Below are 230,686 nucleotides of genomic sequence, written 5' to 3'. Positions count from 1 at the left end.
GTACGATTTCTCGTGGCTCCGGTGAAGGATTGGCCATAACTTCCAACAAAAGTTCACAACCACTGACGCCAGACTCAAACAACGCCTGGCGGATGGTGGTAATGTGCAGATATTCGGCGGCTTCGATGTTGTCGAAGCCAATAACAGACAAATCTTGGGGAATTCTGAAGCCGCGTTCGCGGGCGCATTCGACGACGCCAATGGCCTGGGTGTCACTGTAGGCAAAGATGGCGGTGGGAGGTTCTGGCAAGTTGAGCAGGCTGTTGGTCATGTCGCGGGCTTCGTAACGGCCGTGCTGCCCCTGTACATGATACTCCGGCCGAAAAGCCACCTCGGCTTCCGCCAACGCCTGCCGGTAGCCGGCAAATCTATCGCGTACCGGCGAATTAAACGGATCATCCAAAAAATCGCTGATATAGGCGATCCGCCGGTGGCCTAAATCTAACAAATGGCGCGTCGCGCAGTATCCACCGGCTACATTATTCACGATCACCCGATCCAGCAGCGGATGATGCGCGTCCACCAGCACTGTGGGCAGCCCAGACTGTTGCAATCGGGCCACGTCTTTATCGTTGGGAGTGAGGGAAATAATCAACAGACCATCCACCATTTGACGGCGGGGTACATTGAATAGATAAACGTCCCGTCTTTCGACACTTTCAACGTCAAACAAAATCAGGTCATAGTCGCTGTTGGTAACAACCGATACAACTCCCTGCAATCTTCGGACAACCGAAGGATTGGTGAAATAGGGAACCAACGCGCCGATGACCATTGTTTTGCCCCGGGAGAGGCGACGAGCAGCTTGATTGGGGGAGTAATCGAGTTCAGCAATGGCGGCTAATACTTTGCGCCTGGTCTCCTGGCTGACGGACACGCTGTCGTTGAGAACGCGGGACACAGTGCCCACGCCGACCCCAGCCTTTTGCGCCACATCTCGGATCGTTACCGCTGCCAACCTGTTCTCCTCTTCCTGTCCGACAACAAACCAATGGAACCATTGCATTTGACCTATATGGAACCGGTTCCAATTGTTCATACTATACATGACTGATGGATGGCTGTCAAGGTTTTTGGGCAAAATAGACGTGTCGCCACAAGGTTCAGAAGCGCCAAAACAAAAAACCTCCCAGGTCTTAAGACCTGGGAGGTTTCATAGAAGGAGCAAGTCAGGTTTTCAGGCTTTGGCCCAAAACTGCTGCAACACGGCCGTCGTCTCCGGCAGCATCTCCCAATGGGGCACACCCATGGACGGGGTAAGCTGCACCGCCTGCCAGCATTCGTTGAGCGCCAGCAGTTCCGGCAGACGACCAAAACTCACGTTGGGGTCACGGTCGTAGATGAGCAAGACGGGGCGGGTGACCTTGGCGTAAACGGCCGTCAGTACATCAGCCGTAAACAACTGCCCGGAAAGGAAATACAACGGCGCATGGCGCGCCCCCGGCTGGTGGGCGGTGGCATAGGCGTAATCGAAAAAGTTTTGCGGCGGCTCGCCGACAAAACTTTGCCCCAGGTAATAACGGATGCTTGGCTTAGACGTTAACAGGTCAAAAATTGCCTGGCTCCATAAGGGGAAAGTCACAAACTTGTGCAGCCGCTTGCCCACAGCCTGGAAATCAGCCACGTCGTTGCGCCCCGGATTGCGCGAAAAGCCAAAGCCGGTGGGCGAAATCAGCGCCAACGAACTGACCAAATCTGGTCGCGCATAGGCCGCAAAGGAAGCAAACTCGCAGGCTAACGACAAAGCAACCACATCGGCCGCTTCGCCTACTTCGCTGCGTAAAAAGTCCAGGATGGCGTCTACATACAATTCCACCGTGTACGGCCGTTCGCTGCGATCCGAAAAGCCAAAGCCGGGTAAATCCAGCGCGTAAACGGGCCGTTTGCCCCGGTAATAATCGAACAATGGCTTCACTTCAAAGGCGCTGGGCGCGGCGTTGATACTGTGGATGAGGACCAACGGCCGTCCCGCACCCTGCTTATCCACGTAATAACTCAACCGACCAGAGCGCGGCGAGTTGAAAATGCGGCGCTCCGCGTCTACAGCCGGCGGCAGCAGCACATTGTGATTGACGCCCCATCGGCTGTAAGCAATGCCACTGGCAGTTGCCGCAACAAGCAGCGCGCCAACTGTCTTTAAACCTATGAAAACTTTTTTAGACGACGATATTGGATTGATTGACACGGAAACTCCCCTTTTTGAATTGAAACAAAATCCCGCAGGGCTTAAAAAACGCCAGGGGTCCTTAAAGCATACTCACTGCGTTTGTCGCCAGATCAGCAATTTCTTGCCCACCGGCGTTGGGCAAATAGGCGTAATCGCCACCCAGCCATTCGGCCAATTGGCGCGCCTCGCCCCGGCTAAGATAGCTGCGCTGCGTATCCACCACCATCACATGCAAGTTGGAGGCGGCGATATAGCGCCCAAGCTGCTGGAGTTCGGCCTGCACATCGCCTTGTTCATGCAAACCAACGTTGGCACGGCCGTCTGTCAGCAAAATCAGCACCGTTTGCAAAATGCCACGGCGCTGCGCCTGTTGGGCCATGTCGTCGGCCAGCAGCAGGGCCGAAGCCAGCGGCGTGCCGCCACCGGTAGGCAGCAAATCCAACGCCCGCCGCGCCAGTTCCACGCTTTGCGTTGGCGGCATCAACAATTCAGCCTGCTGCCCGCGAAAAGAGATCAGCGCCACGCGGTCGCGGTTGACATAGGCTTTTTCCAGCAGCGTGTGGACCGCACCCTTGGCCTGGCGCATCCGGTGCAAGGCCATGCTGCCACTGGCGTCTACGGCAAAGCAGAAGAGCGCGCCCGCTTTGCTGCGGTACTGCTTCACCCGCACGTCGGAGAGCTGTAGGAGGACACGGCCGTTGGCATGATGTCCAGTGCCATTGCCATTTACATTCCCGTTCAAGCCGTGCCCATTTTGGGCGACGCTGCCGTTACCATTGCTGTAACCGCTGCCATTGGCATAGCCATTACCCTGGGCATAGCCATTGCCATTGACGTGCCCATTGCCATTGTGATAACCATTACCGTTCAGCCCATCGGCGCGGCGCAGCGGCTGCCAGGGCGCGGCCGCCCGCAGCGTGGCGACTACATCAATGCGCGCCCGTTTCGGGTCGCCAGGAATGCTGCGCACGTGGCGGCCCCGTTTGCCTTCGGTGCTGCCACGTGAACCGGCGCGCCCACGGCGCAAATGGCGAAATGGCAGATCTTCCAGGTCTTCGGGCAGCGCGGTGTTCAGCGCTTCCAAAATTTGCTCCGGCGGCGGCATCAGCTCATCCGGCGGCGTGGGGTCGCCATCTTCAGCTGCGTCTTCGTCGTCGGGTTGTTCTGGTTCGGGCGGTGGCGGAGGGTTGTCCGGCGGCGGTGAAGGGATGCGCGTGGCGCGAGGCAAAATGACTAACCGGGCGGCCAGTTCCACATCCTCTGCCAGCACTTCGTCGCGCAGTTCCAGAGCGGCGGCGGCGCAGGCGGCGCGCACGGCAAACAGGTCCACGCGGTGGCCTTCGACACCATACAGCAGGGCGGTCACGCTGAGCCGCTTAACTAGATCATCGCTGATGGTGACGTGGGGAAGCAGTTCCCGCGCCGTCTGCACCAGCCCCCGCATAAATTCCTGGTCTTCCTCCAGCGCTTCGGTAAGCGAGAGGAGATTGCGGCGGATAACGGCCGTGCGCTGCACCACATCCAACGACCCCGGCAGCGGTGCAATCAAGCCTACCCGGTCGAGCAAATGGCGGCGCGGCTGTCCATCGGCCGGATCATAAGAGCCAATCAGGCTGAAACGGGCCGGGGAGCGCAGGCTGATGCCTTCGCGCTCCACCCGCACTTCACCTTCGTCCAGCACAGCCATCAGCAAATTGGCGCTGCCATCGGTGAGTAGATTGAGGCCATCCACATAGGCCACGCCACCATGCGCCCGCGCCAACACGCCGGGCTGCATCACCATGCTGCCGGTGCGCAGCGTCGCCTCCAGATTTAGCCCCCCCAGCAAATTCTCCACATCTATACTAGGCGGCAGTTCAATAAAAGGCGTAGATGGGTCATTCAACAGGGCACGCATCCCCCGCGCCAGGCTCGATTTACCGGTCCCGGCGGCGGCGGATAGGACCACGCCTTGCAGACGCGGCTCAACGGCCAGCAGCATCAGCGCTTGCTGGGCCAGTTCCAACCCTACCAATGCGTGAAAAGGAAGGTGGCTCACAGGTTCATTCTCTCGAGCGGATTTTTCACCACGGAGGCACGGAGGGCACGGAGTTTTTTTAGCGGTTTATTCTCTGTGTTCTCCGTGCGTCCGTGGTGATACTTTTTACTAAGCAGGCGCATAGATGCCTTCTAGCTGGTCTTCCAGGTTGCTATAGATGTCGCGGAGCTGGTCAATCAGCTCATCGCTGGCATCCCAGAAGCCGCGGGAGTTGGCTTCTAGCAGGCGGCGGGCAATGCCGGCCGTAGCATGTGGATTGGCCTTCGCCATGCGCGCCCGCATGTCTTCATCCAGTAGGAAGGTGTCGGCGATGTCTTCGTAGACCCAGCCTTCGACGGCGTCGGTGGTGGCGCTCCAGCCGTAAGTGTTGTTGACGCGGGTTTCAATCTCGCGCACGCCTTCATAGCCGTGGACCATCATGGCGTCGTACCATTTGGGGTTGAGCAGCTTGGCCCGTGACTCCAGGCGGACCATTTGTTCCAGCGAGGCCAGGCGATCATCTACGGCAATGGCGTCGGCGACCATGACAGACGGCCGTTTCCCGCCCAATTTCTCCACGCTTTTGGCTACGCCGCCCAGGTATTCGTAGTAATGGTCTACATCGCTGATGCCCAGCTCGAAGCTGTCTATGTTCTGGAACGCGGCCTCGACGGTGGCCAGGCTGCGCTCCATAATCTCGCGTCCGGCGCGCCAATCGCCGCTGGGGCCATAGGCAAAGGATTTGCGCGAGAGGAAGGTATCGCTGAGTTGGTCGTCGTTGTCCCAGGTGGAGCTTTCCACCAGGTGATTGACGTTGGCGCCGTAGGAGCCGGGCGCGTTGCAGAAGACGCGGGTAGCCGCCTCGTTCAGGGAGATGCCCAGTTCGGCGGCGTGGGCCAGCGAATGTTTGCGCACGAAGTTCCATTCCAGCGGTTCGTCGGCTGCGGCGGCCAGGCGCACGGCCTGATCCAGCAAGTTGGTCTGGTGGTGGAACAAATCGCGGAAGATGCCGCTGAGGGTCATGACAATGTCGATGCGCGGGCGGCCCAGTTCCGACAGCGGGATGAGTTCTACTCTAGCGATGTTGCCGAGTTCGTCTTCTAACGGCCGTACCCCCAACAGGGCAAAACATTGCGCCACGCCCTCGGCGTCGCTTTTCAGGTTGTCCGTGCCCCACAGCACCATCGCCACCGTTTCTGGCAGCGCGCCCTGCTCGCGGGTCAGCCGCTGCAACATCTGGCGCACCAACTCCGTCCCGGCGGTAATGGCTGCGGCTGTCGGCACGCGGTAGGGGTCCAGGGCGTGGATGTTACGGCCGGTGGGCACGATGTTTTCGTTACGCACCACATCGTTGCCCGGCGAGGGAGAGATGTAGCCGCCTTCCAGACTGTGCAGCAGCCCTTGCATCTCGCGGTCGTGGATGATGCGCTCCAGCAAGTTGTCCAACCAGGACCACAAATTGACCAACAGTCCGACGGGAATGCGGGCTGCGCTTTGCAAGTAGGCATCCAATTCGCTGGTGTCCAGCTGCGGCGCACGCGGCGCAGCGACAAAACGCAACATCGCCTCGTGCATGATGGTTTCGATTTGCTCCCAACGTTCCTGGGTGGTGGAATCACTTTTGAGCGATTGTTGGAGGGCCTGGTAATCCCAGCCCAGCCCGCGGGCGATGAGCGCCGGCAGGGTGGGCAGTTTGGCGTCTTGGGTGGGGTGTTTGCCCGGATTAAAGGTAACGATCAGGGAGAGCATGTCTACCAGTTCGGCCTCGGTCGGCGCTTTGCCCAGGATGTGCAGACCCAAGGGAATCATGCGGTGTTCCACCTGGATGAGTTCGTGGCCCAGGGCGGCGATGTAGGCGTCATCCACCGAGGTGGACTGGACGGCATGTCCATTGCTGCCGTTGTGGTAGCCGTTGTGATGGCCGTTAGAACCGTTGGTCGGCAGGGTAACGGCCGCTGCCACCCCATTCCCTTGTTCCACAAAGATGCCCAGTTTTTCGGCCTGGGTATGGATGTCTGCCAGGAGTTCGGCGGACGGCCGTTTGTGGTAAGCGTCCAGGCTGTCCTTCAGGCGGCGCAAGCCTTTGTAAAGGCCCGCCTGCTGCAATGGCGGAACCATGTAGCTGACCAATGTCGCCGCCCCGCGCCGCCGGGCAATCGAGCCTTCGCTGGGGTTGTTGACGCAGTAGTAATAGAAGTTGGGCAGCGCGCCGAGCAAACGATGGGGCCAGCAGTTGGCGCTGATGCCATTCTGCTTGCCAGGCATAAATTCCAACGCGCCATGCGTGCCAAAATGGATCACAGCATCGGCGTTATATACCTGATCCAGCCAGGTGTAGTAGGCGGCAAAGCCATGATGCGGCGCGGCGTCTTTGCCCATGAGCAGGCGCATGGGATCGCGTTCGTAGCCAAAGCTCGGCTGAATGCCGACAAAGACGTTGCCCAGGTGCAAACCCAAAATGTGGAACTGCTTGCCATCGTTGAGAAGTTGACCGGGGGCGTAACCCCAATACGGCTCGATTTCCGTGTACCAGGGGAAGCGCTGGCGGTAATCCTCCAACGAGAGGTGGGCGGCGACATTGCCGTCTGTGCCGTACTGCATGGCGTTGCCTTCCACCACCTGCTGGCGGAAGGTGTCCACATCGGCGGGTAATTCCACCTGATAGCCGGATGATTTGAGTTCGGCCAGAAATTCATAGAGGCTGTTGAACACGTCCAGATACATGGCCGTGCCGGCGTTGCCCAGGTTGGGTGGGAAGTTAAAAAGGATGACAGCGATCTTCTTGTCCTGGTTGGCCCGGTGGCGCAGGCGCACGCGGCGGGCAATGCGGTGGGCGGCCAGGTCGAGTTCTGGCTCCAGGGGGAGGAATTTGTCTTGCACGGCCGTTGGTCCGCCAAATATCACCGGTTCCACGCTGCCATCCAGCTCTGGCAGAGCAATGTTCATGGCTGTCTGCATCGGCAGCAAGCCCACGTCGCTGCTGCGCCAATCTTCAACATGCTGGAAGGTCAGCGGGACCATATCAAAATAGCCCACATCCAGGGTACGCAGCGTCTCGGCGGCGTCATCGGGTCGGCTGCCGGCCGGGCCGCCGACGAGCGGGAAGCCCATGCAGTTGAGCATCAAATCCACGCGCGGCAGGCTGGAACCTTCGGCGACAAAAAATTGGTGGACGGCCGGGCGGAAATCCAGCAGGGCGCTGTACGCCGCCCGCGCCTCGATGCCTTGCGCCTCAATGTTGCGGATCAACGTGTCCAGGTGAGCAGTGTTACCGCTAAGAATGATGGCGCGCATGGTCAGCAGCCCCACCGAGCCTTGCCAGCCATTTTTGTCAGTGGCGATGGGTTTGCCCTGCTTCTGCCGCCACTGCTGGTAGCTGGGGATGTCGGGGAAGGGTTCGGGCGCATCGGGGTGGTAGATGGCGGCGTCGGGGTATTTGATGGGTTCCTGGAAGGGCAGTTTGCCGGTGTAGCCGGGCACGTAACGGTCTACAAACATGCACATCATGCGCGCCAGGTTTTCCGGCGAGCTGTGCAGCCAGTAATCGTGGACGGCGACAAAGGTGTGCAGGTCGCGCACTTTGCCGGGCACGTATTTCATCAACTTGGTGAGGTTGGTGAACATGGCGGTTTGGCGGTGACCTTCGGCACGGCCGTTGCTCTTCGGCCGCATTTTTTGCATCCACTTTTGCACCAGGCCAGGTTCTTTGTCTTCGGCCTGGGGCGCCAGGATAAATTTGCCCAGGCGTGTGGTGTAGATAAGGGCGGGATTGCTGGTGATGAAGCAAATCGGCGCGTTCGTTTTTTGCAGGACTTGCTGCATGGGGCGCACGTACTCTTCGCCGAAGATCATGCAGCCAAAGATGAAGTCGGCCTGTTCTACGTCGCGCTCCAGCCGCTGCCAGGCGGCGTCTTCATGTAGGGCGGCGGCGGTGTGCAGCGAGAGATGAACGTGAATGCCATGCTCGCGTTCCACCAAACGCGCCGCTTCACGCAGCGCAGAATTATGCCCCCCGTCCATTGTCACATAGACAAATCGCACGTTCATGACTTCCTCCAATTCGTGAAGTTCAGCTATTTGCTTCGTTTTCTTGCCAGAGATCGTCAAAGTCGTTTTCGGACCACGCTTCAGCGGACCCCGCTTCAGACTGTTCTTCTGCCACCAACAAGTCGGCCAGCGCTTCTTCGGGCAAACTGTCATCGGGAGCAAAGGTGGGCAGCAGAACAGCGGTCGGCTCGATGAGGGGGTCTACCGGGTCGGCGTGATCCTGCACCGCCGTCAGGTTGGCGTCCACCCCCGGCGGGGTGGCAGTCACCAGTGGGTTGGTGGTATCCGGTTGAAGGGTGGTTGGGGCAGGGTTGACGGCCGTCGCCACCACTTCTGGCGCGGAGACGGCCGTTGCCACTGGCTGAGGATGCAATACATACGCCACAGCGCGTTTGACACGCTCGTCGTCGCCCACAGATTCCAGTGGGTCTTTACGCAGGCGATGCTGCAAGGAGAGGGTCGCCACGCGGGCGATGTCTTCGGGTTCGGTTTGAGAACGGCCGTCTAAAGCTGCCAGGGCAACGGCCGTGCGGCACAACGTCAATTCCCCCCGATGCCCATCTACTTCCAGGGCCACACAAAGACGCGCAGCCGCTTCTATGGTCGCGTCGGTCAGGTCTACCTGGGCCAGATTGCGCTGCGCCTGCAACAACTGCTGGCGCAGTTTTTCCTGCTCTGGCTCCCAGGCGGCGGCAAAAGCCAACGGGTCACTATCATACGCCCGCCGCCGCCGCACAATTTCTACCCGCTCGTCAATGTCGGTGATGGTGGTGATGCGCGCATGAAGGCCAAAACGGTCCAACAACTGCGGCCGTAAATCCCCCTCTTCCGGGTTGCCACTGCCGACCAACACAAAGCGAGCGGGATGGCGAATGCTAATGCCTTCCCGCTCGACAACATTCACGCCGCTGGCAGCTACGTCCAGGAGCAAATCAACCAGATGGTCTTCAAGCAAGTTGACTTCATCAATGTATAAAAAGCCGCGATTGGCCCGCGCCAGCAGCCCTGGCGCAAAGGCTTGCACCCCTTCGACCAACGCCCGTTCCACGTCCAACGAACCGGCTACCCGGTCCTCGGTCGCGCCCAATGGCAAGTCTACCACCGGTACAGAACCGACCACCACGTCCTGCACACCGGCCGGGTTCATGGCGCAGTGGGGGCAGACAGGCGATGGGGCCAGGGGGTCGCAGTTATAGGGGCAGCTTGTCACCCGGTCTAATGGGGGTAACAAGGCGGCTAAGGAGCGAACGGCCGTACTCTTGGCCGTGCCGCGATGCCCCATCACCAAAACCCCGCCAATGGTCGGGTCTGTCACGCACAGGAGCAAAGAAAGCTTAAGCTCTTCTTGCCCCACCAGAGCAGTAAACGGAAACGCTGGCTGCTGCCGCTGTTGCGCCTGATTCAATTCTGGCTGATTACTCAACCGCTCACCATGAGCAAGAACTGCTTCACGGTTGAGCGAATCTTTCTGAGACGACCTATTACGATTTATCATGATGTCGTTTTAGCGATCATGACTCCTTATTTGTTTTCTTGCCAGGTTTTCCACACACTGATAATGGTGGGCACAAACCAGATCAAAACAAGAATAGATGGAACCAAAAAAAGCGACGTTGGTCACTTGACCCCAAAATGTAAATACCATTTCGATTGCCTCCAATTTAATTGTTTACCATGTGTCACAGTAAACATCATACAGATTTGCCAATAATCATAGGGAACGTTGGGCGATTTAGCAAACCACCCAACGCTCCCGAATACTCGTCGTTAAAACACAAGCGCTATTTGACGGCTACGGCCGTAAAGCTGGCCACAATATCGGGCACAAGCGCGGCAAAAGCCTGGAACTCCTCTGGCGAAAGATCGGAATAATAGGCGTCAACCGGCATATGGTACACAAAATAGGTATCACCCAAATTGATGATATTCGTATGGCCGGCCGGATAACTACCAGATGATTGCCAATACTGTGTAGCCGACAAAGCTTCAATCGAAAAAATCAGTTTAGGGTTGGCAACCGGATATTTAAATTGAACCGCATTGCCCAGGTTTTGTGTCACAAACTGACCAACCCACGCATCAGGTACCATCAACGACACATCATAAGCCGGTCCCTCGGTACTGCCATCCAGATACCGCATCGTCGTAGTAATCTCTGAACTCTGCACCGGGTCTATCGTGTTATCACCAAACGCGCCACAACCGGTCAGCATCAAAACGCCAAACACGAGTACAACAAACAATACAAACCGCAATTTTACAGACATCTTGTCCTCCTGAATAAAAATTTTGCTAAAACGCAAGTTGATCAGCCGGGAGTTCCTCCAGGCCAGACCAGGGCAGTTTGATTTCTCTTACGTTTAACTGGCTCCCTAGCCGGAAGATCAACAACAAAACAACCGATACCAACAATGTCAACGAAGTCACATAAACAATGGTGTAACCTAACACAACACTTCCTGTCATGTATTGGGCCACATCGCGGATGACGCCACCACCAATAGTGCCTAAACCTTGAGCCATCGCCTGGACAATGCCCCACACCCCCAGGAGAAAACCCGCATGGCTGACATCAGTGAGCGACATCACCAGGATGATACTGCCGACCATGAACAGACCTCGTCCGACACTGATCATTGCCACGCCAATGCGAAAAGGCGTGATGAGCGCGGCATCGCTGGCAATGCTAATGACGCCAAAACCCGTCGCCCCCACCACGCAGCCCAAACCAATCAGCAGAACCGGCGCGACTTTACGCCGCAGCAGCAAACCAGCCACCGTGACGCCCATAATGGTCGCCACACCCCACAAAGCGGTTAGCTGCATCGTGGCCGATACACTCATGCCCAGAACCTGGCCGCCATACGGCTCCAAAAGCACATCGTGGGTAGCAAAGGCGGTGGTAGCCATGAAGACAACCACAAAAAAGCCTTTCAGGACTTTCTTACCGCTGAGCATACGCAGCGATTCCCACAGCGTCATGCGGATGCGCACTACTTTCAAGTCGGATTTGACGGTTCCATCTGGATTCAGGCTTTCTTGCTGCCACAGGGCAATCACCGTTAAAAACACAAAAGTCATGGCCGAGCCTTGCATGACGCGAATCAACAAAAAGTGGGAGTAATCCACCAACAGATGGCTAATGATCACGGCGCTAACAATTGTCCCCAGGACCAACATACCCCAAAGAACAGTCAGGACCTTGCCTCGGGATTGAGGGGGCGTGATGTCGCTGACCAGGGCCAGGTAGATGGTCTCTACAATGCTGACCCCGGCGCCATAAGCCAGGAAAATTACCATGCAGATCATCAAGGCCAACCAGAATGGGATGCCGCCAGCGCCGCTCAACAAGATGAGGGCAAAGGGAGCCAACGCCAGACCGGCATAAGTCAGTAAGACACCCATCACCAGGTAGGGCATACGCCAGCCGCCCATCGAACGGGCTTTGTCTGAACGATACCCTATCACGGCGCGAATCGGAGAGACGAAGTAATGCAAAGAGATAAGCAAAGCCACGGCCGCCGCGGAGATTTTCATGTCGCCGATAAGGACGCGATTGAGCGTGCCGGTTACCGGGGCCAGAGAAAGACCAACGCCAAACTGAAAGAGGCCCAACCGCAGGACGCCCATCCATTGTTTTGCGCCAGGGTGGTTATCGAACCAGACCTGAATCGGTCGGAAAAGTCCTAAAAACCATCCTTTCAGCATTAAAAAAGGCCGGATCAAGTTCATATGCTTCTCTCATTTCACCGGGATGTCAACACTTGCTCTAGTATCTCGGCTGTTACTTCTGGCGATTCGTTCTCATGTGCCAGGGATTCTACCTTCATCTGGATTTCCCGGCTGGCGGAGATACGCGCCAGGAAGGGCATTTTTCCAAAGAAGTATCCAGCAAGGTTTTAGCTTCTGGATGCCAGGGAAGATTGCCTGGTTTGTTGTGCTGCGTCGCCGAAGACGTGCCTACGCCATTGCCAGATTGGCGTTTTTGGGCATAGGCGGTATCTACCGGTAAGAAGTTGAAAAGGACTTCGTACAGACGATTGACGATTTCTTGTAGGATGTGAACGGTTCCACGGTACCCCATGAATGGCGTGCCGACAGAACGTCTGACGATGGGACCGGGGAAAGCCGCCGGTATAAAGTTGGTGTATTGGGCGCCAGCCTCGCTGAGGTAAATTTTTTCGTTGATGGAGCCAAAAACAAAAGCGGGCGGGCGAGTATGAAGCTGCTGCCGTACCGCTTCGTTGTCCATCTCGCCAGGGCGAAGCGGGCGTGAAGAGGCGAAGGCGATGGGCATGCCCAACTCGTCACCGAGGAACGTCTTGAGTCCGGCGGTATAAGTGCCACAAGCGACAATGCCCAGGTTTGTCGTGCCGAACCAGTCGCCTTGAGGGCCTTTCCACAAATCCCAAACCGCCTGGAGGGTGGTTTGTTTTTCCTGTTTGATGAAGGCTGCGGCTTGTTGTTCGGTTCCCAGTAAACGGCCGATTTTCTGGACAAACTCTGTCGTGCCGCGCATGCCCATAGGAGCGTGCAGCCAGGGCTGCCCCAGGGTTTCAGCCAGGGTATGACCAAATTCCTGGTACATCACCACATTGACCTGCGCTTTCGCCAGTTGGGCGATGTCGGCGAGTTGGGCTTCAACGGGAAAGACCAGGTTGATATGCCCGCCAGCGCCTTCAATCAAGCGGCGAATTTCGTGTAAGTCGGCGGCCGAGTTGAAGCAGCCATAGGTGGGGCCGATGATGTTGACGAGGCCGGGTTCTACGGTGATGCCGGCGGCTTTTTCACGGCCGTAATTCTCCCACAACCACGCCAGCACCCGGTCTCGCCCCGTCCATTCATCGTCGGACAGCGATTCGCTGTGGAAGAAGGTAGCGCCCGGCTGTAACTGAGGAACCAGGTCAGACAGGTCGGAGCCGATCATTTCGCTTTCGGCGGTGGAGACGACGATGAGGTATTTGCCGTCTAACAGCCCTGCATCGCGCAGGTTTTCGTAGGTGCGCTGCACGGCTGCTCCCGTGCCGTTGCCGCCCACCTCCTGCTCGCGAATGATGGAGGGGGTGATGTTTTCGATGTGCGGAATGGCGTCGGTATAATCGGGAACGGCCGTAGCCACCAGGTTAAAACAGCCAATCGGCGCATCGCAGATCACATGCACATCCGGCATGGCGCACATCGTCCAGACCGCCGCCCAATAGCTGCTCGTGTCAGACAGATCACGAATCACTTTAGGCATGGACGGCCTCCTCATGGACGTCTTCGGCAAAAAAGTCTTGCATCCACTGATACCGTTCGCCGTTGGCTAACGTCTGGCGGATAAAACCCAACGTCGCCGCTGTGCCCACGCTTAGGAAAAACGGCCGTGAAGCCAACTGATTAGTAAAGTACATTGCCGGAATACCCCGTTCCTTAGCCACACTGCAAAACGGGGTCGTGCCAAACACCAAGTCGGGTGGATATTTATCTAACGCGGCCACGTCATCTTCCAAAGATTTGCGGTAGACTACTTCTTGCGTTCCCCGCGCCCGCAGCCACAACTCGTCGGGCAAAACCAGCGGGTCCTGACCGATGGAGGTAGACACATAAGGCACTTCCGCGCCTGCCTCCACCAACAAACGGGCATACGCCAGCTCTGTGCCTTCATACCCCGTGACAAAGATACGGCCAGAAAGCGGCTGCGCCGCTATCATCGCCTGCGCTCTGGCGCGTTCCTCCTCGGCCACCTCATCCACCAGTTTGGGGTCCAGCGACAGCAGCGAACCAACCGCCTTCAACCAGGCATAAGAACCACTTATGCCCACCGGCGCACCACCAACGATGGGAATATCCCACGAGCGGAAGATGGCCATCGTTTCCTTGTAAAAAGGATGCAGCGGCGCCAGTGCGCCAGCGCGCCCTGCCTGACGAAAATCGTCAATGGAACGACCGGGCAGGGTGATGGTTTTCTCGACGCCCATGCGCCGCAGCAGGCTGTCTATCGCCAGCGGATCGGCCGGGAACACTTCACCCAGCAGAACCAGCGTCTTTTTCTCTTTTGGCCCTTCGCGGTCGCCCAGGCGGCGCAGCAAGGCTGCCAGGGCCACGTCTTTGGCCTCTGGATGAGAATGAATGGCGTAAGCGGGCACGCGCACCAGAACAACTTCGGCGTCGCCTACCCGCTTCGGCAGCATTTCTTCAGGCAAACCGGCTGTCTCGGCCACGCAAAGTGAAACTACCGGAATCAACTTGCACCCAGGTTCCCGCGCCGCGACGTCAATCGCGGCGCGCGTCCCTTCCACAATTTCCCCGGCCATCAATTCGGCCGTACCCAACTGCGGCGCAAGGATGGATTTGCGCGCCCCGTAAAAATGGGTCACAAACGTCAGCCCGTACAAGCAGCCGGTATCGGTAGCCATGACCGGATGTGAGCCTTCGATGCGCGCTAAAACACGCAGCGAGCCAAACGCCGGGCACATGCTCTGCGGGTGAAGCTGACAAGGTTTTGATTCCGTTTGTACCGGTTTTAATGGAATAGATTCCAGCATGAAGCCCCTTATTGGTACTTCCCACCCCTCAATTGATTCTGTAATACCTCTAAAGCCGCGTAATCACCGCGCAGCAGCAACCGCGCCTGCTGCGGCCAGGAGGTCGGATCGGTGATGCCGGTGATGCCGGCCGCATCCAGGACCACCTTCAATTCATCGGCCGATTTTGTCGCCACGTCCGCATAGGTACGAATTCCCGCCGCCGCCAGGACCTGGCTGATTTTGGGACCAACGCCTTCAATGCGTTGCAGATCATCTGGTTTTGCGGCGATTGGGGCGGCGGCGGCCGTTGGCGTCAACTTAACAACCAGGCCTGCTGGCGTCTGCGCCACGACTTCTTGCTGCTCACTACCTTGTTTGCCCCGCTCAGGAATCCGAAGATATGTGCGCCGGGCGTTTTTGTCGGTGAGAAAGGCGAAGCCAATAAACCCTAATATGACAAACGCCAATGGTCCGTAACAAAGGACAAGGCCAGAAAACTGAAAATCTTGAAACATAGCATCCTCCTTATGGTTTAATAAATCTAACTTTTTTAGAATACGATGGCATGGTCCCTTCTCGCATTTTGTGGGGAGCAATGGGGAAGTTCTCTGCCAGCTCAATCACATGTTAATAGTACGACGGCGCATCCGCGTAACGAATGTCAATCAACGAAAAGGATTGACCGGTGCGGGCCAGCGCAGATAAGAAAGCCACCTTGTTTGTCAGGTCGGCCGGTTGACCCAGGCGGATTTCGGTCGCCCCAGAGGTGACGGTAATGCCTTCTTCCTGGTCCCGATCCAGGCCGGTGACATGGATGCCGATGGCTTCCATCATTTCCTGGACTTTTAGCTGGATGGGGTCTGTTACGTGAACCTGGCGCACCGGCATCAGGGTCAACTCGGTCAGGAAAGGTTCGGGAACGTAGTTGTTTTCGCTGAACAAGTCGGCGGCGGTGGCGGAATACGGCCGTCCCTCTGGTTCCTGCGCGTTAAACACAGCCAGAAATTCATCATATTCCAGCGGCTTGTAATCGGTGCAGGGTGGAATCTCGCGCCGATTGATCCGGCCGGCCAGGTCACGGAAAATGGCGTCGAACTCATTGACGCCCAGGGCCAGTTTACAGGCGTCGGCCAGAACGCGCACCTGATGATTCAGCGGCACACGGGTCAGAATGGGCAGCCCGGTGGCCGCGGCGTAACGGTCGGCGGTATCGGAGCCATCATCCCGATTGACGATCAAACCAAGTATTTGCGTGGAACCACCCATAGATTGGAAATAGCGCGCCGCCTGGGCGATGTTGTTGGCCGCATACAGCGACTGCCGGTCATGGCCGACAACGATAATGACTTCTTCCGCCAGGGAACGGGCCAGTGGGGTGGCAAAACCGCCACACACCACGTCACCCAGAAAGTCCATGACAACATAGTCTATCTGCCAGCGGTTCATGCCCAGGCGCTCCAGCACTTTGAAGCCGTGGGAGATACCCTGGCCGCCGCAGCCGCGCCCCACGTCCGGGCCGCCGATTTCGCAGCCAAAGATGGGCACGCCAGGAGCCAGTTCGTTACGGAAAATCACGTCGCCGACTTCTATTTGATCTTCAGCGTTGCGTTCTTTGAAGCTGCGCCACACTTCGCCCAATGTGGGCAGCGAGTGCCCGTCGAAAATGGTGTTGCACGAATCATGTTTGGGATCGCAGCCAAGCTGCAAGACGCGATAACCGTCGAAGGCCAGGCGTGCGGTTAGATTGGAAGTGGTAAAACTTTTCCCGATTCCCCCCTTACCATAAATCGCCAACATGCGAGCAGTCATCACATCTCCTTTTTGTTGGGCTGGACGGCCGTCCAATCCAACACAAGCTTTAAGCAGTCCTGGTCTGTCAGGGCCACTTCATAAGCGGTGGTTACGTCTGAAATAGGCAGCTCATGGGTGAGCATGGATGATACGTCGAGCTTGCCGGAGGCTATCTGGTCGCGGCAGCGCAGCAAATCGCCGGGCGACCATTCTTTGGCCGTTAGCAGCTTCGCTTCTTTGAGGAAAAGCGGCATGTAAGGCAGCTGCAGCGTCTGGTAATAACCCAGCAGCAAAATTACGCCGCCATTGCCCAACAGGGGCAGCGCGCTGGCCAGGGCTTCCATGGAACCGGTGGCTTCTATAATCACTGAAACCGGTTCAGCGATGGCTTCTTTTAACGATTCGGCGGCCACGTTGACAACCCTATCGCCGACAGAATGGGCCAGGCGGCTGGTTACACGGTCGGCGGAGGCGACCCAGGCGCCCTGCCCCTGAGCAAATCGGGTGGCAAGCTGGCCGACGGGGCCTTGGCCCAAGACCAGGATGCGGCTGTCGGGCGTGAGGTTTAGCAAATCTATGCCGTGCAGGGCGGTGGCGGCCAGCGCCAACAGGACGCCCTGGCGTGGGTCCACGCCATCCAGAGGAATGACGCGCTTGTAGTCGGCAAACAGGGTGGCGGATTGGCCGCCCCAGGCAGCGTTGATGCCTTCGTAGCAGTGGCCGCCGCCGACGTAGACCCAACGGCCGTGCCATTCCGTCGGCACATTGGCCCCCAGTTCTACAATGCGCCCCACCGTCTCATAACCGGGCACAACCGGCAGGCGCAGCATGGGATGGGGCATTTGCCCGGCCAGCAACATGCGTTCCGTCCCGGCGCTGATGGAGGTGTAGGCGGTTTGTACCACCACGTCATCTGGTCCTGGGGCGCGCAGCGTTACTGTGCTGAGTTCTACTTTCCCCGGTTCGGGGATAATAACTGCCTGGGTATGGGTTATCATGGTTAGTTTTGGGCGGCGGCGGGCTGCACGGCCGTTGCCTGCCGTTGTTTACGCGCGCGGATGCCTTTATAGACAAACTGGGCGCTGTTCACCAGATAGGTGGTATAGGCAACGAGCATCAAGGTCATAATGGCCTGCTGTGACCAATCCTGCCAGCGCGCCCAAAAATACAGGTTGTGCATGATCATGGCAATGGCGTTGCCGACATCCTCCCAGAAAAATTGGGGGGCCAGAAACCATTGGCCGAAGACTTCTTTTTCCCAGATCATGCCGGTGAAGGTGATAAGCCAGAGCAGGCCGATTTTGATCAGGACGCTGATGTTGGCGATGACGAACCCGTTGCCAGTGAGTAGATAGCGAATGACCAGGAAAAAGCTGATGATAAAAGCTAAAAATTGGATGGGGGCCAGAACAGCCTGGACGATTGTCCATTTGCTTTCGTTTCTTTTTTCCAGTTGTTCTGCTGTGTAACCCGAAGTAGACATTGATTCTTACATCCCGAAACGGTAGTGTTAGTCTAACTGCAAAAAGTCACGCACGATGGTGTGGTATTCCTGTGGTTTTTCCACCATGGGCAAATGGCCACATTTGTCTATCCAACGAATCTGGCAGTTGGGAATGATGCTGGCCGTGTAACCTACGTTGGCGACAGGCATAACCTGGTCCTGACGGCAGGGAATTAGTAAGGTGGGTATCTGAATTTTGGCGCCAGCAGCTTCGATGGCCGGAGAGGTGGCGTTGTTGGCGCAAGCTATAGCCGTAGCTGCATCTAACTCCATAAAATCCACAAAGCCTTGCTGTACCAGCTTGTTATCCTTTGGAACCCGGTAAAAGTAGCGGCGGGCCATCATCTTGGAGAACATAGGCAGCGCTGCCAACCGTGTGTGGCGAAAGCCGAACGCAAAGCGAAACATAAACATCGCCGCTTTGAATATCTGGGCTTCAGTCTCGGTCATGAAAAAGCAGAGCGAGGTGAGTATCAGCCGGTCAATACGTTCCGGGTACGCTTCGGTCAGCAGCAAAGCCATCGCGCTGCCCATGGAATGCCCGACCAATTGAACCCGATCTATCTTAAAGTGGTCCAAGATGAAGGCCAGGGATTCCACCTGGTCGAACATATTCTGTGCTTTACGCACCGGCTGCGAACGCCCTGTACCTAATAAGTCCGGCACAATCACCTGGGTAGATTTACCCAGCGCCTGGGCAGTTAGCTGCCAATAACTGCCTGAACCGCCCCAACCATGCACCAATAAAATGGGTACATTTTCAGTGGGTTGGAGTGGTTCCCACATATCCACAACCAGCGGACCTTGTGGGTGATCCAACGTCAGCGTCCGTTTTCTAATTTTAACGGCCGTTGGTGGAACGGTGGGTGTCGCCAATGTTTGCGGTTCGAGCGTCATCAGTCAACCTTCAATCATTTGTTTGGGCATGGCCCGCAGTGGGGCGTTTGTTGGCGCTGACATGGTCTCGGCAACGGCCGTTGGCGGCAGAGGCCGAATACCCCATCCATACAAAGTCGCCGGAATGGGCAATACAAGCAGCAGATGTTCAATCACACCCAACCCGATCATTGTGCTGACCAGTAAGTAACCAATCGCCTGGGAGGGCGTGGTTCTCGGTATAATCGCCTGATAAAACAGGAACAGCGAAACAATGGACGCTACCATCACTGAAATAGGAAAGAAGAAATTACTTGGCTGCTTGCCAAGCAGTCCATCCAGAGCATGAAGGTGCGGCGGCAGCAGTTCCATGCGGAAGTTGCGCACCCCTAAAAATACGTTCAGTTTGGCGCTGGAGTGCATCAACCACATTGCCAGAAATATCCACAGACCCCATTGGTTGGCGTGAGACCAAGTCAGGGCGATGAGCAGCAGGGCAAAGGCAAGGACCAGCAGTTCATGGTAAAGGCCGGCGCGGAATGCGTGGCGAAAGCGATAAACCAGGTCATCCTGTGGTGGCTGCTTGATTGCCGTATCTTTGCCTTGCGGTCCGGTTACGTATCCCAGATAATAGCTGGCCGTTTGCCAACCCCAGATAACCAGGCCACAGGAAAAGGCGAGATAAATGTGTGGCGGCTGAGTAAACGGCCGTGTCGCCACCAGACCCCACAGCGCGGCCAACAAGGCCACTGTCGCGCCGCCAAAACAGAGACGAACGAGACGGGGGGAACGGCCGTAAACGGCAATGACCAATCCGGTGGTAAACCACCACAAAAAAACGGCAAACAGTATCGGACCAATGACGGTTAGTAGTTGCATTAGTTCGCAAGAGACCGAAAAGGTAGATAGTGGCGAATCTGCGCCGAAATAATGTCGCCCGTCATACGCAGTTGAGAGAGCCAGGGAACCGGCGTCATATTCTTGTGCATATAAGACTCAAACGTAAGCTGCTGCACATCTTGATTGCGACACATGTCAGTAAAGACTTCCATTTGCCGCTCATTGCCATATCCCCATTTCTGCAACCACCGCAAAAAACGATACATCGTGCCGTATTCTTTCCACCAGGTACGTTCGTACTGGCGCAGAGCCAATTCCGAAGTGTCTGGCAGAACCCGAATCAAGGTCTCTGCCGCCATCTGCCCGCTCTTCATCGCCCAATAGATGCCCTCGCCAGAAGTGCCCACCACCAGGCCAGCCGCGTCGCCAATGAGCATAGCCCGTTCATAAGCCAGATGTTCACGCGGATGTATCGGCAGGGCGTGCGCCTCTTCCAGGAACACCTCCCCGCCCTCCAGATGAGAGGCGATGCGTTGTTTCAGGTTTGCCAAAAGTTGGCGGGCTTCAGCCGTATTGCCCGGCCCGGCCCCACAGCCAACTGCCACGTGATCAGACTTGGGAAAAACCCAGGCATATAAATCCGGGCTGACATCCTGGCCCAGGTACAATTCGGCTGTGTCTTGCCACCGGGCCATTTTATCTTCAGGCAAATAAATACGTTCCTGAATGGCGATGCAGCGCGGTAAGCGTGGCAGGCCCAACGCCTTGGCGGTTGTGGAATAGGCGCCATCTGCCCCGATGACCACTTCTGCCTCTAATGTTTTTTTGGTGCGGCTAATCTTGTCACGATAGGTGGCGGTGACGCCAACGGCCGTTACAGTTAAATCGAGCAGTTGGCCTTCAATCAACTGGGCGCCATTATCCACTGCACGCTGCCGCAAAAAAGGGTCCAAATCCTCACGGCAAGCCATAGCCACATAATCTTTTGCGCTCTCTTTAAGGCCAGCTACTTCAATTTCGGCCGTTCGTTCAGACGGCGAATGGATCAACGTCTTATGTACTTTGCGCGAAATCAACGACTGCGGCAGGTCAAATTCATCAAACGCCACCGGCGGCAAAGCGCCGCCACACGGTTTGACCCAAGTCAAATCACGCTCCAACAGAATAACCGGCAGACCGGCTGTCGCCAACGTATTGGCGGCCGTTGCCCCACCTACAGATGCGCCCACAACTAAAATTGGTTTCAAGGACTTTGCTCGCTTATTTGCTTATCTGGAGGCTACCCCTGAATGCCGCGCAGACCAATGGCCGCAACCATCATACCCCAGACATAAAAGCTTACGCCGATAGCACTAAACTTGAGGTGCTGCTCAACAGGTTGCTGAATGAAACTGCGTTGAACAGGTAATTGGACTAAAAATATAGCCAAAATAATCAAAGCTATAATCCACTGCCCCCAGAAAAGAAATGCAGCTATCACCCCAAATTGCGCCAGGTTCATCGTCAACAAAATCAACCAGGCGGCCCGCTTTGGACCCAATTGCACCGGAATAGAGCGAATGCCACTCGCCATATCACCCGCAATACTCTTATAGTCGTTAATGCTCATAATTCCGTGCGCGCCGAAAGAATACAGAGCCGCAATCAAAACAGCGGAATACGTAAGCGGTGCAAAAGCAAGATGCCCAGCCAGCCAGGCTAAACCTTCATAAGCAACGGCAACGAGCGCGTTGCCAATCCACCCATTGCGTTTGGCGCGGGCTGGCGGAGCACTGTAAATAACCGCTAAGACCAGGCCAATCGCCACGCAAAACGACACCGCCTGACCCAAATAAATCCCCAGCGCCAATCCCATCAACAAAAGCAAGCCAACCGTCACAACAATTTGCTGCGTAGACACGCGACCAGATGGAATCAGGCGGTTAGGCTCGTTAAGCGCGTCCACATCCCGATCAAAGTAATCATTAATGACCTGAGAAAAACCACACAACACAGGCCCGGCCAATAGCATTCCCAACACAATTCGACCAACATCTGGAAAAGACCACATGGAATATCCACTGCCAATCGCACCACAGAGAAATGCCCACATTGGCCCAAACCAGGTGATCGGCTTCATCAGGACAAGTGAGCGGCGTAAAAGTGGTGGTTTTTCCAACTGAGGCTGCGCAGCCGAAGTAGTTACTGAAGGTGTGTGCATAGATCAAACCATATCAACTATCTGGTCAATTAAGTGAATCAATCCTGATGAAAGTTCTCAACCTCTCACCAGGATTGATCCCCACCCGTATTCCAAAAAGCTATACGCTGTTCTCTAGCCAGGCTAGAAAAGACACCACCTATGGAGCAACAAGAACTGCGGGGAGTGACGAAGCAGACGTAACCGCTCCAGGTGGACGCACCTGATTTTGATGACACAAGTAACAAGAAGGTTCCTGATTGTTCATGGTTTCTGAATATTCATTCAGGATATGTTGGTTCATTTCCAGCATTGTCAAGGCGTAATACTTAGCTGGCTGTTCCCAGCTTGGGAAGTAACGCGAATTATGGCAATGTGTACAACCAACACCCAGGCTGCCCTGTATATGGGTCATCGCGTATTGATTCGACTGCACCGTATCAAGCGATATCTGATTATTTAAGCCAGCCAGCAGCAAGCTGTCCAGGTTATTCAACGGCAGGCGGAAATCGTCCGGCAGCGCGTGCAAACCGTCTGGCCAGGAAACTGGTAACGGATCACCATTGTGGCAGGTAGCGCAAATAATCTGTGCACCGGATGGCTGTTTATCCGCAATGGTAGCTAATTGGGTAATCCAATTTTGATTGAGATCCGCCACCATCTGCAGATGCAAAACGGCCGTAGCCTTCCGGGTAGCCACAACATCATCTCCAATTTCCGCGCCTTCGGCGGCAAAATTGTTGATGTTGTGGCAGTAAGTACAGTCAACCTGCATACCACCAGCTACATAAGACGTCATGAAAGTCCAGATTTGGGTGGTATTCATCCCCGTCAAAACTTTCACATTTTGTGGTTCCGGATATTGAGCAATGTAGGCCGCTATAGCGGCATTGGACTCACCACTAATATACGAACCATCGGCATAATAGTTTACATAGACACTGGGCGGTAGTTCTTGAGCAGCGGCCGTTTCTACAACCGTCTGGGTTACAAAATAAGCCAGCGATTGAGTCACAAACAGCACCACAATAAGCACCACCGCGGCAACCGCTACGGCAGCCCAGGTTTTATTAGGCTGGCGGTTTTTTGGGGTTCCAGGAGTCATTATTTTCTCCTCCTATTTGGGCAGTTAATTGATAGTATCATCGGTATGAAGTGATCAACCTGACGACTACCTAAGGTATGGGGGCAACAATGCCAATGCTCTGTGCCCATAAAAACCAATCTTGAATGACAGTTCCAGAGAGGAGTAAACCAATCCCACCCGTAATCAAGGTAAGGGCGGCAAACCACCAACACCAGTCATGGATCGTCTTTGAATTGACGTTGAAACCCATCGTCCAGCGCCAGAACAGCTGCGCCCGTTGCGTCCCCGACCCCTCAGCAACCATCTCTTCGATTTCACGATGCGAACCATAGCGAGAGGTAGCTACGATGGTGGCTCCGTGCATGGCCAAAAGCAAAGTTGAACCAAGCAGGAAGAAGATTGAGAGCATGTGGAATGGGTTGTAGTAGAAGTTGCCATACAAGATGCTGACGTTGTTGGTCCAGTCCAGAATCGCCTTAAATCCATGACCGGGAGCCTGCGCCCAATTGCCAATGAACCAGGGACGTACCAGGTAAGCTACCAGATAGAAGAAAATAGCGGCCGTAAACCCTTGGGCCAAATGGGTACCCAGGCCAGCTTTCCGTGCCCGGAAAAATACCCGCGCCCACCAGGCCAGAATGGACACCGTTAGCAAGAAAGTCGCCGCCAGCCATGCGCCCCCTTCATGCCAGGGAGCTGTACTCAGACCATATTTCATTGCCGGAGGACTTAAGGTCAAAACAAAGAATTCCCGCGCAAACAGAATGGGGTTGTAGCCCACCTGATACAGGTACTCTGCCAAAATAATAAAGGCTGCCAATGATCCGGCAAAAACAGCAACAGCGCCAGCAAGACCCAGGTAAACCGGGCCTACCTGGCCAACCCCAAAGAGGCGTCGCATGAAATCAACCTGAATGGGTTTTTTCAGAGCTGTACCGAACAGGCCAGTACCACCATATTCATATTCTTCCATGTCCACCGGGGGCTTTCTTTGGCCACGGTAGACCACGCTGGCTCCAATTCCGGCCCCAACAATCATGCCCATACCCGTCATTTTTTGCCAAACTGGAATATTGTCCCAGAACGTCCAGAAGTCTACCCAGTTCAAAACAAGCGTACCTGACAGGAAGATGCAAAGATTGGAGAATAAAACAGACGCCATTGCTACCCAGAAACCCAGGCGATGGATACCCACTTCCCCGATGCTGTAACCCAGAAGATTACGCCAGAAACCATCTACATTTTCTTCCTGCACATTTGGCCGGTTGGCAGCGCTAAGGATAGCGGAACCATGCATGGCTAAAATGAGGGTGGATGTAAATAGAAGGGATATACCAATCGCATGGAAGGGGTTGTAGAAGAAGTTGAAATATTGATAGCCGATATTGGAGACCCAATCGAGATGATGGGTAATGCCGAGGGCAAATCCATTTCCCCAAGCTCCCATAGCAATTGGACGCAGCCACTGAATTGTGATCCAAGATGTGAACACCGCGCCATAGGCTATCGGAATTTCATAGCTCATTTCCAGCTTACGAGAAATATCAACTTGTCGCAGCAACCACCCAAGAAAGGCGATGGTTGCCGACAGAACAATCATTTGCCAGAAAAAGCCAGGTTCGTCAGGACTCAACAAACGCAACCCAGCGCTAATAGGTGGCGGATCAATTCGTGCACGAAGCAGGTTGTAGGTCCTCTCAACCACCCACGCCTGATACAGATATAAGGTCACGCCAAAGAAGATACCTATTAAAGACAAGACACCAAAGGCGCCTACGTAAAAACGTCCAAACCAGAAATCAAACGGGTCCGCCCCAAAGATGGAGTGCAGGATAGTCCCACCCCGTTTTTTGAAGGCTTTTTCAATTTCAGAAAAAGGAATCACTTCACCTTCTCTGGCCCGCTCAATGGCTGGTCGGTTTTCTTTAAGTTCAGGCTCTTCTCCGACAACTGATGCGGTTAATATTTTTGTTACCACGGGTTGCCTCACTTTCCATACATGAGATAAAAACAAAGGGCTTGATCGAGTCATCAGCCCCATCATTTACATATTCGTAACTGTAACCGGACTACAAAGCCGCCCTTTAATGGAATTGAGTAACCAAACCTGGGGAGTCCGACTCCGTAGCTTTGCTCAGTGTTGATGCCAAGACGATTAACGTAAACAAAATTGTGTTCTAAGGCTAAATTTACAGAAGGTCACAAAGTTGCTTACATCCTTCTTCTGCAAAATTATGCTATCCAAAAGAAGAAGCAACCTTATGACCTCCATCAAGTACCTTATTGAATTGTTTTGTAACGTAGGAGACCAAGCTGATTGTGCAAATTTATTTCTGCACTGCTAAATTGCTAACCGAGCCACCCCATTTATTCTGGACGGACAACTCTTCCAGACAAATATTCCAAAGAGCAGGTGACGAAAATTACGCCACGCTGTTTTCTAGCCAATCCAGTTATAGGTCGGAGAACTCAAAACGATGAAGTGGATGAGAAGAGCCACCGCCAATCCCAACAAAATGTAGAGGAAGACGTTGGTACGGAATTCAAAGGGACGTTCTGGACGTTCTGGTTGCATGAAAAACCTCCTGATTTTTAATTGACTGCACTAAACTAAAATTTTTTGATTACCCGAGCCAGGGTTTCCACATAAGAATCAAAATGTGGGCGATGATGGCAACGACCAAAAACACCCAGGAAGATTTCACCACGATGTCGTGTACAAACCACTCATCATTGGAGAATAAGTTCTTCCAACGTTCGGGAACCTTGTCGTTTGCGGACTGATTACTTGATACTTGGGCCATTAGGGCATCTCCTTTTCTTAAAAAGATTTAACAACTACAACGATAAAACAACAAAACATCTAAATAACAAATTTATCGCTCTTGCAAATTATCAATGTTCACTATGTTGCATAAGACTTTGTCTGTTAATCTTCTATTTTGTTGTCTAGCTAACACTTTCGAGTAAGCAACTCTTTTGTTAAGTGTTACGGCCAACTATCCCCCAGAGGACAATTCCAAAAACCGTTACTATTTGTAGACCGTTTTCAAATTTGCGAAACATTAACGTTGTATTAATGTATACTAAATATAACATTACAAAGCACCTTTGTCAACAAATTGTTAGATATTGTAGAAATTTTCGCAAACTTGACAGCGGGAACACTTTGGACGGATATACAAATGATTCTTTCAGCCAGCAACTTCTTAGGAATTGTATAGTTATTCCACCCTTTTGCGCTAGAATTATGTTAAAATAAGAGTTAGGGGGTTTGTAGCTTTCTCCCCAAGTTTTATAACGCTCTTCTTTAACTATAAAGACTTCTGTTACCTTCAAAGTATCTGGTCTTCGCAAAAATAACAAAGTGTTTTCATGAACATTTCAGATAGTTCTCCAGCTTTTAATCTTAAAGTTGTGATTCAAGAGACGGGCATTAAGCCGCACACTTTGCGCGCGTGGGAACGGCGTTATGGGCTACCGCAGCCAGGGCGCACTTCTGGTGGGCATCGCCTTTATTCGCAGCGTGATATTGAAGTGGTTAAATGGCTCATGGCTCGGCAAGAAGAAGGGTTAACAATTAGTCGAGCAGCAGAGCTTTGGTTAAGTTTAGTGAGCAAAGGGGAAGACCCGTTAATCGTGGTTAGCTATCAGATCGAAGAGAGGCCGGTATACACGGAGCACGCTGGAACTCTGCATAGCATTCTGCAGGAATGGGTTAACAGTTGTCTAAATTTTGATGAAACTGCGGCGGAAAGGGTTTTAGCACAGGCTTTTGCGATGTACCCTGTAAAAATGGTTTGCCTGGAAATTCTGCAAAAGGGTATTGCGCAGATTGGGGACCTTTGGTACGAAAACAAAGCTTCTGTGCAGCAGGAGCATTTTGCTTCGGCTTTGGCTATGAAGCGCTTGCACGCTCTTCTGGCGGCCACTCCAATCCCCAACCGAATCGGCCGTATTATGATAGCTGCACCGCCTCATGAGGAACATGCGATTCCCCTTCTTTTGCTCTCTCTGTTATTGCGGCATCGTGGCTGGCGAGTGATTTATTTGGGGGCCAATGTCCCTACTTCTCGTCTTGAGGCAACTGTGGACTTAATTAAACCAGACCTGGTTGTTTTAGCAGCCCAACAATTAAGCACGGTAGCCTCTCTGTTAGAGGTTGCTCAGGTTCTTCACAAAAAAGAGGTGCGTGTCGCTTATGGGGGGCTGATCTTGAATCGTGCACCATCTTTGCGTCAGCGCATCCCAGGGTATTTTTTGGGTGAAAACCTTGAAGATGCGGTACAAACCATCAGCCAAATTATGACGTTTAATCCGCCAATGCCAGCGCCGGAACCAACTCCGAAGGTTTACGAACGCGCTTTGTCTCATTATGTTAATCGCTACCCTTTGATTGAGATGGATGCGTGGCAAGAGATTTCGACGCATGGTATTCCCTATGCGTATGTTTCGGATACAAACATGCGCCTTTCTGGAGCGATTATTGCGGCTCTGAGTTTGGGTGAGATTAAGTCTATCAATACAGAAATAAATTGGACTCATCAACTTGTTCGTAATTATGGTATTTCCAGCGACTGGCAAATTGAATATTTTACAGCCTATTGTCGGGCAGTAGATAAGCACTTAAATGGCAATGGGTTGGTTATTGTAGAGTGTCTAAACGATGTCATTTCCAGTATGGTGCACTCTCCAGTGATATAGATCTATTAAACACGGCCGTTCCCCCATTTCATCCCCTTTCTTCCAACACGTCACCCCCTTATATCTGCTCTTGCTTTGCGGAAAGCCACATTGAATTGTTCCTGTGTCACGGCGTCTCATCGCTTGACAATATGTTAACACAACTATTACAATAGCGTAATATGCCACTGAGTTTATCCATGTGACAGCCACGTACAACAAGCATTACCCCCCAAACCGAAATACTTCTGAAATCGAAAATGAGAGGAGATGGGACATGTCCAATGAGCAAGCAGTAAAAACGTTGAATAATTTGTACAAATTGTGCCGGGCTGGGGAACGGGGTTTTAAAACTGTTGCCAAGAATGTTGATAACCGTGGCCTCAAAGTCTTACTCAAAACATATGCCCAACAGCGCCGCCAATTTGCATTGGACTTAAAAGCCATCATCGAACAAACTGGTGGAGAAGTGAATGAAAAACGAAACATTCGCGGCATCATCCATCGCGGCCGCATTGATATCGTCGCTGCATTAATCATCGGGCCGCAAAACGTCGAGAATATGGTTTTGAAAGAAGCGCTTGTTGGCGAGAAAACCGTTCTTGCAGCATATAAACATGCTTTAACAAAACAGCTTCCCGATAAGGCAGCGGCGCTCATTCAAAATCAATTGGAGGCCATTCAGGCTGCCAATGAACAGATTGAACGGTTGTGCGGGCGGCCCGACGAACGTCTTGTGGTACGGTTGTTCGACAGCGACCAGGACGCTACCAAAGCCTCTCTGGCATTGGTGGAAGCAGGTTTTTCAGAAAATTCGATAGAAGCCGTGGACTTTCAACATATTGTTGACCTGCAGGCCGGCCAATCCAAATCGCTCGACGAAACCATGATTTCGGGCGCAGTGGGCGGGGCGATTTGGGGCAGCCTGCTCGGTACAGCCAGCGGCGCAGGCTTGTTTCTGATAGTTGGCTTGCAGCCCATTGGCGCTACGACGATTGCGGGAACCTGGGCGCTTATTACCTTGATCGGCATGCTCATGGGGGCTTTGTTTGGCATTCTCTTGGGGTTTGTCATTGGCCTCAGCAGCAGCGAGGAAGACTTTCATCTCTACGGCAAAAGTGTTTTAAATGGTCGGAAGTTGGTTTTGCTGCAAACAAATCGTCATCGGGCTACGGAGGCGTCGCAAATTATGCGGCAAATCGAATTGCTTCAAAATAGCACTGTAGGCTAAAATTAGGGGGATTGACGTGATGCGCTGCCTTTCATCTTTATTCGGGTGACGCATCACACATGGCACAAAAACGGGAGCAGCCGTCACAAAATTCTAAGCAACAAAAAGCGCCTGACTGAAAAAGAGTAACTCAATGAAATTAAAGGCTCTGATTTTTGATGTGGATGGCACCATTGCCAACACAGAGCATCGTGGACATTTACCAGCCTGCAATGAGGCTTTTGCCACGCTTGGTTATCCTATCAAATGGTCGTGGGAAGAATTTAAAGCCATGCAGCCTATTGCCGGTAATGCTTTAAGGATGCGCAAGTCGCTTCAGGCGTGGGACCCCAATCTATCTGACAAGCAGTTGGATGGGATTGTAGACCAGCTCATCACCCTCAAGAAGAAATTCTACATCGAAAAGTATTTGCCTGATTTGCCCTTGCGGGATGGCGTGGTAGATATTATGAGGCAGGCGCTGGAACGTGGGGTTCGGCTAGCCGTCGTTTCCATGTCTTATGAGGCGCAAGTCAATGCCCTTCTGTCCCGCCATTTACCGGATATTTACGGCCGTTTGAATCCCATTTTGGGCAAAGAAAGCGGACCCAAAACGGCGCCTGAGTCGCCTTTATACCGGCGTTGTCTGGCCGAGATGGGCACATCACTGGCAGAAACGCTAGTTATTGAGGATTCTGAAGAGGGATTTGAGGCGGCCAAACGGGCCGGAATTCCTTGCGCGGTGATGTATAACGATTATACGTTCGGCAAGAATTTTGCTGGGGCGCAGTTAGTGGCCCGTAGTCTGGCTTACTTCTCGCTGGAGCAATTGGAAGCGCTCTGTTTATCGTCATGACGGCCGTTCCCAAACGATTACGCTTATTCGCCATTGCCCTTGGTCTGAAAGCCCTTGTTATGGGTGTATGGGCTGTTTTTGGCTCCGCTCGTATTCCCTCAGACGTTTTGCTCGGATTGGCAGCCGCATGGCTGTTGGGCAGCCTTTGCTTCTTTTTCCTGGCCCACCGCGCAGCTTTGCATCTCAGCAGCGTTCAGCCCGCTGGCGAAGACCTACCCGGTCTGCTGATCGCCGTCGGCAATCTGCCCGCAGAATCTCAACTATAGTCTTTTGCCCCATCGGAGGCTATGATGCAATCCTTTTTGAAAATTTCCCAACGTCTTGGCTGGCTTTTAATTCTCGTAGCCGGCGTTTTTTTGATCTTGGCGGCCGTACAAATCACATCCATTGCGCCTTTGGTGTTGGCCGGTCTGGCCGCTACCTGGGCCATCTGGGGGCTGCTGCTCTTGTGGGTCGGACGGCGGATGAAGCAATATATGACGGAACGGGGGGAGGAGTTTGATTTTCAGATGAAACCGCCCCAGTTTAAGCTCCGCCGCAAGAAAGAAGAAGCTGAAAGGGAATAGCGAGCGTTTTTAAACACGGTTCCTTAAGCTAGAAAGTAGTACCCGTATCCCGTGTTCCGTGACCAGTTTTCAGTCGGCGCTGCCTCTGGAAACCGCGCACTGAATAGTGAAAACTGAATACTGCTAATCTCTGGTCCCTGGCCGCCTCCGGCTGTTGGTTTTGGGTGGCAAAAGGGCCAATGAGGAGCCTATCGCCTGCTGCACGGCCGTTGGTGAAACCGCCGCCATGCGCCAAAACAAAGTCCACAATCGGGGCCAACGATGTGTGTACAGCAGTCTGGCAACCAGGGCGCGCCGCTGCAACATTTTCCCCAAGGGATGCGCCAGAAGACGCCGCCGATAATCGGTGAAGGCGTAGTCACCGGTGGCAAAGGCATTTTGCATGGCCGCAGCCGCCACTTCCCCATACTCTATGCCATAAGAAATCCCTTCGGCAAACAACGGGTCCACCCCGGCGGCATCCCCCACAAACAGCACCCGTGGCCGCGAAAATTCCGCGCTGGCGTCAAACCACCGCACGGGATGCCCCTCCAGCGGCGATTGTTCCAGGTTGATCTGGCGCGCCTGTAAACCCGTGACAAATGTCTCTTTCAGATGGCCGCGCCCCTGAGCAGCCGCAGGCGCGATCCGGCTGTCGAAGATACCCCGGTTCATGTAAGCCGATCCATTCAGCAGACACGGAAAATCCCACACATAGCCTTGAATACCACCCATGATACACGAGAAATCGAAGACGGCCGTTTTTGTCTGCCAGGCTGTCGTCGTTTGCGGGTCAATCGGCGTCAGCACCCGCAGCAGCCGCGCCACGCCCACAGAGGTAAACAGGCGCAATTTACGCCGCACCATGCTATTTGCGCCATCAGCCGCCACCACAACGGCCGTCTCATAGCTGCTCCGGTTTGTCGTCAACCTCACGCCATCAGCGGCCACCTGCAAATCCAACAGCCGCTCATTAAGATGCAGTTCCAGCCCGCGATCCACCACCGCCCGGGCCAACGCCGCGTCAAACTCATGCCGCTGAATCACCTGCATCGCCTGGGCTGCAGAAATGGTAAACGCCTGCGCCCCCAGACGAAAAATCAAATGCTCCACCGTAAACGTTGGCACATCTACCGCCAATCCCAACCGTGTTAGCTGCTCTTCCCCATGAAACGTAATACCCCCGCCACATAATTTGTGGCGGGGGTGTTCGGCGGCTTCTATGATGATGGTCTCTGCGGCCAATGCCGGTGACAACTGCGCCAGATGCAGCGCCGTTGCCAGGCCGGCCGGGCCGCCGCCAACAATGACAATTTTGCAGCGACGGGTCTCTGTCATAAACGACTACTACCCGTATTCGGTGTTCCGTATTCGGTAATCCGTAAGACGCCCCGTCTGTTAGAACGCCAACGGAAAACGGCATACGGACCTCGGTTTACGGCTACTACCAGCTACCACGTGTGATTTTTAAGATGAATCGGCGCGTAACAGCCTGTTTTACGGCCAAATCCGGCCAGTTTTCGGCCGCAAACAGGCGCAATTGCGGCAATAACGTATTAAAGATGTCTTCGGGAAGGAACCAGCTTTCGGCGTCCATCTTATTCTCGATGGCTTGCAGCCTTTCCGCCGGGCTGATCCACGTGACCCACTCCGCGGCGATAACCTCGCTGGCTGCCACGCCGCCTAAATCGGCCAGAACTTGCTGCTTGGATACGCCGGCCGCCGGTGGCATCATATTGGGAGACAACGCAATACCGAGTCTACGCAGCTCGTCGCGCAGCCGGCCAACCACAGACTGCGGATCAATCCAATCGTCTCCCTGAATAAACGCGCCATCGCGGCGCAGCACACGGGCAATTTCATGCACCACCTGCTGCCAGTTCCGGGCCAGATGCAGTACATGAACGGCCATCACCGCATCAAACGAGTCAGCGCCAAATGGCATGTCGTGCATATCAGCTTGTAAAAGAGATAGCGCGTGGGGGGGAAACGGCCGTTCGTCCCCCAACACCTCGCGCAGCATATTCGCCGACACATCAAAACCCACCACCCGGCAGCCGGCGGCCACTACCGGCCGGGCAATGCGTCCCGTCCCAATGCCAATCTCCAACACGCGCGCACCCACTCCCGCTTCCCTGGCAATGGCCTGGCCAATGCTTTGCGAAACTTCGGCTGGATGCGCGCGCTGTGCTTCATACTGCCGGGCGACACGTTGGTCAAACGAAAAGTCGAAGCGCATCGTTTGCCTAAGCCGCCGCGCCCGATTCCATCGCCCGGAGAGCGTCGGCGCGGGTCAACGTCGCGGCGTGTTGGCTGCGGAAACGGGTCACGCTCAGACGCCACACGATAATCGCGGCGACCGTCATGCCCACAGCTTCCATTCCAAAAATGGTAAAATAAGCGACGTTCGGGGCCAACAAGCCGGTTTCAATCAGACCGGTGTGCAAAGCGCCGCCAAAAGAAGCGGTTCCGTTGCCAAAAGCCTGCGCCGTGCCCCACAACCCCATGTACAGGCCAGTCGCGCCATCAATGGTCATATCCATCATCATCGAAAGCGCACCCACGTTGAAAAAGCCGGTGAAGAGACCCATCACCACCAACGCCGGCAGGACCATGGCTACCTGATGGGTCAAGGCGGCCGTCGCCAGCGTCAACATACCCAGCGCCGTGCCAACACAGCCCACAATCACTATGGTGCGCTTGCTAACCGAGAAAATCGCGCTCAACGCCCCCATGATTACCATGCCCAACAAAACGCCACCGCCCCACGTTGGCTGGAATCGGGTCGTTTCGGTCAAAGGCATGTTAAACACTTCGGCACCAAACACTTCCAATATATTGTCTTGCAAGAAAATCGCCAAAATCGAAATGAAAACAAACAAGAAGAAGCCCCGCGCCTGTTTGTTGCGCCGCAGCACTTCGACGGCCACGCTAACCGGGTTGCCTTCGGGCGCAACGGCCTTCGCGCGCGCGATTGACGCCTGCTGCTCTTCGGCATTCATCCGCTTCTCCATGCCAACAACACCGAGGAAAGTGAAGCCAATCACAATCACCGGCGACAGGTTATACAGCCGCTGCATCGCTTCCGGCGAAAATTCCGGCATGACGATGTTCATGATGATGGCCGCAAAAATGGTGCTGATAATGGTAAACGTCCAGACTACAGAGATGACAGCGCCACGAGTACGGCTGTCAGTTACTTCAGCAATCAATGAATGATGCGAATCGCCCATGACGGCAATGGCGATGCCATAAATGACAAAGGCCAACAGACCGGCCAGGTACGCCCAAACTTCACCTGCCCCCATGTTGATCACAATCGTCGGCAAAAATATAAAGACCGAACTGGCGACCACACTGCTGGCTAACAAATAAGGGGACCGTTTGAATCCGGCGATGGGATGGCGGTCGGCGATGCGGCCAGAAATGACCTGAAATGGCGAGAGAAAATAATGCAGCGCCAACATTGCCGTGATAACAACGGCCGTGATTCCTAATTCAACGATGGCGATACGATTGAGGTTGATGGTTAATAAGGCAAACATCCAGCCAACCCCTAACTTGGGTAAAGACAGACGCAAAGTCTTAATAACCACCTTGACTCCGTTCAAAACTACCGAAACAATCCTCATTTTGTCCTCTCCTTTTGAATCATGGGGCAGCGCCAATAACCAGCATCTGCCAAATTTAAACTCAGGAAATTCTCAGAAAATTATAACGATTCTCTAAACTTTAACAATATGTAATAAAAATCTAATCTTGTCTATATTTACCCCTGAAAACGGCCGAAACAAGCCGATAGGCGATCATTGGGCAGGCGTCTGAACTGGCAAGAGGGCGCTAATTGAGGTTATTTGGAAAATATTAGGCCAAAATCATGTGTCACATGTCATGCTTTTTTAATGACAATTGGCGCGCGATAATGGGTGGATTTATGAGAAGAAGATGAGTTAACATAAATACGCCACTTCCGTCGTTCATCAATCAGAAGATGAACCGTGCCAGGAATTGCTTTTATAAATCTTGAACAACAGTTAAGATTGGCGCCTGACAAAAAGGAGGCTTGAGAACCATGACAACATCCACATCTGCTCGCAAATTTAGTTATCCACCCACTCGCCGCGATGCTGTGGTGGAGCAGTTTCACGGCACGGCCGTTGCCGACCCTTACCGCTGGCTGGAAGACCCCCACGCCGCCGATACCCAGGCGTTTGTCGCCGCCCAGAACGAGCTGACACGCGGCTTCATAGACGAACTGCCCCTGCGCGCCGTCTGGCAACAACGGCTCACCGCTCTATGGGATTACCCGAAAGTGTCCCCACCCGAAGTACACGCCGGCCGCCTCTTCTTCCAGCGCAACGATGGCCTGCAAAACCAGGCTGTCCTTTATCGGCAAGATGGGCCAGACGGCCGTCCCACCCCCCTGCTAGACCCCAACACCCTCAGCCAGGACGGGACCATCGCCCTGATCAACCAATCATACACCGAAGACGGCCGTTACCTGGCCTACTCCCTCTCCATCAGCGGCAGCGACTGGCAAGACATCCGCGTCCGCGACACGGAAACCGGGCAAGACACCGGCGACCACATCCAATGGTGCAAATTCACCAACGCCGCCTGGCTGCCGGACAATTCCGGCTTTTTCTACGCCCGCTACCCCGCTCCCGGCGAACTGCCCGACGCGCCGCCCAGCACCCATCAACGTGTTTACTTCCACCGCCTGGGCGCGCCGCAAACCGACGATGTACTGGTCTACGCTCGCCCCGACGCGCCGGAGCTGGGTTTTATGGCGCAGCTCACAGACGACGGCCGTTACCTGCTCCTCACCGCCTGGGATGGCACCGACCCGCGCAACCGCTTCTATTACTGCGACCTGTCCGCAGGTCGCGACCTGTCCGCCAGTGCTGATTTTGTGCGCCTGATTGACGAGAAGGAGGCCAAATACGACTTTCTGACCAATGACGGCCCCGTTTTCTATTTTGTCACCGATTTAGATGCGCCCAACGGCCGTATCATCGCCATAGATGTGTCCCAACCCGACCGGGCCAACTGGCGCGAGATTGTGCCAGAAGGTGAAGATGTGGTGGAAACGGCCGTCGTCGTCCACGACGAATTGATCATAGATTACCTGCACCACGCCCACCACCGCCTCAGCCGCCACACCCTGGATGGCGCGCCGCAGGGCGACATCACCCTGCCTGCTATTGGCTCCGTCGCCCTGCTCACCGGCAGACGCCACCACAACACCCTCTACTTTGTCTTCCAATCCTTCCTATACCCACCCACCGTCTTCCGCTACGATTTTGCCACGCAAGAGCTGGCCGCCTGGCATCAACCCCAGGTCACCTTCGACAGCGACGCCTACGAGACCACCCAGGTCTTCTATCCATCCAAAGACGGAACCCGCGTGCCCATGTTCCTCACCCACAAAAAGGGGCTGCCGCTTGATGGGAACAATCCCACCTTGCTCTATGGCTACGGCGGCTTCAACCTCAGCCTGCCGCCGTTGTTTGCCCCCACCCGGCTGGCCTGGCTGGAACAGGGCGGCGTCTACGCCCAGGCCAACCTGCGTGGTGGCACAGAATACGGCGAAGCGTGGCATCAGGCGGGCATGTTGGGCAACAAACAAAACGTCTTCGACGACTTCATCGCCGCCGCCGAATGGCTTATCGCCAATGGTTACACGCACCCGGACAAACTGGCTATCGAAGGGCGCAGCAACGGCGGCCTGCTGGTAGCCGCCTGCCTCTTGCAGCGCCCGGATTTGTACGGCGCGGTCCACTGCGGTGTACCCGTCATAGACATGCTGCGCTACCACAAATTCACCGCCGGCCGTTACTGGACCAGCGAATACGGCAACGCCGAGGAGAACCCGGAACATTTTCGCTTTATGATGGCTTACTCGCCGCTGCACAACGTCCAGGACGGTGTCAGCTATCCGCCCACGCTGATCACCACCGCCGAAACCGACGACCGCGTGGTGCCGCTGCACGCCGAAAAGTTCACCGCCACCCTACAAGCCGCCGATGCCGGCAATAATCCGCTGCTGCTGCGTGTGGAGACCAAAGCCGGGCACGGCCTGGGCAAACCCACCGGCAAACTCATCGAAGAAGCCGCCGACGTGTACAGCTTCCTCTGGACCATGCTGCACAGCAAGCAGCCGTAATCCGTAATCCGTAATCCGTTGGCGCTTGCCAACGGTGGCGTCCTACTGAATACGGAACACGGAAACGGAATACGGAATACGTAACCCGTATTCCGTAACACCGATTGACCAGGAGCAACCATGATTCCACTCCGTCTGGAACTGACCAACTTTCTCTCTTACCGCGACACGGCCGTTCTCGATTTCAACGGCATCCACCTGGCCTGCATCTCCGGGGCCAACGGCGCGGGTAAATCCAGCATTCTAGACAGCATCACCTGGGCGCTGTTTGGCAAAGCCCGCAGCAAAAGCGACGACGATCTGGTGAACCGGCGCGCCACCCTGGACGAAAGCGCCGCCGAGGTGCGTTTCACCTTTGCCCTGGAAGACAGCACCTACCGTGTCATCCGCCGTAAACGGCCGGGCAAAGCTACCCAGTTGGAACTGCTGATGCTGGCCGAGGGCGATCTGAACCAGGGCAAGTGGAAAACTCTCAGTGAAAGTAAAGTGCGTGAAACAGAAACGGCCGTCATCGAACTGCTGCGCATGAACTACGATACCTTCATCAACGCCAGCTTCCTGCTGCAAGGCAAAGCCGACGAGTTCACCACCAAAACTCCTGGTCGCCGCAAAGAAATCCTGGCCGATTTGTTGGGCGTCAGCCAGTGGGACCAATACAAAGAAGCGGCCACCGAGCGGCGCAAGTCGGCCGAATCGGAGCTGCTGCTGGTAGATGGACAGTTGGGCGACATTGACGCCGAGTTGAGCGAAGAAAGCAGCCGCGCCGCCGCCCTGGCGACCACCCAGGCTGCCCGGCAAACCATCGCTGAACGCCTGGCCGACAAGGAAAAGCTGCTCATCCACCTCCGCCGCGCGGAAACGGCCGTGCAGCAGCAGCAAGAAATGGTCAACAACCTGGCCGCCAACCTGGCCCGCGCCCAACGCACCCTGGCCGATCTGCACAAAACCCAAAGCCAGCGCCAGACCGAACGCGCCAACTACGCAGCGATTTTGGCTGAGGCCGAGACCATCAGCGCCGCCTTCGCCGCCTATGAACAGGCTCAGGCAGCTCTGCAAGACTGGCAGAGCCGCGCCGACGACTACCACAAACTGCTAGGGCAGAAACGGCCGTTCGAGCTAACCATCACCCAAGAACGCAGCCGGCTGGAACAGCGCCAGCGCGAGCTAGAAAACCAACGCGTCAAAAGCGAAGCCGCCCGCGGCGAACGGGCCACCATCGCCACCCACCTGACCGAGAGCCACTCCCGGCTGGCGGCCATCGGCGTGGAATTGGCCGGGCTGACGCAGCAGGTAACGGCCTGGCACGAAGCCCGCGCCGAATTGCAGCGATTAGAATCGGAACAGCAGGCGCTGCTGAAGGAACAAACCCGCCTGCAAACCGAGGCGCGCAAGGTGGCGGCGCTGGTAGAAGAGCAAACGGCCGTTGCCACCAACCGCGCCCAGGCCGAAGCCAGCCTGAGCCAGCTAACAGCCGAACTGACCCTCGCCAGCAGCGACAACCAGCGCTACGCCATCGCCAGGGCAGAACTAGACAGCTTGCAAGCCGAACAGCCGCGCCTGATGAACAGCATGAACAAATTGCGCGACCGCCTGGACCGGCTGCAAGAAGAGATTGGCGGCGACTGCCCCCTGTGCGGCCAGCCCCTCAGCCAAACCCACCGCCAGACAGTGCTGGCCGAACTGGAAGCGGAAGGCAAAGAAGCAGCCGACCGTTTCCGGGCCAACAAGGGGCGCATCGAGGCGCTGACGGCCGAAGCGGCCGACCTGGAGCAGAAATTGAAGCAGAAGCCGCGCCTGGAACGGGACCAGCAGGCGCAGCAGCAGCGACTGCACAAAGCCGAAGCGCGGCTGGCAGAAATTGCGCAGTCGCTGGCAGATTGGGCGATGGGCGGGCAGGCGCAGTTGGCTGAATTAGCGCCGAAGGTGGCGGATACGGCCGTTCTTGATGCCCAAAAACAGCAGGTCCAGGCGCTGAGTTCGGCCAGCCATGCCAAAGAGTCGTTGGAGAAAGAGCAGCAAACACAGCAAAAAACGGCGGCCAACGCCGAAGCGCGCCTGACAGAGATTGACCGGCTGCTGTCCGAGTGGGAAGGCGCAGGGCAGGCGGCCCTGACCGAAACGCAAGCCAGATTGCAGCAGGAAGATTACGCAACAGAAGCCCAAACAGAATTACAGAAGTTGGACGAACAGTTGGCGCAGGTGGGCTACGACGCAGCGGCCCATCAGGCGGCGAAGGCGGCGTGTGCTGAATTGTCCGGCGCACCGGCGCGGCGGGAAGCGCTGCAGCAAGCCCAGGCGGCGGTAAAACCGCTGGAAAGCACCCTGGCCGACCTGGCAAATCAGGTGGCGCAGCAGCAGCAAACCGTCACCGACCTGACACAGCAGCGGGAAACGGCCGTGTCTCGCCTGACTGAACTGCAAAGCGACAGCGGCGATTTACGCGCTTTGGAAGACGAGGTCTTTCAACTGCGCGAGGAGGAAATTGCCGCCAACCGCCAGGTGGGTGCGGCGCAGCAGCGGTTGGCTGTGCTGGACGATTTGCGGGCGCGCCGGGAGCAGTTAACGGCCGTGCGCGCCGAAAAAACGCTGCACATCCAGCGGCTAAAATTGCTGGAAAAGGCGTGCGGGCGTGATGGCGTGCAGGCGTTGTTGATTGAACAGGCGCTGCCGGAAATTGAAGAACGGGCCAACGAACTGCTGGAACGATTGACCGGTGGCGACATGCGCGTCTTTTTTGAGACGCAAAAGCAGCTCAAAAGCCGCGACGCCCTGGCGGAGACGCTGGATATTCGCATTTTGGATGGGGCAGGGGAACGGCCGTATGACAATTACAGCGGCGGCGAACAGTTCCGGGTGAATTTTGCCGTGCGGCTGGCGCTGTCGCAGTTGTTGGCCCGGCGCGCCGGGGCGCGGCTGCAAACGCTGGTGATTGACGAAGGCTTTGGCAGCCAGGACCCCAACGGGCGGCAACGGCTGGTAGAAGCCATCAACACCATCCAGGACGATTTTGCCCGTATCCTGATCATCACCCACATTGATGAGCTGCGCGACGCTTTCCCCACGCGCATTGAAGTGACGAAGACGGCCGTTGGCTCGGCAATTGCTGTCACCTAAAGGTGGCTCCTGGAAAGGAAGCCATCAGCCGCGCACAAGGGCAATCGTATTGCGCAGATCTATAAAAATGGGATGGAGGCAAATGATGATGTCCGCCAGACGACGGCCGATCTGCCCCTGGTAGCCGGTGGTTAAGTCGGCGTCCGGATAGACTTCGTAGATTTTGGTCCAGCCCTGGTCCCACATCTCTGCCTCGATGCTTTCACCCAAAGTGTCTTTAATCTCGAACAGGTGGCGGCGAAAACCGTTCAGCAGCAGCCGGTTCAGGTTTTTGTCTTTGGCCTCAAAATGGAAACCCAACTCCCACCCACCCCGTCTGACCGGCGAAACCTCGTAATGAAGGCGCGGCTCACCATAGTGGAACTGCATCAGCCAGCTCCACATCTGCCGCGATTGAAATCCTTGCAGGTGGACCGGCAGGTTGGGAACCACCACACCCGGTAAGGTTTGCAGGAATTTGTTGCGTGAAAGTGGGGTCATGGGGAAAGGGGGTTTTTTCTCTGGTAACTGTGCGCCTCTGCGTGACCTTTTTCCAGTGGATTCATCTGAATGGCTTCAACAATGTGGAGGCTTCGCAGCCGCGCCCGCGCCGACCGGTCCAACGGCCCTGTTTGCCCAAACCATAACGACGCTGGGCGGTGGTGGAAATCATCGTCATCCTGTGTAACCTCGTTATCGCTGTCTATACCTGACAAGGCAACATCTGACAAAGTGACAAAAGTGTCAGATGATGACCTTTGCCACTATAAAACAGTTTTGTCAGGTAATTGTAGGGCGATTTTCCCAATCGCCCAAAGAACGATTCGGAAAGGGGGCATGGTTCATCAAGCAAGACATCTTCTTTACAAATTTGCGCTGCGTTGTCATGCTGAGCGGAGTCTTCGGAGCGAAGCATCCCGCTCCCGCCAGAGGAGGGGGATGCTTCGGGGACCTCAGCATGACGCGCTTGCCAAATTTGTAAAGCACAATATCGCCTGGAATGAACCATGCCGGAAAAGGGTATGTTTCAATTAATGAAACATCATCTTCTCCAATCCCTTGCATATGTGGCTTTGACGAATCATGCCGGTTGGTATTTAATACCATCCTATGAAACTGGAGCCGCTCCACCACATTCGCACACTCTGGCAGCATCCGCAAGCCTGGCGCTGGCTGATGGTGGGTATTCTGTTGTTATCCTTTGCCCTGCGCCTGCATCGCGTCGGCGACCGCGCTCTGTGGTGGGACGAAGGCTGGTCAATATGGGTTGCCCGCCAATCTCTGGCCGCTATTGTTTACCAGACCGGCCACGATGTGCATCCGCCGCTTTACTTCGGGCTGCTGCACTTGTGGCGCGCCGCCAGCGGCGACAGTGAATTTGCGCTGCGGTCGCTGTCAGTCGTTTTCGGCAGCCTGACGATTGCCGCCGTTTACCTGTTGGGGCGGTCGGTGGGCGGCTGGCGGGTGGGTTTGCTGGCGGCGCTGTTCCTGGCGACCAGCCGTTTCCACATTGTCTGGTCGCAGGAGATACGGATGTATGCCCTGGCCGGGTTCCTGGCGGCGCTGGGCACGTGGGCGGCGCGGCGCGTCTGGGAACGCGGCAAGCTGGCCGATTATGTGTTGTACAGCGGCTGCATGACGGCCGGACTGCTGACTCTCTACCTCTTTTTCCCGATCCCGCTGGCGATTAACCTGGCCTGGTTGTGGGTGCTGTGGCGCGCGCGCCAGCGACGCAAAACCTTGTGGGCCTGGGGCGCGGCGCAGTTGGTGATTTTGCTCATTGTGGGGGCATGGCTGGTTTATGCCCTGCCCGGTTTCCTCAGCACATCGTCGGCAACGCCGATTGCTGTGGCGGACTTCCTGAAGATTTATTGGACGGTGTTGGTGACGGGTATTCCGTTGAATGTGGAGTTGTATGCCCGGCTGACGCTGCCGGTGCTGGCGGTGTTTGGCACGGCCGTTTTCACCCTCGTCCACCACGCCCGTCACGATGGGCGCATGGGGCGCTGGCGTATGGCCCGCGATGTGACACTGTTTCTCAGCGGGCTGCTCATTCCGCTGGGCGTCGTCGTTTATGTGACTCTGCCCAAGGTGGGGGCGTATGCGCCGCCGTTTGATCCACGCTATCTGGTTATTTTCACCGGCTATTACGTGATTTTGCTGGCCTGGGGATTGGGGCGGCTGGGCAGCGGCCGTCGCTGGCCGCTGGCTGCCGCTCTGGGCGCGGCGGTGGTGGGCGTGTCGCTGGTGGGGATGCGCGGCTATTACGACGGCCGTATCCGCCTGGACGATTACAAATCACTGGCCGCCACCTTGCGCGCTTACGCCCATGAAAACGACGCCGTCATCCTGTACAGCGACCCCGACTGGCCGATTTTTGCCTACCATTATCCCGGCGCGTGGGCCGGGCTGCCCCACCTGTGGCAGATGACCCCGGAAACGGCCGTCAACTACCTGGCGCCCATCTGGCAAGACAGTGAAGGCGTCTGGTTAGCCATCACCCCGTATGGCGGCGTGACCGACCCCCAGGGATATGTGCCGGCGTGGCTGGCAGAACAGGCGGTGGCCGTGTCTGAATACAATTTTGGTGACAAGGCGCTGCGCTTTTACGCCCGCACACCAGAGCGGGCCGAAACGGCGCGGGTTGTCGCTGCCGGCGCGGCGCCCCAATTCGAGACCTTTGCGGTAGTCAAGACAGCCATGCACTTCATCGGTTACGATCTGCCGTCTGGAACTTATCGCAGCGGCGACACCATCCGCATGGGTTTTTACTTTTACCGCGATTGGCGCGTGGCCGACGAGAGCCACACCATGGAAATTGGCCTGATTGACCGCACCGGCCGTTCCTGGGCCGATGGCCTGACGCGCCTGACGCCGGATGACGCCACCTCCGAAACCGGCCTGATTCGCAAAGAAGCGCTATTTACGCTGCCACTGGAAATGCCGTCGGGACATTATTCGTTTTATATGCTGAACTGCGGTGGGGATATGGAGCGGTTTGCCCACATCACTATACAACAGCGCAACCTGGGCTTTGTGGACCCGGCAGATGTGACGATTAGCCACCCCTTAGACGCGCCCTTTGCCAACGGCATCAGCCTGGTGGGTTATGATGTAGAAACGACAACGGCCGTGCCCGGCGGCGCAGTTGACCTGACATTGTATTGGCAAACCGACCAGCCCATCACCGGGCAGTACAAGGTCTTTACACATCTGTTGGGTGACGTGTACAACGCGGAAACAGGCAACTTTTTGTGGGGGCAGCAAGACAACGAGCCGGTGAACGGCCGTCGCCCCACCTCCACCTGGCGACCGGACGAAGTGATTGTAGACAAGTATGCCATCCCGGTGGCCGCCCACACACCGGCCGGCGTCTACACGTTAGAAGTGGGCTTATACAACCCGATAACCGGTGAACGGCTGCTGCTAGTGGATGAGGTGGGAACGGCCGTTGCCGACCATGTTGTTTTGCAAACGGCCGTCACCATCACGCTGCCGGAATAAGATTAACGGCCGTAAACCGAAGTCCGTATGCCGTCTGTCTTCCCCCTCTCCCCATCTTCAACTTGACATCTCTGACGGCTGTTTTATAATCATCATACATCATTACCAACACAAAACGATGATCGGGACGAGTAATCGCCGGGTTGCGGCCAGAGATTGAAGGGCCATAGGCTGTAAGCCCTCATCCCTAACAGGCGACAAAAACCCCCCGTGAGTGATCCTCTGAACAAGTTTGGGCAAACTATCTGTTTGCTCTTTAGAGGCAGACTTTTGAGTCTGCCTCAATTTTACTTTATTAAGGGGATACGGTTGGCTCCGTTAACGGCCGTTACAAGAGTAACCAGTTATCAGTATTCAGTATCCAGTTTAGGAGAACACTGAACACGGAACACTGGGCACTAAATTTGGGTGGAACCGCGAGCGCCATCGCCCCAATACGGGCTGTGGCGCTTTTTTATTGCCGATTGCGCAGCAAACCAAAGCCGCAATCCAAAATCCGAAATTGGAGAAGATCATGTCAACACAAGCAGTCCCTTACGAACAATCAGAGTTGTACCGCATCCGTCATTCAGCCGCCCACGTCATGGCCGAGGCCGTGCGCGAACATTACCCGGAAGCCCTTCTGGCTATTGGTCCGCCCATCGAAGACGGCTTCTATTACGATTTTGACCTGGGCAAAGACGAAAACGGCAAGCCCAAAACGTTCTCGCCCGAGGACCTGGAAAAAATCGAAGAAAGTATGCGGCAGCTCCTCAAAAAAAACGCCCCCTTCGAGCATTCCAGCATGAGCATCGCCGAAGCCAAAGCCTTCTTCGCCGGTCAGCCCTACAAGCTAGAACTTATTGACGAGTTGGCAGCCGGCAAAGTGGACGAAATGGGCAACCCCATCACAGAGCCGACCAGCGAAGTAAGCATCTACCGCCAGCGTGACTTTGTGGATTTATGCCGTGGGCCACATGTGAAGTACACCAGCCAGGTAAAGGCCAACGCCGTCAAGCTGCTGCGCGCCAGCGGCGCCTACTGGCGCGGCGACGAAAATCGGCCGCAGTTGCAGCGCATCTATGGCACAGCCTGGCCCAGCAAAGCCGAACTCGACGACTATCTACAGCTCCTGGAAGAGGCTAAAGCCCGCGACCATCGCCGCCTCGGCAAGCAGTTGGGCTTGTTCCACATCTCGCAGTTGGTGGGTTCCGGGCTGCCGCTGTGGCTGCCCAAAGGCGCCATCCTGCGCGAAACGTTGGAGAATTTCCTGCGCCGCGCCCAGGTAGAACGGGGCTACCTGCCGGTGATCACGCCCCACATTGGCAAGCTAGAACTATACATAACAAGCGGCCATTATCCTTACTACAAAGACAGCCAATACACACCCATTGATGTAGACGATGAAAAATTCCTGCTCAAACCGATGAACTGCCCGCACCACATCGAAATCTACAAATGTGAACCGCGCAGCTACCGCGATTTGCCGCTGCGTCTGGCCGAATTTGGCACAGTCTATCGCTATGAGCAAAGCGGCGAGTTGAACGGCCTGACGCGCGTGCGCGGCTTTACAGTAGACGATTCCCACCTCTTCGTCACGCCGGAACAGCTTGAAGAAGAGTTCATCGGTGTGGTGGAGTTAATTCAGCACGTTTTCCAGACGATGGGCTTCGACGATTTCCGCGCCCGCCTGGGAACCAACGATCCCAACAGCGATAAATACGCTGGCGCGCCAGAAATGTGGCAGCGTGGCATTGCCGCCATCCGGCAAGCCGCCGACAAGGTGGGCATGAACTACGTGGTAGAAGAAGGCGAAGCCGCTTTTTACGGTCCCAAGCTCGATTTTATCTTCCGTGACGTACTCAAGCGGGAATGGCAGTTGGGCACAGTACAGGTAGATTTCTTGCTGCCGGAACGGTTTGATCTGGAATACATCGGCGAAGATGGGCAAAAGCATCGCCCGGTGATGATTCACCGCGCCCCATTTGGCAGCATGGAACGCTTTGTGGGCATCCTGATAGAGCATTTCAACGGCGCCTTCCCGCTTTGGTTGGCTCCCGTACAAATCAGCATGATTCCTATTGCCGACCGGCATGTGGCATACGCCAAACGGGTAGCGGCCGATCTGCGCGCCCAGGGTTTGCGGGTGGAAGTGGACGATGGCAGCGAACGCATGAACAAAAAAATCCGCAATGCCCAATTGCAAAAGATTCCGTACATGTTGGTGATTGGCGATAAAGAAGTGGAAGAAGGGCAGGTAGCCGTGCGGACCCGTGACAATGTGGACCATGGCGCGATGTCGGTGAAAGCGTTTATTGAGCATACGGCCGTGCTGGTGGCCGCCAAAGATTTGGCTTTATAGTGCGTAATGCGTGGCATGGATTGGACCAATCTCCAAGATTGGTCCAATCTTGTTGCGGAAGACTATTTTGTGATCTGCGTGGGGCGTTTGGCAGGCATGGCCTGGACGGGCAAACGAACGGTAAAGGTGCTGCCTACACCTTCCTCGCTTTCTACGGTAATTTCGCCCTGGTGGGCTTCTACTAAACTCTTGACAATAGCCAGCCCTAATCCGGTTCCAATGGCAATGGACTGATGTTTCTTTACCCGGCTGTAGCGGTCAAAAATGAAGGGAAGTTCGTCGGTTGGAATGCCATACCCTGTGTCGCGTATGGCTAATACGGCGTATTGGCCGCTTACGTGGGTGTCAATATAGACTTGCCCCCCCTCCGGTGTGTATTTGATGGCATTGGAAATCAGGTTAGAGACGATGCGCTGAATTTTCTTCTCGTCGCCGGTTATCTCGGCGGGTGATGGGACGGATTCGTCGTTGAGAGAGATGTTCCTTTCTAGCGCCTGTGTTTCCAGAGCTTCGGTGACTCCCTTGACAAGCAAAGCCAGATCGAAGCTGGAGCGTTCTAGCAACACAGGTGTACCAGATTGTAATTTACCGATTTCTAGCAGGTTGTTAACAATGTCTAGCAGTGTGTCCTGGCTGCGTAAGATGACTTTGGCGATGTGCGTCTGCTGTTCTCGTTCCAGTTCGCGGTCACGCAAGATGCTGGCAGCCTTTAATACTGGTCAGGGGGGTGCGCATGTCGTGGGTTAACACGGCCAGGAATTGTTCCATTTCCTTGTTGAGCTGCGCGAGTTCACTGTTGGCGCTGCCCAGGTCATCGTTGGCGCGGGCTAAATCGGCCGTTCGCAGTTCTACCAGATCTTCTAGTTGAGACATCTGGGTTTCTGCCTGACGTACATACATGCGAAAGGCATAGGCAGAAGCCGCAATAGGCAAGAAGAAGATGAGAACGCCGAGTAAATTGAACTGGGCAACCGCTAATGAGAGAATCGCGCCGCCTAAAGCGGAAACCACTACATTCAGGGGGACAGCCCAACGATGCTCGCGCCATACTTCTAATGGGGGCACACCCAACTGCAAATGTAGGACGATGATCAATAACCATAAATTGGCCTGGTCGGCGATAACGGCCGTTGCCAACCACACCAACACCTGAGCTAAAAAGGTCTCTCCTAACCAGGCGCTCATGCCGACAAATACCAAACCAGCCAGGTAGGTAGAAATAGCGCTCATACCGGTGTTAAACCCTAAACGACTGACCGCTTTTCCCCAGGGTGGCCGATCTACCCGAACACTAATCAGCCATAAAGCTGACTCGCCAAAAATAGCAATAACGGCTGCCGGTGCAGGACCAAATAGTGGGATTGCCGCCAAATACACCGCTGAAGCAACGGAAAAATCTACCCCTTTGAAAGTTAGTGTAGCCGTACTTTGTACCGCCGCAGCCAAAAGAGCTACCAAAACGAAACTGGCAATTTGCGCCGCCGAAAGCTGTGTAATACCAAAAACGGCCAGCGCAATGCCCACCAGAGAAACTGATACCAGATAAAACTGGTAAGCCCTATTGGAAGACCTGGCTGGCGCTTGTGAGGATGAAGCGTCTGAGTCGGACATGTTCAAATATCAGGCAACTCAACTAAGAAAAGTTCGCTTTTAGCGTGGCGTGTGCAGATAGTCTGGTACTAATAGCGATCATCCTAAAGCCAAAATTTTAGCGCATCCTTTAACGAAAGACATCTAAACTTCACGGACCTTTTTCAACTCTCAATAAAGGAGGATAAAAACAGTTCCCCCACAGATAAAATGATATCTGCGGGGGAACAAAATCTTAATCTTGATTGATGACCAAAGGTGGCAGGCGGCCAAAGTACAGTCAGATGATAATTCTACGATTCATCATCAGCCAGCCCAGACCAGGAATAACCACCAGACCAGGAGTAACCGCCGCTCCAGGAGTAACCGCCGGACCAGGAATAACCACCACTCCAGGAATAGCCACCCGACCAGGAGTAACCGCTCTGCCAAACATCGCCGGCTGCTAAAGGTTGCCAGTCAGTTGAACCAGACCAGGAGTAGCCGCCGCTCCAGGAATAACCACCAGACCACGAGTAGCCGCCGCTCCACGAATAGCCGCCGGACCAGGAGTAGCCACCAGACCAGGAATAACCGCCAGACCAGGAATAGCCGGCCGTTTCGGGGATCTGTTCGCCATTTTCATCTACGACAATGAACGCACCGTCGCGGTAGACGATGGGGCCAACGTAAGGCTCACCAACGACCATGCCCACATTGGCTTCGCCAATCGGCGGATTCAACACGGCCGTTGCCGCATCCACCCGCCCTGCCCCTTGCTGTAAAATACTCCAGGCCAGGGCGCCATCACTATACACGGCCGGCCGGGCCGAGTTCATCAGCGCGTATTTCACCTGATTGGGCGTCAGGTCGGGGTTGGCTTCTAGCATCAACGCCACGACGCCACTGGTAACGGCCGTTGCCGCCGACGTCCCGGCTATCTGATAATGCTTGCCCTGCACCTGCGCATCAGGGTGCGCCAGGGCCCAATAGCTGTTCTGCTTCACCTGTACCAATACATGCGCGCCTGGAGCTACCACGTCGGGTTTAACAAAGCCAACTTCCGTGGGGCCGGCCCCGCTGAATGGCGTGACGTAATCATCACTCTCATCTTCCCAGGTGTAATTATCCGTAAAAGCGCCAACAGTGATCACAAAGGGATCATTGCCAGGGGCTGCGATGGTCAGCGGTTCTACGCCGCCGTTACCGGCCGCCACCACCACCACAATACCCTCATCCCACAGAACCTCAACCGCCTGGTTGATGGGATCAGCCCAATACGGGCTGCTGACGCCACCGACGATGGACAGATTCACTACGCGGATGTTGTAGGCATCCTTGTTTTGCAAAATCCAGTCCAACCCTTCGATGATGTCGGTGTAATAGCCTTTGCCCTCATCGTCTAAGACACGCACATTGACAAAATCTGCGCCTGGGGCGATACCAATTGCATTCTTCTTGTATTCCGCATCATTGCCAATCAGGCTGGACATCATGGTTCCATGACCATAGGGGTCTTTCTGATTTTGCAGCCCGTCGTCAACAGCGTTATACGTCTTCAAGACACGCCCATTGTTCCAGGCCATCTTGGCAATGCCAGAATCTACGACGGCAACGGTAACACCTGACCCATCAATCCCTGCCTCCCAGACGCTATCTGCGCCTACTACCAGGGGGAAGGTGGTTGACGGCGCTGGCTCTTTGGGTTTCTTGAGTTTTGCGCTGGCCGAAGACACCAGATCATCCGCAAAAACTGTTACTCGTTGGTCGGCCTTCAAAGCGGCCACCTGCCCACTGGGAATGCTCACAGAAACGGCGTTGATGATGCCCAAGACCTCATCAACCTGGCCGCCATACTCCTTGGCTACGGACACGGCCGTCGCCACATTTTCCGCTTGCACAATCAGGGTGGTGTCGTGGGTCGCTGCCGAGGAACTAAAAGCAACAACCAGGGCGAGTAACACTGCTGTTAAAACGAATACTCGCTTCATGGGATACTACTCCTTTTTTACCACTAAATCCGTTTGTTTCACTACCAATAAAATATTTACAATGGAATAGCGATGTTCTACTTCGAATTCCTGTTTATAGTATGAGTAATGCCAACAAAAAACTCAATAGGCCATTTGGTAACAAGGACCAAATTCCTATCTGAGCCAATGGGTTTGTTTGGCTTATTTGGGGGGATTGATCGGTCAGGGTGACGCCGGACGTTTTTACGATCCAGAAGGGGGATTTTGCTGTCGCTTTTTGTCCAGCAGACGGGCGGCCAATGAATCTGGCGCGGGTATGGCAGAGGAAGCAGATTTAGGCGCTTCGGGGGTTGGCGGCGTTGGCAGCGGCCGTTCCCCCTCATTCTCTTCTTTTTTGGCTGCCGCCGCGGACCACTGATTGGCCGAATCTTGTACAGGGGTCGTTGGCGACGGCCGTGTCGTGCCCGCCCGCTCTTTCGCCTGGAACAAACGCGACACCTGCTCCGTCTGCGCCGCCGGTTGTACCGGCGGCCGCCAACGGCCAAAAGTCGCCGCCCAGGCTCGCTGCCAATCGCGCCGGGTAATGACCAGGCGGCGCACGGCAATATCCAGCGGCAGCAGCAGCACGGCCGTTAACACCAGCCAGGGCCAGACCGGCCGCGTGGTCGCTTCGCCGACGATGTTGTGGACAAACACGGCCGTGCCCAATTCCGTCACGTCCTGGCCGCCGCCCAGCACCGCCAACGCGGCCAACCGTTCTGGCTGGGCGGCAAACTGCTGGTACTCCGGCGAATAGCCCAACACCCAGCCGCCTGTCTGCCCCACCACACTGTCGCCAGCCGCCGAACGGCCGTCTACGCGAATAAAATAGGCGCCATCCTGCGTCGGCGTAAACCCTGCCTGGTACTGGCCCGGAGCCACCTGCTCCAACACCAGATTGCTCACCACGCCGTCCGGGTCTACCACGTTGGCCGTCATGGTAACGTTGTTCAGATAATCGCCATCAGCGCGGGCATCCACCGTCAGGCGAGCCATAGCGCCGTCGAAGGCAACGGCCGTCTCCACATTACTGTCTCGCTCCGGATCAACCGTCCAGCGCACCGCCTGCGCCCAAAACGCTGGGAAACCGGCCCACTGCACCCATTCCGTGCCCCAGCGCCCGGTAGCGTCCGAGGTCCAGGCCACGGTACGCCCCAGGCCATACTGCCAGGCCGCCAGCAGCGGGTCGTCCAGGTGGGTTTTCAGAATGACCTGGGCGGTAGATTTGGGACTGGTTCCGACATAGCCATACAGTGGCGGCACGGCCGTAATGCCCGCCAAAATAGGGCTGCTGCTGACCAGTTCCGGGAAGAATCGCTCTTCAACCAGGTAGCTGCGCTGAATCGCCGTCGTTTCCTGCGTAAAAATTTGCGGCAGGTTGGCGGCGCGGTCGGTGAAATGGAAACGGCCGTTGCCTCGCCGCGCCATCTCCTGCAACCACGCCGTATCCGGCCCCTGCCCAATGCTCACTGTGCTAATCGTCACTCCATCAGCCGTGAGCGCATCAATCAATTCCGGCACACCCTCTTTTTGCTCTGAATCCGCCCCATCGGCCAGCAGAATGATGTGTTTCACCTGATTGGTGCTGCCCGCCAGCGCCTCAGCCGCCGCTTCCAGACTGGTGCGCACATAAATGCCCCCGCCGCCGGCGCTAATCTGCCGGATCAGGCCGATGGCCCTCTCTCGTTCGCTGGCCGACAGCGGCCCAATCGGATTGCTGACCTGCGTATCCACCGGCAGTACCGTAATCTCGTCGAAATCTTTGAGCAGCTCCACCACCCGCGCGGCCCCTTCGGCCGCCAGTTGAATCTTTTGCACGCCCCCTTCTTCCATACTCATGCTGCCAGAGCGGTCTATCACAATCACAATGCTGACCGATGGGAAGCGCTCCTGGTCTTTGATCTGCATCTCCACCGGCAGCACCTCTTCCAGCGGCGTTTTAAAATAGCCGCCCATGCCATAACTTTCTGGCCCGCCCACCACCACCAAACCACCGCCTAAATCGCGCACGTAAGTTTGCAGGGCTTCCATTTTGCGCGTGGTCAGATCTTTGGCGTTTACGTCTACCAGCACCACGCTGGCGTAGCTGCTCAGGTCGGCCAGGTTGCTGGGCAGCGTGGCCGGCGTTACCCGGTCTACTTGCAGGCCGGTAGCTTCCAGCGCCAGTTTAATCTGGGGCGATTCATCCGGGCGCGGTGAGCCATCATTGGCCAGGGAATCTTCGTTGGCGACCAGCAGCACACGCGGCGGCCCGGTGATTTCGGTAAAAGCGGCCAGTTCGTTGTTTTGGAAGTAGGTGTCTTCACTGGGAGTAAGCTGCACCCGGTAACGGGCGAATTCTTGTTCCGCGGCGCGCAGGCGCACGGCAAAATTATTGACGCCGCGCCGGAGCTGCACCGCCTCTTCGTAGACAATACGGCCGCCGGCCAACACCCGCAGCATCGCTGGCATGTCGGCCGTGCTTTCGGCGGTCACGTCCAGGCGAAAGGTTTCGCCCTGGCTAATGCGCGTAGGCGCACTCACCTGGGTGAGCAGGGCTTCGGCGGTGGCGGCTTCGCGCAGCAGCGGCACGTAATCAATTTGCACCCCGGCGGCGGCGGCCAGCTTCGCCGCCGCTTCCGCATCGCCCACGGTTGTGGCCCCATCGCTCAGGATGACCAGGCGACGGCCGTGTCCCGCCGGAAACAACGCCATGCCCAGGCGAACTGCTTCGGCCAGGTCGGTCTGCAAGCGCTGCGGCACAGAGGAAATGGGGCCTAATTCCGCCAGGCCGCTCATCGGCCGTTCCACCAGGGCATTGGAACCAAAGACAATCACCGCCGCCTGGTCGTTTGGCCCCATCGTGGTGATGGCGTCGCGCACAAAGGCTTCTGCCTGCGCCGCCTGCGCCGGGCTGATGGAGTCGGAAGCGTCTACCAGAAAAACCACCGCCAGATCATCGGCGGCGCGCACCAACTGCAAACCGGCCAGCGCCAGCACCAACAAGACAAAAATCAGCAGGCGCAGCCCCAGGCTGACCCATTCGCGCCAATGGCGCGAGACAAACCGCGCCGACCGGGGCCAGCCAAGCCATACCAGGTAGGGAGTTAATAAAAGCAGGAGAAGCGCCAGAGGCGTCGTAAAATTCACAGGATTCCGGGAACAACCTTATGGGTTTCAGAAAGCAAGTGGTAGTGTTCAGTGTTCAGTAACCAGTTTTCAGTCGGCGCTGCCTCTGAAGAAAACACACTGAACACTGAACACCACCGCCAGGGTCTATCATTCTTCGGCAAAGACCAGCGGCAGGTAAATGGTAAAGGTGCTGCCTGTGCCATATTGGCTGCTGGCCTGCACCCGGCCGCCATGAGCGGCCACAATGAAATGGGCCAGCGTCAGGCCAAGACTGGGCCGTTTTTTACTGCTGCCGTTGGTGTTTACGGCCGTCAGCCCGTTCCAGATACTCTCCATCCGTTCGGGGGGAATGCCCACCCCCGTATCGGCGATTTGCAGGTAAAGGTCACTGCCGTCAATGTCCATGTTCAGGTGGACACGGCCGCCGATTTTATTAAATTTGATGGCGTTGTGGATCAGGTTGTGGATGGCCTCTTGTAACTGTTCGGCGTCGCCCAGCACCAGCGGCAGGTTCCGGTCTGGTTCAAATTCGATGGTAACGCGGCGCGCTTCGGCCATCGTATCCAGGTTACGAATCACCCGCCGGGTAATTTCAGGCAGATGGACCAGTTGGAAGTCGAAGCCGCGGCGCGACTGAACGCGGGCAGCCAGGTTGATGAGTGTTTCTATCGGTTGGCGCAAATTGGCAAATTCCTGGCTGAGGCTGGCGACAAGCGGCTGCGGGATGGGTTCTGCCGGACCGCTTTCTTGCAGTTTCAGGAGTCTGCTGTGAATGGTGGTGAACGGCCGTCTCAATTCCGGCGACACCAAATCAATATAATGGCTGTATAGGGTGACAGACTCTTGCAAGTGCCGGTTTTGTCGCGCCAACGTCTGGTTGGCGTACAAAACGGATTCGTTGATACGCCGCAGCGTCTCCATGTGCCGCGCCTGCGCCAGCAGCGGGCTGGCCTGAGCGCATAAGGTGGATAGTTCGGCGTAATCTTGACGATCATAGGGTTCGCCGGAACGCTTGCCGCCGAGGGCCACCACCGCTTCCAGGTTGCTGCCGTTGGTCAGCGGCATGTACAACACCCGCTGCCACCGGGCCAGAAGTTCCTTTTCTCGTGTTGGCAGCAGGTGGAATTTGTCCAAAACATCCATATCATATTGGATCAGGGGCGTTTTCTGCTGGCGCAAGTGGCTGGTGAAGGGGCTGTCGGCGGCAAAATCGGCCGTCTCCAATTCTGGTTCCATGGGAGGGGTGGCGGTTAACGGCCGTAACACCAATATCCCCTGTGGCCCCTCATCGGCCATAAACAACCAGGCCTCGTCCACGCCCAGCGTGGCTTGCAGCGCCTGCAAAAACAGATGTCCCAACGGCTCAGGTTCCGGGAAATAGCCCACAGCCTGGGCATATTCCACCAGCGCCGCCTCGCGCCGCGAAGCAGAAGGCAGAAACAGGCGGCGGGCCAGACCATTGACCAATCGGTACACCACCATCAGCAGCGCCGCAAAAACGGCCGCAGCCAAAATCAATATCAGATTAGGGTCGGTAGTGGCGGGTAGATTGGTGACAATGCGCAAAATAAAGGTCAATGCCAGCCAAACCAGGGCAAAAACCGTCACCGTGCCAGACAGCCGATAGATTAACTGCCGCGCCGCCACCTGCAAATCGGGCATCTGCCCATGCGTCAGGCTGATGGTTCCTACCAGGGCGGCCAGGATGACCACCAGAACGCCCATTTCTTGCCAGATAGGCTGCCCCGGCTGGTGAATAGAAGTCAGGCAGCCACCGATGGCAAACAACCCCAGGACCAACAGCCAATACCGAATTTGATTGCGGTACAGGGAAATGGGCAGCGTGGTGTTCACCTGATGGGTAAACATCCAGGACGCCAAGACCGGAATGACCCAACTGGCAATCCACACGGCCGCCCATATATCAAAGGGGCGGATCGTCTGTGTACCCAGATATATCGCCGGCAGTGCGCCAGGCGAAATGTTGGCATCCAGCCCAACGGCCGCCAACCAGAGGCAGCCGCTGACGCCGAGCGCCGCTTTACCAGGCCGGTTGGCAACAAACATGTAGCGCAGCGTCGTCAGTAATACGCCAAACGCCGCCAGGGTAAAGGCATAGGAGCCGACAATGCCCCAATTGAAAACCAGGATAGGGGGAAAATAGGACCCACCGTAAAAACGCAGCATACTGCTGGCCCACACGGCCGTCGCCAACAGCGTCAACGTCCACCGATACAGCACGTGTCGGCGCTTGCTTCCCCGCACCCACAAATAAACCACCATGCCCAGAAGCGTTAGCGGCAAGATAGCCACGATGAGAAATTGTTGTGACAATGTCATGACAAACTATGCGTTAGAAACGGCCGTTCCTGATGTCTTGTTCCGGTTACGGTTTACGGCCGTCACCCCTATTGCCTCCACCGCCAGAATTATACTCGTTTTCCCGGCGCTGCTCTGAACTTCTTGGGTTATCCCAATATATCCCAAATCAAACTTGGGATATATTTGGGATATGTTGGGAAAGAGACAGCCACCGAATTCATCAGAGACCCCGGATTACCGACACAAAACTCGGCGTTCTCGCCTCATTTCAAAATGTAATAGGTACCCTTTTTTGAGCCAATTTTCAGCAAAACGCCCCGTTCCACCAGGTCTACCATGTCCAGGCGCAGTGTCTCGGCGGAAACGTCGGGGCACAATTCGCGGTACTCCCGGTTGGTAATGCTGCCATTTTCACGGATGAAGTTCAGGGCGCGGGTTTGTCGCTCGTTCATGCTGCGCGTCCACTTGGGCGGGGCGGCGCGCTCGCGCTTGTTGGATAAGGTAACGGTGAACAGATGGGGCGTGGCCCGGAACTGCGGCGGTGGATGACCGGCCTGCACCATTTCCTCGATCATCTGGTCTATGCCCAGCCCTAATTCCTCGATATAGCCCCATTGATACAGCCCGTTTACCAGGCGCGGATTGCGCGAAAAATGCTCTTCAACCAGATTGTCTATGGTCATATAGCCGGGCAGTCCGCCGGGGCTGATGATTTCCAACCGGTCGGCGTACATGCGTACTTCAATGCGCCGCCCTTTGATGCGGTAATCTCGATGGGCGATAGCGTTGACCAGGGCTTCGCGCACGGCAAAACGGGGATATTCGGTCAGTTCTTCCCGCACTAACTGGCTGACTTGCGCGCCGACGCGCATTTCCTCGAAGATGACATTCCAGGCGCGTTCAACCACGCGGGCGATGGGGCCGGCGATTTCGTCACGACGGCCGTAACCAATCCCCCCATCTTCGCCCCTCGGTTCGGTGCCCGGAAAGCGCACAAACACCACACCGCTCTGCGGAAAAAAGGCCTGGGGGTTGCGCCCAAACAGCAAAATGCCGGTCGTCGTTGGGCTGCCGTCGCGGTCTATGGCCCCAATCTCAAACAGCAGCTCGTCGGTGGATGAGACTTTGCCAGCGCCGCGCCCTTCGCGCCGATCCAGGTAGTCGCGCACAACGGCCGTATCCAGGTCAGACGGCCGTGCGCCGGGAACCGGCTCCGTCTCAAACTCAGCCGAGCTTTTGCTGTTAGACAGGCTGCGAATTTCGTCGCCAGACAAGGGACGGTTGTCGCTGCCGCTGCGCACCAGGACACGGCCGTCGTGCAGGCTGTGTAGTTCTGTGCTGCGCGGGACGTAAATGCCCACCAACCGTTCCGCGCCTTGTTCCACTGGCTGCCATTGGGTGGGCACAGGCGGGCGGCACATGGTGGCAGCCTGACGCAGCGCCCCTTCCGCCTCTTCTTCCCAAATTGTGCCAGACGGCCGTCCCTCATCGTCCACGCCCATCACAATCAACCCGCCATCACCATTCGCCAGAGCCACCAGGCACTCCGCCAGCAGCTCTGTATCCGCATAAGGCAAATAAGCAAGTCGTTGTCCCGGTTTGTTCTTGAGCATGATCGTGTACACCTTCTGTGGCGTAAGCCGTGTTCCGTGTTCTGTTTATGGCTTACGGCTTACGGCAGCGCCGCCAGCGCCGCACCGACAATGCCCGCCTCATTACGCAGCAAAGCCGGAACCATCTTGGCGCGCACCTGGATATATTTCAGGAAATTCTTGTGCTGTTTGCTAACACCCCCGCCAATAATGAACAGATTCGGCGAAAAAAGGAACTCGATGTGTTGAAAATAGACGTTAAGCCGCCCGCCCCACTCTTCCCAGGTCAGGCTGTTTTCTTCGCGGATGCGGTCGGCGGCGAAAAATTCCGCATCCTTTTGCTGGTTGCGCAAGAAGAGATGCCCCAGTTCCAGATTAGGCACAATGTGACCGTTGACAAACATGCAGCTGCCAATGCCGGTTCCCAGAGTAAAAATCATCACAACGCCAGATACACCGCGTCCTGCGCCATGATACATTTCCGCGTAACCGGCCGCGTCGGCGTCGTTGCGCACGGTGGTCTCGCATTTGGTCGCCAGGGCGATGTTGCGGGCAGCCGGGTAATCAATCCAGGCGCTGTGCAGATTGGCGGCGGAGCGGGTGACGCCATCTACCACCACACCGGGAAAACCGACGCCGATGGGTCCCTGGTAATCAAAATGCTTCACGATGGCCTGTACCGCCTGGATCGTCGGTTTGGGTTTGGCGGGCTGCGGCGTGGGAATGCGCAGGCGGTCGGTGATCAGGCTGCCTTTTTCGGTATCTACCAGCGCGCCTTTAATGCCGCTGCCACCAATGTCTATGCCTAAAACGTTCATAAAACTCCTGTGAAACTGGGAGCGCGGACGTCCCGTCCGTCCTTCCTTAAAAATGGGGCGCGGCCCCGCCTTCCCCGCCCGCCCGCCCCTGGCAGGCGAGACGCCTGCGCTCCCAGGGTGTTCATGTGGCTGCCTGTGGCAGCAGAATTTGCAGTTGGGCTTCTATTTCTTGCACGGCCGTTACCCCGGCCGCTATCCCATCTTCCAACCGGTGAAAATCCAAAATGCCGATGGTATCCACAAACGGCTGGATGAGTATATCCGGCTCTGTCAGAGCCAACCGCGTTTGCAGCGACTGCTCAGTGACGATGTCCATGACGGCGTTTAGCACCTGCCATGTGCCAAACAGTTGTGGGATCTTTAAAATACGCGAGAAACGGCCGCTGGACTGTGGAATGTGTTCGCTGTTCATGCCGTACGGCGCGGCATTGGTCAGGTCTACCGCCACCACGTGGGTTGCGCCGCGCGCATAAGCCACATCGAAAGGCACATTGTTCATCAGGCCGCCGTCAATAAGCATCAGGCCGTTGCGTTCCACCGGCGGCAGCACAATCGGCAGCGCTGTCGTTGCCAGAACAGCCGAAATGAGGTCGCCTTCATCCAGCACCACCAGTTTGTGGCGGCGAATGTCGGTGGCAGCCACCGCCAACGGAATTTGCAGATCGCTAAAGTGCAAACGGCCGATGGTTTGTTCCAGCAGCTTTTCCAGTTTGTTGTTGTTGGTCAGAGAGAAGGAATTGCCAGGCAAGCCATAGAGCTTGTCTACCTGAAGCTGGCGGAAAAAGTCCACCAGACCAGCGGCGTCCAGACCGGCAGCGTATAACGCGCCCAACATGCCGCCAATGCTGGTTCCGGTAATCAGGGCCGGCCGAAGGCCCAACCGCTCAAATTCCAGCAATACGCCAATGTGGGCCGCCCCCCGTCCGCCGCCGCCGCCTAACGCAAACGCAATTTTCATATCCATACGCGCCTCCCGATATGGTGTACCAGTACAGTTGTCCAGAAATCAGGACCAGGTTTGTAGGGGCTGGACTTGTGCCTGCCCCAGAGGGCGACCACAAGGGTCGCCCCTACAAACATGATGCGAATTTACGGAAAGCTGTACTAGAGTGATAGTAACTACGCGGTGATGGTTTCGTAGATGTGGGGCAGGCGGGTTACGGGTTCGTCGGACCAGGACACGGCCGTTAACACCTCCTGCCGCGCCTGTTCTAATTTCGCCCTATCGTCGGCGTGAACCATGCCCAACACGTCGCCCTCGGCCACCTTGTCGCCTACAGCGCAGGGCAGCACAAAACCGACAGCATAGTTGATCTTGTCCGTTTTCACCAGACGGCCGCCGCCCAAATGCACCGCCGCCCAACCAATGGCCGCCGTATCAAACGACGCGATGTAGCCGGCGCGAGGAGCCAAAATTGGCGCCACAAATTTAGCCTGTGGCAGCAGGCTCGGATCGTCTACCTGGGCCACGTCGCCCCCCTGGGCGGCTACCATGGCGCGGAATTTACGCAGGGCACGGCCGTCGTCCCGTACCGACCGCGCCAGCTCCTTGGCCCCTGCCAGATTGTCCGCTTTGCCGGCCAGCAGCAGCATGTGGGCGGCCACATCCAGACAATGCGCCCAGAAGTTGGCCGGGCCGTTGCCTTGCAGCGTTTCGATGGCCTCTTTCACCTCCAGGGCATTGCCAATGGCCGCGCCGAGCGGCTGGTTCATGTCGGAGATCAGGGCGACGGTTTGGCGGCCGGCGTCTGTGCCGATGTCCACCATGATCCGCGCCAGGTCTCGCGCCGAATCCAGCGTGGTCATAAACGCGCCGCTGCCCATTTTTACGTCCAGCACCATCGCGTCCGCGCCGGCGGCCAGCTTTTTGGACATAATGGAAGCGGCGATCAGCGGCGCGCTGGCGACGGTGGCCGTGACGTCGCGTAGGGCGTAGAGCTTGCCATCGGCCGGGGCCAGGATGGCCGTTTGCCCGGCCAGCACCAAGCCAATATCGGCCAGTTGGCGTTTGAACTGCGCCAGACTCATGCTGCACGACCAACCGGTGATTGATTCCATTTTGTCCAGCGTACCGCCGCTGGAACCGAGGCCGCGCCCGCTCATTTTGCCCACCGGCACGCCGCAGGCGGCGGCGATAGGCTGCACCACCAGCGTCGTTTTATCGCCGACGCCGCCGGAGGAATGTTTGTCAATGACAAAGGGGGCCACATCGTGCAGGTCCAGCTTGTCGCCGGATTCGGCCATAGCCAGGGTCAGGTCCACTGTTTCCCGGCGGCTCATGCCGCGCAGATAAATCGCCATCAACAGGGCCGCCGCCTGGTAATCGGGGATGTCTCCGGCTGTGTACTTGTCAATAAACCAGTTGATTTCGGCGGTGGTCAGCGCACGGCCGTCTCGTTTGTGGGCAATAATGTCAACCATTCTCATAGGCTTGTCATCCGGTTATCCATTTCTACTTTTCCGATTATGATCTTTGGTAACTACCAACCAACAAACTTTCCAGAGCGCCTTAGTAGTTACTCTTTGTGAGTATAACAAAAAACGGCCGTTTCCCTCCCCCATTCACCCCAGTAAAAAATCAATTGCTCATCAGGAACTCGTACAAAGAATTGGCCGCTTCTTGCAGCGAAGAAACGCGCATCTTTGATGAGGACATTAAATCTATCTTTCAGGCTTTGCTTATTTTCGTTGGTGATAAAGGTAAGGTCTGTGGTCATGCGCTGATTTTACCTGTTATAACAGGAATCGGTATAATCCCGGTGCATATTACCCGCTAACCAACGCTCGCACAAAGGAAGGAACCCATGTCCCAACAAGTGGATATTTTGTTAACCGGTGGCGTCGTCGTCACGATGGACGATGCTTATACGATTTATGCTGATGGCGCGGTGGCGATTGCCGGCGATTCGATTGTGGCCGTGGGGCCAACTGCCGTACTCAGCCAAACCTACAGCGCCGCTGAAACCATCAACTGCCAGGGCAAAGTCGTCATGCCTGGCCTGGTCAACGCCCACACCCACATCCCCATGACCCTGCTGCGCGGCCTGAACGACGATTTACGCCTGGATGTCTGGTTGGGCTACCTGATGCCCCTGGAGCGCCAGTTTGTGACGCCGGAATTTGTGCGGCTGGGCACACAAATCGCCTGCGCCGAGATGATCCGCTCTGGTATCACCGCGTTTGCCGACATGTATTATTTTGAGGATGAGATTGCCGCGGCAACGGCCGTCATCGGGATGCGCGCTCTTTTGGGCCAGACGGTTCTCATCTTCCCCGCCCCCGACGCCGCCACCTACGAAGACGCCCTGGTCCTCTGCCGCCGCTTCATCGAAAAATGGAACGGCCACACCCTGATTCAACCGGCCGTCGCCCCCCACGCCTGGTACACCGGCACGCCGGAAATGAACCGCGCCTGCGCCGACCTGGCCCGCGCCTACGACGTGCCCCTGCACACGCACGTCAGCGAAACCGCGCTGGAAGCGCAAAATTCACTGGAACAAAACCACATGCCGGTGGTCAACTGGATCGGCAAAAACGGCCTGCTGGAAACCAAACTATTGGCCGCCCACTGCGTCCATCTGGATGAAAGCGAAATGTTCGCCCTGAAGGAAGCGGGCGCCGGCGTGGCCCACTGCCCCACCAGCAACCTGAAACTCGCCAGCGGCATCGCCGCCGTGGGGCAAATGCTCGCGATGGGACTAAATGTAGGCGTAGGGACCGACGGCCCGGCCAGCAACAATGACCTGGATATGTTCGAGGAAGTACGTCTGGCGGCGCTGCTGGCAAAAACCAAAAGCAACGACCCCACAGTGTTACCGGCGCGGCAGGCATTGGAATTGGCGACCATCGGCGGGGCGCGGGCGCTGCACATGGCCGACAAAACGGGCAGCCTGGAAGCGGGCAAACGGGCCGATTTAGCCATCGTGGAGATGGACGGGGTGCATAATCAGCCGCAGTTCAACAACCAGGCCGACGCGGTGTATTCGCGTCTGATTTACGCGGCCAAGAGTTCGGACGTGGCGGATGTGATGTGTAACGGCCGTTGGCTGATGCGCAGCCGCGCCCTGTTAACCATTGACGAACCGGCCGCCCTGGCCGCCGCCACCCAGGTAGCCGCGGCGATTGACGCCTTTGTGCTGGAGCGCGAAGCCAGCCCGTACAACAAATTGGTGCTGCTGGCCGGCGTGGAGCGGCAAGAAAGTTTTGAGATTCAGGTGAAAGTGCCGATCAGCGACAAGAAAAACGTGCTGCGCGTGCTGGCGGGCAACCAGCTTGAAATTACCAAGCGTTCTCACTACCGCGAATATGACACCTATTTCATCTTCGAAGATGGCGACCCGGACGCGGCGCGGCTGCGTTATCGCGAAGATGAATTTGTGGGCGACAACGGCGAAACGTACCAGGTGCGTTCGCGCCTGACGCTGATCGGCGAGGAACATCGGGCCGAAATTCAGAATTCGGTCATGCTATCACGCTCTCGCTTTCTGGCGAGCGCCGACCGCAGTTTGCGTTTTTACAGCGAATACTTCGCCCCGGCGCGCCAGGTGGCGGTGAACAAAGACCGGCTGCGCTGGCGGGTGGTCTACCGCGAGACCGATTTTGCCATCAACCTGGACAAACTGACGCAGCCGCAGCTGCCGGGATATTTTCTGGAAATCAAGTCGCGCACCTGGTCGCGCACCGACGCCGCGCGCAAGGCGGGGCTGATCACCGAACTGCTGACGCTGTTTGGCCTGGATCCGCTGATGGCTGAACGGGAGGATTACCCGGAAATGGTAACGGCCGTTACCTCTTGATAAAGATTGGTACACGGATTGGACGGATTTTCGCGGATAAATTTAAAATCCTCCGTGAGAATCCGTCCAATCCCTTTTATCCGTGTATCTATCCTCCCAACAGGGAAAAGAGCAGGTAGCCGCCGCCGAGCAGAGCAGTGTAGGCGGCGAAGATGTAGAGGCTGTGGCTGCGCAGCCAGTTGAGCAAAAAGGCGATGCAGGCATAGCCGGAGATGGCGGCAGCCAGGAAAGCGGCCAGATAAACGGCCGTCGAATACACCATCACCTCGGCCGTCACAATATCCAGCAAGGACAGCAGCCCTGCGCCCAGGATGACCGGCACGCCAAGCAGAAAGCTGTAACGCGCCGCCGTAGGCCGATCAAACCCGCGCAGCAGCCCGCCAACGATGGTGCTGCCGCTGCGCGAAACGCCGGGAAATAACGCCACCATCTGGAACAGGCCGATAATGATGGCGTCCAGCCAGGTCATGGTAGCGAAGGTTTTTTTACCGGAAATCACGCGCTCACCGATGACAAGGAGAACGGCCGTTACCAGCAAAAAAAACGCTGCCCAGTTCGGCTGCCCAAACACGCTGTCAAAAAAGTCTGCCAACAAAAAGCCGGCCAGCGCCGCCGGGACACTGCCCGCCACAATAAACCAGCCCAAACGCGCTTCGGTTGTGCCCAATGGTTGGCGCTGGGCCAGGCCGCGCAGCACGGCCGTGACAATCTGCCACAAATCACGCCGAAAATAGATCAACACCGCCACCAGCGTACCCAAATGCACCAACCCAATCAACGGCAGGTCCGGCGGTGTTATCGCAAATATAACCGGGATCAACACCAAATGCCCCGAACTGGAAATGGGCAAAAACTCCGTCGCCCCTTGTAAAATGCCCAAAAAAATCGCTTCGATGATGCTCATAAAGTTTCCTTTAGTTGGTAGTTGGTAGTTGATAGTCAAGAGCTACAGCTTATAGCCAACGGCTTACGGCTCATCTTCCGCGATGGCGCAGGCGGCGGGCGGCGCGCAAGACCACGCCGGCCAATCCATTTTGCGCCCCCAGAACCAGCAGTTGATTGGTCCGGCCGGGCACGCAGATAACCTGGTGGCGTCCCAGGCAGCGCAGCGATTCGTCTACTACCTGTTCGGCCGTCATCCACATCCTGGCTGGGACGCGGCTTTTTTGGAAGCCGGTCATAGCCGAGGTATCGTGAAATTCGGTGTGGGTGAAGCCGGGGCACAACGCCTGCACGCGGATGCCCTGCCCGGCCACTTCCGCCTGGAGCGCCTGCGAGAAGGTGTTCATGTACGCTTTGGACGCGGCATAGTTGGTGTCGCCCGGCGAAGGGAAAAAGGCGGCGATGGAGGAAACGTTGATGATGGCGCCACGGCCGTGCGCTGTCATGCCGGGCAGGGCGGCGCGGCACAGGCGCATGGTCGCCTGGACGTGCAGGTTCAGCATATTCATCTGCTCATCCAGGTCGGACGCCAGCAGCGAGCCACGATTGGTGCCAAACCCGGCGTTGTTCACCAGGAAGGCGAGGTCGAGGTTGGCGATGTGCTGCTCCACGCGGGCCACATCGGCCATCTGGGACAAATCGGCCGCCAATACTTCGGCGGCGATAGCGTAGTCGCGTATCAGTTCGTCGGCCAGGGCAGCCAATTTTGCTTCGCGGCGGGCCACCAGGACCAGGTTATAGCCTGCCTGGGCCAACCGCCGGGCAAAGGCCGCGCCAATACCGCTGGACGCACCGGTGATCAGGGCGTAGCCGCCGGGCAAGACTGTTTCTGGCGGTTTGTTCAGCCGTTTTTGCAGCAGCCGGCCGCCGATGAGTGTGGCGAGAACGGCCCCAACGGCCGTACCTGTTTTTCGATCCATATTACCCTTCCCGCTTAATTTTCCTCGGTTCACACACGTTCTTTTTGTCGTTGGCCGCCCGCCCACATTTCTGGCAGACAACATTGGGCCTGTCCACCAACGCCGCGTAAGCGGCAAACTCTTTTTTTAGCAGCTTATCCAATTCACACAACGTTTTGCTCATCCAATTACCCTGCAAAATGGGCCGGCGGGCGTTCCTGTCCATCGCCTGCACTCCCAGAATCAATCATAAAAACACCCGCTGATCAGCCAATCAGCGGGCGGTGTTTTACCTGATTGTCATCAATTACACAAACTCATGCCGGCAACCTGTCAGCTCTTCATTCAGGCTACGATCAGGTCGTGGATATAGCGCACGGCCGCGGCTGCATCCTGCCCATCCACCACCAGACTAATACTGCATTCCGAAGAACCCTGGGCGATGGCGATGATGTTGACGGCGTGCTGCCCCAACGCCGTGAAAACGCGCCCGGCAATGCCCGGCGTGCCGCGCATCCCGGCCCCCACCACGGTTACAATAGAGACAGTGTGTTGGCCCCAAATGCGGTCAATGTCCCGACGCTGAATTTCATCGTCAAATTCGGCGTTCAGGCTGCCGATCACTGTTTCGGCCAGGTCGTCGGGCGTGGCGAAGCAAATGGACTGCTCCGAGGAAGCCTGGCTGATGAGCAGCACGCTGACCTGCGCTCTGGCAACCGCGCCAAAGGTGCGGGCGGCAATGCCCGGTACGCCTATCATGCCTTTGCCTTCCACGGTGATCAGGCTGAGGTTGTCTATGGCCGTCACCGCTTTCACACCGCCGTTGCCGTTGGCCGTGTCGGGCACGATGACGGTCCCGGGATGGGTGGGGTTGAAGGTGTTTTTGATGCGCAGCGGGATGTTGTTTTCGATGCAGGGGCGCATGGTTTTGGGGTGCAGCACTTTGGCGCCAAAAAAAGCCAGTTCGGACACTTCGCGGTAGCTGAGGGTGGGGATAGAGCGGGCGGATTTAACCAGGCGTGGATCGGCAGTCATCACCCCATCCACGTCGGTCCAAATCCACACTTCGTCAGCGTGCAAAGATTGGCCCAGCAGGGCGGCGCTGAAGTCTGAGCCGCCACGGCCGAGGGTGGTGGTGACGCCGGCCTGGTTGGCGGCGATGAAGCCGGTGACGATGGGGATGATGCCCTGGGTGAGTAACGGCCGTAACCGTTCTCGCGTCTTCTCATCGGTCAAATCTGGCAGGGGCGTGGCCGCCTGAAAGTTGTCGTCGGTGACGATCAGTTCGGTGGCGTCTATGGCCGCAGCCGGGTGGCCGATCTGGCGCAGATAGGCGGCCAAAATGCGCACACTCATCTGCTCACCCATGCCGCCGATGGCGTCCAGGGCGCGAGGCGTCAGTTCGCCCAGGGCCAGCACCGCCTGGCATAAGGCGGTATAGCGTTCGATGAATTTGTTGTTTTCGGCCAGCACTTTTTGCCGTTCGCCTTCAGGGGCCAGCAAACCATCTATGGCTTCGTAATGGACCTGGCGCAGGGTATGGGCCGCAGTCTGGTACGTTTCGGTATCACCGGCGAGGGCGGTATACGCGCCGTTTAACAGCAGGTCGGTCACTTTAACCGGCTTGCTGCCCATAGCCGAGGCCACCACGACGACCTGGCCCCACTCTTTGTGGGCGTTGAGGATAAGAACGGCCGTTTCGCGCATGGCCTGGGCGCTGCCGACCGAGGTTCCGCCGAATTTCATTACAAGGGTCATGGGGTTACTCCAATTTTGGATTTCGGATTTCGGATTGACGATTGATCGCAAGTTTGTTCCGGGCAAACAAAAACGCCTCTTTTGGAAGATAAAAAGAGGCGTCGCAAGCGTAACGCTAACTCTCATCTTCCAGAAGATTCCCCCACGGGGAATCACATCTGCCGGAATTGGCACCATTACCGGCTGCAAATCGTTTGCAGCGCGTAGGTTGCCGAGGCTTCATCGGGCCGGTCCCTCTGCCTCTCTGGATAAGAAGTATAGGTGATTTGGTTATTCGATTGTCAAGCGCATTTGCGGTTTATCCACATGCTGCGGCAGTTTCCCACAGAAGAAGGTGGACTATCCACAGAACTGGGCGGAATGGTATCAAAGGCGAGAAGGCTTGTCAATGACTTGGGCAATTGGCAGTTGCCGCAATTCTAGGCGGCAATGACGCATGACGATTGGCGATTGATCACTGTCGTCTATGAAACGGAACAAGCCGGGCATTTCAGGTCAGGTGGCGGTTGATTTCCTTGAGAAGTTGGGGGAGGGTATAGGGTTTTTGTAGGAAGCCGACCGCACCGGGGTTCTTTAGCTGTTCAATGGTTTCTGATTCACTGTAACCGGAAGACATGAGGACACGCACATGGGGGTTGATTTGTTGCAGAATTTGTAAGGTTTCTGCCCCGTTCATATCGGGCATGAACCAATCCAACATGACCAGGTCTATGGCGTGGGCATGTTGTTGATACAGTTGGATTCCGGCACGGCCGTTGTCGGCTAACAGAACGTGTATGGCTTGCATGTCCAGGATGTCGTGGATGGCTTCGCGCACCGAGGCGTCGTCGTCTATGACCAGGATAACGGCCGTAGCTGCTAACTGCGTCAGCGACCCATCTGGGGCAGCGGCAGCGGAAACCTGGGCCACCGGAAACAGTAGATCAAACGTCGTGCCTTGTTCCGGCTGGCTGGTGACGCATAGGCCACCTTTGTGTCCACGCATAATGCCCAAAACGGCCGCCAACCCCAGGCCGCGGCCGGTAAATTTGGTCGTAAAAAACGGATCAAATATCCGGTCCAGGGTTTCAGGACTCATGCCACAGCCATTGTCGCTGATCTGCAACAACACATAATCGCCCGGTTTTAGCTGCTGTTTGGTTTGCTGCCAGTAGCCTGTATCCTCCTGGCGGATGGTTTGGGCCGCGGCGCGCAAGTGGATAACGCCGGGGCGACCTTCCATTGCTTCGGCAGCGTTAAGGATCAGGTTCATGACCACTTGCTGAATTTGTCCGGGGTCGGCTTCAATGAGCGGCAAATCATCGCTCAATGCCGCTTCCAGGCGCACGTTGTGCGGGATAATCACTTCCAGCAAATGTTGGTTTTCACGAATAATGGTATCTAGTCGGAGCGGCTGAAATGTAAACTGCCCCTTACCAGAATAGGCCAACAGTTGTTGGGTGAGGTCGGCGGCCTTCTCGGCCGCATTAACTGCTTTTTCGATATGGCGGTAGGCAGGATCGGCCGGCTGCATTTTATTGAGCGCCAAAGAGGTCTGCCCCATGATCGCCACCAGCAGGTTGTTAAAGTCATGGGCGACGCCGCCGGCCATGATGCCCAGGCTTTCAATTTTTTGGGTGTGGTGCAGGGCTTCTTCGGCTTGTTTGCGCTCGGTAAAGTCGCGGGATGTGGAGACGACGGCGGTGACAACGTTGTTTGGGTCACGCACGGGGTAAAGATCGTATTCGTAGTAATGTGTCTGGCCGTCTATCTGAACAGAAGTTTCGCTGTGCAGTGGGCTGCCGCTGCCGATAACTTCCTGGAAATCGGCTATGAATTGGGCGACGGGCACGTTTGGTAATGGCAGTTGTGACCAATCTTTGCCGACAACTTCGGCAGTGGACAATCCCATCCCGGCCAACGCGCCTGGACTGGCATAACGGATACGGCCGTCTATCTCATAAATCATGAAAAAATCAGGCGTGGTAGAAAGAACCACGTCCATCATGTGAACCTGCTTTTCTAGTTCAGCGGCAAGTTGTTTCAGCGCCAACTCGGCGCGCTTGCTGGCGATAGCCGTGCCAATCTGGCCGGATACGTAGGCCAGGAATTGTTTTTCCGGCTCGGCGTAGGCATGGCGATCCTGATAGTTTTGCACCACGATGGCGCCAAAGGTTTCGGCTTTGGTTGTTAACGGTGCGCCTAACCAGATTTTGGCCATCGGCCCAACTTCGTCCACCCTGTTTTGCTGAATGAGCTGCCGGTGGCCCTCTTCGTCAATGAGAAGGGGTTGGCCGGAATGAATGACCGATTCGGTGAGGCCGCGACCCGCTTTGTATGGACGGCCGTCATACGTATCCCGCTCGTCCACAAAATAAGGCAGCATCAGCAGGTCGGCCGACTCGTCGTATAGGGCAATGTAAAAATTGCGGGCATCCAAAAACTGGCCTACTACCCGGTGAATCGAAGCATACAGAGCCTCCAGGCTGATGTCTGAGTTGGTGATGGTGGCAATCTGGTAAACGGCCGTTTGCAAGGCTTCGCTTCGCTTTTGTTCGGTGATGTCTTTGATGAAACCATGCAGCAGCAGACGGCCGTTCAACTCAAACGACGTCGCCGAAACCTGCACTAACAATGTTTGCCCATTGGCCCGGACCAGCGTGGATTCGGCGACAATGGTTTTTTGTTCCTGCGTGGCGGCGGCGAAAGCCAGCACACTGGGCGCGTTGGCTGGCGGGATGAGCGTGTCAATGGTCATCCCTAGCAGCGCCGCCTCGCTGTAGCCAGTCATCATGGTCGCTTTGGGATTGGCCGAAAAGATGTGCAAACTGGCCGCGTCTACCACCAGAATGGCGTCATTGGCCGTTTCAAACAGGCGGCGGTATTGGTCTTCGGTGTGCCGCAGAGCTTGAAACAGGTGCGCCTCTTGCAAGGCCAGGGAAATCTGGTTGGCAAACGCGGCGATGATCGGCACATCTTCAGGTCGCATCAGGGCGTCGGCCATATACAACACGCCGGTATTTTCACCCACCAGCGTGATGGGAGCCACAATGGCCGGCAGGTTGGCGAACCCGCGTATGGCCTGACGCCGCACAAAGCCCGTGTCGGGGAAAACCTGCTCCAGTTTTTGTGAGTTATTACACGACTTTTGCACCTTAAAAACTAATACGCCAAACAGCAAAAAAACGCCCATCCTGTCAACCTCTGTCCGGGCTGTGGCAACAAACCAGTATCTCAGCTTATCAGTGGCTGGACAGCATCACAACCAGGACTGAAAAGGCTCAGGTCAACGCGGGCAGACAGCTCGCACGCGTCATGATTTCTTGCAAAGATGCCCTGGCCAGCCCCGCCGTAATAAACAAAGCGAGGCTCCAGATTGGGCAGTGCTCGTCCAAAAGGAACGCTGCCGTCGAGGTCTAGCTCGGTTCACGTTGAAGCGCTGTTGCAGGTCTGTATCCTGTTGGGCGGCACGCAGTAAGCTGTACACCACGGCGACCAGGGCGAGTCGTTCAATAGCCGCGAAATCCCGTAGCTGATATGGTTCAGCCCTTCGGCTTTACCTTCTTCATGATACACTTGAACGAGCCAACGATGGCGATAAATGCGTGTTGGCCTGCCAGTGCAAGCGGTTACTGATAAGAAATACTGGATTGTCGGATAGGTCAGCCCGACGATAGCTGATGACGAGACGGACTTGCCAAGTTGTGCAGCCGATGCGTACGGCAGTAGGTATAGTAAGTCTCGGTTGTTCCCTTAAAGGTGATGGTCGTCGTTTGAAACGCAGGAGTTTGACCGGCTTTTATGGCCGCAAGATGTTCCGCCTTGAGGCGCTGGGCAAACTTGTCTAATCGTTCCCGACCTGTTGCCAGCGCCACTTCACCGCCCGCCCAAGGCGCCCAAAAGAAAGCCTTTCTCATCAAGAAAGCGGCAGAAGCTGGGTTGTGTGACCAACTATCAAAAGCGATAGGCGGCGAAGTCAGGAACTGTGCCAGCCATTGCTGGCACTGCTGCTCAGCCATGCGCAACTTGCTGTCATACAGGTCAGCTACGCCCGGTTTTTGACATTTCGTCGCCCGCCTAGCAAATACTGCGCCACTTGGTTGGATCGCTTTCTTCAGCTCCAGCTTGCTTCTTCAACTTGATGTTCGCTGCGCGTAACCCTGCTTCAATCTTGACCAGGTCAGCCGGTTGCCACAGCCCAAAGAATATAGGGTAGTCAGTTTGGTCATCGCTGTAATGCAACGTCACCAGGTTGTGCGCCCAGACCCAACACTTTGCACTGGTCATACAAGATGGCGATCTTGTCAAAGTGGTGTCCAGTGGGTGAGTAACGTATCGTCAAAACTCAACACCCCGTCTTTTTCAAGGCTGTACCCGGTAGGCTGCTCTGACAGCTAAGCGACAACGATTGAGTTCGTCGAGCGAAAAAGGGCTTTCCGTTAGTAGACGGTTGAGCGAGCTTTGGTTACGGCTTTCATGGACAAACAATCGGTTGATTCCTCAACAGTTTTGTTTTCGGAAACAATCAAACCGCTGATGTACCGCTTGAACTGATGAAGGCATCGGCCGAAAAGACCGAACTGAAATGTGTGCATAGTGATCAACCAATCGTGGAAATTCAACCAGGGGAACCATAGTTCAACACCTCCTGCGTAGTAAATTGCGCTATTCATCCTTCCCCTGGTATTGTGCTCTATGGCGTATTCGTTTGTAAAGGTGCTATCAAAACATTATGTCACTGCAAAAGTCGTGTTATTAGCCAGGAACAGGCTTTCGCCGGTGGCGATGACGTGTTGGTCAATAACGGCCGTCGCCCGTGAATATCGGTAGCCAACGCCTTTTACGCCGAGCAATTTCTCGACCGCCCGCAATGTTTTGTGCAAATTTTTGGGGATAACCAGAGCCTTCACAACCAGTTGCGTCCGCTCCTCGCTCAACATGGAAATCGCGCCGTGCAAACCCAGGTTTTGCAATTGAGCGCCAAAAGCATCGTAGACGGCCGTTTCCGAATACGCCGCCTTCTGCAAAGAAGCCACGGCCGCGTTTAAAGCCCGCAGCATCTGGGCTTCGCGTTCTGAAGAAGGTAACGTTCCCCCAGGCGATTGTTCGTTGCGTTTCATGAAGTCGGCCAAATTTATCCATGTGGCGGCGGCGGACCGCCGGATGAAAATTAGAGAACCTATTGACTGAAAGCCATCGCATCCGGCCCAACGACAATTTCGGGCGAAAAATAGCTGAGACGGCCGTTTTCATCCATCGCCGCCAGACTCACCACGTAGTTGGCGGCCGGGTCAAAACCGGTCAGGGCCACATTGCCCGCCTGCTGCGCCTTCACCAAACGAAACGCCTGGTGGGAAGATACCTCCAATGGCCGGAAAGAAATGGCATAGCCGGCCACCCCCTCGGCCACCGGCCAGCGCAGTTGGTACATGCCCAACGCATCCGTTGTATTGACCACCGGGGCCGGCGGCTGCATCGGCGCGCCGGCCAGCGTCGCCGCCACCGCCACGTTTAGCTGCACCACCCGCTGCAAATAGGCGTAATCAATCCGGTCCCAGGTGTCGCGCACCGAATTCAGCATGTCCGGATCTTCCACCGATTCAATCACGCGGATAGATGGTATGCCTAAAGCCACAAATTCGCGCTGATCGCCCCAGCGCCCTTCGCGGTCTAAAGCATCTAGCACCTCTGTGGGGAAAGTAGGCACGTACAGCCCACCAATGTAATCATAATAGCGGGCCAACTGCCCGGAGGGGGAATAAGCCAGACCCGGCGCAAACACACGGACCAACTGCGGGATGCCTTTACGGCCGCCAATGCCGTCATAGTTGATGGCCGCCAGGATGTTCATGTTGTTCAGGTAAGCATCTTGAGCGAAATGGCGCGCGCCGATGGTTTCTGCTTCTTCGGCGGAGGTTGCCAGGAAGATGATCGTCTGGTTCCACTGCTGCGAGCTTAACAGGCGGGCCGATTCCAGCAGCAGGGCAATGCCAGAACCGTTGTCGTTGGCGCCAGGAGCGAGGCTGCGGCCGTCAAAAATATCCGGTGCGCGGTTGTCATAATGGGCCATGAGGATGATGACGCCGTTGCTGCGGCCGTTGCCAGGCAGTTCGGCCACCACGTTGCTTTGGGGCACAGAATAGCTGCCATAGTTGAGGGTAAAATCATCATAACGGACCTGGAGACGGCCGTTGCCCACCCGTGAAAATTCATCAAAAAGCCAGCGCCGCGTCGCCCCGATCCCCCAATTTTCCGATTCTGTATCGCCAAACGCGCTGCGATTGCCAAACCCTTCCATGCGCTGCACGTAGCCCATCAACTGCTGCTGCGATACCTGTTCTACCAGGGCAGCAATGGTGGGATCCGTCCTGGGCGCCAGGTCGCTAATGGGGTCCAGAATCATTTCCCCAGTTGCTTCCGGGTTGGCGGTAAATGGCCGGGCTGTGGCCACGGGCGTAGGCAGCGGCAGCCGTTCTGGGGCGTCTAGCGCCCCACAGCCAACCAACAAAAACAATAGTAGACCCACGCCAAGTAATCGCCTAAGTTTAGATTGGACCAATCTTGGAGATTGGTCCAATCTGGGCCATGTAATTTCTAGATGATCACGAAGCCGGGTTATTTGTCTCAACTGCTTGGGCAAAAGTTATGTCCTCTTCCAGAATCTAACATCTGGCTGTTTGGGATTTATTCTAAACAGCCATCATTATTGTAGTTTAACTCAAAAGTCAGGCAATGAATCGGAGGTAAGTGTTGGGATTCTTTAAGAAATGAGGCGATTGGTTTATTGGTTATGAGGCGGCGGTGGACAGACAAAAAACGGCGCTGTCTGAGTCCAGACAGCGCCGCCAGAAGGTAAAGGGAAAATGGGACGGTCAGCCCATAGAGGCGACAAAGATGAGTCCGACGGCCAAAACGCCAATGCCTTGCCCGGCCAGGGCCAGACCCCACTGCGCTTCGCCGCGCCAACGCTGGTAGGCCAACGCGGTAATAATCAGGCCAACGGCAACGCCCAGCGGCCACATCGCCAGCGCCACCAGCCAGGGCAGCCCGGACCACAAAAAGTTAAACATGCCGCCCAACAGCAGACCGATAGTGATGGCTACGGCCGTTACCCCACGCCCCGATTCTTTCGTTTCATACAGCGATTGGTTGTTGAATGGTTGAGCGATCATGGTTCTCTCCTAAAAGTCTGTTTTCTGCTGCCGTTCCGTGTCAGTAAAGGTAGTATCGCCGAAAATAGGCGGCTGGTCTGGTCGCAAGGCGTATGAAACAACGATACATCTTCTACGTTCCCTACGCTGTGCTGTAGGCTACAGTTCGGGGATGTCGTTTTTGTTCCGCTTGTTCATGCCACTAATACGCTGTATGCCACAAAAAGTTCCTTTCCGGCTGGCCTGCGCTATAATTCGCAGCTATGTTTGAATTCGACATTGACGCAATTGATCCACAGAGTGGGGGCAGGAACGGCCGTTTCCACACCCCACACGGCAGCCTGCAAACGCCTGTATTTGCCCCTGTCGGCACAGCGGCCACCGTGAAGGCCATGAAACCCAGCGACTTGCAACACCTGGGCGCCACCCTGCTCCTGAGCAACACCTACCATCTCTACCTGCGCCCCGGCGACGAACTGATCCGCGACCTGGGTGGGCTGCACCATTTCATGGGCTGGCACGGCCCCATCCTCACCGACAGCGGCGGCTTCCAGGTGTTCAGCCTCAGCGACAGCCGCAAGATAGACGCCGACGGCGTGACCTTCCAATCGCACATTGACGGTTCCTACCACCGCTTCACCCCTGAACGCAGCATCGCCATCCAGGAAAACCTGGGCGCCGACATCATCATGGCGTTCGACGAATGCCCGCCGCCCAACGACCGCGCCTATGTGGAACAATCGCTCACGCGCACCCACCCCTGGCTGGAACGCTGTCTGGCGGCTAAAACCCGGCCAGATCAGGCCCTCTTTGGCATCGTGCAGGGCGGCGTGTTTGCCGATTTACGCGCCGACAGCGCCCGTTTCATGGTAGATCTGGACCTGCCAGGTTACGCCATTGGCGGGCTGGCTGTGGGCGAGACGAAGACGGAGATGGCCGCCATGCTGGACGTGCTGCATCCCATCTTGCCGGCCAACAAACCGCGCTACCTGATGGGCGTGGGCGCGCCAGAGGATGTGGTGAACGGCGTTTTGCGCGGCGTGGATATTTTTGACTGCGTGCTGCCCACCCGCCTGGCGCGCAACGGTTCGGCGCTGGTGAAGGGCGGCCGTCTGAATCTACGCAACGCCCAATACACCGCCGACCCCGGCCCGCTGGCGGCCGACTGTGCCTGTTACACCTGCACCCACTTCAGCCGCGCCTACCTGCGCCACCTGGTGAAGGCAGACGAAATTCTGGGCCACATTTTGCTGACCACTCATAATTTACATTTTCTACTGGAATTGATGCGACAAATTCGGGCAGCCATTGCGGCGGGGGAGTTACGGCCGTTTGCCGTTGAATTCCTCAGCCATTATCCGTAACCCGTAAGCCCGTATTCCGAAATCAAAAATCTCAAATCAAAAGGAGTTTTACCATGAGTTTAACAGCAAATCCCAAAGGCATAGACAACAGCCGACTGCTGGTCGGCAGCTTGATCACCCTAATTGTGGCCGTTGTGGGCAACCTGATTGTTGGCTTTCTGGCAAAAGCCATCTTCCCCATTCCGGCTGGATTTCTGCCGCTGGACACGATCCGCTACACCATCTTTACCATTGTCGGTGTTTTGGGTGGCATCATCGTTTACCTGATCCTGGCGCGCACAGCCAAACACCCCATTCGCACTTTCCAGCGCATTGCCTGGGCAGTCCTGGTTTTGTCTATGCTGCCCGACATCGGCATGTTGACCAGCGACTTTATGCCCGGCGCCACCCCGGCCGGCGTCATCACCCTGATGGTCATGCACCTGGTGGCCGGTCTGTCGGCCATTTATGTGCTGCCGAGGATGACAAAGCTGAAGTAAGCAGACCTTTTGGGGCTGAAACCGTTTGCGCCCATTGCCTTGCTGCCGCATGGGCTGGAAGGGTCGGCGCGTCGCAGTTGTGCCGACGAAACATACCGCCAACTGGCGGCGTCTGCGCCTGGCATTTGCCAGAGGCAGCACCCACAAAATACGGAACACGGATTACGGATTACGGAATCCTTACAAAATCCTGAGCGGGATGCTGTCCACCGTCAGAATTTTCTCTGGCAGCGGGAGGTGCTGTTTCCGTGCTGGCACAGGCGGGCATTCCCAGGCATCTACGGCCGTTTCTCGCCTTAACTCCTTCAACTTGGGCAAAATGCCGCAAGCAAAGCAGTGGTTACGGCAGTCCACCCGCGTCTCCTGCGCCTGACTCAGCCAATAATCTTGCGTCAGGAACTTTTTCGTCACGGCAATATCAATATGCTCCCAGGGGAAAAATTCGTCAATCGCCCGTTGGCGATGGGTAAAGAAATAGGGATCCAACCCCTCGGCGGCAAACGCTTCCAGCCAGGTGGCCTCCTTAAAATGCTCACCCCAGGCGTCAAATTTGGCCCCATTCTGCCAGGCGCGGGCCACCACTTCGGCCACCCGCCGGTCGCCACGCGAAAGAAAGCCCTCAAACAACGATTCACGCGGATTGTTCCAACGCAGGCGCAGGCCGTTGCCACGTATCTGGCTCTTGAGCAGGTTCAACTTTTCGTAGATTTTGTCCGTGTCATCCATCGGTTCCCACTGAAAAGGGGTGTGGGGCTTGGGGATAAAGGTGCTGACGCCGACGTTGACGCTGGCCTTGTTGCCGTGGAAGCGCCGCCCCTCAGCCAGCACCGCTTTAGACAGGTCAATGATCGCCTGCACATCCTCTAGCTCCTCCATCGGATGGCCGATCATGAAGTAGAGTTTGATGGTACGCCAGTCACGCCGGTAGATTTCGCGGGCTGTCTCCAGCAGGTCGGCGTGGGCGACGTATTTGTTGATGGTATTGCGCATCTTTTCGGTGGCCGCTTCCGGGGCCAACGTAAAACCGCCGCGCCGGTTATCACCCAGGTTGTCCATGAGCTGCGTGGAGACGGTCTCAATGCGCAGCGAGGGCAGCGAAATCGTCAGGCCCATCTGCCCATAGCGCCGACCGATCTCCTCCGACAGTTCCAGCACGTGGGTATAGTCGCTGGAGGAGAGGGACAGCAGGGCGATTTCTTCGTAGCCGGTGGATTCCAGGATGTCTTCCATTGCCTGCAAAATTTCGGCTACCGGCCGTTCGCGCACCGGGCGTGTGACCATGCCGGCGTGGCAGAAGCGGCAGCCGCGCGTGCAGCCGCGCATAATTTCGATGGGGGCGCGGTTGTGGACCAGTTCCACAAAGGGGATGATGAAATTGGTCACCGGCGGCGGCAGCACCGGCACGATAGTTTTCAGCACTTTGGGCGGCGCTTCGGGCACGTTGGGCGTAATGGCCTGCACCGCGCCGTTGGCGTGGTAGGCCACGTCATAAAAACGGGGCACGTAGCAGCCTTCAATTTGCGCCACGTAACGCAGTTGGGTCTCGCGGTCCAGGTGGCGGGCAGCGCGCATCACGCCGATGATTTTCAGAATGGCCTCTTCGCCTTCGCCAATGACAAACACGTCTATGAAGGGGGCCATCGGTTCCGGGTTGTAACAGGCGTGGCCGCCGGCAATCACCAGCGGGAAGCTGGCATCGCGTTCTTCGCTGCGGATGGGCATCCCGGCCAGGTCTAACATGTTGAGGGCGTTGGTGAACAACTGCTCATAGGGCAGGGTAATCGCCAGCATGTCGAAGTCGCGGATGGCGTGTTTGCTTTCCAGAGCGTAGAGCGGCACGCCGCGTTGGCGCATCAGGGCTTCCATGTCGGTCCAGGGAGAATAAACGCGCTCGGCCAGCAGATTGCGGTGTTTGTTGATGATGTCGTAGAAGATCATCAAGCCCAGGTTGGACATGCCCAGGTCGTAAATATCGGGGAAGGCCAGGACGACTTTGTAATCAATCTCGGCCCAATCTTTGCTGATCTGGTTGTATTCGCCGCCCGTGTAACGGCCGGGTTTGGTGACGCGAGGCAGTATTCGCTCCAGCGCCAGGTCAATTTGTTGGGGTGTTTTCATGGTGCGCCTATTTTTTATAATTTATCTCTGTTTTTTGATTATAACAGGTCTTGCCTAAATGTCAGAGACCGGCGAGAAGTATAATGGGTGGCGGTGATGATGGCAGCGCTGCGGGCGTTTCAGGAACGGCCGTCGCTCTCTTCATTGTTGCCAGGGTCAGGGCTGAACTTTGTGAGAACGGCCGTGCGGCCACCAGCGGGCACAGTCAGAGACCGGCCCGATCCACCCCAAGTTATTGAGAAGATACAGAAAATCCGTTAAATCCGTGTATCAATTTTTACTTTTCCGACAGGCTGCTAGAGCGAGAGGAAGAAAAAAGGGCATGGTTCATTTAAAGCTAAAGGTGCTTTACAAATTTAACAAGAAGAGGGGTCATGCTGAGGTCCCCCGAAGCATCCCCCTCCTCTGGCGGGAGCGGGATGCTTCACTCCGAAGACTCCGTTCAGCATGACAATGCCGCGTAAATTTGTAAAGATGATATTTTGCTCGATGAACCATGCCGAAAAAAGAGATATTTCTCCACTCTCGCTCTTCAAAACAAGTGACAGAAAAATGATTTACACAGTTACTCTAAACCCGGCCGTTGATAAAGAGATGGTTGTGCCGCAAATTGTCTTCGATGCTGTGCTGCGCGCCGGCGTGACGCGCCTGGACTTTGGCGGCAAGGGCTTTAACGTTTCGCGAATGCTCAAATCGTTGGGCGCAGACAGTACGGCCGTTGGTTTTGCCGGGGGCAAAAGCGGCGAACTGCTGCGAGATGGCCTGGAAGGATTGGGCATTTGCACTGATTTTGTCTGGGTCGGCGGCGAAACGCGCACCAACGTCAGCATCGTCACCGAACCGGCGACCCATTACGTCAAAGCCAACGAACCCGGCCCCACCATCTCGGCGGAAGAGCTGGCCGAACTGCGACGCAAAGTAGGTTTACTGGCGCGGCCGGGTGATTGGTGGGTGCTGGCGGGCAGCCTGCCGCCAGGGGTGACAACGGCCGTCTACGCCCATCTCATTGCAGACATTCAGGCCGTCGGCGGCCGGGTGATTCTGGACACCAGCGGCGAAGCGCTGGGGCTGGGCTGCGCGGCACGGCCGTTCCTGGCCAAACCCAACGATGTCGAAGCCCACCAACTCACCGGGCTTCCTGTCAACAATCCCGCCGAGATTGCCGCCGCCGCCCAGGCGATGCAGGCCAACGGGGTAGACAATGTGGTCGTTTCTTTGGGCAAAGCAGGGGCGCTGTTGGTAGACGGCCGTTCTGTCTGGCGCGCCATCAGCCCAACCATTCAAGAGCGCAACCCCATCGGCGCGGGTGATTCGATGGTCGGCGGGCTGGTGTACGCGCTCAGTCAGGGGCATTCTGTGGCCGAGGCGCTGCGTTGGGGCATCGCCTGCGGCGCGGCGACGGCCAGTATGCCGGGCACGGCCGTCGGCACACGCCAGCTCGTAGACAGTTTGTTGCCGCAGGTGGTGCTGGAAGATAGAACGGCCGTTGCCTGAACCCACATCCGCATCCTTTGACCCTTACGTCCCCTTTTGTTCCTTTGTAATCAATTTCCAGGAGACTCCCATGCCATATACAGTCAAAGAAACACGCACCTACCAACAACCCACCGACAAAACCTACCAGGCCGCCCGCAAAGCCATCGCCGGATTAGAAGGCAAGGTATTGAGCGAGAATAAAAGCAGTGGCGCTATCAAAGGCCAATTCAACAAAACCATTCACGGTAAAGTCTTGGGCGACCGCAGCGAAATTTTGATTGGCATCGGCACAGACGCCAACGGACAAAGCAGCGTCGCCATCGAAGCCTACCCCATCAACCCGGTCGGCCAAAAGCTGATGTTTGGCGCGCGCAAGGGCGTGATGCCCACCGTCGTCGGTGGGTTCTGGGCGCATTTAGAGCATCATTTATAGTATTTTCGCGTTTCCTGCCCTGAACAAGCCAGAACCAGAAAGGGTTGTCAAAGATTTCACCGATTTCACAGATTAAAAAAGCCGCGTAATCGGCGTAATCTTTGATCATATTCTCCCCGCGCCTCGTGGTGAATAGTTGCAAAATTGTCTTGATTATTTCGGAAATTGTCTTGATAATTTTGCAAATTGTCTTGATTATTTTGCAAATTGTCTCGACGAGCCAGGCAAGTCTCCTGGTACACAATGGCAGAAATAAGCCGACAGTTTGTAAGGGCGACCCTTGTGGTCGCCCTCTGGGGCTGGCACAAGGCCAGTCCCTACAAACCTGGTCCTGATTTCTAGACAACTGTACTAGAGATTTTGAATACGGGGAAGTGTGTGCGGGCGAGAAACGGCCGTCCAGTCGCCCGACCAGGGAGCGAGAGTTACTTCTTTTGTCAGCCCCAATTCCGTCAATTGAATAGAGAGCGTCTGCGCCTGTTCGCTGAGATTAAAAGCGACCAGGATGATTTCTTCGTCGCTGCTGACGGTGTAGGCATACGCGCCGTGGGCGGCGTCCAGATAGACGGTTTGGCGTTTTCCTTGCCAGACGGCGGGGTGTTCGCGCCGCAGTTGGGCTAACTGGTGAAAATATTGGCGCAGGTCGGCGTCCTGCTCATCGCCCCAGAGCATGGGCTGGCGACATTCTTCCATACCGTGACTGTCGGGATCGTGGATAAAACGTTCCTGATGGACGCCAACTTCTGTGCCATTGTAGACCACCGGTGGCCCGGCCAAAGTAAACTGGCAGAGAGCGGCCAGCTTGAGTTTACGTTTGTCGTTACCGGCTATCAGCAGGAAACGGTTCATGTCGTGGTTGTCCAGGAAGCTGGGGCGGCTGAAGTTGGCCGGGAAGAACTGCTCATGCAGGTGCAGGAAGGCATCGAAGGCGGCCATGTCCAGGGTGTTGAAGGCAAAGGCGTCGCGCAGGTGTTGCGCCAGGAGGAAATCGAGACAGCCATGGAAACGGCCGTCATACAACATCTGCACCGTTGGCGTATCCACCGTCTCGCCAAACACCCAGGCGTCTGGCTTCAGCGCCTGCACTGCCTGGCGCAGTTCCGTCCAAAAGTCGTGGGATGGCCCCAGGGTATAATCAATGCGCAGGCCATCAAAACCGATTTCGCCCAGCCAGTAGCGCACGCTGTCGAACATGTATTGGCGCACGGCCGTATTTTGCGTGTTTAGTTCGGGCAAGTCGGGCACGTGGAAATAGGCCACGTACCGCTCCGGCCACTCTTCCCAGAGGAACCAATCGTGGTACGGGCTGTCGCGGCGGGCCAAAGCATCTTGAAAATGGGCGTGGCCGCTGCCGACGTGGTTGCCCACAAAATCCAGCAGCAGGCGGATGCCGCGGGCGTGGGCTTCGCGTACCAGTTCTTGCATGTCGGCCAGCGTGCCCAGGCGCGGATTGACGCTGAAATGGTCGGTGGCGTGGTAGCCATGATGGGTTTTGTCGGGAAAAAACGGGTTCAGCCAGAGGCAGTTAAAGCCCATATCGGCGATGTAATCCAGCTTTTCGATGATGCCGCGCAGCGTGCCGCCGTAGATGTCGCTGAGGTGGGTGATGGCGTTCCAGGCACGGCCGCTGCCCGGCGCAAAACGGTCGGGAAATATCTGGTAGACGATGGCTTCTCTGGCCCATGGCGGCGTCGGCCATGCGCCGACCACATAGGAGAAGGTCATGCCGCTGTCGGCCAGGATGGGCGCACCGCCGCTGGCGGGCATGGCGCGAATCTGGTAACGCACCAGCGTGCCGTCTGGTTGAGCCGGCAGCGCCGCCTGCCAGGTGGCGCGGTAGGTCCAGTTGAGAATGTCCCATTCGATGGCGACGCGCTGGAGAGGGAGAACGGCCGTTGCCGGTTCCAACAGCAGGCATTCGACGTGGGTGATATGTTGGGGAACGGCCGTGGTGACGGTGATGATGGGCGCATCGCTCGCGGTTGGCGCTTGCGGCGTCAGCCGGTTCAGGTGGCGGACGCCAGCCGTTTGCTGGCGGATGTACTTAATTTTTCGTTTGGTGGTGGACAGAGTGCCGAAGATTGTTTCGTTCATGGTTTGTTGGTTAGTTGGGTTTTACACTCAGTTTGACTTGAAACCCAGTGTTTTGTGTAATGGTCAAGAGTAATGGTCAAGAGTAATGGTCAAGAGTAATGGTCAAGAGTTTGTTGGAAGGGCTGTCATTCTGACGAGTCTTCGAGGAAGAATCCCCTTGCGGCTGACACATTGGGATTCTTCCCCATTCGGCTTCGCTCAGGGTAGAAGACTCCGCTCAGAATGACAATGGATTGGTCAAAATTGGGGCCAATGGACACCAAACCCCTGGCGCTGCCAAAGGTCGGTTTGGGGGTTGCGGCAAGGCAACAAGTTTAAATGCCGAACCATCATCACGAACAATCACAATCTCATGTCCTTGCGCCGCTTCGTTGAGTGTTTAGATAATTCATTAGCCGCCTGCGTGGCGGGAATTTGCATCAACATACTTTGCTCCTTTTTTGCGTAAAACGCTCTGCAAACAATATAAGGCGTTGCAGTTGCCCTGGCAACGGTCGTCAGTTGAGGGTCATGGTTTGTCTCACGGCTTCTGCGCCACTTTGACCTGCCACCAGACGATGATCCCGCCGATTGCCAGCAAAACCGCTATCAAGCCGATCCACAGAAAATTTGTTGCTGAACCAGTGTCAGTGTCAGTGGCAGGGACAGATGGCGCTTTTGGGGATACGGCCGTTTCAGCGGCCACATCTACTTCCGGCATGGTCGCTTCCTCTTCCACCACAGCCGCCACTTGCGCCAACTGCACCATAAATGCCTTCTCCACATCAACTGGCTGCACGCCCGATTTGGCGTATACGGCCGTTTCCCCCCGATACCAGCCACTCTCGGCCGCGTCATACTCGGCTAACGTGGTCAAGGCGGGCAGCGCCGCGCCATTCAGCAAAACGTCCGTCACCTGCTCATCGTTCAGGGCAATTTCCAGCATATTGCTGCGCGCTTCCATCGCGCCGTCATATGCACCCGCGGCGGCGGCGATGGTGACGGTGATGGCTGCGTCTGCCCACTGCTGGCTGAGTTCGGTGGTGCGGACTGTACCGGACTGATAGGCGATGGTACGGCCGTCATCCTCGTACAAGGTAAACGTGCTGGCTTCCGGCGCGGGCACAATTTGCACGATAAGTTCGTCGCGGGTGGAGCCATCGCGGCGCAGCCCGGCCAGGTTCATCGTTTGCTCGTCTACAGCCAGGCGCGGGATGATGGCCCCGGCGCGGACGTAAAGCGGCAGGCGGAACAAATCGTTCTCAGTTGTAGGCACATCTTCCAGCCATTGGCCCGTGCTGTTGATCCATTCGCCAGTGTGGAAATCCACCCATTGACCGGCGGGCAGGTAGACGGGAACGGCCGTTATCCCCGCCGCGGTCACTGTCCTTACCAACAAAGCATCGCCTAACAGCTTATGGTCGCCCAACGGCCGCGTATTGGTATCCGCCTGAAAGTAAAAGAGCAGCGGCGGCACAACCGGTTCACCTGTCAGATAAGCGCGGTGGGCCAGCGAATAGAGATAGGGCGATAAGCTGTAGCGCAGGCGAATGTTGGCTAAATTGCTGTCCAGATCGCCGATGCGGTCGGGGGCGGTCTCTTTGCAGTTGCACAGGTTTTCCGTGTGCGGGCGTACCGGTACGTCGAGCAAGGCGCTGTTGGCGAACCAGACGGTGTACAGTTCGTCCAGCGCTTCGCCGCTGATATTGCCGCGATGGAACCCGCCAATGTCGGAGCCGAAGTAGTCCATGCCGGAGAGCGACATATGCATTTGGGCGTTCATGTGGGTGGCTAAACTGGGGAAATTGGCGCCAATGTCGGCCGACCACATGGTTGCGCCATAGCGTTGGATGCCGGTTGTGCCGGAGCGGGAGAGGATAGACGGCCGTTGCGCCACGCCATTCCTTTCATAACCCTGGTAGATGCTTTCGGCCCACAGCAAATTGTAAATATTGTGATTGGCCGGCTGGTCGTGCAAATTTAGCCCTGGCAGCCCGGCGTACCAACTGTTAGGGGCAAACATCTCCGGCTCGCCCAGGTCGGTCCAATGGCCGATGACGCCGATGTCTACCAGATGCTGCCGGTTTTCGTCGTGCCAGACGGCCGTGCCCGGTTCGTTGGTCCAATCCACCATGCCGCCGCTGCCCCACCATTTGCCCGGCAAAAGAGCCGGACCGCACGTCTCGCAGCCTTTCACCAGATAACGCTGGCTCGCCATCCGCCCAAAGTTCGAGAGGCCCTGATCCACGTAGGATTCTTCGATGACGATGATGTCCAGCCCTTCTTCGGCGCGAAGTTGGGCGATTTTGCCCGCCGGGTCGGGGAAGTTGTCCAGGTCCCAACTGAGCGAACCCATCTGGCTGGGGGTCTGGATGCCGCCAAACCATTGTAAATCGAGGACGAAGCCATCTTGGGGGAACTGGTTGGCGTCCAGTGTTTGCCGTTTGTCGTCCAGTTCGGCCCAATCGTCGTAGCCATATTCGGACACCCACAGGCCAAAGAGGGAGCGCGGCGGCACGGGCGGGCGGCCGGTGAGTTCCAGGTAGTCGGCGCGTAAATCGGGCAAATCAGGGCCGGTGAGGATGTACCAGCGCAGCGGGTCGGCTGAAGTGGTCATGCGCCAGGGCGCGGCGGTGAAGTCCCATTCTTGCTTGTAGACCACATCCACGAAGAGGGCGATGTTGTCTGTGCCTTCACCCAGGGCGTAAAGAATGGGAAACTGGGTGTTGCCCACCGCGCCGCCGCTGAAGCCTTGCATTTCGTTGCCGACGATGCCGGGGGTGCGTTGGCTGCCGACCCAATCGCCGTTGGGTTCGCCGGGGGCGCGGAATTCCTGGCCCAGGCCGTAGGCGTTTTGCAGGGCGGCGGGGTCAAGGGTGAGGCTTTTTTTGCGCTGGTCGAGGTCGGTGGGACAAACGGCCGTTAGCACCACCGGCTCCTCTTGCGCCAAATCTGTCACTGTGCTGCACAGGGTTTGCGGGTCTACGGCGAGTTGCAGAACGGCCGTTGTCAGCGTGCCCTGCCCGTCGTCGTTAAACTCCGTTGGCCCGGCGTAATCAGTTTTGGCAACCATTGGCGAGGTGGCGATGGGCTGCCCCGTTTCCGGGCCGCTGCCCAGGCCGCTTTCCAGATGCACCAGGTCGTCGTCCAGGAATTCCACCAGCAGGTAGGCGTCGGCGGTGGTGAATTTGACTTGGGGGATAACGGCCATTTGCGCCAAGGTTGGGCGCAACTGGCCGAACAGGAGGGTAAGCAAGAGAATGAAAATGAGGGAACCGATGCGGAAAGCGATTTTCATAGAGTGTGCCATAGGACGACAACGGATTAGGAAAGGAACGAATTAAGAATGGTTGTGTAGCTGTGTCGCAGTATGGACCAGATTTGTCCAATCTTTGAGATTGGACAAATCTATAGCCCACTCACTCTGACGACAACTGAATGATGGTAACGCTCTGGCCGGGGATTTCCAGCAGGGGAGTATAGCCGGTGAAGCCGCCCGCGTCGTTGATAGTGGGTGCGGTGGTTACTTCTGGGCCGAAGAGGGAAACGGCCGTTACCCCTCCGCTCAACGGCCCTTCTGCCAGTTCCAGGCTGTAATCTTCGGCCTGCACCGGGTTGGGATTCAGGTTAAACAGCACCAGGATCACCTGATTGTCCGTGTAGCGGAGGAAGGCGTAGAGGCGGTTGGAATTGGGGGTAACGGCCGTCCACTCCCCTTCCCGCAGCGCCTCATTCGCCAGGCGGAGGGCAATCAGCGCCCGGTAATGGTTCAGCAGTGAATCGGGGTCGTCGTCTTGCAAAGCCACGCTTACTTCCGGGTAGTCAGCGGCGGGGGCGCGCCAGGGCGTGCCGCTGGTAAAGCCCACGTTCGGCTCGTCGCTGCTCCACTGCATCGGCAGGCGAATATCCTCGTCCGGCTTGGTGCCGGTCATGCCAATCTCCTCACCGTAATACAAAAAGGGCACGCCGGGCGATGTCATCAGCAGGGCGGCGGCGATTTTGGCCTTGGTCGGGTCGCGCAGAAGGCTCATTACCCGGTTCTGGTCGTGGTTGGTCAGGAAGACGCCAAACTGGTTGGTCGGCCAACTGGCGTCGGCCAGTTCGGCTACCCGGTACAAATCGCCGCTGATCGGGCTGCCGGCGGCGCGCACATAGGCTTCGGCCAGGTCAAAATCGAAGGCAATATCATTTTCGTCTACGGCGTAGCGGGCGGCGTTCTGCGTATCGGTCCAGGTTTCGCCCACGGTGAAGGCGTCTGGGTCTATGTTTTTGTAGTAGTCGTGGTAGGCTTGCAGCCAGGCATGGGTATCCGGGGTGTTTTCTTGCGCTGCGCCGTTTTCGATGAAGTGGCGCACGGCATCCATGCGGAAGCCATCTACGCCCATATCTTCCAGCCAGAAGCGGGTGATTTCATATAGTTCGGCCGTTACGTCAGGATTGCTCAGGTTGAGGTCGGGCATACCAGACCAGAAGACGGCGTAGTAATACTCCTCTTCTCCGGCGTACCAGACGCGCTGTCCCCAAGGCCCCAGATAGTTGGGCGCTGGGTCTTCCCAGACGTACCAATCGCGGAATTCAGGATCGCCGCTGTTGGCGGCGACAAACCAGGGATGGTCCAGGCCGGTGTGGTTGAGGACCAGGTCTACCACCACGCGCATGTCGCGGGCATGGGCTTCTTCCATAAGGCGGCGGAAATCGTCGGCCGTGCCGTATTCTTGATCTACGGCGTAATAGTCCACCACGTCATAACCGTGATAGCTGGGCGATTCCATGATGGGCATCAGCCAGAGGGCGTTGACGCCTAGCTCTTGCAGGTAGTCCAGTCGTTCGATGAGGCCGTTGATGTCGCCCACGCCGTCGCCATCGGAGTCTTGGAAGCTGCGGACGAAGACTTCGTAAAAAACGGCGTCGTTCCACCAGCGGTCTACGGTGGGGTCGAGGGTGGGGATGGGTTTGGGTGTGGCCGTGGGCGGCCGGGTGGGGCCGGCGGCGCGGGTGGCGGCGTCTTGGGCCAGGGCGGTGGCGATGACATTGGGGGTGGCGGTGGGTTCGGGCGTGGCGGGCACGGCCGTTGGTGGCACGGCCGTTGACGCTTCAGTTGTGGGTGTGTGGGTGACGGGGCTGGATTGGGCAACGGCCGTTGCTGCCTCAGTCACACTCACCGGTTCCCCATTCTGGCAGCCCGCCAGCAGCCCAATCAATAACCAACCAACCAACCAACCAAAATTTCGTAAGTTCATAGATTCTCCTGAGCGAGAGCTAGAGCGAGAGGAAGAAGAAACTCTCGCTCTAGCTCTCGCTCTCGCTCTAGCTAATTGGCCTCAATGCTTTCCGTCTGAAGATTGCCGCCGACGGGGAGGCCGCTGGGTACGGCGGCGGGGATGGTGTGCTGCATGTCCAGGGCGGCGGGCGAGGTGAGCGCGTGGAGGAAGGCCAGCAGATCGGCCATTTCCTGCGATGAAAGCTGCACCCCAGCACTGGCGGAAGGGCTGACCGTCGCCAAAATCGCCGCCAACGCTGTCGGCTGGTCCTGGCAGGTGTCCACCAGGTCGGCCACAAGCTGCGTGGGGTCATACCCTTGCAGGTTGGCCGCCGGTTCCAGGTGGTGGCGCACTGTCTCCTCCAGCGTGGTGAAGGCGCCGTTGTGCATCCAGGGGCCGGTAACAGCCACGTTGCGCAGCGGCGGGGTGCGAAAAGCGAAGCGGTCGCAGTCATTACCCGTTTCGCGGGCGCGGCCTAAATCAAAAGGCTGCTCGCGCCCTTTGCCCGGCCCAATTTGGGGCACGGCCAGGTTATGAAACTGCTGGTCGGTCAGCAGGCCGCCAGAGTGGCAGCTGGCGCAGCCCGCTTCGCCGTAGAACAACAGCGCGCCCCGCTTTTCCTGCGCCGAGAGAGCGCCCAGGTCGCCTTGCAGGTAACGGTCGAAAGGGCTGTCTTCAAAGGTGAAGGTGACGGTTTCATAGGCGGCGATGGCGTTGGCATAATGCTGAATGCCCCATTCGCCGGCTGCGTCGGGATAGGCGGCCTGGAACAGGTCTACGTAGGCGGGAATTGCCAACAGCCGGTCCATCACCCCGTTCCAAATGGGCCAGGCCAGGTGATCGGAGACCCGCGCCAGTTCGTTGACCTCGCCAAACATGTCTTTGTCGCCGCGCCGGCCGCGCATTTCGTCCCGCGAGGTGAGGGGGAAGAGGGCCTGGGCGGCCAGCAGGTTGTCCAGGCCGTCGGGCAGGCGGTCGCTGGCGGGGCTGTCGAAGCCGTGATAGCTGTCGATGGACACACGGCCGTCCCAAAACAGCGTCGTCCATTCGGTATAGCCTAAATTGAACAGGGGTTGGGCATTACGCGGCACAAATTCCCGCTCTGCGTCGAGTTGGGTGCGCTGCACGCCCAATCCCAATCCCCCTGTGCCAATGGGCAGCGAGAGATTATCGCCGGTGGCCGTCAGCGGGTGGTGGCAGGTGACGCAGGCGGTATCGCGGTTGCCGCTGAGTTCGGGGTCCCAGAACAGGGCTTCGCCCAATTGCACCAGTTCGGCGGTGGGGGCTGGTGGATTGTTGGGCGGTTGGACGTCGGCTTGCTGCATGAGGTGTTGGAGACGGCCGTCAACACTCAGCGCCCGCCACACTGGCATCCCCAGGTGGCCGGAGGCGAGCGCCAGAAGGCCGACGGCGGCCAAACCACCCAGGGCGGCTGACAGCCACGGCCGTTGTCCACCGGCCACAAAAGCCCACGCACCCAACCCGGCCAGGGCCGCGCCAAAGGCGAGCAGCAGGTTGGTTGACCCGTCTAGTTGGTTTAGAAAATGGGCTGTTTGGGTGGGGGTGACGGCCGTTTGAGCCAGAATTTGCAGCGCCGTTTCTCCGGCCAACGGGTAATCCAGGCGATAGCGCTGGTTGGCGGTGACGTTGGTGAAGGTTTGCTCGGTTCCATCGGGCCAGCGGACGCGCAAATCGGCCTTTTCTGCCTCGCCTAATCCAAACGTAAGCGCCAACTCGCTGCCGCCACCCAGCCCGGTTCCGTTCATCACGTCTTGCATTTGCGTCAGGCCATCCGGCGTCGTCAGGTAGACCCGCGTTCCTACGGCGTCGCGGTTTACGTGGCCCGCGCCCATCATCTCTAGCGACAGCCAATGATTCTGGCTATAGAAGCTGCCCTGATTTTGGTACAGCCTGTACCCTTCATCCATATTGCCCACCACCAGGTCAGGCCAGCCATCCTGGTTAAAATCGGCGTAAGCGGCGGCCAGGCTGGGGCGGGCATCGGCCGCGGCGTTTAGGCAGGAAACGGCCGTGAACGTGCCATCGGCATTATTCTCAAACAGCTTGTTGGCGGCAATGTCCCGGTGATTGGTGGTGTCGGCGACGGCTAAATACAGATCGCGCCAGCCGTCGTTGTTATAGTCAAAAAATATGGCCCCCCAGCCAATATCTCCCGGCGTTTGCACGCCAGCCGCCGCCGCCACCTCGACAAACGTGCCATCCCCCTGGTTTTGCAGCAGTTCCATCGGGCCAACGTTGGAATAGTAAAAATCCACGTCGCCATCATTGTCGTAATCGCCTGTCGCCAGCCCCATGCCAAACAGTTTAGAATCAGCCCCGGCTTCGGAGGCTACTTGCTTAAAACACCAGCCATTGCAGCCCGGCCCATCATTACGCCATAATTTATTGCCAATGGGATTGATAAACTCATCGTTAACCAGGTAAATGTCCAGGTCGCCATCGTTGTCGTAATCTACAAAACTGGCGATGAAACCTGCCCCATTCAAACTGCCGCCCAGGTAATCGGACACGTCGGCGAATGTGCCGTCGCCGTTGTTACGGTAAAATCGGTCGCTGTCGCCATCCATCGAACGGCCGCACTGCGGATAACAGGACCAATTTGCCACGTACAAGTCTAACAGGCCATCGTTATCAAAGTCGCCCCAGGAAGCCGATTTGCTGTTCTTGTCATCCGTCAGACCCGCCTGCCGGGTAATTTCCACGAAGCGCTGTCCGCCTTCGTTGCGGAAGAGTGTGTTGATGCCCCAATTGACCACCAACAAATCACGCCAGCCGTCATTGTCAAAGTCGGCGAACGTTGCCCCGCTGCTGTAGGCATTGGGCAGCGCCACCTGAGCCGCCAGTGGCGACACAGAAAACGTACCGTCACCATTGTTACGGTACAGGGTATTCGGTCCGGCCGGGTCGGTGACATAGAGATCGAGACGGCCGTCGTTGTCATAATCCCCCCAGGCCAGGCCAACGGCCATCTCCAGGCTGGGAACCCGATTGTTCACTACCCCTGCCGCCCGGCTGACGTCCTGAAAACGATTCGTCTGCACAGCGGGCTGGGCCTGAACAATAAGAGGACAGCCGTGTTGCAACAACACGGCCGTCCCCACCACCAACGTCAAGAGCGCCAAAACGCGCCGCATAAGCTATTCCTTAACAGCCCCAGAGGTCAGCCCTCCGGCAATCTGGTCTTGCAGTGCCAGATAAGTGATCAAAATCGGCAGCGCGCCAATCAACGCCCCGGCGGCAAAGACGCCCCATTTTTTATCGAACTGTCCGGCGGTAAAGATTTGCAGCCCCACCATCAACGTGTATTTGTTCACGTCGTTGAGCAAAATACGCGCCAGGATAAAATCGCCATACGTACCGATGAACGACAAAATGCCGATAACCACCAGCATCGGGCGCAGCAGTGGCAGCAGCAGCGTCCAAAAAATTTGGAAGTGCGTCGCCCCATCCATCATGCCCGATTCGTCAATGGCCCGTGGGATCGTGTCCAGAAAGCCTTTCATCAACCAGATATTCAAACCCATCGAACCACCCAGATATACCAGGATCAGCCCGGCATGGGTATTCAGCCCAAATGCCGGCACGATCTGCCCAATCTGGAAGACGATAATGTAAATGGCTACCAAGGCCAGCAGGTTTGGGAACACCTGAATCAACAGAATTCCTTTCAGCATGGTGACGCGACCGGAAAAACGCAAGCGCGAGAAAGCATAGGCCGCCATCGTAGTGATAGAAATGCTAAGAATCGTCGTAATGCCAGCTATCTTTATCGAGTTCCACACCCATGTCCAATACGGAAACGCGCCAAACTGATAATCAGGATCGCCAAACAAAACTTTGTAATTATTCAGGCCAGCGTTCGCCGGAATAAGCGTCTGGGTAGCCAACGATTGTGAATTGTCGAAGGAGGCAGAAACGATCCACAACACCGGGAAGATGGAGAAGAAAATCAGAATGACGGCGATAATGAGCCGGATTACAACACCCATGCGTTTCTGAAACCGTCGCGATGAACGCAGATTTTGGTAAGTCTGAGTGACGCTAGACATTTTCGCCAACCTCCTCCCACATATTGGTGAAGCGGAACTGCATCAGAGTAAGTGCCCCGACGATGAAGAAAACAAAAATGGAGATGGCTGAGGCCAACCCGTACTGCACGCCTCGGCCGCCGCTTTCAAACGCCAGTTTGTAGACGTAGCTGATTAAAATATCGGTATGCCCCGCCTGAGTAGTCGCGCCGGCAATGGGGGGACCGCCCTGGATAAACAGGTAGATCAGATTGAAGTTATTGAAGTTAAAGACAAACGAGGCAATCAACAACGGACCAACAGCTACCAATAGGAGTGGCAGCGTGATCCGGCGGAACTGCTGCCAACCGGTGGCGCCATCTATCATCGCTGCTTCATAGATGTCTGAGGGAATGGCCTGCAATGCACCGCTGGTAATGAGCATAAAATATGGATAGCCAAGCCATAAGTTCACGATCAGGATGGCTGTTTGCGCCCAGATTGCTTCCGTTGTCCAGGACGGCGCCCAACCAAACCAACTGTTCAGGAAACGGTTGACCACACCAAATTCCGGGTTCATCATACCGCGCCACATAATAATGCTGATCAAGCCGGGGATGGTATAAGGGATCAAAAGAAAGGAACGAATGACTTTCTTGAGTGGAAAATCTCGGTCGTTAAACAGAATGGCAATCATCAACCCCAGAGCAAATGTGGACAAGACGCTGATGGTGGGGAAGATAAAATTCCAGACCATGATGCGGGCAAGTGGTCCGCGTAAGGCCGGGCTGGTAAGTAAATCCTTAAAGTTTTGCAGCCCAATCCAGGTGCGAAAGCCTGGCGTAATGGTTTTGCCAGTTCTCGATGTGAACGTACCATTGATGTTGTAATAGATTTCGCCGTTGGATTGGTCTACGACGGTGTCCGTTTCCGGGTCGAACAAAAACCGGGGTTGCAGCTCGGCGGCTTCACTTGGCGAACGAATCTGGATAATCTGATCACCTTCAAGCCCAAACTTAATGCCGGGCAAGTTTGAGTCGGTGGCGGCAAAGAGTGGGTTTAGGCGTTGATATCCTTCCAAAGAAGTAGGGACACCTCGGCTGTCGGCTTCGCCGATGCCGGGATCGCCTGGTTGGGCCGGTACTATTTCTTCGCCCGGCCGGCCGATAAACGTTTCGCCATCCGGGTTAATAAGCCACAGCGCATAATCGCCGGCGTCATTCTGGAAGGCTGTCCAGGAATAGGATTTTCCTTCTTCTGGCAAAAACACTTGCCTTTCGATGAGCGGTAGCGCTTGTTCTTTGGTCAGCAAATGGCCGTCACCATAGTTTGTAAAGGCCACGTAAATGGTGAAGAACATCGGGTAAATCGTAAAGAGGATGAGGAAGCTCAATCCTAAGGCCATCCAACGAAAGGGGTAAGCTTTGGGGATCAGAAAGATCAGATTCAGCATGACGGTAATGAAGCCAATGATTACCACCAACTGAGTAAATCCCTTGGACAAAGCATTCTGAATGAACCAAAACGCCCCAACATCAAGCACAACAACCAGAATGATGAATATGATTCTGGTTAATGGGGACTCTTTTTGTGAGCGGTCGCCCTTTGCACTTTCAATAGTAAGCCCACTCATGGCATATCTCCTGTATGTTGTTTAGAGAGTCGTATGGCAGTATTGGCGCTTGTTGGACCAACTCTGGTAACAAACCAAATCCTTGAATCCAAATGATGGGGCAAGTTAGCTAGTTGTACGCCAATGCCCTGCGTGTGTTCAGAGAGGCTTAAAAGCAGTTTTGCCCAGATACGAAAAAACCGGGAAGCGCTGAGCGCTTCCCGGTTTCTATTCAAAGGGATGGTTTAGGGCAGGATGATCTCCAGCAGCTTGGTTTCTGGATCGAAGCTGAAGGACACATCGCCATCGGCGGTTAGAGTGAAGGTGTAGTTGTCGCCATCGGGCGCGCCGTCCACACCGTAGTTGGTCGTCCAGGAGCCATCGAGAGCAACTTTCGCTTCGTAATCACCGGCGGTGAGGCTGAAGGGACCACTGGTGTAGAGGCCATCGTCGCCCATGGTCATGGCCGTCGCGGCGCATTCGGGCTGCCAGTCGCCGGGGCAACCAGCCTGGGCTTGATAGGAACCGGGCACGTTGACCATGCCGGTGAGCGGGTTGGCGATCAGGGCGCGGATTTTGGCGCCAGCTTCGGTCATGGCAGTTTCGGGGTCTTGTTTACCGTCGCGGGCCAGCACGACGGAGTCGTTCCAGTTACCCCAGACGGAACCCATAGCCGGGATGGCGGGCATCATGGTGGCGTTTTCGCCAGCGGCAGCCATTGCGATCAAATCAGCGTCGTCAACTTGTTCTAAAGCCGGCAGGTAGGCCGGCGGCCGTTGACCAACTTCGTACAGAGCCATTTGGGTGTCTACGTTGGCGATGAATTCGCTGAGGAAAGCTTGCGCCAGCAGAACGTTGTCGCTTTGGGCGTTGATGAAGAAACCTTGCGTACCGGCGAAGGGATAACCGCCGTCGGGGAAGTTGGCAATGGCATAAGGAATGCCAGATTCACGCAGACGGCCGAGCGCCCAGGGGCCAGCCATGATGAAGGGTGCTTCACCGGTTTCAAACAGCGCATGGTTGTTGGCCCAATCCCAGTCAGCCGGGAAATCGCCATTGGCAACGCCATCAGCCAGCCATTGAACGCCGGCGATCATGCCCTCGCTGTCTATGCCGAGGTCTTCGGGATTCCAGTTACCGTTCTCGTCCTGGCCGAAGATGTAGCCACCCAGGGAGGTGAAGAGCGGGTAGGCATCGTAGGTGGTACCGGTGACGGCCATGACGTAGGTGGTTTCGCCTGCGGCAACCAGTTCACGGCCAACAGTCAGAACCTCTTCCCAGGTGGTGGGAGCGGTTTCGACCATGTCGGTGTTGTAGAAGAAGGCCATGTTTTCGGTGGCGTAAGGCATGCAGTACAGTTCACCATCGAAGGTACAGGCTTCTAACGATTTGGGCGCGAAGTCAGCCTCTTTACCGGCCAGGTCTACGGTAGCCAGAAGACCATTGGAGACCAGTGTACCGGCCTGATCGTGGGCAATGACGATGATGTCGGGGCCTTCACCCAGCGGTGCAGCGACCTGGAAATCGTCACGAATAGCAGATTTCAGCTCAACGACCAGTTCCAGGTTGTAGGCTTCCAGGACCTGTGGGGCCAGGTTTTGCAGAATGGGCGCGCGCGTGTCGTCGGCCCAGATGCGCAGCGTACCGGCTGGCGCAACCGGGGCTGTGGTGGCTTCGGCAGCCGGTTCTTCGGCCACTTCGGTGGCTGCTGGCTCTTCGACGACTGTTTCTACAGCGGTCGGTTCTACAGCGACTGGTTCTTCAACGGCCGTTTCTTCAACTGGCGCAGACGTGGCCGCCGGGACTTGGGTAGGTTCAGCCGCACCACCGCCACAGGCAGCTAATAACAGAGCGCCCATAAGCATTGCGATGAACAGCAGATACAAATTTTTGTTTTTCATGAAAAAGTTTCTCCTCACTTTCAAAATTTAAATACGAAATGACAACTCGTTTAGCAGGTTATTGGTTTTTGATTTTTTGCGAACATCACCTCCTCATTTGTGATAATCAACTTATGCGTTTCTACTCGCAGTCCACCCACTATTTTGCGCTGTTCTTGCCCCCAAAAGACGCAAGCCGCGCATATCTGAAAGCATTCGTTTTACCCGGCAAAGTGACTTTGGTGGACCAACTGAGGATTTTCGGCCAAACCATATAATTCTTGTTTCATATGCTCGTTTAGCCGACTTAGACCCTCTATCAGGTTGTCGTGTTCAATTTCGTTCATGCAGTCGAGACGGGCTTCGTTATATTGTTTGTGCGCGATGGCAATTTGGCTGAGAACCGCCGCCCCTCCATCTGTTAGATAGAGCCGCAGAGCGCGCCCATCTTTCTCATGCGGCTGACGTACAACATAACCGATGGACTCCAACCCCTTAATGATGCGCGTGACATTGCTTTTGTCACAGACCATGCAGTCGCTTAGCTGGCTAAAGGAAATTCCCGGTTCTTCGCCAATGTGATGAAGCGCATAGTAGCGTGAGACGCTGATGTCAAAACGGCTGAAAAAGCGGCGATCTCCATCATCAAGAAGTAGAAATGTTTCCTTGATCAAATTGTAAAGTTGTTCCTTGTCATTCATATGCGGTGGTCTTGAGCGTAGTTCGTTGCATGAGCAATAGTTGATAAGTCAACTTTATCACAGTCAGTTATTCATGTCAATAAGTATAGCCGCCGTTTGTAGAAATTGTATAGAAAGGCGGTCTCAAGGGGCTAACGGGGTAATAAAAAAGTATCCGTTCACGCCCCTTGCAAATCCTCCCGGAGGCTGACAAGGCAGGCAGAGATTCGCTCGCTTTAGCCTCCGGGAGGTGAATGGCTACCAAAAAAGTGGTGGGAAACGGCCGTTTCCCACCACTCTCATCTTTCTTAATCCCGCAGCCTTGCGCCCAGATTGCGCTCTAGCTGCTGCACAATTCGCTGTCGCTGCTTCTTGACATCCTTGTCTGTCAGCGTCTTGTCGGCGGCCTGGAAGGTGAGGTGGTAGGCCAGGCTGCGCTTGCCGCTGCCAAGCTGCTGCCCTTCGTACACGTCGAACAGTTCCACATCTTTGAGCAGGTAGCCACCGGCCAGCCGGATTTGGGCTTCGACGGCCACGGCCGTTACCCCCCGATCCACCACCAGCGCCACGTCTTCCAAAATAGCCGGGTAGCTCGTCACCGGCGTGATGCGATGCCAGGGCGGGATGGCCGCCAACAGCAGTTCCAGGTCTAGTTCGGCGGCCAGAACCGGGTGTTCGTGGCGGAAATCAAAGTTGTCGGCCACCAGCGGGTGCAGTTCGCCCATCAAGCCTAGCTGCCTGTCGCCCAAGAGCAGGCGCGCCGTGCGGCCGGGGCGATAGGTGGGATGCTTGGCGGCTTCGACGGCAAAATCGGCGATGTGTAGGGCGCAAATCAATTCTTCCACCACCCCTTTCAGGTCGAAAAAATCTAGTTCTGGGCTGGCCTGGCTGCTCTGCCAGAAAGTGCGCTGGCACGGTCCGGTGAGGACAAGCGACAGCCGGGTCAATTCGTCTGGCAGCACGCCTTCTTCGGCGGCCAGGTAGATTTTACCGACCTCAAACAGGGCGATGTGCTGCCGGTAGCGGCTGTTGGCGGCGGCCGTCTCCAGCGCCGAGGCCAGCAGGCTGTGGCGCATTGTCACCCGGTCTACGGTGATGGGGTTCGCCAGGGTAACGTAGGGGCGCTCGTCGGGCGGCAGTTGGGTTGTGGGGGCAATCAGTTTCGCTTCGCGTTCCGGCGTGGTGAGCCGGTAGGTGATGATCTCTTGCAGCCCCTGCTTCACCAGGATGTCCTTGACGCGCTCTTCGCGCTCCAGGGCGACGTTGCTGCGCTGCGGCGGCAGGGTGTCGCTCATTTCAGTGGCTGGCAGTTGATCAAAGCCGACCATGCGGCACACTTCTTCGACCAGATCATGCGTGCCGCTGATGTCCAGGCGGAAGTCGGGGCTGGTGACGAGCAGGGCGTCGCCGTCGGGCACGACGCCGAATTCCAGCGCTTCTAGCTTGTGTTGGATGTCGGCCAGCGACAATTCGATGCCGCCGATGCGTTTGACTTCAACGGCCGTTAATCGAATGGGCGTCACTTCCGGCGGATTCGGGTAATAATCAATCACGCCCTGCCAGACTGTGCCACCCGCCAGTTGGCGCAGCAGTTCGGCAGCCCGATTCGCCCCCAAAAGGGCCTGACTGGGATGGACGCCCCGGCTGAAGCGGAAGCCGGCTTCGCTGTTGATTTTCAGGATGGTGGCGCTGCGGCGGATGTTGATGAAGTTCCACGACGCCGCTTCCAGCAGGACGTTGGTGGTGGTGGCGCTGATTTCGCTTTCCGCGCCGCCCATGATGCCGCCCAGACTCAGCGCCCCGGCGGGATCGGTGACGAGGATGGTGGCGGGGGGCAGGTCGCGCCGCACGCCATCCAACGTGGTGACCGTTTCGCCAGCGTGGGGCAGGCGGGTGATGAGGTGGATGGGGCCGTCGGGGCCGTTGTACTGGTCGGCGCGGCGGCGCAGGAAGTCGTAGTCGAAGGTGTGGTTGGGTTCACCCATCTCCAGCATGACGTAGTTGCTGATGTCCACGACAACGTTGATCGGGCGCTGCCCGGCCAATTTGAGGCGGCGCTGCATCCACTGTGGGCTGGCTTTCTGGCTGACGCCGCTGATGATGATAGCCGTGAAGCGCGGGTTAAGGTCGGGGTGGTCGGTGGTGATTTGCACCTTGTCGGCGGCGGGTGGCCCTGCCATCACCACGTCATAGCTGGGATAGCGCACTGTTTGCCCCGTCAGGGCCGCCACTTCCCGCGCCACGCCGACGATGGAGGCGGCGCGGGCGATGTTGGGAATGATGTCTATGCTGAGGACGGCATCGCCAAGCACGTCTTGAATGGGCGTGCCGGGCGTGTAATCGCCTTCGAGGATCATGATGCCGTCGTGGTCGTCGCTGAGGCCGAGTTCTTTTTCGGAACACAACATGCAGCGATTGTGGATGCCGCGTAACGGCCGTCCCTTCAACACCATCTTCACCTGCCCCTCTTTGTGCCCGTCGTACAACTCCACCCCTTCGATGGCAAAGGGGGAGTAGAGCTTCAGTTCGGTCAGGTCGTCCTGCCCCAGATATTGGAAGAGGTTGGGCGCGCCGGTGACGGTGACTTCGGGTTCGCTGCCGCCGTACTCGACGGTTGCCAGCACCAGACGGTCGGCGTTGGGATGCTGCGCCACCTTGAGAATCTGGCCGACGACGAGTTTGTCGCGGTCCCAAACCAGGCGGTTTTTGTCACGGCCGCCGGGGATGCCAATGTAGGTGACGCTTTCGACTTCGAGGCCGCCAATGGTGAGCATTTCGGCCAGTTCGGCCGGCGATTGGTTAATGTCTACGTATTCTTTGAGCCAGGAGAGTGGTACGAGCATGATGTTTTCCTCAAGTTTAGGAAATGGAGATTGAAGATGGAAGATTAGGTAAAACGGGCATGGTTCATTTCAGTTGATTTGTGCTTTACAAATTTAGCAAGAAAACGTGTCATGCTGAGAGCCTGTGCTGAGCTTGCCGAAGCATCCTCCGAAGCATCCCGTTCCTCTGGCGTTAGCGGGATGCTTCCCCGTTCGACGTTGCTCAGGGCCGAAGACTCCGCTCAGACCTTGTCCTGAGCAACGCCGAAGGAATGACAATGCCGCGTAAATTTGTAAAGAAGATGTTTCGCCCGATGAACCATGCCGTAAAATGTTTTAGGCCTGATCTTCAATCTTCAATCTTATCTTAGAACTGTTCCAGGAAGCGCAAATCGTTGCCCCAGAAGTAGCGGATGTCGTCAATGCGATATTTGAGCATGGCGATGCGCTCCGGCCCCATGCCGAAGGCGAAGCCAGAGTAGATGGCCGGATCATACCCGCCGTTGCGCAGCACCGTGGGGTGAACCATGCCGCAGCCTAAAATCTCCACCCAGCCACTGTATTTGCAGACGTTGCAGCCAGCGCCGTCGCACAAAATGCAGGCCACGTCCATCTCGGCGCTCGGCTCGGTGAAGGGGAAGTAGTTGGCCCGGAAGCGCACCGGGCGGTCTTGCCCAAACATGCGCCGGGCAAAGTCCGTCAGCGTGCCTTTCAGGTCGGCCAGGCTGATGTTTTTGCCGACGGCCAATCCTTCCACCTGGTGGAATTGGATTTCGCTGCGGGCGGTGATTTGCTCGTAGCGGTAGCACATGCCGGGCAGAATCACGCGGATCGGCTCCGGGTAGTAGTCGCGCATGGCGTGAATCTGGCCGGGGCTGGTGTGGGTGCGCAGGATGACGCCAGGGGTGGTGGTGTGGAAGGTATCCCACATGTCGCGGGCGGGATGGTGCGGCGGGATGTTGAGCAGCTCGAAGTTGTACTCGTCGGTCTCTACGTCGCGGCTGCGGTAGACCTGGAAGCCCATGTCGCCCCAGATGCGGTAAATGTCGCGTAGGGTTTGGCTGGCGGGGTGTAATCGGCCCTGCCACTGCCGCCGGCCGGGCAGGGTCACATCCAGGGCGGAAGCGGCGATTTGCGCCTGGAGTTCGGCGGTTTTTAGTTCAGCCAGACGGGTCTGGTAGGCTTCTTCCAGGGATTGTTTAACGGCGTTGATGCGCTGGCCGAAGGCCGGCCGTTCTTCAGCGGGTAGTTGGCCCACCTGCCGGGTAAGCAGGTAGATGCTGCCTTTACGGCCGAGGGTGTTTTTGTACCAGTCGTCGAGAACGGCCGTTCCCGCCGCCGCCGCCACTGTTTCTAATGATTGGGCATACAGTTCGTCTAATTGTGCAAGCATGGTCTACTTCCTGAATGGTTTGTTCGTTGTTGGCTGTTCGCTGTTAACTCGTTCACTTTTCAGCGGAGAAGCATACCATAATCAGCGGGAAATAAAAAAGAGACGGGAGGCCGGCAGCATGATTCTTTCCAATGCAACAACTTCTTTACAAAATAATGCTGAGCCAAGCGAAGCATCCCAGAGGTATAGGGATTCTTCGCTTCGCTCAGAAGGACAAGATCCCACGGAATCCTGAAGAGCCAAAAATGCAAAGGACATCTTGCGTGTTTTAAACCATGCCCCAAGTCGCTATAATTCCCCCATGAACGACTCAACTCTGGAACAGTGCCCTGGCTGTCTAACGGCCGTGGTTGATTTGCCAACTGCGCCAACCTTTTGGGTACGCGAGGTGCCCGTCTATGGCGACGCCATCCTGGCGCCGATGGCCCGCTATTCCGACGTGCCTTATCGCGCCCTGTGCCGCGCCTATGGCTCGGCCATGAGCTACAGCGAATTTGTGCCCGCCGACGCCCTGCTGCACCAACCCAACCCAATGTGGCGGCGGTTGGACATTCGGCCGGGCGGTGAACAGCCGATGGTCTTCCAGATTTTCGGCTACGATGCCCACCAACTGTTGGCCGCGGCACAGCGCATTGAGACATGGGGGCCAGACATCATTGACGTGAACATGGGCTGCTCTGTGCCACAGGTGAGCGAACAGGGCGCGGGTGTGGGCATGATGCGCCGCCCAGAACTGGTGGCGCAGACCTTTCGCCTGCTGTCTAGCCATCTGCGCGTGCCGGTGACGGGCAAAATTCGCCTGGGCTGGGACACAACCAGCAAGAACTTTTTGCAGATTGCCCACATCATGGAAGACAACGGCGCGGCGCTGATTGCCGTACACGGCCGTACCAAAACACAAAATTACAGTCACCAGGCCGATTGGGATGCCATCGCTGAGGTAAAACGCCAGGCAGGGGTTCCGGTCATCGGCAATGGCGATGTGCAGTCGCCGGCGGATATTGACCGGCTTAAAGCGCACACTGGCTGCGACGGGGTGATGATTGGCCGGGCGGCGGTGGGCAACCCCTGGATTTTTGCCCGGCAGGAGCGGGCGGAGCTGATGTTTGGCGCTGTAACGGCCGTTATCCGCCGTCACCTGGACGAAATGCTGGCCTACTATGGCAGCCCGGCCGGGCTGCGCGGTTTTCGCCGCCATCTGAAACGGTATCTGTCTGGTCTGGCGGTGAAACGCTTTTTGCAGCCAATGTTAGAGGCAGAAGAGACGGCCGTTTTTATGGACCATCTGCGCGTGCTGGAAACGGCCGTACCCGCCGATGAACCCCTCGCGGCGTTGGCGCAGCGCACCTACTTCCCCAAACCCACGCTCAGTAATCAGTGACCAGTGTTCAGTGACCAGTGTTCAGTCGGGGTACTTGTGAAGAACGCGCACTGAACACTGAACACCGCACACCGCTGCTAAAGAACCTCACGCAGGGCGGCCAACAACGTCAACACGTTTTCCGGGCGGCTGTTGTGGCCCATCAGCCCTACGCGCCACACTTTGCCCGCCAGTTTGCTAAAACCACCGGCAATCTCGATGTTGTAATCGTGCAGCAGGCGGCCGGCGACCGCTTTGGCATCCACGCCGTCGGGCACGCGCACGGTGGTAAGGCTGGGGATGCGGTGGGCGGCGTCGGCCACATGGCAGGCCAGACCCATCTCCGCCAGGCCATCCCAAAGCAGTTGGGCGGTGGCCTGATGGCGCGCCCAACGCGCTTCCAGGCTTTCTTCGGCGACGATGCGCAAGCCTTCGCGCAGGGCGTAAATCATATTGCTGCTCATGGTGTGGTGATAAGCGCGCACATCGCCCAGCCAATAGGTGCGCAGCAGCGTTGTGTCCAGATACCAGGTATCCACTTTGCGGCTGCGCCGGCCGATTTTGGCTCGCGCGCGCGGGCCAAGCGTAAGGGGCGATGCGCCGGGCGGGCAGCTTAAACCCTTTTGTGAGCAGCTGTAGGCGGCGTCTATGCGCCATTCATCCACCAGCAGCGGTGCTGCGCCCAGGCTGGTGACGCCATCGGCCAGCAGAAGGCAGTCAAATTCACGGCAAATATCACCGATGCCAACCAATGGTTGCAGCGCCCCGGTGGAGGTTTCAGCGTGGACCAGCATGAGAATGGCCGGGCGATGCTGGTTCAGCGCGGCGTAAATTTCGTCGGGTGTAAACACGTCGCCCCAGGGCTTTTCGATGACCCGCACGTCGGCGCCATGGCGGCCGGCCATTTCCACCAGTCGTTCGCCAAAGAAGCCCATCACGCCCACCAATACCACATCACCCGGTTCAACGAGGTTGGCAACGGCCGTTTCCATGGCCGCGCTGCCCGTGCCGCTAATCGCCAGCGTCATCTCGTTGTCGGTCTGCCAGGCATAGCGCAAAAGCGCCTGCGTCTCGTTCATGATGCCGATAAACACCGGGTCCAGGTGGCTAAGCTGCGGCATTCCCATCGCCGTCAAGACGCGCGGATGGGCGTTTGAGGGGCCAGGACCAAGCAGCAGCCGCGGCGGTACATCCAACGTTTGAGTGACAATACGGTACTTTTGATTGGTAGAAATCGTTTGGGTGTGCATGGGATTTATCTCCTCCCGATGATCAGTTGAAAAACAGTTGGGTAAACAAAGCTAAGGCGATCATACGTCGTCAGGGGGGAATTTTCAATAGCAAGTCGGGACGCGGAAAGGCGCGGATCTGGCGGATTCTCGCGGATAGCGTTGTAAAAATCCGTGTTTATCCGCAAAAATCGGCGGTATCCTCGTTTTCCCCGTGCTATTCACAAACTGGGCAAGGCACTACGTTTGCACTTATTAAAACGATAAGATTTTGCTACGGACATGTCATTCTGAGCGGAGTCTGCGGAGCGAAGAATCCCCATGTGTTGGTCACTAGGGCTGAACGGGATGCTTCGGAGGACCTCAGCATGACATAAAGCAAGGTAATCTCGTCGCAGAACTTGCTCAATACCAAAACTGCAAAGATAGTGTATGGTTCATTCTCTGTAAAATCATCTTTGCAAATATTCTCTTACAGCTGCGGTATCCTTCACCGCGTTGACACCAGCGCGGTAAGGATACCGCGGCTACAAATTGTGCCAAAACAGCAAAGATAGTGGCAATAAGGTTTGGGGGATTAATCCCTGATAAATCTCACCCGTTCAATCTGACTCTTTAGCAGAATTGTGGTAAATATCAGGCTGTCCTATTAAGCAGCAATTTCATAGGTGAAAGATGCAAACCAAACAATCGTGGCATACAGAGTCCATGGAAGCTACCCTGACTGCCTTGAACAGCAGCGCGCAAGGATTATCTGAAACAGAAGCGCGGCAGCGCCAGGCCCAGTTCGGCCTGAATGAGCTTATTGAACGGGGCGGCAAACACCCTTTACGCCTGCTGTGGGAGCAGGTGAGCAGTACGATGGTGCTTATTTTGATCGCGGCCGTTGTCGCTTCCGCCTTGTTGGGCAAGGTGACAGAAGCGGCGGCAATTGGGGCTATCGTCGTGCTGTTTGTGATTTTGGGTTTTGTCCAGGAATACCGGGCGGAGCAGGCGATGGCCGCTTTGAAGAAGCTGGCGGTGCCGGTGGTGCGTGTGCGGCGCGACGGCCGTCTCCAAGAAATATCCGCCCGCGAACTGGTTCCCGGCGATATTTTCGTGCTGGAAGCGGGTAACGCCGTGCCGGCCGACGGCCGTCTCATCGAAAACGCCAATTTGCGCGTGCAAGAATCGGCCCTGACCGGCGAATCGGAAGCAGTGGAGAAGGAAACGGCCGTCATCGCCAAAGCCGATCTGCCCCTGGGCGACCGGCGCAACATGCTTTACATGGGCACGGCCGTGACGTATGGCCGCGGCACGGCCGTTGTCACGGCCACCGGCATGGAAACTGAACTGGGCAAAATCGCTACGCTCATCCAGAGCGTGGACGAGGGGCAAACGCCGCTGCAAAAGCAGCTCGACAGCGTGGGCCGAATGCTGGCCATCGCCGGCGTGGCGGTAGCCGCCCTGGTGCTGTTGATTGGCGTGCTGTCCGGCGAGGCGCTGGAGGAGATGTTGTTAACGGCCGTTTCCGTGGCCGTCGCGGTGGTTCCTGAAGGCTTACCGGCCGTCGTCACCATCACCCTGGCCCTGGGGGCGCAGCGCATGTTGCGGCGCAGCGCCCTCATCCGCAAGCTGCCCGCCGTCGAAACCCTCGGCTCCGTCACCGTCATCTGCTCCGACAAAACCGGTACGCTCACCGTCAACCGCATGACCGTGACCGTGATTGACGTGGCCGGCCATTTTCTGGAACTGGCCGGGACCGGCGAACAGTCGGCCTCTTACCTCAAGCTGGCCGATAATCCCGACGAGTTGTTTGCCAGCCGTCCCTCAGCCATCGGCCTGACATTGGCCGCCGGCGCGCTGTGCAACGACGCTTCCGTCAACCCGGACCCGGAGACCGGGCGTTACAACGTCATGGGCGATCCCACCGAAGGAGCGCTGCTGGTGGCGGCGCAGCAGGCGGGTGTTACCCGGGCAAGTTTGGAGGCTGTCTTGCCGCGTGTGGCCGAACTGCCCTTCGATTCCGACCGCAAACGCATGACGACGGTGCATGAACTGGCAGCCAATGCAGGAAATTTGCCAACGGCCGTGCGCAGCCTGCCCGGCACGGACACCCCTTACGTTGCCTTCACCAAAGGCGCGGTGGATGGCCTGCTGGCGATTACCGACCGGGTGTGGGACGGTGACAAGCTGGTCCCTATGGATGAAACCTGGCGCACGCGCATCGAAATCGCCAACACCGACATGGCCCAGAAGGGGATGCGCGTGTTGGGATTGGCCTTGCAAGGTCTGGATGCGCCGGATGAGCTGCTGGAGCAAAACCTGGTGTTTATTGGCCTGGTGGGCATGATTGATCCGCCGCGACCGGAAGTAAAAACGGCCGTGGCCACCGCCAAAGCCGCCGGAATACGTCCCATCATGATCACCGGCGACCATCCGTTGACCGCCCGGTTTATTGCCCATGATTTGGGCATTAGTCAAGACGGCCGTGTCAAAACCGGCATCAACCTGGACCAGATGACGCCTGAAGAGTTGGAGCAAGCCGTCGCGGAAGTCTCCATCTATGCCCGCGTCTCGCCGGAACACAAGCTGCGCATTGTGGAGGCCTTGCAGCGCCAGGGCCACATCGTCGCCATGACCGGTGATGGCGTCAACGACTCGCCCGCTTTGCGCCGCGCCGACATCGGCATTGCGATGGGCATCACCGGCACCGATGTGTCCAAAGAAGCGTCCGAGATGGTGCTGCTGGACGACAATTTTGCCACCATTGTCGCGGCCGTGGAGGAAGGGCGGGTCATCTTCGACAACATCCGCCGTTTTGTGAAGTTTTCCATCGCCGGCAACCTGGGCAAGGTGCTGGTGATGCTGGCAACGCCGTTCATGGGCATTGCCGTGGCGTTGGAACCGCTGCAACTGCTGTGGCTGAATTTGCTCACCGACGGCTTGCTGGGGCTGGGGTTGGGCGTGGAACCGGCGGAAAAGGGCATTATGCAACGGCCGCCGCGCGAACCGCAGGCCAGTCTGTTTAACGAAGGTTTAGGTCGCCATATCTTGTGGGTGGGGGTGTTTGTGGGTCTGGTGGGGTTGGGCGTGGCCTACGCTGCCTTTGATCCGGCCCACGAGGAAGATGAAACGTGGCAAACGATGTTGTTTACCACGCTGGCCTTTTTGCAGGTGGGGCAGGCGTTGGCGTCGCGTTCCAGCCGGGAATCGTTTTTTACGTTGGGCTGGCGCACTAATCTGACGTTGCTCTGGCTGACGCTGGTGGTTATTGGGCTGCAATTGGTGGTAGTGTATTTGCCGGCGTTAGAGCGGTTCTTCAGTGTGGACCCACTTTCGCTACCGGAACTGCTGATTTGCGTATTGTTGGGCAGTCTGGCCTTTTGGGCGATTGAGGCCGAGAAATGGTGGTTCAGGAGGAACGGCCGTTAACTATCACAGTGATATATCCGTAACCCGAAGTCCGTATATCGTTTTCCGTAGGCGTTTACCCGAGATAGCGCCCTACGATTTACCGAATACGTGTATCAAGCATCAGCGTCAATCGTGATGGGCCAAGTTATGGTTATGGTACAATCGAACAGGAAAATAAACAGGCAAGCGATATTGCCTGGTTGGTTTCTGTGACGACGTTATGAAATCCACAACGACATCGCTTCAAGTTTTTTTGGCAATTCTGACCGCCGCCAGCGTGCTTGCCCTGGCTTATTTCACTGCGCCGGTGTGGCGCGCTTTGCTGGTGGCGGCAATCCTGGCCTACCTGCTCAACCCGTTGGTTAACCGATTGGAAGTGCGTTGGCATGGCCGGCGCGCTCTGGCGACATTCCTGGTTTACACGTTGATGGTGTTGATCATACTGGGGATTTTATCGGGAGCCGGGGCGATCATTTGGGGGCGAGCGCCGCAGTGGGGCGTGGAACTGGGTGAGGCGTTGGACGAAATTGGGCGATGGGTGGAACGGCCGTTTGTCTTCATGGGCTTTACCCTTTACCCAGAACTTTTGCTTGGTTACTTACAGCGTTCCGCCAGCAACGCCATTTCCGCTTTGCCGGTTGGCTCCGGTTGGCTGGGCAGCATCGGCGAAAACTTGCTGTTGAGCCTGATTGTCCTGGTGGGTCTGTTTTATCTGCTGCGCGATGGGCGGAACATCGCCCCGGCGCTTATCCAACTGCTGCCCCCCACCTACCACGACGACGCCCACCACCTGCTGACCGATCTAGACACCGTCTGGCGCGTTTCGCTGCGGGTCCAGTTGATTATCTTCGCCGTCATTGGTTTTCTCGTTCTCACCAGCACGGCGCTCATCCTCTGGTTGTTCCGGCGCGGCTGGCTGCCACTTTCGCCGGTCGGGCTAATCATCCTCATTGTCGTTGTCTATGCTGGCATTCAACAAATTGATAACTTGTGGCTGCGGCCGCAGTATATGGGCCACGCCCTAAAACTGCATCCCGGCATTGTCTTCGTGGCGCTCATCGCCGCGCTGGCGCTTACCGGCATTCTAGGCGCTATTGTCATCATCCCCATGCTGGCCAGCCTGAAAATTCTGGCCCAATATGCCTACCACAAGTTGCTCGACAACCCCCCTTTTCCTGCGGAAAACCCCTAACCTGGACAAGCCAGAATCAAAAAGGGTTATCAAAGATTATGCCGATTTCACAGATTAAGAATTTGTGTTATCTGCCTTTGCACAGAGTTGCCCGGTGGCTTTGACGCCGGGCGCAGCGAACCGTAAGCTGAGTAGGTGGTTGCCTAATATCTATTAAACGCTAATGGTTTGACCCCGTTTCCCGTGCTAGAATTGCGGATCGGCTCAAGTGAAGCCGATAGTCGGCCCAAGCACCTTTTGGCTTTAATTCCAGATAAACTTGACAGTTATTTTTCCCGACTACAAGAGTACCAGACCAACGGACTAATCCATATGTCTTTAGACAAAATCATCGTGCGCGGCGCGCGCGAGCACAACCTCAAAAACGTCACCGTCGAGATTCCCCGCGACAAACTCGTTGTCCTCACCGGCATCTCCGGCTCCGGCAAATCCTCTCTGGCCTTCGACACCATCTTCGCCGAAGGCCAGCGCCGCTATGTAGAATCCCTGTCGGCCTATGCCCGCCAATTCCTGGGCCAGATGGAAAAACCAGACGTAGACCAGATCGAAGGATTGAGTCCGGCCGTTTCCATTGACCAGAAAGGGGTCAGCCACAACCCACGTTCGACGGTGGGAACCGTGACCGAGGTGTACGATTATCTGCGCCTGCTGTTTGCCCGCGCCGGTACGCCCCACTGCCCCGAATGCGGCCGACCGGTGATGCCCCAATCGGCCGAGCAAATTGTGGAAAGCGTGCTGCACATGCCCCAGGGCAGCCGTGTTCAGGTATTGGCCCCGCTGATCAAAGATCGCAAAGGGCATCACCAAAGTGTTTTTGAAGATGTGCGCAAAGCCGGTTTTGTGCGTATGCGCGTCAACGGCCAGGTGCGCCAGGTAGATGAAGAAATCGAACTCGACCGTTATAAAAATCACAGCATCGAAGCGGTGGTAGACCGCCTGGTCATCCGCCACGAGCCGCACGATGACAGTGAAGACGCCAAAGCCGACCGCACTCGTCTGACCGATTCGATAGAGACGGCGCTGGCGTTGGGCAGCGGCATTGTTATCATCAACGACGTGACGAACCCGGACAACCCCAGCGACCAACTGTATTCTGAACACCTCTACTGTCCGTATGATGGCACAAGCATCCCGGAGATTGAGCCGCGCACCTTTAGCTTTAACAGCCCCCATGGCGCCTGCCCGGAGTGCCAGGGTCTCGGTACAAAAAAGCAGTTGGACGATGACCTGTTGGTTCCTAACAAAGATATGACATTGGCCGATGGGGCCATTGTAGGTTGGCCGACAGATGACAAAGCGGGTTACTACTGGCAATTGCTTAAAGCGACGGCCGATCATTTTAATATCCCCACCAATGCGCCGGTGCGCCAACTGAGTGAAGCGCAGATGCGCATTTTGCTGCATGGCAGCGGCGACGAGATCGTCACTGTCACTTATGTCAATCGGGAGGGAGATACGCGCCATTATCGCACGCAGTATGAAGGCGTCGTCACCAATTTATGGCGGCGCTACAACGAATCCACCTCCGATTATGTGTGTGAAAGCTAGAAGGGTTCATGGTCAATCGGCCGTGCAGCGCCTGCAACGGCACACGCTTGCAGCCGGTACCGCTGGCCGTGACCATTGGCACGGCGAATATCGCCGATGTGACGCGCTGGCCGGTGGCCCGCACCCTGCCCTGGGCTGAGGGGCTGCGGGAGAATGGGACGTTAACGCCGCGCCAGGCGCTGATTGCCCGGCCGATTTTTAAGGAAATTTGCGAGCGGCTGCAATTTATGATCAATGTCGGGCTGGACTACCTGACATTGGACCGGGCGGCGGGCACGCTGAGCGGCGGCGAGGCGCAGCGCATTCGCCTGGCGACGCAAATCGGCAGCCAGTTGATGGGTGTGTTGTATGTGCTGGATGAGCCTTCTATCGGCCTGCATCAACGGGACAATGCCCGGCTGATCCAGACGTTGAAAGGGATGCGTGACCTGGGCAATACGGTGCTGGTGGTGGAACACGACGAGGATACGATGCGGGCGGCCGACTGGATTGTGGACCTGGGACCAGGGGCGGGCAAGTTGGGCGGCGAAATTGTAGCCGAGGGAACGCCGGAGCAAGTGGCGGCCAATGAAAGGTCTATTACGGGGGGATATTTGAACGGCCGTCTGCGCATCCCCGTACCTGCCAAACGGCGCAAAGGGCACAAAGGCGAGTTTCTGACTGTGCGCGGCGCGCAAGAAAACAACCTGAAAAATGTAGACATCGCCATCCCGTTGGGCAAATTTGTGTGCATCACCGGCGTCAGCGGCAGCGGCAAAAGCTCTTTTCTGGTGGAAATTCTGAGCAAACGGCTGAACCAGCATTTCTACAAATCAAAAGAGCTGCCGGGCAAACACGCCGGCATGGAAGGGCTGGAGTATCTGGACAAAGTGATAGAAATTGACCAAAGTCCCATCGGCCGCACGCCGCGCTCCAATCCGGCGACGTATACCAATCTATTTAACCCGATCCGCGACCTGTTTACCGGCCTGCCGGAGAGCAAAATACGCGGCTACAAGTCGGGACGCTTTAGCTTTAACGTCAAAGGCGGTCGCTGCGAAGCGTGCCAGGGGCAGGGGCAAAATCGCATTGAAATGCAGTTCTTGCCGGACATTTATGTGCCGTGCGACATTTGTCACGGGGCGCGTTATAACCGGGAAACGCTGCAAGTGACGTTCAAGGGGCTGAATATCGCCGAGGTGCTGGACCTGAGCGTGGACGAGGCGCTGCTGTTTTTTGAGAATATCCCAACCATCCAGCGCAAATTACAGACATTGGTAGACGTGGGGCTGGGTTATATTCACCTGGGGCAGCCGGCGCCAACGTTGAGCGGCGGCGAGGCGCAGCGGGTGAAATTGAGCCGCGAATTGTCCAAAATTGCCACCGGGCGGACGATGTATATTTTGGATGAGCCATCGGTGGGTCTGCACAGCCATGACGTGGCGAAGTTGATTGTGGCCCTAAATCGGTTGGTGGATAAGGGGAATACGGTGGTGATTATTGAACATAATCTGGACATCATTAAGGTGTCGGACCATCTGATTGACATGGGGCCGGAGGGAGGCGACCGGGGTGGGCAGATTGTGGCGGAAGGCACGCCAGAGCAGGTGGCGCTGGCAGAGGGGAGTTATACGGGAGCGTTTTTACGGCCGTATCTCAACAGCCAGGTTCAGGTTATGATGTAACGGCCGTAAACTCCTGCTCGGCAAAATGCACGTCAAATCCAAAATAATGCCCGATGCTCAATTGCCGCATCGCGGCGAAACTAACGCAGTCCACCAGGCTTAATCGGTGGCGGTTGGCCGTTAGCAGCGCCATAACAGCAGCTCGATGCAATTCTTCATCAACCCATATAAGATGCAAAATAGGTGTCACGTCGGTATGGAACGTTTTCACAAACCGCATACCTAAACGCCGTTGAATTAAAACCGCACTCTCCAGCAAAACGTAATTGGTACAAAAAAGAGACGTATCTTCCTGCGTCAGCAGATGCAACCAGGTTGCACCGGCTTGAGGGTGCATTGTCTCTGACCGATCCAATAAGGCCAGGAACGCAGAGGTATCCACAAAGACTTTCATGCGCCAAAGTCCCCATAAGCTTCATCCAGATAGTGATCATGATTTGTGGCTAAATCAGTTATACCTGAATCGGCGATGCCAATGACGGCCGTTGCCCGCAGTCTCTTTTCTTCGAGCGTCGCTTCCGGGCTGGATTGAATTAGCAAGTCAATGCCTTGGCGAATGAGTTCGGCCACCGACACGTCGTATTCGGCGGCCATTTCCTTTAGTTTTCGGGATTGGTCTTCCCGTAATTGAATTTGGGTGCGTAACATATCTGCGCCTCCGGGAAATAGTGTAATCACTTTTCTGATTGTGATTACACTATAACATGGATGAACGGCCGTCACAATCCTTACTCCGTCAACTCTCCGCGCAGATTTTGCTGCATCAGCGCCCGAACCTGGGCCACATCCTCCGAAATGCTCAACAAATAGGCCAGTTTCGTCAGCGCCGCTTCCGGCGTCATGTCATAGCCGCTGATTACACCGGCAGCGGCCAGCGCTGCGCCGGTGGCGTACAGGCTCAGGTCCACTGTGCCGCGCAAACATTGGGTGCAATTCACAATCACCACGCCGCGTTCAGTGGCTTCCTGGAGTACGCGCAAAAACTCTTTGTCGCGGGTTGGGCCATTGCCCGCGCCATACGCCTGCAAAACCAAACCCCGCAGCGGTGGCTGAAGCATGTTCTCTAACGTTCGCGCCGACACGCCCGGAAACAAGCGGAAGGTGCCCACAACGGCCGTCGCCGCAATCTCGCCCAGATCAATGATGGATGGTGGCGGTGAAGACGGCCGTCGCACCAACCCCTCCCGTATCTCCACATCCACCCCCAGCGTCACCAGCGCCGGAAAGTTAGGCGAAGCAAAGGCGTCGAAGCCATCCGCATCCACCTTCACCGTGCGGCAGCCGCGAAAGAGGCGGCTGTTAAAATACAGCCCCACTTCTGGGATAACAAACGCATGGGCTACCAGGAGCAGCGACGAGATCAAATTATCCTGAGCATCGCTGCGCAGTTCGCCCAGCGGGATTTGCGAACCGGTGATGATGACCGGTTTGTCCAATCCATTGAGCATAAAAGCCAGCGCCGAAGCGGTGTAGGACATGGTGTCTGTGCCGTGTAGGACAATGAAGCCGTCATAGTCGTAGTAGTTGTCGCAAATGTCGCGGGCAATTTTGGACCAGTCGGCCGGCGTCATATCCGGCGAATCGAAGAGGGGGTCATATTGGTGGATGGTGTAATCGGGCAGGTCGGGATGGTGGAAAGCGGGATTGGCAGCCATCAGCGCCTGCAAATGGTTGGGCACGGGTAAATAGATGCCATCCACCTGCTTCATGCCAATGGTTCCGCCGGTATAAGCAATATACACTTGTTTTTTCATGCGCGTTTTCCTCAGACGGATTAGAATTGAGGTGATATTGTGGGCGAGAACGGCCGTTTTGCCAACCACAGTCGGCCCCAAATTGCGCCACAAATCACGCAGATTTTCTTTGCGTCTTTACACCTTTGCCTTCAATCATCTTCAGAGGTAATGATGAACAACGACCTTCATCCCGACCTGGCGCGCATTTTAGTGCCAGAAGAGACCATCCAGGCCCACGTTAGAGTGCTGGCCCACCAGATTTCGCTGGATTATGCCGACGTGGAACGGCTGTATCTGGTAGGCGTGCTGCGCGGCGCATTCATCTTCCTGGCCGACCTGGTGCGCCACCTGACCATCCCGCACAGCGTAGATTTTATGTCGGTGTCCAGTTATGGCAAAACGGCCGTTTCCGGCGAAGTGCGCATTGTCTTAGACTTGCGAGAACCCATCGTCAACCAACACGTCATCATCGTCGAAGACATTGTGGACAGCGGCAAAACCCTCAGCTATCTGTACCACACCCTGAAAGGACGCGGCCCCGCTTCGCTGCGCACCTGCACCCTGGTACGCAAACGGCGCGAAAACATAGATGTGCCCATTCATTACCTGGGCTTCAACATCCCCGATGTATGGGTCGTCGGTTACGGCCTGGATTATGCTGATCACCACCGCACGCTGCCTTACATTGCCGAGCTAAAAGAGGAGGTCTACAAGAAATGATTGAAGATGAAACCATCAACCACGACCCGCTGATCGCTGGCAACAGCCATTACAACCCGGTACACGTCGAAGTGAAAGAAGCCACCGGCGCAGCCTTCTTGGGCATCCTGGCGATCATTCTGTTGTTCGCCCTGCTGCTTCTGCAGCGGCAAAACCGGGCTTTGCTGAGACAATTGGGCCAACCGGGTGAACGGCCGTCGCCATAACCCGTTGTCTGGAAACAGCGTCAACACCCGGTTGCCCTTGTTAACCGCCGGATTCAATGATATATTCTCATATTATGTCACGTCATTGGCGATAGAGGCGCATTGACGGCCTATCTATTGATAAACGGTAGAACCAGGGTGAAGCAGCTATGCCCACAGAGGAAGCCGCAGCGGCCCCACAACCAGAAATACAATCGCCCGGCCCAGAGGCGCAGCAGCCGGAACTGCCGCCTGTTTACCAGCCTGAAGAAGAATTACCCGACGGCGTGTCGTTAGCGCCAACCGGACCAGCCACGCCGACGGCCGAGCTGATTCCACCAACTCCACGCGCCAAACCGATTGTCCCCGCCGAAACGATCCCCTCATCAACTGCGCCAACCGCCAACGATGAGCGCCAAACATTGGCGGACTTGTTTCACACCTTGCCCCTGGGAGCCAGGGTGGGCATTGTAGTGGTTTTGGCGATCCTGCTGACATTGGCTGTATTGGCGACCTTCTGGCCTTCGCCCCAGCAGACAGACGCCAACGATGCCGCGGCGACCGTTATGGCCGGTAATCTCACGCTCACGGCCCAACCAACGCCCACCCCCATCGGCACAGAAACCCCGCGTATGTACATCATCGAAGAATCGCCCGTGCCCACGCTGACACCCGACGTGACCAGCACGCCCATTGTGTACGTCGTCAAACAAGGGGATACGCTGAACAGCATCGCCCGTCTGTACAATGTTACCATCCAGGACATCGCCACCGCCAACGGCCTGTTCAATGTCAATACCATCGCCGTAGGACAAGAGTTGATGATTCCTACGCCAGGAGCGGGAACGGCCGTGCCACCTTCCGCGCCAGGCACACCCATCGTCCAGACCACGCCACCCGACAACAGGCCGCTCGTCTCGCTGCCGGAAATTGTGATCAAGGGGACTTCTGGCGCGCAAACGGTGGAACTGCGCATCGCCGCCGGACCAGACTACCAATCCATCACCACCCTGACGCGGGGGATGATCGCCTCTCTGGTAGCCAAAACGCCCGACAACCTGTGGTATCTGATTCAGCTGGAAGATGGCTATACCCGCGGCTGGGTCCCGGCCAACAGCGTCGGGCTAATTTATCCGGCCGACCCGGCCAATATCCCCACCACCCCTGTGCCCTAGCGCCGTAGTCAGTAATCAGTATCCAGTAATCAGTAGTCAGTGACCAGTATTCAGTGACCAGATTTCAGTTTGTAGTCGGAGGTATCACCGAATGAACACTGAACACTGAACACTGGTCACTCATCACTGGAACTCAGTTCCAACTTCTTCAAGCGATACAGCATTTCCTGCGTAAGCTGGCGGTGTTTGCTGGCAATGTCGGCCTGGATGCCAAACAGCAGGGTAATCACCCCCACCAGCAGCAGACCCGTGCCGATGGTCAGTGATTGGACATAACGGCCAATACCGCTGTCCCCTACGAATACAAAATAGAAAAAGCGCAGCCAGGTAAACAGTCCGGCCAACAAAAAGGGCAAGGCGATATAACTAAAGGTGCGCAGCGGCTCGTAAAAAGCGTACAGGCGCATGATGGTGCCGGCCTGGGCTTTGATGAAGTGCCACATGTTTTTTTGCAAACGAGACGGCCGTTCCGTCATATTCGTCTCAATAGGCACACTCACCACCGCCAGACCCAACTTACCGGCCTGAATAATTGTCTCCAGGGTGTAGCTAAAACGTGTCAGAATGTTCAGCCGCAGCGCCGCTTCGCGCGAATACGCCCGAAAGCCACTGGCGGCATCGGGCACGGCCGTGCCGCTGACCGTGCGCACCATCCAACTGCCAAACTTCTGCAAAAAGCGCTTTGCCGGCGAAAAATGGGCAATTTGCCCCACCTGACGGTCGGCAATCACAATGTCGGCCCGGCCGCCCAACACCGGGGCGACCAACTGCGGGATGTAGCGGCCGGGATATTGGTTATCGGCGTCGGTGTTGACGATGATGTCCGCCCCCAGGTGCAGGCAGGCATCCAGCCCGGTCTGGAAAGCGCGGGCCAGCCCCAGGTTTTGCCGGTGGCGAATAACGTGGTGGACGCCGAGAGATTGGGCGAGTACGGCCGTGTCATCGTCGCTGCCATCATCAATCACCAACCATTCCAGGCAGTCAATGCCCGGAATGCTTTGCGGCAAACCGGCCAACGTCTGCGGCAGAGTCTCGGCTTCGTTAAAACAGGGAATCTGGATGATGCACTTCACGCGCTGGATTGTAACACTGGCAGGCGGGTGGGCAAAGGCGCGAATCTATACCTTTGCCCACCGGGACGGTTACAGTCGTGTCCCGCAACAAACCATGAATGGCTGACGTATATATAATTGTGGTCAGTACACCAGATCACAGCCCACCACCACGAAGAGAAAAGCGCCGATTCGCAATCGGCGACATGCCAGCACAGTGCTGGCGCACCGCACATAAAGGAGATTTGAGATGAAAAAGCGTCAATTGTGGGTCAGCGCCGTGTTGTTAACAGCGCTGTGCTTAACTATGGGCGTTACCCAAGCTCAAGAAAAAGTGTACAGCGCGCAGCGGTTCGATGTGGACATCACTGTTGAAGAAGGCGGCTCTCTCCTGGTGACAGAGACCGTCATTTTCGATTTTGTCGGCGGCCCATTCACCTTTGTGTTTCGTGAACTACCCACGGACCACACCGATGGCCTGGACATTATCAGCGCCACGGTGGATGGTCTGCCTTATGGCCTGGGCAGCGGCGCCGGGCAAATGGAGGTGGCCGGCAGCAATCCGCTGCGGGTGACCTGGCACATGGAGGCCACCAGCAACACAACGCGCACTTTTGTGCTGACATATCGGGCGCAGGGCGTGATGCGCCAGGAATCGGCCGCCGACGCCTTGCGGTGGCAGTCCCTGCCGGATGAATATGCGTATTCGATTGGCAGCAGCGAAACGGCCGTCCACTACCCCCCATCTACCAATCTCATCGCCGAACCACAAGTCTATGACGGCGCGGCGCAAATCAGCCAGCAATCCGGCACAGTCACCTTCCGCGTGACCGATTTGCAGCCCAATTCGCCGCTGGTGGTGGGGCTTTCCTTCGCGCCGGGCAGCCTGACTTCGTCGCCGCCGGCATGGCAAATCAGCGAGCAAGCCCGCGCCGCAGCACGGGAGGGCGCAGCAGGCGCAAATACCTTATTGGCTGGCGCCGGCCGCGCTGCTTCTTGCCGGCGGTGTGGGTGGCTACGCCGCGTATTGGCGGCAAAACAAGCCGCCCCGGCTGACAAGCAAACAAACCCTCTACAACCCACCCGGCGATTTAAAGCCGGGCGTTGCCGGAGCCATTACCACCGAAACGGCCGGCCCCACCTGGGCCAACGCCCTGGGCACATTGTTCGACCTGGCCGACCGGGGGCTGCTGCGCATTGACGAACTGGCGGAGAAAAAGTGGTATCGCCAGCAAGATTTTGTGGTTCGGCTGGCGGCGCAACCATCTGGCCTGCTGCCGCACGAGCAAGCCCTGTTGGATGTACTCTTTGAAACCAAGAAAGGTCGCGTTGACGAAGTGCGCATCTCTGAATTGAGCGGCCGGATTACATCTTCGCAGTGGGACAGGTACAAAAAAGCACTGCAAAGTGACATGGAACAGGCTGGTTATTTCAGCGAGACGCGCAAAGGGGTACGGCGCACGATGCTGGTCGTAGGTGGGCTGCTGCTGTTGGTTAGTGTGTCCGGATTCTTGCTGACGGCCGTCATGAGCGAGACCTTCGGTTTTGGGCCGTTGATGGCTGCCGCTGCCGTGTTTATGCTGGCGGTAGTGGGGTTGGTGATGGGCGCCTCTTTTTCGCCATTGTCAGATGTGGGGGCGGAAACGGCCGTCGGCTACAAAGCCTTTGCCCAACACCTAAAAAACGTCACCAAAGGCAAAGAGGCAGTCAGTCGGCCGGATATGTTCGAGCAGTACCTGGCGCATGCCGCCAGCTTTGGCCTGCTGACGCAGTGGGCCAAATACTTTGAGAAGGCGGGTTGGAACAAACTGCCACCCTACTTCCATGTCTTGTCCACAGCAGATGATGCCAGCTACATGGCCTCTTTTGTGGCGATGTCGGCGGCGACTGCATCTTCTGGCGGCAGCGCGGCCGGGGCGGCTGGCGCAGCCGGGGCCGGGGCGGCCGGTGGCGGCGCGAGCGGCGCGGGGTAAAAACAAAAAAGGGACGGCCGTTAAACGGCCGTCCCTCTCTCCATTTAGCTCAAATCCACGCCGGATCAGGCGTGCGTTGGCGCCGCCTTGCCATTGCCTGCATGGAACTGCTCTTCTTCCGTCGAGCCTTTTAGCGCCACCGTGGACGATTCGCCGTGGCTGATCACCAACTGGATTTCATCGAAATAGCCAGCCCCGACAAAACTCTGGTGTTTGATGGCGCGGAAGCCGTGTTCCTTCTGCATTGTGAATTCTTTTTGCTGGAATTCGGCGTAAGCGGCCATGCCTCTGTCTCGATAGCCCAATGCCAGCTCAAACATGCCGGCGTTCAGGTTGTGGAACCCGGCCAGCGTGACAAACTGGAAGGCGTAGCCCATCTCGCCCAGCTCTTTCTGGAAGTTGGCGATGGTTTCTTCGTCCAGGTTGAGCTTCCAATTGAAGGAAGGCGAGCAGTTGTAGGCCAGCATCTTGCCGGGGAACTGGGCGTGAATGGCCTGGGCAAAGCGGCGCGCCTGTTCCACGTCGGGGTGCGAAGTTTCGCACCAGACGATGTCGGCATAGGGGGCGTAGGCCAGGCCGCGGGAGATGGCCTGCTCGATGCCGGCGTTGGTGTAGTAAAAACCTTCGGCGCTGCGTTCGCCGGGCAGGACGAACGGTTTGTCGTTGTCGTCAATGTCGCTGGTGATCAGGTTGGCGGCGTCGGCGTCGGTGCGGGCGATGATGAGGGTAGGTACACCCATCACGTCGGCGGCCAGGCGAGCGGCGACGAGCTTTTGCACCGCTTCGCGGGTGGGAACCAGGACTTTACCACCCATGTGGCCGCATTTTTTGGCCGATGAGAGCTGGTCTTCAAAGTGAACGGCCGCTGCGCCAGCCTCGATAAACGCTTTGGTCAATTCATAGGCGTTCAGCGAGCCGCCAAAGCCGGATTCGGCGTCGGCGACGATGGGGGCGAACCAGTGAATGCCGTTTTTGTTTTCTAAGTGGTAAATCTGGTCGGCGCGCACCAGGGCGTTGTTGATGCGCTGGACCAGCGCCGGGGCGCTGTTGGCCGGGTAAAGGCTCTGGTCGGGATAGGTTTGGGCGGCGACGTTGGCGTCGGCGGCAACCTGCCAACCGCTGAGGTAGATGGCTTTCAGGCCAGCCTGCACCATTTGCACCGCCTGATTGCCGGTGAGCGCGCCCAGGGCGTGGACATATTTTTCTTCGTTCAAAAGCTGCCACAGACGTTCGGCGCCCATCCGGGCCAGGGTATATTCGATCTGGATACTGCCGCGCAAACGCACGACATCTTCGGCGGTGTACGGCCGTTTCACGCCGTTCCATCGTTTGTTAAACTGCCAATCATTTTTTAAGGCGTCAATTTTATAACTACGCATGGTTTGCTCCTCCAAAACTTGGATTAAAAATAAGGTTCCTGAAGTATAGAGTGTAGGAGACGCTGTATCTCAACACTCTAATTCAAATATTCATACGCTGTCAGCGTCAGGAAATCGGTGAAGTGATCATCGGTGATGAGCTTCTCGAACAGTTCGGCGGCCAGGGTGTATTTGCCCTGAGCAAAGGCCGCGTCGCCGACGCGGGCTTTGATGTCGGCCAACACACTGGGGGCGACTGCGCGGTAGAGATCTTTGTTGACAGAACGGCCGTCGGTCAGCACCGCGTTGTCGTTATTCACCCACTGCCACAACTGCGAGCGGGAAATTTCGGCCGTGGCCGCGTCTTCCATCAGGTTGTAAATGGGCACGCAGCCGTTGCCATCCAGCCAGGCAGCCATGTACAAAATGCCGACATCAATGTTGGTACGCAGCCCTTCTTCGGTGATGGTCCCCTGGGGTACAGTGAGCAAATCGGTCGTCGTCACCTGCACATCTTCCCGCTTGCGGAAAATCTGGTTGGGTGTGGGCATGTATTTGTCAAATTCCTCTTTGGCGATACCCACCAGACCAGGATGGGCCACCCAGGTGCCGTCGTGACCGTCTTTAGCTTCGCGCTCTTTGTCGGCGCGCACTTTGCCCAATGCCTTCTCGTTGGCTTCCGGGTCGCTTTTGATGGGAATTTGCGCCGCCATGCCGCCCATGGCGTGAATGCCGCGCCGGTGGCAGGTTTTGATGGTCAGCAGCGAGTAAGAGCGCATCATGTGGGTGGTCATCGTCACCTGGGCGCGGTCGGGCATCACAAAATCGGGGTAGTTACGGAATTTACGGATGATGCTGAAAATATAGTCCCAGCGGCCACAGTTCAGCCCGGCAGAATGCTCTTTCAGCTCCCACAAAATCTCGTCCATCTCAAACGTCACCATGATGTTTTCGATGAGGACAGTGGCGCGAATGGTTCCACGAGGAATGCCTAACTCGTCCTGGGCCAGGTTGAATACATCGTTCCACAGGCGGGCTTCCAGGTGGCTTTCCAACTTAGGCAGGTAAAAGTAAGGGCCTGTGCCGCGCTCTAACAGGGCGTGGGCATTGTGGTAGAAGTAGAGACCAAAGTCGAACAGGGAGGCGGAGATGGCCCGGCCGTTTAGCCGCACATGCTTTTCCGACAAATGCCAACCACGGGGACGGACCATGAGAACGGCCGTTTTTTCATTCAACTGATAAAACTTGCCAGAACTGGGGTCCGTGTAGGTAATCTCCCGCCGCACGGCGTCGCGCAGGTTCATTTGCCCCTCGATGGTCGCCAACCAGGTGGGTGAATGAGAATCTTCAAAGTCGGCCATGAACACGTTGGCCCCGGAATTGAGGGCGTTGATGATCATTTTGCGGTCCACCGGGCCGGTGATTTCCACGCGGCGGTCTTGGAGGTCGGTGGGCATACGGGCGACGGTCCAATCTTTTTGGCGGATAGCGGCCGTTTCCGGCAGAAAGTCGGGCATTTGCCCGGCGTCAATGGCTGCCTGCCGCTCTTCGCGCCGCTTTAGCAGGTCCAGACGTCGCTGCCCAAACGCTTGCTCTAGTTTATGCACAAAAGCCAGGGCATCGGGCGTCAGGATTTGCGCAAATTCTGGGGAAATCTCACCGATAATCGTCAACTCTTGCAACTGCATTCACAACCTCCCTTTGTTTTGCCAACGTCCCGGTCAAATCTTCGCGGTCTCAAAGAGTTCGCAGATTTCCGAAAACCGGGCAGTTCGTTGTCAAAACGGCTCCGCTTAGTGTAAAATTACTATTAGCGAAAATTCGCTAAACGTGAAATCTAGTATAATCGGGAAAAAATTCTTGTCAACCTTTTAATAGGTCTCAAACTTGGCAGGTTGCCCTAAACCGGCCAATTCTAAGGAAAGCCGTATGAATCCCAATCTAATCAACATCATCTTCGGCATGAAAGTGCGCCAGGCGCGCACGGAAAATGGGCTGACGCTGTCTGAATTTGCCGCCCAGTGTGATCTTTCCCCCTCTTACGTTACTGAAATTGAAAAAGGGCGCAAATATCCCCGCGCCGACAAGATCATGAAAATCGCCGAGACGTTGGGCAAAGAGTACGACGATCTGGTCTCCATCAAACTGGCCCCTTCACTGACTTACCTGGAATCCACGCTGTCGTCTACCATCCTGCAAAAGTTCCCGTTTGGCGAATTTGGTCTGGAAACGGGCGACCTGGTGAATCTGCTCACTCGTGAACCAGAGCGGGCCAGCGCCCTGCTGCACGCCATTTTGGAGATGATTCGGCGTTATGATATGAAGGAAGAGGATTTTCTGCGCGCCGCGCTGCGCTCTTACCAGGAGATTCACGAGAATTATTTTCAAGATGTAGAGGACGCGGCAGCGGCGTTTACACGCCAATTTGCCGCGACCTATCACTTGGGGCAAAACACGCCCATCAGCCAAACCACGTTGGAGCAAATGTTGCAGAGCGTCTATGACTACAAGCTGGATTACACGACTCTCGCCGATGACGCGCAGTTGGCAGCGTTTCGGTCGGTTTTGGCGCCGGGGCGGCCCAGGCGGCTGCTGATGAACGGCCGTCTCTATCCCCGCCAGATTAAATTTTTGCTCGCCAGAGAACTGGGCTACCGCTATTTAGACATCAAAGAACGCTCACGCACCTCCACGCCGGAAGCCGTCAACTCCTTCCAACAACTGCTTAACGACTTTCGCGCCGCCTATTTCGGCGGCGCACTGCTGATGCCCCGCGCCAGAGTATTGGCCGACCTGGAGACGTTCTTCGCCCAGCCCACCTGGAACCCACAGCCATTGGTAGATATGTTGGTCCATTACGACGTAACGCCAGAGATGCTCTTATATCGCTTTAGCGAACTGATTCCGCAGCACTTTGGCCTGCAAATCCACTTTTTGCGTTACCACCATCAGGATGGCGACGAGTATCGCCTGATGAAACATTTGAACATGAATGACTTCACGCTGCCGGGTGGCCCGACGTTACAAGAACATTACTGCCGGCGCTGGTTGTCGGTGCGGCTGCTGCGGGAGATGGCTGAACGGCAGGCGGCCGGCGACAATAATCGTTTCCCACCACCGGCCGTCCATATTCAGCGCTTTCTTAATTCAGAAGAGCGGTATCTGGCGTTTGGTTTTGCCCGGTCGTTGGTCTTGTCGCCAGGGGTGAACAGCAGCGTGACGGTGGGCTTCCGCCTGACGACGGGCGTAGAGCGTATCATCCGCTTTGTAGACGACCCGGCCATCCCCCACGTGGTGGTGAACGAGACGTGCGAACGCTGCCCGCTGACGGCCGAGGAATGCCAGGTACGCGCCGCACCACCGCGCATTTTGGAAGCAGAAAAGGAGCAACTGGCGCGTCAATCCGCCCTAAATCGGGTCATCGCTCAGATTCGGAGTTGAGGGGTAGCAGCCGTAAACCGTTATCCGTAGTCCGTGACTCGTTTTCCGTTGGCATTTGTCAGAGTTAGCGCCCTGCGCAATACCGGTCACAAAGCGGTCGTGCCACAACATTACGGAATACGGAATACCGATTACATGTACTATGACACAGGTTGCAGCAGCGTAAGGCCATCAGTATCGGCAACGATGGCCAGGGAGGCCAGGCCCAAGAAGAGGCCATGTTCCACCACGCCGGGGCAGGCAATGATGGTTTGGGCCAGGGCAGCCGGATCGGTTATGCCGCCTGGGAAGGCGCAGTCTAAAATGTAATTCCCTTCATCGGTGAGAAACGGCCGTTCCCCACCCCCTCGTGCCAATCGCAGCGTCGGCTGCGCCCCCAGCGAACAGAGAAAATCGTAGACCGGCCGCCGGGCAAAGCGGATCACCTCCACCGGCAGCGGGGCCAGCGTACCCAATTGGGCCACCACTTTACGCGCCTCGCCGACGATGATCATTTGCCGGGAAGCGGTGGCGACGATCTTTTCGCGCAGCAGTGCGCCGCCCAATCCTTTGATCAGCGCCAGGTTGGGGTCTATTTCGTCCGCGCCGTCTATGGTCAGGTCTAGAACAGGGTGGTCATCGAAGGTGGTCAGGGGGATGCCGGCTTCTTGGGCGTCGCGGGCTGTTTGTTCGGAGGTGGGGATGCCGTAGATGTGGTGTAAACGGCCGTCTTGTAACATCTGTCCGATGGCTCTGGTGGCGTATACGGCCGTGCTGCCCGTGCCCAAACCCACCACCATGCCCGACGCCACAAATTCAGCCGCCTTCTCCCCAGCCATCCGCTTCAGTTCAGCCGCCTCTCGACTCATTGCTCAACCCCCATCACCATCACGCCAACCGAATAATGTCGTCTTCGGCAAAAACAGGTCCAACGTTCAGTTCCAACTTCGGCCCGGCGTACAGGTCCGGCGGTACGCCAATATCCGCCAAGTACAATTCACCCACCACCCCCTCGCCCGTTTCGTGGCGCAGTCCTTCTTTGGGCAAAGCCAGGGTCATGGTCGCCGAGGCGCGAATAGCGGGATTGTACACTTTGCCGGTGGTCGTATCCAACCCGGAGGGCACGTCCAGGCTGAGGATCGGCACATTCTGGACGTTGGCCCAGCGAATGAATTGGGCAGCAGCACCGCGGGGGGCGTCGGCCAGGTTATAGCCTATCAGGGCGTCTATGATTAAATCCACCCCCAACAAACCGGTCAACACCATTCCCGCGCCAATCGTCACCGGCAGGCCCATGCGCCGTAAGATTTCCAGTTGATGCGCCGGGACCCCGGTATACGCCTCATCGGGATTGGTAATAAAGACGTGGACACGCGCGCCCCAATTGTGCAGACGGCGGGCGCAGACCAACCCGCCGCCGCCGTTACCGCCGCGCCCGGCCAGGACAACAACCATCTGCCCGCGAGGATCGCTGTTGAGAAAACGCCGACGGGCCAGGTGGGCCAGATTCCGGCCGGCGTTTTCCATCATTTGCAGCAGGTCTATGCGGTAATCCTCGATCATCGCCCGGTCCACTTCGATCATTTGCGGCGTATCTACAGAGGGAATACCGCCGATGGGCGGCAGGGGTTTGGTATTGTCGCGCCGTTCGCTGGCGGTGCGCCACAACTCATAGCGGCTGGCTGGGGCGTGGGAAATCCAGCGGCTGAAGGTTTCGCGGTCGAACGCCAGGAGTTTCACCGGCGTGATGGCGCGCACGCTGGCGGTACGTTTGCTGCCTTCCAGCAGGCCAATCTCGCCGAAGTAATTGCCGCTGTCCAGCCGGGTGATGGGTGTGTCGCCGGTTTGGGGCAAGTGGTGAAAGACTTCGACGGTCCCTTCGACGATGATGTAATACTGGTCAGCCGGGTCGCCCTGGCGAATGATGATGTCGCCGGGTGCGTAGTGTTGCTGCCCGGCCATGGCGGGCGTGGCGGCTTGCAAGATTTCGGTGGCGGTGGGCACGGCCGTATGCTCTTCCTCGGTAAATCGGTCAACTGCATCCACTGGCTGCAATTCACCCGCCAGGGTCAGCCGTTCTTGCATCACGGCGTCTACTTCGTCGCGGCTAACCTGGGAGCTGCTCAACCAGCGCTCGAAGGTGTCGTGGCCCATAGACATGACCTGCACATCGGTTTTGGCCCGGACAGTGGCAATGCGTTTGGCCTTTTTGAGCAAGCCAATCTCGCCAAAGTAAGAGCCTTCACCCATGCGGTCTATGACAATTTCGTAACCGGCGGCATAATGACGCACAATCTCTACCTCACCGGCGGTGATGATATAGAACTTTTCGGGAATGTCTCCCTGGCGGATGATGTCTGTGCCGGCCGGATATTGTTCCGGACCGAATTTGGGTTTTGCTTCCATGGTTGGTTGATTCGTTGATTGGTTGGTCGGGGTCAGCAAACCAACCAACTCTGAAACTATGTATCCGTTCAGCCCCCTTGCCCTCTCCCCAACCCTCTCCCAGAGGGAGAGGGAGCAAGTTCCCCTCCCCTTTGGGGGAGGGTTAGGGAGGGGGGTGAACGCTTACGAGACTATTCCCTGTTTTCTGTCAGCTGCCAGACGCGCAGTAGTTCGGCGACGCTCCAGGCCTGGGCAATGCAGCCGCGGGGAGTGAAGGGGGGATCGCCATCGAATATTTCGCTGATGCTGCCGACGCCGTGATCCACCATATGTTGGATTAACGGCCGTAGAAAAGTGCGCGCCATTTCGCCATCATTATACACGCGAAGGTGCGCGGTTACGAAAGGCCCCATCAGCCAGCCCCAGACTGTGCCCTGGTGGTAAGCGCTGTCACGCTTGAGTTGGTCGCCGCCGTAATGGCCGACATAGGCTTTGTCATCGGGTGACAGGCTGCGCAGGCCATGGGCTGTGAGCAGATGGCGAGCGCAGGCGTCTACCACGGAGCGCTGCTGCTCCGGCGTCAGCGGGCTGTGGGACAGCGAGATGGCAAATAACTGGTTGGGGCGCAGTTTGCCATCGTGGCCGTCTGGCCCATCCACAATGTCGTAGCAGTAGCCCATTTTTTTGTTCCAAAAACGTTGAAAGCCGGTCTGTACTTTCTGGGCGAGCGCCTGATATTCGTCAGGTTCCAGCCCCAGGGCCTGAGAAAATTCGGCCATGCTCATGAGGGCGTTGTACCACAGGGCGCTGATTTCTACCGGCTTGCCAATGCGGTCGGTGACGACCCAGGCGCCGATTTTGGCGTCCATCCAGGTGAGCTGAATGCCTTCTTCACCGGCGTACAGCAGGCCATCGGCCGGATCCATGGCGATGTTGTAGCGGGTTCCCCGGCGATGCCAGCGAATGATGTCCTCGATAACCGGGTATAGTTCGCGCAGCAGGTCGAGGTCGCTGGTGGCCTGGAAGTAGGCGCGCACAGCCTGGATGTACCAGAGGGTGGCGTCTACGGTATTGTATTCGGGATGTTCGCCAACATCGGGAAAGCGGTTAGGGATCATGCCCTGGTCTACAAATTGGGCGTAGGTGCGCAGGATGCTGGCGGCGATTTCTGGTCGGTGGGTGTTGAGGGTAAGGCCGGGCAGGGCGATCATGGTGTCGCGGCCCCAGTCGCTGAACCAATGGTAGCCGGCGATGATGGAACGGCCGTCTGCATCTCGATTCGTCGGGCGTTTGACGATAAATTGGTCGGCTGCCAGGACCAGTTGTTGCACAGCGGGTGATTCAGCCATCACGCCGGCGCGTTCCAGCAGCGCCTGTTCGTAGGCGCGGCGTTGGGCATAGGCGGCGTCGCCGTCCAGGTTGGGCGCGTCTGACGTGCTGGCGACAATGGTCCACGATTCGCCCGGCTGCAACGTCTTGCGCAGCAGGGCGGCGTAGAGATGGTCATCCTGCACATCATTTTGTCCCCGGTACTCTTCAATGCTGAGGTAAAAATCTTCATACCAATCGCCCTGGGGCTGAATGTCGCCAGCGGCGCTGAGCAGGTAGAAGGGGATGAGGTTGGGGGCAAATTGAATGGCGACGCCCTGGGCTACGGGGGTAATGTCGGCGTCCCAATTGTCCATGTTGGTTGTGCTGTGGTAGTCGCGGTAGTTGGTAAACGCTTTGGCTTCCAATGTCAGGGGGCCGGTTGCCCGGACGAGTTTGTATTGAATGTAGGTGGTGTTGGCTCCGGGCTGCATCCAGATGCGTTTTTCTAGCAGGGCGTTGGCAATGGCGAAGGTCCAGACGGGGGTAGTGCCTTCCAGATGGAAACGGTTCAAGTGGCGGTAGCCGTTGGGTTTGCTGCTGGCGCCTTCGCCCCAGCGATTGTTGAAGAGGGGGTAGAATCGGCCGCTGTCCGGGTAGATGCCATCGTATTCGGCCGTTTCGTCCAGTTTGGTTAACAGCAGGGTACGTCCCAGAGGGGGCTGTAAAGCGGCCAGAAGGTAGCCATGATAGCGGCGGGTAAGATGGCCGGCAATGGACCCAGAGGCAAAGCCGCCAATGCCGTTGGTGACCAACCATTCTCGTGTTTCGGCCACGGCCAGTTTGCCGCACACTTCACGTCCAAAGTCAAACATAATCGTCTTCACTCCTTATCAAATTTAGCTATCTGGCGGTTTGGGATGGACAGACCACACAGTTTTACTGTTTTGAAATTGAAGACGTATATCTTACGCAGGGGTCTGGTTTTAGGCAAATTGGCGGTAGGCAGACAAAAAGAGAGCTGGCAGGTCAAGGCAGGCCGGCCAGCTCTGGGCAAAACTGAGGGAAATGAATGGGGTTAACGGCCTACGATCACTATTTCCGGGTGCGGCTGAGCGAAACGGGGGCCGTGAAACGGTTTGTGAATTTCGGGGGCTACGGCCGTTTCCAGCTTCAAGTCTTTGTAGGCGGTGGGGGCAATGGGCAGGGAAAAGGTGAAGGTGACGCCTTGTTCCAGGTTGTTGCTGGCCCAGATTTGCTCGCCGTGCGCGGCCAGGGCCATGTGGCAAAAGGCCAAACCCAGGCCGCTGCCGCTCTCTTTGTGGCTGCCAGTGACAAATTTGTCGAAGACCGTCTGGGCCAGTTCGGGCGATAGCCCTGGCCCGTCGTCGCTGACCGAGATTTCCAGGTGGGTTTTACCTTTGGCGATGTCCGGCACGGCAACGGCCGTTACCTGAATGACGCCGCCAATCGGTGAGAATTTCAGGCTGTTATCGAGCAGGTTTTGCAGAATCCGTTCCAACAGGCCGGCGTCTACCCACGCGCGCGGCAGGTCTGGCGCCGCGGTTGCCTGGATGTGGATTTGCTTTTCAGCGGCATGGGCCATCTGACAGGCGACGACTTGTTCAATCATGGCCGCCAGGGATACGGCCGTGCGATTGACCGGAATGCCCCCCTCTTCCAGACGGCTGACGTCTAAGATGTTATTAACCAGATGCAGCACTTTTTCGGTGCTGGAAAGCGTCATATCTACCAGGTGTTGGTTATCCGGCGAAGCGGCGTCTATTTCCAACCCACCGCGCAGCATTTGCAAGGCAAACAGGGAATTGCTGATGGGCGAGCGTAAGTCGTGGACCATAGAGCGAGTCAGGTCTTCGCGCAGCGCTTCGGTTTGTTTGCGTTGGGTGATATCGTGCAAAGTAACCAGATTGGTAGACGGCAGTTTGCGCCAATCCATTAGTGGCGAGATGTGCGCTTCGTAATATCGTGTGCCTTCCTGGCTCAGGCGTACCAGATCATGCGGTTTTTCGGCATCGAATTTACATTGGACCGCCAGTTCTGGCCAGACGGCCGTTAACGGGCGATTGATCAGATCGGGATACGGCCGTTGCAAAATATCGGCTGCCGCCAGGTTGGCGTCTACAATTTTCTGGCTGTGGTCCACCACCAACACGCCATCTGCCAGATTGTTCAGAATAACGTGTTGGGCCAACGGCGTCTTATCAACATAATAGAGCCGCAGCGCATAATAGGCCACCATGATCCCACTCAAGGCAAACGCCAGAGGCATCAGGTTAACAACATTAAGCCTGGCAACATGCAGCGCCAGTCCGAACCAGGGCAGCGATAACCCCACAACCAGATTAAATGCCTGCCGTGAGTGCAGCGAAGCAATTTCGTAGCGATGGCTGGTCATAATCAGTAAGGAACCAATCAGGTAACAGCCATACAAAAACAGATAGCTGATCCAATACCAGGCCCCTGGGTCAAAGGTCATCAGGGTCTGACCACCTGAGGTGTTCATTTGGATGTTGCGCCAAAACAACCCGTGCGTTTGGCTGGTCAGAACCAGGAAAAAAGTCATCAGGGAAAACAAGGCGGGAAAGAGGAGGCGCTGAGGGATTTGTTTGGCCGTCCAGCCGCTATATTGCAGCGTGAACCCAACCCAGGCGACAGGGAGAATGACGATGCCAATGTATTGAAATCTAAGCCAGGCCAATTTGCCAGGCAGATCTGGGCTGAGAATGTGCAGCAGGAAAGCCAGCGCCCATTGGGTAATAGACAGCATGGCAATGGCGAAAAGGACAGAACCAGGGACGGGTCGTCTTTTCCAGGCGTAGAGGGCAATGGTGGTGGAAGCAGCGGCAGCGAACAGTAACAATAAGCTAAAAGTTGTCAGGTACCAATACATGTTTTTGCTCTCAGTTCTTTCCTTAGAATCTACACACTACAAGTTGGGACTATAAGGATTCACATCTTATTGTATTTTTCCACAAATTTTCGTCTATGGTACATATCGGCTTAGTTCTTTGGTACTACCTGAAAAGGCGAGTATCATCGTGACTATATTCGCAGAGGTCATCATCTGACATTTTTGGCAGCTACTAACCCTGTTACCTGAGCTTGTCGAAGGCAACAGGGGCTACTAACGGGCTTCGACAAGCTCAGCCATCGATAAAGTGGAGTCTAACCATGCAGCACCAAGAAGGTACATTTAACGGCAGCGGGGGCCTGGGCCTCTATTATCAATCCTGGCAGCCAGACGGTCCGACGCAAGCGGTGGTTATCATCGTGCATGGGCATGGAGAACACAGCGGCCGTTACAAAAATGTGGTCACGCATCTGGTCCCGCAGGGCTTTGCGCTGTATGGACTGGATCACCGGGGGCACGGCCGTTCGCCCGGCCAGCGCGGTTATGTCAATAACATGGCTGATTTTCGCGGTGACGTGGGCGCCCTGGTGCAGTTGACCGCCGCCAGCCACCCTGGCCTGCCCCGCTTCATCTACGGGCACAGCCTGGGCGGATTGATCGGTCTGGACTATATCATGCGCCAGCCGGAAGGGCTGCGCGGCGCCATCATCTCTGCGCCGGCGGTGGGCAGCGTGGGCGTGGCGGCCATTTTGCTGCAAGTCAGCCGCGTCCTCTCGCGGGTATGGCCGACATTTGGGCTGGAAACCGGCCTGGACGTGAACGCCATCTCGCGTGACCCAGAAGAAGTGAAGGCGTATCAACGTGACCCACTGGTTCACGGCAAGGGCACGGCGCGACTGGCGACAGAGGTGATGGACACAGCGACCTGGTGCCAGGGCAATGCCCACACCTTGCGCCTGCCGCTGCTGCTGATTCATGGCACGGCCGACGCCATCACTTCCCCGGCCGACTCCCGCCGCTTTTTCGACAATGCCGCCTCACCCGACAAAACATACATCGCCTACGACGGCGGCTACCACGAATCGCACAACGATATTCATCATCAGCAAGTGGTGGCAGACCTGTCGGCCTGGCTGCTGGAACGGGTAAACAAGTCAGCATGAACGCACCAAATTAAGTGAACCATTAACAATCCAATTGACAGGACAGATGTATACAGGCAAAGGTGATAATCTGTCATTTTTGTCACCTTGTCAGATGTTACCTTGTCACCTTGTCAGGTATAAACGGAGCAAACAATATGGACAAGATCATCATTCGCAATTTGCTGCTGCGCGGTATTATTGGCATTAATCCCGACGAGCGCGTTAACAAGCAGGATATTCTCATCAACATGGTTATCTTCGCCGACATCCATCGGGCGGCCGCCTCCGATGACATTGCCGATGCAGTGAATTACAAAAGCATCACCAAGCGGATCATCCAACACGTCGAAGAATCATCCGACTTCCTGGTGGAGAAGTTGGTCAGCGATCTGGCGCAATTAGTCATCAGCGAATTTGGCGTGGAGCGGGTGCAGGTACGGCTAGAAAAACCGGGGGCGCTGCGCTTCGCCGAATCGGTCGGCATTGAAATCGAACGCACGCGCGCTGATTTTATGTAAAATCAGGTAACTACTAACCCTGTCTGGATTGAACCGCGGAGAGTGCGGAGGACGCGGAGGTGCGTCCAGAGAAATCTCTGCGTTCTCCGCACCTCTGCGGTTAGTAGGTACAAAATCAGAGTGATTGGGTTGGTTGGTGACTGACGATGAATCGTGTTGTTTTGACTTTGGGTTCCAACATAGACAAAGAGCATAATTTGCCGGCGGCGGTCGCCTTGCTGCGGCAGATGAGCCAGGTAACGGCCGTTGCCACCGTTTATGAAACCGCGCCCATGGGTTTGGTGGCGCAGCCAAACTTTTTCAACACGGCCGTTCTCCTCCAAACCCCCCTTTCCCCGGCGCAAATCAAAGACGACCTCATCGCCGGCATCGAAATAGCCCTGAAGCGGGTGCGCCAGGCCGACAAAAACGCGCCGCGCACCATAGACCTGGACCTGGCCCTGTACAACGACAGCGTGCTGGATTATGTGGCGGCCGACGGCCGTATCCGCCACCTGCCCGACCCCGACATCCTCACATTTGCCCACGTCGCCATGCCCATTGCCGACCTGCTGCCAAACCTACCCCACCCGGAAACCGGCGAATGGTTGGCAGCCATTGCCGTCCGGCTGCGCGCTGCTCTGGGCAAAAATGCGATCTGGCCTCGATCAGACATCCAATTCCCATCAGATGCTCCCCCCTAAAACGAGAATGTATTATGAAAAAAACTGGTTACTCCCTCCTCATTGGACTGCTCATGTTCGCCCTTGTGATGACGGCGCGCGCCCAGACGCCGGTTGACACATTGCAGCAACTGGTTGTGGATTTTTGGCCCGATTATGATCAGCCCAATGTGCTGGTGCTGCTGACCGGCACATTGCCCGACGACACGCCCTTACCAGCGGAGGTTGTCCTGCCCCTGCCGGCCGAGGCCGTTATGCACGTAGCCGCCCGGATCACGCCGGATGACGTGATGATTGATGACATTGTTTATACCATTGAGGGCAATCAACTGCGGATAACGCTGCCCGAAACGCGCTTCAGGGTGGAGTATTACCTGCCGTATACGGCCGAAAACAACACGCGGTCTTTCACGTTTAACTGGTTGTCATCCATTTCTGTAGACGAGATGCTCACCGCTGTGCAGCAGCCTGTGGCGGCTGCGGCTCTGACAACACAGCCTACAGCCGCAAACGTGACCCAAAGTCCCACTGATGGGTTTGTGTATCATACGTTCCCCGCCCAGGCTGTGCCCGCCGGAAAACCCCTGACCGCCAGTTTTGCCTACACCATGAGCAATCCACCGCGGCTTTCGGTGGAGGGTGTGCCGCTGGTGGGTAATGGGGCAGCGGCCGTTTCGACCCCAGACCCTTCGGCGGCAGCCACTAACTCCCCCGTTAACTGGATACTGCTGCTCAGCGTGGCGGCTATCGTCACCTCCGCCGTCGCCCTAACCTGGGTAATCGCCACGCAGCGCGCCCAAACAAAGGTACGTAAGCCTCAGCCTATCCGCCGGGCTGCAGAAAAACCAGATACGGCCGTTACCGCAAAACCCGCCGCCCGTTTTTGTCATCAGTGCGGTGAGCCTCTCAGAGTAGAAGATAGATTTTGCCGTCAATGTGGAACGGCCGTGAAAAGCAAATAAACCAAGTAACCCACAACAAAAAACCCGACAGTCGCCGGGTTTTTTGTTGCTGTGTCAAAGGGGTGGTACCTATCTATTGCTCCAGAAGTTGGAGATAAGCAAAAATATCTACCATATCGCCAGGGCTAACCGCCATCCGGTCCGGGAAGTTAGCTGGCATGGCGCTCGGCGGGCCGCTGCAAGGTCCGTTCGGGCACTCCGGCGCAATAAAATCGCTGGGGTGCAAAATGGATTCGTATATATACTGCAATGCTGTCTTCCCTTCAATACGAGTGGCCGCCACTTCGCCGATATTAGCCATATCTGGCCCCACTGCCGCCACAACACCTTCGTCGGGTATGCCATGGCAGCCAGTGCAGCCATAAGACAAGAACAATGCCTTACCATTTTCAGCGCTGCTATCGGGGAATGCCACCAACAAATCATCCACGCTGTCCGGCCATTCAAAGCGGATCACTTCACCGCTGCACAGTTCAACTGTTTCGTAGTTCAAGACATACGAGACGATGTTGCGAACCTGATCATCCCGCAAGGGGCCGCCAAACTGTTCCGACCACGTTGGCATTTCTGTACCCGCGCGCCCTGAAGAAATGGTACTGCGAATGAAGGCTTCTTTGGTACCTTGCCAATTCAGGGCAATCATCCGGTCCGAGATGTCGCCACATAACAGCGCCCGGTAATTCAGCGGCAAACCAATGCAGCCAATTTGCGCGCCAGTCCCTAAATCATAACACTCTTCTGCCAGGCCGTTCACGCCGTGGCAGTTGGAGCAGTTGGCCTGATATAGGTGCGCGCCGGTCTCAATGGAACGGCCTTGTTCAGCCAGCGTAAAACGCTCCAGGCGTGTGGGTTCGCGCAGGGCCGCGTATCCAAATATAACCATTGTTAGCATGAAAGCTATGGTTCCAATCGCAACTTTTATTTGCATGGGGGCTTATCCTTTTGAGTCATGCTTGCCGGCTGCTGCAAAGCCGCCGGTAAAAACCCGGCGCTTTTTCGCTGGTTAGCAGGATTTATTGATGAAAGAGCATTCCTCTTCATAGTTCGCATTTTCATGACGATAACCAACCCAATCCAGGTTGTACAGGTACTCATCTGTATTTTCAGGATTAAGCGCATCAATATGAATAACCATTCTCACCAGACCCTCCTGGGCTTGCTCAATGGTCAGGGTGGCATAGGGGTCGGGCATTCGATGGTCTTCTGCTTCACACGTTTCCAGACCCACTCCACCTATTGTCGTACCAGGGAAATTGGTGCAGCTGTGCTTTACCATCAGGTCATTAAACACTTGCAGCCCATAAGTCAGGTGCGGGTTATCTGCCACAACCTGTCCCGGTAAATATTGGCCTTCCCATAAATATTCCGGGGGAATACCCAACAAGACGCTTACCCCTTCTTCCGGCAGCAGCTTGGTTGCCACCTCCAGATCAGATGACGACTGTACACGATATCTGGGCGTGCCCATCCAGTTGGAAACCATCATAAAGGCAATGAAGAGCATGGAAACACTAAGCCCTACGCGCCGGTCGGCGTAGCGGCGGCTCTTGCCCACCTCAAAATAAGGCATGACGATGAAAATAACCATCAACAGCGGGATAAAGCCGATAACTACGGTTTTGGGCGCTAATTTCAACCAACCCTGAGACCAGGAGAGATACCAGGGGGCCACTACGTGCAGCGGCGTCACCACCGGATCAGCATGGTGTTCCAGCGGCGCGTCCCAGAACCAAAGAGAGCCGGCGACCAGGAACAGAGTTAAGAGGGCAGTCCACATCACTTCGCTGGTCATGATGTCGGGAATGAAGTAAGTACGCTCATTTTTGGGGATGCGTTTGGCAGTGTCTTCGCCCACTTCTTCACGGCCAGGAGGCAGCGAGAAGCCATGCAGAACAACTTTGTAATAATGGACAAAGAAGAAAATAGCCAACAGCAGCGGCATTAATAACACATGGAGCAGGTACCAGCGCAGTAAACCACCTGCCCCCAATGAAGGCCCACCCTGGAGAATGAGTAGGACGTTTTGGTTAACTACAGGCGGAGCCGGCGCCGATTCCGCCCCGGAAATAAAGACGGTCAACGCCCAATAGGCCAATTGGTCCCAGGGCAGCAAATAGCCGCTGAAACTAAGCATCAGGGTTAACACCAGCAAGATCATGCCGGTGGCCCAGGTGAATTGTCGTGGTTTTTTATAACTGCCGGTGACAAAGGTTCGCAGCATGTGCAGCGCGACAACCAGGACCATCACTTCAGCGCCCAGGCGGTGCATGTTGCGCATCAACTGACCCAGAGGGACATTGGCCATGATATTCCACATATTGCTGTAGGCCACCAGGGGGCTGGGCGTGTAGAAAATCATCAGGAAAATGCCGGTGATTGTTTCCCAGACAAACATAAAGGTGGATAACCAACCTAGATGGAAGGTGGGGTACACGCGGGTGATTTCGTTGTGGTAGAAGCTGGGGCGGATGTGCAGCCAAAAACCATCAGCGTGGGGACGCAGTCGGGGATTGGGGCGACGAGGTTCGTCGCCACGCAAAGCAGAACGGATATCACCGATATTCATCCCGGCGGTGATGCGTTCTACAACTTCATCGCTCTTGGCAACGAAGGCTTGTTTCAACCCCATTTCTTTAACTTGATCATAAAAAGTAGCCATAGACTATCTCCTTCTCCGAACCTGTAGCGCACACAAATCAAAAGCCTTCGGTAACATTGTGTCGGACAATTTCACCGAAGGCGGAAGGTTTTTTTATGGGCAGTTACCGGCAAAGTCACAAAGCAAGGGTTCCGAGAGACCCAGTTTTCGGTCGCCGGTATCTACGCGAATGAAGGCTGTATCGGCCGGGAGAACAAGCGGTGCATAGAAATTGTCCACCAATTCTGCTTCGGCCAGAACAGTTGTTTTGTCTTCAGCGACGGCGTATACCTTAAACCTGTCTAAAGCACGGGGGGCGGGGGATTCGATACGACGGCCGTCTAGCCGGTATTTAGACCCATGACAGGGACATTCAAAACGGTCGTTTGAATTTGTCCAGGTATAAATGCAGCCCAGGTGGGTACAAACTTTGTAAATAGCCGCCACGCCGACTATGGGTTGGCTCTCATCCGAGGCAAGATACATCCGATTATTGGCTTGATTGGTGTCCAGATTGACTAACCAGAAACGGCCGTCAGCAAAATTGTTCGGCGCAGCATTAATCTCTGGCAGATCTGCCAACGTTTTCATGAAAGAACCACCAAACTCCCCTTCACGGAACCGGGGAATCATGAACCAGATCAAAATCCCGCTGGCCTGAGCAGTCAACAAAACCATGGATGCCCCCCAGATATAATATAGGAATTCACGCCTTGTTATTCCACTACCAGCCACATTTGCATCTACTGCTGCTTCGGCCATAAGAACATTCTCCTCACTCAAAATCTATTTTTCGTACCTTGCAAAGACACTGCCATTCCCGGCAGACTTTAAGTTCACTTTTTATATACTTTTGTCAAGGTTTTTATGTACTTTTTATCACAATCGGATTATAACAAAATGTAAAGGCATATCAAGGATTATGAGCAATCCTCTTGGCTTCAATATGGAATGGTTGTGTATTAGAGATGCCTCCTCGCTGGCACAAGGATGAATTGGGCGCTGAGGGACTCGAACCCCCGACCTCTTCGGTGTAAACGAAGCGCTCTAACCAACTGAGCTAAGCGCCCTGACAATCGGAATTATAACGATACGCCGACAAGAAGCAAAGGCCAAAACAATGACAGTATTCAGTGGCAGTCTGCGCAAACAACACCGACTGATTGCGGGTTACTGAACACCGAACACTGTTATAGGCGCTGTCCACCCTCTAAATACGCGGCAGCATAATGCTTTGTTGGTTCTGATACTTGCCTTTGCGATCAGCGTAGGATGTCTCGCAGACCTCATCTGATTGGAAGAACAATACCTGAGCAATACCTTCCCCGGCATAAATGCGGGCCGGCAGCGGTGTTGTATTGGAAATTTCTAGTGTGACATATCCTTCCCATTCCGGTTCAAACGGCGTCACGTTGACAATCAAGCCACAACGAGCATAGGTAGATTTACCGACGCAAATGGTCAGGACGTCACGCGGAATACGGAAGTATTCCATTGTCTGGGCCAACACAAAAGAGTTCGGCGGGATCACGCAGATGTCACCCTGAAAATCAACAAAGGATTTGGGATTGAAATGCTTGGGGTCTACCACAGCCGAATGCACGTTGGTAAATATCTTAAACTCATTGCTGACGCGAATGTCATAGCCATATGAAGACAACCCATACGAAATGACCCCATCCCGTACCTGTCCATCCACAAACGGCTCAATCATTCTCTGTTCCTGAGCCATACGCCTTATCCAACTATCTGATTTGATTGCCATATAAAATCCCTTATGTAAATAATTATGGTGGTCCTACATGACTTCCGGTGTACTCATGCCCATCAGGTTTAACACAACAGCAAAAAGCTGCTGCGCTGCCCGGTAGAAACGTAAGCGCGCCAACCGCAATGGCTCCGGGACCTCGGAATGCAGCACCCGACAGGTTTCATAGGTGGGATGGAACAGAGAAGCCAACTCGTAGGCGTAAAAAGTAATGTGGTGTGGTTCCGATTCTTTGACGATGAGTTCGATAATGTTGCTGAGTTCCAACGCTTTGCGCAAGAAGTTCAACTCGTTTTCATGGGTGAGCAGGCTCAAATCGGCGTCTTGATCCGCATTGGGGTCGTGGCCGGCGTCTACCCATTTGCGAAAAATACCGGCGCAGCGCACGTGGGCGTTTTGGATGTAGTAGACGGGGTTTTTGTCTGATTGCTCTACTGCCAGATCCATATCAAAGTCAATTGGGCTGTTGCCAGAGCGGGAGATCATAAAGTAGCGGATGGAATCTGCGCCCACTTCGTCTACCAATTCGTCGAGGGTGACAAATTCACCGGCGCGGGTACTCATCTTCACCAGTTCGCCGCCACGGTAGAGGTAGACAATCTGGTGCAGGACAGTACGGACAAAGCTGGTATCGTAGCCAAGCGCCTGAACGCCCATCAATACCTGGGGCGCTGTGGCGTGGTGGTCAGGGCCAAAGATGTCCACGACCAGGTCAAAACCACGTTGGGCTTTGTCCCAATGATAGGCGATGTCGGGCATGCGGTAGGTTGGTTCGCCGGTGGATTTGACCAGGACCCGGTCTTTGTCATCGCCAAACGCGGTGGTGCGGAACCATTGGGCGTCATCCTTTTGGTAGACATAACCACGTTCTTGCAAAATATTCAGCGTTTCCCAGACACGGCCGTTTTCATACAAACTCTGCTCACGAAAATAGACGTCAAATTCAATGTTGATGCGCTTGAGGCTCTCCTTCTGGCTGGCAGAGATGCGCTTTTGCGCATAATCGGCAAAGAAGTCAACTGCTTCGTCACGCAGGTCAGCCCCGCGCGCTGTCAGCAGTTCTTGGGCAATGCCCCAAATGTAATCCCCTTTGTAATGCTCTTCGCCGAGGGTGACATCTTCACCGAGAAGCTGCAAGTAGCGAATTTTGGTGGATTCGCCCAGCAGCATCACCTGGCGGCCGGCATCGTTGTAGTAATATTCCAGAGTCACGTCGTAACCGGCGGCGTGCATGATGCGCGCCAGGGTGTCACCCATCACACCGCCGCGGGTGCGGCCAATGTGAATGGGACCGGTGGGGTTGGCGCTGACGCATTCCACCTGCGCTTTTTGGCCGTCGCCGAGGGTGATACGGCCGTATTCCAAACCGGCCGCCAAAATCTCCTCCACCTGTCCCTGCAAAAACGTCGTCGCTATCCGCAGATTAATAAAGCCGGGTGGCGCAACCGTCACCTCGCTCACGTAAGACAGCGGCGGCAAATGCGCGGCAATCACCTGGGCAATGTTCAGCGGCGCCATACGCGCCAATTTAGCCAACCGCAGGGCAATCGGCGTCGCATAGTCTCCGAAAACCGCTTCACGCGGCTTCTCGATCAAAATTTCCGGTATCACAAAGGCCGGCAGCGCACCGGCCGCCTGCGCGTTTTCAATGGCCGCCTGAACTACCACGGCTAATTGCGTATCAAGTCTCATCCAACGTATCCTTTTCCATACTTGACAAGGTGACATCTGACAAGACGACAAAACTGTCAGATAATAACCTTTGCGAGTATAACAGAGTCGGGGCATTTTAATGCGCCTGGGCGGGCGAGGCAAATAGCGGTGCAGCGCCTCACTTCCCGGTCAGCGCGTGATCGTATACCAAAAGCGTTTCTGTGGCCGTTTTTTCCCAGGAGAAAGCAGCCGCCTGCTGGATGCTTTTTTGGCGTAAGTCGGCCGCCAGATTCTCCTGAACGATGGTGGCGATGATCGCCCCGGCCATGCCGCGCGCATCGTCCGGGTCTACGACGAAGCCGGCTTCGCCGACAACCTCTGGCAGCGAGGTGCTGCTGCTGGTGACAACGGCCGTGCCGCAAGCCATCGCCTCCAACACCGGCAGCCCAAACCCTTCGCGGCGGCTGGGAAAAACAAAGGTCTCCGCATTACGATACAGAACCGGCTTGTCTTCTTCGTCCACAAAGCCAATCCAGCGCGTGTATTCGGCAATGCGCAATTTTTGTATGTAAGCGTCGTAATCGGGATAGACGGCGGAAACGGCCGTTGGTTTTTTTCCCGCCAACACCAAAGGGTATTCCTGCCCCAACGCCTGCCCCACATAGGTCCAGGCCAGCAGCAGGGTCGTTACATTTTTATGAATCTCATACCCGCCCAGGTAGAGTACATAAAAGTCAGGCAAATCATATTTGCGTAAGACAGCCATGTCTACCAGGCTGTTTTCTTTGGCGGTGTACTGCGGACCGGCGGCCAGGTGAACGGCCGTTACCCGTTCCGCCGCTATCCCCAAATGGGTCACAATCTCTGCCTTACTCGCCCGCGAATCGGTCATGATGTGGTTCGCGCCGCGCGCGCTGGCGCTGACCAGAGCATTGTACAGCCGCGCTTTGGCGCTGCGCCGATATTCAGGCACAAGCAGCGTCGTCAGATCATGGACTGTCACCACCAACGGCAGCGGCGATTGCAGCGGCCCACCCCAATACGGCACGTGGGCGATGGTCCCGCCCACTTCCCGGCAGGCTGCCGGAAACTGCCGCTGCTCGAACCACACCTTGCCTGCGTGTCCAGGACGCGCCGCCACCTTTTTCAGACGCACGCTGGGCGGCACATCTTGCGGCTCAGAATCACCGGGGAAATGGGGCACAACCAGCGTGATTTCCAGGTCAGATACCATCCGATTGAGATAGTAGACCAGATTTCGGGTATATTGCCCGCTGCCGACAAACGGCCGTTGCCAAAAATAACCATTTACAACAAGATGCATACACTAACCTTTTCGCCAGGGCAGCCCTGGGTCACGTTTACACTCCTCAGTCAGCTCATTGTAGAGAATAGCCGAAAGGCAGCCAAATAAAAAGACAAAAATCCCTTCGGTTGCGAGGCCATTTTCGTTATGCTACAATTGTGAAAACTTCCACGAATAACGGCGGCGCCCAGAGGAAATTCACCTGTGTCTCAAATCCCAGATATCGTCATCGGACGACTCCCAATTTATCTGCGTGAACTTCGTCGGCTGTTGCTTGAAGAAGGCAAACACACCACCTCATCCTATGAACTGGGCAAGCGGTTAGGCATCAGTTCCGCCCAAATCCGCAAAGACCTTTCTCATTTTGGCGAATTTGGCAAACAAGGAACCGGCTATCACATCAATTACCTGGTCGAGCAGCTGCAACAAATCCTCCACCTCACCCAGGAATGGCCGGTAGCCATTGTCGGCGCGGGCTATCTGGGCCACGCCCTGGTCCACTACAATGGCTTTCAGCATCGGGGTTTCCACATCCGCTGGCTATTCGACAACGATCCGGCCAAAATCGGCCAGGAAATGAGCGGCCTCGTCGTCCAGTCAATTACCGAGCTAGAAGAAACAATTCAACGCGAACAGGTGAAAATTGCTATCCTGGCCGTACCCATCAAAGCGGTGCAGGATATCACCGATATTCTAGTCGCCTCTGGCGTGAAAGCGATTCTAAGCTACGTTCCCGCCCATCTCAACGTCCCGTCCGATGTACAGGTCAGTTACAGCGATCCCGTCGTCCAAATGCAGCGTATGACTTTTTATCTGGAATAAGCTGTGGCGCTTTAGCCAATGGCAAAACGAGAGCATGACAGCACACATAAAAGGCCGCATGATTTATGCGGCCTTTTGTTTTTGATTGGTTCCTGGCGAATGGTTTAGAGATCAGGAATGCTGCGCTGCAAAATGGGCAGTTCGGCCAATGCTTTGCCCGCGCCAATGACGGTGCAGGCAATGGGATTGTCGGCCACGTAGGCCGGCACGCCGGTTTCCCTGGTAAGCAGCGTGTCCAATTCGCGCAAAAGCGCCCCGCCGCCGGTCAGCGCCATACCCCGATCAATAATATCTGAAGAAAGTTCCGGGGGCGTCTTCGCCAGCACAGCGCGCACCACGTTGACGATAGCCGCCAGGGGTTCGCTGAGGGCCTCGACAACTTCGCCGGAACGAATGGTGATTGTTTTGGGCAGACCAGCAATCTGGTCGCGCCCCTGTACTTGCATTTCCATTTCATTGTCCAGGGGCATGGCCGCGCCGATTTTGATTTTGATGGCTTCGGCCGTCGGTTCGCCAATAATCAGGTTGTACTTCTTACGCACATAAGCGATGATCGCTTCGTCCAAATGAACACCGCCCACGCGCACTGACTCGGCGCAGACAATGCCGTTCATTGAACACACGGCCGCCTCTGTGGACCCACCACCCAAATTCACCACCATGTTGCCGGTCGGCGTGCCGATGGGCAATCCGGCGCCAATCGCTGCCGCCAACGGTTCGGGGATCAGATGGGCCGGCGGGCGGGCGCCGGCGGCTACGGCCGCTTCTTTCACAGCGCGGCGTTCCACGCTGGTAACGCCGTAGGGCACGCTGATCATCACCACCGGTTTGCGCAAATGAAACCGCCCTGTTACCTTGCCGATGAAGTATTCCAGCATCCCCTGGGTGACAAAATAGTCGGCGATCACGCCATCGCGCAACGGCCGTATCACCTCTATTTCTTCTGGAGTACGGCCGTACATCTCCTTCGCCGCGCGCCCCACTTCCACAATCGTCGTCTTGTTTTCGTCTTCACGAATTGCCACCATGGACGGCTCTTGCAGCACAACACCCCGGCTTTGGTCAAACACCAAGACATTCACCGTACCCAGATCAATGGCAATATGAGGCGTAAAAATAGAAGCCACGAATTATCTTTCATCCTGGCGCATATCGCGCAAGTCGGTGGGCATAGCGCTGGACCGGCGGCGGCGCTGCGCCACATTCAGGCGAATCTGCGCCCGCTGCAGCGAGGCCCGAATCTGTGCATAACGTTCTGGATCATCCGGCACGCCTTCGGTCATCATTTTTTCGGCCCGCTGCCGCGCCGCCAATGCCCGCTGAATGTCAATCTCTTCCACATGTTCCGCCGAATCGGCCAGGATGATCACTTTTGTCGGTTGAACCTCGGCAAAACCACCACCAACCGCAAAATACTGCTCTTCGCCGCCCTGCCGCACAATGATCTCGCCGTAGCTTAACGTCGTCAACAGCGGCGTATGGTTCGGCAAAATACCCAACCGCCCTTCCGAACCGGGCAAATTAACCGCGTCCACTTCCCCGCTAAAAACGAGGCGCTCTTGGGTTACAATTTCGCACTGAATTGGCATCGTATCACCTGATAAAGAATAATGCGTGATGCGTCATGCGCCACTGAAACACGCATCACGGATCACGCATCACGTTTAACGCTGTTGGCAATGTCGCCTATGCTCCGGCGCGCAGGCGCTCCGCTTTGGCCACCGCCTGATCAATTGTACCGACCATGTAAAAGGCTTGTTCCGGCAGGTCGTCATGCTTACCATCCAGAATTTCGCGGAAACCACGCACTGTCTCATGGGTCGGCACGTATTGGCCTTCAAGTCCGTGGAACTTCTGCGCCACATACATCGGCTGACCCAGGAAACGTTCGATTTTACGCGCCCGCGCCACCAATAATTTCTGGTCCTCCGACAATTCGTCAATACCCAAAATGGCGATGATGTCTTGCAGATCGTTGTAGGTCTGCAAAACCTGTTTCACTTCGCGGGCGGTGCGGTAATGCTCTTCGCCCACGATACCTGGCTGAAGCGCGCGGCTGGAAGAAGCCAATGGGTCTACGGCCGGGAAAATACCTTTGGCAAACACGCCGCGATCCAACGTCAGGCTGGCGTCCAGATGGGCGAAGGTCGCCACCGGGGCCGGGTCGGAATAGTCGTCGGCCGGCACGTAAATGGCTTGCATAGAGGTGATGGAACCGGTCTTGGTGGAGGTGATGCGCTCTTGCAGCGCGCCCATCTCCGAAGCCAGGGTGGGTTGGTAGCCCACCGCGCTGGGCATACGCCCCAACAGCGCGGACATTTCGGAACCGGCCAATACGTAGCGGAAGATGTTGTCAATGAACAGCAGCACGTCGCGCCCCTGGTCGCGGAAATATTCAGCCATAGCCAGACCGGTCAAAGCCACGCGCAGGCGCACGCCAGGCGTTTCGTTCATCTGCCCAAAAACCATGGCCACAGAATCCATTACGCCGTATTCCTGCATTTCGTAATACAGGTCGGTCCCTTCACGGGTGCGTTCACCGACGCCGGCAAAGATAGATACGCCTTCATGTTCGCGGGCCACAGAGCGAATCAATTCGGCGATGGTGACGGTTTTACCCACGCCAGCGCCGCCGTAAATACCCGTCTTGCCACCCTTGATGAAGGGGGCAATAAGATCTACGACTTTCATGCCTGTTTCAAAGGTCTCTGCTTTGGTACTTTGGTCCTGAAACGTCGGTGCATCGCGGTGAATGGGATAATAAATCTCTGATTTGGGTGTTTCGCCGCCATCCACAGCTTCGCCGACCACGTCGAAGATGCGGCCCAGCGTAACCTCGCCAACCGGGACCATAATGGGGCTGCCGGTTCCAACAACGTCTACACCGCGGGATAGGCCATCGGTTGTGCCCATGGCCACGGTGCGGACCGCGCCGCCGCCCAACTGCTGCTGAACTTCTAGCACGAGACGGCCGTTTGGCCCCGCCACGTTCAATGCTTCATAAATTTCCGGCACGCTCCCTTCAGGGAAATTCACATCAACAACCACACCGCGTATGGCCGAAATCTTACCAGTAGCCATAAATTCCTCCAATTAGCCTTTGAGTGCTTCCGCGCCACCAACGATGTCCAGAATTTCACTGGTAATGCTCGCCTGACGCGCCTTGTTACGATCCAGGGTTAATATCTCAATCAATTCACCAGCGTTATCGGTGGCATTGTTCATCGCCACCATGCGCGCACTGTGCTCACTGGCTAATGCTTCTAAAACAGATTGATAAATCTGCAACTGTGTGAACCGGGGCACAATCACGTCTAACAACGCGGCGGGTTGTGGTTCATATAGATACACCCGGTCGGAAACGCCGCTGAGGTCTACCGTTTCGACGTACTCCGACACTGCCATACCCGCAAAGTCTAACGGCCGTAACGGGAGCAGCTGCTTCACCCGCGGCCGGCGCGTAATCAGATTCACAAAATCCGTATAGGCAATAAACACCTCGTCTACCACACCAGACAGATAATCATCCGTCACAACCTGGGCGATGGGCGTAATGTCCAGAATAGAAGGCGAGTCAGGGAGGCTTTCAAACGTCGCCACCACATTATAGCCCCGTCGAATCATCAGGTCGCGCCCTTTGCGGCCGACGGTAATCACCCGGCACGACAGCGGCAGCGCCCGAATAAATGCCTCCACCCGGTTGACAATGTTGGTGTTGTAAGCCCCGGCCAGCCCACGATCGCCGGTGATGAGAATAAGCGCCGAATTTTTAATCTCCGGCCGCGCTGTCAGCAGGGGATGCCCCACATCAGGCTGCGACGCCAGATTGTTCAAAATCTCAAACGCTTTGCCCGCGTAAGCCCGCGTTGCTTCCACCTGGCGTTGGGCGCGGCTGGCCTTAGAAGCCGACACCGCCGCCAGGGCGCTGGTCACTTGCGAGATATTCTTGATACTTTTGATTCGCTTGTTTAATTCGCGTTCAGTAGCCATACGTGTCTCCGGTGTTGGCGCACAATGGGGCAGGCGTCAGGCAAAGCCACACACTCACCTGCCTGGCACGCCAACACGTGAACGCCTGACGAATCAGGACGCCGACCAACCGGCGTTAAAATCTTCAACGGCTTCTTTTAACGCGGCTTGAAGCGGGTCAGTCCAGGCGCCGCTCTCCCGAATCGGCCGACCAATCTCCGGATGGGCCGTATCCATATAGCGCAAGAAATCCTGGCTCCACTTTTCCACCTGATTGACCGGCACACTGTCCAGATAGCCGCGACTGCCAGCAAAAATCAGCATCACCTGATGGTCCAGCGCCAGTGGTTTGTACTGCGGCTGCTTCAACATTTCCATCAGGCGCTCGCCGCGGCTCAACTGACGCTGCGTAGACGCATCCAGATCGGAGCCAAATTGGGCAAACGCGGCCAATTCGCGGTACTGCGACAGGTCAGACTTCAGACCACCGGCCACCTTGCTCATGGCCCGCTTCTGCGCGGCGCTGCCCACCCGCGACACCGACAAGCCGGTGTTGATGGCCGGACGCTGCCCGGCGTTAAAGAGGTCGGTCTCCAGGAATATCTGCCCATCGGTGATGGAAATGACGTTCGTCGGAATATAAGCCGAAACATCGCCCAACAGCGTTTCGATGATTGGGAGGGCTGTCAAGGAGCCGCCCGTACCAGGAATCTTCTTGACTTCGTATTTTTCTTGTTTGGGGTCGCCCATCGCTTCCAGGGCGTGGGGTATTTGTTCTTCAACCAGGTTACCGAAATAACGTTTGCCGTCAACGCCCATGGTGTCGGCGTTGACTTCGGTCCCTTTTTCCACAATGACCCAATCGTCGCGCAGGCGCACGGCGCGTTCCAGCAGGCGGCTGTGCAGAGAGAAAATATCGCCAGGGTACGCTTCGCGGCCGGGCGGGCGGCGCAAAATAAGGGACATTTGCCGGTAAGCCCAGGCATGTTTAGAGAGGTCATCGTAGATCACCAGGGCGTCTCGACCCTGGTACATAAATTCCTCGCCGATGGCGCAGCCAGCATATGGCGCAAAATACTGCATGGGAGCCGGGTCGGACGCGCCGGCCACAACCACGACGGTGTAATCCATCGCGCCGTATTTTTCCAGCGTATCCACCACCTGAGCCACCTGCCCCACGCGCTGACCGATGGCGACATAGATACAGACCATGTCCAGACCTTTCTGGTTGATGATGGTGTCCAGGCAAATGGCTGTTTTACCGGTCTGGCGGTCGCCGATGATCAACTCGCGCTGGCCCCGGCCGATGGGGAACATGGAGTCTATGGCCATGATGCCGGTTTGTACCGGAGTGTCCACGCCCTTGCGTTCAATGACGCCGGGGGCGACCAGTTCGACAGGCCGGACTTTGTTGGTACTGATGGGGCCTTTGCCATCAATGGGGTTGCCCAGACCATCTACCACACGGCCGATAAGGGCATCACCGACAGGCACAGAGGCAATGCGACCGGTAGAGCGCACTTCGTCGCCTACTTCAATGGTGGTGTAGTCGCCCATGACGACGATACCGACAAGGTCCGGCTCCAGGTTGAGCGCCAGACCGGCTGCGCCGCTGCTGAACTCTACCAGTTCACTGGCTGTAACGTCGGCGAGGCCGTTCACAAAGGCCACGCCATCGCCAACCGAGACAACGTTGCCGACGCTGCGGGCTTCTGTTTTACGATCAAACTCTTTGATTTGCTCCAGAAGCGAATCAGCTATGTTTTTAAAGTCTGGGGCAAGGGTTGTCATTCACCAACCTCCTTGAAACACATGGTTTTTATAGTAGAAGAGGGCAAGCCAGCCGTTACTGGTTTCCATTCGTCTTTCCCTCTGCTTGTAAAAAATTCGGTGGGCGCTGTTCCCAAATGTGAACAATTCGTAAGAAGTTTTTCCAACCCCGCCATTTATGGACAAAAATCACCGATGGTGACGGCCGTATTGCGGCGAGTACAGCCTGTTTTCACTGCCGTAAAGTGGGAACAGCCTCCAGTAAACATACTCCTGGCAGCCTAAAAAATGATACCCCAGCGATACCCTTTTGTCCAACAATTCACAAATGGGGCAGTGGTAGGGCGATAGGCGGATGCACGTTGGATGAAGGGCGTTATACTTGGGGCGTTATGGGCAATGTTGAATCTAAGCGAAGTCGCCTGGGTACAGGGCACAGTGCGTTTTTCTTATTGTTGCTGGGGTACGTACTGTTGGTCGGCTTTCTGGCATTGCGCCTGCCGCCACTTGCCGGACCCAATGAGGCGTTGCATTACGAATATGTCGCCTTGTTGCGCCAAACCGGCCGCCTGCCTGATTTGTCCACCTCTTATCGGCCAGATGAACGTCATCAACCGCCAGTTTATTACAGCCTGGCGGCGTTGTTGAGCTTGCCGTTTGCCACGCCCCAGTTGGATAGTGAATTGAGTCCAAATCCTCATTTTCCAGGCACGCTGCGCGGCAGCGGTAATTTGAACCCGTTTATCCACCTTACCCCAACCAATGCGCCGGTGGTTTATGCCGGTCGCATTGCTTCAATGCTGTTTGGGGTTTTGGCGATGGTTTCGCTTTATGCGGCGGCGCGCCAGACACTACCGCAGTCTGTCAGTCTGCTGGCGGTGGCTGTCATGGCCTTTCAGCCGTCGTTTTTGCATCTGAGCGCAACGATGAATAATGACTTGGCGGTAACGGCCGTAGCCACCCTGCTCACCGCCTATACCACTTATCTCATTATCCAAAAGAAATCTGCGCGTTATTATTTAGGATGGGGGCTGCTGTTTGGCCTGGCGCTGCTGACCAAAGCCAGCGCCATTTTTTTGCTGCTTACCCTGCCGGTTGCCTGCTGGACCGTCTGGCGTAGAACGCGATCTGTATGGCAGACGCTCCAGGCCGGACTTTGGGGTGGGGTTGGTTTTGTTCCCCTGGTGGGTGGGTGGCTGCTTTTCAACCATGAGCGCAGCGGCGACGCCTTGGGGTTGGCGCCAAGTGTTCCGCTAGGCCAGATACTGACTTTACGGCCGGCCGATTTGGGACTGTTACTGGCTCATTTGGTTGAATTATTCCGTTCTTTCTGGCTGGATTGGAGTCCGGGAATTTTAGGGTATGGTCCTGGCTGGCTGTACGGGATGGCGGCGGCGCTGCTGCTGTTTGCCTTGCTGGGTTGGCTGCGGCCCACTCGTGTTTTGGTTCAACCTACGGCCGTTGTTCTCGTCCATGTCATCTGGATTGGCGCATTGGCCACCGCATTTCTGGCTGTCAAAACAGTGATGATTCGGGATGTGGGATTTTTGGTCCCGGAGGGGCGCTGGCTGCTGCCAGCCTGGCCCAGTCTGGCCTGGCTTGTGGCGGTTGGCTGGGCCAGATGGTGGGGTGAACATGAACGCAAGATGTCTGGGTTGGCAACGGCCGTTCCGCCCCTCACCGCCCTCTTGCTTTCTCTCTTTTTCCTACCCCAGTTGTACCCCCAGGCTCGCCGCCTGACAGCGCTGACGCAAATCCCAGCCACAACCACATCGGCCAATTTGCTCTACAACGGACAACTGGCGTTGACGGCCGTTGAAACCAACCCCATCCATCTCGGTGAAACAGCCAGAGCGACGCTGTACTGGCGCGCCACGCAAACCCCCAACGCCGATTACACCGTCACTGTGCAGCTTCTTACCCTGGAAGCGGGACAATGGACCAAACTGGCCGAAACACGTAGTTTCCCCGGAGGTGGTCACAATCCTACCCTGGATTGGCGTGAGGGAGACATGTATCGGGACGAGGTTATTTTACGAGCCGATGGCGCGATTTCCGGACCGACAGCCGCCTGGTTAGGCGTCTGGCTAGACGACAACGGGACCAATGTTCAGGCAAAGCAAAATGGACAGATCACCGACTGGCCCCTGGCCATGCCCGTTGTCGTGCGGCCGGCCAGTCCCATCCCCCTGCCCGAAACGGCGTTCAACGCGCCGGTGCAGTTTGCAGATTTATTCGATCTGGCAGCCATCACCCAAGAGGTAGTGGGGGATGAATGGCTTGTTACTTTGTGGTGGCAGGCACGGCAGGCGATAACGGCCGATTATGTTGTGTTTGTCCATGTTCTAGACGATGCGGGCAACCTGGTGGCCCAGTCAGACAGCAGTCCGGCCAATGGCAGCAGCCCAACCTATATCTGGCAGCCCGGTGATGTGATTCGTGATCAGCACCGCCTGCCCAGGCAAACGGCCGTGAAACCCTCGCTGCTGATCGGCGTGTACGACAGGGCCACAACGCAGCGACTGCCCATTTACCACGCGGGCGTTCCACAGCCCGACAACGTGTGGCGCTACACACCTACCGAAAGTCGTTAATAGACCGCGGAACCGGCATCATGGTTTATGGATTGAGGATGAAATCAGGCAAGAGATTTAGCGGGTATCTGCTTTTGTCAGGCATATTGCTGTTGGCGTTTGCTTTGCGCCTACACAACATTGACGCTTTCAGCTTTTGGACCGACGAAGGATTGACGCCGCTGCGCGCCAGTTACCCAATCAGCCAGATTTTACGCAGCGAAATCGTAATTCAGGGGGTGGTGACCAAAGATACCCATCCGCCGCTGCATTATCTGGCGATCCATTTTCTGCGGCCATTGTTGGGGGAAACAGATTTTGCCTATCGTTATCCCTCTGTCCTGGCGAGTTTGCTGCTGGTTCCTTTGCTGTATCAACTTGGGCGGCGGTTGCACGGCCGTTCGTTGGGCGGGTTGGTGGCGTTGTTAACGGCCGTAAACCCCCTGCACATCTGGTACGCCAACGAAGCGCGCATGTACAGCCTCTTCACCCTGTTAATGGCCGGGGCGGCCTATGCCCTGTGGCGTGCCCTGACCGGCGGAGAACTGCGCCGCTGGCTGCCCTTATACCTTCTCCTGGCCGGATTGGGACTGTACACCCATTATACGGCCGTCTTCCTCATCGCCGTTCAATCCCTTTTCTGGGCCTGGTTGTTGTGGCGCCAGGGACAGAAAAAGCTGATCATCGGCCTTGGTGTGGTCAGCCTGCTGGCGGCCGTGCCCCTGATGCCATTGACCATTCCCCGTCTCTTCACCGGGGCCGAAGCCCATTACGATTATGTTTCCCCGGTCATCATGCTCCGCGACGTCGTCTATTTTTTCAGCCTCGGTCTGACGGTGAATTACCATCAGGCGGGCATTCAATGGTTGAGCTTGTCTGCGTTGGGCTTGCTGCTGTTAGGCCTGTATGCCGCCAACGGCTGGCGGCCACGGGCGTTTTTGCTTTCCTATTTACTGGCTGTTGTTATTGGCTTGATGGTTGGCTCGCTGCTGAAGCCGATGTACCAGGGAGTACGCCACATGATGGTGGGCAGCCCGGCCTTTCTATTACTCATCAGTTGGGCCGTTGTATTTGCCTGGGAGCAGACACGGCGGGCCACGGCCGTGCGCTGGCTGTGGGCCACGCTCTTTGTCCTGGGGCTGCTCACCGTCGTCGTCGGCCCGGTGATCGCCCTGAACAATCTCTATACCCGGCCAGACCTATACGCCAAAGATGATTTTCGCGCCCTGTTTCGCAGCATCGAACAGCAGGCCGGCGGCAACGATATCGTCGTTTTGAACAATGCCATTTTGCTGCCCCTCTATACCCATTATCAACAACGCGCCGATTTGCCAGTAACGGCCGTACCCCGTTACCCTACCCTGGCCGTCGAAGCAGACCCCGACCTGCTGGCCCTGGTCCAAACCTACGACCGTATCTGGCTCGTCACCGATCCCCCGGCCGATAACCGTGACCGCGAGAAATTGACGCAGCGCTGGCTGGCAGACCACCTGAGCCAGGTGGCCCGGTTGGGCGCGCACAGCCAATATGGCATTGTCGAAGCCCTGGCCTTTAGCAGCGCCAACAGCGCTGTAACCCAACTACCCGCCACAAGCCAGCCGCTCGATATAAATTGGCCTGATGTGCCCGCCCTGCACGGTTTTTACCCATTGGACAATCAGCCTGTCGCGCCGCCCACATTCTGGTTTGCCCTGTTTTGGGAAGCTGGCGGCCCACAACCGGCCGCTTCTTTGCGTTTCTCATTGCGCGATGTAGACGGCCGTGAATGGCTGGCGCTGGATCAGCCGCTGTCATCGGCCAACGGCCCGGGTTGGCCGCAAGCGGGTTGGCCGCAAGCGGGTTGGCCCCAAGCGGGTTGGGTACGCCGCGACTATTTTTTGCCGCTGCCCGATGGCCTGCCACCGGGCACATACCAACTTATGGCTCAACCGCTCCATGAAAGCAGCCCTCTGGCCGAAGCTGCACATCTCGGCGGTATCACCGTCGCCGCAACAGAACCCAACCAGTTAACGGCCGTTCCCTTCCAACCAGGCGACCCACACATACGTTTCGACAACGGCTTGCGGCTGGCTGGCTGGGAAACGGCCGACATCAACGTGCGCCCCGGCCACACCTTGCCACTTACCCTCTTTTGGCAGGCGGATGACGCCCTGCCGCTGGAGACCATCCGCTATGAACTGACTGTCTTACAGCCAAATGGCGAACCACTGCGCCAGCAAACAGATCGCCCCGGCGCATCCTGGCTGCCAGAACTGCCGCCAAACGCCATCGTGCGCGAACAAACCGGTCTTTACATCCGCCCAGAGACGGCCCCAGGCATATATACCTTGCGCTGGCGGCTGTTGGATGACCAGCGGGTTGTGCCTGGACGGCCGTCTTGGCGGCCCTGGTCCACAGACAGCATCACTCTGGGGCAGATCGAAGTGGTTCCCTGGCCGTTGGAAACAACCCTACCAGAGGGCGTAAACCGCACCACAGCTTCATTTGGACCGGCCATCCAACTGTATGGTTACACGGTGGCTGCGCTTGATGGCCCCACGCCGCAAATACAGCTCTCGCTCACCTGGCAGGCCCAGGCTGTGCCTGACGATAGCTATCTCTTGTTTGTTCATCTTACATCGCTGTCTACTGGCGATATGATCAGCCAGGCGGATAAAATACCGGGGCGATGGCTTGCGCCCAACGAGCGGCTGGCGAACCGGTGAGGTGATTCACGATACGATTACCTTGCCTGTTCCGGCGGACGCGCTCCCTGGCGATTATCGGCTGACGGTGGGTTTTTATCAGCCGGAAAGAAGTATGCGCCTGCCGGTTGTAGACGAAACGGGGCCTCAACCGGATGACCAGTTGGCGCTAACTACGGTGCATCTCCCATGAAGGACGACGCTGGCGTATCGGCGACATCCTGGCTGGCGCGGTGGCAGAGCGCTTTGCCCTGGTTATTGGCGGTCGCTTATTTGCTGATCACCATCGGCTACGGCCGTATCAACCCCTTGTTTGAAGCGCCCGACGAGCACCACCACTTTTTCACGGTGTTATACGTGGCGGAAAACGGCCGTCTGCCCATCGCCAGCCCCAACGAAGAATGGCTGCGCCAGGAAGCGGCCCAACCGCCGCTCTACTACCTGCTGGCCGCCCTGCTGGCCTGGGATGGGCAGGCGACCCCGGCCCAGGCCGATCTCTGGCCCAACCCCCACGCCATTCTCGGCGATGCCTCCGCTCTAACAAACATCAACCGCTTCATCCCGCTGCCCGCTCCCGGTTACGCCGCCCCCGCCTATCGGCTGCGCCTGCTCTCCGCGCTGATCGGCCTGGGCACATTGCTGTGCATCTATGCCGCCGCCCGCCTGCTCTGGCCGCGACAGCCAGAAATTGCCCTGCTGTCCGCCGGATTGGTCGCCTTTCTGCCCCAATTCAACTTCTTGCACAGCGCCATCAGCAACGACGTCCTGGTCATCTTTTTGACCAGCGCCGCCCTGTGGCAGCTTATCCGTCTATGGCAGACCCACACCACCCCGGCGCGTCTCCTTCTCCTCGGCCTGACCATCGGCCTGACCATCCTGACTAAAAATGCCGGAACGCTCCTCCTGGTTTATGCCCTGGGCTTTCTAATGGTCAACGGGCAATGGTCAACGGACAATGGTCAACCGCCAACCTTCAAGCGCCTGTTGACCATTCACAATTGGCGATTCACCATTGGTAATTTGCTCCTGGTTCTGCTGCCCGCGCTGCTGGTGGGCGGTTGGCTGTGGTGGCGCAACTGGCTGCTGTATGGCGACATCACGGCCACTGCGCCCTTCATCCAGTTCGCCGGAGGGGACCGGGAAGCCAGCCCGCTCCAGGTTTTGGGCGAATGGCAGAGCATCTGGCCGTCGCTGTTCGCTGTCTTCGGCTGGTTTAATCTGCGCCCGCCGCAGTGGGTGTATTGGGTGTGGTATGGGTTGGTTGTGGCCGCGGTGGGAGGCGTCGTCAAATCGTCAATCGCCAATCGCCGATCGTCACTCGTCACTCGTCAATTCGTCCTCGTTCTACTATTGGCCGGTTGGGTGCTGCTGGTTTATGCCGGACTGTTTCTGTTTATGCTGCAAACAGAGGCAGCGCAGGGGCGGCTGCTGTTTCCGGCAATTTTGCCGCTGGCGTTGGGCTTGGCCTATGGCCTTAGCCGGTGGCGCTGGCGCGGTGCTGCGCCGCTGGCGCTGTTGTTGGCCCTGGCAACAACCTTGTATTCGTTATTTTTTGTGGTGCGGCCGGCTTATGCGCCGCCGCCGGTTATCGCCGCTTTACCATCCACGGCCGTTTCGTTGGCGATGGATATGGGGCAAGGCGTGCGGCTGGTGGGGGCGGAACTGGAGACAGCAACGGCCGTTCCCGGTGATATCATCTGGCTTACCCTCTATTGGCAGGCGACCGAGCCACCGGAAAAGCCAGTTGAATTTGTGTTAGAGCTGTTGGGCCGCAACTTCGCGCCGGTCGCCGGGCTGCAAAGCTACCATGGCCGTGGCCTTTACCCCGCCAACCTTTGGTCCCCTGGGGCGATCATCGCCGACCGCTTCGCCCTGCGCCTGGATGAGACCGCCGGGATACCGGTGCTGGCGGCCCTCTACGCCGGGCTGGCCGGCGAACAAGCGCGCGCCCTGGTGGGCGAAATCGTCATTCAGCCGGAGGCCTGGCCGATGGCCGGTCCGGCCCTGGCAACCATAGGTGAGGGGATTGCGTTAACGGCCGTTTCCCTCACCCCTACCGCCGCGCAGCCCGGCCAGCCCATCACCCTGACCGTGCAATGGCAGGCCACCCACGCGCCAGGTGAAAATTACACAGCCCTGGTTCACCTGGGCGAAGCCGGGCAGCCGCCAGTGGCCACCGGCGACAACCAGCCGGTGAACGGCCGTTACCCCACCCGGCTCTGGCCCGCTGGCGCAGTGGTTGACGATGTTTACACGATCAGCCTGCCGCTGGATTTGCCAGACGGCCGTTATCCCATCTGGTTGGGCCTGTACAACAGCGCCACACTCGCCCGCCTGCCGCTCGTCGTCCAGGGACAACGGCAAACGAACGATGTCTACCTGGCCGGCTGGATCGAGGTGATGCGCCCATGATTCGCCGCCTTACTTCATGCCAAACCATTCTATCGGCCATCCTCCTGCTGTATGTTGGCCTGGCCATCAGCTACGCCCAGGCCACGCCCGTGCTGGAGTCTTCCGACGAGTACAAGCATTATCCTTTTGTGCAATACGTGCAAACAGCGGCACAACTGCCCGTCCTCGACCCGGAAAACCCCGGCCTCTGGCTGCAAGAAGCGGCGCAGCCGCCGCTCTATTACCTGCTGATGGCCGCCATCACCGCGCCCATCGCCACCGACGATCTGCCCGATCTGCACCGCAAAAACGAACACGCTTTCATCGGCAATCCCAACCAGGTGAGCAACAAAAACCTGATCCTTCACGATCCGGTGCGCGAAGCGTTTCCCTGGCAGGGCAGCGTGCTGGCAATTCATCTGATTCGCCTGGCTTCCATTGCATTGGGTGTGGGCACATTGCTGACAACGGCCGTTCTCCTCCGCCGCCTCTTCTCCCCCACCATCACCCTGCTTGGCGTGGCTCTGACGGCCTTCAACCCGATGTTTCTTTTCATCAGCGCCGCCGTCAACAACGACTCCCTGGCCGCTCTGCTGGGCCATGTAGGGCTGCTTTTGCTGCTGATTGTATGGCAAACAGCCCCGGCGGTCCGTTCTGGCTGGTGGCGCTATGGGCTGCTGGGGTTGGTTATTGGGCTGGGCGCATTGACCAAGTTGAGTCTGGCGGGGTTGTTGGTGTTAACGGCCGTTGCCCTGTTCTGGCTCGCCCGGCGGCAGCGCGATTGGACCCTCTTCTGGTTGGGTGGGCCATTGGTGTTGGGCAGTTCGCTGTTGGCGGCCGGTTGGTGGCTGCTGCGCAACTGGCGCATCTACGGCGATCTGACCGGTCTAAACGCCTTCATCGCCGTGCAAGGCACACGCGACACGCCCCTGACGCTGGCCGGTTGGTTGGATGAATTTGGCACCTTTTACCGCAGCTTTTGGGGGCTGTTCGGCGGCGTCAACGTGGCCGCGCCCAATGGGTTCTATTTTCTCCTCAACGTCCTGGCCCTGGTCGCCCTGGCCGGACTCATTCGTTGGTTGTGGCCGGCCGAAAACCGCCGCCAATTTGTGGCGAATGGCGGCTGGCTGCTGGCTGCCTGGATCGGCGTGTTGTTTCTGCTGCTGCTGCGTTGGAATATCATTTCCACCGCTTTTCAGGGGCGGCTTCTGTTTCCGGCGTTGGGGGCGATCAACGGGCTGCTGGCGCTGGGGCTGCTGGCCTGGTTTAAACCGCGTGCGGGGCAGCGACTGGCGCTGGCCGTCGGCGGTGGGCTGTTCTTGGCGGCGGCGCTGCTCCCCTGGTGGGTCATTCGCCCGGCCTACGCGCTGCCAGAGGTGGTAACGGCCGTACCCGCCAGCGCCGCCATTGATCCCATCCGCTTCACCGCGCCGGATGGGGAACTGCGGTTGGTAGGTGTAGAGATGGCCGCGGGACAGTCGGCCACGCCGGGTGGTGGTCCCATCGTTGCCGTGCTCTATTGGCAAGCAGCCGAGCCGGTCGCCGCCGATTATGTCAGCAGCGTTCATCTGTTAGGGCGTGATTTTGCCTCGGTAGGGCAGATAGACCGCTACCCCGCTTCTGGGACCATCGCCACAAGCCGCTGGCAGGCTGGCGACATCTATCGGGACGTGTATCATGTGTATGTGGGGCATACGGCCGTTGCCCCCAGCCAACTCCGTCTCGCCGTCAGCCTATACGACACAGACGCCGCCCAACCGCTGCCGGCAAGCAGTCTGAACGGTCAGCCGATCAACCCGGTATTGGTGGGTGGAACAGCGCGGCTGACGGCTGCCACGTCCATGCCAGAACCGGCGACGCGGCTGAACGTGCCTTTTGCCGACGGAGTGACCCTGGTGGGGTATACGTGGGGCGCGGAGACGGCCGTAGCCGGGCAGCCCATCGCCCTGACTTTGTTCTGGCAGGCTGATGGCGCGCCCACCCAAAATTACACCGTCTTCGTCCATCTGTTAGACGCCAATCGGCAGTGGCTGGTCGGGGCCGACGCGCCACCGCTGAATAATTTTTACCCCACCCATTTATGGCAGGCAGGCGATTGGCTGGACGATACGCACCATCTGCTGCTGCCGGCCGATCTGCCGGCTGGCCAATATGCTGTCTTAATCGGTTTGTACGAGCCGCAGAGTGGGGCGCGGCTGCTCCGGCTGGATGGCGCGGGTGATTTTGTGGAGATTGAACTGACGGTTGGCGAATAACTCACCGCTAACAAGAAACAAGGTAGGTGATCATGTTAACAGCACACGATAAATTAGAAAAAGACCTGGACATTCTGGAAGCCATGGCAGACGGGATGGCCGATTATCTCAAGAGCGATATTTTGTTTGGCAAACTGGCTTTTGGTGACATGCCCATGCTGACATTGGGCGGTTATCTGATGCGTCAGCACCGTTTATTCAACCTGAGCCATTTATTGACCTCGCCCGACGCTGCCCGGCTGGAGACGGCCGTCTTTCAATTTAACCAGGCGTTGGTGGAAAAAATTGTGCGCCTGGAGGCCAAAGCCAACAAAGAGTTGGATGCCCGCCTGCGCCAGGTAGATGAATACCTACGCGACCTGCAAAACAAAAAAGCGGCCGGGATGAATTACGCGACGGCCGTTGAACCCCGTGCCATGATCGCCGCCCTGATTCACAAATTGGAGATGCCCCCCTATCACCTCGACGAACGTATTCCCCAACGGGTAGACTTGCTGGACCGCAACCTGCGCCGCCGCTGGTCGCCGGGTGATTTTGTCTGGGCGGAAGAATGGCAGCCGGCGTATCCGTTGGACGAGTACTGGTGGTTATACGGCCGTCCAACATGACAAAATACACTTGACGCCATCGGGACCCCCTGATTATCATGAAGGCATGAATCGGTAAACATAAGCATCCAAAAAAGGGGGTTCGCCATGAGCGAGACAAAGGACGTTTTGGCTCAAGATTTGCGGATTCTGGAGACAATGATTGTCCAAATAGAAGCCTATCTGGACAGCGACGCGACGTATTGGCCGCTCAATCAGGCAGGCATGCCCCCCAAGCTGACGATTGGGGGCTGCTTAATGCGCCAGACGCGCTTGTTGGCCTTAAAAAACAAACTCGCCATTGTAGATCAGGTGCGGTTGGACAAGGCGATTGGGACGTTCAACGGTATGCTGCAAGAAAAAGTGGTGCGCTTTGAAAACCGGTCAAACGACGAACTGCACGCCCGCCTGCGGGAATGGAGCAGCTACCTGCGTAACGCCACCAGCCGGATGGCGACAGAACAAGAGTATTATGCCAACACTGTAGACACCCGGTTGGTGATTGCCGCACTGATGGACAAATTGCAGACGCCGCCCTATCACCTCAAGCCGCAGATAACAAACGATGTGGCCCAGATGGACAGCTATCTGCAAAAGCAGTGGCAGCGCGGCGAGTTTGTCCTGACGGCCGTGTGGCAAGAAGCGTACCCAGAAAACGACTACTGGTGGTTATACGGCCGTCCCAAAGCGTAACCTGGTTTTCAGGACAGACCTTTGACAATATCGCCCCAAAATTGTTCGGGCGGGTCTACCGGCTTGTAGTCCGGGTTGCCCCAGGGGGTGAAGCGAATCACCAGGCGAGCCACCTGCCAGCCCAGGCGAATGACCAACGGATGACGCGCCTTGTAGGCAATATGCGCCAGACGGGTGCGGCGATCCAATTGTTTAAATAACGGATCGGCCAACAATCGCTGGCGATAAGTGGCGTAGCTGAACTCCTGGCGGGCAAAGGCGTCCTGAATGGCTTGGGCAGCCACCTGACCGTAGCCGAGGGCAAAGGAAATACCTTCACCCATCAGCGGGTCGGCCCCGGCGGCGTCGCCGACTAACAAGACGCGGGGTTGGGCAAAACGGCCGTTCCTATCCCACCAACGAATCGGATGCCCTTTTAGCTGGTAATCAGCCAACTCCCGCTGCCGCTCGGCCAGCGCGTCGCGCAGCGTGGTCTTCAGGTCCGCTTTCGGCCGTTCTGGGCGCGCCCGGCTGTCGAACAAACCGCGATTCATAAACGGCCGTCCCCCCACATAGCTCGGAAAATCCCAATAGTACCCCTGCAACCCCTGGCCCGACATGGCCGAAAAATCAAAAACCGCCACCTGATTCTGAAACAAAGGATCTTGATGGGCATTTTCCGGCGTCAACACCTCCACCAGCCGCGCCACCCGTGATTCATCATCCCATTTCAGGGCGCGGCGCACATAACTGCGCGAACCATCAGCCCCAACCAATGTTTTGGCCCAAAAGGTTGCTTTTTCAGTCACCACTTCCACATAATCCTCATGCGGCGTGATCTGTTTGACAGCCTCGCCCTGCCGCACCGTAATGCCCCGTTTTTCGCACAGCTTCACCAACCAATGGTCAAATTCATCGCGGCGCACAATGGTAAAAACAGGATTGGCGTGGAAGGAATAGCTCTTATCCTGGTACACCAACCGCGCTTCGCGCACGTCGAAGTGGCGCGGCTCCAGCGTCAGCCCCAGGCGCGAAAGCACGTTGCGTCCCATATGGGTAATACCGCCGCCGCACAATTTTTCGCGGGGATGAATGGCCTTGTCTACCACAACAATCCGGCCGGCCCACTCCGGCTGCTCCTTCACCAGATGCAGCGCGGTGGATGTTCCCGATGGCCCCGACCCCACGATCAAAACGTCAACGTGCTGTATCTCTGACATGCCTGACTGTTCCTCCGTATTCAGTATTCCGTGTTCAGTGTTCGGTGTTCAGTGTGCGGTGGGACGAGATGAAACATGGGACACTGGCTGTTAATTCCGTTGAATAATCGGCAGCATTATAACATGGGGCAGGGCAATTGCCTGATCGGTGCTGATGTCGGCTGTGGCGTGGGGCGCTTCCAGATTGCCGGCCCAATCTACGGCCTGGCTGCGGAAATAGTAAACCTGGCCGGGGTTGGGCGGGCTGAAATGCGCGCTGGTGTGGGCAACGGACGTCAACCAATCCGTCCAACCCACATCACCCTCTGCCTGATATTGGATGGTATAAGCGGCTACGCCGGCCAGATTGTCTTGCCCTTGCCACAAGAGCAGGTAGCCTGTGTCAACGGTTGTGGTGTACACGGCCGTTACCACCGATTCTGGCGGCGTGCTGTCCAGGCCAAACGAAGCCACCGGCGAGACCGAAGGCGACCCACTCTGGTTGGTGGCCGTTACGCGCCAGAACAACGCCGGGTAATCCTGGGCAAAGGTGTGGCTGAATTGGGTAACGGCCGTCGGCCAGCTTTGCGCCGCCACCACATTGGCAAATGCCGCGTCCGTCGCCACTTCCACCTGTGTGGCATAGACCAGCGTCGGCAGGTCAAATTCCCAGGAGAAATTGACTGTCGTCTGATTGGCCCATACGCCGTTGGCCGGTGATAGGCCGCTGATCGTCGCCGTATCTACCGGGCGGAAGCGTACATCGTCGAACCAGACGCCCACGCCGCTGTCGGTGGTCGTCAGGTCGGTCAGGCGCACGGTGGTGTTTGGCCCGGCGGGCAGGGCAAACGTGCCCAGCGACATCCACAACCCCACGTTAGCTTCATGGCTCACCACAACCGTTTCCGTAACGCCGTCATGAGTAATCTGGTAGCGCGCCCCGTTGGTTTCCGAATTTTGGGTGTAGCAGTACGGTGCATACACCTGAATTTCGTAAGCGCCAGCCTGGGGGATGGTCAGCCGCCATTGGCCCCAGTGGGTGCTTTGCGCCGGATTGCTGACCGACCAGGTGTAATAGGCGTGGCCCTGCCAGCCACAACCGCCCGGCGGCTCATACCAGGTGTTGTTGCTGCGCGTAAACGCAGCGCTGGTCTCGCTGACGAAGGTGTAAGGCGAGACCTGACCGATGCGCTGGGATACGGCCGTGCGCAGCCAGGGCAAATAAGCATGGGCGTTGCCGCCAGGGCAGAGTGTATTGGCTCCGCCGTACACGTCGCGGTGGCTCATCACGTGCGGCAGCCCCCAGGCCATGTTCACCGGACGGCTGGCGTCGTAGATGGCGATGCCGCGCTGGTCGGCTTTCCAGGCGAACAGGTCTGCCAGGGCGCTGCGCATGGCCGCCGGAGGTGTATCCGACACCTGGTACTCATCCGGCGTGGTGAATGTGCCGATGAGCGCCACCCCCAGGCTGCCGCTGTTGGCTTCCCCGGCGTGGATGCCCACCACGTCCAGATTAAGAAAATCTTCGTTCATGTGGCCTTCAAAAATCACGCCGCTGCGATCAATGAGATAGTTGTAACCAATGTCGCCCCAGTCCTGCGTGTCGCGGTGGAACAGGTAGATGGCGCGCACCACGTCGGCGGCGTTGGCATAGCCGTTGTCGGTGACGGTGTGGTGGACAATCAGATGGGTGACCGGTTGATAGACCAGGTCGGCCAGGTCATCACAGGTATCGTAAATGCACCAGACGGCGCGGCTGATGGCTGCGGGACGGGGGAAGTTGGTGGCGACGGCCGTTCCCTGACGTTCGGCGTCTAATTCCGCCTGCTGTGCCTGCATCTCGGCGATGGTCGGGCCGGCCGTGCTGTCTATGAAGGTCAACCGGAGCAGGGATAGACGCGGCTGGGCGTCAGCCGCCTCGCGGGTAAGCATCACCCGCACCTGCACCCAGCGGTGGGTCCCATTGGCGGCCGGCACGGCAACCATATCCCCGGTAGTGATGGCGTCGCCGGGCAGGGTCCAATCATTGTGGCTGTGTATGTCGTACCAGTCGCTCCAGGCGTTCGCGTCAACGGCCGTGCGTATGGCTATTTCCAGCGCCGCGCCATCCGGTAGGTCTGCCTGCCAACCGGGCACAACCGCGTTAAAGGGAAAAGGGGATTCGATGGGAGCGGTGGTGTAGACGGCCGTTAAGCCCACCCCATCCATCACAATGCCTTCATCGGCTAGAGCATAAGCAAAACCCTGGCCGGCAGCCCAATCGTCACCGCTGAGGCTGAGGGTTTCAATGAAAGCTGGAGGTGAGGTTTCGGCCGATTGGGGCAGGCCCACCACAGCGCACAAAGCCATGAAGGCCAGCGCCAGCAAACTAGTAGATTTCATACAAATATCTCCTACAGCAAACTCATACCCTGAGTGTATCAAAAAAAATAACGCCGAGAACACGGAAAGAATAAACCGAGACTTCCGTGACCTCCGCGCATTGTATGCTTAAAACCCGACAGGTTCCCGAAAACCTGTCGGGTTTGGGCGGAAAGCTATTATTCTTACGCATCCTGACCTGGTCAAGCCAGAACCGAAAAGGGTTATCAAAGATGACGCAGAGTTCACAGATTGAAGATGAAGAATCTGCGTAATCCGCGCAATCTTTGACAATATTCTTGTTCGCTGTGCAAACAGTTCGCTCGTAAAGTACTAAAGCTCTTGGGTTTCAAAGGCAGCAATGCTGCCCATCAGGAGCAGGATGATAAGCAGGGTGTTGGCGACAACCGCGCCTCCCTGGGGCGGAACGGCCGTTACCAACCCCAACTGCCCGGCCCAGCCGACCAGCGCCGCCGGCGCAAAGGGGGCAAGCTGTGGGATGCTGCCCATCAACAATAGAAATACCGCGCCCAGCAAGGCCACGCCGGCCGCCGCACCGCTGCTGCGGCTGAGGGTGCTGGCAAAAAGGGTAACGGCCGTAAACGTCAACAGCCACAGCAGCAGCAGCCCGTTGCCCACCACAAAAGGCCAAAACTGAAAAGGTTCAAAGAGGATGAGGGTGTAATAGTAAGCCCCCAGCGCCGCCAACAAAAAAGCGGCGGCATACATCAGCGCCTGGGCGGTGAACTTGCTGAGCAAAAAGGCCCAACGCGGCAGCGGCTTGCTCAGAATCAACGCCGCCTGGCCGCGCTCCTTTTCTCCGGCTACCGCGCCCATACCCAGCAGAATGGCGATGATAAAGCCGAACTGGGTGATGTTTTTGATGTATTGGATCATGGCGTCCGCCTGCGTCGGTACCGGAATAAGGTCGGCAAACTGCTCCGCGCCCTCGATCATGGTCAGCATTTGCGGCGTGAACTTTGCCAGCAAAGGTGAACCGAGGCCAAAGATGACAAAAACGGCCCCCACTACCAGGATGCGCCGCGTACGCCACTGCTGCAACATCTCTTTGCGCAGCGCCGCGCCAAACAGCCGCAGCTCGATGGCAACCGGCTGGGTAGACGGCCGTTCGCCATCCACCGGCCACATGCGCCACAACCACACGCCACCCGGCAGCAGCATCACCAGCAAGACAAGATACAACCAACCTACCTGATCGAGGGTTTGGCCCAGGTAAACGGCCGTAAAATCAAACAGCGCATGGTACAACAGCGCCGCCAGGGCATACAGCGCCTTGCGCCGGCGAAACGCCTGCCACACCAACAGCGCCAATACCACGTGCATGAACATGGCTATCGCCCGTTCCAACAGTGCGGCCAACGGCGCCCAGGATACCTGCTCCAACCCTTGCAGTTGGCCGGTGAGATAAGTAAGCTGCTCGGCCGTCAGGTTAAGCGTGTTCAAATCTGTGCCGCGCAAGGCCCACAGACTGGAAAGGCTCGCGGCCATCAGCACGGCAACCAACCCCATGGCCTCAATGCCGCCATGCCCCAGCCCGACCATCAGGCCATCTTCGCGCCGTTCGGCGGCGCGCCAGCGAAAGAGCAGGGCGAAGCTGACAACGCGAGCGGCCGTCTCGCACAGCCCGGCCGACAGCCCCAGAATAACGGCCGTGCGCAGAAAATTAGCGTCTCCCGGCAGCGCCGGACCAATGACGCCCAAATCGGTGAGCCAGTTGTTGAGCGGCAGATGAACAATCTGCGAGCCGACAAAGGTGGCCGCGCCGACCAGGAACAGCCACCAGGGGGCCACAAAACGCCGCCGGAACCAGACGGCCGTCACCAATGGCAGCAAGATAATTAAAGCAATAACAATTGTGTAAAGAAAGATGGTCATGTTTTATGAACCCTTACTTGCTGAGTTGTAAGAACACATCTTCCAGCGACGGCCGTATCCATTCATACCGGTTTAGCACCACGCCTTGCCCCGCCAACAGCGGCAGCAAAGCTTCTTTAGCGACGGCAACGTCATCCACCGTCACGCGCAGGTGGTTATCCTCTTGCGTCACCCCCAGCGCCCAGGGCTGCGCCTGCAGCTGCGCCGGCAAATTGGCGGCTTGCGCCAGACAGGCGCGGTCTAGTTCCAGCGAGATAACGTTGGTGGCGTACTGCGCCAGCAGCGCCTCCCGCTCTTGCACCAGCAGCAGTTCCCCCTGGTGGATGATGCCAATCGTGTCACAAACCCGCTCCACGTCGGCCAGAATATGGCTGGAGAGAAAAACAGTTACCTGCCCCCGCAGCGCGCTGATGAGTTCCAACACCTCATAGCGGCCGGCCGGGTCCAGGGCGCTGGTTGGCTCGTCCAGAAACAGCACCGGCGGCGCGTGCAGCAGCGCCTGGGCGATGCCCAACCGCTGCACCATACCACCAGAAAAGCCAGCAATGTGCCGTTTGGCCGCATCTTCCAGACCTACCAGCGCCAACATCTCGGCGCTGCGCTGCCGGCGGGCGGCGGCGTCCATATGAAACAAACGCCCCACGTAGTCCAGATACTCCAGGGGAGTCATCCAGGTGTAAAAAGCCGGGTCTTGGGGCAGGTAGCCAAATTGGGCGCGGGCGGCGCTGTCGGCGCGAGTAGCTTCGATACCGTTGACCCAGGCGCGCCCATTGCTGGGACGCGCCAGCCCTGTCAGCAGGCGGATGGTGGTGGTCTTGCCGGCCCCATTCCGCCCCAGGAAGCCAAAAATCGCCCCGGCCGCTACTGTCAGGTCCAATGGTTTGAGCGCCTGTATTGTGCCGTAGGTCCGGCTGAGATGTTCGCAGCGGATGGCCTGCGGGCGGTCGGGCTGAGGGCTGTGAGCGTTCACGTCACGCCTCCTCGCGCCCCAACACAAAGTAAATGATGGGGCCAATGGTGTTGACAAAGATGATGATCAGCACCCAGAGCCATTTCGGACCGCGAGTAGACGGCCGTTTCGCCAGGTCAAGCAGCGCCGCCGTCATCAAAATAAGCTGCACCACAATCAACGGAATGAGCAAAGGGATAAATTCACGTAATTGGTCCATTAGGAAGCCTCGTTAGTTGGATGGTTGGATGGTTGGCTCATCAACCATCCAACCATCCTCTCACAGCGGATGGGTAATGAATACAAATTTGTGTTTGTGGCGGCCGGGCGCCGGGCCATTCTCGGCCAACAACAGAAACGCCTCCTGCAACTTGCCCTGAAAAGCGTCTAGCTCCGCCTGGCTGGCAAAGAGGTAGGTCTCGGTATAACCGGTGCGGTCGGCCAACATATCTACATGCCCGTCGGCGTCAGCCGCCTGCTGCAAGTAGTGGGCAAAGTCCCGCAGTGTTGCCAGAATGTAGTTCGTAAAGTAGCGCAGATGGTCATCGGTTGTCATGCCGGATACATCGTCTGGTCCCAGGCGTGGCGGCTGCGCCAGCCTGTACCACTTTTCCTGAATGCCGTTTACAAGCTGCGCGTCGGCAACGACAATCAACTCCCCGTCCAGCAGCAGCTTCAGATGGCGGTATAGGGAGGATTCCGGCACCTCGGGCAGGTGGGCGGCAATTTCTCGCGTTGTCAACGGCTCGTCGGCCAACGTCTGCAAAATGCGCAGGCGCACCGGGTGGATGATCAGATCGGCTTTAGGAAAATCCATACTGCCTCGATTAAAGGAACAATTAAATTATCAGAATTTGTAACATTATCAATAATAATAATGTTTTTGATATTGGTTGTCAAGAGGGAAAAGGCAAAGTGGCGAAAAAAGACCTGACAGGTTTTCGGAAACCTGTCAGGTCTTGATGAAACTTGATCTTGTACAGACCCCTCCCTTTACGGCAAATCTGTTTCCCCCATCAACCATTGGTCCACAGCCCGCGCTGCGCCGCGCCCCTCGTTGATCGCCCAAACGACCAGGCTTTGCCCACGTCGGGCATCACCGGCAGCGAACACGCCCGGCGCGTTGGTCATGAAGTGGCCATAAGCGGCCTGGGCGTTGGAGCGCGTATCCTGCGCCACGCCCAACTGCGCCAGCACCGGGTTTTCCGGGCCGAGGAAACCCATCGCCAGCAGGACCAACTGGGCCGGCCAGGTTTTGTTTGTGCCAGGGAGTTCGCGGAGCTGCGAACGGCCGTTGCCATCCATCACCCACTCAATCTCCACCGTCTCCACCGCTTGCAAGTTCCCCTGCGCGTCGCCGATGAACTGCTTGGTCATGATGGCATATTGGCGTGGGTCTTTGCCGAAAACGGCCGTGGCCTCTTCCTGCCCATAATCTTGCTTGTAAACTTTCGGCCACTGCGGCCAGGGATTGTCCGGGGCGCGCTGCGTCGGCGGCTGCGGCATGATCTCGAACTGCACCAGGCTCTTACAGCCGTGCCGCAGCGAAGTCGCCACACAGTCCGTGCCCGTGTCCCCACCGCCAATCACAATCACATCTTTGTCGGCGGCATCAATTGGCAATTGACCATTGACCATTGACCATTGACCATTTTCCACTGTTCCTAACACCGCCGCCGTATTGCCATGCAAAAAGTCCATGGCGAAATGGATACCGCGTAAATCGCGCCCGGCGGCGGGCAAATCGCGCGGCCTTGTCGCGCCGGTGCAAATCACAATAGCGTCAAACTCGTCGCGCAATTGCGCGGCGGGCACATCCACGCCGATGTGGCTGTTGGCGCGAAAGTTGATGCCCGACGCGGCCATCAACTCAATGCGCCGCTGCACCAACGTTTTGTCGAGCTTCATGTTGGGGATGCCGTACATCAGCAGCCCGCCGATGCGGTCGGCGCGCTCGAACACCGTCACCGCATGACCGACGCAGTTGAGCTGGTCGGCGCAGGCCAGCCCGGCCGGGCCGGAGCCAATGACGGCCACTTTTTTGCCGGTGCGTCTGGCCGGGATGTTGGGCTGCACCCAACCTTCGTCAAACGCCTTTTCGATGATGGCGTATTCGATGCTTTTAATCGTGACCGGCGGGTCGTTGATGCCTAACGTGCAGGCCGCTTCACACGGCGCGGGGCAGACCAGCCCGGTAAATTCTGGGAAATTGTTGGTTTTGGTCAGCCGATCATAGGCTTCTTGCCACAAGCCCTGATACACCAGATCGTTCCATTCGGGGATGAGGTTGTTGATGGGGCAGCCGGAGGCCATGCCATTGATGACTTTGCCGGTGTGGCAGAAGGGCGTGCCGCAGTCCATACAGCGCGCCGCCTGATTTTGTAAACGGCCGTCCGCCAAATGCAGGTGAATCGGCTGCCAGTCGCGCAAACGCTGCAAAACCGGCCGGTCGGCCGGGGTTTCACGTGCAAATTCCAAAAATCCAGTCGCTTTTGCCATGCTTCAGTTCCAATGTACTCAAGATAGGTACACGGATTTGACGGATTGAACGGATTTTTACGGATTCGTGAGAATCGCTGTCATTCTGACGAGTCTTCGAGGAAGAATCCCCTTGCTGCCGACAACCAGGGATTCTTCGCTGCGAAGACTCCGCTCAGAATGACAGCAACAAACTTTTGCTCACTACAAACTCCATGAAAATCCGTCTAATCCGTGTTATCCGTGTAGCTATCCAATTTTAGTTGCCGCTCACGCGGGCGGCGTCGTTCATGTTAGCCGCGAAGGCGGCGATTTCCGCTTCGTCCTGGTCCAGGCCGGTGGATTTGGCCCGCTCAATGGCCTGCAACATGCGTTGGTAATCGTTGGGCAGCACTTTTACGAACTGCGGAACCATCTCCGGCCAGACGGCCAGGATGTCCCAGGCGCGTTTGCTGTCGGTGTATTTGGCGTGGTCCAGAACCATCAGGCGCAGCGCTTCGATTTCGTCGTAATCCTTCAGGCGCTCCAGGGAGACCATCTCCATGTTCACGCGCTGGTAGAAGTCACCTTCGCGGTCCAGCACGTAGGCGATGCCGCCGGACATGCCTGCGGCAAAATTGCGCCCGCTGCGTCCCAGGATAACCACCCGGCCGCCGGTCATGTATTCACAGCCATGATCACCGACGCCTTCGACAACGGCCGTTGCCCCCGAATTCCGCACCGCAAATCGCTCGCCGGCTATGCCGTTGACGTAAGCCTCGCCGCTGGTCGCGCCATACAGCGCCACATTGCCGGTGATAATGTTCTCCGCCGGGTCAAACGTCGCCGCCGCCGGCGGATAAAGGATGAGTTTGCCACCCGACAGCCCTTTGCCCAGGTAGTCGTTGGCGTCGCCTTCCAGTTCCAGCGTCATGCCTCTGGGGATAAACGCGCCAAAGCTCTGCCCGGCCGATCCCTGGAAATGCAGGTGAATGGTATCTTCCGGCAGCCCCTTCGCGCCGTAGCGCCGCGTTACTTCGCCGCCCAACATTGTGCCCACCGTGCGGTGAACGTTGCGAATGGGCAGCGTGGCGTTGATCGTCTTGCCGGTGTCCAGGGCGTCTTTGCACAACCACAGCAAGACCTGGCGGTCCATGCCCTGATCCAGCCCATGATTTTGCGACACCTGGCAGGTGCGCCCCACTTTGGGGCTAACTTCTGGCTGGTGCAAAATCGGCGTCAGGTCCAATCCTTGCGCCTTCCAATTGTCAATGCCCGCGCGCACGCGCAGTTTGTCAGTCCGTCCGACCATTTCTTCCAGGCTGCGGAAGCCAAGTTGAGCCATCAATTCGCGCACTTCCTGGGCCACGAAGCGCATAAAGTTTTCCACGTGTTCCGGCTTACCGGCAAATTTGCCGCGCAGTTCCGGGTTTTGTGTGGCGATGCCCACCGGGCAGGTATCTTTCTGGCAGACGCGCATCATGATGCAGCCCAGCGAGACCAGCGGCGCGGTAGCGAAGCCAAATTCTTCCGCGCCCAGCAGGGCCGCGACGACCACATCGCGCCCGGTTTTAAGCTGGCCGTCCGTTTCCAGCGTCACGCGGCTGCGCAAATCGTTGAGCAGCAGGGTTTGATGGGTCTCCGCCAGGCCCAATTCCCAGGGCAGCCCGGCGTGTTTGATGCTGGTTTGCGGCGACGCGCCCGTGCCGCCATCGTGGCCGCTGATGAGGATGACGTCGGCGTAGCCTTTGGCGACCCCGGCGGCGATTGTGCCCACGCCCACTTCGGAGACGAGCTTGACGTTGATGCGGGCGCGCGGGTTGGCGTTTTTCAGGTCGTGGATGAGCTGTTTCAGGTCTTCGATGGAGTAGATGTCGTGGTGGGGCGGCGGCGAGATCAGGCCGACGCCGGGGGTGGAGAGGCGCACTTTGGCGACCCAGGGATAGACTTTGCGGCCGGGAAGCTGGCCGCCTTCGCCCGGCTTCGCGCCCTGGGCCATCTTGATTTGAATTTCGGTGGCGTTGACCAGGTAATGGCTGGTGACGCCGAAACGGCCGCTGGCGACCTGCTTGATGGCGCTTTTGCGCGAGTCGCCGTTTTCGTCGCGGCGGAAACGGGCTGGGTCTTCGCCGCCTTCGCCGGTGTTGCTTTTGCCGCCCAGGCGGTTCATGGCGACGGCCAGCGCTTCGTGGGCCTCTTGGCTGATGGAGCCGTAGGACATGGCTCCGGTCTTGAAGCGGCGCACGATGGTTTCGACCGATTCTACTTCGTCCAACGGAACCGGCTCGGCGGCGAAGTTGAAATCTAACATGCCGCGCAGGGTGTAGAGTTTGCGGCTCTGGTCGTTGACGCCCTGGGAATAGAGTTTGAAGGCTTCGTAATCGCCGCTGCGCACGGCCGTTTGCAGCGCATGAATTGTCTTGGGGTTAAACAGGTGGGGTTCGCCACCCTGCCGCCACTGGTATTTGCCGCCGACGGGGAGAACGTGGCCGTTCGACGGCCGTTCCGGGAAAGCCGTTTTGTGGCGGATTTCCACTTCTTTTGACAACGTGTTCAGGTCCGCGCCCTGGATGCGGCTGGGCGTACCGGTGAAATAACGGTCCACCACGTCTTTATGCAGCCCCAGCGCTTCAAAAATTTGCGCGCCACGATAGCTTTGCACGGTGGAAATGCCCATCTTGGACATAATCTTCACCACGCCCTTGTAAACGGCTTTGACGTAATGGTACTCGGCTTCGTCGTAGCTGACGCCCGTCACCAGCCGCTTGCGCAGCATGTCGCCAATCGTCTCGTAGGCCAGGTAAGGGTTGATGGCGTCCACGCCGTAGCCGATGAGGACGGCAAAATGGTGGACTTCGCGCGGTTCGCCCGACTCAACGACGATGCTTGTTTCGGTGCGGCTGCCCTGGCGGATCAGGTGGTGATGCAGCCCGGCGGCGGCCAACAGGCTGGGGATGGCTGCCTGCTCGCGGCTGATGCCCCGGTCGGAGAGGATGAGGATTTTAGCGCCGTGGGATACGGCCGTGTCCGCCGCCGCAAACAACTCGTCCAACGCGCGTTCCAATCCCGCGCCGCCATCGGCCACCGGGTACAATATCGGCAAAACGGCCGATTGGATGCCCGGCAGATTCAAGGCTTTTAATTTTGCCAGGTCGTCGTTGGTGAGAATGGGATGGTCCAGCTTGATCATGCGGCAGCTTGCCGCGCCGGGAGCCAGCAGATTGCCTTCGGATCCCAACAAGGTGATACTGCTCGTCACCAGTTCTTCGCGGATGGAGTCTATGGGCGGGTTGGTGACCTGGGCGAAGAGCTGCTTGAAGTAGTTAAACAGCGGCTGCGCCTTCTCCGACAATATCGCCAGCGGCGTGTCGTCGCCCATCGAACCCAGCGCTTCGACGCCGTTTTGGGCCATCGGCGTCAGCAGCAGGCGCAGGTCTTCAAAGGTGTAGCCAAACGCCTGCTGCCGCTGCACCACCGTGGCGTGATCGGGCAGCGTAGGACCGCTGCCTTCGGGCAAGGCGGCCAGGGTGATTTGCTGCTCGGCCAACCATTCGCCGTAGGGGTATTGGCGGGCGATTTGCGCCTTTAACTCTTCGTCGCTGACGATGCGGCCGGCAGCGGTGTCAATCAACAACATGCGGCCCGGCTCCAGCCGCCCTTTGTAGGCGATGTTTTCCGGGGCAATTTCCAGCGCGCCGGTTTCGGAAGCCAGAACGACCAGACCGTCTTTGGTGACGGTGTAGCGCGACGGCCGTAGCCCGTTGCGGTCCAAAATCGCGCCAATCTGGAAGCCATCGCTGAAACCGATGGAGGCGGGACCGTCCCACGGTTCCATAAGGGCGCTGTGGTATTCGTAGAACGCTTTGAGCGTGGGGTCCATGTCTGGGCGCTTGGACCAGGGTTCGGGGATCATCATCATGATGGCGTGGGCGAGGGAACGGCCGTTCAGCAGCAAAAATTCCAGGGCGTTGTCAAACATGGCCGAATCGCTGCCGTCGCCGTCAATCACCGGCAAAAGTTCGGCTAAATCGTCGCCGAAGGTGGGCGAGGCGAGCAGCGATTCGCGGGCGCGCATCCAGTTCTGGTTGCCGCGAATGGTATTAATTTCGCCATTGTGGATGATGTAGCGGTTGGGGTGGGCGCGTTCCCAGGAGGGGAAGGTATTGGTGCTGAAGCGGGAATGGACCAGCGCCAGGGCCGATTCCATGTCTGCGTCTTGCAGGTCGGGGTAAAAGGGTTGGACTTGCTCGGACAGCAACATGCCTTTGTAGACGATGGTTTTGTAGGAAAGGCTGGCGATGTAGAAGAAACGGCCGTGCGTATTCTCGCCATAACGAATTTGCTTCTCGGCCAGCCGCCGGATGATGTACAGGCGGCGCTCAAAATCCATGTCGGTCTGGATGGCCGGATTGCGGCCGATGAACACCTGGCGCACCACCGGCTCGTTGGAACGGGCGGTGATGCCCAGGGTGGCGTCGCTGGTGGGCACGGTGCGCCAGCCCAGAACCGTTTGCCCCTGGGCAGCGACGATGGCCTCAAACTGCTGTTCGCAGGCCAGCCGCAGGTCGCTTTCCAACGGCAAAAAGACCATACCCACGCCATATTGGCCTGGGGATGGCAGGGTGATGTTTTCGGTTGAGGTAACTTTTTGGAGAAATTTATGAGGCGTTTGAAAAAGGATTCCGGCGCCGTCGCCAGTGTTGGGTTCTGAGCCGGTGGCCCCGCGATGAGTGAGATTGACTAAAACGGTAAGGGCTTTTTGGATGATGTCGTGGGAAGGCTGGCCTTTGATGTTGACGACGAAGCCGATGCCGCAGGCGTCGCGTTCAAATTGGGGATCGTACAAACCCTGGGCGGAAGGAGGACGACAGCTTTGCTGGTGGTCTTCGCCCGCATCGGGCAGGCTGTTTTCTTCTGACCCATGCTGCTTATCGTGGGCCTTACTCTGCTTACCTGTTGCCTGTAACTCGTGCATGTCGCTTTCCTCTCTTCTCTCTTCAACAAACGGGGCGATGTTGAAGCAGTTTGTAAATGTACACGCCGACAAACTGGCGTCGGCGAGGCGTTGAAATGGCGCCTAACATGGTGTGAAAGATACACAATGCCAGCCTATAAAGTATAGGAAGAAAGCGCGCAAAAAAGCATTGGATAATTTTTACAAGAAATGGAGAGGTTGTATTGTAAGGTAACGCAGTGCATTATGGCGGGGTGAATTCAGTGTAGTTCATGGCGGAGCCTTAGGCGCGGCCGAGGCGCGGTAGGGCACGTCGGAATACCCGGCCAGGGGGTCAGGATGACGTCGCCTTAGATGGGCACGTCGCCGACGTAAAAATGTGGCGCGCGTGGCATCTCAATCACCGTCCACAAACTGTCGAAACCAGGCAGCGACTGTCTCTTGATGCAGCGGCGCCCAGCACGCCCAAACTTCGCGGACGTACCTGTCCAGCAGTTCTGTACGCTCAATCGCTGTTGGCCGCGCTACGATGTCGGGAATGGTCAGGCCGCCGCTGAAATCTGGTGGGGTCAACCATTGATAACGGCCGCGTTTAGGCTGGCGTTTCTCGCTGAGCGCTTGCAGGCGGATAGCCAACGCCTGGTCCGGGGACCGCCCTTTTTCCAGAACGCCATACAATGCCAACAAATGTACGGCGACGGATTGAATGGATTGGTCGGAGGGCACGCCGGGATGCTGCGCGGCATAAGCGTCTACCAATAACCCATTCAGCGGCCCAGGAACCAATGGCGGCGAACCACCATTGGACAATGCGGCAAATAAGTCCCAGCACGCACCCGACGCACCAATGTAGCGATGACTGGGCGCGTCGGAAATGGGCAGTCGGGCCTGGCAGCCGGGGCAAGTTTCCAGGGTTGCATCGTCCATGGGCAAGATTATAGCCGTTTGACGGAGGGACGGGTAAGGCCGATTGCCTGACTGCGGGCGACGGTGTAGCGCAGCAGCTCCAGCGTTTCCGGCAGGACGTCGGGTTGGGGTTCGGTCGGCCAGGCCAGGGCGCGGGTGATGAGGGGGGAGAAACGGCCGTTTTCCACCCCCATCGCCCACCGCGCCGCCGCCGGTTTGGAGACAATGGTCCCGGTCTCCAGGGTGTGCAGCGCCCGACACATCGTCAGGATGGCAAACACCTGATAGAGACGGTCGCGCAGCCAGGTCGGGTCGTCGAGCATGGGCATCCACCATTCGGCCAGCACGCCGCCCACCGCCCGGCGCAGATCGTCCGGCGTCACCGGGTCAATCAGCGTGTCGGGCGGCGGTCCGGCCAGCGTCACGCCCCATTGGCGCAGGACGTGGCGCTGGATGATCCAATCGCTGCCCTGCCCGGCGACGTAGAAGCGGCGTTCGTGCCAGTGGGGATAGGGGCCGCCGGCCGGGTCGTAGCGGCGTAAATCGGCCAAGGGGAGGTAGGCGCCTTCGAGGTGGATGGCCCAATGGGGGTGAACGGCCGTTAACTCCTGGTGCAGCTCCTCTAATTCTGGCAGTTGGTCGGGGGGGATGGCATGATAGGTGACGACGATGAAATCCACGTCGCTGCTGTCCGGGTTGAAATCGCCACTGGCTAATGAGCCATACATGTAAAACCCGGCGAAGTTCTCGGCTAGAATTGATTGTGCGCCGTTTAACAAATCGCGCAAAACGGCGTTTACGTCAGCGTATGGCGTGGGTAAGAATCCAGACACCGGTCAATGCAGCAGTTCGCCCGTCCAACGGTCACGGCCGTGCCAGAATGGGCACTGCGGGCATGATTCGCCTTCCGGGTAATCTATGCCTTCTTCGTGGGGGCAACCAATAATTCGGTCTGGAGTGACTGCGTTTTGCGCGTCATACTCCTGCATAAACGCCACGATCTGCTCTAAAACAGTTTCGTCGGCGCGGATATCGCTAGTTTCAGAATACCAACGACGCATTTCAAGGAGTTTGTCGTACCTATCCCTGATGCCAACCGCCACTTTTGTGGCTAACTGATCGGTCGGGCCATAATAGGCGATGGTGGCCAAGGGATAACCACGCGAACGACGACGCGATAACTTTATAAGATATTTCTGGGCGTTAGACATGCGTTTCATAGTAATGATCAGAGGTTAGTAGAACCTGGTCATTCTGACAAGTCTTCGAGGAAGAATCCCTTTCCCGCCAACAGGTAGGGATTCTTCGCTCCGAAGACTCCGCTCAGAATGACATAACCTGCAACTCGCGTATCCAAAAAGTAAGGCGTACCAAAACTGCAAACATCTGATTGACTGACAAAACTTATCTAACCGCGGAGAACGCAGAGCGCGCGGAGGCTGTACTAGAGAAAATCTCCGCGTCCTCCACGCTCTCCGCGGTGAAAATCTGAGATTTGTCAGTCAACCAGGCAAACATAGTGAGATTGTAGAACACGGCCGTTTTCCCAGTCAAGCATCTCAAGAAAACGGCCGTTTCCCCCCTCACCTCACAAACAAATCAACCACCTCAAACTTTGTCACGTCCACCAGGCCCAAGTCGGAGATGCGCAGTTCGGGGATGACGACGAGGGCCAGCAGGCTGAGCTGCATGTAGGCGTTGTTCAGGGCGCAGCCGCACTCGGCCATCGCCGCCACCATGCGGGCCGCTTTGTCGGCGACGATTTCCGCCCGTTCGTTGGACATCAGGCCAGCGATGGGCAGTTCCACCAGGGCGATCTCCGCGCCCTCTTTGTAGACGACCACGCCGCCGCCGACCGCGCCCAGGCGATTGGCGGCCAGGGCCATGTTCGCCTTGTCCGTGCCGACGACGATCAGGTGGTGGCTGTCGTGGGCGACGGTGGTGGCGACGGCGCAGGGGACGTTGAAGCCGAAACCGTGGACGAAGCCGTTGATGACGCCGCCGGTGGCCCGGTGGCGCTCCACCAGGGCGATCTGGCAGACATCTTGCGCCGGGTCGCCGATGACCAGGCTATCTTGAATGGGCAGTTCGCGGGTGAGGGCGCGGGTGGGGGCCTGGTTTTCCACAACGCCAATCACGCGAGTGGCAATTGACGATTGACGATTGACGATTGACGATTGAGGGGTGGGGATATTGAAGTCAACGGCCGTTAACTCCTTGCCCAGTTTGATGGTGTTTTTGGCGAAGTCGGGGTAGTGGTAGGGGGCCAGGTCGGCGATAAGACGGCCGTTTTCCGCCACCACCTCGCCTGCCGCAATGACCAACTCAATCGGTAGGGCGGCCAAATCGCTGCTGAGGATGATGTCGGCGTAACGGCCGGGGCTGATCGAGCCAATGTCCTTTTCTACGCCAAAATGTTGGGCGGTGTTCAGGGTGGCCATCTGGATGGCGGTGATGGGTTTGAGTCCCTGGGCGATGGCGTGGCGCACGACGCGGTTCATGTGGCCGTCGTGGACCAGCGTGCCGGAGTGACTGTCGTCGGTACAGAGGACGAAACTGCGGCTGTCCAGCCCCAATTCGGTGATCGCTTTCACCTGGGCGGCCACGTCGTACCAGGCGGAGCCGAGGCGCAGCATCGCCTTCATGCCGCGGCGGACGCGGGCGATGGCGTCTTCGACGCGCGTACCTTCGTGGTCGTCGGCCGGACCGCCGGCAACGTAACCGTGAAACGGCCGTCCCAAATCGGCCGAGGCATAATGACCGCCGATCACCTTGCCCGCCTTCATCGTCTCGGCCATTTCGGCGTGCATTTTGGCGTCATTCAGGAAGACGCCGGGGAAGTTCATCATCTCGCCCAGGCCGATGATGCCCGGCCAGGTCATCGCCTCGGCCACTTCGGCCGGGCCGATAGATGCGCCGGGGGTTTCCAGGCCGGGGGCGCTGGGCACACAGGAAGGCATCTGCACGTAGACATTGATCGGCAGGGTTTGCGCTTCGTCGTGCATCAGGCGCACGCCGGGCAGCCCCAACACGTTGGCGATCTCGTGCGGATCAATGAACATGCTGGTGGTACCATGCGGGATGACGGCGCGGGCGAATTCGGTCACTGTCACCATGCCGCTTTCGACGTGCATGTGGGCGTCGCAGAGACCGGGGATGAGGTAACGGCCGTTTGCCGCCACCACCACCGTCGCCGGACCAATCGTATAACCGGCGTCCTCGCCCACATAGGCGATGCGGCTTTGGTAGATGGCAATGTCGGTATGAGGGATGATTTCGCCGCTGTGGACGTTGACCCAACGGCCGTCCCGAATCACCATCGTCGCCGCCTTGCGCCCCATGGCCACGTCTACTAAATCTTGGGCGCATTCATGCCAGGGTTGTCGTTTTGTCATGGAAAGGCTCTCCTTATTGGGGGGGTTCACCTGTCTAAAAGTTCAACTTCTCCGAAGAAGTTGAACTTTTTAATGGGTTGGTCGGTTGATTCCGCGTTGCCCGTTCCCCGTCCTTCGTTCGCCTGCGGCAGGCATACGGTAAACGTCGTACCGGCGCCGGTGTGGCTTTCTACCTGAATGGTCCCTTGATGTCTTTCGATGATCTCGTGGGCGATAGACAGCCCCAGGCCGGTTCCGGGCAGGGTAGATTGGCTGACGGCCGTACCCCGGTAGAAACGCTCGAAAATATGGGGTAGGTCTTCATCCGTTATGCCCGTGCCGGTATCGCTAATGGACAGGCAGACAGGGCCGTCGGCGACGGCCGTTGTGCGGACGCAAACAGCGCCTTGAGGCGTATAGGTGATGGCATTTTGCAGCAAATTTTGCAGCACCACCACCAGTTGTCCCCGGTCGGCCAGGATGGGTGGCAAATTGGGCTGCAAAACGGCCGTTACCAACAGCCCGTCCGCTTTTTCGGCCAACGGCTGAACCTCCGCCACACATTCGGCCACAATCTCATTAACATCCTCGGCGGCAAACTGCATCTCCGTCTTGCCCATATCCAACCGCGACAATTGCAGCGTATCTTCAATCAGGGAATTCAGCCGGTCCACCTGTTTGCGCAAAATCGCCTGATACTGTTCGCGCCGTTCCGCCTGGCCCCGTTCCAACAAATCCAGATAAAGCGTCAGATTGGTGATAGGCGTGCGTAGTTCATGCGAGACATCGGACACAAATTTGGTCTTCAGCCGGTCCAACTCTTGCAGCCGCTCATTGGCCTCGGCCAACTCACGGGTACGGCGGTCTACCCGCTGTTCCAGCGTTGCCAGCACCAGCGCCCGGCTCAGGGCGCTGGCCGCAATTTCGGCCACAGCCAGGAGCAGATTCATCTCCCCCCTGAAAAATTCGTGCGGCCGGTCCAGGCTAATATGCAGCACGCCGATGACCTGCGTTTGCGTTTGCAGCGGCAAAGAAACCGCGGCGCACAAACTTTGAAAAAATGTTTCGTTAACCGGAAACGGCACAAACAGCGGATCCTGCCAGATATTGGGGCTAACATAGGGTTGGCCGCTGGCGGCCACGTGGCCGGTAATGCCCTCGCCCGGTGTGTGCCGATGACCCAACGCCACCAGATCAGGTGGCAAACAGGCTTGCAGCACCAGGTCGCCGCTGTCGGCATCCACCAGGTAGATGCTGCCAAACACCGCGCCCACAACGGCCGTTGCCTGCTGCAACACAATCGCCAACATCTCGTCCACCGACTGCGCCAACCGCAGCGCCGCCGAAATGCGCGTGATGGTCGCCAACTCTGCGGCCCGTCGCTCCATTTGGGCGAAATACTGCGCGTTTTGCAAGGCCACATTAGCCTGGGCGGTCAAAGACTCCACCAGATGGCGGTGTTCTGAGGTGAAAAAGCGAGGCGTCACCTTATCCAACGAAAACGCGCCAATGACCTTGTTCCCGGCGGAAATGGGCACACCCAACCAACTGCGCAAATAGTTGGTCGCCGGGAACTGCTCCCAATCTGGGTGGGTTAACGTGTCGGCGATGAGGACACTGCGTTTTTGCTGAAAGATGGGCGACAGTGTGCGGTTGGTGTGGATATTGATGCGGATTTGGGTAACGGCCGTGACATCTGTCCAGTTCTCAAAACCACGGGCGGCGTGCAGCCGCGCATAATCGCCATCTTCGTCCAACAACAAAATACTGGCGCTGTCTACGGGAACCAGCTTCACCAAAAAGTCCAGCAGCGTTTCCATCACCTGGTTGGTATCCAACGTTTGTGTCAACGCTTCATTGGCGGCGCGAAAAATTTCGGCCGTATGGTGGGCCATTTGCGCCGATTTGTAGAGACGGGCGTTTTCAATGGCAACGGCCGCCTGGTTGGCAAACGCCTGCGCCAATGCCACATCTCGTGACGTGTACGCCTCTGCCTTCCTGTTGTCCACTGTCAGAACCCCTACAACCTGGTCATGGACAACCAGCGGAGCGCAAATCCAGCCGCGAACGTGCGCGGCGTCCCCCCAACAGCGGAAATCGGCATGTTGTCTAACATCCGGCACGTAAATGGGCTGCCTGGTCCGCTGCATCTCGCAGAAAAATGGATCCGTGGCCGGGTAGTATGTGCCAAGCAGGGCGTCCGGATCGTCGAATCCATGCGCTGCCTGAAGCCTCAGGTAGTCGCCATCCAACAGGAAAAGGCAGGCTGTATCATGTTTCACCACTTTATCCAGATAAGCCAGAATCTCATCGAGTACCTGGTTATGGTCCAGTGTGGAGGCCAGGGTGGCCATAATATCGCGCAGCGTTTCCGCCTCTTGCCGCTGCTGCCGTTCTGCTTCAAACAGGTTGATTTTTTCGATGGCGGTAGCCAACTGCCGGCCCAGCGTCAGCAGCATTTGTTCATCGGCTTCGGTGAAGCTGTATGCTTTTGCGCTTTCCACGTTCATCACGCCAATTGTCTGGCCCTGGATGATGAGGGGGGCGCACAGTTCGGCGGCTGTGCGCGGGTCAAGGGGCTGGCAGTCTGGCTCGTTTGGCGCATCAGCGATGCGGCGCGCAAGGCCGTGTCGGGCGACCCAGCCGATAGCACTTTTCGTCTCGTCTACCGTGATGGGTAACTGTAGGGGATGCAGGCTGTGATAGGCCGGATGGGGCTGCCAACGGCCGTTTTCCTGGCGCATCACAAACCCAAAATGATACGGGTATAGGTTGTTGGTGATGATGTGCGTGACATCGGTTAACAAATCTGTCACGTTGGTCGCCCTGCTGGCCACATCGGCCACACTGTTCAGGACCTGCATCTCGCGCAAACGCCGCCGGGTTTCTGTATACAGATGAGCCGGCCGCAGCAAGCGGCGCATAATGTTCTCGGTTAGCTCTTCGGCGAGCAAATAATCTTGCACTTTGCCGGCCTGAATGATGGCTGTGGCCTCAGCTTCCTGTTCCAGCGTAACAAGCAGAATGATGGGCGTCCTGGCAAAACCGGCTTGCAGTTGTTCGATAGCGGCCGTTTCCAGCAGCTGGTACTCCAGCAAAATCAATAGGAACTCTGTATCAGAAAACTTGCGCAGCGCCTCATCGGCGGTTGGCGTCTGGCGCAAGACCCCTTCTGACGGTGCGCCCTGAAACAAAGACGGGCCGCGCAAAACGGAGTCAATTGTCTCTATCAGCCAATCGTCTTTGGCTATTAATAAGATCAGCTTATTTGTCTCAGCCATCACATAGATAAAGAACGCAAATAGCTTATCAGGTCGGGCCAGGGGACGGCGACCCGTTCCGATTGATCGCGCCGTTTCACTTCCAGCCGGTTCTCGCTCAGCCCCTTCGCCCCTACCGTCACCCGCCAGGGCAGGCCGATCAGGTCGGCGTCTTTGAATTTTACCCCGGCGCTGGCCTCGCGGTCATCATACAACACACGGATGCCGGCGGCGCGCAGTTCGTCATACAGGTGGTCAGCCGCCAGGCGCACCTCGTCGCCCTTGCCGATGTGCAGCAGATGGACGTGGAAAGGGGCGACGCTTTCCGGCCAGATGATGCCGTCGGCGTCGTGGTGCAGCTCGACGATGGTGGCCATGAGCCGGTCTAGCCCGATGCCGTAGGACCCCATGAAGATGGGTTGGGGACGGCCGTTTTCATCCAAGTAGTTCGCCCCGGTGGGCAGGCTGTAGCGCACGCCCAGCTTAAAACAGTGGCCCACTTCCACGCAGCGCCGCGCTTCAATGCGCCCGCCGCAGCGCGGGCAGGCGTGGCCGCTGTCCGCCTGAGCCACATCCGCCAGTTGGGTGACGGTGAAGTCACGCGGGTAGTTGGCGCCGGTGTAGTGATAACCGGCGTCGTTGGCCCCCACCACAAAGTTGCCGCCGGCCTCGATGGACAGATCGGCCAGGACCAGGAGGCCGGGCTGGTCGGGCGCAGCAGCCACGGCCAGACCCACCGGCGAGGCATAGCCTGGCTCGGCCCCGGCGGCGCGAATTTCGTCGTCGGTGGCCGGGCGCAGGCCACCGCCGCCCAATGCGTTGCGCAGCTTGACCTCGTTGATCTCTAAATCGCCGCGCACCAGGAGGAAAAGGAAACGGCCGTCATCCCCTCCCAGCGGTGTCCACCAATAAAACACCGCCTTGAGCGTCTGGCTGGCGGGCGCGCCGACAAAAGCGGCCACGTCGGCGATGGTTTTGCAATCCGGCGTCGCCACTTTTGTCAGGGTGGCCAGCTCGGCCGGTTTCTCGCCCTCGCGCACAAATTCGGCCGCTTCCACGTTGGCGGCATAGTCGCAGTTGGTACAGGCGATGTAGGTATCCTCGCCATCGGCGTGGGGCACGACAAATTCATGCGACGTTTTGCCGCCCATTGCCCCCGTATCGGCGTTGATGGCTACGGCCGGCGCGCCGCAGCGGGCGAAGATGTTGTCATAAGCCTGAATCATGCGCGGATAATAGGCGTCGAACGCTGCTTCGCCGGTGTCCAGGCTGTAGGCGTCTTTCATGATAAATTCGCGCAGGCGCAGCAGCCCGCCGCGCGCCCGCGCCTCATCGCGGAACTTTTTGCTGATGTGGTAGACCATGCGCGGCAGGTCGCGGTAACTTTCAATTTCGCGCAAGCACAAATCGGTGATGACTTCTTCGTGGGTGGCGGAGAGGGCGTATTCACGGCCGCCGCCCGCCTTCACCTTCATCAGCACGTCTACGGTGTCCCAACGGCCGGTGGCCTGCCACAGCGCCGCCGGGTGCAAATTGGGCATCCACATCTCCTGGCCGCCGATGGCCTCCATCTCCTCAGCCATGATCTGCCAGATGCGGCGGATGACGCGGTAGCCGAGAGGCATGAAGGTGTAGATGCCCGCGCCAATGGGCCGCACAAAGTTGGCGCGGATGAGCAGTTGATGGCTGGCCAGCTCGGCGTCGGCTGGGGCTTCGCGCAGAGTTTTTCCGAAGGATTGTGAGAGTTTCATAGTTGATAGTTGGTAGTTGATAGTTGGTAGTTTATGGGCGTCGGCTGGCGGTTAGCAGGCCGGCGAAGACGAATAATCCACCTAAGATTACCAGGGGTCCGGGTACTTCGCCAAATATCAGCAGGGCCAGGATAGATGCGCCGATGGGTTCGGCGAAGGTGGTCGCGCCGACGATGGCCGCCGGGAGATAAGCCAGGGCGTAGTTGAAGGAGGAATGGCCCATCAACTGCGGCCCCAAACCCATGAGCAGCAGCAGCCAATAGGCGCGGGCGCTGTAACCCAACAGGCTGCCGCCGCTGAGATAAACAACCAGAATGAGGCACAAGGCGGCGGTGGTGTAGACCAGGGTGATGTAACCCACCAGCGACAGCCGGGCGCGCAGTTTGCGACCGATGAGCAGATAGCCGGCGGCGGCGATGGCCCCGGCCAACGCCAGACTGCTGCCCAATAACGGCCGTCCTGCCGCCCCATCTGCCGCCGCCACATTGACGACCAGACGGCCGTCTACCAACCCCACATTCCCGCCCAGGCTGATAATCAGGCTGCCCAACAGCGCCAGGCCCATGCCGATCTTTAACGGCCGGGTGAAGCGTTCGTCCAACACAAAGGGGGCGGCCACCGCTACCCACAACGGCGAGGTGGAGACCAGCACGGTGGAACTGGCGACCGAGGTGTAGGCCAGCGAGCTGATCCAGGTGGCAAAATGAACCGCCAGCAGCAGGCCAGACAGCAGCGCCAGCCGCCAGTCGGCCGGCGTTAGCTGGCGCACTTCGTCGCGGTGGCGGGTGAGCAGGATGGGCAGCAGGATGAGGGCGGCGACGGCCGTGCGGCCGGCGGCGATGACCAGCGAGGGCACGTTTTCCGCCTGGGCCAACCGCGCCAGGATGGAGCCGGAGGAGACGGCCAGAATGCCGACGGCCAGAGCCAGAACAGGGGAAATGCGGGGTTTAGAGATTGTCACGCCGCTAAATTTAGCGCAGGTTGGGCGCGGGCGCTAGGAGTCAGTAGCCAGTGTAGGGCTGTTTCAAAGTATCAAAGCCCCATGGTATCCAGGGCTTTGTATGGGTCAGCAGAAAAAGCATCAATCGATTCAGTAACCGAATCGAAGCCGGACAACCGGACGAGACTAATGGCTATGTTGCGAAAGGCCGCCCGCACTTGTGGTGCACCCGGTTGACGAGTAGTGGAAGCATCCTCGCCCATAACAACATCCCTGACCCAGTGGAGACCATTCTCAATCGCCGCCCAATGGTCGCGGGTTATCTCGATAATTTCATCCGGTGATGCCTCAGCCGCTGACAACGACGGCTGACCCCATAGACAATAGTTTCCGTGGTTTTGTTGGGTTTTACTTCCTGTCGGGTGCGTTTCAGACAAAAGACTTGGGCGACATCCGGCCAGTCAAGGTAGCCATTCAGGTTCGTCGAAACCCAGATTTCCGTATTTCAATCCGACCATGTCCTTTTTTGACCTGCCGGGCATGGTCAAGGGCTACGCCAGGGCGGCGGGGTGGCGTAAACAGTTGGACCAGTGCCTGAAGCATTTGGGCTGATTGCCTTTGACATACATCACATAATGCCCCCCTGCTCGCCGAATCTGGGTAGCAATCTGTTGTTGCGTTAACAGGGCATCGACGGTGATAACCAGCCCTTTGAGCAACAAATGTTCCAGCAAGGTAGGGACACAGGTGATTTCGTTTGTTTTGTCAGCCACAGCGACCTGGTTGAGGACAAAACGCAGTTGGTGACAAACAGCCGCCACTAAAAAGGCATTGGGACTACCCAAGGAAGCGGCCCGACGAATGCTTTTGCCGTCCACGGCTACCCCACGAACCAGGCCGGCCAGGACAAGTTGTTGATGCACCTGGGTGGCCCACTCTCTGATTCTCGTTTCGAGTACCGTCGCTTCTATGTGCCAGAAAACACGACATAACATAGCTGGTGAAGGGTGGCGCTCCAGTTCGATACCTAACCGCTTTTTCACGCCTGCCGGAAGGTGTTTTCCCCAGCGAGACGCAGCCCGGGCGCTGTTCTTCCCGCACAAGATAGCCAAAACGATGAACTCGATCAAATTCTTCAAGCCGTACCTTTTCCCTTTTGCCTTGCGCCAATCAGGAATTGAGTCAAAAATAGTGTACACAGGTGGAATTTCGATTCGCATGTTTCCTCGCTTTTGTAGAATTTAGGAAACTTTGCATCAATTCCACCTTGTACGCCACTTTTTACTTTGAAACAGCCCTAAGCCAGTGTTCAGTAACCAGTGTTCAGTAACCAGTGTTCAGCAAACTGAACACTGAACACTAATCCAACCGCACCATTTTCCGACGGCCGTACACCATCATCAGACCAATCCATGCCAAGGGAATTGCGCCGGGGCCGCAGACGGTGGTGGATGGGGTCGGCGCGGCGGGCGGCGGCGCAGCGGCGGCGGGTGGGGTGGGCAGGCTGGCGGGGCGGCCCATGGGGACGATGGTGGCTACGGCGGCGGCGCTGATGGGGGTGGGGGTGGGCGGATACGGCCGTTCTGGCAGCCCACGCGCTGCCCGCCAGGCCGCTTCCAGGCCATCTACGTTGACGCCGTACACCTGCTCCAGGGCGGCGTCGCTGCCCTGCCCGGCGGCCAGCGCCAACAGAAGCTCTTGGAGTTTGTCGCGGCCGTAAGCGGCCAGCATAAAGTCTACCACGCTGTAGCTTTGGGCATAGGCGCTGCCCGCCTGCTGGCTGTGCGCCGGAAAAGAACCGGCCAGACTGCGCAGGGGTTCAAAGCTGTTGTTGGCCTGGGCTTGCGCCAGGGCGCTTTGCATGTCGCTGGAGGGAGCGCCTTCGGCGTAGACGGCCAGCCCTTCTTCCAGCCAGGTGGGGCGCTGGCCGCCGACGCAGCTTTGGGCGAATTGGCCGGTCACCAGGTGGGCCAGTTCGTGGCGCACGGTGCTGCGCCCCCAATCGGCGGCGCTTGCCGGCGGCACGCCGATGAGGATGGTGTTGTAGTCGCTGAAGGCCAGGCCGCCGGCCCAATCTTGCACGTAGAGCACGGCGGCGCGCATGTCGGCGGCGCTGCCGTAGATGTAGAACTGCACGTCGTCTTGCAGTTGGATGCCCATGTCGGTTTCCAGGCGGGCCAGGCCGTCTGTGGCCGCTTCCAGCAGCAGGGGGCCAATGTCGCCGCGATACCAGTGGAGGGTGATACGGCCGTCGGACACGGTTTGCCAGTTGAAGCGGTCGTCGGTGAAGGTGAGGCTTTGGCGCGGGGTGGTGGTTTGGCGGCCGTCGGCGTCGGTGAGCAGCCATTCCCACCAGAGGACTGCGCCGGGCGGCGGGTTGCCGGAACGGCTCATCACCCAGGTCCAATCGGCGGTGGGGCCATTGGCGGTGGGGGTCAGGGGGACGGCGACCTGGGCGGCGGCTTCCAGGCAGCTTGTGATGGGCACGTCGTAGCGCAGGGTGGCCTGGGTAACGGCCGTATCTGGCGGCAGCTGCAGGCTAAAGCGCACGTCGTTGGGGTAGTTAACGGTGGCGCTGTTGGCGAGGATGGGGGGCACGGCCGTTTGCGCGGCATTGAGGGGGAAAACAAAGCAAAAAACAGCGCCCCACCCCACCAGCCAACCGACCAGAGGCATAAGGGCCTTTCTATGAGAAATCGGTTTCACGTTCTTGTCCTTCATATTACTTCCGCGCATCTTGTTGGACTGGATTATACCATGCGGTCCCGCCACTTCAGGCCGCCCCCCAAAAATGAGGCTCTTCAGGATTTCATGGGGTTGACACCAGATGTAGGGGCGACCACAAGGGTCGCCCTCGACTGGGCGGGTACAAGACCCGCCCCTACATTTAGCGATACCCCACGAGATCCGAAAGACCCATATATTCTTGGTATATACCCGGCTTTGGTGAGCGCCAGGGTGTCTGGACAGGCAAATAGAAAAAGGGTCGGCGTCCAGGGGACGCCGACCCTTCTTACTAACAACTATCAACTCCCAACTATCAACTACAAACGGCTTCGTTCGCGGCGGACGATGAAAGCGCCCAGGCTGACGATGGCCAGACCGAGGAAGCCGATGAAAGCGATGACCGGCAGGGTGCTGCTGGCGGCCGGGGTGAAGGATTGGAGGGAAACGGCCGTTGGGCCAAAGCTGTAGATATAATCTTCCACTTCGCCATCCAGCGCAGGACCGGTCGAGCCTAACCCACCAGCGCTGCTAAGGCGAACCCGCACAGCCATTGGCTGCCCATCAACCGCAAACGAGAGATCTGGAATGTCAAAGTAAACTTGATGCGTCCCGGCGGCAAAAGTTGTGCCAAGCGCTGTCCCGGAACTGTTACGCAGCGTAACCGGAGTGAGTGTACCGCTTAGATTGCCATTGCCATCGCCGAAATCAATAAATACCTGTGGCACACCGCTGCCGCCGGTGATGGTAAGGTCCAGGCGTCCACCATTGCCACTAGCAACTGTACCGTTTGTCCAACCCCCATTCCCACCAGCGCCCGCGCCGCCAACGCCTGGCTGCCGCACGACGCCATCTTCATCATTGGTTGTACCGAAAGCAAAGTTGGTATTGTCACCCGTAGCATCCGCAGTAGGGAAGCCATTGCCTTCGGCATCTACGCTGGCGCCTAATCGCAAACCGGTTGTTGTGCGGTGTCTGGCGCCATTGGAGGCCAAAAGCGTACCATAACCATCTGGTAAATCGCCAAAGTCCCAAAGGCTTGTGGCCTTGATCAATTTAATGGTGAGGTCTGCGCCTGCTTCTATGGTAGCGTCAACTTCAACTTCAACAGCTCCAATATCAGTTGGATCCATACTACCGGCCCCATCACCAAATTTGCAAAGGGATAAAAAGATCTACGACCTGACCTGTAGAAACAGTTGTCTGGAACGTTTGGCTTTCTGCCCAATTACTGGCATCACTATAAAAGCGAATTGTAATCTCTACCGGCAAGCCATCAGAATTAATGATACGTACTAAAACACCATCGTTTAAGCCAGTGTCGGTAAAGTCTACAATCCCCAAACCAGTTGGATCGATATTTTCTGTAGCATCTGCCCCATCCCATTGCACATAAGCAACTGCGGTTACCGATGGATCTAGCGACAACAAAAGATATTGGTTAATTGCTGATGCTTGCAAACGCGCCTGAGCATCAATATCTCCTTCTAATACCTCAATACATAACTTCTCGATGATTACCTATTGTTCAAGAGGCAAGTGGACCGATATGATCACACACAGTTACAGGCAGTTCGTCATGAAAGACATCTTCATCGCCATCTCCTAAAGTTTGCGGTAAGTGTTGAAAAATGATCAACTGTTATCTCTGCCGCATACACAACGGCCGTTCCCACCACCATCGCCAACAACAACAGCATAAACACCCAATACTTCTGTGTTTTTCCACTTTTCTTCATCTTACATACTCCTTTTCTGTTTTGTAGTAGGTTCGTCTCCCCGCTCGCGGCTGTTTGCTCACCCGCCAGGTCAGACGCTCCCCTGATAATTTTTTTGTGGCGGCAGGCTGCCCACGCTGCTTTGCATGTTCAACAATTGCCACTACCCGGTTGGCAAACCAACCATCAAACCAGGCAACTGCCAAACTATTCCAGAGAATCGGGTGCTTCCGCCTTGTCCACTTGTTAGCAAGTATACGGCCGTGCAAAACAGAGTTCGTTGAGATTTGGTTACAACAACCTGGGAGCGGGGGGGGGTAATTTGTACTATGGACAGTGAGGGGGTGACAGGGTGGCAATTCCAATTATGGGCATGGTTCATTTTATGGTAGGGGCAGGTTCATCATTGGAACTGCCGGTGACAGGGTGACAACGATGACAGGGACAGGGGAAAGAAAAAAGTTCAACTTCTTGCCAGAAGTTGAACTTTTAGGGTCACTGACTACTGATTACTGAACACTGAACACTGAACACTGCCAAACGCTCCCCCAGGTCTACAAGCGCTGGCGGCGGGTAACCAGGAGGCCGGTGATGCCGCTAAACAGCACCAGGGCCAGGGTCACAGCGACGGCCGGCAAGGCCATGGGGTTGTTGGCGGTGATGGTGGCAAGGGAAACGGCCGTTGGCGTTTCATTTTTCAGCGTAAAACCACCCATCAACCACAAAAAGCTCGCGCCTGTCGGCTCAAATCCTTCCACAGACTCTGTTTGCAAGCAGACATAAGTGGAACCGGCGGGAATCACCACCCCCATTTGGCGGTACGTGTCCCAGGAACGGCCGTCGGCCGAAGTGAAAGGGTCTTGTATCGCTACGCTGCCCGGCGCGCCTACAACTTGTGTCGGCACAGTCCCACTGCCGACGATGTAATGCAGCCGATTGGGCCGGTCTTCGGCGATAGAATCGGCCGAGCCACCGACAAACACATAAAAGTCCATCACCCGCGGCGACGTGAGGTTGGCTTCAAATGTCATGCAGTTAACCGACGATGGGCTGTCGCGCGGCTCATCAAAACCAAACCAGACAGAATCTAACCCATCTTTCAGCACAATGGTGCGCGTGTTCAACGTGGGATCCTCATAAACCACCACGATGCCAAAGCCATACGCCAGGGCGCTGTCAATGGGGCCGCTAACGGTGTAATCGGACATGGTATACGTGTGCGTCCCAAGCTGCGCCAGGCTGGTGATGTCGCGCACAAACACATGGTGGTAAAACGGATTCAGATACCAAAACGAAGGGCCATAAATATGATCGGCTGTCAGCGATTGCGGCGCATTGGCGTTTACCTGGAACGTAATTTCATTGTCGCCAACTTCGTCCACGCCGGTTCCGGCCCAATAGAGATAAGCGGCCTCGATGCGGGTTCCCGGTACAGTCATAGTCAGGCTGTTAATGCCGGTGGCTACCAGCCCCGCACCGCCGACAACCGTGCCATATTGGCCGGTTACCGTTAAACGTTCAAGAAGGGGGCCGTCTATACCCGCCTGGGCGCTGGCGCGCGAAGTTGTCAGACTCAATAACAAAACCAACAGCGCAGCCATCGCGAGCGGGGAATAACGCTTTAATTTGCCCCAGACATTTTTTGTACTCATGAATTGTTTCTCCTTCATTTCAGGGAATGGATGACGAAATAAGGTTCTTGGGGAATTTGCGGCGGAGTGGAGGTGCAGCCGTAATCCGTATTCGGTGGGCTTCATCTCTGGCGAATGCCAATGGGACGGTATACAGCTAATGCCTCTGCTCCGACCTGGATATGGGTGCGTTGTCGAAAATTCCTGTAAAACCTGGGATAAAATAGTGCCTTGCGGTGGGCGAAGCTCAATTTTTGCCATTACCAACAGTTGAGCTTCTTGACCGCAGAAAGTGTGTGGCTGCCTTCTTTCTGCGCGCTGAACGGACAAAACCATTGCGGGGGAACTGCCAGACGCACCCACAACCTATGCGTCTTCGTCTGCGTTTTTGTTTACAGACCCTATTGTATGGTACTGAGGTACTACTAACTATATTCTATTTTACGTTCTTAAGAGATTACTTACCAAAAGGTTGGGATTTGGTTGAGGATTCAGGAGCCAATCACAATGGGGACCAGATGCGGTTCGCCGGCCAAACTGCCGTCGGCGCGGTAGAGAGAGAGGCGCAGGGTGTAATCGCCAGGGGGAAAGGCGTCGGCCTGGAGTTGGGCCAGGGTGCCGTTGGTGACGGCGCGGTCTTGGGGGGTGGGGTTCACGGCCGTCCAGCCGCCCGCTGCCCCACTGCTAATTTCCACCAGATACGTCTGGCCGGAATCCAACACGGCCGTGCCATGCACCATCACCAACCCACGCACCGTCGAACCGGCCGAGGGGGCCAGGATGTAATAATTGCCGCTGGCCGGGGCGGCTACCGGCGCGCCCGATGAACTGTTGATACGGCCGTCGTCCGTCGGCGCGGCCGCGCCGCTGCCGGCGGCGCTGGCATAACCCAGCGGGCAGACGGTGGCCGGGGCGATGCGATAGCCCGCGCCCTGCGCCCACAGCCGGGCGCGTACCTCGTCTGGATAGTGGGGCGGCGGCGGCAAATAGAGCCGCGCCGCGCTGTCGGAGGCGCGGGCGCTGTTGACCACGCATTCGGTCGGGCGCGGCGCTTTTGTGCCGTCGGCCAGGTCGGAGAGGGTGACTTTTTGCGCGTCTTCGACCCGCAGCGGCTGCGTTACCAGCGTCCAGGCCCCCGGATTGGCCGAAGCGTTGGTGTTGTATTGGATGCTGGCGATGCCGTGCTGCGGCGCGCCCACCAGAAACAAGTCCACCCGCGAGGCGGTACAGCGCGTTCCGCCGGTTCCCTGCGGCAGGCATACCTGTTTGGCTTCCAGCCCGGCCGGTTGGGTGAAGGCGGTGGGTGGATAACGGCCGTCTACCAGCAAACTGCCCATCATGCCCTCGTCGGCGTAAATGGCCTGCATGATGCGGTTCCAGACCACCGCCGAACTGCGTAAACCGGGCAAATCACGCATGGGACGGCCGTCGGAATTGCCCAGCCAGACGCCCACCACCACGCCCGGCGTGTAGCCCACCGCCCAGGCGTCGCGGAAATCGGTCGTCGTGCCCGTTTTGACGGCCGCCGGGAAGGGCAGTTCCAGGGCGTTGCCCCCGCCCATGGCTGGCAGCCGCGCTTTGTCGTCGTCCAAAATATCGCTGATGATGTAGGCGATGCGCGGGTCCAGGGCCTTCACCGGCGGCGTGCGGTCCCGTTGGGCGTCGTAGACCACATTGCCCCGGCTGTCAGTGATGCGCAGGATGCTGGTGAGGCGTGGTTTTTGCCCCATGTTCGCCAGGGTGGCGTAGGCGTGGGTCAGTTCCAGCAAGGGCACTTCGCCGCCGCCCAGAGTGATAGCCAGGCCATAATAGCTGGGGTCTTCGCGGAACGATTCGATGCCCATCGAACGGGCGGTGGCGATAAACGTGGGCAAGCCTACGTCGCGCAGCAGTTGGATGGGCGGGATGTTGTAGCTGTTGGCCAGGGCGTCGCGGAAGAGCACGGGGCCGCGGTAACGGCCGTCGTAATTCACCGGCGTCATCATCTGCCCGCCACCCAAATCCAGCTTGATGGGCACATCCCAAAGTACGTCGGCGGTGGTCCAGCCCCGCGCCAGCGCCGCGGCATAGGTGATGGGCTTGATGGCGCTGCCCGGCTGCCGCGGCCGCAGCGACACGTTCACCTGCCCGGCGATGGCCTCGTTAAAATAGTCCAGGCTGCCCACCATCGCCAAAATTTCGCCGGTGGCCGGTTTAAGCGCCACCACCGCGCCGTTGCCGACGTCGTGGGCGGCGTTGGCGGCCACGCCCTCGCGCGCCGCCTGCTCGGCCAGTTTGTGCAGGTCCAAATCCAGGCTGGTGGTCACCTGCCAACCGCCTTTGATCAGGGCGTCGGCCCCATAACGCTGTTCCAATTCGTTTTGGGCGTATAAGACAAAATGGGGCGCTTCCAGCACTGCCTCGGCTGCCTGCTCTTGCACTGGAATCAATGGCGCCAGCGTCAGCGGCGCGCCTTTGCCGACTTCGGCGTCTATATAGCTGATATAGCCTTCATCGAGCATTAAATCGAGGATAAACGCCTGCCGCGCTTTGGCTCCTTCCCAATTGCTGTATGGGTCTAGTTCGTAGGGCGACTGCGGCAGCCCGGCCAGGAAAGCGGCTTCGGCCAGAGTCAGGTCTGCGGCCGCTTTGCCAAAATAGGTCTGGGCGGCGGCTTCGATGCCGTAGGCCAGGTTGCCATAGTAGATTTCGTTGAGGTACATCTGGATGATGGCCTCTTTGCTGCGCTGTTGGGTGAGGATGAAGGCCAGGAACATCTCGCGTAGTTTGCGCTGGTAACTGACGGCGATGCGCTCTTCGTAGGTGAAGGCGATGTGGCGTACAAGCTGTTGGGTGATGGTGCTGGCGCCCACAGGACGGCCGTCTGGGTTGCGATAGTTGCGTACCAGGGCGGCGACGTTGGCGGCCACATCTACGCCGGGATTGGTCCAGAAGGTATCGTCTTCGGCGGCCACGGTGGCCTGGATGATGACACGCGGAATTTCGCTGTAGGTCAGCCAGCGCCGCTTTTCGGTGGTGGTCAGCTCAAACAGCAAATTGCCGTTGCGGTCGTAAAAGCGGGGCGTGCCCCCGGCCCCGGAACCCCGGTAAGTGGTCACCTGTTCGATGGCCCCGGCCAGCTGCTGATTGAGGAAAATATAGCCGCCAATCCCAGCGACGACCGCCAACAGCAGCGCCAACAAACTCAACTGCACCAGCCAGATGAGCAGGCGCACACAGCCGCGCGGTTTTTTTTGTCCGGCGGTTGGCCCTTCTTGTCCGGCGGTGGTGTAGACGGCCGCTGCCGGTACTTTTCCAGATACTCCAATTGGTAACCGCTACCTTTACTCATAGCCCGTATGGTAAGCAAATTGGCGAATTGGTCAAGGAAGAAGGATTTTGGGATTTGTGGGCATGGTCATTGACGGATCTTCTTTACATTTACGCATGGTCTGCAGCGGACTCATCGGACCAACTATCAACTAACTGGACGTTGGGATGCTTCGGATGCTTCGGCGGCCTCGACAGGCTCCCAGCACCGCCTTGTTGAATTTATAACCATTCCTCAAATAACCATGCGATTTGGATTTGGGTTCACGGCTAATGGTTACATTTACAAAACAGGCACTAACGCCGACATAACTCTCCTACTTTGCTCTACTGGTTGGCGTGGCTGCCAGCAGCAACGCGCGGCTTACGACGCCATCAATGCCCAACAAGCCTCGTTTGCCCGGGCCGGTGGGCGCTGTACGTGGAAGGGCCGGGCGTAGGCAAGCAGCTATTCGCCGCCGGGCTGGCCGACGTGGAGAGCGGTCAGGCTATGCGCAGCGACGCCCTCTTCCGCATCGGGCCGCTGACGCAGCCCTTCACCAGTACGCTGATCATGCAGCTTATCGAAGAAGGGGCCGTGTCGCTGGACGACACGCTGGATAAATGGCTGCCGGCGGAGATGCTGGCGCAGTTGGGCAACGGCCGTGCCGCCACCATCGGCCAGCTCCTCACCATGCGCAGCGGCATCCCCGATTACGCCCAAAACCCAGACTTCCAGGCCGCCTACGCCGCCAACCCCGCCTATGCCTGGACGCCGGCGGAGGTAGTGGCCTACGCCGATGGCCCCGCCGAATTTGCCCCCGGCGCGGGTTTCGCCCTTTCCAACACCAACTACGTTTTGCTGCAAATGGTCGCCGAGGCCATCACCGGCGAAACATTGGCCTACAGCGTTCGCGAACGCTTTCTCTACCGCCTGGACCTGGATGAGACGTATCTGGAGCGGGCCGAAGACCTGCCGGAAGGTCACGTACCCGGCTACCAGGGGAACAGCCGTGTCCTTGACGCCCACGAAGGCAAGGGGCTGGGACGATGACGGGCTGGTCTCTACGGCCGTAGACCTGGCGAAATTTGTCCCGGCGCTGGCCGGCCGCCAACTCTCCGGGGCCAACGCCGGTTTCACCCACCTGACCACCGACATGGATAACGGCGTGGGTTACGGGCCAGGTGTCATGCAGCGAGAAACGCCCTGGGGCACACTGTGGGGTTACGAAGGCAGCACCACTGGTTTTTCCGGCAGCATGTGGTATTTGCCAGACAGCAAGATCACGATCATCGCCCTGGCGAACCAACAGGCGGCTGCTCCGGCGCTGACCAAGTTGGTGGATGATGTGTTGGCGCTGGTGGCGCTGGTGGCCGGGGAATGAGCGGGTGAAGGGGTGACAGGGTGACAGGTAACGGACAACGGATAACGGACAACGGACAACCGGCTTAGCGGCGAGCGGGGTTGAGGCGGGAGATGCCGGCGGTGACGGCTTTGTAGCCGAAGAGGAATTGGTCGCGCTGTAAGGCGTCGGGGTCTATCCAGGTGGGGGTGGCGTCTGGTTCCAGGGTTTCGTTGAGGTAAATGGCGGCGGTAAACGGCCGTGACACCGCATAATACATGGCCGCAATCCGCCAGGCACGGCCGTCTAACCAGCGATATTGGTCTTCCAGCAGCAGCAGCGGCCCCAAATTCGGCGTAATAGCCGCCAGACGACGAAAGTAATGCCGAATAGCCTGCGTTGGAACCTGATGGAAAGTCAGAATACAACCGGGCGGCGCATATAGCTGAGTGGATTTCTGGGAAAGCAGCAGGAGGCGGTCGTTTTCAACAAAAATGCCATAAACGGCCGAGGCAAAAGCAAGCGAATCGGCGGCAGCCAGGTGGATCAGCCCATCATTGTCAAAACAGTGAACGCTGCTCATGGCTAAATGGCGCAACGCTGCCGGGCTACACTACTCCGGCACGGCCAGCAGCAGTTCCTGACGCAGCGCGGGAATTTTATCGGCCAATGTACCTAAAACGCCATTGATAAAACGAGGGGCGCTGTCTGAGCCATAGGTTTTCGCCAGCTCTACCGCCTCGTTAATGGCTACCTTCACCGGCGTTTCCCCATCAATCAAAAATTCAAAGATGGCGATGCGCAAAATATTGCGATCAATCACCGCCATCTGGTCCAGCGGCCATTCCGGGGCATAGCGGGAGATAAGTATATCCATCTCTTCCAGATGGGTGATGGTTCCCTGCACCAGGTGCGAAGCAAAGTCCACGCCCGCTTTTTCCATCGGTTGATCCTCTAACCGTTGTTGCAGAATCACGCCCGGCGGATGGCTGGCTATATCATATTCGTAAAGAGTCTCAAGGGTTACGCGGCGCGCGCGTCGTCTTGTTTTCATAGGCGGGTGAGAAAAACTGCCAAGCGCCCGGACAACAGTCTTTACTCCTGAGCATAAATGACGTCCTCAACGTGGACGTTAATCGCTTCTACCGGAATGCCGACCATCGTGTCAACCGCTTCCAGGACAGCCGCCTGTATCCTGCGGCTGGCTTCCATGATGTTAACCTGCGGGTCCATTATAACGTAAATATCAATTTTTACCTGATTTTGCTCGCCAATCTCCAGCAAAATGCCATCTTGCTTCACTTCGCGGCGAAACAGGCGGGCCACGTCTGGCGGAATAGGGGCCATTTTGGTGACGCCATCCACCCGCATCGCCGCATATTGGGCGATGGTAGCCAACACGCCTGGCGCAACTTCAATGCGCCCTAAACTTTCTTTTACTTCGCTCATCGTTTCACACGCCGTATTCGTATTGAACCCTAAGTGATCATCTAATAATTACATGGTCCAGATTGGGCCAATCTTGGAGATTGGGCCAATCTTCCGAATGATACCTTACATGGCAACGCCGCCATCCACATTGATCACCTGGCCGGTGATGTAGGCCGCTTTGTCGGAGGCCAGAAAGGTTGCCAGGTAAGCCACTTCCGGCAAATTGCCCCAACGGCCGAGGGGGATAAATTCCAATGATTTCTCTTTCAGGTCGTCCGGCAGCACGGTGGTTAAGGCCGTGGGGAAAAAGCCGGGGGCGATGGCGTTGACAGTGATGCCACGTGGCCCTAATTCTTTGGCGAGCGATTTGGTGAAGCCGATGACGCCAGCTTTGGAAGCGGCGTAATTGGCCTGCCCGGCCTGCCCAATCAAGCCAACGACCGAAGAGATGTTGATGATACGCCCGCCTTGTTTGCGCCGCAGCATGGGGCGCGTCACGGCTTTGCAGCAATTAAACACACTTTTCAGGTTGGTGTCCAGCACCAGGTCCCAATCTTCTTCTTTCATCATGGGCAGCAGCATGTCGCGGGTGGTACCGGCGTTGTTGACCAGGATGTCTATTTGCCCATAGGCGTCCAGGGCGGCTTTGATGAGGTCTTGGGCGGCCTGGAAATCGGACACATCGGCGGGCACGGCTGTTGCTTGTCCCCCCTGCGCCTGAATCGCGGCCACCACTGCGTCGGCTGCCGCCGCGCTGGCGTTGTAGTTGACGACCACCTTCGCGCCGTTGGCCGCTAAATCTTCGGCAATGGCCCGGCCAATGCCACGCGACGCGCCGGTAACAATGGCAACTTTATTGGCTAATGACACTATCTACCTCCCGTGTAAATCGAACGCCCGGTTCAGGCGCGCTGGCGCTGTCGTCCAAAGCCTCAACCGCAGCCAAGACGCAAGCCCTCCGAGGACTCGCGCCAGTATTGGCCGGAACCAATGTTAGAGGCATCCCACCTGACGCTGGCTTTGTTTCCAGAGTAAATTTGTTAAGACCTGCGCCGAAGCCGACTGACTTGGGCGGATAGGGCAGTTGCTGTTGCCCAAAAGTTTGCGAGCAAACGGCCGTTCGCCAGCCCAACTGCCCGCCATTCCCGAAAACTTCAACAACCAAAACCTCACAGCACTCCCAGAAATGCTAATACAAGGGCAATCGAGTTTGAAAAGCCATGTGTCAGAATAGGCATCCATAAGTTGCGCCGCCACATCAAGTATAATCCACCAAACACCAACCCAGAAACACCCGTGTCAATTACCCCGACGATACCTTGGTAGAAGTGTATGATGCCAAAGATAAAGGATGAAATCAGTAACGCTAATCCCCACCCTAACATATTTTGACCGGTAACATCAGAGATTCGATTTAAGAGATAGCCGCGGTACACAAATTCCTCGCCAAACGCAGCCAATATCCATACGGTGATCAGTCCAACCAATAACATGACAGGATTACCCTCTATCTGCTCTAGCAGCGACAGATCGATTGTTTCTCCAGTTAGTCGTGTTGCTATAGGGATCATTACCAAGAGAGAAAATAGTTGGAAGATGACAGCGGAAATCAGTGCAACAATCGCGGTTTGGCGAATATCTGAGGGGCGGCTCCATCCGACATCCCTCCAACGTAGGCCTCGTAGACGTAATGACAGCCAACCTATAAGAAAAAGATAGGGGGTATTTGATACAGGAAGAGAAATCCGATCTGTATAGTCAAACCAGAAAAATGCCCCTAGAAGAGCAAGTTCGATGATCAACGACGCAGACCTGAAACGATCCTTAGAACTGTTAATGGATGTCATGATATTATCTCCCAGCACAAATTGATATATTGCTGTATCACGCCCGCCGTTTTAGTGGCATAAGCTGAAAACCTGAATGCAGTTTTGTCGGCTTGATGCCTATGTTGGGTGGGCTTTGTTGGCTTTGGGATAGCGAATGATGGGTAATCCCGGCTTCAGCCGCCGTGCTGTGCAATGCCTTGAAGTATCACTCTGCAAGGGGGGGGTGGCTGGAAGTTTTGTTGGGCGACTGCCGTCTTACAACTGCCTACGATTGCCTGAAAGAGCGCACGGCCGTTTTCCACCGCACATCTTTCCCTTTCCACCAGCATACCCGAATCCAGCCTCCTCAACCGCGCCAAGACTTGCAACCCATTGTTACACGGTTCTACATTCATCCAAGTCGTCCTCCATCATTCCAATTGCCAAACACCTGGTTGGCTGAAGTTCGCTTCACAAAGTTTCGCAGTCGGCGTTCGAATTCACCAGGGTTCTTGCGCATCTCTTCGATATAGCCAATGCGCACCCGTCGGTACAGGTCGGGAAATGCAAGGAAGCTAGACCAGGCGCCAGGTTCTGCCTTGAGTGCATCCACAATATCCGCAGCTACTACAGACCGCGTTTCCAGATCAGGAAGCGTTGCCCGGCCAGAGTCAGTCATTAGCCCGAGCCGAATTAAGCGGCGAGCGCGCTCCTTGTTTAGTTCTGTCCAATTACTGCGTTGTTTGCGGGGTGTAAACCGCTGAGCACGTTCATTTGGGGAGAACCGTTTCTGGATGCTGTCGATCCAGCCAAAACAGATCGCCTCCTCCACAGCATCCAGATAAGACACCGCAGTCTCTTCAGGACGATCATCGAATAACAGCCAAATCTCAGCGGCTATTGCATGGTGTTCTTCAAGCCAGACGCGCCAGGCAACTCTGTCCTTTGGTTTGACGGTTGTAGTAACCTGCATTTACAGTTATCCTGTCTGCCGCCTAACGCCCCCATCAGGTGCGCTGGCGCGATTCACCAATGAATGAATCGTAGCCAAAACGCCAGCCTTCCGAGGCATCGCGCCAGCGTCACCTGGATGGGTTGTTAGGACGCTTGTATGGACTTTAAGCAGTCCTGATCAATCGTTTTTGACCTGTGTCAATAAATCAGCATCAATTAAATCTTGTGGACGACCAGAGGCACGCTTAGCAGTAATAAGGTCCTGGCGAGAGATAAACGCTACGAGAAGATCTTCAAACTTCACTTCGACCCTCCTTTCCCAGGCTTCCGCAAATTTCAAACCTGGTATTCCCATTAACACATCTACTCGTACTGGAGGGACGCCCATCTGATAAAAATATCCTTCTTCAGCAAAATCCGATTCTGTTAACCCTTCCAGTGGAGCGCCAAACTCGCGGAGCGATTTATACACTGCTGCGGCATTTTCTATGTCAGTGCTTATCCACAAATCGAGGTCTTTAGTAAAACGAGGTTCAGCATGCTGAATGACTGCATAGCCGCCAATGACCAGATACTTAACCCCGTTGTCTTTGAAAAGACTCAAGAGATCGCTGAAGTCGGAGTTGACGAACATCTAAACCTTTAACTTTGACATAATGAACGATTAGTTCCCAAGACGCATTAAAACGAGCTTCTGAAGACTGTGCTTGCCAAAAGTCCAGATCAAAACTGCGATCTAGCTCGTTAATTTTCCCTCTGCGCTCAAAAAAATCAGTTTGTATCATAACTGAATTATAGCACTTTCGGTGTGGCGATCACCTTGCTGGCTTTCAAAACGAGTAATGATGAGAAGATGCCGTCCTAACTTTCAGTTCGAGGCATGTAAGTGGAAATCGCGTTACGGAGCATCGGCCTTGACGCGCTTTGTTTGTCGGTCAATCCGTTTCATCAGGCTCAGCAGCACGTCGCCCGGTCCCACCTCAACCACCGTGTCTACACCGTGGGAAAGCAGGTAATTCATGGAATCGGTCCACAAAACGGAGGCGGTTAGCTGCGCCTTGAGTTCGGCGCGAATGTCTTCTGGGGTCAGGAGGGGCTGGGCGGTCACGTTGCCGATGATGGGGATTTGTGGGGGGGAGATGGGGGTATGGTCAACGGCCGTTGCAAAATCTGCCGCCGCCGAAGCCATCAGCGGTGAATGGGCGGCAATGGTGATGGGCAAGATGACAGTTTTGCGCGCCCCGGCGGACTGGGCCAGGGTAACGGCCGTTGCCAGCGCCGCCGCATCCCCAGAAATGACAATCTGACCGGGGCAGTTGTCGTTGGCTACCTGCACCGGACGGCCGTGCTGCTGCGCCGCCTGGACGCACACATCGGCCACCACCGGCAAATCCAACCCCAACACGGCCGCCATCCCCCCCGGTTCCTGCTGGCCGGCGGCCTGCATCAGTTCGGCGCGCCGCCGCACCAACGCCAACCCATCAACAAACGTCAGGCTGCCGGCAGCCGCCAACGCCGAAAGTTCCCCCAAACTATGGCCCACCACAAAGTCTGGCGCGGCCATGCCCTGCGCTTGCAGCGCGGCAAACAGCGCCAGACTGGTGGTAAACAGCGCTGGCTGCTGGTTTAGCGTATCTGTCAGCGCCTCCTCTGGCCCAACAAAACAGAGCGTGGACAAGGAAAAGCCCAACAGCGCGTCGGCCTGTTCATACACCGCACGCGCTTCCGGCGTTTGCTCTACCAGCGTTTGCCCCATCCCTACATATTGGGAACCCTGTCCGGGAAAAAAGGAAGGCACTGCTCATAGGATTGTTATGGAAAAAGATTCCGTGCCTGGCGACGCGGAATAACGGGATGTACAAAAAAGGCCGCACTAAGACGGCCTCTTTCAGGACGGCTCTACTCTTCCGCCGCAGTCAGGATTTGGCGGCCCCGATAGGTGCCACAATCCGGGCACATGTGGTGGGAACGTTTCATCGCCCCGCACTTCGAGCAGCGAACCAGGTGAAATGGTTGAATAAAATCGTGTGCACGCCGACGGTCACGCCGGGCTTTGGAAATTCTGCGCTTCGGTACAGCACCCATTGGTCATCCTCTCTCAACGAATTTGGGCGTTTACTGCCCAGACAAAAAATAAGCGGCGATTTGGGCCGCGACTGGCAATTATAGCCGCCGGTCAATGGCTGTCAAGACAGGTTTAGAGAAAAACCTTGGAGAAAGTGGCGGATAATCGGTTAATCGGCGGGAGTGGTTAACGGCCGTTCGCCCGCATCCTGCTCCACTTGCACTTTCCGCATCCCATTCCGCACCACCGCCAGGGAACGCAGCAAGTCTTCCTCCAGCCTGGTCAGAACCTCCACCACATACACATCGGCGTCCTGGCGCAGCGCTTCGGAATCGCGGCGCGAACGTTCCAGGATGTTTTCGGCCCGCTGTTGGGCGGCAGACATAATGGCGTCGCGCTTGACCAATTCGGCCGCTTCCTGCCGGGCCAGGTCACGAATACGTTCAGCCTCTTCATGGGCCTGGGCCAGGATGCGGTCTTTTTCTGCTTCAACCCGATTGGCGCGTTTTACTTCTTCAGGGATGGCGACGCGCATTTGGTCAATGATGCCGTAAATTCGGTCTTCGTTTACCAGCAAATAGGCGCTCAACGGCAAATGGGCGCTGGTATTCAGCGCTTCTTCTAATCTATCAACCAAATGTTGTATGTCCATGATGACCTCGCCCTCGGTTTTTGCTCACAATCCAACCTTCTCAAGGGGTATTATAATGTCTAGTCCCCTGGTAGCACAACAAAACAGCTTAATCACGCAGCGGCGGCATCTGGCGCAGGCTGTGCGATTCGTCCATGGCCTGGAAGCGTTGGTACAACATATCGGCCACGTTGGGCGGAACCATGCTGCGCACATCACCGCCCAGCGACGCGATTTCGCGCACGGTGGTACTGCTGAGAAAGGTGTGTTCCTCGCGGGTGATCAGGTTCACGGTTTCCAGGTTGGGGGCCATGCGCCGGTTTGCCAGGGCAAACCGAAACTCAAACTCGAAGTCGGAAAATACGCGCAGACCGCGCACGATCACCGGGATGCCCAATTCACGCGCCAGGTCCACCGTCAGGCCGCTGAAGGGAACAGTGGTGATATTGTGATCAAGGCCGTTCATCACTTCCAGCGCGTCTTCGATCATTTTACGGCGTTCGTCCACCGAAAAGAGGACGGATTTAGACGGCCGTTTATGTTCATACACGCCCACGACTAACTCGTCAAAAATCAAACCGGCCCGCTGCATCAGGTCCAGATGACCATAATGCACCGGGTCGAATGTACCGGGATATAGTGCGCGTCTTATCAAGCGATGCTCCTTTGTGTGGGTGATCAGTAGTCAGTGTTCAGTGTTCAGTATTCAGTTTACGACGATCAGCTTACGTCGCCGGCCTGTTCCCAGAACTTGTGTACTCGTTCGGCCAGCCAGCGGTGCTGCGGCTCCTCCAGGTTGGGATCGGCGTGGAAAAGTAGTTCGGCCTCGCTGCGGGCGATGGTCAACATCTCCATATCCAGCAGGGAAGCCAGACGCAGTTCCGGTATGCCGCTCTGGCGACGGCCGAAAAACTCGCCGGGACCACGAATTTCCAGGTCTTTTTCCGCCAGCACAAAACCATCGTTGGTTTTTTCCAGGGCGCTGAGGCGTTCTTCGGCTTCGGCCGATTCGTTGTCGGCGATGAGCAGGCAGTAGGATTGGTGTTCGCCGCGCCCCACGCGCCCGCGGAACTGGTGTAGCTGCGCCAGACCAAAGCGGTTGGCCCCTTCAATCACCATCACCGTGCTGTTGGGCACATCTACGCCCACTTCGATGACCGATGTGGCCACCAAAATGTGGCTGTCGCCGCTGTAGAAAGCGCGCATAGCCGCTTCCTTCTCGTCAGATTTAAGACGGCCGTGTATCAGCCCCACCCGCAAATCAGGAAACACCTCGGTCTGCAGGCGCTCATGCTCGGCGACGGCCGCTTTGGCGTCTATCTTGTCCGACTCTTCCACCAGCGGGTAGATGATGTACGCCTGACGGCCGGCCTTCACCTGCCGCCGCACAAAAGAGTAGGCCCGTTCACGTTCGCTGCTGCGCAGCCAGCGGGTCTTAATTTCCTGGCGGCCAGGCGGCATCTCATCCAACAGCGACAGGTCCAGATCGCCATACAATGACAGAGCCAATGTGCGCGGGATGGGGGTGGCCGACATGACCAATACGTGCGGGCTGGCGACGCCGCTCCCATTGGGCGCGCCTTTGTCGCGCAGCGCCTGACGTTGGTCCACGCCAAAGCGGTGCTGCTCGTCTATCACCGACAGGGCCAGCGTGTGGAACTGCACACCCGGCTGAATCAGGGCGTGGGTTCCGGTGGCGACATGGATGGTCCCATCAGCCAATTCGGCGTAGATGCGCGTTTTTTCGGCCGCAGGGGTGCTGCCGGTGAGCAGGCAAACGTTGACGCCCAGCGGCGTCAGCAGTTTGCTTAGCCCCTGGTAATGCTGCTCGGCCAAAATTTCCGTGGGGGCCATCAGGGCGGCCTGCGCCCCGGCTTTGGCCGCCATGAGCATGGCCGCTGCCGCCACCACCGTTTTGCCGGACCCCACGTCGCCTTGCAGCAGGCGGTTCATGGGGATGCTGCGGGCGAGGTCGGCGGCGATTTCGCCGATTACCCGCTGCTGTGCGCCGGTGAGGGCAAAGGGCAGGCTTGTGTAAAATGGGGTCAGCGATTCCAGGTCGAATAGGAGCGGCAGGCCAGGCTGCGCCTGCCAATCACGCCGGAAGCCTTGCATACCCAATTGCAGCAGGAATAGTTCGTCGAAGATCAGCCGCCGCCGGGCATGGAAGAGAGTGTCCTGGCTTTCGGGGAAGTGGGTCTGGCTGATGGCCTGGGGCAGCGAGTAGAGGTCCTGGCGGCGGCGCACATCGGCCGGTAATGGTTCCGGCACCCGTGGACTCCAGTGGGAAACGGCCGCTTGCATAATGTCGCGCATCCGATTGCTGTTCAGGCCGGCCGTCAGCGGATAAACCGGCACAATGCGGCGGGTTTTCAGCGGGTCCATTTCCAGCGGTTCCCATTCGGGCGAGTTGAACACCAATCGGCCCAGGAATTGATCTACTTTGCCGCTGATAACCACCTGCATCCCTGCTTTGAGCTTTTCGGCCAGCCAGGGCTGATTAAACCAGGTAACTTGAATGGTTCCGCTGCCGTCGCTGATCATAGACTGGACCATGACCTGGCTGCCGCGAATGCGTTTGGCGCTGGTCTGCCACACCGTGCCAATGACGGTGACTTGTTCACCGTAGACCAGGTCTTTGATGGGTTTCATCAGGGTGTAGTCGTCGTAGCGGCGGGGGAAGATGAAGAGCAGGTCCCAGATGGTCTGCGCGCCTAATTTTTCCAGGGATTGGGCAATTTTGGGGCCGATGCCTTTGAGGGAGGTGGTGGGTTGGGCCAGGCCGGCCGGGTCGGGTTCTGCCTGGGACAAGGTGGGAGGGGTAGACGGCCGTTTCCTTTCTTGCGGCGCTTCCGGCTGGATTTCCTCCAATTCCTCATCGGTTTCTTCGATTGCCTCTTTCACCGCCGCCGGTTTAGACGGCGGTGGGGGGGACGGTTGTTTCCTCTTGGGCGGCGGGGGCGCCGGTTTGGCCGCCGAGGGGGCGCTGGCTCCCAGCCGTTTTTGCCGTCGTTGTAAGCTGTCTTGCAGATTTTGGATCGCTTTTTGGCGCGCTTCTGGGCCGGGGAGACGGCCGTAATCCAGCAGCACCTCGCCCACCTGCTCCACCAACGCCTGGTCCAGTTCATCGGTCGCCTCAGCGCGGGCCTGCTCTACCCAAAAAACAGCAAATTGGCGGATGCCGCCGACGACAGCTTTGTTTTGATACCCTTGCTGCCCTTCTAATTCCAATACCCGTTGTAGTCTGTTGAATGCTCGTGTCATAGATACCTGACGTATGGCAAAGCGGCCGGAAATGTTTGCGACGCTCTTTACCGGGGTGGTTAGTGCTTATCCAGAAATTACATGGCCCAGATTGGACCACTCTCCAAGATTGGTCCAATCTAAAAACAGGAAGTTATTCTTAGACGATTACTTAATTATGGTCTTGGGTGGCGATGCAGGCAAAGCCGACAGCGCCCAGCCCCAGGTGTGTGCCGATGGCCGGGGTAATGCCCATGATCATCGGTGGATGGGTGGATGATAACACACCCTCGGCCATCTGCCGCAATTCCTCGGCGGCTTCGGGGGCGTTGACGTGGATGATGGCGAGCCGCTCGAAGGGGCCAAACTGCTGCACCATCTCGATGGTGTGGCTGAGCGCCTTTTTGCGCGTGCGGATACGGGCGACCACGGAAACATCGCCCCGGTGGATCATCATCACCGGTTTGATTTGCAGCAGGGTTCCCAGGCCAAACTGCGCCCAATTCACGCGCCCACTGCGGCGCAGCGATTCTAACGAATCAATCATGCCAAACACGCGGGTGCGCGGCACCCGCTGGCGCAGCATAGTCACAATGTCGGCCACGCTGTGTCCGGCGGCGGCGGCTTGGGCGGCGGCCAGCACTTGCAGCCCACTGCCCATGGTGATCTGCTCGGAATCGAAGACCGTCACCGGCGCGGCGGCGGCTTCGGCGCCCAGGCGGGCGGCGTTGAAGGTGGCGCTGAGGCTGGAGGCAATGTGGATGGACAGAATGTCGGTGGCGCCGGCGGCGGCCAGGTTGTCGTAAACGGCCGTAAACGACCCTACAGCCGGCGCGGCTGTTGTTGGGTACACCGAATAGGTGGGCAGGTTGTGGTAAAACTGCTCGCGGGAAATCTCCACGTTTTCCAAAAAGCTCTGCTCGCCCACGTTGATATACACCGGCACGATGGTGATGTCTAGTTCGCGCGCCAGATGTTCGGGCACGTCACAAGCGCTGTCAGCGACGATTTTAACAGTCATAAGGGTTCCTTTATTCAGCCCCAAGAATGTAAAAATAGTGGGCTTGCCCGCCGGGCAGGACTTCGATTTCGGCGTCTGGGTACAACATGCCGATTTGTTCGGCCACTTGCTGGGCATCGGCAGGGAGGACATCACGGCCGTAATACAGCGAGAGCAGCTCCCGATTGTCCATGTCCATGGCGGTCAGCATTTCAGCCAATACGTCATGTAAATGGTGGCCGGAAGCGCAGAGACGGCCGTTGACCAACCCAATAATCTCGCCTTCATTCACCGTCACCCCATCCAGCGTTACCGAACGGACGGCGCGGGTGATTTCGCCGGTAGCCACATGGGACAGGGAGGCAGCCATCGCTTCGGCTACTTCATCCAGGTCGCCATCCGGGTCGTGGTGCAGCATGGCGTTGAAGCCCTGGGGGATGGTGCGGGTCGTGACGACACGCACCTGTTTCGGGCTGAGGTCGCGGGCTGCTTCGGAGGCCAGGACGATGTTCTTGTTGTTGGGTAGGATGATCACCTTGTCTGTGGGCACGTCTTGAATGGCCTGGAAAATTTCTTCGGTACTGGGGTTGTTGGTCTGGCCGCCGTTGACAATATAAGCCGCGCCAAGACTATGGAAGATGCTGGCAAGGCCCTTGCCGGCGGCTACGGCAATGACGCCGATCTGGCCGGGCTGCACGGCCATTGGCGGCGGTTCCGCGTGGCCGTTGCTGGGGAAAACGGCCGTTTCTCGCTCGCCGATAATCTCTTCCATCTGCATTTGCATGTTTTCCACCACCACGTCGGTAATACGCCCCAGGCTGATGCCATAACTCAACGGTTCGCCGGGGTTTTTGACGTGGATGTGGACTTTGATAGTCGTTTCATCGCCGACGACGACGGTGGAGTCGCCCATGGCGTCTATGCGCTGCCGCACTTCTTCGACGTTCAGGTTTTGGCCCATGAGGATGAACTGCACGTCGTAGGGATTTTCCAGCTCGCCGCCTTCGGGAATGGCGTGTGCCTGAGCCGGGGTGCTGGTGGTGGACGGGATAACGGCCGTTACCACCACCGGCTCCAACGACAGCTCACCTTTGGCATAACGCAGCATCCCCTCCAAAATATAAACCAGCCCCTGACCGCCGGAATCCACCACACCAGCCTGTTTTAGCACCGGCAGCAGGTCTGGCGTTTTCTCCAACGCCTGCTCGCACCGTTCCAGCACCCGCGCCAACAAAAAGCGCAAATCTTTGGTGATCAGTACCGAATTAGCCGCTTCGTCGGCCCCGGCGCGAATGACGGTGAGGATGGTGCCTTCCACCGGTTTCATCACCCCGCCATAAGCGGTGTCGGCGGCCTGCTGCAACGCATCGGCCAGGTCATCGGCGTTGAAGCTCTCTTTGCCCTTCAACGGTTTGGCTAAACCACGCCATATCTGGCTCAAAATGACGCCCGAATTGCCACGAGCGCCCATCAATGCGCCATAAGATAGATCACCAGACATCTTACCCACGTGGGTGGTATAGTTATCTTGAATCTGTTTATAGGCCGAGCGCATGGTCAACAACATATTGGTGCCGGTGTCGCCATCGGGCACGGGGAAAACGTTCAGGGCGTTCACCTTTTCATGGTTTCTTTCCAGCCAGAGCAATCCGGCGTGGGCCATTTTTCGCAGTTGTTGTCCGTTGCACTGTAACCATTTGCGGTCAATCGGGGGTGCGTCGGCAGAACTGTTTGTCGTCACTATCCTCTTCCTCCAAAATGGCGGGTTGGTCTGGGCCGCAAGCGTGAACACCGGGAGTGGTGTATGGGCAACGGCCGTTTTCCAAGACCGGAAGCGTTTTGTCTCAGGGACAAAAACCTTTCAGGTTTCTTGGCAGCTTGTGCGATTCTATCTGTTTACCTGGGCGGGCTGCGGCCAAAGCGGCCTCATCTGTCGGCCGGCCTGGCTTATTTGTCCCGATTTATCCGTAATCCCTGAACATAGACGTTCACGTCTCGTACCGGCAGCCCTATGGCTTTTTCGACATGGTATTTGACGGTACTCTGAATGCTCTCAGCCACCGTGCGAATGCGCACGCCATACTCCACAATGACATAAACATCTATCACGATCTCTTCATTTTCAATAACAATTTCAATCCCCCGCCGGCCGCCATCCCAGGCCAACAGGTGGGCGATGCCATTCACCAGATTTTTGCTGGCCATGCCCACAACCCCGTAACATTGGTTCACAGCCTGGTTGGCGATGGTAGCTATCGTAGCGGTCGAGATGTCAATGGTTCCTAGCGGTTCATCTTTTGTAGGCATGGTCACTCCTGTCCAATCGCCTGTGTCAGGGAATCTGGTTGGTCAACAGGTTTGTTGGTCTGTTGGATCGCTTTTGGCTAACCAACTAACAAACTGCACCACCTTGCATAAAAAAACCTGATTGTTTATAATCTTCACTCGTTCGTTATGAATCTGAGCGACCGCAAGGGGTCGCTTTTACTTTGTCCAGGTGAGGTGAAATTATGGCTAAATGTGAAATTTGTGGCAAGAAGCCCATGTCTGGTAATATTCGCAGCTTTTCAGAACGAAAAAGTAAGCGGCAGTTTAAGCCGAATATTCAACGTGTTAGTATGCAGGATGACGGCCGTAAAGTGCGCAAGTATGTGTGCACGCGCTGCTTGAAAACCCAAGCCAAAAGCTAACTGCTTTCTTTCTGAGACGGATGAGCCAGCCCTGGGGCTGGCTTTTTCATTTTAAAGTGTACCCGTACAGGTTATCTGGGATTTCACCACGAAGGCCACGGTGGATTACCGGTTTCATTGTCGTGCCCGCTGGTGCATTGCGACCATCAGATTAGATTTAGCGCAACACACCTGTATCATATCTCATTGTCGGGAATCGGGGAAGTCGAGGCGAGGACGGTGCTGAAGACAGCGCGGGCGCCAGCCTGGTAGAGGGACTGGGTGACGGCCGTTTCCCCCGCCGTCGTCACCAGCGCAATCATATTACCGCCGCGCCCCGCGCCGCTCAGTTTAGCCCCCAACGCGCCGGCAGCCCTGGCCGCCAACACCAGCCCATCCAGCGCCGCCGACGAAACCGTCATCTCTTGCAGCAGGCGGTGATTCTCGTCCATCAACTGCCCGACCTGTGTCAGGTCGCCAGTCTCAATGGCCTGACGCGCCTGGCGGGCGATGCGGCCACAGCCATCAAAAATTGCCTCAAAATGGGCCGGGTCCGCCTGCCACTGACGGCGCACATCGCCAACGACGGCTTTGGTGCTGCTGCTCTGGCCGGTGTCGGCTACCAACAGGCGCAGCGGTTGGGCCACGGCAAACGGTTCGATGCGGTTTTGCGGCTGCTGGCGCACAAAGTAGACCGGCCTTTCGTAGGCGACGACGGTGTTGTCTATGCCGCTGGGCGTGCCGTGATGGATTTTTTCGATCTCGTAAGTGAGGTTAGACACCCAATCATCGCTGGAAAGGTGCGCCAGACAGAGGTGCTGCGCCAGGGCGCGAATGACGGCGGCGGTGATGGCCGCGCCGCTGCCCAGGCCGCTGGCGATGGGAATCTGGCTGGTGATGGTGATGGTCAGGTCGGGCAGGCGGGGGAGATGGGCGGCCGTTTGCAGTTGGCGCACCACAGCGGCGACCGGGTCGTCGGGGGCGGCTTCGTCTAACAAGATGTTTGTGCCCAGATCGGCGGCCAGCAGGCGGATGCCGGGGGTGGGGCTGTCTTCGACAACGGCCGTCGCCCGTAGTTGGGAAAGGGGGGCGGCAATGGCGGGACGGCCGTATACCACAGCGTGTTCGCCAAACAAAATAATCTTACCGGGGGCAGTGGCGCAGGTCATGGCGGGAGGCTAGTTGAGTAGATAGAGGGCGGTAAAGACCACCGCGCCATACAGCGCCAGCGTCACTTGCATCGGTCGGTCGCGGAGCAAAATTTCTTCCGGCGCGCCGCCTTCGTGCCGCACGTGGATCAGGTAGAGATAGCGAAAAATGCCGTACAGCACAAACGGGATGGTGAGCATCATCATATGGTTGCCCGGCAAACCCTCGGCCAGGAAGGTGTAGAGGCTGTAGGCGGCGACGGCGCTGGTGGTGACAATCATCAACAGCAGGTCTATCAGTTCCAGGCTGTACTCGTCCAGGCTGGAGCGATGGCCGCCGGCGTCTTCGCCCAACAACACCAATTCGTGCCGCCGCTTGCCCAAAATCATGAAGAGGGCCAGGAAGCCGCCAAACACGTAAAGCCAGGGGGAAAAACGCTGCACGTCTATCACCACCACACCGGCGGCGATGCGCAAAATGAAGCCAAAAGCCACAACAAATACGTCCAGTAGGACGACGTTTTTCAGGTAAAAGGTGTAGGCGATCTGGATGATCAGGTAGCCCAATAAAACCAAAGCCAGGGGCGGCGAGAGGAAAAATCCGGCGACCAGGCTGCCGACCGCAAATAGGATGATCATGATGACGGCGATGGTGGGGCTGAGTTGACCGGCGGCTAACGGCCGGTTGCGCTTCACCGGATGCTGGCGGTCGCTTTCGATGTCGCTGAGGTCGTTCATGATGTAGACGGCGCTGGACATGAGGCACAGCAGCACAAAAGCGGCCAGGGTGCGCAAAACGCTGGTTGGGTCGGTGATCTTGCCGTCGAAGAAAAGGGCGACAAAGACAAAGACGTTTTTGGTCCACTGGCGTGGACGCATGGTTTTTAGCAAGCCGACGAACACGGCCGTTCTCCTGGTTGACATTAAAGTTGATAAGGCTTGCGGAGTTTAACTCACGCAGGGGTGGTGGGCAAGACGGCCGTGTTGTGCATTCACCTGACGCACGACAGACTTACTTCTGCCCGCCGCGGCTGCGCCGGGGCTTCACGCCGCCGCGATAGCTGGGCGCTTCGATCAGGAAGAAGGTGCAGCGGCTGCCATCCAGCATCCGCGTCGCCAAACGGGGGTCAATTTCGTCTACCGGCGTGGCGGTAGTGATGACGGTGGGCAGGCGGGCGGCGTAGCGGTAATTGAAGAGTTGGTACAATTTTTCCCGCGCCCAGGCGGTGGCGCTTTCTGTGCCTAGATCGTCCAGCACCAACAGCGGCGCTTTTTTAACTTCGTCGAAGCGCTTGTCCAGGCGCACGCCGCTGGCCGGGTTAAACGTCGCCCGCAAATGGTCCAGCAAATCGGGCACGACGATGAACAGCACCGGCTGCCCCTGTTTGGCAACGTAGTTGGCGATGGCTGCCGCCAGGTGGGTTTTGCCGTTGCCGTAGGCCATGCTGTTGAACACCAACCAATCGGCCGGCTGTTCGGCAAATTCTCGCGCCGTTTCGAATGCGCGGCGCAAGTTTTCGGCCTGCCCCCGCGGCAGCTCCCGTTCGCGCAAGTCGAACCGCTCAAAAATCTGGTCGTTGTGCAGGCTGAGGGTAGAAAGCTCCGACTGCTCCTGGTCTACGCCGGTGTGGCGGAAATCGGGCGCGGTGATGGGCACGATGCGCACCAGGCTTAAATCCATGATGCGCGAGCGGACGCGAATTTCGATGGCTTCTAATTCTTCGTTGGTGGTGATGATGGTGGCCAGGCGGGCGTTGTAGCGGTGGTTGAAAATCTGGTACAGCTTTTCTTGCGCCCATTCGGTATTGCTTTGCGTGCCCAAATCGTCCAGGATGAGCAAGGGGGCGTTGCGCACCTGGTCGAAGCGTTGGTCGTAGGTGGTATCGGAGGCAGGGCTGTAGGTGGCGCGCAAATGGTCGAGCAAATCGGGCGTGTTGACAAAGAGGACGGGGTGGCCCATGTTCAGGCGGTGGTTGGCAACGGCCGCTGCCAGATGGGTTTTGCCGCAGCCATAGCCGCCTTTGAGCAGCAGCCAGCCTTGCGGATTTTTGGCGTAATCCAGCGCTGTGTCGTAGGCCATGCGCAGATTGCGCTGCTTGTCTGGGGTTAGCCCATGCCCGTCTGGCAAGAAAGTGTCGAAGGTGCAATCTTTTAACATGCCGATTTGGCTGAGGCGCAGCAAGGTGGACTGGCGAGCCATTTCTTCTTCGGCGGCGCGGCAGACGCAGACGACAGCCCGGCCAAAGCCAGGATTGGTGGCGGGTACGTCGGGCACAACGTAGCCCAGACCGCCACAGAAGGGGCAGTCGGGTTGGCCCAGACCAGGTTGTTCCAGGCCGGATACGGCCGTATCACCGTTTGATAATGTCGCGGTATTCATCAGGTATTTGGTTGCGAAGCTCTTTCTGAGTATCTCGGCGGCCTGTTCCATCTTGTTTTCCTTCTTGTCGCCAGCGCTCCAGAATGGTGAGGATGTAACGCCATTTACGGGCATTGTTGGCGACGGCGAGGGTGATCGCTTCTTCGATCCAGCGTGGCGGGTACGCTTGTTCGGCGTCACGCAGTTCATCGGCGATGATGGGCGTGAGGGGGCCGATGTTTTGCTCGTAGAGGATGAAGATGTTGGGCCGTTCTACCAGTAGGGTAATGGGTGCGTCTTCATCGGGATTGGGCCGCCATTCGCCACGGGTGATGCCGTCTACGGCCGTGCGCCCCTTCTCCGTGTTCAAAAAATAAAGGTCCATCTTGCCATCAGCCCCTTCGACGTTGATGTGCAAGAACGTGCCCCGGGCCACGGCGCGTTCGAGGCCGTCCAGCAGCGCTTCGGCGGCCAGTTTAAGCGTAGGGCCAAGTCCTTTCACAAATTCGGTATCGTTGAGGAAGTCGGCCAGGCGCAGGTAGCGGACCTGCCCTTCACGCTGCGACAAGGCCCAAAAAGCGTAGATCGTTACCTTCAACTCGGCCAGGTTGTCTATGATGGGCAGCAAATCGCTGAAAAAAAGGTTGGGAACCTGGGTCAGGCGCATTTTGCCATCTGGGAAACCGGGAAAACCTTTCATAAGGGTTAATTGTTAATGGTCAATGGTCAATTGTCAACCGTTGGCAGTTGACCATTGACCATTGGCTATTGACTGTAATGTGGCTCCGCCACACTACAGGTTGATTTCCTGGCGCTGGAGGTTGCGGAAGGTGGCGAGTTTGCCGTGCCAATAAAGGTCTATGGTTCCGGTGGGGCCGTTGCGGTGTTTGGCGATGTTGAGTTCGGCGATGTTGGGGCGTTCGGTGGTATCGGGATTGTAGTATTCGTCGCGGTAGATGAACATGACGATGTCGGCGTCTTGTTCGATAGAACCACTTTCGCGGAGGTCGGAGAGCAACGGCCGTTTCTCCTGTCTTTGCTCCACCGCCCGGCTGAGCTGCGAGGCGGCAATCACCGGCACGTTCAGTTCGCGGGCTAGCCCTTTTAACCCACGCGAAATCTCGCTGATTTCTTGCACGCGGTTGTTGGTGCTGCGCTCCGCTTGCATCAACTGCAAATAATCAATCATCACCAGGTCCAGACCATGCTCGGCGTATAAGCGGCGGCACTTGGTGCGCAGTTGGTTGGGCGAAATGGAAGGCGTGTCATCTATAAAGATGCGCGTTTCCGAGAGGCGGCCCACCGCTTCCAAGAAGATGGGCATTTCCGCCTCGGCCAGTTGGCCGCGCCGCAGCCGCTGCGAATCTATGCGCGTTTCGGCGGCGATCATGCGCTGCACCAACTGTTCGCCAGACATTTCCAGGTTGAACATGGCGACTCGTTTGCCGTGTTTGGTGGCGGCCGTCAGGGCCATGGCGTTTTGCAGGGAGGTTTTGCCCATACCGGGGCGGGCGGCGATGATGATCAGGTCCGATTTGTTCAGGCCGCCCAACAAGCGATCCAGCTCAGTAAAGCCGGTGGGGATGCCCACCACATCATCGCCGCGTTCGCGCAGTTCTTGAATGCGGTCCAGGTATTCGGCGGCAATCTGACGGATGGGAACCAGGTCACGGGTGGTGCGCTCTTCGCTGATGGAGAACAGCGTTTGTTCGGCGCGGTCTATGACGACGCTGATGTCTTCTTTTTCGTCGTAGGCCAGGTTGGCGATGGCGCTGGCGGCGGAGACGAGTTTGCGGCGGATGGCGGTGGCTTCGACGAGACGGCCGTAATTAGGCGCGTTGATCGCCGTCGGAACCATGTTGATCAGGTTGATGATGTACGCTTCGCCGCCCACATCCTCCAACTGCTCCTGGCGGCGCAGTTCCTCCGTCAGGGTGATCAGGTCCACCGGTTCGCGCCGGTCGCTCAGACGCAAAATCGCTTCGTAAATCCGGCGATTTTGCGTGCGGTAAAAGGCTTCTGGCCGTAAAAAGCTGTTGACTTCAAAGAGGGCATCCGGGTCTATCAGCAAAGAACCCAGAAGCGCTTCTTCTGCTTCCTGACTATGGGGGGGGAGACGTTCGCCGTTTGCGCTCATAAGTAAAATGGAAAACGTGAAACACAAGCTGACTCGTGTTTCACGTTTTATAATCGGGAACCTGTAACAGACAGAGGAAAAATCGGGTTGTTATTCGTCGAAATCGTCGAAATCCAACGTGTCCACAAAATCAGAAAATATATCTAGCACTTCGCCTTCTTCGCCTTCTGTTTTGGGGCTTTCTGGCTGTTGAATGTCGCTTTCCGGCAGAACACCAGCCTGATCCATCACGTCGTCGTTGATAAAAATGGGGACTTTGACGCGCACAGCCAAAGCAATGGCGTCGGAGGAGCGGCAGTCTACTTCCAGCAAATCGCCATCACGGTCTACAAATAGACTGGCGTGGAAGACGCCATCCTGCAAAGCGCGAATCAACACATGGGAAACACGGCCGCCCATTTCATCTATCACATTTTTCAGCAGATCATGGGTGACTGGTCTGGCGACTTTGACATCTTGCAGTTCAATGGTGATGGCATCTGCTTCACAGGGACCAATCCATATGGGCAATTGGCGGTCGTTATCCAGCTCTTTTAGCAGCACAATGCGATGCTGGGAGACAAGGCTGATGCGAATGCTTTCTATTACAACTTCGATCATAGGTTATCCCTCTGCTTTGGTTTAGTTGAACCGGTCAGCGGTCTATTCTAAACCGACTATGCCCATAAGATGGGTTTCGCAAGGCGCAAGGCATAGGTTGGATGCTGGCGGCATTGTAGCACAAAAGGCAAAATGCTTCACCAAATGGCAGGTAATTTTCAGCCGGTCCAGCAATTCCAATTATAGTAGGGGCGGGACGACGCGGTCAGGCGCTGGCAGTGAAGAATGGCGTTTTCTCCGCGCCGTCGCGCCCCTTTTGCCCAAACTGGGGCGCGACAGGCGGGAGGAGAGGCGCTGGAAAATGGACAAGGCGTTGGCCCGCCTGTCCTGCCCCTACGCCAGGTTCATCATTAGAATTGGTGCAGCGTGCTGCCTAATTTGTCAGAATCCATTCCTGCCCACGCAGGACCATATTGAACTTGTTCAGGTAAGTGGTGTTGGTTTTGGTGACAATGAGTTCGGCGCGCTGGCCGTTTAGGGTGATGTGCTGGACTTCGTACCCTTCTTCGGCGGTCTGACGAACGATATTGCGATAGTTGGTCGCCAATGGGTCCAGAAATGCGCCGTCGTTGTCTAAAACGCGGGTTACGCTGTCTAGCAAGATGTTGGCACGGCCGTAATCACCAGCCCGCAGCGCTTCATCGGCGGAGGCGAGCATGGCTTCCAGGGTGATGTTGACCTCAGCGCGGGGCCGGCGGGTGAGATCGGCGGTGTTGCCCTGGGTTTGCACATCGTTGGGATAGGGCAGCCAGGCGGTGAGGAAGTAGGCGGCGGGATCATAGTCAATCTGGTAGCGGCGCATCACGTCGTAGTAACGAATGGTGGTGGCCAGATCGGTAACGGCCGTTTCATCCACCACCAGCGCCCGTAGATAGCTCTGCCACTCAGCTTCCATCTCCGCCAAAGACTTTTCATAATACACCTGGAGATTGGCGTCCAGGGCAGCGGAAGCGGAGGCGGTGTTGTCCAGCGTCACAACACTGTAAAATTCACGGAAGCGAGACCAGCCATAGGTATTGACCAGGTATTCGACAAAACCACCGGCCTGCAAATAGCCCACTTCGTGCTGCACCGGATAAAAATCATCGGCCAGGTTTGCCAGGGGCACATATTCGCCCATCGTTAAAAGCGCGGCGCTGCGGGTGTTTAAATCTTCCGGTTTGTAATGGCCGCCGGTGGCCCAAACAGCTACACCCTCGGCCAGGAAAGAGATGCGTCGTGGCGCAAATTGGCGGTCTATCACATGGGTGCTTTCGTGAACCAGCGTCTCGTAAAGCCCTTGCCCATTGTACTGCCGGTCCAGGTAAGAGATGACCATGGCCGACCCGGCGTAGCCCCCTTGCCCAATCACCCGGTCTATAAAATAGATTTCGATTTTCTGCCGCAGTGGTTCGCTCAGACGGGCGGCGGCCTGGGCCGTGGCCTGGTCTAGCAGCACCAGCAGGTCGGTCAGGTCGCGGTAGGCGGCTGTGTTGGTGACGACGTGGACGCGGCAGCAGTTGTTTTCGGCCGTGACCCAGGTGGCGTTGACTTCGGCGGCGGTGCGGGCGGTGTGGGGCTGAACGGTGATAACGGCCGTCACCTGGTTGTTGTCCGGGTTTTCATCACCAATCTGAACCAGGTCATCCCGGTCCAGGATAACTTGCACCTGGTGGTCGCCGGCCAGCCCAGTCGTGTCCCAGGCCCACTCAAAGAGGGCTTCCGGGCTGGTTGCCAGATTGCGCCACATCAGGGGGCCACTGGTAAGTTCCTGGTCATTGACCAGTACGTGGACGGTAACATTTTCCCAGTTCACGGCCGCCGGCATCTGGGGGATGATTTGAATTGTCACCTGGTCGCCGTCTACCACATAGGGTGCGGGGTAGAAATGCAAATTGTCGGCGGTGATGGCTAAATCTGGGGCGGGCACGGCCGTTTCCGTGGCTGGCGGCGGCAGGGTGGCCGTCGGTGGGACGAGTGTGGGGGTATTGACTGGCGTGGCCGTGGGCAGAACGGCCGTCGCCGTATCTTGCGCCACAACCAGCACATTCTGCGCTGGCGGCGATTGGCACGCGGCCAGAAGAAAGAGTGGCAAAACGGCCAGCAAAAACAATTTATCTCGCAAAACAAAAACCCAAACGCGCATAAAACTTACATCCCTATACCATCACAGAGGCACGGAAAACACAGAGGATTGATTGATTCCATCTCCGTGTCCCCGGCGCCTCTGTGGTGAATCATGACTACTATAAGCATACAGACAAGGTAGAAGGGTATCAAGACAGGAACCTTAAAATTCATGCAAAACACAGGTTTATAAGCGGTGAACGGTGGGAAATCGTCTGTAACATACTTGATTTAAGACGGCCGTTTCGATTATGCTATACTCAACGTTTGGCTGGGAGTGGTGGCATTCAGGTTAACTTTGATTCTCTTGTCAACGACACCGGGTTAATTTAGAAGCAGCGCCAGACGTTTGAACCCAGGTTCGTGTTCCGCCGCCAGAGCGTATGTTTAAGTAAAGGTACCGCCGTACATAACAATCTCAGTGTGAAATCATCCGGTCTTTCGCGCGGGTTGGTTTTGCGTTCCTAGTGTAGGGGAGATTGAGTTTATAACGGCCGTCGCCAATCGAGGTCATTATGTTTCCATTACCTTCGCCGCCAGACACCCTCGTCGTCCGTCAGTTGGAATGTGTCTCGTGCCAGGAAAAGTTCGCCATCACCGAAGACCACCCTAACAGCAAAAGACGGTCCCGCCATGCCGACGCAGCGCCGGATATATTGGCCGTCACCCAGATGCGTTACGACCCAAACCGGTCACTGCGTACTGTCCTGCCTGAAACGCGCAGCATGCCTCGTTCAGTGCCCGCAGACAATCAGGCGGAAAATGGGCCAACGCACATCAACTGCCCCCGCTGCGGCGCCGACAATCGCAACTGGCTGCACCTGCTGGCGCCAGATGGGGACCTGGACGCTGCCGCTCAATCCAACCGCCTGATGAATTATTGGCGCGGCGCCAACACCCAGGAAAAAATCCCTATCATTTTGATCGGCCTGGTGTTGGCGATTCTGATGTTTGTGACCATGGGCGCAATTTTGGATTCGCTCTTGAACGGATTTTTACTCAGCCTGGTGGTGATCATCGGTGGGTTGGGCGTCTCGGGATTGGCGCAGACAGAATACTTCCGGCGCTGGCGCGGCCGTTTTCCTTTGGCGGAGACCGGTGTGCTGCTGGGGCTGATTCTGGGGATCGTTAATTTTGGTGCTGCTCTCGTTTTGGGGGTTGCGTTTAGCAAGGCGCTGACAATTGCCCTGGCCTGTGTTGTCTGCGCGGCCTTGCTTGCTCAAAGTTCAACCGGCGACGAATGGATGGCGCTGCGCGTCAACCAATATCTGCGCCAGGTGCAGCCCACAGCGTCTAACATGGAACAGCGGTTATGGTTAAGAGGCGGGGCCACCATTCTTATTTTTGCCCTGGTTATTCCCGTGGTTTTTTACAGCCTATTGCCCATCGGCATCACCAATTTCACCGAATGGCTGACGGCATCGGCCGGCGGCGACGTGACAGCGGCGGTGCAGATTGGCGACGACACCACCACCATTGTCATTGACGGCACAAACCCGGTCTTTCTGGAAAGACGACGCGCGGCGATAGACGACGCCATCAAACGGGCTGGTCTGGAAAAGCGTTTTTTTGTGTTATGGGCCGGCAGTGTTGGTTTGTCCAGTTTGTTTGCCCTGGTACTGAGTATGCGCGCTTTGCGGCAATTTACGGAAACGGCCGTACAGCAGCTCCCACCGCCTATTTTCTACAGCATTGCCAACATGACCCGTGTGGTGGCCTGGGAAGCGAAAAAAGCGTTGGAAGTGCCCGGCGATATGGGCCATATTCAATGGACGCGCGTTGCCCGAAACGAAGCTGGGGGAATTGATCTGGTGGGCGTATATGCGGCAACGGCCGTATCCCCAGCCGCCCAACCCCCGCCCAAATACATCCCGGCTCAAGAATACAGCCTCACCACCGACGCCTGGGGGCGTGTTGTCATGGCCGAAATCAAACCAATCCGAACATTGAACCTGCCACCCATTTCACAAGAGGGGCAGTTAGGCGAAGCCTTCTTCGAGCGCGTCTCGCCGCCAATCTCCATCGCGCGCGAATAAAAATGGCCCGGTGCGGCGCACTTTGATAAGTGCGTCGCACCGGCAAAAAGCGGGGTATAATGCGCCGCGAATCAAGCGACAACTCCTTTGTTGGTTGAAACCTTAACCCCCGCTAAATTTAGGAGAAACACCCATGTCATTTACAAACATACATGTTCCCGCCGGTGAAAGAATCACCTATGAAAACGGCAAACTCAACGTACCGGACAATCCCATCGTGGCCTTCATTGAAGGCGACGGCATTGGCGTAGACATCACCCCCGCTTCCCTGTTGGTCTGGGACGCGGCCGTAGAAAAAGCGTATGGCGGCCAGCGCAAAATCGCCTGGATGGAAATTTACTCCGGCGAAAAAGCGGCCACCCTTTACGACGGCAACTTCATGCCCGAAGAGACCTTCGAGGCCATGCGCCAATACGTCGTTGGCATCAAAGGCCCCCTCACCACACCCATCGGCGGCGGCTTCCGCAGCCTGAATGTGACCCTGCGCCAGGTGCTGGACCTGTACGCCTGCGTGCGCCCGGTGCGCTACATCCCCGGCACACCCAGCCCCATGAAACAGCCCGAACTCATGGACATCGTCCTCTACCGTGAAAATACAGAAGATGTGTACTCCGGCGTAGAATGGCCGGCCGAATCGGCCGAAGCCAAAGCGCTTATCAAATTCATGAACGAAGAACTGGGCAAAAACGTGCGCCCAGATTCGGCCATCGGCATCAAGCCAGTCAGCGCCTTTGGCACCAAACGGCTGGTGCGTCAGGCCCTCCAATACGCCATTGACCACAACCGCCCCAGCGTCACCATCGTCCACAAGGGCAACATCATGAAGTTCACCGAAGGCGCTTTCCGCGATTGGGGCTACGAATTAGCCCGCGACGAGTTTGGCGCGCAGCCATTGGATGGCGGTCCCTGGCACATCATGAAAAACCCCAACAGTGGCGCGGACATCCTCATCAAAGACGTAATTGCCGATAACATGCTGCAACAACTGCTTACCCGCACATCTGATTACGACGTCATCGCCACATTGAACTTGAACGGCGATTACATGAGCGACGCGGCGGCGGCGCAGGTGGGCGGCCTGGGCATGGCTCCGGGCGGCAACATTGGCGACGGCGTGGCCTTGTTTGAAGCCACCCACGGCACAGCCCCTAAATACGCCGGCAAGGATATGGTCAACCCTGGCAGCCTCATTCTCTCCGGGGTGATGATGTTGGAATATATGGGCTGGCAGGAAGCGGCCGATTTGGTGGTGAAGGCGATGACGCAAACCATCCTGGACAAAACCGTCACCTATGACCTGCACCGCCAGATTGATGGGGCGACCAAACTCAGCTGTTCTGAGTTTGCTAAGGCGATTATCGCCAATATGTGAGCTTCTTGATTGGCGCCACGGCGGCGCGGAGAATACAGAGGCGGAAAGATTGTGGTGATGGGACACGGCCGTTCCAGAGACGATTTATCTTAGTAATCGTCTAAGAATAACTTCCTGTTTTTTAGATTGGACCAATCTTGGAGATTGGTCCAATCTGGGCCATGTAATTTCTAGATGGTCACTTAGCCAGCCCTGGATACTCCGCGCCCTCCGCATCTTCGTGGTGAATCTTCTGCCTAAATTCATGAAAATCGTTCATTCTAACATTCTCTGGCAGGGAACCTCCTGGCGCTTTCGGGTGGATGAATTGGAAGCGCCGGGCGGCGAGCGGCTGGCGAAAGGGATCATTGAGCATCCTGGCGCAGTGGTCCTTGTGCCGCTGCGCGAAGGCACGGCCGGCCCGGAACTGCTGCTGCTGCGGCAATATCGGTTGGCGCTGGCGCAGACAATTCTGGAACTGCCGGCCGGTACGCGGGGCTGGGATGAGGATTGGCTGGCGTGCGCGCAGCGGGAACTGCGGGAAGAAACGGGTTTCCGGGCGAATTCGTTTCATTTTTTAGGCGAAATCTGGCCGTCGCCGGGCGTTTCTAGTGAATTGATGCGCCTGTATCTGGCGACCGATTTGCAGCCCGACCCGCTGCCCGGTGACGTGGATGAGGAGATTGAACTCCACCCCCTCCCGATGGCAGACCTGGTGACAATGGCCCAAGACGGCCGTCTCCGTGACGCCAAAAGTATCATTGGTATTCTAAAAACGGCCGTGTTCCTGCAAACCCCCTGACTCCCCCTTCGCCCATTCGTGGCGAAACCCAACTATCGGCTACAATTAGGCGGCTAAACGTCCTGGTCGCTTCAGCCAGAAGCGGTCACAATCCTGACGATATTCACGGCAGCAGCGAGAAACCTTGTCCGGCGCAGGGGTTTTTGCTGGCGGAGCAGAACATGAGCAACAGCAAGGAAATCAGGCAGCGCATTTTGGCGTTGGTGCAGGAATATTACGAAGCGGAGTTTGCCGATAAACCGTTTGTGCCGGGGGAAACGGCCGTGCCCGTTTCCGGCCGTTCATTTGATGGCGACGACATGGTCCATTTGGTAGACGCTTCGCTCGATTTCTGGCTGACCACCGGCCGTTTTGCCCAACAATTCGAGCGCGACTTTGCCCGCTACGTGGGTGTACGCCACGCCCTGCTGTGCAATTCCGGCTCCTCGGCCAATTTGCTGGCTTTGTCTGCCCTTACCTCGCCCAGTCTGGCCGAGCGGCAGCTAAAACCAGGCGACGAGGTCATCACCGTCGCCGCTGGCTTTCCCACCACCGTCAACCCCATTGTGCAAAACCGCCTGACACCGGTCTTTTTAGATGTGGAACTACCCTCTTACAACATGTCGTTGGCCCACCTGGAAGAAGCCATCACGCCGCGCACCAAAGCCATCATTGTGGCCCACACGTTGGGCAATCCGTTTGAACTGAACGCGGTGTTGGAAGTAGTGAACCGCCACAATCTATGGCTGATTGAGGACAACTGCGACGCGCTGGGCAGCACGTATCACGGCCGTCTGACCGGCACATTCGGCCATCTGGCAACCATCAGCTTTTACCCGGCGCACCACATCACCATGGGCGAAGGGGGCTGTGTGCTGACGCGCCATTCACGGCTGAAAAAGTTGGTAGAATCGTTCCGCGATTGGGGGCGCGACTGCTGGTGCGTGCCCGGCGAGGCCAACACCTGCGGCACGCGCTTCGAGTGGCAGCTTGGCGACCTGCCCTATGGCTATGATCACAAATACATCTACTCTCACGTTGGCTACAACCTGAAGCTGACCGACATGCAGGCGGCCGTGGGGCTGGCGCAGCTGCAAAAGCTGCCCGGTTTCATTGCGACGCGCAAACGCAACTGGCGTTATTTACGCGCCGGCCTGGCCCCCTTTGAGGAATTTCTGATTTTGCCGGAACCGGCGCCGGACACAGACCCCAGTTGGTTTGGCTTTTTGCTGACGGTGCGCCCGGATGCGCCTTTCTCGCGCAACGAGTTAATCAACTTTTTGGAAACAAACCGGGTAGCGACGCGGCTGCTGTTCAGCGGCAACATCACCCGCCAGCCGGCTTACCAGGATGTGGATTATCGCATTGTGGGCGACCTGACAAACACGGATATAGTGATGAATCAGACGTTTTGGATTGGCGTCTACCCCTCGCTGACGCCGCAAATGTTGGATTATGCGATTGAGGTGTTTGCCCGCTTCTTTAAGCAATTTGGTTGAAACGTAAAGCGGTCGCAGCTCTTCTGGTCACCGATCAGACAACGAGCTGTTCCGGCAAGACGCCGAGCGCAACTGCCAGTTTTGCCAATGTTGCTTTCCGTAGGTTGGCTTCTGGCTTTTCCATTTGAGAATAGGCTGATTGGGAGACGCCTATTTTTTCAGCCAATTCCTGTTGGGATAACCGCTTATGCTCGCGCCAGGCGCGGACAAGACTCATCCCTTCCAAAACGTGTCTTTCTACAACGCCATGCGGAATTGTAACGGCCGTATCCCCTTCAATCAGCGAAAGATATTCCTCGTAAGGAACCAGCACAAACAGCGGTTGTCCATCTCGTTCAATAATTTGGTGACTAATAGGTGCGTTCATCTCGTTTTTTAACCTCTTCGATTTCAATGATGCGGAGGTCGTTTTCAACATCAAACAAAACCCGATATCGCCCAACACGCAAACGATACCCTGGACGATTTCGCAATGCCTTTACATTCTGACAGTCTGGCCATTCCTGCAAACTGCGCACCGCTAAAACAATTTGCTTTTGGCGTTGCTGTGGAATGGTTTTTAGATGCTTTAAAGCGCGGCGCGTCCATTCAATGGAATACATATCACCAATTATAAGTAAAATATAAGTTTTTGCCAGAAAACATAAGTTTCTGAATGGGTAGAAAAGGTCTCAAAACTCTGTAATCTTTACTCGTTACTCTTCCCCATTGCCGAATGCTTTCAAATCTTCGGCCAGTTCCAGCAGGCGGTTTTGCACAGCATAATGAACCGTGCCCTCCGGGTACAGGCCATCGGCGTCTAATTCGCCGGCGGGGATGCCGGTGAGCAGTTCGATGCCTTCATCAATGCTGCGTACCGGCCAGATATGGAATTGGCCCTGGGAGACGGCCGTTACCACATCTTCATGCAGCATCAACGACTCCACATTGCTGGCGGGAATAATAATCCCCTGTTCGCCCGTCAGACCACAGGCGCAGCACACCCGGTAAAAGCCTTCGATCTTCTCGTTCACACCGCCAATCGGCTGCACATCACCCCGCTGATTCACCGATCCGGTGACGGCAATGCCCTGCTTAATGGGAATTTCGCTCAGGCTGGAGAGCAAGGCGTACAGCTCCGTAGAAGCGGCGCTGTCCCCTTCGATGCCGACGTAATTTTGCTCGAATGTCAGGCTGGCGGTCAGCGATAGGGGCTGCTGCTGGGCATAAGTGCCGCCCAGGTAGCCGGTAAGGGTGAGTACGCCTTTTTCGTGGATGGGGCCAGACATTTCCGTCTCCCGTTCAATGTGGATGACGCCGCCTTCACCCATGAAGGTGCGGGCGGTGATGCGCCCCGGCTGCCCAAAGCTGTAATCGCCAATGTCTATTACCGACAGCCCATTTACCTGCCCCACAACAGCGCCCTCGGTAGCGATGAACAACGTACCTTCGATGATTTCTTCCTGGATGATTTCCTCGACGCGGTTAGAGCGGTAGATGCGTTCGTCGAGGGTTTGCTGCACGTCATCGGCGGTGACAACGGCACGGCCGTTCACCCCCGCCCAATAACTCGCCTCCCGAATCAGGTCGGCAATGGCCCCAAAACGGGTAGATAGTTTGCTCTGCTGGTTGACCAGCCGCGAGCCATACTCAATAACTTTGGCAACGGCCGTGCGGTCAAAATGGCGCAGTCCTTCCTCATGGCAGCGGGAGGCGATAAAGCCGGCATATTCGTGCATATTGCTCCCATTACGCACCATTGTCGAATCAAAATCAACCCGCACCTTAAACAAATCAGGAAAATCCTCATCCTGCTGATACATCAAATAATACACATCCAGGCTGCCCATCAGAATAATTTTCACTTTCAATGGAATGGGTTCAGGCGTTAAAGATTTAGCCAGGACGCGCGTCTCGTCCATCGTGGCCGAAGGCAATATCTGGATTTCCTGGGCGCGCAAGCCCCGTTTCAGCGCTTCCCAGGCATCTATGTTTTTGAGCAAATCGGTGGCCTGCATAATCAAATAGCCGCCGTTGGCCCGGTGCAAACTGCCCGCTTTGATATTGGTGAAATGCGTAAACACCACCCCCGATTCCATCTCGTATTCCAGACGGCCAAACAGAGTGTTATAGGTTGGGTTTGGCTCGATAATCACCGGCGCGCCATCCGTCTTGCTGTTTTCCACCACCAGATTGACCTCATAACGGCGCAGGTTGATTTCTTCCTCGCTGTCTAAATGCGGCGCAAAATCGTCAATCTGGTCCAACACGTCCTGGTGGACTTCCCCCAGGTACAACAGCAGTTCGTCATAGTCATGGTAGGTGTCGTGCAGTTCAGCAAAATGGTGCTGCACGGCCGCTTCCGCCACAGCCCGATCAATCTCCTGAATTTGCTGCCGGTGGTCGGTTTCTAACCGGTAAATCTGATACAGCGTGTCTTCCAATTCTTCGCTCAACACGGCCAGCAAATCTTCCAATTCCTGTTGGTCAGCCAGCGACAGGTTTTGCAGCTCTTCTGGCGTTAGTTTCTGTCCGTTCCGTACCGGGGCGATGGTGACGCCGCTGGCTGTTTTTACCAGGCCAAAGCCTTGCAGCGCCGCTTTCTGCTGCAAGGCAGAAAATAGCCTGTCTTGCTGCTCTTCAAAAGCGCTGCGCGCCGCTTGAATGGCCTCTTTGTAGGTGTCGGTATCAAAGGCCTGGGGCAAATCTTCGCTGATGCGGGCGATAAGCGCGGCCATGCGCGCCTGAAAAACGCTGCCCTCGCCGGCCGGCAGGGCGATAGCCCGCGGCTGATGGGGTATGCTGAAGTTGTGTACGTAAATCCAATCGGCTGGTGCGGGTTGGGCAGCGGTGCGGTCTTGCAAGAAACGCTCAATGGCTGTGGCCCGGCCGGTTCCCATCGGCCCTAAGAGGTAGATGTTATAGCCCTGGCTTTGGATGCCGATGCCAAATTCGATGGCGTGGGTACCACGTGGCTGGCCGATGATATGATTGCTGGCGGGTAAATCGGCCGTTGTCGCAAAAGTGAACAGGTTCGGGTCAACCGTGTGGCGGAGTTGTTTTGGCGCTAAGGGTTGTACGGGCATTAATTTTTAACCTCGATAAAAGTAAGGAATGTTACTCCTGTGTTCTCTACATAGCAAATCATATACTCAGGAACGAGGTAAAAACATAGCCTCTCTGTCTGCGGCCGCAGCTCAATGCTTCGCGACAGAAATGGGGCCACAGCAGTTCCTTCGAGGAGGTATTGATGTTTGATTTTAGCGATCAGATTGTTGTGATAACGGGGGCGGCCGGGAATTTGGGGCAGGCGGTGGCGCGGGCGTTTTATGCCGCCGGGGGCAAGTTGGCTCTGGTAGACCGTCGTCGGGAGAATACGGAAGCTGTTTTTGGCGCGGCTTTGCCCGAAGGCGACCGGGTATTGTACGTAACGGCCGATTTGACCGATGAGCAAGCAGTGGCGGCTGGTGTGGCGGAGATTATGGCGCGGTACGGCCGTATTCACATCCTCGTCAACGCCGCCGGCGGGTTTAAGATGGGCACGGCCGTTCACCAAACGCCGCTGCAAACCTGGGACTTCATGCTCAACCTGAACGCCCGCTCCGTCTTTTTGATGAGCCGGGGGGTCATCCCCCACCTGTTGGCGCAAGGGGGTGGCAAAATTGTCAACGTGGCCGCCCGCGCCGGGTTGGAAGGCAAGGCCAACATGGCTGCTTACACCGTCGCCAAAAGCGCCGTCATCCGCCTGACAGAAAGCATGGCCGCCGAACTCAAAGCCGACAACATCAACGTCAACTGTATCTTGCCGGGAACCATAGACACGCCGCAAAACCGCGCCGACATGCCCACGGCCAATTTCAGCCATTGGGTGTCGCCAGACGCCCTGGCCGACGTCATCTTGTTTCTGGCGTCTGATGGGGCGCGGGCGGTGCAGGGGACGGCCGTTGCGGTATACGGCCGTAGCTAAACATCCAGCAGTAGAGACGTTGCGACGCAGCGTCTCTACTCCTAGTGATGCAAAATCTGGTTGAGGAACAACTTAGTCCGCTCATTAGACGGATTGGTGAAGAACGTTTCGGGCGTGTTCTCCTCCACAATTTGCCCGGCGTCCATAAAGATGATCCGGTCGGCTACCGTGCGGGCAAAACCCATCTCATGCGTCACGGCCAGAGAATGGTGTACCCACCCGTCGCCAGATCACGCATCACGTCCAGCACTTCCTTGATCATCTCCGGATCCAGCGCCGAAGTTGGTTCATCGAACAACAAAATGTTGGGTTCCATCGTCAGGGTCCGGGCGATGGCGACCCGCTGCTGCTGCCCGCCGGAAAGCTGCCCCGGATATTTGTTAGCCTGTTCCGGGATGCCTACGCGGGTCAGCCAGCGCATCGCCCGCTCTTCCGCCTGTTCGCGCGGCCATTTACGCACGTGGATAGGAGCCAGGGTCACATTTTCCAACACAGTCAGGTGCGGGAACAGGTTAAATTGCTGAAAAACCATGCCCACTTCGCGCCGAATTTCAGCGATGTTGCGCACATCGTAGTTCAGGGTCGTGCCTTCGATGATGATCTCCCCTTCCTGATGCTCCTCTAGCCGGTTCAGGCAGCGGATAAAAGTGGATTTACCGGAACCAGACGGCCCCAGAATCACAATGACCTCCCCCTTTTTCACAGAGAGGCTGATCCCTTTCAGGGCATGAAAATCGCCATACCACTTTTGCACATCACGGCAGACGATCAGTTCTTCGGTTTGTGTCAGGTTATGCGTTGTCATGAGTTCACTCTGTTTGTTTCCAGGTTAATGGGCGTGTTCCGTAAGCCGTATTCCGTATTCCGTATACGGCTTACGGCTCTATCGCTCCGTGTTCCGCTCCATGCGTCGGCTGATCGTCACCATGATCCAACTGCCAAAGAAGTAGACGAACATCAAGAAGATGTACGGCTCGCGGCGCACGCCCAGCCAGTTGGTCTGGGCAGCGATCAGGTTCGCCACGCCCAACAGCTCGATCAGGCCGACAATGGCGATGAGGGTGGTGTCCAAAAACAGGCCGATGAACTGCCCCACAATGGCCGGGATGACAATGCGAATGGCCTGGGGCAAAATGATCAACCGGTATTTTTGGAAAGCGTTCAGGCCGATGGAGTCGGCCGCCTCATATTGTCCTTTGGGGATGGCCTGCAAACCGCCGCGTATATTTTCGGCCAGATATGCGGCGGCAAAAAGGGCGGCGGCGGCCATCACGCGCCAGGTACTCAAAATCTCCATGCCGGGCGGCAGCAAGATGGGAAAGAGAATAATGGACATGAAGAGGACGGTGATGAGCGGCACACCGCGCACCGATTCGATGTAGACAGTGGAAAAGGCAGCGACAACATTGCCTTTGAAATATTTCTGGAACAGATAAGCGATCAGCAGAACCAGCAAAGGCCAAAAAGCCAGGATCGTGCCCAACAGCCCACTGGCGTCGGCCAGAGCCGGGAAGGTGTTGTTAACCAGCAGGTACAGCGTAAGCAGGCCGGCCGTCAGGGCTGTCAGCCACCAGGGGACGCCGCGAATCTGGCTGCGCCGGCCAAGCGCCAGCAGCACGCCCAACGGAAAGGAAGCCACAATGGCAAACACAGCAATGATCATCGTCAGCAGCAGGCCGCCCCAGGCGACGTCCGGGTTGAGGGTGGCGGTGAAGTTGTCCACCATCAGCCAGAATGCCGCGGCCAACGCGGCGACCCACACCAGCATCAGCGCCAGACTCAACCCAGTACTTTGATAACGCCGCAGCAAATAGCGGCTGCCGAAAAACAGGGCGACAAAGACGAGGAGGTAAACGGCCGTATTCACCAACACATTCTGCCATGCCCCCGGCGCAATTTTTACGCCCCACAAAATTGCCAGCGTCAGCGCCGGCGTTAGCACCCACAGTAAGTTAAGCGCCTGACGAATGGGCGAGCGGCGCAAACGCTGCTGCGAATAGACAAGCGTACTCACCGGCAGCATAACCGCCAGGTAGCCCAGTATCAAAAAGAGCCGCCACGTTTCAGCGCGGGGAAAGCGGAATACCATCAGGTTGCGCATGTTGGCGATAACCGCGCCCCAGTTAGCCCCTGGACTGCTAAATTGGGCCAACGTGGCTTTCGCCAGGTCGGGGTCGGTGGTGAAGCTGGCCCGCAGAAAGGCATAACCAATAAAGCCGCGCACAGCGGCCACAATCAGCAGCGTCAGCAGCAGTGTTAGCAAGACGTTGGTGACGGAACTGTACAGGTTGTCTTTTAGCCACAGCGTCAGCAGACGGTGGCGATGGGTTAGTTCACTGTAAACGGTGGCAGCCAGGGTGGCGAGCCAGACAAGGGTTACGGCCGTTGTCGTTAGCGCCGCCTGCGCAAATTGATTGGTCGTATACACCAGCGTCACATAACTCAGCAGCAGCAGCCACAGCGCCAGCCACCAACTGCGCCCAATGTGTTCCCGGAAAAAGCGACGGCCGTCAAAATGAATTGGCTGCCGTTGTCTGGTTGAGGTCAGGTTGGGTTCTTGCGTCGCCATGCTTATCTCTCCACCAGAGCGATGCGCCGGTTATACAGATTCAGCAAAAAGGAAATAGACAGACTAAAACTCAGGTAAGCAGCCATCACAATCATAAAGACCTGCACCGAACGCCCCGATTGATTGAGTGTGGTGTAAGAGATAGCCCAGAGATCGGCAAAGCCGACGGCAATCGCCAGCGAGGAGTTTTTGGTGAGGTTGAGGTATTGGCTTGTCAGGGGAGGAATAATTACCCGCAGCGCCTGCGGCAGCACCACCAGGCGCAAACGCTGCGACTCGCTCAGTCCCAGGGCGCGGGCCGCCTCAGACTGCCCTTTCGGCACAGACTGGATACCGGCCCGGACAATCTCGGCGATAAACGCGCCGGTGTACAGTGTCAGGCCGATGAGCAATGCGGCAAAGCTGGGCGTTAGTTTAACGCCGCCCTGGAAATTCAGCCCTTCCAGCCGGGGGATGGAAAGGCGGATGGGCGCTTCGGCGATGGGCAGCAGGCGGTACGTTCCGTCCAGCGTGGCCTGCACAGCCAACAAATCAGCTTCGGCGGCCACCAGGACATCGCAGTCACCGGCGGCAAAAGCCCGCGCGGCCTGGTCCAGCCGGTTGCTGCGGTTAAGGCTGTAAGGCACGTTGTTGGCCCGCAGTTGAGCCGTCAGGTTTGTTTCAGACGGGGCATCGCGCACGGCGCAGATGGTAAGGCTGGCTTCGTTGACTTGTTCAGGGGTGAGGACGCCATTGGTTACGGCCGTTTCTACCTCCGCCAGATCCGCCACACCCAAACGCTCCGCCACAATCCCCGCTATCTGCTCAAACTCCGCCGCCGGCAGCGCTTCAGACAACAACATCGCCTGCGAACTAATCGCGGCGTTAGCGACAAACCAGCCGCTCCCCGCCACCACGCCGAAAGCCAACAGCGCCCACGCCGTGCGATTGAGACTGCGCTCTACCTGCTGCTCCCGCCGCGCCAACAGCAGCGAAACCACCCCCGCCGCCACCAACCCGCCCAGCAAAAAAAACAGCCAGACGCGAAAAGAGGGCATAAACACCGGCCCCGGCAAGTTAATGCCCCGCTGGCTCAGGTAAATCGGCAGGCCAAACGGTTGCAGCGCTTGCCGGATATTGGGCAAAAGCAAAATGACGCCAAAATAGATAAAGATCAATTGCAGCAGCAGGGGCGTATTGCGGAAAAAATCCACATACCATTTGGCCAGATTACTCACCAGCCAGTTACGCGACAATCGGGCAATACCAGTCAGCGTGCCCAAAATGGTGGCAAAAATAATGCCAAAGAAGGCAACTTTGACTGTATTCAAAGCGCCAACCAGCAGCGCCCGCGCATAAGGATCGCTGGGCGTATAACTGATTACGCTCTCGGCGATGTCGAACTGCGCATCAATGCGCAAAAAGAGAAAGCCACAGCGAAAACTATCTGTGCCATCTGGGCAGCGAAAAGAGCCTAACGCGCCAATGTTGCGGCTGACATTGCCCAGCAGCCAGGCGGCTGCCAGCAGCACCAGGCTGACAAAAATGACCTGCGCCAGAACGCCAATCACACGGCCGTCACGCCAGAACGGTATTCTCTCGTGGGTTTGTGGGGTAGAAGGGGGTGGTTGCGCCATAATCGTCTCCCCGCAAAAAAGTTGGATAAGCACAGCCCGGCAGGTCGCCGGGCTGTGTCTTACAGATTGCTTGCCAAAGTGATCGCTTTAACGGAATGGCGGCGAATAGAGCAGGCCACCCTCGGTCCACAAGGTATTCAAACCACGCGGTAGGTCGAATGGCGTGTCTGGCCCCAGGTTGCGGGTATAAATTTCCGCATAGTTGCCCACTTGTTTGATAACCTGGTAACACCAATCATTGGACAGGCCCATGCCGGCGCCCAAATCACCCGTTTCACCCAACACGTTTTGCACCACTGGGTCTTCGCTGCCCAGGAAACTGTCCACATTGGTCGAGTTGATACCCAGTTCTTCTGCCTGAATGGTGCAGTTCACCGTCCACATCACAATGTCGCCCCAATTGTTATCGCCATGACGGGTCATGGGACCAAGCGGCTCTTTAGACATGGTTTCGTCTAAAATCGTGTGCGCATCCGGTTCGGCCAGCAGGATTTGCTGCGAGACCAGGCCCGATTTGTCGGTGGTGAAGCCATCGCACTGCCCGGCGTCATACGCTTCGCGGGTGCGGTCAGCGTCATCAAAGACGACCGGCTCAAAATTAATGTTGCGCGCACGGAATACATCGGCCAGATTCTTCTCGGTGGTTGTACCAGACTGCACACAGATGGTGCCGCCGGCCAAATCTTCCAGGGAGTTGATGCCATCGGCTTTACGGACCATCATGCCCTGCCCATCATAAAAAGTGGTGGGCTGGAAGTCCGCACCCAGTTGAGTGTCGCGGCTGAGGGTCCAGGTGGTGTTGCGAATCAGCACATCAATTTCGCCAGATTGCAGAACGGGGAAGCGTTCGTTGGCGGTGGTGGGGCGGATTTCATAGGCCGTGGCGTCGCCTAGAGCCGCTGCGGCGACTGCTTTACAGAAGTCAATATCGAAGCCTTCAAAGTCGTTGGTGTCGGGGTTGATGTAACCAAAACCGGGCACAGCCTGGTTGCCGCCACACTTCAACGCGCCACGGCTGCGCACTGTTTGCAAGGTGTTGCCTTCGGCCGAGGGCACGGCTGGCATATCGGTGCTGGCTTCGGCCGGCACTTCCACAATGCGCGTCACTTCAACAGTGACTGTCTCAACCTGGGCGTCGCCACCGCAGGCTACCAACAACAGGGCCATCAAGATCAGGCTCAAAAGGGTAAACAGGTGTTTTTTATTCATTAAACTTCTCCTCCGAAATCAGGTAAATAAGGTTGGGGTAGACAAATAAGGGAATACAGACGCTGTCTTATTCGATAGGCCTCCTTCTATACCAGATGTGGCACGGTCAGAGACTGGCCACAGCGAGTATATATATAGATTTTCATATCCCTGTGGGGATATGAAAATGGCTGTTGTCTTGCAGTTGCGGTTTTAGCGGCTAATGTATATCTGTTTGACAGTCAAATTTTGGAAACGATTCAACTGCCGTTATATACATGTTGATAATAGATTGCGTGTTCCAAGAGATGTCTCTTGTTAATTACTGAGGTTTTGTATGTAGGTCTAGCTTGCATCAACGGATGGCAGGGGCAGGGTAGGAACGGCCGTTTTCATGCAATTTATACTTGCTTGTCAGATGTCACCTTGTCAAGTATTTCTGGCTTATAGTACCTCTTTCCTAATTTAGTATAACCAGCCTTAAGAAATGAGCAAGTCTTAACACGACTTTTGCAGTGACATAATGTTTTGATAGCACCTTTACAAACGAATACGCCATAGAGCACAATACCAGGGAAGATGAATAGCAATTTACTACGCAGGAGGTGTTGAACTATGGTCCCTGGTTGAATTTCCACGATTAGTTGATCACTGCACCATTTCAGTTCGGTCTTTTCGGCCGATGCCTCATCCAGTTCAAGCGGTACATCAGCGGTTTGATTGTTTCCGAAAACAAAACTGTTGAGGGAATCAACCGATTGTTTGTCCATGAAAGCCGCAACCAAAGCTCGCTCAACCGTCTACCAACGGAAAGCCCTTTTGTCGACGAACTCAATCGTTGTCGCTTAGCGTCATGAGCAGCCTACCGGGTACAGCCTTGAAAAAAGACGGGGTGTTGAGTTTGACGATACGTTATCACCCATTATGGACACCACTTTGACAAGATCGCCATCCTAGCGACCATGTGCAAAAGTGTTGGGTCTGGGCGCACAACCTGGTGACGTTGCATTACAGCGATGACCAAACCACTACCCTATATTCTTTGGGCTGTGGCAACCGGCTGACCTGGCAAGATTGAAGCAGGTTACGCGCAGCGAACATCAAGTTGAAGGAAAGCGTGGAGCTGAAAGAAAGCGATCCAACCAAGTGGCGTCAGTATTTGCCAGGGTGTGGCGACGAAATGTCAAAAACCGGGCTAGCTGACCTGTAGGACAGCAAGTTGCGCTGGCTGAGCAGCGTGCCAGCAATGGCTGGCACAGTTCCCTGACTTCCGCCGCCTATCGCTTTTGATAGTTGGACACAACCCAGCTTCTCGCTTTCTTGATGAGAAAGGCTTTGCTTATGTGGGCCTTGGGCGAGAGCGGTGAAGTGGCGCTGGCAACAGGTCGGGAACGATTAGACAAGTTTGCCCAGCGCCTCAAGGCGGAACATCTTGCGGCCATAAAAGCGGTCAAACCCTGCGTTTCAAACGACGACCATCACCTTTAAGGGAACAACCGAGACTTACTATACCTACTCGCCGCGCATGGCTGCACAACTTTAGCGCTCGTCATCGCTATCGTCGGGCTGACCTATCCGACAATCCAGTATTTCCATCAGCAACCGCTTGCACTGGCAGGCCAAAGGCATGACGCGCATTTATCGCCATCGTTGGCCCGTTGAAGTGTATCATGAAGAAGGTAAAGCCGAAGGGCTGGACCAGTATCAGCTACGGAATTTCGCGGCTATTGAACACATATCGCCCTGGTCGCCGTGGTGACAGCTTACTGCGCCGCTCAACAGGATGCAGACCTGCAACAGACGCTTCAACGTGAACTCGAGCTAGACCTCGACGGCAGCGTTCCTTTTGGCGACGAGCAACTCAAGCCCAAAGTCTGTGGAGCCTCGCTTTGTTTATTACGGCGGGGCTGGCTCAGGGGCAATCTTTGCAAGAAATCATGACGCCGCTTGTGCGAGCTGTCTGCCCGCGTTGACCTGAGCCTTTTCAGTCCTGGTTGTGATGCTGTCCAGCTAACTGATGATAAGCTGGAGATACTGGTTTGTTGCCACAGCCCGGACAGAGGTTGACAGGATGGGCGTTTTTTTGCTGTTTGGCGTATTAGTTTTTAAGGTGCAAAAGTCGTGTCTTAAGTAAACAAATTTCGTCGGCAGCCGGTTGGTTGGTTTGTCGGATGGTCGGGAATGATTGACGGCAAGTCCTTCGTTTGTTTTCAAGGTGTTCAGGGCTTCAGGCGTCACGGGTGCGCACAACGCCTGAAGACCACAAAGTTCGGCCAGTTTTAGCTGCCGCGTTACGGCCGTAAAAATGCCCCATCCACCGCCTGCACGTAAAACGTCAACCGGTCGCCATTGTCGGCCGCGGCGTAAAAGGCCCAGACCGGCTGCCACAACCAGCCCGGCGCAGACTCTTCACCCGTCGCGGTGATGTGGTAAGCCAGTTCCACCCGATCTATGGTGATTTGGCTGTAGGGCGCGTTGGCGGTTGGCGGGGATACGGCCGTTTCCCCACCGGCCGCCATCTGCATATCAATCCCCTCCCAATCCAACACCGGAAAAGCCTGCCCCGTCTGGCGCGCGGCCCAGGCAAATACATTCACCGCCGCCCCCTCCGGCACGTCCGCCGGTACGTCTGGCAAAATGAACGTTTCACCACTTTGCCCATCTTGCAGGCGCGTCTGCCCAGCCGCCCGCTGGATAACGCCTGCCTTAAACAGCGGATTGAGCTGCGGCGCCGGTTCCCAGCCGGCTACCGCCAGCGTGTTCATCCCTGTGTCCAGGCTGCCCCATACGTGGATGGTTTGCCCGACCTGCCCGGCCATCGCCGCCAGCGTCGCCTCATCGGCTTGCAGGCCGTAATTCAAGACGTGGATGCGCGGCGGGCCAGCGCCGCTTATTGGCGCATAGACGGCCGGCCAGGCATACAAATGGACATCTGGACCAGATTGTTGTTGGCGCGGCCAATACTGAAAGCCGCCAGTATCGGCCGGGGGCGCAGTGGCGCTGGAAGTGACGATGGTGGTTACGATGTCGGCCGTTACACCATCCTGAAGATGCTGCCAGGCCGCCGCGGCGCTGATGAGCGGGTAGCTGCCCAACGCAGCCGGCGGCTGAAGCATCTGGTAAGTGGCAAAAGCCACCTGTCCGCCACCACCCACCCCAACGCTGATCTCTGGCTGGCTGGCGGCACGGCCGTCTACCAACCGCACCACAAACACCTCTTCTCCCCAGCCCGGCCGGAGGGCATAGGCAAAATCCAACAGCCCTCGCTCTTGCAAAAACACCTCGGCGATGGGCGCGGCCTGGTCAAAGGGCAGTGGATTGAGGTAATCGAAGGCGACGCTGTTATCGGTGTAAAAAGCAGCCGATTCGGTGACATTGAGTACGCGCGGCCCGTCAAAAAGGTAAAAGGTCTGGATCAATTGCGGCGGCGCGGCCGCCTCGGCCGGCAAATTGGCCGTCGCCTGACCGATTTCTGGGAAGACCTCTGTATACACCGGGCCGCCAAAGCCCAGGCGGGCGGCCAACTGTTGCGCTTGTTCGCCGGTGAAGGGCATGGCCGCAGCGGCCAACACGGCCGTTTCCGCCGGTGTCTCTGGCAGTGTGGCGTTGAGGCTGAAGACGGCCGCAGCCAACGCCCCCACCGCGACGCTGCCTGGTTGGCTGGCATCCATCATGCCGCCGTCAAAACGGGGAAGTAACGGCCGTTCCGCTGCTGCTGCCGCCACTACCGGTTCAGATGGGGCAGTGGGCAAAATCGTCTCGGCGATGGGGGCGGCTTGGGTGGGTACGGCCGTTTCGATCACGGCAGCGGCGGCGCTGGTTGGCAGCACGGTGGTGCTGGCTGGTGGCCCGCCGCAGCCCACCAGA

At 57.0% G+C, this 230,686-nt stretch carries 170 protein-coding genes, 1 tRNA gene, 4 pseudogenes and 1 riboswitch (1 of these 176 cut by a window edge); of the genes and pseudogenes, 43 read left to right on the top strand and 132 right to left on the bottom strand.

Features of this window, described 5'->3' with window-relative positions:
- From IPM39_13660 to IPM39_13560, 21 genes and pseudogenes are all read right to left on the bottom strand, one after another.
- Positions 1–958, bottom strand: the 5' portion of a protein-coding gene (locus tag IPM39_13660; protein MBK8987101.1) for a LacI family DNA-binding transcriptional regulator. 53 nt of this gene lie to the left of the window's left edge; 958 of the gene's 1,011 nt are visible here — the first part of the coding sequence; it begins with the start codon at positions 956–958; its stop codon lies beyond the left edge, outside the window.
- Between the two features lie 219 nt (positions 959–1,177).
- Positions 1,178–2,062, bottom strand: coding sequence for an alpha/beta fold hydrolase (locus tag IPM39_13655; GenBank protein MBK8987100.1), 885 nt, complete (start codon positions 2,060–2,062; stop codon positions 1,178–1,180).
- A gap of 985 nt (positions 2,063–3,047) precedes the next feature.
- Positions 3,048–4,205: pseudogene (locus IPM39_13650) on the bottom strand (AAA family ATPase).
- Positions 4,206–4,313: 108 nt separating this feature from the next.
- The gene (locus tag IPM39_13645) at positions 4,314–8,231 is read right to left on the bottom strand and encodes a magnesium chelatase subunit H (protein MBK8987099.1); all 3,918 of its coding nucleotides are present in this window, start codon (positions 8,229–8,231) and stop codon (positions 4,314–4,316) included.
- Between the two features lie 22 nt (positions 8,232–8,253).
- Complete coding sequence (bchI, locus tag IPM39_13640) at positions 8,254–9,726, bottom strand: magnesium chelatase ATPase subunit I (GenBank protein MBK8987098.1); 1,473 nt, start codon at positions 9,724–9,726, stop codon at positions 8,254–8,256.
- A 286-nt stretch (positions 9,727–10,012) separates the two neighbouring features.
- Complete coding sequence (locus IPM39_13635; protein MBK8987097.1) at positions 10,013–10,498, bottom strand: hypothetical protein; 486 nt, start codon at positions 10,496–10,498, stop codon at positions 10,013–10,015.
- Between the two features lie 25 nt (positions 10,499–10,523).
- Positions 10,524–11,939: a BCD family MFS transporter gene (locus IPM39_13630; protein ID MBK8987096.1), complete on the bottom strand. Its 1,416-nt coding sequence runs from the start codon at positions 11,937–11,939 to the stop codon at positions 10,524–10,526.
- Positions 11,940–11,977: 38 nt separating this feature from the next.
- A pseudogene (bchZ, locus tag IPM39_13625) lies at positions 11,978–13,470 on the bottom strand (chlorophyllide a reductase subunit Z).
- Positions 13,463–14,758 carry a chlorophyllide a reductase subunit Y gene (bchY, locus tag IPM39_13620; GenBank protein ID MBK8987095.1) on the bottom strand — a complete coding sequence of 432 codons (1,296 nt, stop codon included), beginning with the start codon at positions 14,756–14,758 and terminating at the stop codon, positions 13,463–13,465. Before bchY ends, bchZ begins: the two are co-directional and overlap by 8 nt.
- Before the next feature lie 8 nt (positions 14,759–14,766).
- Positions 14,767–15,255, bottom strand: coding sequence for a DUF4332 domain-containing protein (locus IPM39_13615; GenBank protein MBK8987094.1), 489 nt, complete (start codon positions 15,253–15,255; stop codon positions 14,767–14,769).
- A 112-nt stretch (positions 15,256–15,367) separates the two neighbouring features.
- The gene (locus IPM39_13610; GenBank protein MBK8987093.1) at positions 15,368–16,549 is read right to left on the bottom strand and encodes a chlorophyllide a reductase iron protein subunit X; all 1,182 of its coding nucleotides are present in this window, start codon (positions 16,547–16,549) and stop codon (positions 15,368–15,370) included.
- Positions 16,549–17,529: a zinc-binding dehydrogenase gene (locus IPM39_13605; GenBank protein ID MBK8987092.1), complete on the bottom strand. Its 981-nt coding sequence runs from the start codon at positions 17,527–17,529 to the stop codon at positions 16,549–16,551. Before IPM39_13605 ends, IPM39_13610 begins: the two co-directional genes overlap by 1 nt.
- Positions 17,530–17,531: 2 nt before the next feature.
- Positions 17,532–18,014 (bottom strand): 2-vinyl bacteriochlorophyllide hydratase, encoded by a 483-nt coding sequence (gene bchF / locus IPM39_13600; protein MBK8987091.1) that lies wholly within the window; start codon positions 18,012–18,014, stop codon positions 17,532–17,534.
- 27 nt (positions 18,015–18,041) lie between these two features.
- Entirely contained in the window at positions 18,042–18,932 is an 891-nt protein-coding gene (locus tag IPM39_13595) for an alpha/beta hydrolase (protein ID MBK8987090.1), read from the bottom strand.
- 3 nt (positions 18,933–18,935) lie between these two features.
- Positions 18,936–19,790 (bottom strand): DUF3623 domain-containing protein, encoded by an 855-nt coding sequence (locus IPM39_13590; protein ID MBK8987089.1) that lies wholly within the window; start codon positions 19,788–19,790, stop codon positions 18,936–18,938.
- Complete coding sequence (locus tag IPM39_13585) at positions 19,790–20,998, bottom strand: geranylgeranyl diphosphate reductase (protein ID MBK8987088.1); 1,209 nt, start codon at positions 20,996–20,998, stop codon at positions 19,790–19,792. Before IPM39_13585 ends, IPM39_13590 begins: the two co-directional genes overlap by 1 nt.
- A gap of 32 nt (positions 20,999–21,030) precedes the next feature.
- Entirely contained in the window at positions 21,031–21,951 is a 921-nt protein-coding gene (chlG, locus tag IPM39_13580) for a chlorophyll synthase ChlG (GenBank protein ID MBK8987087.1), read from the bottom strand.
- A 139-nt stretch (positions 21,952–22,090) separates the two neighbouring features.
- Positions 22,091–23,035: a photosynthetic reaction center cytochrome c subunit gene (locus tag IPM39_13575; GenBank protein ID MBK8987086.1), complete on the bottom strand. Its 945-nt coding sequence runs from the start codon at positions 23,033–23,035 to the stop codon at positions 22,091–22,093.
- Positions 23,036–23,105: 70 nt separating this feature from the next.
- Positions 23,106–25,049 carry a photosynthetic reaction center subunit M gene (locus IPM39_13570; protein MBK8987085.1) on the bottom strand — a complete coding sequence of 648 codons (1,944 nt, stop codon included), beginning with the start codon at positions 25,047–25,049 and terminating at the stop codon, positions 23,106–23,108.
- A 408-nt stretch (positions 25,050–25,457) separates the two neighbouring features.
- Positions 25,458–25,592 carry a light-harvesting protein gene (locus IPM39_13565; protein MBK8987084.1) on the bottom strand — a complete coding sequence of 45 codons (135 nt, stop codon included), beginning with the start codon at positions 25,590–25,592 and terminating at the stop codon, positions 25,458–25,460.
- A gap of 49 nt (positions 25,593–25,641) precedes the next feature.
- Positions 25,642–25,821, bottom strand: a complete 180-nt coding sequence (locus IPM39_13560; GenBank protein ID MBK8987083.1) for a light-harvesting protein — start codon at positions 25,819–25,821, stop codon at positions 25,642–25,644.
- A 571-nt stretch (positions 25,822–26,392) separates the two neighbouring features.
- Between IPM39_13560 and IPM39_13555 the strand changes: the two genes are divergently transcribed.
- The 5 genes from IPM39_13555 to IPM39_13535 all read left to right on the top strand — a co-directional run bounded on the left by IPM39_13555 (position 26,393) and on the right by IPM39_13535 (position 30,332).
- Complete coding sequence (locus tag IPM39_13555; protein ID MBK8987082.1) at positions 26,393–27,721, top strand: MerR family transcriptional regulator; 1,329 nt, start codon at positions 26,393–26,395, stop codon at positions 27,719–27,721.
- Positions 27,722–27,977: 256 nt separating this feature from the next.
- On the top strand, positions 27,978–28,931 hold the full coding sequence (locus IPM39_13550) for a PA2169 family four-helix-bundle protein (GenBank protein ID MBK8987081.1): 954 nt from the start codon (positions 27,978–27,980) through the stop codon (positions 28,929–28,931).
- Between the two features lie 133 nt (positions 28,932–29,064).
- On the top strand, positions 29,065–29,766 hold the full coding sequence (locus IPM39_13545) for an HAD hydrolase-like protein (GenBank protein MBK8987080.1): 702 nt from the start codon (positions 29,065–29,067) through the stop codon (positions 29,764–29,766).
- A gap of 59 nt (positions 29,767–29,825) precedes the next feature.
- Positions 29,826–30,032: a hypothetical protein gene (locus IPM39_13540; GenBank protein ID MBK8987079.1), complete on the top strand. Its 207-nt coding sequence runs from the start codon at positions 29,826–29,828 to the stop codon at positions 30,030–30,032.
- Between the two features lie 21 nt (positions 30,033–30,053).
- The gene (locus IPM39_13535) at positions 30,054–30,332 is read left to right on the top strand and encodes a hypothetical protein (protein ID MBK8987078.1); all 279 of its coding nucleotides are present in this window, start codon (positions 30,054–30,056) and stop codon (positions 30,330–30,332) included.
- Between the two features lie 123 nt (positions 30,333–30,455).
- On the opposite strand, the gene IPM39_13530 is transcribed toward IPM39_13535, so the two are convergent.
- From IPM39_13530 to IPM39_13520, 3 genes are all read right to left on the bottom strand, one after another.
- Positions 30,456–31,649, bottom strand: a complete 1,194-nt coding sequence (locus tag IPM39_13530) for an NAD(P)/FAD-dependent oxidoreductase (protein ID MBK8987077.1) — start codon at positions 31,647–31,649, stop codon at positions 30,456–30,458.
- A 106-nt stretch (positions 31,650–31,755) separates the two neighbouring features.
- Positions 31,756–32,550, bottom strand: a complete 795-nt coding sequence (locus tag IPM39_13525; protein MBK8987076.1) for a class I SAM-dependent methyltransferase — start codon at positions 32,548–32,550, stop codon at positions 31,756–31,758.
- A gap of 7 nt (positions 32,551–32,557) precedes the next feature.
- Positions 32,558–33,943 (bottom strand): BCD family MFS transporter, encoded by a 1,386-nt coding sequence (locus IPM39_13520; protein ID MBK8987075.1) that lies wholly within the window; start codon positions 33,941–33,943, stop codon positions 32,558–32,560.
- Positions 33,944–34,383: 440 nt separating this feature from the next.
- Between IPM39_13520 and IPM39_13515 the strand changes: the two genes are divergently transcribed.
- Both IPM39_13515 and IPM39_13510 read left to right on the top strand, forming a co-directional pair.
- The gene (locus tag IPM39_13515) at positions 34,384–36,477 is read left to right on the top strand and encodes a S9 family peptidase (GenBank protein ID MBK8987074.1); all 2,094 of its coding nucleotides are present in this window, start codon (positions 34,384–34,386) and stop codon (positions 36,475–36,477) included.
- A gap of 120 nt (positions 36,478–36,597) precedes the next feature.
- The gene (locus IPM39_13510) at positions 36,598–39,591 is read left to right on the top strand and encodes an SMC family ATPase (GenBank protein MBK8987073.1); all 2,994 of its coding nucleotides are present in this window, start codon (positions 36,598–36,600) and stop codon (positions 39,589–39,591) included.
- 24 nt (positions 39,592–39,615) lie between these two features.
- Here the strand turns inward: IPM39_13510 and IPM39_13505 are convergent, their stop codons facing one another.
- Complete coding sequence (locus tag IPM39_13505; GenBank protein ID MBK8987072.1) at positions 39,616–40,071, bottom strand: hypothetical protein; 456 nt, start codon at positions 40,069–40,071, stop codon at positions 39,616–39,618.
- A 609-nt stretch (positions 40,072–40,680) separates the two neighbouring features.
- On the opposite strand from IPM39_13505, the gene IPM39_13500 reads away from it, so the two are divergent.
- On the top strand, positions 40,681–43,074 hold the full coding sequence (locus tag IPM39_13500; GenBank protein MBK8987071.1) for a glycosyltransferase family 39 protein: 2,394 nt from the start codon (positions 40,681–40,683) through the stop codon (positions 43,072–43,074).
- A gap of 514 nt (positions 43,075–43,588) precedes the next feature.
- Complete coding sequence (locus tag IPM39_13495) at positions 43,589–45,415, top strand: threonine--tRNA ligase (protein MBK8987070.1); 1,827 nt, start codon at positions 43,589–43,591, stop codon at positions 45,413–45,415.
- A 62-nt stretch (positions 45,416–45,477) separates the two neighbouring features.
- Here the strand turns inward: IPM39_13495 and IPM39_13490 are convergent, their stop codons facing one another.
- From IPM39_13490 to IPM39_13445, 10 genes are all read right to left on the bottom strand, one after another.
- A complete protein-coding gene (locus IPM39_13490) occupies positions 45,478–46,110 on the bottom strand; it encodes a HAMP domain-containing histidine kinase (protein ID MBK8987069.1) in 633 nt (210 codons plus the stop codon).
- Entirely contained in the window at positions 46,103–47,026 is a 924-nt protein-coding gene (locus tag IPM39_13485) for a hypothetical protein (GenBank protein ID MBK8987068.1), read from the bottom strand. Before IPM39_13485 ends, IPM39_13490 begins: the two co-directional genes overlap by 8 nt.
- Before the next feature lie 272 nt (positions 47,027–47,298).
- A complete protein-coding gene (locus tag IPM39_13480) occupies positions 47,299–48,975 on the bottom strand; it encodes a S8 family serine peptidase (GenBank protein MBK8987067.1) in 1,677 nt (558 codons plus the stop codon).
- A 225-nt stretch (positions 48,976–49,200) separates the two neighbouring features.
- Positions 49,201–52,125 carry a VWA domain-containing protein gene (locus IPM39_13475; protein MBK8987066.1) on the bottom strand — a complete coding sequence of 975 codons (2,925 nt, stop codon included), beginning with the start codon at positions 52,123–52,125 and terminating at the stop codon, positions 49,201–49,203.
- A 129-nt stretch (positions 52,126–52,254) separates the two neighbouring features.
- Positions 52,255–54,447, bottom strand: coding sequence for a hypothetical protein (locus tag IPM39_13470; GenBank protein MBK8987065.1), 2,193 nt, complete (start codon positions 54,445–54,447; stop codon positions 52,255–52,257).
- Between the two features lie 245 nt (positions 54,448–54,692).
- Positions 54,693–56,042: a putative DNA binding domain-containing protein gene (locus IPM39_13465; GenBank protein ID MBK8987064.1), complete on the bottom strand. Its 1,350-nt coding sequence runs from the start codon at positions 56,040–56,042 to the stop codon at positions 54,693–54,695.
- A 59-nt stretch (positions 56,043–56,101) separates the two neighbouring features.
- A complete protein-coding gene (locus IPM39_13460; GenBank protein MBK8987063.1) occupies positions 56,102–56,839 on the bottom strand; it encodes an ROK family protein in 738 nt (245 codons plus the stop codon).
- Between the two features lie 121 nt (positions 56,840–56,960).
- A complete protein-coding gene (locus IPM39_13455; GenBank protein MBK8987062.1) occupies positions 56,961–57,803 on the bottom strand; it encodes a patatin-like phospholipase family protein in 843 nt (280 codons plus the stop codon).
- A 155-nt stretch (positions 57,804–57,958) separates the two neighbouring features.
- A complete protein-coding gene (locus IPM39_13450; protein MBK8987061.1) occupies positions 57,959–59,266 on the bottom strand; it encodes a thymidine phosphorylase in 1,308 nt (435 codons plus the stop codon).
- A gap of 89 nt (positions 59,267–59,355) precedes the next feature.
- Positions 59,356–59,556 carry a hypothetical protein gene (locus IPM39_13445; protein ID MBK8987060.1) on the bottom strand — a complete coding sequence of 67 codons (201 nt, stop codon included), beginning with the start codon at positions 59,554–59,556 and terminating at the stop codon, positions 59,356–59,358.
- Between the two features lie 87 nt (positions 59,557–59,643).
- Here IPM39_13445 and IPM39_13440 point away from each other — a divergent pair, with 87 nt between their 5' ends.
- Complete coding sequence (locus IPM39_13440; GenBank protein MBK8987059.1) at positions 59,644–61,635, top strand: amidohydrolase family protein; 1,992 nt, start codon at positions 59,644–59,646, stop codon at positions 61,633–61,635.
- Between the two features lie 88 nt (positions 61,636–61,723).
- Here the strand turns inward: IPM39_13440 and IPM39_13435 are convergent, their stop codons facing one another.
- The 9 genes from IPM39_13435 to IPM39_13395 all read right to left on the bottom strand — a co-directional run bounded on the left by IPM39_13435 (position 61,724) and on the right by IPM39_13395 (position 72,385).
- Positions 61,724–62,539, bottom strand: a complete 816-nt coding sequence (locus tag IPM39_13435) for a UDP-diphosphatase (GenBank protein ID MBK8987058.1) — start codon at positions 62,537–62,539, stop codon at positions 61,724–61,726.
- Between the two features lie 70 nt (positions 62,540–62,609).
- The gene (locus IPM39_13430; GenBank protein ID MBK8987057.1) at positions 62,610–63,497 is read right to left on the bottom strand and encodes an SDR family oxidoreductase; all 888 of its coding nucleotides are present in this window, start codon (positions 63,495–63,497) and stop codon (positions 62,610–62,612) included.
- A 1-nt stretch (position 63,498) separates the two neighbouring features.
- The gene (locus IPM39_13425; protein MBK8987056.1) at positions 63,499–63,702 is read right to left on the bottom strand and encodes a hypothetical protein; all 204 of its coding nucleotides are present in this window, start codon (positions 63,700–63,702) and stop codon (positions 63,499–63,501) included.
- 119 nt (positions 63,703–63,821) lie between these two features.
- Positions 63,822–65,234 (bottom strand): aspartate kinase, encoded by a 1,413-nt coding sequence (locus tag IPM39_13420; GenBank protein ID MBK8987055.1) that lies wholly within the window; start codon positions 65,232–65,234, stop codon positions 63,822–63,824.
- 119 nt (positions 65,235–65,353) lie between these two features.
- Positions 65,354–65,489: riboswitch (SAM riboswitch) on the bottom strand.
- 235 nt (positions 65,490–65,724) lie between these two features.
- Entirely contained in the window at positions 65,725–68,406 is a 2,682-nt protein-coding gene (locus IPM39_13415; protein MBK8987054.1) for a PAS domain S-box protein, read from the bottom strand.
- Between the two features lie 469 nt (positions 68,407–68,875).
- The gene (locus IPM39_13410) at positions 68,876–69,232 is read right to left on the bottom strand and encodes a hypothetical protein (protein MBK8987053.1); all 357 of its coding nucleotides are present in this window, start codon (positions 69,230–69,232) and stop codon (positions 68,876–68,878) included.
- Between the two features lie 711 nt (positions 69,233–69,943).
- A complete protein-coding gene (locus tag IPM39_13405; protein ID MBK8987052.1) occupies positions 69,944–70,333 on the bottom strand; it encodes a hypothetical protein in 390 nt (129 codons plus the stop codon).
- Positions 70,334–70,392: 59 nt separating this feature from the next.
- Positions 70,393–71,739 (bottom strand): M20/M25/M40 family metallo-hydrolase, encoded by a 1,347-nt coding sequence (locus IPM39_13400; GenBank protein MBK8987051.1) that lies wholly within the window; start codon positions 71,737–71,739, stop codon positions 70,393–70,395.
- A 346-nt stretch (positions 71,740–72,085) separates the two neighbouring features.
- Positions 72,086–72,385 (bottom strand): hypothetical protein, encoded by a 300-nt coding sequence (locus IPM39_13395; GenBank protein ID MBK8987050.1) that lies wholly within the window; start codon positions 72,383–72,385, stop codon positions 72,086–72,088.
- Positions 72,386–72,627: 242 nt separating this feature from the next.
- On the opposite strand from IPM39_13395, the gene tgt reads away from it, so the two are divergent.
- Positions 72,628–73,728: a tRNA guanosine(34) transglycosylase Tgt gene (gene tgt / locus IPM39_13390; GenBank protein ID MBK8987049.1), complete on the top strand. Its 1,101-nt coding sequence runs from the start codon at positions 72,628–72,630 to the stop codon at positions 73,726–73,728.
- Between the two features lie 53 nt (positions 73,729–73,781).
- Positions 73,782–74,207, top strand: a complete 426-nt coding sequence (locus IPM39_13385; GenBank protein MBK8987048.1) for a hypothetical protein — start codon at positions 73,782–73,784, stop codon at positions 74,205–74,207.
- 180 nt (positions 74,208–74,387) lie between these two features.
- Here the strand turns inward: IPM39_13385 and IPM39_13380 are convergent, their stop codons facing one another.
- The gene (locus IPM39_13380) at positions 74,388–76,325 is read right to left on the bottom strand and encodes a TIGR03960 family B12-binding radical SAM protein (protein ID MBK8987047.1); all 1,938 of its coding nucleotides are present in this window, start codon (positions 76,323–76,325) and stop codon (positions 74,388–74,390) included.
- Between the two features lie 552 nt (positions 76,326–76,877).
- Between IPM39_13380 and pfkB the strand changes: the two genes are divergently transcribed.
- Positions 76,878–77,819, top strand: a complete 942-nt coding sequence (pfkB, locus tag IPM39_13375; protein MBK8987046.1) for a 1-phosphofructokinase — start codon at positions 76,878–76,880, stop codon at positions 77,817–77,819.
- Positions 77,820–77,889: 70 nt separating this feature from the next.
- Positions 77,890–78,234, top strand: coding sequence for a hypothetical protein (locus IPM39_13370; protein ID MBK8987045.1), 345 nt, complete (start codon positions 77,890–77,892; stop codon positions 78,232–78,234).
- A 351-nt stretch (positions 78,235–78,585) separates the two neighbouring features.
- Here IPM39_13370 and IPM39_13365 read toward each other — a convergent pair whose 3' ends face one another.
- From IPM39_13365 to pheS, 10 genes are all read right to left on the bottom strand, one after another.
- Positions 78,586–80,328, bottom strand: a complete 1,743-nt coding sequence (locus IPM39_13365; protein ID MBK8987044.1) for an alpha-amylase — start codon at positions 80,326–80,328, stop codon at positions 78,586–78,588.
- 520 nt (positions 80,329–80,848) lie between these two features.
- Entirely contained in the window at positions 80,849–83,605 is a 2,757-nt protein-coding gene (locus IPM39_13360; GenBank protein ID MBK8987043.1) for a DUF5110 domain-containing protein, read from the bottom strand.
- Between the two features lie 121 nt (positions 83,606–83,726).
- Positions 83,727–85,547: an alpha-amylase gene (locus IPM39_13355; GenBank protein ID MBK8987042.1), complete on the bottom strand. Its 1,821-nt coding sequence runs from the start codon at positions 85,545–85,547 to the stop codon at positions 83,727–83,729.
- A 71-nt stretch (positions 85,548–85,618) separates the two neighbouring features.
- Positions 85,619–88,723, bottom strand: a complete 3,105-nt coding sequence (locus IPM39_13350; GenBank protein MBK8987041.1) for a VCBS repeat-containing protein — start codon at positions 88,721–88,723, stop codon at positions 85,619–85,621.
- Positions 88,724–88,726: 3 nt separating this feature from the next.
- Positions 88,727–89,638 (bottom strand): sugar ABC transporter permease, encoded by a 912-nt coding sequence (locus IPM39_13345; GenBank protein MBK8987040.1) that lies wholly within the window; start codon positions 89,636–89,638, stop codon positions 88,727–88,729.
- A complete protein-coding gene (locus tag IPM39_13340) occupies positions 89,631–91,229 on the bottom strand; it encodes an ABC transporter permease subunit (protein ID MBK8987039.1) in 1,599 nt (532 codons plus the stop codon). Before IPM39_13340 ends, IPM39_13345 begins: the two co-directional genes overlap by 8 nt.
- A gap of 224 nt (positions 91,230–91,453) precedes the next feature.
- Positions 91,454–93,109, bottom strand: a complete 1,656-nt coding sequence (locus tag IPM39_13335) for an extracellular solute-binding protein (protein ID MBK8987038.1) — start codon at positions 93,107–93,109, stop codon at positions 91,454–91,456.
- A 200-nt stretch (positions 93,110–93,309) separates the two neighbouring features.
- Entirely contained in the window at positions 93,310–93,789 is a 480-nt protein-coding gene (locus tag IPM39_13330; protein ID MBK8987037.1) for a MarR family transcriptional regulator, read from the bottom strand.
- Positions 93,790–94,076: 287 nt separating this feature from the next.
- Positions 94,077–96,611 carry a phenylalanine--tRNA ligase subunit beta gene (locus tag IPM39_13325; protein MBK8987036.1) on the bottom strand — a complete coding sequence of 845 codons (2,535 nt, stop codon included), beginning with the start codon at positions 96,609–96,611 and terminating at the stop codon, positions 94,077–94,079.
- Positions 96,612–96,957: 346 nt separating this feature from the next.
- On the bottom strand, positions 96,958–97,983 hold the full coding sequence (pheS, locus tag IPM39_13320) for a phenylalanine--tRNA ligase subunit alpha (GenBank protein MBK8987035.1): 1,026 nt from the start codon (positions 97,981–97,983) through the stop codon (positions 96,958–96,960).
- Positions 97,984–98,284: 301 nt separating this feature from the next.
- On the opposite strand from pheS, the gene IPM39_13315 reads away from it, so the two are divergent.
- Complete coding sequence (locus tag IPM39_13315; protein MBK8987034.1) at positions 98,285–99,364, top strand: tRNA-dihydrouridine synthase family protein; 1,080 nt, start codon at positions 98,285–98,287, stop codon at positions 99,362–99,364.
- Positions 99,365–99,441: 77 nt separating this feature from the next.
- Here IPM39_13315 and IPM39_13310 read toward each other — a convergent pair whose 3' ends face one another.
- On the bottom strand, positions 99,442–100,593 hold the full coding sequence (locus tag IPM39_13310) for an alanine--glyoxylate aminotransferase family protein (protein MBK8987033.1): 1,152 nt from the start codon (positions 100,591–100,593) through the stop codon (positions 99,442–99,444).
- Between the two features lie 654 nt (positions 100,594–101,247).
- Between IPM39_13310 and IPM39_13305 the strand changes: the two genes are divergently transcribed.
- From IPM39_13305 to uvrA, 3 genes and pseudogenes are all read left to right on the top strand, one after another.
- Positions 101,248–103,986 carry a cation-translocating P-type ATPase gene (locus IPM39_13305; protein ID MBK8987032.1) on the top strand — a complete coding sequence of 913 codons (2,739 nt, stop codon included), beginning with the start codon at positions 101,248–101,250 and terminating at the stop codon, positions 103,984–103,986.
- 235 nt (positions 103,987–104,221) lie between these two features.
- Entirely contained in the window at positions 104,222–105,160 is a 939-nt protein-coding gene (locus IPM39_13300; GenBank protein MBK8987031.1) for an AI-2E family transporter, read from the top strand.
- 312 nt (positions 105,161–105,472) lie between these two features.
- Positions 105,473–108,372, top strand: a pseudogene (uvrA, locus tag IPM39_13295) (excinuclease ABC subunit UvrA).
- On the opposite strand, the gene IPM39_13290 reads toward uvrA, so the two are convergent.
- The 3 genes from IPM39_13290 to ansA all read right to left on the bottom strand — a co-directional run bounded on the left by IPM39_13290 (position 108,362) and on the right by ansA (position 110,126).
- Entirely contained in the window at positions 108,362–108,766 is a 405-nt protein-coding gene (locus tag IPM39_13290; GenBank protein MBK8987030.1) for a type II toxin-antitoxin system VapC family toxin, read from the bottom strand. The pseudogene uvrA and the gene IPM39_13290 overlap by 11 nt on opposite strands.
- A complete protein-coding gene (locus tag IPM39_13285; GenBank protein ID MBK8987029.1) occupies positions 108,763–109,020 on the bottom strand; it encodes a CopG family transcriptional regulator in 258 nt (85 codons plus the stop codon). Before IPM39_13285 ends, IPM39_13290 begins: the two co-directional genes overlap by 4 nt.
- A gap of 80 nt (positions 109,021–109,100) precedes the next feature.
- Positions 109,101–110,126 (bottom strand): asparaginase, encoded by a 1,026-nt coding sequence (gene ansA / locus IPM39_13280; GenBank protein ID MBK8987028.1) that lies wholly within the window; start codon positions 110,124–110,126, stop codon positions 109,101–109,103.
- A 153-nt stretch (positions 110,127–110,279) separates the two neighbouring features.
- On the opposite strand from ansA, the gene hpt reads away from it, so the two are divergent.
- The 3 genes from hpt (at position 110,280) to IPM39_13265 (ending at position 112,188) form a co-directional block, all read left to right on the top strand.
- On the top strand, positions 110,280–110,828 hold the full coding sequence (hpt, locus tag IPM39_13275; protein MBK8987027.1) for a hypoxanthine phosphoribosyltransferase: 549 nt from the start codon (positions 110,280–110,282) through the stop codon (positions 110,826–110,828).
- Positions 110,825–111,034, top strand: coding sequence for a hypothetical protein (locus IPM39_13270; GenBank protein MBK8987026.1), 210 nt, complete (start codon positions 110,825–110,827; stop codon positions 111,032–111,034). The genes hpt and IPM39_13270 overlap by 4 nt, the downstream gene beginning before the upstream one ends.
- 149 nt (positions 111,035–111,183) lie before the next feature.
- Positions 111,184–112,188 (top strand): LysM peptidoglycan-binding domain-containing protein, encoded by a 1,005-nt coding sequence (locus IPM39_13265; protein MBK8987025.1) that lies wholly within the window; start codon positions 111,184–111,186, stop codon positions 112,186–112,188.
- 116 nt (positions 112,189–112,304) lie between these two features.
- On the opposite strand, the gene IPM39_13260 is transcribed toward IPM39_13265, so the two are convergent.
- A complete protein-coding gene (locus IPM39_13260; GenBank protein MBK8987024.1) occupies positions 112,305–113,261 on the bottom strand; it encodes a glycosyltransferase family 2 protein in 957 nt (318 codons plus the stop codon).
- Positions 113,262–114,202: 941 nt separating this feature from the next.
- Here IPM39_13260 and IPM39_13255 point away from each other — a divergent pair.
- On the top strand, positions 114,203–115,213 hold the full coding sequence (locus tag IPM39_13255) for a DUF2207 domain-containing protein (protein MBK8987023.1): 1,011 nt from the start codon (positions 114,203–114,205) through the stop codon (positions 115,211–115,213).
- 65 nt (positions 115,214–115,278) lie between these two features.
- Here the strand turns inward: IPM39_13255 and aceA are convergent, their stop codons facing one another.
- Both aceA and aceB read right to left on the bottom strand, forming a co-directional pair.
- Positions 115,279–116,592 (bottom strand): isocitrate lyase, encoded by a 1,314-nt coding sequence (aceA, locus tag IPM39_13250; protein MBK8987022.1) that lies wholly within the window; start codon positions 116,590–116,592, stop codon positions 115,279–115,281.
- A gap of 77 nt (positions 116,593–116,669) precedes the next feature.
- Positions 116,670–118,259, bottom strand: coding sequence for a malate synthase A (aceB, locus tag IPM39_13245; protein MBK8987021.1), 1,590 nt, complete (start codon positions 118,257–118,259; stop codon positions 116,670–116,672).
- 241 nt (positions 118,260–118,500) lie between these two features.
- Between aceB and IPM39_13240 the strand changes: the two genes are divergently transcribed.
- Positions 118,501–120,012, top strand: coding sequence for an ImmA/IrrE family metallo-endopeptidase (locus tag IPM39_13240; GenBank protein ID MBK8987020.1), 1,512 nt, complete (start codon positions 118,501–118,503; stop codon positions 120,010–120,012).
- A gap of 140 nt (positions 120,013–120,152) precedes the next feature.
- Here the strand turns inward: IPM39_13240 and rpiA are convergent, their stop codons facing one another.
- From rpiA to IPM39_13220, 4 genes are all read right to left on the bottom strand, one after another.
- Positions 120,153–120,860, bottom strand: coding sequence for a ribose-5-phosphate isomerase RpiA (rpiA, locus tag IPM39_13235; protein ID MBK8987019.1), 708 nt, complete (start codon positions 120,858–120,860; stop codon positions 120,153–120,155).
- Positions 120,861–120,879: 19 nt separating this feature from the next.
- On the bottom strand, positions 120,880–122,397 hold the full coding sequence (locus IPM39_13230) for an NAD(P)H-hydrate epimerase (GenBank protein ID MBK8987018.1): 1,518 nt from the start codon (positions 122,395–122,397) through the stop codon (positions 120,880–120,882).
- Between the two features lie 170 nt (positions 122,398–122,567).
- Complete coding sequence (locus IPM39_13225; protein ID MBK8987017.1) at positions 122,568–124,562, bottom strand: glycogen debranching enzyme family protein; 1,995 nt, start codon at positions 124,560–124,562, stop codon at positions 122,568–122,570.
- A 200-nt stretch (positions 124,563–124,762) separates the two neighbouring features.
- Positions 124,763–126,595 carry a PAS domain-containing protein gene (locus IPM39_13220; protein MBK8987016.1) on the bottom strand — a complete coding sequence of 611 codons (1,833 nt, stop codon included), beginning with the start codon at positions 126,593–126,595 and terminating at the stop codon, positions 124,763–124,765.
- Between the two features lie 281 nt (positions 126,596–126,876).
- Here IPM39_13220 and IPM39_13215 point away from each other — a divergent pair, with 281 nt between their 5' ends.
- From IPM39_13215 to IPM39_13200, 4 genes are all read left to right on the top strand, one after another.
- Positions 126,877–127,719 carry an alpha/beta hydrolase gene (locus IPM39_13215; protein ID MBK8987015.1) on the top strand — a complete coding sequence of 281 codons (843 nt, stop codon included), beginning with the start codon at positions 126,877–126,879 and terminating at the stop codon, positions 127,717–127,719.
- 137 nt (positions 127,720–127,856) lie between these two features.
- The gene (gene folB, locus IPM39_13210) at positions 127,857–128,219 is read left to right on the top strand and encodes a dihydroneopterin aldolase (GenBank protein MBK8987014.1); all 363 of its coding nucleotides are present in this window, start codon (positions 127,857–127,859) and stop codon (positions 128,217–128,219) included.
- Positions 128,220–128,365: 146 nt separating this feature from the next.
- A complete protein-coding gene (gene folK / locus IPM39_13205) occupies positions 128,366–128,902 on the top strand; it encodes a 2-amino-4-hydroxy-6-hydroxymethyldihydropteridine diphosphokinase (GenBank protein MBK8987013.1) in 537 nt (178 codons plus the stop codon).
- A 14-nt stretch (positions 128,903–128,916) separates the two neighbouring features.
- Positions 128,917–129,843 (top strand): zinc ribbon domain-containing protein, encoded by a 927-nt coding sequence (locus tag IPM39_13200; GenBank protein ID MBK8987012.1) that lies wholly within the window; start codon positions 128,917–128,919, stop codon positions 129,841–129,843.
- A gap of 73 nt (positions 129,844–129,916) precedes the next feature.
- Here IPM39_13200 and IPM39_13195 read toward each other — a convergent pair whose 3' ends face one another.
- From IPM39_13195 to IPM39_13165, 7 genes are all read right to left on the bottom strand, one after another.
- The gene (locus IPM39_13195) at positions 129,917–130,771 is read right to left on the bottom strand and encodes a cytochrome c (GenBank protein ID MBK8987011.1); all 855 of its coding nucleotides are present in this window, start codon (positions 130,769–130,771) and stop codon (positions 129,917–129,919) included.
- A gap of 75 nt (positions 130,772–130,846) precedes the next feature.
- Entirely contained in the window at positions 130,847–132,502 is a 1,656-nt protein-coding gene (locus IPM39_13190) for a cytochrome bc complex cytochrome b subunit (GenBank protein MBK8987010.1), read from the bottom strand.
- Between the two features lie 93 nt (positions 132,503–132,595).
- A complete protein-coding gene (locus IPM39_13185) occupies positions 132,596–133,072 on the bottom strand; it encodes a ubiquinol-cytochrome c reductase iron-sulfur subunit (protein ID MBK8987009.1) in 477 nt (158 codons plus the stop codon).
- Between the two features lie 405 nt (positions 133,073–133,477).
- Positions 133,478–133,551, bottom strand: a tRNA-Val gene (locus IPM39_13180).
- Between the two features lie 140 nt (positions 133,552–133,691).
- Positions 133,692–134,246, bottom strand: a complete 555-nt coding sequence (locus tag IPM39_13175) for a dCTP deaminase (GenBank protein ID MBK8987008.1) — start codon at positions 134,244–134,246, stop codon at positions 133,692–133,694.
- A gap of 33 nt (positions 134,247–134,279) precedes the next feature.
- Positions 134,280–135,941: an arginine--tRNA ligase gene (locus IPM39_13170; protein MBK8987007.1), complete on the bottom strand. Its 1,662-nt coding sequence runs from the start codon at positions 135,939–135,941 to the stop codon at positions 134,280–134,282.
- Between the two features lie 139 nt (positions 135,942–136,080).
- Positions 136,081–137,226 carry a glycosyltransferase family 4 protein gene (locus IPM39_13165; GenBank protein ID MBK8987006.1) on the bottom strand — a complete coding sequence of 382 codons (1,146 nt, stop codon included), beginning with the start codon at positions 137,224–137,226 and terminating at the stop codon, positions 136,081–136,083.
- 186 nt (positions 137,227–137,412) lie between these two features.
- Between IPM39_13165 and IPM39_13160 the strand changes: the two genes are divergently transcribed.
- Positions 137,413–138,030 carry a redox-sensing transcriptional repressor Rex gene (locus tag IPM39_13160; protein MBK8987005.1) on the top strand — a complete coding sequence of 206 codons (618 nt, stop codon included), beginning with the start codon at positions 137,413–137,415 and terminating at the stop codon, positions 138,028–138,030.
- 104 nt (positions 138,031–138,134) lie between these two features.
- Here IPM39_13160 and IPM39_13155 read toward each other — a convergent pair whose 3' ends face one another.
- From IPM39_13155 to IPM39_13135, 5 genes are all read right to left on the bottom strand, one after another.
- Positions 138,135–139,148 (bottom strand): rod shape-determining protein, encoded by a 1,014-nt coding sequence (locus tag IPM39_13155; GenBank protein MBK8987004.1) that lies wholly within the window; start codon positions 139,146–139,148, stop codon positions 138,135–138,137.
- A gap of 12 nt (positions 139,149–139,160) precedes the next feature.
- Positions 139,161–139,619 (bottom strand): F0F1 ATP synthase subunit epsilon, encoded by a 459-nt coding sequence (locus IPM39_13150; protein ID MBK8987003.1) that lies wholly within the window; start codon positions 139,617–139,619, stop codon positions 139,161–139,163.
- Between the two features lie 97 nt (positions 139,620–139,716).
- Positions 139,717–141,111, bottom strand: a complete 1,395-nt coding sequence (gene atpD / locus IPM39_13145) for a F0F1 ATP synthase subunit beta (GenBank protein ID MBK8987002.1) — start codon at positions 141,109–141,111, stop codon at positions 139,717–139,719.
- A 12-nt stretch (positions 141,112–141,123) separates the two neighbouring features.
- Complete coding sequence (atpG, locus tag IPM39_13140; GenBank protein ID MBK8987001.1) at positions 141,124–142,020, bottom strand: ATP synthase F1 subunit gamma; 897 nt, start codon at positions 142,018–142,020, stop codon at positions 141,124–141,126.
- Positions 142,021–142,113: 93 nt separating this feature from the next.
- Entirely contained in the window at positions 142,114–143,790 is a 1,677-nt protein-coding gene (locus IPM39_13135; GenBank protein MBK8987000.1) for a F0F1 ATP synthase subunit alpha, read from the bottom strand.
- A gap of 434 nt (positions 143,791–144,224) precedes the next feature.
- On the opposite strand from IPM39_13135, the gene IPM39_13130 reads away from it, so the two are divergent.
- From IPM39_13130 to IPM39_13100, 7 genes are all read left to right on the top strand, one after another.
- Positions 144,225–146,363: a glycosyltransferase family 39 protein gene (locus IPM39_13130; protein ID MBK8986999.1), complete on the top strand. Its 2,139-nt coding sequence runs from the start codon at positions 144,225–144,227 to the stop codon at positions 146,361–146,363.
- Positions 146,364–146,401: 38 nt separating this feature from the next.
- Positions 146,402–149,047: a glycosyltransferase family 39 protein gene (locus tag IPM39_13125; GenBank protein ID MBK8986998.1), complete on the top strand. Its 2,646-nt coding sequence runs from the start codon at positions 146,402–146,404 to the stop codon at positions 149,045–149,047.
- Between the two features lies 1 nt (position 149,048).
- Positions 149,049–149,219 carry a hypothetical protein gene (locus IPM39_13120; protein ID MBK8986997.1) on the top strand — a complete coding sequence of 57 codons (171 nt, stop codon included), beginning with the start codon at positions 149,049–149,051 and terminating at the stop codon, positions 149,217–149,219.
- Positions 149,216–151,438, top strand: a complete 2,223-nt coding sequence (locus tag IPM39_13115; protein MBK8986996.1) for a glycosyltransferase family 39 protein — start codon at positions 149,216–149,218, stop codon at positions 151,436–151,438. The genes IPM39_13120 and IPM39_13115 overlap by 4 nt, the downstream gene beginning before the upstream one ends.
- Positions 151,435–153,672, top strand: a complete 2,238-nt coding sequence (locus IPM39_13110; GenBank protein MBK8986995.1) for a glycosyltransferase family 39 protein — start codon at positions 151,435–151,437, stop codon at positions 153,670–153,672. The genes IPM39_13115 and IPM39_13110 overlap by 4 nt, the downstream gene beginning before the upstream one ends.
- 32 nt (positions 153,673–153,704) lie before the next feature.
- Positions 153,705–154,280 carry a hypothetical protein gene (locus IPM39_13105; GenBank protein MBK8986994.1) on the top strand — a complete coding sequence of 192 codons (576 nt, stop codon included), beginning with the start codon at positions 153,705–153,707 and terminating at the stop codon, positions 154,278–154,280.
- 87 nt (positions 154,281–154,367) lie between these two features.
- Entirely contained in the window at positions 154,368–154,952 is a 585-nt protein-coding gene (locus IPM39_13100; protein ID MBK8986993.1) for a hypothetical protein, read from the top strand.
- 8 nt (positions 154,953–154,960) lie between these two features.
- On the opposite strand, the gene IPM39_13095 is transcribed toward IPM39_13100, so the two are convergent.
- The 23 genes from IPM39_13095 to IPM39_12985 form a co-directional block, all read right to left on the bottom strand.
- Positions 154,961–156,151, bottom strand: a complete 1,191-nt coding sequence (locus tag IPM39_13095) for an FAD-dependent monooxygenase (GenBank protein ID MBK8986992.1) — start codon at positions 156,149–156,151, stop codon at positions 154,961–154,963.
- A 90-nt stretch (positions 156,152–156,241) separates the two neighbouring features.
- Positions 156,242–158,512 carry an N-acetylmuramoyl-L-alanine amidase gene (locus tag IPM39_13090; GenBank protein MBK8986991.1) on the bottom strand — a complete coding sequence of 757 codons (2,271 nt, stop codon included), beginning with the start codon at positions 158,510–158,512 and terminating at the stop codon, positions 156,242–156,244.
- 312 nt (positions 158,513–158,824) lie between these two features.
- The gene (locus IPM39_13085; protein ID MBK8986990.1) at positions 158,825–160,387 is read right to left on the bottom strand and encodes a YhfC family intramembrane metalloprotease; all 1,563 of its coding nucleotides are present in this window, start codon (positions 160,385–160,387) and stop codon (positions 158,825–158,827) included.
- A gap of 13 nt (positions 160,388–160,400) precedes the next feature.
- Positions 160,401–161,357, bottom strand: coding sequence for an ABC transporter ATP-binding protein (locus IPM39_13080; protein ID MBK8986989.1), 957 nt, complete (start codon positions 161,355–161,357; stop codon positions 160,401–160,403).
- Position 161,358: 1 nt separating this feature from the next.
- On the bottom strand, positions 161,359–161,556 hold the full coding sequence (locus IPM39_13075; protein MBK8986988.1) for a PLDc_N domain-containing protein: 198 nt from the start codon (positions 161,554–161,556) through the stop codon (positions 161,359–161,361).
- Positions 161,557–161,616: 60 nt separating this feature from the next.
- Positions 161,617–162,153 carry a helix-turn-helix domain-containing protein gene (locus IPM39_13070; GenBank protein ID MBK8986987.1) on the bottom strand — a complete coding sequence of 179 codons (537 nt, stop codon included), beginning with the start codon at positions 162,151–162,153 and terminating at the stop codon, positions 161,617–161,619.
- Between the two features lie 176 nt (positions 162,154–162,329).
- Positions 162,330–163,835: a glutamate synthase subunit beta gene (locus tag IPM39_13065; GenBank protein ID MBK8986986.1), complete on the bottom strand. Its 1,506-nt coding sequence runs from the start codon at positions 163,833–163,835 to the stop codon at positions 162,330–162,332.
- Between the two features lie 238 nt (positions 163,836–164,073).
- Complete coding sequence (gene gltB / locus IPM39_13060; protein ID MBK8986985.1) at positions 164,074–168,768, bottom strand: glutamate synthase large subunit; 4,695 nt, start codon at positions 168,766–168,768, stop codon at positions 164,074–164,076.
- A gap of 375 nt (positions 168,769–169,143) precedes the next feature.
- Positions 169,144–169,674 (bottom strand): hypothetical protein, encoded by a 531-nt coding sequence (locus tag IPM39_13055; protein MBK8986984.1) that lies wholly within the window; start codon positions 169,672–169,674, stop codon positions 169,144–169,146.
- Positions 169,675–169,682: 8 nt separating this feature from the next.
- On the bottom strand, positions 169,683–170,486 hold the full coding sequence (locus tag IPM39_13050; protein MBK8986983.1) for a DUF4111 domain-containing protein: 804 nt from the start codon (positions 170,484–170,486) through the stop codon (positions 169,683–169,685).
- A 3-nt stretch (positions 170,487–170,489) separates the two neighbouring features.
- Positions 170,490–170,873 (bottom strand): hypothetical protein, encoded by a 384-nt coding sequence (locus IPM39_13045; GenBank protein MBK8986982.1) that lies wholly within the window; start codon positions 170,871–170,873, stop codon positions 170,490–170,492.
- A 363-nt stretch (positions 170,874–171,236) separates the two neighbouring features.
- Positions 171,237–173,048 (bottom strand): adenine deaminase, encoded by a 1,812-nt coding sequence (gene ade, locus IPM39_13040; GenBank protein MBK8986981.1) that lies wholly within the window; start codon positions 173,046–173,048, stop codon positions 171,237–171,239.
- A gap of 26 nt (positions 173,049–173,074) precedes the next feature.
- Positions 173,075–176,308 (bottom strand): GAF domain-containing protein, encoded by a 3,234-nt coding sequence (locus IPM39_13035; protein ID MBK8986980.1) that lies wholly within the window; start codon positions 176,306–176,308, stop codon positions 173,075–173,077.
- The gene (locus IPM39_13030; protein MBK8986979.1) at positions 176,308–178,038 is read right to left on the bottom strand and encodes a proline--tRNA ligase; all 1,731 of its coding nucleotides are present in this window, start codon (positions 178,036–178,038) and stop codon (positions 176,308–176,310) included. Before IPM39_13030 ends, IPM39_13035 begins: the two co-directional genes overlap by 1 nt.
- A 31-nt stretch (positions 178,039–178,069) precedes the next feature.
- Positions 178,070–178,999: a DMT family transporter gene (locus tag IPM39_13025; GenBank protein ID MBK8986978.1), complete on the bottom strand. Its 930-nt coding sequence runs from the start codon at positions 178,997–178,999 to the stop codon at positions 178,070–178,072.
- A 71-nt stretch (positions 179,000–179,070) separates the two neighbouring features.
- Complete coding sequence (locus tag IPM39_13020; protein MBK8986977.1) at positions 179,071–179,415, bottom strand: transposase; 345 nt, start codon at positions 179,413–179,415, stop codon at positions 179,071–179,073.
- Between the two features lie 114 nt (positions 179,416–179,529).
- A complete protein-coding gene (locus IPM39_13015; protein MBK8986976.1) occupies positions 179,530–180,198 on the bottom strand; it encodes an ISAs1 family transposase in 669 nt (222 codons plus the stop codon).
- Between the two features lie 139 nt (positions 180,199–180,337).
- Positions 180,338–181,654: a hypothetical protein gene (locus IPM39_13010; GenBank protein MBK8986975.1), complete on the bottom strand. Its 1,317-nt coding sequence runs from the start codon at positions 181,652–181,654 to the stop codon at positions 180,338–180,340.
- Positions 181,655–182,022: 368 nt separating this feature from the next.
- Positions 182,023–182,835, bottom strand: a complete 813-nt coding sequence (locus tag IPM39_13005; protein ID MBK8986974.1) for a hypothetical protein — start codon at positions 182,833–182,835, stop codon at positions 182,023–182,025.
- Positions 182,836–182,848: 13 nt separating this feature from the next.
- A complete protein-coding gene (locus tag IPM39_13000; protein ID MBK8986973.1) occupies positions 182,849–183,163 on the bottom strand; it encodes a hypothetical protein in 315 nt (104 codons plus the stop codon).
- An 811-nt stretch (positions 183,164–183,974) separates the two neighbouring features.
- On the bottom strand, positions 183,975–185,072 hold the full coding sequence (locus IPM39_12995) for a hypothetical protein (protein ID MBK8986972.1): 1,098 nt from the start codon (positions 185,070–185,072) through the stop codon (positions 183,975–183,977).
- A gap of 470 nt (positions 185,073–185,542) precedes the next feature.
- Positions 185,543–188,266: a transglycosylase domain-containing protein gene (locus tag IPM39_12990; protein MBK8986971.1), complete on the bottom strand. Its 2,724-nt coding sequence runs from the start codon at positions 188,264–188,266 to the stop codon at positions 185,543–185,545.
- Complete coding sequence (locus IPM39_12985) at positions 188,236–188,382, bottom strand: hypothetical protein (GenBank protein MBK8986970.1); 147 nt, start codon at positions 188,380–188,382, stop codon at positions 188,236–188,238. The genes IPM39_12990 and IPM39_12985 overlap by 31 nt, the downstream gene beginning before the upstream one ends.
- A 399-nt stretch (positions 188,383–188,781) precedes the next feature.
- Here IPM39_12985 and IPM39_12980 point away from each other — a divergent pair, with 399 nt between their 5' ends.
- Positions 188,782–189,393, top strand: a complete 612-nt coding sequence (locus IPM39_12980; GenBank protein ID MBK8986969.1) for a beta-lactamase family protein — start codon at positions 188,782–188,784, stop codon at positions 189,391–189,393.
- A complete protein-coding gene (locus tag IPM39_12975; protein MBK8986968.1) occupies positions 189,353–189,724 on the top strand; it encodes a serine hydrolase in 372 nt (123 codons plus the stop codon). Before IPM39_12980 ends, IPM39_12975 begins: the two co-directional genes overlap by 41 nt.
- Positions 189,725–189,788: 64 nt before the next feature.
- On the opposite strand, the gene IPM39_12970 is transcribed toward IPM39_12975, so the two are convergent.
- The 15 genes from IPM39_12970 to IPM39_12900 form a co-directional block, all read right to left on the bottom strand.
- The gene (locus tag IPM39_12970; GenBank protein ID MBK8986967.1) at positions 189,789–190,265 is read right to left on the bottom strand and encodes a hypothetical protein; all 477 of its coding nucleotides are present in this window, start codon (positions 190,263–190,265) and stop codon (positions 189,789–189,791) included.
- Positions 190,266–190,295: 30 nt separating this feature from the next.
- On the bottom strand, positions 190,296–190,736 hold the full coding sequence (gene nusB, locus IPM39_12965) for a transcription antitermination factor NusB (GenBank protein ID MBK8986966.1): 441 nt from the start codon (positions 190,734–190,736) through the stop codon (positions 190,296–190,298).
- Positions 190,737–190,777: 41 nt separating this feature from the next.
- Positions 190,778–191,131 carry an Asp23/Gls24 family envelope stress response protein gene (locus IPM39_12960; protein ID MBK8986965.1) on the bottom strand — a complete coding sequence of 118 codons (354 nt, stop codon included), beginning with the start codon at positions 191,129–191,131 and terminating at the stop codon, positions 190,778–190,780.
- A gap of 105 nt (positions 191,132–191,236) precedes the next feature.
- Entirely contained in the window at positions 191,237–191,983 is a 747-nt protein-coding gene (gene fabG, locus IPM39_12955) for a 3-oxoacyl-[acyl-carrier-protein] reductase (protein MBK8986964.1), read from the bottom strand.
- A 299-nt stretch (positions 191,984–192,282) separates the two neighbouring features.
- Positions 192,283–192,960 carry a CPBP family intramembrane metalloprotease gene (locus IPM39_12950; GenBank protein ID MBK8986963.1) on the bottom strand — a complete coding sequence of 226 codons (678 nt, stop codon included), beginning with the start codon at positions 192,958–192,960 and terminating at the stop codon, positions 192,283–192,285.
- Positions 192,961–193,333: 373 nt separating this feature from the next.
- Entirely contained in the window at positions 193,334–193,894 is a 561-nt protein-coding gene (locus IPM39_12945) for a YdeI/OmpD-associated family protein (GenBank protein MBK8986962.1), read from the bottom strand.
- Between the two features lie 159 nt (positions 193,895–194,053).
- Positions 194,054–194,509 carry a hypothetical protein gene (locus IPM39_12940; GenBank protein ID MBK8986961.1) on the bottom strand — a complete coding sequence of 152 codons (456 nt, stop codon included), beginning with the start codon at positions 194,507–194,509 and terminating at the stop codon, positions 194,054–194,056.
- A 264-nt stretch (positions 194,510–194,773) separates the two neighbouring features.
- Positions 194,774–195,631 carry an ACP S-malonyltransferase gene (gene fabD, locus IPM39_12935; protein ID MBK8986960.1) on the bottom strand — a complete coding sequence of 286 codons (858 nt, stop codon included), beginning with the start codon at positions 195,629–195,631 and terminating at the stop codon, positions 194,774–194,776.
- A gap of 143 nt (positions 195,632–195,774) precedes the next feature.
- On the bottom strand, positions 195,775–195,960 hold the full coding sequence (gene rpmF / locus IPM39_12930; GenBank protein ID MBK8986959.1) for a 50S ribosomal protein L32: 186 nt from the start codon (positions 195,958–195,960) through the stop codon (positions 195,775–195,777).
- A gap of 149 nt (positions 195,961–196,109) precedes the next feature.
- Complete coding sequence (locus IPM39_12925; GenBank protein MBK8986958.1) at positions 196,110–196,592, bottom strand: hypothetical protein; 483 nt, start codon at positions 196,590–196,592, stop codon at positions 196,110–196,112.
- A gap of 88 nt (positions 196,593–196,680) precedes the next feature.
- Complete coding sequence (gene coaD / locus IPM39_12920) at positions 196,681–197,223, bottom strand: pantetheine-phosphate adenylyltransferase (GenBank protein ID MBK8986957.1); 543 nt, start codon at positions 197,221–197,223, stop codon at positions 196,681–196,683.
- 68 nt (positions 197,224–197,291) lie between these two features.
- Positions 197,292–199,835 carry an ATP-dependent DNA helicase RecG gene (recG, locus tag IPM39_12915; GenBank protein MBK8986956.1) on the bottom strand — a complete coding sequence of 848 codons (2,544 nt, stop codon included), beginning with the start codon at positions 199,833–199,835 and terminating at the stop codon, positions 197,292–197,294.
- Positions 199,836–199,986: 151 nt separating this feature from the next.
- A complete protein-coding gene (locus IPM39_12910; protein ID MBK8986955.1) occupies positions 199,987–200,835 on the bottom strand; it encodes a DegV family protein in 849 nt (282 codons plus the stop codon).
- Positions 200,836–200,845: 10 nt separating this feature from the next.
- Entirely contained in the window at positions 200,846–202,555 is a 1,710-nt protein-coding gene (locus IPM39_12905) for a DAK2 domain-containing protein (GenBank protein MBK8986954.1), read from the bottom strand.
- A 206-nt stretch (positions 202,556–202,761) separates the two neighbouring features.
- Complete coding sequence (locus IPM39_12900) at positions 202,762–203,121, bottom strand: Asp23/Gls24 family envelope stress response protein (GenBank protein ID MBK8986953.1); 360 nt, start codon at positions 203,119–203,121, stop codon at positions 202,762–202,764.
- 203 nt (positions 203,122–203,324) lie between these two features.
- On the opposite strand from IPM39_12900, the gene IPM39_12895 reads away from it, so the two are divergent.
- Positions 203,325–203,504, top strand: coding sequence for a 50S ribosomal protein L28 (locus IPM39_12895; protein ID MBK8986952.1), 180 nt, complete (start codon positions 203,325–203,327; stop codon positions 203,502–203,504).
- A 176-nt stretch (positions 203,505–203,680) separates the two neighbouring features.
- Here the strand turns inward: IPM39_12895 and mvk are convergent, their stop codons facing one another.
- The 7 genes from mvk to IPM39_12860 all read right to left on the bottom strand — a co-directional run bounded on the left by mvk (position 203,681) and on the right by IPM39_12860 (position 211,852).
- Positions 203,681–204,652: a mevalonate kinase gene (mvk, locus tag IPM39_12890; GenBank protein ID MBK8986951.1), complete on the bottom strand. Its 972-nt coding sequence runs from the start codon at positions 204,650–204,652 to the stop codon at positions 203,681–203,683.
- Between the two features lie 9 nt (positions 204,653–204,661).
- Complete coding sequence (locus IPM39_12885) at positions 204,662–205,555, bottom strand: decaprenyl-phosphate phosphoribosyltransferase (protein ID MBK8986950.1); 894 nt, start codon at positions 205,553–205,555, stop codon at positions 204,662–204,664.
- An 88-nt stretch (positions 205,556–205,643) separates the two neighbouring features.
- Positions 205,644–207,011: an ATP-binding protein gene (locus tag IPM39_12880; protein MBK8986949.1), complete on the bottom strand. Its 1,368-nt coding sequence runs from the start codon at positions 207,009–207,011 to the stop codon at positions 205,644–205,646.
- Positions 206,983–207,690 carry a DnaD domain protein gene (locus IPM39_12875; GenBank protein MBK8986948.1) on the bottom strand — a complete coding sequence of 236 codons (708 nt, stop codon included), beginning with the start codon at positions 207,688–207,690 and terminating at the stop codon, positions 206,983–206,985. The genes IPM39_12880 and IPM39_12875 overlap by 29 nt, the downstream gene beginning before the upstream one ends.
- 93 nt (positions 207,691–207,783) lie before the next feature.
- Positions 207,784–209,127, bottom strand: coding sequence for a replicative DNA helicase (dnaB, locus tag IPM39_12870; GenBank protein ID MBK8986947.1), 1,344 nt, complete (start codon positions 209,125–209,127; stop codon positions 207,784–207,786).
- A 90-nt stretch (positions 209,128–209,217) separates the two neighbouring features.
- A complete protein-coding gene (locus tag IPM39_12865; protein MBK8986946.1) occupies positions 209,218–209,727 on the bottom strand; it encodes a bifunctional nuclease family protein in 510 nt (169 codons plus the stop codon).
- Between the two features lie 373 nt (positions 209,728–210,100).
- A complete protein-coding gene (locus tag IPM39_12860; GenBank protein MBK8986945.1) occupies positions 210,101–211,852 on the bottom strand; it encodes a hypothetical protein in 1,752 nt (583 codons plus the stop codon).
- 496 nt (positions 211,853–212,348) lie between these two features.
- Between IPM39_12860 and IPM39_12855 the strand changes: the two genes are divergently transcribed.
- The 4 genes from IPM39_12855 to rfbH all read left to right on the top strand — a co-directional run bounded on the left by IPM39_12855 (position 212,349) and on the right by rfbH (position 217,500).
- Complete coding sequence (locus tag IPM39_12855) at positions 212,349–213,869, top strand: magnesium transporter (protein MBK8986944.1); 1,521 nt, start codon at positions 212,349–212,351, stop codon at positions 213,867–213,869.
- 133 nt (positions 213,870–214,002) lie between these two features.
- Positions 214,003–215,241 carry an isocitrate dehydrogenase (NADP(+)) gene (gene icd / locus IPM39_12850; GenBank protein MBK8986943.1) on the top strand — a complete coding sequence of 413 codons (1,239 nt, stop codon included), beginning with the start codon at positions 214,003–214,005 and terminating at the stop codon, positions 215,239–215,241.
- Between the two features lie 244 nt (positions 215,242–215,485).
- Positions 215,486–216,022 carry an NUDIX hydrolase gene (locus IPM39_12845; protein ID MBK8986942.1) on the top strand — a complete coding sequence of 179 codons (537 nt, stop codon included), beginning with the start codon at positions 215,486–215,488 and terminating at the stop codon, positions 216,020–216,022.
- 161 nt (positions 216,023–216,183) lie between these two features.
- Positions 216,184–217,500: a lipopolysaccharide biosynthesis protein RfbH gene (gene rfbH, locus IPM39_12840; GenBank protein ID MBK8986941.1), complete on the top strand. Its 1,317-nt coding sequence runs from the start codon at positions 216,184–216,186 to the stop codon at positions 217,498–217,500.
- Positions 217,501–217,534: 34 nt separating this feature from the next.
- Here rfbH and IPM39_12835 read toward each other — a convergent pair whose 3' ends face one another.
- The 3 genes from IPM39_12835 to IPM39_12825 form a co-directional block, all read right to left on the bottom strand.
- Positions 217,535–217,867, bottom strand: coding sequence for a helix-turn-helix transcriptional regulator (locus IPM39_12835; GenBank protein MBK8986940.1), 333 nt, complete (start codon positions 217,865–217,867; stop codon positions 217,535–217,537).
- A complete protein-coding gene (locus IPM39_12830; protein MBK8986939.1) occupies positions 217,851–218,102 on the bottom strand; it encodes a type II toxin-antitoxin system RelE/ParE family toxin in 252 nt (83 codons plus the stop codon). Before IPM39_12830 ends, IPM39_12835 begins: the two co-directional genes overlap by 17 nt.
- A 93-nt stretch (positions 218,103–218,195) precedes the next feature.
- Positions 218,196–220,565: an AAA family ATPase gene (locus tag IPM39_12825; protein MBK8986938.1), complete on the bottom strand. Its 2,370-nt coding sequence runs from the start codon at positions 220,563–220,565 to the stop codon at positions 218,196–218,198.
- A gap of 164 nt (positions 220,566–220,729) precedes the next feature.
- Here IPM39_12825 and IPM39_12820 point away from each other — a divergent pair, with 164 nt between their 5' ends.
- On the top strand, positions 220,730–221,446 hold the full coding sequence (locus IPM39_12820; GenBank protein MBK8986937.1) for an SDR family oxidoreductase: 717 nt from the start codon (positions 220,730–220,732) through the stop codon (positions 221,444–221,446).
- A 41-nt stretch (positions 221,447–221,487) separates the two neighbouring features.
- On the opposite strand, the pseudogene IPM39_12815 reads toward IPM39_12820, so the two are convergent.
- The 6 genes and pseudogenes from IPM39_12815 to IPM39_12790 all read right to left on the bottom strand — a co-directional run.
- Positions 221,488–222,251 (bottom strand): annotated as a pseudogene (locus IPM39_12815) (amino acid ABC transporter ATP-binding protein).
- A 78-nt stretch (positions 222,252–222,329) separates the two neighbouring features.
- Positions 222,330–224,015, bottom strand: coding sequence for an ABC transporter permease subunit (locus IPM39_12810; protein ID MBK8986936.1), 1,686 nt, complete (start codon positions 224,013–224,015; stop codon positions 222,330–222,332).
- Between the two features lie 2 nt (positions 224,016–224,017).
- Positions 224,018–225,631 carry an ABC transporter permease subunit gene (locus IPM39_12805; GenBank protein MBK8986935.1) on the bottom strand — a complete coding sequence of 538 codons (1,614 nt, stop codon included), beginning with the start codon at positions 225,629–225,631 and terminating at the stop codon, positions 224,018–224,020.
- An 87-nt stretch (positions 225,632–225,718) separates the two neighbouring features.
- Positions 225,719–226,840, bottom strand: coding sequence for an amino acid ABC transporter substrate-binding protein (locus IPM39_12800; GenBank protein MBK8986934.1), 1,122 nt, complete (start codon positions 226,838–226,840; stop codon positions 225,719–225,721).
- Between the two features lie 380 nt (positions 226,841–227,220).
- A complete protein-coding gene (locus IPM39_12795) occupies positions 227,221–227,589 on the bottom strand; it encodes a hypothetical protein (GenBank protein ID MBK8986933.1) in 369 nt (122 codons plus the stop codon).
- 1,521 nt (positions 227,590–229,110) lie between these two features.
- Positions 229,111–230,686 (bottom strand): hypothetical protein (locus IPM39_12790; protein MBK8986932.1); only part of this gene is annotated, 1,576 nt, incomplete at its 5' end.

The sequence above is a fragment of the Candidatus Leptovillus gracilis genome (genome assembly GCA_016716065.1).
Taxonomy (GTDB): Bacteria; Chloroflexota; Anaerolineae; order Promineifilales; family Promineifilaceae; genus Leptovillus; species Leptovillus gracilis.
This window is presented reverse-complemented; position numbering and strand designations above follow the sequence as displayed.

What these genes read in the sequence shown, in the direction of transcription:
- IPM39_13645 (MBK8987099.1), bottom strand. Translation starts at nt 8,231, where the DNA reads ATGAACGTGCGATTTGTCTATGTGACAATGGACGGGGGGCATAATTCT.
- bchI (MBK8987098.1), bottom strand. Translation starts at nt 9,726, where the DNA reads ATGATAAATCGTAATAGGTCGTCTCAGAAAGATTCGCTCAACCGTGAA.
- IPM39_13635 (MBK8987097.1), bottom strand. Translation starts at nt 10,498, where the DNA reads ATGTCTGTAAAATTGCGGTTTGTATTGTTTGTTGTACTCGTGTTTGGC.
- IPM39_13630 (MBK8987096.1), bottom strand. Translation starts at nt 11,939, where the DNA reads ATGCTGAAAGGATGGTTTTTAGGACTTTTCCGACCGATTCAGGTCTGG.
- bchY (MBK8987095.1), bottom strand. Translation starts at nt 14,758, where the DNA reads ATGCTGGAATCTATTCCATTAAAACCGGTACAAACGGAATCAAAACCT.
- IPM39_13615 (MBK8987094.1), bottom strand. Translation starts at nt 15,255, where the DNA reads ATGTTTCAAGATTTTCAGTTTTCTGGCCTTGTCCTTTGTTACGGACCA.
- IPM39_13610 (MBK8987093.1), bottom strand. Translation starts at nt 16,549, where the DNA reads ATGACTGCTCGCATGTTGGCGATTTATGGTAAGGGGGGAATCGGGAAA.
- IPM39_13605 (MBK8987092.1), bottom strand. Translation starts at nt 17,529, where the DNA reads ATGATAACCCATACCCAGGCAGTTATTATCCCCGAACCGGGGAAAGTA.
- bchF (MBK8987091.1), bottom strand. Translation starts at nt 18,014, where the DNA reads ATGTCTACTTCGGGTTACACAGCAGAACAACTGGAAAAAAGAAACGAA.
- IPM39_13595 (MBK8987090.1), bottom strand. Translation starts at nt 18,932, where the DNA reads ATGACGCTCGAACCGCAAACATTGGCGACACCCACCGTTCCACCAACG.
- IPM39_13590 (MBK8987089.1), bottom strand. Translation starts at nt 19,790, where the DNA reads ATGCAACTACTAACCGTCATTGGTCCGATACTGTTTGCCGTTTTTTTG.
- chlG (MBK8987087.1), bottom strand. Translation starts at nt 21,951, where the DNA reads ATGCACACACCTTCAGTAACTACTTCGGCTGCGCAGCCTCAGTTGGAA.
- IPM39_13575 (MBK8987086.1), bottom strand. Translation starts at nt 23,035, where the DNA reads ATGACTCCTGGAACCCCAAAAAACCGCCAGCCTAATAAAACCTGGGCT.
- IPM39_13570 (MBK8987085.1), bottom strand. Translation starts at nt 25,049, where the DNA reads ATGACTCGATCAAGCCCTTTGTTTTTATCTCATGTATGGAAAGTGAGG.
- IPM39_13565 (MBK8987084.1), bottom strand. Translation starts at nt 25,592, where the DNA reads ATGCAACCAGAACGTCCAGAACGTCCCTTTGAATTCCGTACCAACGTC.
- IPM39_13560 (MBK8987083.1), bottom strand. Translation starts at nt 25,821, where the DNA reads ATGGCCCAAGTATCAAGTAATCAGTCCGCAAACGACAAGGTTCCCGAA.
- IPM39_13555 (MBK8987082.1), top strand. Translation starts at nt 26,393, where the DNA reads ATGAACATTTCAGATAGTTCTCCAGCTTTTAATCTTAAAGTTGTGATT.
- IPM39_13550 (MBK8987081.1), top strand. Translation starts at nt 27,978, where the DNA reads ATGTCCAATGAGCAAGCAGTAAAAACGTTGAATAATTTGTACAAATTG.
- IPM39_13545 (MBK8987080.1), top strand. Translation starts at nt 29,065, where the DNA reads ATGAAATTAAAGGCTCTGATTTTTGATGTGGATGGCACCATTGCCAAC.
- IPM39_13540 (MBK8987079.1), top strand. Translation starts at nt 29,826, where the DNA reads ATGGGTGTATGGGCTGTTTTTGGCTCCGCTCGTATTCCCTCAGACGTT.
- IPM39_13535 (MBK8987078.1), top strand. Translation starts at nt 30,054, where the DNA reads ATGATGCAATCCTTTTTGAAAATTTCCCAACGTCTTGGCTGGCTTTTA.
- IPM39_13530 (MBK8987077.1), bottom strand. Translation starts at nt 31,649, where the DNA reads ATGACAGAGACCCGTCGCTGCAAAATTGTCATTGTTGGCGGCGGCCCG.
- IPM39_13525 (MBK8987076.1), bottom strand. Translation starts at nt 32,550, where the DNA reads ATGCGCTTCGACTTTTCGTTTGACCAACGTGTCGCCCGGCAGTATGAA.
- IPM39_13520 (MBK8987075.1), bottom strand. Translation starts at nt 33,943, where the DNA reads ATGAGGATTGTTTCGGTAGTTTTGAACGGAGTCAAGGTGGTTATTAAG.
- IPM39_13515 (MBK8987074.1), top strand. Translation starts at nt 34,384, where the DNA reads ATGACAACATCCACATCTGCTCGCAAATTTAGTTATCCACCCACTCGC.
- IPM39_13510 (MBK8987073.1), top strand. Translation starts at nt 36,598, where the DNA reads ATGATTCCACTCCGTCTGGAACTGACCAACTTTCTCTCTTACCGCGAC.
- IPM39_13505 (MBK8987072.1), bottom strand. Translation starts at nt 40,071, where the DNA reads ATGACCCCACTTTCACGCAACAAATTCCTGCAAACCTTACCGGGTGTG.
- IPM39_13500 (MBK8987071.1), top strand. Translation starts at nt 40,681, where the DNA reads ATGAAACTGGAGCCGCTCCACCACATTCGCACACTCTGGCAGCATCCG.
- IPM39_13495 (MBK8987070.1), top strand. Translation starts at nt 43,589, where the DNA reads ATGTCAACACAAGCAGTCCCTTACGAACAATCAGAGTTGTACCGCATC.
- IPM39_13485 (MBK8987068.1), bottom strand. Translation starts at nt 47,026, where the DNA reads ATGTCCGACTCAGACGCTTCATCCTCACAAGCGCCAGCCAGGTCTTCC.
- IPM39_13480 (MBK8987067.1), bottom strand. Translation starts at nt 48,975, where the DNA reads ATGAAGCGAGTATTCGTTTTAACAGCAGTGTTACTCGCCCTGGTTGTT.
- IPM39_13470 (MBK8987065.1), bottom strand. Translation starts at nt 54,447, where the DNA reads ATGACATTGTCACAACAATTTCTCATCGTGGCTATCTTGCCGCTAACG.
- IPM39_13465 (MBK8987064.1), bottom strand. Translation starts at nt 56,042, where the DNA reads ATGCTCAAGAACAAACCGGGACAACGACTTGCTTATTTGCCTTATGCG.
- IPM39_13460 (MBK8987063.1), bottom strand. Translation starts at nt 56,839, where the DNA reads ATGAACGTTTTAGGCATAGACATTGGTGGCAGCGGCATTAAAGGCGCG.
- IPM39_13455 (MBK8987062.1), bottom strand. Translation starts at nt 57,803, where the DNA reads ATGGATATGAAAATTGCGTTTGCGTTAGGCGGCGGCGGCGGACGGGGG.
- IPM39_13450 (MBK8987061.1), bottom strand. Translation starts at nt 59,266, where the DNA reads ATGAGAATGGTTGACATTATTGCCCACAAACGAGACGGCCGTGCGCTG.
- IPM39_13445 (MBK8987060.1), bottom strand. Translation starts at nt 59,556, where the DNA reads ATGACCACAGACCTTACCTTTATCACCAACGAAAATAAGCAAAGCCTG.
- IPM39_13440 (MBK8987059.1), top strand. Translation starts at nt 59,644, where the DNA reads ATGTCCCAACAAGTGGATATTTTGTTAACCGGTGGCGTCGTCGTCACG.
- IPM39_13435 (MBK8987058.1), bottom strand. Translation starts at nt 62,539, where the DNA reads ATGAGCATCATCGAAGCGATTTTTTTGGGCATTTTACAAGGGGCGACG.
- IPM39_13430 (MBK8987057.1), bottom strand. Translation starts at nt 63,497, where the DNA reads ATGGATCGAAAAACAGGTACGGCCGTTGGGGCCGTTCTCGCCACACTC.
- IPM39_13425 (MBK8987056.1), bottom strand. Translation starts at nt 63,702, where the DNA reads ATGGACAGGAACGCCCGCCGGCCCATTTTGCAGGGTAATTGGATGAGC.
- IPM39_13420 (MBK8987055.1), bottom strand. Translation starts at nt 65,234, where the DNA reads ATGACCCTTGTAATGAAATTCGGCGGAACCTCGGTCGGCAGCGCCCAG.
- IPM39_13415 (MBK8987054.1), bottom strand. Translation starts at nt 68,406, where the DNA reads ATGGGCGTTTTTTTGCTGTTTGGCGTATTAGTTTTTAAGGTGCAAAAG.
- IPM39_13410 (MBK8987053.1), bottom strand. Translation starts at nt 69,232, where the DNA reads ATGGCTGAGCAGCAGTGCCAGCAATGGCTGGCACAGTTCCTGACTTCG.
- IPM39_13405 (MBK8987052.1), bottom strand. Translation starts at nt 70,333, where the DNA reads ATGAAACGCAACGAACAATCGCCTGGGGGAACGTTACCTTCTTCAGAA.
- IPM39_13395 (MBK8987050.1), bottom strand. Translation starts at nt 72,385, where the DNA reads ATGATCGCTCAACCATTCAACAACCAATCGCTGTATGAAACGAAAGAA.
- tgt (MBK8987049.1), top strand. Translation starts at nt 72,628, where the DNA reads ATGTTTGAATTCGACATTGACGCAATTGATCCACAGAGTGGGGGCAGG.
- IPM39_13385 (MBK8987048.1), top strand. Translation starts at nt 73,782, where the DNA reads ATGAGTTTAACAGCAAATCCCAAAGGCATAGACAACAGCCGACTGCTG.
- IPM39_13380 (MBK8987047.1), bottom strand. Translation starts at nt 76,325, where the DNA reads ATGAAAACACCCCAACAAATTGACCTGGCGCTGGAGCGAATACTGCCT.
- pfkB (MBK8987046.1), top strand. Translation starts at nt 76,878, where the DNA reads ATGATTTACACAGTTACTCTAAACCCGGCCGTTGATAAAGAGATGGTT.
- IPM39_13370 (MBK8987045.1), top strand. Translation starts at nt 77,890, where the DNA reads ATGCCATATACAGTCAAAGAAACACGCACCTACCAACAACCCACCGAC.
- IPM39_13365 (MBK8987044.1), bottom strand. Translation starts at nt 80,328, where the DNA reads ATGAACGAAACAATCTTCGGCACTCTGTCCACCACCAAACGAAAAATT.
- IPM39_13360 (MBK8987043.1), bottom strand. Translation starts at nt 83,605, where the DNA reads ATGAAAATCGCTTTCCGCATCGGTTCCCTCATTTTCATTCTCTTGCTT.
- IPM39_13355 (MBK8987042.1), bottom strand. Translation starts at nt 85,547, where the DNA reads ATGAACTTACGAAATTTTGGTTGGTTGGTTGGTTGGTTATTGATTGGG.
- IPM39_13350 (MBK8987041.1), bottom strand. Translation starts at nt 88,723, where the DNA reads ATGCGGCGCGTTTTGGCGCTCTTGACGTTGGTGGTGGGGACGGCCGTG.
- IPM39_13345 (MBK8987040.1), bottom strand. Translation starts at nt 89,638, where the DNA reads ATGTCTAGCGTCACTCAGACTTACCAAAATCTGCGTTCATCGCGACGG.
- IPM39_13340 (MBK8987039.1), bottom strand. Translation starts at nt 91,229, where the DNA reads ATGAGTGGGCTTACTATTGAAAGTGCAAAGGGCGACCGCTCACAAAAA.
- IPM39_13335 (MBK8987038.1), bottom strand. Translation starts at nt 93,109, where the DNA reads ATGAAAAACAAAAATTTGTATCTGCTGTTCATCGCAATGCTTATGGGC.
- IPM39_13330 (MBK8987037.1), bottom strand. Translation starts at nt 93,789, where the DNA reads ATGAATGACAAGGAACAACTTTACAATTTGATCAAGGAAACATTTCTA.
- IPM39_13325 (MBK8987036.1), bottom strand. Translation starts at nt 96,611, where the DNA reads ATGCTCGTACCACTCTCCTGGCTCAAAGAATACGTAGACATTAACCAA.
- pheS (MBK8987035.1), bottom strand. Translation starts at nt 97,983, where the DNA reads ATGCTTGCACAATTAGACGAACTGTATGCCCAATCATTAGAAACAGTG.
- IPM39_13315 (MBK8987034.1), top strand. Translation starts at nt 98,285, where the DNA reads ATGAACGACTCAACTCTGGAACAGTGCCCTGGCTGTCTAACGGCCGTG.
- IPM39_13310 (MBK8987033.1), bottom strand. Translation starts at nt 100,593, where the DNA reads ATGCACACCCAAACGATTTCTACCAATCAAAAGTACCGTATTGTCACT.
- IPM39_13305 (MBK8987032.1), top strand. Translation starts at nt 101,248, where the DNA reads ATGCAAACCAAACAATCGTGGCATACAGAGTCCATGGAAGCTACCCTG.
- IPM39_13290 (MBK8987030.1), bottom strand. Translation starts at nt 108,766, where the DNA reads ATGAAAGTCTTTGTGGATACCTCTGCGTTCCTGGCCTTATTGGATCGG.
- IPM39_13285 (MBK8987029.1), bottom strand. Translation starts at nt 109,020, where the DNA reads ATGTTACGCACCCAAATTCAATTACGGGAAGACCAATCCCGAAAACTA.
- ansA (MBK8987028.1), bottom strand. Translation starts at nt 110,126, where the DNA reads ATGAAAAAACAAGTGTATATTGCTTATACCGGCGGAACCATTGGCATG.
- hpt (MBK8987027.1), top strand. Translation starts at nt 110,280, where the DNA reads ATGAACAACGACCTTCATCCCGACCTGGCGCGCATTTTAGTGCCAGAA.
- IPM39_13270 (MBK8987026.1), top strand. Translation starts at nt 110,825, where the DNA reads ATGATTGAAGATGAAACCATCAACCACGACCCGCTGATCGCTGGCAAC.
- IPM39_13265 (MBK8987025.1), top strand. Translation starts at nt 111,184, where the DNA reads ATGCCCACAGAGGAAGCCGCAGCGGCCCCACAACCAGAAATACAATCG.
- aceA (MBK8987022.1), bottom strand. Translation starts at nt 116,592, where the DNA reads ATGCGTAGTTATAAAATTGACGCCTTAAAAAATGATTGGCAGTTTAAC.
- aceB (MBK8987021.1), bottom strand. Translation starts at nt 118,259, where the DNA reads ATGCAGTTGCAAGAGTTGACGATTATCGGTGAGATTTCCCCAGAATTT.
- IPM39_13240 (MBK8987020.1), top strand. Translation starts at nt 118,501, where the DNA reads ATGAATCCCAATCTAATCAACATCATCTTCGGCATGAAAGTGCGCCAG.
- rpiA (MBK8987019.1), bottom strand. Translation starts at nt 120,860, where the DNA reads ATGAGTCGAGAGGCGGCTGAACTGAAGCGGATGGCTGGGGAGAAGGCG.
- IPM39_13230 (MBK8987018.1), bottom strand. Translation starts at nt 122,397, where the DNA reads ATGGAAGCAAAACCCAAATTCGGTCCGGAACAATATCCGGCCGGCACA.
- IPM39_13220 (MBK8987016.1), bottom strand. Translation starts at nt 126,595, where the DNA reads ATGTATTGGTACCTGACAACTTTTAGCTTATTGTTACTGTTCGCTGCC.
- IPM39_13215 (MBK8987015.1), top strand. Translation starts at nt 126,877, where the DNA reads ATGCAGCACCAAGAAGGTACATTTAACGGCAGCGGGGGCCTGGGCCTC.
- folB (MBK8987014.1), top strand. Translation starts at nt 127,857, where the DNA reads ATGGACAAGATCATCATTCGCAATTTGCTGCTGCGCGGTATTATTGGC.
- folK (MBK8987013.1), top strand. Translation starts at nt 128,366, where the DNA reads ATGAATCGTGTTGTTTTGACTTTGGGTTCCAACATAGACAAAGAGCAT.
- IPM39_13200 (MBK8987012.1), top strand. Translation starts at nt 128,917, where the DNA reads ATGAAAAAAACTGGTTACTCCCTCCTCATTGGACTGCTCATGTTCGCC.
- IPM39_13195 (MBK8987011.1), bottom strand. Translation starts at nt 130,771, where the DNA reads ATGCAAATAAAAGTTGCGATTGGAACCATAGCTTTCATGCTAACAATG.
- IPM39_13190 (MBK8987010.1), bottom strand. Translation starts at nt 132,502, where the DNA reads ATGGCTACTTTTTATGATCAAGTTAAAGAAATGGGGTTGAAACAAGCC.
- IPM39_13185 (MBK8987009.1), bottom strand. Translation starts at nt 133,072, where the DNA reads ATGAAAACGTTGGCAGATCTGCCAGAGATTAATGCTGCGCCGAACAAT.
- IPM39_13175 (MBK8987008.1), bottom strand. Translation starts at nt 134,246, where the DNA reads ATGGCAATCAAATCAGATAGTTGGATAAGGCGTATGGCTCAGGAACAG.
- IPM39_13170 (MBK8987007.1), bottom strand. Translation starts at nt 135,941, where the DNA reads ATGAGACTTGATACGCAATTAGCCGTGGTAGTTCAGGCGGCCATTGAA.
- IPM39_13165 (MBK8987006.1), bottom strand. Translation starts at nt 137,226, where the DNA reads ATGCATCTTGTTGTAAATGGTTATTTTTGGCAACGGCCGTTTGTCGGC.
- IPM39_13150 (MBK8987003.1), bottom strand. Translation starts at nt 139,619, where the DNA reads ATGCCAATTCAGTGCGAAATTGTAACCCAAGAGCGCCTCGTTTTTAGC.
- atpD (MBK8987002.1), bottom strand. Translation starts at nt 141,111, where the DNA reads ATGGCTACTGGTAAGATTTCGGCCATACGCGGTGTGGTTGTTGATGTG.
- atpG (MBK8987001.1), bottom strand. Translation starts at nt 142,020, where the DNA reads ATGGCTACTGAACGCGAATTAAACAAGCGAATCAAAAGTATCAAGAAT.
- IPM39_13135 (MBK8987000.1), bottom strand. Translation starts at nt 143,790, where the DNA reads ATGACAACCCTTGCCCCAGACTTTAAAAACATAGCTGATTCGCTTCTG.
- IPM39_13125 (MBK8986998.1), top strand. Translation starts at nt 146,402, where the DNA reads ATGAAATCAGGCAAGAGATTTAGCGGGTATCTGCTTTTGTCAGGCATA.
- IPM39_13115 (MBK8986996.1), top strand. Translation starts at nt 149,216, where the DNA reads ATGAAGGACGACGCTGGCGTATCGGCGACATCCTGGCTGGCGCGGTGG.
- IPM39_13110 (MBK8986995.1), top strand. Translation starts at nt 151,435, where the DNA reads ATGATTCGCCGCCTTACTTCATGCCAAACCATTCTATCGGCCATCCTC.
- IPM39_13105 (MBK8986994.1), top strand. Translation starts at nt 153,705, where the DNA reads ATGTTAACAGCACACGATAAATTAGAAAAAGACCTGGACATTCTGGAA.
- IPM39_13100 (MBK8986993.1), top strand. Translation starts at nt 154,368, where the DNA reads ATGAGCGAGACAAAGGACGTTTTGGCTCAAGATTTGCGGATTCTGGAG.
- IPM39_13095 (MBK8986992.1), bottom strand. Translation starts at nt 156,151, where the DNA reads ATGTCAGAGATACAGCACGTTGACGTTTTGATCGTGGGGTCGGGGCCA.
- IPM39_13090 (MBK8986991.1), bottom strand. Translation starts at nt 158,512, where the DNA reads ATGAAATCTACTAGTTTGCTGGCGCTGGCCTTCATGGCTTTGTGCGCT.
- IPM39_13085 (MBK8986990.1), bottom strand. Translation starts at nt 160,387, where the DNA reads ATGACCATCTTTCTTTACACAATTGTTATTGCTTTAATTATCTTGCTG.
- IPM39_13075 (MBK8986988.1), bottom strand. Translation starts at nt 161,556, where the DNA reads ATGGACCAATTACGTGAATTTATCCCTTTGCTCATTCCGTTGATTGTG.
- IPM39_13070 (MBK8986987.1), bottom strand. Translation starts at nt 162,153, where the DNA reads ATGGATTTTCCTAAAGCCGATCTGATCATCCACCCGGTGCGCCTGCGC.
- IPM39_13065 (MBK8986986.1), bottom strand. Translation starts at nt 163,835, where the DNA reads ATGGCAAAAGCGACTGGATTTTTGGAATTTGCACGTGAAACCCCGGCC.
- gltB (MBK8986985.1), bottom strand. Translation starts at nt 168,768, where the DNA reads ATGCACGAGTTACAGGCAACAGGTAAGCAGAGTAAGGCCCACGATAAG.
- IPM39_13055 (MBK8986984.1), bottom strand. Translation starts at nt 169,674, where the DNA reads ATGGACGATGCAACCCTGGAAACTTGCCCCGGCTGCCAGGCCCGACTG.
- IPM39_13045 (MBK8986982.1), bottom strand. Translation starts at nt 170,873, where the DNA reads ATGAAACGCATGTCTAACGCCCAGAAATATCTTATAAAGTTATCGCGT.
- ade (MBK8986981.1), bottom strand. Translation starts at nt 173,048, where the DNA reads ATGACAAAACGACAACCCTGGCATGAATGCGCCCAAGATTTAGTAGAC.
- IPM39_13035 (MBK8986980.1), bottom strand. Translation starts at nt 176,308, where the DNA reads ATGGCTGAGACAAATAAGCTGATCTTATTAATAGCCAAAGACGATTGG.
- IPM39_13030 (MBK8986979.1), bottom strand. Translation starts at nt 178,038, where the DNA reads ATGAAACTCTCACAATCCTTCGGAAAAACTCTGCGCGAAGCCCCAGCC.
- IPM39_13015 (MBK8986976.1), bottom strand. Translation starts at nt 180,198, where the DNA reads ATGCGAATCGAAATTCCACCTGTGTACACTATTTTTGACTCAATTCCT.
- IPM39_13010 (MBK8986975.1), bottom strand. Translation starts at nt 181,654, where the DNA reads ATGCCTCTGGTCGGTTGGCTGGTGGGGTGGGGCGCTGTTTTTTGCTTT.
- IPM39_13005 (MBK8986974.1), bottom strand. Translation starts at nt 182,835, where the DNA reads ATGGATCCAACTGATATTGGAGCTGTTGAAGTTGAAGTTGACGCTACC.
- IPM39_12995 (MBK8986972.1), bottom strand. Translation starts at nt 185,072, where the DNA reads ATGAGTACAAAAAATGTCTGGGGCAAATTAAAGCGTTATTCCCCGCTC.
- IPM39_12985 (MBK8986970.1), bottom strand. Translation starts at nt 188,382, where the DNA reads ATGAGTAAAGGTAGCGGTTACCAATTGGAGTATCTGGAAAAGTACCGG.
- IPM39_12970 (MBK8986967.1), bottom strand. Translation starts at nt 190,265, where the DNA reads ATGAGCAGCGTTCACTGTTTTGACAATGATGGGCTGATCCACCTGGCT.
- nusB (MBK8986966.1), bottom strand. Translation starts at nt 190,736, where the DNA reads ATGAAAACAAGACGACGCGCGCGCCGCGTAACCCTTGAGACTCTTTAC.
- IPM39_12960 (MBK8986965.1), bottom strand. Translation starts at nt 191,131, where the DNA reads ATGAGCGAAGTAAAAGAAAGTTTAGGGCGCATTGAAGTTGCGCCAGGC.
- IPM39_12950 (MBK8986963.1), bottom strand. Translation starts at nt 192,960, where the DNA reads ATGACATCCATTAACAGTTCTAAGGATCGTTTCAGGTCTGCGTCGTTG.
- IPM39_12945 (MBK8986962.1), bottom strand. Translation starts at nt 193,894, where the DNA reads ATGCAGGTTACTACAACCGTCAAACCAAAGGACAGAGTTGCCTGGCGC.
- IPM39_12940 (MBK8986961.1), bottom strand. Translation starts at nt 194,509, where the DNA reads ATGTTCGTCAACTCCGACTTCAGCGATCTCTTGAGTCTTTTCAAAGAC.
- fabD (MBK8986960.1), bottom strand. Translation starts at nt 195,631, where the DNA reads ATGGGGCAAACGCTGGTAGAGCAAACGCCGGAAGCGCGTGCGGTGTAT.
- rpmF (MBK8986959.1), bottom strand. Translation starts at nt 195,960, where the DNA reads ATGGGTGCTGTACCGAAGCGCAGAATTTCCAAAGCCCGGCGTGACCGT.
- IPM39_12925 (MBK8986958.1), bottom strand. Translation starts at nt 196,592, where the DNA reads ATGGACATACAACATTTGGTTGATAGATTAGAAGAAGCGCTGAATACC.
- recG (MBK8986956.1), bottom strand. Translation starts at nt 199,835, where the DNA reads ATGACACGAGCATTCAACAGACTACAACGGGTATTGGAATTAGAAGGG.
- IPM39_12910 (MBK8986955.1), bottom strand. Translation starts at nt 200,835, where the DNA reads ATGACTGTTAAAATCGTCGCTGACAGCGCTTGTGACGTGCCCGAACAT.
- IPM39_12900 (MBK8986953.1), bottom strand. Translation starts at nt 203,121, where the DNA reads ATGCCTACAAAAGATGAACCGCTAGGAACCATTGACATCTCGACCGCT.
- IPM39_12895 (MBK8986952.1), top strand. Translation starts at nt 203,325, where the DNA reads ATGGCTAAATGTGAAATTTGTGGCAAGAAGCCCATGTCTGGTAATATT.
- mvk (MBK8986951.1), bottom strand. Translation starts at nt 204,652, where the DNA reads ATGACCTGCGCCACTGCCCCCGGTAAGATTATTTTGTTTGGCGAACAC.
- IPM39_12885 (MBK8986950.1), bottom strand. Translation starts at nt 205,555, where the DNA reads ATGTCAACCAGGAGAACGGCCGTGTTCGTCGGCTTGCTAAAAACCATG.
- IPM39_12880 (MBK8986949.1), bottom strand. Translation starts at nt 207,011, where the DNA reads ATGAATACCGCGACATTATCAAACGGTGATACGGCCGTATCCGGCCTG.
- IPM39_12875 (MBK8986948.1), bottom strand. Translation starts at nt 207,690, where the DNA reads ATGAAAGGTTTTCCCGGTTTCCCAGATGGCAAAATGCGCCTGACCCAG.
- dnaB (MBK8986947.1), bottom strand. Translation starts at nt 209,127, where the DNA reads ATGAGCGCAAACGGCGAACGTCTCCCCCCCCATAGTCAGGAAGCAGAA.
- IPM39_12865 (MBK8986946.1), bottom strand. Translation starts at nt 209,727, where the DNA reads ATGATCGAAGTTGTAATAGAAAGCATTCGCATCAGCCTTGTCTCCCAG.
- IPM39_12860 (MBK8986945.1), bottom strand. Translation starts at nt 211,852, where the DNA reads ATGCGCGTTTGGGTTTTTGTTTTGCGAGATAAATTGTTTTTGCTGGCC.
- IPM39_12855 (MBK8986944.1), top strand. Translation starts at nt 212,349, where the DNA reads ATGTTTCCATTACCTTCGCCGCCAGACACCCTCGTCGTCCGTCAGTTG.
- icd (MBK8986943.1), top strand. Translation starts at nt 214,003, where the DNA reads ATGTCATTTACAAACATACATGTTCCCGCCGGTGAAAGAATCACCTAT.
- IPM39_12845 (MBK8986942.1), top strand. Translation starts at nt 215,486, where the DNA reads ATGAAAATCGTTCATTCTAACATTCTCTGGCAGGGAACCTCCTGGCGC.
- rfbH (MBK8986941.1), top strand. Translation starts at nt 216,184, where the DNA reads ATGAGCAACAGCAAGGAAATCAGGCAGCGCATTTTGGCGTTGGTGCAG.
- IPM39_12835 (MBK8986940.1), bottom strand. Translation starts at nt 217,867, where the DNA reads ATGAACGCACCTATTAGTCACCAAATTATTGAACGAGATGGACAACCG.
- IPM39_12830 (MBK8986939.1), bottom strand. Translation starts at nt 218,102, where the DNA reads ATGTATTCCATTGAATGGACGCGCCGCGCTTTAAAGCATCTAAAAACC.
- IPM39_12825 (MBK8986938.1), bottom strand. Translation starts at nt 220,565, where the DNA reads ATGCCCGTACAACCCTTAGCGCCAAAACAACTCCGCCACACGGTTGAC.
- IPM39_12820 (MBK8986937.1), top strand. Translation starts at nt 220,730, where the DNA reads ATGTTTGATTTTAGCGATCAGATTGTTGTGATAACGGGGGCGGCCGGG.
- IPM39_12810 (MBK8986936.1), bottom strand. Translation starts at nt 224,015, where the DNA reads ATGGCGACGCAAGAACCCAACCTGACCTCAACCAGACAACGGCAGCCA.
- IPM39_12805 (MBK8986935.1), bottom strand. Translation starts at nt 225,631, where the DNA reads ATGGCGCAACCACCCCCTTCTACCCCACAAACCCACGAGAGAATACCG.
- IPM39_12800 (MBK8986934.1), bottom strand. Translation starts at nt 226,840, where the DNA reads ATGAATAAAAAACACCTGTTTACCCTTTTGAGCCTGATCTTGATGGCC.
- IPM39_12795 (MBK8986933.1), bottom strand. Translation starts at nt 227,589, where the DNA reads ATGGACAAACAATCGGTTGATTCCCTCAACAGTTTTGTTTTCGGAAAC.